The organism is Bradyrhizobium sp. NDS-1, assembly GCF_032918005.1.
In the GTDB taxonomy this organism is placed as follows: domain Bacteria; phylum Pseudomonadota; class Alphaproteobacteria; order Rhizobiales; family Xanthobacteraceae; genus Bradyrhizobium; species Bradyrhizobium tunisiense.
Window position 1 is genome coordinate 57,672 of sequence record NZ_CP136628.1, and the last position, 226,879, is coordinate 284,550.

Here is a 226,879-nt window from a genome sequence, read left to right on the forward strand (position 1 = left end):
ATCCGGAAGTCGGCCAGATCTATGACGGCACCGTCGTCAAGGTGATGGAGTTCGGCGCCTTCGTGAACTTCTTCGGTTCCAAGGACGGCCTCGTCCACATCAGCCAGCTCGCTTCGTCGCGCGTGCAGAAGACCTCCGACGTCGTCAAGGAAGGCGACAAGGTCAAGGTCAAGCTGCTCGGCTTCGACGACCGCGGCAAGACCCGCCTGTCGATGAAGGTCGTCGACCAGACCACCGGCGAGGACCTCGAAGGCAAGGGCGGCGAGAGCGAGAAGGCTCCGCGCGAAGCCGCCGGCGAGTAAGTCTCGCGACAATACGGAAATACGAAGGGCGGCCGCAGGGCCGCCCTTTTTCGTGGGCCGCCTGCGGCCGGCATCATCGGAATGGCAATGCGCGATTCCGCCGCAGCGTCACAATGACTGGGATCGAACCGGCGATGGCTGCTGCTGCGTACCTGTCCGGACCGCCGCGTGCTCTATCGGCGGATTGCCCCCAGACAGGAGAACCAGATGTCATCCTTATCCCGGCGCCGACTCATGCTCACCGCAACCGGCCTCGCCGCCACCGTGGCCGCCCCGCGCCTCGTGTTCGCGCAGGCCGCCGCGGCGCCCACCGGGCCGTTCAAGCTCGATCCGCTGGCTTATCCGGCCAACGCGCTGGAACCGCACATTGATGCCAGGACGATGGAAATCCATCACGATCGTCATCACCAGGCGTTCATCACCAACCTCAACAATTTCGCGAAGGACAATCCGCAGATCGCGGAAAAGCCGATCGGCGACGTGCTGGGCAACCTCGGCGCCGTGCCGGAAGCGATCCGCACCGGCGTCCGCAACAGCATGGGCGGCCACGCTAACCACACCATGTTCTGGCAGATCATGGGACCGAACGGCGGGAGGCCGGAAGGCGCCGTGCTTGCTGCGATCGAGAGCGACCTCGGCGGCATGGAGAAATTCCAGACCGATTTTAACGCAGCCGGCGGACGCGTGTTCGGCTCGGGCTGGGTGTTCGTGACGGTCAGCAAGGATGGCAAGCTCGCGATCGAGACCCGCCCCAACCAGGACAATCCAATGATGGACGGCAAACGCGCGCTGCTCGGCAACGATGTCTGGGAGCACGCCTATTACCTGAACTACCAGAACCGTCGCGCCGATTATCTCAAGGCATGGTGGAACACGGTGAACTGGAAAGTCGTCGGCGAACGCTACGCAGCGGCGAAGGCGGGCTCACTCGGGGTGTGAAGACAATCCAGAACCACGAAAAAAGGGGCGGCCTCTCGGCCGCCCCTTGCTTGTCACTTCCTGATGAGGATCACTTGCGCACGATGTCGTAGCGGTCGAGGTTCATCACCTTGGTCCAGGCCTTGGCGAAGTCCTTCACGAACTGCTCCTTGGAATCGGACGTGGCGTAGACTTCGGCATAGGCGCGGAGCTGCGAGTGCGCCCCGAAGATCAGGTCGACGCGCGTGCCGGTCCACTTCACCGCGTTGGTCTTGCGGTCGCGGGCCTCATAGGTACCGTCAGCCGCCGGAGTCCACTGCGCCCCCATGTCGAGCAGATTGACGAAGAAATCGTTGCTCAGCGTGCCCACATTCGACGTGAAGACACCGTGCTTCGAACCGTTCGCGTTGGCACCGAGCACGCGCAGGCCGCCGACCAGCGCCGTCATCTCGGGGCCGGTGAGCCTCAGGAGCTGCGCACGATCGACCAGCGCCTCTTCCTGTTGCAGGAACTGATGCTTCTTGCCGACATAGTTGCGGAAACCATCGGCCCGCGGCTCGAGCGGCGCGAAGGAGGCCACATCGGTCTGCTCCTGGGAGGCATCCATGCGGCCCGGCGTGAAAGCAACCTTCACGTCGACGCCGGCATCCTTCGCAGCCTTCTCGACCGCAGCGGTGCCGCCGAGGACGATGAGGTCCGCGAGCGAGACCTTCTTGGCGCCGGACGACGCGTTGAAGTCCTTCTGGATCGCTTCGAGCTTGCCGAGCACCTTGGAGAGCTGAGCCGGCTCGTTGACCTCCCAATCCTTCTGCGGGGCAAGGCGAATGCGCGCGCCATTGGCGCCGCCACGCTTGTCCGAGCCACGGAACGTCGAGGCCGACGCCCAGGCGGTCGAGACCAGCTCGGACACCGAAAGGCCCGAAGCCAGGATCTTGGTCTTCAGCGCAGCGATATCCTGATCGCTGACCAGCTCGTGATTCACGGCCGGGATCGGATCCTGCCAGATCAGCGTCTCCTTCGGCACCAGCGGGCCGAGATAGCGCTGGATTGGACCCATGTCGCGATGGGTGAGCTTGAACCAGGCGCGGGCAAAAGCGTCCGCGAACTGGTCGGGGTTTTCGAGGAAGCGGCGCGAGATCTTCTCGTAGGCCGGGTCGAAGCGCAGCGAGAGGTCGGTCGTCAGCATCGTCGGCCGATGCTTCTTCGACTTGTCGAAGGCGTCGGGGATGATCGCGTCGGCGCCCTTCGCAGTCCACTGGTTCGCGCCGCCCGGGCTCTTGGTCAGCTCCCATTCGAAATTGAAGAGGTTCTCGAAGAAGTTGTTGCTCCACTTCGTCGGCGTCTTGGTCCACGTCACCTCGAGACCGCTGGTGATGGCATCACCCGAGTGACCCGATGCGTGCTTGCTCTTCCAGCCGAGGCCCTGGTCTTCCAGCGCGCCCGCTTCCGGCTCCGGACCGACCAGCGAAGGGTCGCCCGCGCCGTGAGTCTTGCCGAAGCTGTGACCGCCGGCGATCAGCGCGACGGTTTCCTCGTCGTTCATCGCCATGCGGGCGAAGGTCTCGCGGATGTCCTTGGCCGCGGCGACGGGATCGGGCTTGCCGTTCGGGCCTTCCGGATTGACGTAGATGAGGCCCATCTGCACCGCGCCGAGCGGCTCGGCGAGCTGACGTTCGCCGCTGTAGCGCTCATCGCCAAGCCAGGTGCCTTCGGGACCCCAATACAGCTCTTCGGGCTCCCACACGTCGGCGCGGCCGCCGGCGAAGCCGAAGGTCTTGAAGCCCATCGATTCCAGCGCGACGTTGCCGGCCAGCACCATCAAATCGGCCCAGGAGATCTTGCGGCCGTATTTCTGCTTGATCGGCCAGAGCAGACGGCGCGCCTTGTCGAGATTGGCATTGTCCGGCCAGCTGTTGAGCGGAGCGAAACGCTGCTGGCCCGCGCCGGCGCCGCCGCGGCCGTCAGTGGTGCGGTAGGTGCCCGCGCTGTGCCATGCCATGCGGATCATCAGGCCGCCGTAGTGTCCGAAGTCGGCGGGCCACCATTCCTGCGAATCCGTCATCAAGGCGGTGAGGTCCTTGATCACCGCGTTGAGATCGAGCGACTTGAACTCCTTGGCGTAATCGAAGTCCTCGCCCATCGGATCGGACTTGTCGGAATTCTTGTGCAGCATCTCGATGCTGAGCTGCGTCGGCCACCAGTCGCGGTTCGCCGGCACGCGTTTTCCACCCGAAAACGGGCACTTCGAAGTGTCGTCCATGAATACCTCCTCTGGTGGCGTCGAACTCGCGCCTTTGACCAGGTAGAACCACTCTAAGCGCCGCGTTCGATCAGGGGAAGTTGACTTTAATGATCGCTGCAATAAGATTTTCTGATGCTGAACGTGACGCTCCGCCAGCTCCGGTATTTCGATGCGCTGGCGCGTCATGGCCATTTCGGCCGCGCGGCCGAGGCCTGCTCCATCTCGCAGCCGGCCTTGTCGATGCAGATCAAGGAGTTGGAGGAGGCGCTGGGCGGGCTGCTGCTGGAGCGCAGCGCGCGCCAAGTGGCGCTGACCCGGTTCGGCGAGGAGCTCGCGCAACGCGTCCGCGACATCCTCCGCTCGGTCGATGAGCTCGGCGACTTCGCCCGCGCCTCGCAGGACCGGTTTGCCGGCCGGCTGCGCATCGGCATGATCCCGACGATCGCGCCTTATCTCCTGCCCACGATCACCAAGAATCTCACGCGCCTGCATCCGGAGCTCGACATCCGGGTGCGCGAGACCATGACGCCGCGGCTGATCCAGGAACTGGTGGAGGGACGGCTCGACACCGCCATCGTGGCGCTGCCGGTGTCCGAGCCCTCGCTCACCGAGGTCGCCCTGTTCGAGGAAAAATTCCTGCTGGTCCGGCCGGGTGCGGACGAGGGAACGCCGGCACCTTCGCGCGAGATGATGCGCGAGATGCGGCTATTGCTGCTCGAGGAGGGCCACTGCTTCCGCGACCAGGCGCTGTCGTTCTGCAACATGCAATCGGCACCGCCGCGCGAGATGCTGGACGCCAACTCGCTGTCGACGCTGGTCCAGATGGTCAGCGCCGGCATCGGCGTGACGCTGATTCCGGAGATGGCGGTGCCGGTGGAGACGCGATCGGCCTCGGTCTCGCTCGCTCGCTTCCGCGACCCGCAACCATCCCGCACAATCGGCATGGTTTGGCGCAAGACCAGCCCGCTGGCCCGGCAGCTGCTGCAGATCTCCGAGGTGGTGTGCCTGTCGGCCGGCAAGGTGCGAGCGCGTCCGGCCGCGCGCAGCCAGAGAGCCTAGCTTCCGATGTCGCATCCTGTCATCCGCCCCGCCCGCGCAGACGAGTACGACGAGGTCGGCCGCGTCTGGATGGAGAGCTGGGTCTCGACCGGGCTCGGCGAGGCCAGCGACTTCCTGCTGGCAAACCTGCGCGCGCGCGTCCGGCGCGAGATCGAGGACGGCTGGAGCCTGTTCGTCGCCGACGATCAAGGCACCATCGCCGCCATGCTGGCACTGCATGTGCCGAGGCGCTATCTCGACATGCTCTTCGTCGCGCCCGCATATCAGGGCCAATCGCTCGGCCGACGATTGCTCGCCTTCACCCGCACGCAAATGCCTGACGAGATGTACCTGCGTTGCGTCCGCGAGAACGAAAAAGCCTGGCGCTGGTACGAGCGCGAAGGTTTCGTGTTCGAGAAGGAAGCGATCGAGCCGTCAAACGGATTCATGATGAAATATTATCGGTGGAGGCGGACGACATAGGTTGTGCTTGCGAACGCGTTCTACACGCCCTAGTTTGCAGGTCACGTCTCAGCAACTTGAATTCCCGAGTCATGTTACGCAGTTTCGCCGCCGCTGCCATCTTCGTGTCATCTTGCGCCACGACCGGGTGGTCCCAGTCCGCCTCTGCTCCACCCACTGCCGCAACTCCGGCGACGAGCAAGCCGACTGGCAAGAAGGCGGGGCCGAAGGCCAAACACTCGGCGGCGAACAAGCCGCAAGCGGTGGAAATCGGCCCCTGCAAGCTCGGCGTGATCTCGGTGATCGGCGAACGCTACTCCGTCCAGAAATTCGGGCTGACCATCTTCGAGAACGAGGAGACCGAAGTTGCCATCGACTGGGGTCTTGACGATCTCGTGTTTGCACGGGTGAAAGCCGCAACGGGTAACGATCCCGGTGTTCGCAGGATCAGCTATCCCAAGGGAGCCTTCGAACCCTTCTACAATCCGAAATCGCGATTCATTCCCGATCCCAGCGAACGCCTGCCAGCGATCGTGCGCGGCATCACGCCGAACGCGAGCTGCGATCGATATCTGGTTGCGACCACGTACAAGGGAGAATTGCCGGGCAGCCGCCTGATGCTGAATGGTATCGGCACGTTCAATCAAGGTCTCGGAAATCTGATCCGGCATTCGCATTTGTTCGCCAACATCTCCATCAACCTGATCGACGGTAGAAGCTATGAGCAGATCGACCGTCCGTTCGTGAATTTCGGCGTCAACCTCGCAGCGAGCATGCGGTTGACGGAGGATCCACTCACCAAGCTCGACAACGATCATTTCCCCAATCCGCCCGCGACGGCTTCGAGCAGCGCAGTTCTGCGTGAGAGAACACGAGCGCTCGTGACCAACAGGCTCGATCGGGGACTCCCCGGCTATCTGCAGCAAGAGTGACAGCCACTCATTCGGGTTGACCAAGATATTGCGCGCCGAACACGGCCTCCTTCCCATGCGTAGTGAGTTGCGAATTCCAACCAGACACGCGATGAACTAGACTTGGTCTCCCGCACACTGGAAGGTCCGCGCCATGATCAAGCTCTATTGGTCGCCCCGCTCGCGCTCATTCACGACACTCTGGCTGATGGAGGAGAGCGGCCTGCCCTATGAGCGGGTGCTGACGGACATCTCGACCGGCGCACAGAAGGCGCCGGATTATTTGAAGATCAATCCGATGGGCAAGGTGCCGGCGCTGACCGACGGCGATGCCGCACTCGGCGAGGCCGCGGCGATCTGTGCCTACATTGCCGACCGCTATCCGGAGACGAAGCTCGCGCCAGGGGTGACCGATCCGCGCCGCGCGCGCTATCTGCAATGGCTGTTCTTTTCGCCCGGCTGCATCGAGCCCGCCATCATCCAGATCTTCACCAAGATCGAGATCCCGACCTCGACCGCGGCCTGGGGCAGCGCGACGCAGGTCTTCGACGTGCTGGAAGCTGCGCTCGCCAAGGGACCGTGGATTTTAGGCGAGGACTTCTCGGCCGCCGACATCACGATCGGCTCGGGCCTGAATTTCGCGGTGCGGCAGTTCAAGATGGTGCCGTCGCGCCCGGCGTTCGATGCCTATCTCGCGCGTTGCACAGCGCGGCTGGCCTTCCAGCGCGCGGAGAAGATCGCGGCGGGGTGAGGCTGCTCTCGTAGGCGCGCAAGGGCGCCTTCGCCGTGCCCACGATCTGCAATCATTGAGAGACGATGGGCACGTCGCTCACGCTCCTTTGCCCACCCTACGGAATCTGCGAACGTTTCAGTCCGCCTTCAGATCGTCCGGCCGCGGCATCAGCACGATGTTGTAGCCGGAATCGACGTAGTGGATCTCGCCGGTGACGCCGCCGGACAGATCCGACAGCAGGTACAGCGCGGAGCCGCCGAGATCGTCGAGCGTGACGCCGCGGCGGAGAGGCGAATGCTTCTGCATGAAGGCGAACATCGCACGCGCCTCGCCAATGCCCGAACCGGCGAGCGTGCGGATGGGACCTGCGGAGATCGCGTTGACACGGATGCCGCGCGGTCCGAAATCGGAGGCGAGATAGCGCACGGAGGCTTCCAGCGCCGCCTTGGCCACGCCCATCACATTGTAGTTCGGCATCGCGCGCTCCGAGGCGCCGAAGGTCAGCGTGACCATACTGCCGCCCTCCGTCATCAGCTCTGCGGCGCGCTTTGCGATTTCCGTGAACGAGAAGCAGGAGATCACCATCGTGCGCGAAAAATTCTCGCGGCTGGTGTCGGCGTAGCGGCCCTTCAGCTCGTTCTTGTCGGCAAAGCCGATGGCGTGGATGACGAAATCGAGCTTGCCCCATTTTTCGCGGAGCACATCGAAGGTGGCATCGACGCTGGCGATGTCCTCGACGTCGCAAGGCAGCACCAGATCGACCCCGAGCTGCTCGGCCAGCGGCTTGACGCGCTTGCCCAGGGCCTCGCCCTGGAAGGTGAAGGCGAGCTCGGCCCCGTGAGCATGCAGCGTCTTCGCCATGCCCCAGGCGATCGAGTGATCATTGGCGATGCCCATGATCAGACCGCGCTTGCCCTTCATCAAACCTTCCATCTCGCGATTACCTTCCGTTTTCGTCACGCCCGGCTTGTCCCGGGCATCAGCACTTCCAACACCGGGGCCAAGACGTGGATGGCCGGGACAAGCCCGGCCATGACGAGAAAATCAACCGTCCGCCAACAATGGCGTTACGCATCCAGCCGGCTGAATACCAGCGTGGCGTTGGTGCCGCCGAAGCCGAAGGAGTTCGACAGCACGGTGCCGATCTTGACGTTGTCGATGCGCTTGCGCACGATCGGCATGTCGGCGAAAACGGGGTCGAGCTCCTGGATGTGCGCGCTCTCGCAGATGAAGCCGTTGTTCATCATCAGCAGCGAGTAGATCGCTTCCTGCACGCCGGTGGCACCCAGCGAGTGGCCGGTCAGCGCCTTGGTGGCAGAGATCGGCGGGCACTTCTCGCCGGTGCCGAACACCTTTCGCAGCGCCTCGATCTCCGGGGGATCTCCGGCCGGCGTCGAGGTCGCGTGGGGATTGATGTAGTCCACCTTGGTCTTCACCGTCGACATCGCCATGCGCATGCAGCGCTCGGCGCCTTCACCCGATGGCGCGACCATGTCGTAGCCGTCCGACGTCGCGCCATAGCCGACGATCTCGCCGTAAATGCGGGCGCCGCGCGCCTTGGCATGCTCGAGCTCTTCCAGCACCAGCACGCCGGCGCCGCCGGCGATGACGAAGCCGTCGCGGTTGACGTCGTAGGGGCGCGAGGCCGTGGCAGGCGTGTCGTTGTACTTCGAGGACATCGCGCCCATGGCATCGAACAGCACGGACAGCGACCAGTCCAATTCTTCGCAGCCACCGGCGAAGATGACGTCCTGCTTGCCGATCTGGATCGTCTCATAGGCATTGCCGACGCAATGATTCGACGTCGCGCAGGCCGAGGAGATCGAGTAATTCACGCCCTTGATCTTGAACCAGGTCGCAAGCGTCGCGGAGGCCGTGGACGACATCGCCTTCGGCACTGCAAACGGTCCGACGCGCTTCGGTCCCTTGGCGCGGGTGATGTCGGCAGCCTCGACGATGGTGCGGGCGGACGGGCCGCCGGAACCCATGATGATGCCGGTGCGGATGTTGGAGACTTCGTCGGGCGACAGACCCGAGTCCTGAATCGCCTGCTCCATCGCGATATGATTCCACGCCGCGCCCTGACCGAGGAAACGCATGGCGCGGCGGTCGACCACCGTCGCGGGATCGAGCGTCGGCGCACCTTGCACCTGCGAACGAAAGCCGAGCTCGGCATATTTCTCAGCCCGAGAAATGCCCGACTTCGCCTCGTGAAGGCTCGCAAGCACTTCCTGGGTGTTGTTTCCGATCGACGAGACGATGCCCATCCCGGTGACCACAACCCGCCTCATGACAGCCTCGCCCTGCTCGTTGTCTTCTTGCTCGTTCTCTTCGTGGTGATGCGCTCAGCCCAGGCTCGTGCCCTGCTTGAACAGGCCGACCTTCAGGTCCTTGGCGCGATAGATAATCTGCTCGTCGACCGAAAGCCATCCGTCGGCGATCCCGAGCACCAGCTTTGAACGCATCACGCGCTTGATATCGACGTTGTACACAACCTTGCTGGCCTCGGGCAGCACCTGGCCGCTGAACTTTAATTCGTTCAGACCAAGCGCACGCCCGCGACCTTCGCCCCCGGTCCAGCCCAGATAGAAGCCGACCATTTGCCACAGTGCGTCGAGGCCGAGGCAGCCGGGCATCACGGGATCGTTCTTGAAGTGGCAGCCGAAGAACCAGAGATCGGGCTTCACGTCGAGCTCGGCGCGCACCACGCCCTTGCCGAACTCCCCGCCGGTCTCGCTAATTTCCGTGATGCGATCGAACATCAGCATCGGTGGCAGCGGCAGCTGGGCATTGCCCGGGCCGAACATCTCGCCGCGGGCACAGGCCAGCAGATCTTCGTATTCGTAACCGTTGCGCCTGTTCAGCATGCACGAGCCTCTGTTTGAATTCCGATTGAGCGGCGTTTCTTGGCGAAAATGGGCCCGGTCTCGATCGGAGAGCAACGCCAATTGCCACCGTCAGGCGCGGCTCCCGCATGTCCCGGATGGACTGCCGACCAGGCCTCCATGCCCGGCTGCGCCAAAATCGGCTAAGCGGAACCGCGCGCTCTCTAACACAGGCCATTTCGAGTGGCAAAGCGGATCCATGAAGGTAAAGTGACGCGATCCCGGCCCGGTTCCAAGCCTGATTAGAACCCCTCTAGTTGCGAGAAACTTGCATCTGCATCTTTCTGTTCTTATATTGCAGATAGATAATGTTCACGCGTGCCCGAAATCTGGAAATGAGCGAGAATACAGCGCCCCGTCACGACGATGACGTCCATTCTGCAGCCCTGCTGTCCGGCCGCCACCCGGCTTTGACCGGCTGCCCTTGGCACGACGTCAACGAAATGCTCCAGTCCGCCGGGCTCCGTCCGACGCGCCAGCGCATGGCGCTCGGCTGGCTGTTGTTCGGCAAGGGTGCTCGCCACCTCACGGCTGAAATGCTCTACGAGGAAGCGACCCTGGCCAAGGTCCCGGTGTCGTTGGCGACCGTCTACAACACGCTGAACCAGCTCACCGATGCCGGCCTGCTCCGCCAGGTCAGCGTCGACGGCACCAAGACCTATTTCGACACCAACGTCACTACCCACCATCACTACTACCTCGAGAACAGCCACGAGCTGGTCGACATCGAGGATCCGCATCTGGCGCTGTCCAAGATGCCGGAGGTGCCGGAAGGTTACGAGATCGCGCGTATCGACATGGTCGTGCGCCTGCGCAAGAAGCGCTGAGATCAATCCAAGCTGTTACCGTCATGGCCGGGCTTGTCCCGGCCATTGTCGTTTTACGCCGTCATTCCGGCATGGTGCGCAGCACCAGACCTCAGGTGCGCAATGGCGCACCGGGGAATGTCGAGATCCCGGCTTCGATGCTAGGCATCGCCCCGGGATGACGCCTCCGGCGTCAATTCACCTGCTCGTCCGAGTACACGCCCCAGAGGCGCTCCTGCTGGATCCAACCGTCAAAGCCGTTGCCGGTGACGCGGCACCAGTTTGCGGTGCACTTCTTGACCTGCGTGACGACGCCGGCCTGGAGCTTTGCTGCAACGGCGCTGTCGGGATCGGCGCGATCGTAGATCGGGGCGAGTTCGTCCTTGTGCTTCATGGTGACGACCGCAGTGCGGCGGCCCGACAGCAGCGAGTGATAGACCCAGCCCTCGGCGCCCTCGGAATCGCGCACCCGGCGCCAATTCTCGAACTCGGCGGTGATTTCGACCGGCAGGCCGGCGCGGGTGTAGACCCAGGCCACGTCATTGTCCTTGGTCGGGCCGGCGCGAACATTGACGTGGTCCGATTTGAGGCTGACGTAACGCGGCACCGGCAGGCCGCTGGCGCTCTGCGGGACGTTATCCTTGGCCGAATGCGCGGGGCCGACCGAGGCGCTCCACCAGGTGCAGACAAGCGCCATCACCGAACAAAAACGCTCCAACGCCATCAACCCGTCTCCTGTCGAGGACCCGGCCTTGCCGGACCCTCACCCAAAATTCCAAACCCTGCCGCGTACATCCCGACCCGCCCCACGCGGGTGTTCCCCAGGCCCGGCCCGTGGTTCTTGTCTTGGCCCGGCCTTCTGCTAGAGAGGACGGGCACTTGAACAACCAGTTTGCCCCGATTTTCCGGCCGGAAATCTCGGGAGAGCTTGGAGGAAACGCCGGGGACGGACACGGCAAGGGCAGTGTCGAACAACCGGGTTAATGAGGCCTCAACGGCCGGCCTTTGGCGACAGAGGCGGCCTGCGACGCCTCATGAGAGCAGGACATGTCGGTGAAGAAAAAGCCCCTCGTCGTGGTGACGCGCAAGCTGCCGGATTCGATCGAGACGCGGATGCGCGAATTGTTCGACGCGCGCATCAATCTCGAGGACACGCCGATGTCCACCGAGCAGATCGCGGAAGCCGCGCGCACCGCGGACGTGCTGGTTCCGACGGTCACCGACCATATCAGCGCCGAGATCGTCAATCAGCCGGACTGCAAGCTGCGGCTGATTGCGAACTTCGGCAACGGCGTCGACAATATCGACGTCGAAGCCGCGCACGCCCGCGGCATCACCGTCACCAACACGCCGAAAGTCCTGACCGAGGATACCGCCGACATGACCATGGCGCTGATCCTCGCCGTGCCCAGGCGGATGATCGAAGGCGCCTCGATCCTGACGGAGGGAAAACCCTGGGCGGGCTGGTCGCCGACCTGGATGCTCGGTCACCGCATCGGCGGCAAGCGGCTCGGCATCATCGGCATGGGCCGCATCGGCCAGGCGGTCGCGCGCCGCGCCCGCGCCTTCGGCCTGCAGATCCACTATCACAACCGCCGTCCCGTCGCGCCCGTCATCGCCGAGGAGCTTGGCGCGACCTATTGGGAAAGCCTCGACCAGATGCTGGCACGGATGGACATCATCTCGGTGAACTGTCCGCATACGCCGGCGACCTATCATTTGCTCTCGGCGCGCAGGCTGAAGCTGATCCGGAAAGACGCCTATATCGTCAACACCGCGCGCGGCGAGGTCACCGACGAGGACACGCTGATCAAGCTGATCGAAGGCGGCGAGATCGGCGGCGCCGGGCTCGACGTCTACGAACACGAGCCCGCGGTCAACCCGAAGCTGGTGCGGCTCGCCAAGGCCGGCAAGGTGACGCTGCTGCCGCACATGGGCTCGGCCACCATCGAAGGCCGCGTCGAGATGGGCGAGAAGGTGATCATCAACATCCGCACCTTCCTCGACGCGCACAAGCCGCCGGATCGCGTGCTGCCGAGCATGCTCTGAAGCCTAGGTGCTTCGCACCTCGCGCTTGCGCCAGTCCGCGACGAAATCGATGAAGGCCCGCAGTGCCGGCGGCACCTGACGGCGGCTCGGATAGTACAGGAACGGTCCCGGAAACGGCTCGCACCAATCCTCCATCAAGCTGACCAGCGCGCCGGATTTCAAAGCTTCGCGCACATATCCGTCCATCGTCGCCCAGACGCCGACGCCGTCCAGGGCAGCGCGCATGGCGAGGTTCATGTTGGTCGAGATCAGCTTGGCGGGCGGATCGACCTTCACGACCTGGCCGGCTTTCTCGAACTCCAGATCGTGCATGACGCCGCTCGAATAGCGGGCGCGGATGCAATCGTGCTCCAGCAGATCCTTCGGATGTTTCGGCCTGCCGCGGCGCGCCAGATAATCGGGCGATGCGACCACGACATAGTGCTGTGGGCCGCTCAGCGGGATCGCCACCATGTCCTGCGCAAGATGTTCGCCATAGCGCACGCCGGCGTCGTAACCGGCGCTGACGATGTCGACGAAACCGCTTTCGGAGACGATGTCGAGATCCACTTGCGGATGCTCGCGAAGGAACGGCCCAACCATCGGCGCCAGCACGAGGTCGACCGCCGGGGGCGGCCCATTGATACGAAGACGCCCCGCAGCGACTTCGCGCAGGCCGCGGACTTGATCCAGGGCATCGCCGACATCCCGCAGCGCCGGCGCCACCCGCGACAGCAGCATTTCGCCCGCCTCCGTCAGCGCGACACTGCGGGTGGTGCGGTTCATCAGGCGGACGCCAAGGCGCTCCTCCAGATCCCTCAGACGCTGGCTAAGGCTCGATACTGACACGCGAATGTCGACCGCCGCGCGCCGAAAATTGCGGGTGCGGGCAACCGCCAGGAAGACGTCGAGATCGCGCAGGTCAGGCTCGGCCATTGTTCGATAATGTGAACAAGGCATTCCGAATTGTCCAGCTTATCGGCACAGTGGAGCAGGCGCATATCTGGCCTCGTCACGCGGCGCCGTCAGCCGCTCAATGAGGAGAGCCAACATGGAACAGCGCAAACTCGGTTCGACCGGCCCCATCGTTTCCGCCCTCGGGCTCGGCTGCATGGGCATGTCCGAGGTCTACGGCCATGCCGATCGCGATGAGGCCATCGCCACGGTGCAGGCGGCAATCGATGCCGGCATCACGCTCGTCGATACCGGCGATTTCTACGCCATGGGCCATAATGAGATGCTGGTCCGCGACGCGTTGAGGGTTGTGCCGCGGGACAAAGTGCAGCTCAGCGTCAAGTACGGTGCGCTGCGCGGCCCCGCCGGCGAATTCGGCGGCATGGACACAAGGCCGGCCGCGACCAAAAACTTCCTTGCCTATTCGCTGCAACGGCTCGGCACTGACTATCTCGACATCTACCGCCCGGCACGGCTCGATCCCAACGTGCCGATCGAGGAGACCATCGGCGGCCTCGCCGATCTCGTGAAGGCCGGCTACGTCAGGCATATCGGCCTGTCCGAGGTTGGCTCCGACACCATCCGCCGCGCGCACGCGGTGCACCCGATCGCCGATCTGCAGATCGAATATTCGCTGATCGAGCGCGGCATCGAACGCGACATCCTCAAGACTTGCCGCGAGCTCGGCATCGGCATCACGGCTTACGGCGTGCTCGCGCGCGGACTGATCAGCGGCCACTGGACCAGGGACAGCGGCAAGGCCGGCAGGGACTACCGGCTGATGACGCCGCGTTTCCAGGGCGCAAATCTCGACGCCAATCTCGCGCTGGTGGATTCGCTGCGTGCGATCGCAACCGAAATCGGCGCAACACCGGCACAGGTCGCGATTGCCTGGGTCGCGGCCCAGGGCAAGGAGATCGTACCGCTGGTCGGCGCGCGCACCCGCAACCGGCTCACCGAGGCGCTCGGCGCGGCCAAGGTCACCCTGACACAGGATCATCTTGTCGAACTGGGAAGAGCCTTCCCGCCGAACGTTGCGGCCGGCACGCGCTACGCCGCCGAGCAGATGGCGCATCTCGACAGCGAGAAGCCGGCGAGCAGATAAGGGCGCTCAGGTGCGATGGGCGCTGAGGTCCGTGACCACAGGCCCGTCGCCGTTGAGAGGGTTGGCCGGATCGCGCGAATAACGCAACGTCTCGAAGCGCATCGCGCGGGCATCGATCATCAGGAGGCGGCCGATGAGGCCGTCGCCGAAACCGACGATCTCGCGGATCGCTTCCAGCGCCATCATCGAGCCCAGCACGCCGGCGAGCGCACCCATGACGCCAGCCTCTGCGCAGGCCGGCACGGTGCCCGGCGGCGGTGCCTCCGGAAACAGGCAGCGATAGGTCGGGTTGAACTCGCCCTGCTCGTTCGTCTCGTGCGCACGGATTGTGGTCAGCGAGCCGTCGAAGGTGCCGAGCGCGGCGGTGATCAGCGGCTTCTTCGCGAAGAAGCAGGCGTCCGAGACCAGATAGCGCGTCGAGAAATTGTCGGAGCCGTCGAGCACGAGATCATAGTCGCCGATCAGGCTCAGCGCGTTATCGGCGTTCAGCCAGGTGGCGTGACCGACGAAGCGGACATGCGGATTGAGCGCCGCAATCCGCTCCGCGGCACTCTCGACCTTGTGCCGGCCGATATCAGGCGTCGTGTGGATCACCTGGCGCTGCAGGTTGGACAGCGACACCACGTCGTCGTCGACCACACCGAGCGTGCCGACACCGGCGGCAGCGAGATACATGAGAGCGGGCGCGCCGAGCCCGCCGGCGCCGATCACCAGCACCGAAGCCCGCTTCAGTGCAGCTTGGCCGGGACCGCCGACATCGCGCAGAACGATATGGCGGGCATAGCGTTCGAGTTCGTCCGGGCTCAGCACGTTCTCTTACTCCTGAACCACCCTAACATTGTTCGCGACCAACGAGATGTGCTTCAATGGCATGCGTTCAATGGGCTGGCTGGATTTGTCATGAGATCGATGCTTGCGGCAACACTGATGTTTGCGGCCGCCACGGGCGCGCACGCCCAGATGACGGCGCCACAAATCCCCGGCTCCACTCCGAAAGCAGTTCAGACGGTTCCGGTCAAGCCTCCGGCAATGCAGACCCCGGCGGCGACGGCCGACGCCATGGCAAGAGCAGAGCGGCTGTCGCTCCAGTCCGATCTCGCCTGGGTCGGCCAGTATAACGGCGCCATCACCGGCGACGTCAGCGACCGCATGGTCAACGCCATCAAGGAGTACCAGAAGGCTAAGGGCGGCAAGCCGACCGGCGCGCTCAACCCGCAGGAGCGCGCTGCGCTCGCCGATGCGGCACGCAAGAAGCAGGACAGTGTCGGCTGGAAGATCGTGACAGAGCCGACCAGCGGCGCGCGGCTCGGCATTCCCGTCAAGCTGGTGCCGCAGCAGGCGAGCGACGCCAACGGATCAAAATGGACATCGCCGAACGGCACGGTGCAAGTGGTTCTCAGCCGCCGCAAGGAGGTGAACCCGACCTCGGCAAAGCTGGCCGATCTCGAGAAGGAGCCGTCCGGACGCAAGGTCGACTACACCGTGGTGAAGCCCGACTTCTTCGTGCTGTCGGGATTGCAGGGCCAGAAGAAATTCTACGTGCGCGGCTCCTTCAAGGGCGATGAAGTCCGCACCATGACGATTCTGTACGACCAGGCGACTGAAAACACGGTCGAGCCGGTCGTGATCGCGATGTCGAGCGCGTTCAATCCCTTCCCGCTGGGACCGCAGGCCGGACCGCCGCCGCGCAAGACCGTCGAATACGGCACTGGAATTGTCGTCAGCGACGAGGGAGCGATCGTCACCGACCGTCTCCTCACCGACGGCTGCCTGGCAATCACGATCGGCGGCTACGGCAATGCCGATCGTGTCGCCGAGACCAAGGAGCACGATCTCGCGCTCCTGCGCATCTACGGCGCGCGCGGCCTGAAGCCGCTCAGCCTCGCCGGCGGCGCGGCGAAGTCGAATGTCGACGTCGTCGGCATCGCCGATCCGCAGAGCCAGGGCGGCGCATCCGGCGCATCGAGCCTCAAGGCGGCTCTGGCGCCGCTGACAAGCAGCACTTCCGCACTGTCACCGCCGCCCGCCGTCGGATTCTCCGGCAGCCCGGCCATGGACGCCGACGGCAAGTTCGCCGGCATCGCGCTGCTGAAGCCGGCGATGCTCGCGGGACCCGCGACGTCAGGGCCAGCAACACAGGCCCTGATGGTTTCGGGTGAGTCCGTGCGCGATTTCCTCAAGGCGAAAGCCGTCGATGCAAACGGCACGTCGACCGATGCGACAGCGTCCGTCGTGCGCGTGATCTGCGTGCGGAAATAGGATCGCCGAGCACGGCCGTGAGGACCATCACACGTACGATTACGGGTCCGGTAATGGTACGGATTCGCTGGCATTCGCTATTCCGCCATCATTGCTACTGCTGATTCGGACTCCGCGATCCCCTTTGGATCGGGCCGGCACGTCCTGAGCGAGAAGAGCTCAGCATCGAGAGCGATGCACGTTCGCGTGGCGTATTCCTGACCCAGGCACTCCAAAGGATTGATCTTCAAATGCACACGATCGTACTGGCCACCCAAAAGGGTGGCAGCGGGAAGAGCACGCTCGCCATCGGCCTCGCGCTCGCGGCCAAGCAGGCCGGCTTCACCGTCCGCCTGATCGAGACCGACCCGCAGGGCACCCTGTCCAACTGGCAGCGCCGCCGCACGAAGGATGATCTCGTCGTCGAGCCGATCTACCATGCTGCCGACATCGCGCCGCGCCTAAAGATGCTGGCCGACAGCGGCCTCCAGCTCGCGATCGTCGACACTGCCGCCGGCCTCAGCGCCGCGACCACCGCGGCGATCCGCCATTCCGATCTCTGCCTGATCCCGTCCCGCCCGAGCGTCGCCGACATCGAGGCGACCGTCTCGACGCTCAGCGTCGCGCGCGCCTGGAAGCGGCCCTTTGGCTTCGTGCTGAACCAGACGCCGATCCGCGGCCAGCGCATCGACAATGCCGCGGGCGCGCTCGGAGAGGAAGCTTCGCTCGATCTCGCCGAGGTGCTCGCGCGCCCGCTGATCGCGATGCGCAACGATCACCAGGACTCGCTTGCGAGCGGCCTTGCCGTCAGCGAATTCGCGCCCAACGGCAAGTCGGCAGACGAGATCCGTGGCCTCTGGCGTTGGGTGGAGACCCGGCTCGAGCTCACTGCGACAACCGGCGTCCTGATCGAGCAGGTGATGTCGGCCACGGACGGCATGCTGCATGCCGCCGCCGAGCTTTCGGTGGACGAGTCCCCGACTCTGGCGTCCTGAGCGGGGCGATCGCTCAGACGGCAGTTGGCCTTCACCATCCGGAAGGGCCCCGGCGACGAAGCAATCCGGTCACCAGCCCGGCCGGATTGCTTCGCTTCGCGTTTTGGGAAGTTTATCTACCGGCGTTGCGCTCGCAACGACCCCGTAGCTGGTTTCGAAGAGCCTCACGGCCTTCGAAGGGCTCGCCTGATCCTCACTTCTGACACTTCGAGCACCAGAAGGTCGAGCGACCATTCTGCGTGAAGCGCTTGATCGTGCCGCCGCAGCGCGGCGTCGTGCACTTCTCACCTTCGCGGTCATAGACCTTGAAGGAGTGCTGGAAATAGCCGAGCTCGCCCGTGGTCTGTCGATGATCGCGCAATGACGAGCCGCCGGCCTTGATGGCATCATTGAGCACGGTGTGGATCGCGCCGACCAACCGCTTCGCGTGATCGGTCGGCTCACCCTTTTTGGTCGATAGTGTCGCAGCAACGCGCCGCGGCGACAGATGCGAGCGATGCAGGACTTCGCAGACATAGATGTTGCCGAGCCCGGCGACCACGCGCTGGTCGAGCAGCGCCGCCTTCAGGCTCGTGAGCTTGCCTGCGCAGGACCGCGCCAGCATCGCGGCATCGAACTCGTTGCCGAGCGGCTCGGGGCCGAGCCCGCGGAGCAGCGGCTCTTCATCAAGCGCATTGCGCGCAATCACTTTCATGTAACCGAAACGGCGCGGATCGTTGAAGACGATGTCGGCGCCGGAGGACATGCGAAACAGCACGTGGTCGTGCGCGGAATCCTTGGCCTTCGGATAGTGAAACTCGCCAGGCACGGCGTCGTTGTCAGGCTTGATGACACGGAACGAGCCCGACATGCCCAGATGCATCAAGAGCACATCGCCGGAGGCGAGGTCCGCCATGAGATATTTTGCACGGCGGCCGAGGCCGGTGACGAGCTGCCCCTTGAGCCTGGCCACGAAGTCCGGCTGGAACGGAAAGCGCAGGTCCGGCCGGCGGGCCTCCGCGACCAGGATTTTCGCACCCTCCATGACGGGCTGAAGGCCACGGCGGACGGTCTCGACTTCGGGCAATTCAGGCATGGTCAGGCATTCACCTTATGAGGGTGGTGTGATAGCGCCATTGCGGCGGGCGCGCTATGGTCCGCCCAGTGGAGTAGAGTAATGGATCGGCCGGGCGAAACCACGCATTTTGGCTTCAGGGACGTCCCCCTCGGGGACAAGCAGACGCTGGTGAACGACGTGTTTCACAGCGTGGCGTCGCGCTATGACCTGATGAACGATCTGATGTCCGGTGGCCTGCACCGGGTCTGGAAGGACATCATGATCACGGCGCTCGACCCGCCGAGGGGCGACCGGCCGTTCGCGTTGCTCGACGTGGCCGGCGGCACCGGGGACATCTCGTTCCGCGCCGCCAAGGCCGCAGGTGCAGGTTTCCATGCCACCGTCTGCGACATCAACACCGACATGCTCGCGGTCGGCCGCGAGCGCGCCGCGAAGCGCCATCTCGAAACCCGGGTCGATTTCGTCGAAGGCAATGCCGAATCGCTTGGCTTCGCCGACCGCAGCTTCGACGCATATACGATTGCTTTCGGCATTCGCAACGTGCCGCGGATCGACCTTGCGCTGAAGGAAGCCTATCGCGTGCTGAAGCCCGGCAGCCGCTTCCTCTGCCTGGAATTCTCTAGCGTCGAGATGCCGGGGCTCGATCGCCTTTATGACCTGTTCTCGTTCAAGGTGATCCCGCCGCTCGGCCGCATGATCACGGGCGACGCCGAGTCCTATCAGTATCTCGTCGAATCGATCCGCAAGTTTCCAAAACCCAACGCGTTCGCCGACATGATCCGCGACGCCGGCTTCGCCCGCGTCAGCTGGCAGACATTGTCCGGCGGCATCGTCGCTCTGCATTCGGGCTGGCGTTTGTGATCTCTGCCTTTACCCACATTGCGCGCCTGATCCGCGCTGCGTTCGTGTTTGCCCGCGAGGGCGTGTTCGGCTCGGTCGATCCGAGCCTGGTGCCGCCGCCGGGGCAGCTCGCGCTGAAGCTGGCGCGCCTCGTCGAACGCCGCGGCACCAAGCACGGCCCGCGGATCTCGCGGGCTCTTACCCGAATGGGCCCCGCCTATCTCAAGCTCGGACAGTTCCTTGCGACGCGCCCCGACGTGGTCGGCGTCATCATGGCGCGCGACCTCGAAAGCCTCCAGGACCGCCTGCCGCCGTTTCCGCAGGACGAGGCCGAGGCCGCCATCGCGACGTCTCTGGAGCGGCCGCTGAAGGACGTGTTCGTGAGCTTCGGGCCACCCGTCGCGGCTGCCTCGATCGCGCAGGTGCATCGCGGCGAGGTCTTGCACGACGGGATCCGTACGGCGATGGCGGTCAAGGTGCTCAGGCCGAACGTGGCCGCGCGCTTCCGCCGCGATCTCTCCGACTTCTTCTTCGTCGCACACAAGGCCGAGGCCTACTCGGCGGAAGCGCGGCGGCTGCGCCTCATCGAGGTCATCAACACCATGTCGCGCTCGGTCGCCATGGAAATGGACCTGCGGCTGGAGGCGGCTGCGCTGTCGGAGATGGCGGAGAACACGCGCGACGACCCTGACTTCCGCGTGCCGACCGTCGACTGGGATCGCACCACGCACAACGTGTTGACGATGGAGTGGATCGACGGCATCGCGCTGAACGACCACAAGCGCCTGGAAGAGGCGCAGGTCGATTTGCCCGATCTCGGTCGCAAGGTGATCCAGAGCTTCCTGCGCCACGCGCTGCGCGACGGCTTCTTCCATGCCGACATGCATCCGGGCAATCTGTTCCTGGACGATGCCGGCCGTCTCGTCGCGGTCGATTTCGGCATCATGGGCCGGCTCGGCATGAAGGAGCGGCGCTTCCTCGCCGAAATCCTGCTCGGCTTCATCACCCGCGATTATCGCCGGGTCGCCGAGGTGCATTTTGAGGCGGGCTACGTGCCCGCGCATCACTCGGTCGAGAATTTCGCGCAGGCCATCCGCGCCATCGGCGAGCCGATTCACAACCGCACGGCCGAAGAGATCTCAATGGCGCGGCTGCTGACGCTGCTGCTCGAAGTCACCGGCCTGTTCGACATGACGACGCGGCCCGAGCTGATCCTGCTGCAGAAGACCATGGTGGTGGTCGAAGGCGTGGCGCGCGGCTTCGATCCCAAGCTCGACATCTGGAAGATCGCCGACCCCGTGGTGCGCGAATGGATCGAGCGCAATCTCGGTCCGATCGGCCGGGTGCAGGGGGCCCTTGCGGGCACCGGAGACATCGCGCGCGTGCTGATGCGCCTGCCGGAGATCGCCGAGCGGTCGGTGAAGGTGCTGGAGCAGCTGGAAACCATGACGCGGGAGGGGATAAGGCTGTCCCCGGAGAGCATCGCCGCGATGGGACGCAGCGAGGGCCGCAAGACCCGCTGGCGCACCGTCGCGCTCTGGATCATCGCCGCGACTTTCATCGGCATCCTGATCGCCGTCCGGAATCTATGATTGCACTGCAATCATACAGATGATAGCATCGCTATCATTCTGTGCTGGAGGGCCTCGTGGCAAGCCTGACCATCCGCAAGCTGGACGATCACGTCAAAACCTATCTGCGGCTGCGTTCAGCCAGGAACCGCAGGTCGGTCGAGGAAGAAGTCCGGGTCATCCTGCGGGAGCTGATCGAGGGCCGCGAGGAGCCGCTGACGCCGTTTTCGGCGCCGCCGGCAGCATCCACCACCCCCACGCCCCAGCGTACCGGCGCCCCGCCCGAGGCCAGCGTCACCCTGATCATTGGCGGCGGCATCGCCGCCTACAAATCGCTCGACCTGATTCGCCGGCTGAAGGAACGCCGCATCGAGGTGCGCTGCGTCCTGACCAAGGCGGCGCAGCAATTCGTGACGCCGCTGGCGGCGAGCGCGCTGTCGCATGAGCGCGTCTATACCGACCTGTTCGACCCCCAGAGCGAGTTCGACGCCGGCCATATCAGGCTCGCGCGCGATTGCGACCTGATCGTGGTGGCGCCGGCCACCGCCGATCTGATGGCGAAGATGGCGAACGGCCATGCCGACGATCTCGCCAGTGCCATCCTGCTCGCGACCAACCGCAAGGTGCTGCTGGCGCCGGCAATGAACCCGCTGATGTGGAACAATGCGGCCACGCGCCGCAATGTCAGCTTGCTCCAGCGTGACGGCGTGGTGCTGATCGGGCCCAATTCCGGCGAGATGGCGGAAGCAGGCGAGGCCGGAACCGGTCGCATGTCCGAAGCGATCGAGATCGCCACCGCCGCCGAGAGACTGCTGCGGCCGCCGGTGCCGAAGCCGCTTGCCGGCAAGCGCGTGCTGATCACCGCAGGTCCGACGCACGAGCCCATCGATCCGGTGCGCTACATCGCCAACCGCTCCTCCGGCAAGCAGGGCTTTGCCATTGCCGCCGCGGCGCAAGCGGCGGGTGCCGAAGTCATTCTGGTGAGCGGCCCGGTTGATCTCGGCGATCCCCCGGGCGTGACGGTGAAGCATGTGGAATCGGCGCGGCAGATGCTGGAGCAGGTGCAGGCTGCGCTGCCCGCCGACATCGCGATCTTCGCCGCCGCGGTCGCCGACTGGCGCGTCGCCAACGAGGGCGAGCAGAAACTGAAGAAGACCGCCGCCGGCATGCCCCCGCTTCAGCTTGTTGAGAATCCCGACATTCTCGCCACGATTTCAAAACTGACCGACAAGCGGCCGCCGCTGGTGATCGGTTTTGCCGCCGAGACCGAGCACCTCATCGACAACGCCAAATCAAAACTCGCGCGCAAGGGCTGCGACTGGATCGTCGCCAATGACGTCTCGCCGGCGACCGGCGTGATGGGCGGCGACCGCAATACGGTACATCTCATAAGCCGCAAGAGCGACGAGAAGGACGGCGAGATTGCTGTTGATTCCTGGCCGGTGATGACCAAGGAACAGGTCGCCATCGAACTGGTCGCGCATGTCGCGAAAAGCGTGAGCGACAAATCCCGGGAGCCGGCATCTTGAGCACGAAGGTCACTGTCGAACTGCAACGCCTCGCCCATGCCGATGGCCTGCCACTCCCGGCCTATCAGACGGTGGAGGCCGCCGGGCTCGACCTGATGGCCGCCGTTCCTGACAACGAGCCTCTCACGCTGGCACCCGGCCAATATGCGCTGGTGCCGACCGGGCTTGCGATCGCGTTACCGGCCGGGCACGAGGCGCAGGTGCGGCCGCGCTCGGGGCTTGCCGCCAAGCACGGCATCACCGTGCTGAACGCGCCGGGCACGATCGACGCGGACTACCGCGGCGAGATCAAGGTGATCCTGATCAATCACGGGCAAGCCGCCTTCGTCATCAAGCGCGGCGAGCGCATCGCCCAGATGGTGATCGCGCCCGTCGTGCAGGCCGCCCTGGTTCCCGTGACCACCTTGTCGGCGACCGATCGCGGCGCCGGCGGCTTCGGCTCGACCGGCCGCTAACGCACGGCAGTTCCAACCGAAACACCGCGGGGAACGACGTGAGCGGGAACATCGCGCCCCGCATTTTTGGGGGGCCGTGTTTGCGTTCACGATCTGGACTCTTACCGGCGGAGTCACGGTGAGGGTATTGTCTTTTGATTCGCGCGCGACGGGGGTCGTCGCGCGCAAATCCGTGCGATCTTGGGGCAACTATGTCAGGCGTGATCGTGTCGATGCGTCGGACGCTGCTGTCGTGCACATCGCTCGTGCGCAACGGCTTGTTGGGAGGCGCTCTTGCAGCGCTGCTGCCGGCTGCGCCGGCCGAGGCCGCCGACCTCATCGACACCCTCTCCATCATGCTGGATTTCAACCGGCAGGAACTCGCGGTGCTCGCCACCGCGCTGGCTTTGCTCGGCTTCTCGGTGATGGCAGCGATCCTGTTGATGCGCACGCGGGTGCGTACCGCGAAGAACGAGGCGCGGCTGCGCGCCCGAATCGGGGAACTCCAGCTCCAGGCCGACCGTTTCGGCGCGCTGCTGTTCGCCGAGCCGCAGATCCTGATCTCCTGGCCGGCCGGCGACAACCGCGCGCAAATCTCCGGCGACATTTCCATGGTGCTGCCGCGCGATTCCTCCCCGCAGCGCGTGCTCGCATTCGGAACCTGGTTGCCGCCGGAGCCGGCGCTCCAGATGGATCATGCGGTCGACGCGCTACGCGACCGCGGCGACGGGTTCCAGCTGACGCTGACCACCGCGCACGGCCACACGCTGGAGGCCATCGGCCGCGCCATCGGCGGACAGGCCATCGTCCGGATTCGCGAACTCTCCGGGCTGCGCCGCGATCTGGCCGAGACCAATCTGCGCTACAACGCGCTCTCCGACGAGACCGAGATGCTGCGCGGCTTTGCCGCCGCCGCACCCTGGCCGATCTGGGCCAAGGGCGGGAACGGCGCGCTGACCTACGCCAACCCGGCCTATGTCCGTGCCACCGAGGCGAACAGCGTCACCGACGCGCAGGAGCGCAAGCTCGAGCTGCTCGACAGCGCCGACCGCACCGCGATGGAGCGGGGCCTGAAGGATGCGACCAACTTCAACGCGCGGCTGCCGATCGTGATCGGCGGCGAGCGGCGCATCTACGACGTGCGCGCCGTCAATGTCGGCAACGGCAGCGTCGGCGTCGCCATCGATGCCAGCGAGGCGGATGGGCTCAGCTCGGCGCTGGTGCGCATGGCCGAGGCGCATCGCCGCACGCTCGATCAGCTCTCCTCGGGCGTTGCCGTGTTCGACGGCCAGCGCCGGCTCGCCTTCTACAACGATTCCTATCGCCGGCTATGGGACCTCGATCGCAGCTTCCTCGACGCCAATCCTGACGATTCCAGCGTGCTCGACCAGCTTCGTGCAGCGCGCAAGCTGCCGGAGCAGCCGGACTTCCGGGCCTGGAAGTCCAAGCTGCACGAGGCCTATCGCGCGGTCGAGACCACCAAGGACACTTGGTACCTGCCCGACGGCCGAGCGCTCTCGGTCGTCACCACGCCGAACCCCGAAGGCGGCGTGACCTATCTGTTCGACGACGTCACAGAAAGCCTCGAGCTCGCCCGCCGCTTCGACGGCATGATCCGCGTTCAGCGCGAGACGCTCGACAGCCTCGCCGAGGGCGTCGCGGTATTCGGCAGCAACGGCAAGGCCCAACTGTTCAACCCGGCCTTCGTCCGGATGTGGAAGCTGTCGAGCGACGCCATGCGCGACGAGCCGCACATCCAGACGGTCGAAGGCTGGTGCCAGCAGCTGTTCGACGATCCCGCCGTCTGGCGCCAGATCCGTGAGGCCGTCACCTCGATCGAGAGCCGCGCCGACGTTCCGCTGAAGCTGGAGCGCAAGGACGGCAGCGTGCTCGACGGCATGATCCGGCCGCTGCATGACGGTGCGACCATGCTGACGTTCCAGGACATCACCGACACCGAGAACGTCGAGCGTGCGCTGCGCGAACGCAACGAGGCGCTGGAGGCCGCGGACCAGATGAAGGTGGATTTCGTCCACCACGTCTCCTACGAGCTGCGCTCGCCGCTGACCACCATCATCGGCTTCGCGCACTTTCTCAGCGATCCCTCGACCGGGCCGCTGACGCCGAAACAGGCCGAATATCTCGACTACGTCACCAAATCGACCAATGCGCTGTTGGCGCTGACCAACAACATTCTCGATCTCGCCACCATCGACGCCGGCGCGATGAAGCTGGAACTTGGACCGGTCGACGTCAGCAAGACCATCGAGCTTGCCGCCGAAGGCATCCAGGACCGCCTCGCCACCGACCGCATCCGCCTCAAGGTCGAGATCGCGCCCGATATCGGCAGCTTCATCGGCGACGAGAAGCGCGTGGTGCAGGTGCTCTATAACCTCCTCGCCAATGCCGTCGGGTTTTCTCCACAGGATTCCACCGTCGGCATCAGCGCGCGGCGCACCGAGCACAGCGTGGTCTTCACCGTGACAGATTCGGGACCTGGAATACCTGCCGACATGAAGGACAAGGTATTCAACTGGTTCGAAAGCCGCTCGCAGGGCTCGCGTCACCGCGGCGCCGGGCTCGGCCTGTCGCTGGTGCGCTCCTTCGTCGAGCTGCATGGCGGCAAGGTGCGGGTGGATTCCATCGTCGGCCGGGGCACGGTCGTGATCTGCGACTTCCCGACCGACCAGGCGGCGCATCGCGACGCCGCCGAATGACCGAACCCGTCACATTCTCCGTCGCGCTTCACAACGAGACGGCCACCGCACGATTGATGGCCGACCTTGCCCTGCTGGTCGGCCCGGGCGACGTCATCACCCTCACCGGCGATCTCGGTGCCGGCAAGACCGCGGCGGCGCGCAGCCTGATCCGCTATCTCGCGGGTGACGACGAGCTGGAAGTGCCGAGCCCGACCTTCACGCTGGTGCAGGGCTACGAGCTGCCGCCATTTCCGGTGATTCATGCCGATCTCTATCGCGTCGAGGACCAGAGCGAACTCGAGGAGATCGGGCTGTCGCCGCTGCCCGATGCCACCCTCGTCCTGATCGAGTGGCCCGAGCGCGCGCCCTCGGCGATGCCACAGGACCGCATCGACATCACGCTGACGCATCGCCCGGCACTGGGCTCGAATGCGCGCGCCGCTGATATCACCGGTTATGGCAAGTCCGCCGCGACCGTGGCGCGGTTGAAGGCGCTGCGCGAGTTTCTGGATGCATCCGGCTATATCGACGCAGGCCGCAAGCGTATGGCCGGGGATGCCTCGACGCGCTCCTATGCGCGGCTGATCCGTGACGACGGCATCGTCATTCTCATGAACTCGCCGCAGCGCCCCGATGGCGCCGTGCTCTATGACGGCAAGTCCTACAGCGCAGCAGTGCATCTCGCCGAAAACATAAAGCCGTTCGTTGCCGTCGACGAAGGCCTGCGCGCGGCAGGGATATCTGCGCCGAAGATCCACCATTTCGATCTCAACCACGGCTTCCTGATCTCGGAAGATTTCGGCAGTGAAGGCGTGATCGAAGGCGATCCGCCGCGACCGATTGGCGAGCGCTACGAGGTCGCGACCGACGTGCTGGTTTTGCTGCACGGCAAGACGTTGCCAGAGGCGCTGCCCCTGGACGGGCAGACCTATGCCATTCCCGTCTTCGACATCGAGGCGATGCTGATCGAGATCGGCCTCATGCCGGAATGGTATCTGCCCGACCGCAACGCGCCGCTGGGCGAAGCGGCGCGCGCAGAGTTCTTCGCGATGTGGCGCGAGCTTCTGAAGAAGCCGCAGGCCTCGCCGAAGACGTGGGTCATCCGCGACTACCACTCGCCCAATCTGATCTGGCTTGGAGATCGTAGCGGCGTCGAGCGCGTCGGCGTGATCGATTTCCAGGACACCGTGCTCGGACCGCACTCCTACGACGTCGTCTCTCTGCTCCAGGATGCCCGCATCGACGTGCCGGAGAGTACCGAGCTGACGCTGCTGTCGCGCTACATCAAGGCGCGCCGCGTAAACGATTCGCGTTTCGACGCCGCCGGCTTCGCCGAGCTCTACGCCATCATGTCGGCGCAGCGAAACACGCGGCTGCTCGGCACCTTCGCCCGCCTCAACCGCCGCGACGGCAAGCCGCATTATTTGCGTCACCAGCCGCGGATCTGGACCTATCTCCAACGCTCGCTGGCGCATCCGTCGCTGAGCTCCTTGCGCGACTGGTATCTCGCCCACGTCCCACCGCCCAAAAGTCCTTCACAACCCTGATTTGGGGCCGATTTACCGGCTGTTAGCCAAGACGTCGGTATTCTGGCGGCGAGGCAGCCGGATCATTACGGGGCTGGAGCGGGCACATGGCGATAAAGACGGACCAGCGCGGCAACAGCCGGGTTGTTTTCGAGCGTGGGATCTCGGCCCAGATGATGGGGATCGACGGTACCTGGCGGCGCGACTGCACCATGGAGGACGTCTCCGAAACCGGCGCCAAGCTGACCATCGAGGGCTCGGTCGAGGGCTTGCATCTGAAAGAGTTCTTTCTGTTGCTGTCGTCCACCGGCTTGGCCTACCGGCGCTGCGAGCTGGCCTGGGTCAATGGCGACCAGATCGGGGTCAATTTCCTCAAGCTCGGCGACAAGAAGAAAAAGGCGCGCTCCACAGCTGTCGGGGCATGACGGCAACACCCGTCGTACAACCGTCACGGCGGCTGGTTAAGGCGGTTGAGATGCGGTGCGGCTGATCGAACCCCGTGTTAGGATTGCTGCGAACGCGAAAGGTCTGAGAAAGCGAAGGATGTCCGTCAAACCGACCAAAGCCATGGTGCTCGCCGCAGGGTTCGGCCTGCGCATGCGTCCGTTGACGGACAAGATGCCGAAGCCGATGGTCCCGGTGGCCGGCCAGCCGCTGCTCGACCACGTGCTCGACAAGCTCGGCCAGGCCGGCGTGACCGAGGCCGTGGTCAACGTGCACTACCTGCCGGACCAGATCATCGATCACACCGCATCGCGCCAATGTCCGCGCGTGACCATCTCCGACGAACGCGACCAGGTGCTCGGTACCGGCGGCGGCGTGGTCAAGGCGCTGCCGCTGCTCGGCGATGCGCCGTTCTTCCACGTCAATTCCGATACGCTGTGGATCGACGGCGTGCGCTCGAATCTGACGCGGCTCGCTGAAAACTTCGATCCTGAGCGCATGGACATCCTGCTGCTGATGGCGCCGACCGCGACCAGCATCGGCTATAGCGGGCGCGGCGATTACGGCATGCTGCCCGACGGCGCCCTGCGCAAGCGCAAGGAAAAAGAGGTCGTTCCGTTCGTCTATGCCGGCGCGGCGATCCTGTCGCCGTCGATCTTCGAGGGCGCCCCGGCGGGCGAGTTCTCGCTGACCAAGATGTTCGACCGCGCCAATGAGCAGGAGCGGCTGTTCGGCCTGCGCCTCGACGGCGTCTGGATGCATGTCGGCACCCCCGATGCGGTGCGCGCCGCGGAAGAGGCGTTTCTGGAGAGCGTGGCGTAGGGCCACCCTACGGCACCTGTGCTGGTCGCGCGAACAGCGGGGAAGATCCGATCCCGCCCCATGACCATTCGACCCCATCTCCCTATATTGCCTGATCCTACGAATCAGGCAGCCCATGCGTGTTTTCAGCGTTCCCATCTCGGTTCCGTTCCTGCGCACGGTCGTCACGGCCTTGCTGGAGGGACGGCTGGTCGAGGGATTCGAGGCGCGCAAGGAGCCGGCGCGACTGGCGGACGCCACGCTCTACCTTCCAACCCGACGCGCGATGCGGGTGGTGCGCGAGATCTTCCTCGACGAGATGAAGGTCGACGCCGTGGTGCTGCCGCGCATCGTTGCGCTCGGCGACATCGACGAGGACGAGCTCGCCTTCGCAGATGAAGGCGAGCAGTTTTCCGGCGCGACGCCGCTCGACATTCCGCCGCGGCTCGGCGAGCTCGAACGGCGGTTGACGCTCGCGCAACTGGTCGCCGCCTGGGCCAAGGGCCCGGTGCTGGCGCCGCTGGTGGTCGGCGGGCCCGCTTCGACGCTGGCTCTCGCTGGCGACCTCGCACGCCTGATCGACGACATGGTCACGCGCGGCGTCGACTGGAACGCGCTCGACGGCCTCGTGCCTGATAACCTCGACCGCTACTGGCAGCATTCGCTCGAATTTTTGCGTATCGCGCGCATCGCCTGGCCTAGCCATCTCGCCGAGATCAAGCGGATCGAACCGGCGGCGCGGCGCGATCTCCTGATCGCGGCGGAAGCCAAACGGCTGACCGCGCATCCAAATGGCCCCGTGATCGCAGCCGGCTCGACCGGCTCGATGCCCGCCACCGCAAGATTCCTGCACGCAGTCGCGCAGCTAGCCCATGGTGCCGTGGTGCTGCCGGGCCTCGACACGGACCTCGACGACGACGCCTGGCGCAGCATCGGCGGCGTTCGCGATGCGCTCGGCAAATTCGTGGAGCACCCGGCCTCGAACCATCCGCAATATGCCATGAATGCGCTGCTGGATCGTTTCGGCATCAAGCGCAGCGACGTCGAGATTTTGCAGCCGCCGGCCGATGGCGGCCGCGACATCCTCGCCTCGGAATCGATGCGGCCCTCCGCCAAGACCGAAGTCTGGCACGACCGGCTGAAGCAGCCTGACGTGGCCGCGAAGATCGCCGCCGGCATGAAGAATCTCGCGGTGGTCGAAGCCCCCAACCCTGAAATGGAAGCCCTCGCCATCGCCATCGCCATGCGCGAGGCGCGGCATCTCGACAAATCGGCGGCACTGGTGACACCCGACCGTGCGCTGGCGCGACGGGTGATGGCTGCGCTGACACGATGGGATCTCGCCTTCGACGATTCCGGCGGCGACGTGCTGATGGAAACCTCCGCCGGCGTATTTGCCCGACTCACCGCGGAGGCCGCGACCAAGGGCCTGGAGCCGCCGACGCTGCTGGCGATGCTGAAGCATCCGCTGTGCCGGCTCGGCCGCGCCCCCGGCGCGTGGAAGACGGCGATCGAGGGACTCGAGCTCGCGGTCTTGCGCGGCACGCGTCCGCCTGCCGGCACGGCCGGCCTCCTGCGCGAATTCAACCGCTTTCGCGAGGAGCTGGCAAAGCTGTGGCGCAGCGAGGTCTCCGCGCTCCATAAGGCCGAGCCGCGCGCACGTCTGAAGGCGGAGGATCTCGATCGCATCCAGGCGCTGATCGATATCCTGAAAAATGCCTTGGCACCGATCGAGAGCCTGGCCTCTTCGAAGCAGTATGACTTCGCCGAACTTGCGCATCGCCACCGCGAGATCATGATCGAGCTGTCGCGCGACGAGCAGGGCATTCCGCTTGCCTTCGAGGAGCGCGAAGGCCTCGCGCTCGCCAGCGCCTTCGACGATCTCCTGCGCGGCAGCACGACCAGCGGATTGATGGCGCCGCTGCCCGACTATCCCGACGTCTTCCAGACCGCCTTCAGCGATCGCGCTGTGCGGCGGCGAGACAGACCGGGCGCGCGGCTGCAGATCTACGGCCCGCTGGAATCGCGCCTGATGCAGGCCGACCGCATCATCATCGGCGGCCTGATCGAGGGCGTCTGGCCGCCGGCGCCACGGATTGATCCCTGGCTGAGCCGGCCGATGCGGCATGAGCTCGGTCTCGACCTTCCGGAGCGGCGCATCGGCCTTTCCGCGCACGATTTCGCCCAACTGCTCGGCAGTCACGAGGTGATCCTCACCCATTCCGCCAAGGCCGGCGGCGCGCCGGCGGTGGCTTCGCGCTTCCTGCACCGGCTGGAGGCTGTCGCGGGCGACGAATTCTGGAAGGCGGCCGTTCGCGCCGGCGAGGCATATGTGCAGTTCGCCGCCGCGCTGGACCAGCCCGCCGAAGTCAGGCCGATCAAGCAGCCGGAGCCGCGGCCGCCGCGCGCAACGCGGCCGCTGAGAATGTCGGTCACCGCGATCGAGGATTGGCTGCGCGATCCCTATACGATCTACGCCAAGCACATCTTGCGCCTCGATGCGCTCGATCCCGTCGATATGCCGCTGTCCGCCGCCGATCGCGGCTCGGCCATCCACGATGCACTCGGTGAGTTCACCGAAACCTACGCCACGCGCCTGCCCGACAATCCCGCCCGCGCGCTGCGCGCAATCGGCGAAAAGTATTTCGCTCCGCTGATGGAGCGGCCCGAGGCACGGGCGCTGTGGTGGCCGCGCTTCCAGCGCATCGCGCGCTGGTTCGGCGAATGGGAGACCGTGCGCCGCGAGGCGATCGAGGCGATCACCGCGGAGACCCGCGGCGAGATCTCGATTCAGCTCGACAATGCGCGCACGTTCTATCTTTCCGCGCGCGCCGACCGTATCGAGCGCCGCAAGGGCGGCAGCTATGCCATCCTCGACTACAAGACCGGACAGCCGCCGACCGGCAAGCAGGTTCGCATGGGCCTGTCGCCGCAGCTCACGCTGGAAGCCGCGATCCTGCGCGAGGGCGGTTTCCCCGACATCGATGCCGGCTCCTCCGTGAGCCAGCTCGTTTATGTCCGTCTCAGCGGAAACAACCCGCCGGGCGAAGAGCGCCTCCTCGAGCTCAGGTACAAGCAAGGCGACGAGCCGCAGCCGCCGGACACGGCGGCAGCAGAAGCGCGGACAAAACTGGAGGCGCTGATCCGCGCCTTCGAGGACGAGAATCAGCCCTACACCTCGCTGAACCTGCCGATGTGGACGAACCGCTACGGCGCCTATGACGACCTCGCCCGGATCAAGGAATGGTCCGCGGCCGGCGGGTTGGGAATCGAGGAATGGTGAAGGCGCCGCGCCCCATCCCGGACGAAGTACGCGCCAGGCAGGCGCGCGCGTCCGATCCGACCGCCTCGGCCTTCGTGTCGGCCAATGCCGGCTCGGGCAAGACGCATGTGCTGGTGCAGCGCGTGATCCGCCTGCTGCTATCCGGCGTGCCGCCTGAGAAGATCCTCTGCATTACCTTCACCAAGGCCGCCGCCGCCAACATGGCCGAGCGCGTCTTCACCACGCTCGGTCACTGGGTGACGCTGGATGACACCGCGCTCGACGCCGCGATCAAGGCGGTCGGCATCCCGCATCCTGATCGAACATTGCGCCGCAACGCGCGAAAGCTGTTCGCTTGCGCGCTGGAGACGCCGGGCGGGCTGAAGGTGCAGACCATCCACGCGCTGTGCACCCGCCTGCTCCAGCAATTTCCGTTCGAGGCCAACGTTCCCGCGCGCTTTTCCGTGATCGACGAGCGCGACCAGACCGACATGATGGAGCGCGCCAATTTGAAGGTGCTGCTGGAAGCTGCGCGCGATCCGGACAGCGTCACCGGCCGCGCGCTGTTGACGGCGATGGCGAGCGCCGCCGACGTCACCTTCAAGGAGGTCGTGCGCGAGGCGTGCCTCAGCCGCGATCATTTCATGGCCTGGACCGATGAAGCCGGCAACACGGAAGCCGCTACCGCTCAGATGGCTGCGGTGCTGGGCGTCGACACGAGCGACCGCATCGAGGACGTAGAGACCGAAATTCTCGATGGACCTTTCCTGCCGCGATCACGCTGGGACGACATCGCACTCGCGCTGGAAGAGGGCAGCAAATCCGACAATGACCAGGCGGGGCGGCTGCGCGCGGCAAAATTGTTTTCCGGCAGCGATCAGGTCGATGCCTATCTGTCCGTGTTCCTCACCGACGACAAGCTGCCGCGCAAGGCGGTGCTGACCAAGAAATTCTGCGATCACAATCCGTCCGTGGCGCGCCTGTTCGAAGCCGAGGCGCAGCGCGTTGCAGGGCTGATCGAGAAGCGCCGCGCCGTGATGGTTCGGGATCGCACCGCGGCCCTGCTGCACATCGCGACCGCGGCTGCCGCGAATTACCGCCGCGAGAAGCAGGAGCGCGGGCTGCTCGACTACGACGATCTCATCGACAAGACGCTGGCGATGCTGGACCGCGTCGCCTCCGGCTGGGTGCACTACAAGCTCGATCGCGGCGTCGACCACGTCCTGATCGACGAGGCCCAGGACACCAGTCCGCGGCAGTGGGACATCGTCGCGCACATCATCTCGGAGTTCACGGCCGGAGAAGGCGCGCGCGAAGGGTTGAACCGCACCGTGTTCGCGGTCGGCGACGAGAAGCAATCGATCTTCTCGTTCCAGGGGGCGGCTCCGCACGAATTCGACGCGCGCCGGCGCGAGCTGCACCGCAAGTTCACCGCAGCGGGACTGAAGTTCGATCCCGTCGCCTTCACCTATTCGTTCCGCTCGGGCGCCACGATCCTGCACTCGGTCGACCACGTCTTCCGCGATCCCCAGATCTACAAGAGCATCCATTCGGTCGAGATCGGCCATCCCCTGCACAATGCGCTGGCCGATGCGGGCCCGAGCGTGATCGAGCTGTGGGATCTCGCGGAGGCCGACGACAGGCAGGACATCGAAGGCTGGCGCGCGCCGTTCGACGGCGTCGCCGTCACCAGCCCCGAGGTCAAACTTGCCCGCCGCATTCAGGCCGAGATCAAGCGGCTGGTCGAGAGCGGCACGCTGACGGGGCACGAAGGCGAGCGCCGCCCTCTGCGATATGGGGACATGCTGATCCTGGTGCGGCGGCGCGGCAACGCGTTCGACGCCGTGATCCAGGCGCTGAAGCATGCCGGCGTCCCGGTTGCCGGCGCCGACCGGCTGAAGCTGACCGAGCACATCGCCATCATCGACCTGATGAACCTCGCCGACGCGCTGCTGCTGCCGCAGGACGATCTCGCGCTCGCGGTGGCGCTGAAGAGCCCGCTGTTCGGGCTCGACGACGACGACCTGTTTCAACTGGCCCATGAGCGAAAGGGATCGCTGCGCCGCGCGCTCGGCGAGCATGCAGCCACAAGCGAGAAATTCGCGACCGCCTTGCGCCGGCTCGAGGCCTGCGAGAGTCGTGCCCGCGACGAGACGCCGTTCGCCTTCTACGCCTGGCTGCTCGGCGGCGACGGCGGACGCGCGCGCATCCTGCGCCGGCTCGGCCATGAGGCCAACGACGCGCTCGACGAATTCCTCGAGCTCGCGCTGAACTACGAGCGCAAGGCGCCGGCCTCGCTGCAGGGCTTCATGGCCTGGCTGCGCTCGGCCGACACCGAAGTGAAGCGCGACATGGAAATCTCGCGCGACGAGGTGCGGGTGATGACGGTGCATGGCGCCAAGGGCCTGGAGGCGTCCGTTGTGTTCATGGTCGACACCACATCGTCGCCGGCGGATTCGCAGCGGCTTCAACTGATCCACGTGCCGCGTGGCAATGGCGGTGAGGTCGTGGTCTGGGCCGGGCGCAAGGCGGACGATCCCAAGCCGGTCGCCGAGGCGCGCAATGCGATGCTCGAGGAGACCGAGGACGAGTATCGCCGCCTGCTTTACGTCGCGATGACACGGGCGGCCGATCGTCTGATCGTCGGGGGCTGCCTGCCGGGCAACAGGAAGGCGGTCCGCAAGTTGAGCTGGTATGACCTGATCGACACCGGCCTCGCGGGCTCAGGGCTCGACAAGCAGGTGAGCGAGACGCCGCTCGGCAAGGTCACCCGATTCGCCCGGCCCGAGGATGTCGCGGCGCTTGGAACGCCCGCGACCTCCGTCAACCAGACCGTCGCCCTGCCCGATTGGCTGCGGGCGCCGTCACCACATCAGACGGTCGACGACGATCCGGTGCGGCCCTCCGGCCAGCCGTCCGAGGAGGGACGCGCCGTGCGATCAGGCGAATCGGTGCAGTCCCGCGCCCTCGCATTGCAGCGCGGCACGCTGGTGCATCGGCTGCTGCAATCCCTGCCCGATATCGCCGTCGAACGGCGGCGCGAGGCGGCGCTCGGCTTCATGGCCCGCAACGTGTCGGACTGGCCGGAGCCCGATCGCACCGCGCTGGCCGACAAAGTGCTCGCTTTGGTCGCTGAATCGCGCTTCGCGCCGGTCTTTGCTGCCGGTAGCCGGGCAGAGGTCGCCATCGTCGGCAAACTGGAGCGGCCGGGCCGCGAGCCAGCACTGGTGTCGGGGCAGATCGACCGGCTCGTCGTTCGTCCCGATGAGGTTTTGATCGTGGATTTCAAGACCAACCAGGCGGCGCCCAGAAGCGCGGCCGAGGCGCCCGCCGCCTATGTCCGGCAGCTTGCGCTGTACCGGGCGGTGCTGTCGCGGCTTTATCCCCAAAAGCCTGTCCGAGCCGTCCTGCTCTGGACCGAGGCCCTTGAATATATGGAGATTTCGGCCCCCGCGCTGGACGCGGCGCTGGCATCCCTTCATCTCGGCGTGAGCGTCCTTGACCCGGCAAGGGGCCGTTCATAGGTTGACGCCATGATCCCGGGCGCGCGATTCCCGTCGCGCCGATTCTTTCAACCGAACGAGGTACTCCCATGGCCGTTGGCAAGGTTTCCGATACCGATTTCGAAGCCGAAGTGCTCAAGGCAAACGGCCCTGTCGTCGTCGATTTCTGGGCCGAATGGTGCGGCCCCTGCCGCATGATCGCACCCGCGCTTGACGAGATCGCCGGCGCGATGGGCGACAAGGTCAAGATCGTCAAGCTCAATGTCGACGAGAGCCCCAAGACCGCGTCGAAGTATGGCGTGATGTCGATCCCGACCTTGATGATCTTCAAGGGCGGCGAGATGGCCTCCCGCCAGGTCGGCGCCGCGCCAAAGGCGAAGCTGCAGCAGTGGATCACCTCCGCGGTCTGATCCGCCTCGCGCAAGATTATTTTCGACAACGGCCGGCGAAATGCCGGCCGTTCTGCGTTGACGGGGCGTGTGCAGCGTATGACGAGTCCCGCCCTTGCCAGCCCCTCCCGCGAAGCGTGCCCGAAGATCGACCTCTCTCGTCGCGATGGAGGCGCGTTCGGTCGACGAGATCCCGCGCGGCAAGGAATGGCAATACGAGCCGAAATGGGATGGCTTCCGCTGCCTGCTGTCGCGCAATGGCGGTGACGTCGATTTGCGCTCGAAGTCCGGCGAGGATCTCGCGCGCTATTTCCCCGAGATCGTCGCGGCCGCCTTGAGGGTGAAAGCCGATCGTTTCGCGCTCGATGGCGAGATCGTCGTGCCGCAGGGCAAGAGCTTCTCCTTCGACGCCCTCCTGCAACGCATTCATCCGGCGGCGAGCCGTGTGAGGAAACTCTCGGAGGAGACGCCGGCGCTGTACCTCGTCTTCGATCTGCTCGCGACGTCCCGGGAAAAGGGTCTGGCCGAGAAGACGCTGAGCGAGCGCCGGCCGGCGCTGGAGGCTTTTGCGAAAGCCAGCCTCAAGGGCAGCATCTTCCGTCTTTCGCCGTCGACGACGAGCTACGCCACGGCCAAAAAATGGCTGGCGCAATCCGGCGGCGGCTCGGACGGCGTCATCGCCAAGCGCGTCGATCTGCCCTATCAGGCCGGAAACCGCGACGGCATGCAGAAGATCAAGAAGTTCCGCAGCGCCGATTGCGTCATCGGCGGCTTCCGCTATGCCTCCAACAAGATCGCGGGCCGGAACGTCGTCGGCTCACTGCTGCTCGGGCTCTACGACGACGGCGGCTTGCTGCATCATGTCGGCTTCACCTCGGCCATCAAGGCGGAGGCGAAACCGGCTTTGACCGACCGGCTGGAGGCGCTGATCGCAAGACCCGGTTTCACCGGCAACGCGCCGGGCGGCCCGAGCCGCTGGTCCACCGAGCGGTCCGCGAAATGGTGTCCGCTGAAGCCGAAGCTGGTGATCGAAGTCTGCTACGACCATTTCAGCGGGGAACGCTTCCGCCACGGCACCTCGATCCTGCGCTGGCGCCCCGACAAGGCGCCGCGGCAATGCACCTTCGAGCAGCTGAAGCAGAAGGCGGCCGATCCGATGAAGCTGTTGAAGTGACGTCGTCCCGACAGCTACTTGATCCATCCCGTCGCCAGCGCATTCGCCAGCTCCGGCTGACCGTTGCGCCGTGCCAGCGCGGCCATCGCTTCGTGATCATAAGCGACGTGGCGGAACGTCACCTGCCAGGCTCCATTCGCCAGTCCGAGAAGCGCATAGCGCGCGTGCGGCGTGCCCGCCTCCACCATGTGCGGATAGGGATGCTTGTCACGAAAGCCGGGACTGCCCACGCTGCCGGGATTGACGACCAGCCGGCCGTCGCGAAGTCGCACGGCGCGGGCGAGATGGGTGTGGGCGCAGAGGATCAGGGACTGCGGAAGCCCCAGCGCGAATTGCTCGATGCGGTCGAGCGGTGACAGCGCCACCGTGCCGTCGGGATGCACGGTGTCGAGCCAATAGACTTCATCGTCATCCGGCGTCGCATGGCAGAGAAACACCTGGTCGCGGAACACCCGCGTCATCGGCTCCGCCCGCAACCAGTCGAGTTGAACGGGACTGAGCGCATCGTAGGCGGGCCGATCCCAGGATCCCATCTTCTCCGGCGGACGGTCGAGCAGATAGCGGTCGTGATTGCCGAGCACGTGAACGGCGTCGAGCGGCATCAGCATTTCGATCGTGCGGCGCGCATCGAGCGGGCCACTCAGCATGTCGCCGAGATTGACGATGTCGGTGATGCCGAGGGCACGGATGTCGGCGAGGACAGCCTCCAGGGCGAGATAGTTTCCGTGGACGTCTGCGATGGCCGCAAAGCGCATTGTCGTTATCCCTACTCTCGTGCCCGGAGGCAGCGCATCACGCAGTGGTGCGTTGCTGAGCCGTGGCCCATGGTGCGGCATTTCGGGCCCCGGCTCGCGCTCCGCGCGTCCGGGACACGCAACCTCATGCAGGAGGCGTGCCGTTGATCGCCAGCACGTGGCCGGCCAGATACAGCGACCCTGTGATCAGGATGCGCGGCGGCAGCTCATAGGCGAGCTTCGCCAAGGCGCGGAGCGCGGCTTCGACGCCCGAAACGGTCTCGACGCGCATGCCGAGGCTGCGCGCCGCGTCGGCGAGGCGATCGACCGGCATCGCGTTCTCGGTATCGGGAATCGGCACCGCGATGATGTGACGGGTGAGGCCGGCGAAATTGGCGAGAAAGCCCTGCGCATCCTTGTTGGCCATCATGCCGGCGATGACGACCAGCGGTCGCGACACCCGCTCTTCGAGGTCGCCCAGCGCCGCCGCTGCGACACGCCCGCCTTCCGCATTGTGTCCACCGTCGAGCCAAATCTCCGAGCCCTGCGGCCCAAGAGCGAGCAACTCGCCCGAGGTGATGCGCTGCATCCGCGCCGGCCATTCCGCGCCGACGATACCGGCCTCGAACGCCGCCTGATTGATCTTGAACGCGTTGGTGGCACGGAGAGTTGCGATCGCAAGGCCGGCGTTGTCGAACTGGTGGCGCCCGAACAGGCGCGGCGCCGTGAGATCCATCAACCCGCGATCATCGGAATAGACGAGACGCCCGTGCTCGACATTGACGTGCCAGCTCTCGTTCGCAGCAAACAGCGGCGCATGCATGCGCTTCGCCTGCGCCTCGATCACGGCCATCGCCTCGTCCCTCTGCTCGGCGCAAACCACGGGCACGCCGCGCTTGATGATTGCCGCCTTCTCGCCGGCGATCGACGTCAACGTGTCTCCGAGAAAATCCATGTGGTCCATGCTGACAGGCGTGATCACGCAGGCCGCCGGCGCATCGATCACATTGGTCGAATCGAGCCGGCCGCCGAGGCCGACTTCGAGCAACACCGCGTCCGCCGGGTTTTGTGCGAACAAATGAAACGCGGCGGCGGTCTTCAGCTCGAACAATGTCGCGGCTTCGCCGGCATTGACGCGCTCGACCTCTTCCAGCGCCGCGCGCAACTCGTCGTCACCGACCAGCACGCCACCGCCGACGCGGCCGAGCCGAAAGCATTCGTTGATGCGGACGAGATAGGGCGAGGTATAGGCGTGGACACGCAGGCCTGAAGCTTCCAGCGTCGCGCGCAGATAAGCCAGCGTCGAGCCCTTACCGTTGGTGCCGGCGATGTGGATCACCGGCGGCAGCTTGCTTTCAGGATGGCCGAGCCGCGCGAGCAGCCGGTGCATCCGCTCCAGCCCGAGATCGATGCGCTTCTGGTGCAGGGCCGACAGCCGCCCGATCAGCTCGCCGAGCGGCGTCTTCGCGCTGTCGGGGGACGCGTTCACGCGTGGGGCGCAGCCGGCGCCGTCTCAGCGGCCGATACGATCTGTGCCGGGCTGACGACAGGCTGCACCGATTTCGATACGCCTTCCTGTGCCGGCGCTTTGGTCAGCAGGCGGCAGAGCCGGGCCAGCGTCGGGCGCAACTCGTGGCGATGCACGACCATGTCGACCATGCCGTGCTCCTTGAGATATTCGGCACGCTGGAAACCTTCCGGGAGCTTTTCACGGATGGTCTGCTCGATGACGCGCGCGCCGGCAAAACCGATCAGCGCGCCCGGCTCGGCGATCTGCACGTCGCCCAGCATCGCGTAGGACGCGGTGACGCCGCCGGTGGTCGGATTGGTCAGCACGACGATATAGGGCTGCTTCGCCTCGCGCAGCATCTGCACGGCAACGGTCGTGCGCGGCATCTGCATCAGCGACAGGATGCCTTCCTGCATGCGCGCGCCGCCGGACGCGGCGAACACGATGAACGGCGACTTCTTCTCGACCGCAAGCTCGAGCCCGCGCACGATGGCTTCGCCCGCGGCCATGCCGAGCGAACCGCCCATGAAATCGAAATCCTGCACGGCGACGACGACGGCGGAGCCTTCGAGCTTGCCGTAGCCGACCTTGATCGCGTCGTTGAGATTGGTGCGCGCCCGCGCATCCTTGATGCGGTCGACGTATTTCTTCTCATCGCGGAACTTGAGCGGGTCGGGCGTCACTTCGGGCAACGCGACGTCGAACCAGGTCTCGTTGTCGAAGATCGACTTCAGACGCGCCACCGCGCCCATGCGCATGTGGTAGTTCGAGCCGGGGATGACGAACTGGTTGGCCTCGACGTCCTTGTAGAACACGAGCTGTCCGGAATCGGGGCACTTGATCCACAGATTCTCCGGCGTTTCCCGCCGCAGCATGTTGCGGATCTTCGGCCGGACCACATTGGTAAGCCAGTTCATGGTTTGCTCCGATGTGCGAACCCGCCTCGCGGATCGCCTGAAGGAATATATGGCGGTCGGGCCTCCGCCCGGCAAGCCGCCGTGTCGCCCGCGTTAAAGCATGATCCGGAAAAGTGCGACGCGGTTTTCCGGCAAGATCATGCTCAAACTAAAGAGCTAAAGCGGAATTATGGCCTATTCCGCCGCCTGTTGCGCGCCCTTGACGCCCTGGGCCAGGGCCGCCGTCAGCTCGGCCACGGCGTTAACGGTTTTGACGGTCGCCCGTCCGTCCGCATCGAGGCTGTTCTTGAGCGCATCGACCAGCGCGGTGCCGACCACCGAACCATCGGCCTTCTCCGCAATGGCGCGCGCCGCCTCCGGGGTGCGGATGCCGAAACCGACGCAGATCGGCAGCTTGGTATGCCGCTTGATGCGCGCGACAGCTTCGCCGACGACATTCGCGTCCGCCGCCGCTGCACCGGTGATGCCGGCGATAGAGACGTAGTAGACAAAGCCCGATGTGTTCGCGAGCACCGCCGGCAGACGCTTGTCGTCGGTGGTCGGCGTCGCCAGGCGGATGAAGTTCAGGCCCGCCTTCAGCGCAGGCAGGCAGAGCTCGTCGTCTTCCTCCGGCGGCAGATCGACAATGATCAAGCCGTCAACGCCTGATGTCTTGGCATCAGCCAAGAACTTGTCGACGCCGTAGATGTAGATCGGGTTGTAATAGCCCATCAGCACCAACGGCGTGACGTTGTCGTCCTTGCGGAAGTCGCGCACCAGTTCCAGCGTCCTTTTCAAGGTCATGCCGGCCTTGAGGGCGCGCAGACCTGCAGCCTGGATGGACGGGCCGTCGGCCATGGGGTCGGTGAAGGGGATGCCGAGTTCGATGACGTCGGCGCCCGCCTTCGGCAGCGCCTTGACGATTTCGAGCGACGTCGTGAGATCGGGATCGCCGGCCATCACATAGGTGACGAAGGCCGCGCGGCCCGCTTTCTTCAACTCGGCAAAACGAATGTCGATACGCGTGGTCACTTGCTCTTGCCCCTCAGGATGTCGCCGACCTGCGGGACGTCCTTGTCGCCGCGGCCGGAGAGGTTGACGACCATCAAGTGATCCCGGGGCCGCTTCGGCGCGAGCTCCATCACCTTGGCGATGGCATGCGCCGGCTCCAGCGCAGGGATGATGCCTTCGAGCTTCGACAGCAGCTGGAACGCGGCGAGCGCCTCGTCATCGGTCGCAGAGAGATAGTTGACCCGGCCGACGTCGTGCAGCCAGGAATGCTCGGGGCCGATGCCGGGATAGTCGAGGCCGGCCGAGATCGAATGCGCGTCCTGGATCTGGCCGTCGGCGTCCATCAGGAGATAGGTGCGGTTGCCATGGAGCACGCCGGGACGGCCGCCCGCGATCGATGCCGCATGCAGCTGCGTCAGGCCATGGCCGGCAGCCTCGACGCCGAAGATTTCGACCGAGGGATCATCGAGGAACGGATGGAACAGGCCCATCGCGTTCGAGCCGCCGCCGATGCAGGCGACCAGCGAGTCCGGCAAGCGGCCTTCGATCTCCTGCATCTGGGCCTTGGTCTCGTTGCCGATGATCGACTGGAAGTCGCGCACTAGCGTCGGATAAGGGTGCGGGCCCGCCACCGTACCGATGCAATAGAACGTGTTGTGGACGTTGGTGACCCAGTCGCGCAGCGCCTCGTTCATCGCATCCTTCAGCGTGCGCGTGCCCGACTGCACCGGCATCACCTTGGCGCCCAGCATCTCCATGCGGATCACGTTGGGCTGCTGTCGCTCGACGTCCACGGCGCCCATATAGACCACGCATTCGAGGCCGAAACGCGCGCACAGCGTCGCGGTGGCGACACCGTGCTGGCCCGCGCCGGTCTCGGCGATGATGCGCTTCTTGCCCATGCGCCGCGCCAGCATGATCTGGCCGAGCACGTTGTTCACCTTGTGCGAGCCGGTGTGGTTGAGCTCTTCGCGCTTGAGGTAGATCTTGGCGCCGCCGAGATGCTCGGTCAGGCGCTCGGCGAAATAGAGCGGGGAGGGCCGGCCGACATAGTTCTTGAGATAGCCGTTCATCTCGCCCTGGAACGCCGGGTCCGCCTTTGCCTCGGTGTAGGCCTTGTCCAGGTCGAGGATCAACGGCATCAGCGTTTCGGCGACGAAGCGGCCACCGAATATGCCGAAATGGCCGCGGTCATCGGGACCGCTGCGATAGGAATTTGGCTTGGCGATATTCATCGTACGCTCAACTCTCGATTTGCATCTTGGGTGGCGCGCGCGGCGCGGATGAAGGCCTTGATCATTTCGGGATCCTTGACGCCGGGAGCGCTCTCGACGCCGGAGGAGACGTCGACGCCGCCGGCGCGGGTGACGCGGAGCGCCTCGGCGAGGTTGTCGGCATGAAGCCCGCCGGAGACCATGTAGGGCAGCTTCAAATCAAGCTTTTCGAGCAGGTGCCAATCGAACGGCTCCCCCAAACCGCCGGGCCGCGTCGCATCCTTCGGCGCGCGCGCATCGAACAGGATACGATCGCCGACCGCGGCATAGCCGGGCAGCACGGCGAGATCGGCAGACGTTGCGACCGGGACCGCCTTCATCACGGGACGGCCGAATCGCTGCTTGATGTCGCGCAGCCGCGCGACGCTTTCCTTGCCGTGGAGCTGGAAAATGTCCGGCGACAGCGCGTCCATGATATTGTCGAGCGTCGCATCGTCGGCATCGACAGTGAGCGCCACCTTGAGCGCACGGCCCTTCACTTGGCGGCCGAGGTCACGGCCGAGCTCCAGGGACAGGTGCCGCGGCGACGGCGGAAAGAACACGAACCCCACCATGTCAGCGCCAGCGTCGAGCGCGACATCGAGCGTCTCGCGCGTGGACAGGCCGCAGATCTTGATGAGCAGGGACATGGTCTCAAAGCAAATGGAGGCCGCGGGTCCGCGGCCGGAAAACGGGCTTTCGGTTGCGGCCGCTTCTACAACGTCGCGCGCTGCTTGTCTCGCCCGACCGGCCCGTAAAGCCCCACCCCGATCGGGGCGGGTAGGCGCTGGGATTCCGGCCTTGCAGCTGCCACCTGAGCCCGCAGATCGGCCAGTTCGGCCCTGGCGGCCCGTGCCTCGGCCTCGTGCCGGCGCGCCGCGCGCCGCCAGCGCCGCTGACCGACCCAGACGGCAGAGCCGCCCGCGAAGACGCCGAGGACGGCGATCAGGATCAGGAGCAGGAACAGCGGCAGCGTGACCGACAGTGACGGGTCATTCGCAACGAAGGGGTCGAACGAAACCGTGATGAAATGCCGGTTGGCGACCGCGAAGGCCACCAGGATCACGCTCAGCGGAATGACGATCAGCGCGGTCAGGAACTTTCGCATCTCGCTTCGCTCGCCTTGAATCAAGCTTGCGGCCGCATCTTGCGACCGCAGGAAACCATGACGCTAGACTCAGTCCGGCGCGCCGGGATCCGGATGGTCGCGATTCAGCCGCTCGCGCATTTCCTTGCCGGTCTTGAAGAACGGAACGCTCTTCTGATCGACGGGCACATGGGCGCCGGTGCGTGGATTGCGCCCGGCGCGTGCAGGGCGATGCTTGACCGAGAAGGCACCGAAGCCGCGCAGCTCGACGCGATCACCGCGCGCGAGGGCCGCTACGATCTCTTCGAGAATCGCATTCACAATGTTCTCGACATCCCGCTGGTACAGATGCGGGTTGTGCTCGGCGATACGCTGAACAAGTTCGGATTTGATCATCGAGAGATAGGACCCGGGAGCGTGCGGATGACCATTTCCGTGAAAATACCTTGATCTGTCAAGACGCTAAATCAAGGTTGAGCGGCGTGAAAATGCGTGACAAATGCCGAAAAAGCGGGCTGCCCCGGCACCCGCCCCGCGGGAAAACCCTCCGCCGCTCGCCTTGACTCCGCTCAGTTTGACGCGGCCGGCTGCCACAGGGCCAGCATTCCATCCATTCCGAACCGATCAACCGCCTGCACGACGCCGGTTTGCCCGATTTGATGGGCAATCGAGCCCAAACCAAGGGCTTCCAGCGCGACAGCGGTCGCCGTCTTGAGGAACGTCAGATCGCCGAGGCGCGGCTGGAGCTTGTAATCGCGCACGCTGAGGCCCTTCTTGACCCCCTTCTGCTCGACCAGCCAGGTCACCGCCGTCTTCTCGTCGCCGATCTGGTCGATCAGCTTGAGATCGATCGCCTGGCGCCCGGTGAAGACCCGGCCATCGGCCACTTTCTCCAGCTGCGTGTCATCCATGCCACGCCGTTCCTTCACCAGCCCCCTGAACCAGGCGTAGGAATCCTTCACCAGGGCATCGAGCGCGGCACGCGCCTCGGGACTGGTGGGCTCGTAACCGTTGGGCGCGGCCTTCAGGGGCGACGACTTCACCTCCTCGACCTTGACGCCGATGGTCTTCAAGAGCTCGCTGACGTTCGGATATTGGAACAGCACGCCGATCGAGCCGACCAGGGAGCTCTGCTGGGCGACGATGTGGTCGCTCGCGATCGCAGTGATATAGCCGCCGGAGGCGGCAAGGCCCTCGACCACGACGACGAGCGGCTTCTTCGCCTTCAGACGGGTGAGCGAGTCGTAGAGCTGCTCGGAGCCGGCGGTGGTGCCGCCCGGCGAGTTGATGTGAACGATGACGGCCGCAGCTTGCGAATTCTCCAGCCGCTCCAGCGCCTGGGTGCGATCGGAATCGCTGCGGATCAGGCCCTCGATATTGACGCGCGCGATGGAGCCGGCAGATGCGAACGTGCCGCGCGCACCGGGCGTCGCAATCAGCGCAAAGCTTGCAATCGCGGCGACCGCGATCAAAGCGGCCGTCACGCGCCAGAACGTCAGCTTGCGGCGAATTCTGCGGCGGTCGACGATGATGTCCGAATCGAGCGACATCTGGATATCTCCAAAATGAAAGGCCGGGCGCGTCGTGCCGTCACGGCGTGAGCATTAGCTTATCTCGATACATCAATTGCGGCGCAATTTGAAGAAAACAAGGCTCGGCGGCTACGTCGGCCGAGATGCCGCCACATCCTCCGCTGTCCTCCCGGAGTTACCGGATTGCGTCAAACCACTCCCTTTGGCTATGGCGCCCGGATCTAGGCGCGCTTTCGGCGCGCTTGTCCGGGACGACGACTGCGTTCGTGGGGACAACAAAAAAGCCCCGGCTCGCGCCGGGGCTTTGATGTCAGCGAAACGCAGGTTTCGCTTACTTGCTATCGCGGTTCTTGAGCGCGGTGCCCAGGATGTCGCCGAGCGTCGCACCCGAATCGGAGGAGCCGTACTGCGCGATGGCTTCCTTCTCTTCGGCGACTTCGAGCGCCTTGATCGACACCTGGACCTTGCGGGCCTTCTTGTCGAACTGGATCACGCGGGCATCGACCTTCTCGCCGACGGCAAAGCGTTCGGCGCGCTGGTCGTTGCGGTCACGGGCGAGCTCGGAGCGCTTGATGAAGGTCGAGAAGTCGGTGCCGGTGATCTTCACCTCGATACCGCTCTCCTTCACTTCGAGCACTTCGCAGGTCACGACCGCGCCCTTCTTGACATCGCCCGGCTCGGCGAAGGGGTCGCCTTCGAGCTGCTTGATGCCGAGCGAGATGCGCTCCTTCTCGACGTCCACATCGAGCACCACGGCCTTCACCATGTCGCCCTTCTTGTAGTTGTCGATCACCTGCTCGCCCGGAAGCTTCCAGTCGAGGTCCGAGAGATGGACCATGCCGTCGACGTCGCCCTCGAGGCCCAGGAACAGACCGAACTCGGTCTTGTTCTTGACCTCGCCCTCGACCACCGAACCGGTCGGGTGACCTTCGACGAAGACCTCCCAGGGGTTGCGCATGGTCTGCTTGAGGCCGAGCGAGATGCGGCGCTTGACCGAATCGACTTCCAGGACCTGCACGTCGACTTCCTGCGAGGTCGACACGATCTTGCCGGGGTGCATGTTCTTCTTGGTCCACGACATCTCGGAGACGTGGATCAGACCTTCGATGCCCGGCTCGAGCTCGACGAACGCACCGTAGTCGGTGATGTTGGTGACGCGGCCGGTGAAGCGGGCACCCAACGGGTACTTGGCTTCGATGCCCTGCCACGGATCGTCCAGCAGCTGCTTCATGCCCAGCGAGATGCGGTGCGTCTCGTGGTTGATCTTGATGATCTTGACCTTCACGGTCTGGCCGATCGAGAGCACCTCGGTCGGGTGGTTGACGCGGCGCCACGCGATGTCGGTGACGTGCAGCAGGCCGTCGATGCCGCCGAGGTCAACGAACGCACCGTAATCGGTGATGTTCTTGACCACGCCGTCGATGACCTGACCCTCTTCGAGGTTCTGCACCAGCTCCTGGCGCTGCTCGGCGCGGGTCTCTTCCAGCACGGTGCGGCGGGAGACGACGATGTTGCCGCGGCGACGGTCCATCTTGAGGATCTGGAACGGCTGCGAGTTGTTCATCAGCGGCGCAACGTCGCGGATCGGACGAATGTCGACCTGCGAGCGCGGCAGGAAGGCCACGGCACCGTCGAGATCGACCGTGAAGCCGCCCTTGACCTGGTTGAAGATGACGCCGTTGACCTTCTCGTTGTTCTGGAACGCCTTCTCGAGCTTGCCCCAGCTCTCTTCGCGGCGCGCCTTGTCGCGCGACAGCACGGCTTCGCCGAGGGCGTTCTCGATGCGATCGAGGAACACTTCCACCTCGTCGCCGACCTTCAGTTCACTGTCACGGCCGGGGCCGGAAAATTCGCGCAGGGCGACGCGGCCCTCGGTCTTCAGGCCGACGTCGATGACGGCCATGTCCTTTTCAATTGCAACCACCTTGCCCTTGACGACGGAGCTTTCCTGCAGGTTGCCGCCTGCGAAGGACTCGTCGAGCATCGCGGCGAAATCGTCGCGCGAGGGGCTATAGGTATCAGCAGAAGTCGAAGCCATTTGTTCTCCAATTGCGGATGTCGTGCCGGCCGTTGGGTTCATGGGCGCATCGCACGCGCAGTGTCGGAAGGTCCGCAAAACCTTCGAGCGACCGCTCGCTGCTCCGGCTCGCACCGAAACGGCGGAAGCGGGCCGGCTGGGCCCGCGCGTTCAATACGTGGAAATCTTTCGTCCGGAGCCTGGATCGCACCGGTCCCGAAACGAAGGACCTGACGTATCGACCTCAACGAGCGGGAGCGGGCACTTCCTCCAATGACGGCGGCGGCTTAACCCCGCGACCGGCCCGCTCGGACAGCCTCGATAATGTCGATGGCGGCCCGGACGCCGCCTTCTATATCCAGTTGGGAGTTATCTAGCAAGTAAGCATCCGGGGCCGGTTTCAAAGGCGCAATCGGCCGATTCTTGTCGCGTTCGTCGCGCTGGAGGATGTCGGCAAGCACGGCCGCCTCGTCCGCCTCCTCGCCCCTCGCCCTGGCCTCCATGGTCCGGCGGCGGGCGCGAACCTTGGGGTCGGCGACGACGAAGATCTTCACGTCGGCATGCGGGCAGATCACGGTTCCAATGTCGCGGCCATCCAGCACCGCGCCGGGCGGATCGGCCGCGAACTGGCGCTGGAAATTGACCAGGACCTCGCGAACCCTGGGGATCGCCGAGACGATGGAAGCGCCCTCGCCGGCCTTCTGGGTCTTGAGGGCGGGATTGCCGAACTTTTCGGGATCGAGCTCCAAAGCCGCCTGCACGGCGGCCGTCTCGTCGGTGAGATCGTGGCCGGACTGCATCAGGGCGTAGGCCACCGCGCGATAGATCACGCCGGTATCGAGATGACGATAGCCGTAATGGTGAGCCAGACGCTTGCCGAGCGTCCCCTTGCCCGAAGCCGCGGGCCCGTCGATAGCGATGATCATGAAAACTCGGCCCCTAGCGAACGCATCATCGGAATGAAATCCGGAAAGCTGGTGGCGATGAAGGCGGTGTCGTCGACGCTCACGGGCTGGTCGGAGGCGCAGCCCATCACCAGCGCGGACATCGCGATGCGATGGTCCATATGGGTGGCGACGGTGCCGCCGCCGGGAACGTGACCGCGGCCTTCGACAATCAGATCGTCGCCGGAGATCTCGACCTTCACGCCGTTGACGCGCAGCATGGCAGCGGTTGCCTCAAGGCGATCGGATTCCTTGACGCGCAGCTCGTGCAGGCCGCGCATGATGGTGGTGCCCTCGGCAAAGGACGCCGCCACCGCCAGCACCAGATATTCGTCGATCATCGAGGGCGCACGCTCCGGCGGCACCTCGACGCCACGGAGCTTCGAGGCCCGTACGCGCAATTGCGCCATCGGCTCGCCGGCGTCCCCGCGGACGTCGCGTTCCTCGATGGAAGCGCCCATCTCGCGCAGTGTGGTGAACAGGCCCGTGCGCAGCGGATTGGTCATGACGTCGGACAGGACGACATCGGAGCCCTCGACGATCAATGCTGCGACCACCGGGAAAGCCGCCGAGGACGGATCGGCGGGCACCACCACGGCGGCGCCGTGCAGCTCGGGCTGGCCCTTGAGCGTGATACGGCGGCCATGCGCGCCCTCTCGCGCCGAGGAAATGTCGGCCCCAAAATGCTTCAGCATCAATTCAGTATGATCGCGGCTGGCTTCAGTCTCGATCACGGTCGTGGTGCCCGGTGCGGCGAGGCCCGCCAGCAACACCGCCGATTTGATCTGGGCCGAGGCGACCGGGGTCGTGTAGGTGATCGGCAACGGATCGCGCGCGCCCTGAAGGGTCAGAGGCAGACGGCCGCCCTCGCCACCGGAAATGACCCTCGCGCCCATCTTTTCGAGGGGATCGAGGATCCGGCGCATCGGGCGGCTGCGGAGCGAGGCATCGCCGTCGAACACCGCCGAGATCGGACAGCCCGCGACGGCGCCCATGACCAGCCGGCAGCCGGTGCCGGAGTTGCCGAAATCCAAGGGCGCCCTGGGCGGGGCGAAGCCCGCGACGCCGACGCCGTTCACCTTCCAGGCGAAATCGCCGGTGCGCTCGACCCCGGCGCCCAGCGCCTGCATGGATTTGGCGGTGTTGAGAACGTCCTCGCCTTCCAGAAGGCCCGAAATCCTGGTCTCACCGACCGCGAGCGCACCCAGGATGAGAGCCCGATGAGAAATCGACTTGTCCCCGGGCACCCGTACTTTCCCGGTCAGGGGACCGCTGGCGCGAGACTGAAGCGGCCTCGGTTGGTCGGAATGAGTCAAGATTGTGTCCTTGGATGAGCCCCGAGGGGACTGCGGCGCAGGTACCACATGGCCCCGGCCCCGTCACGGGCATGTCGTTCTCCCGTAATGCGCTATTGACAGCGGCCCGCCAACTAGCCAAGTGAAACACCGCTTTTCAGACATTCCCAGGATTCCTGCCGTGGCCAAGTCCGAACTCGGAACTAAACGTATTTGCCCGACCACGGGCAAGAAGTTCTATGACCTCAACAAGAATCCGGTGATCTCGCCCTATACCGGCGAAGTGGTGCCGATCGCCCCGGTGGCGCCGGCGCGCGCGCCCCGCGGCGCCGAAGCCCGACACGCGGCGACGGCGGATGCTACGCCCGAGCCGGCAGAGGTCGAAGAGGTCTCGCTGGAGGAGGCCGACGCCGAGGAGAACACCGGCAAGGTCAAGGCCGTGGTGCCCGAATCCGAGGACGATATCGAGGTCGACGAGACCCTCGATGACGACGATGACGATGATTCGACCTTCATTGCAGACGAAGAAGAAGGCGATGAGGACGTGACCGACATCATTGGTGATGTCGGAGGTGATGAAGAGACTTGAGATCAGCCCTGATCTGTGAAAAAGGGTGCACCGCGCGAGTCACCAGGGCTCGCCGGCTGGGGTGAACCACCAGGGTTCGTCCCGCGAGGACTAAGGGGCCATAGCTCAGCTGGGAGAGCGCTTGCATGGCATGCAAGAGGTCGGCGGTTCGATCCCGCCTGGCTCCACCAGCCTTCGCTGGCTTCGCCAGCTACGGCTCGGCAGGCCAGCTCCGCTCTGTCGTAGCGAAGCTAGCGAAGGCTGCCGCGGCGTAGCCCGAAGGGCGAAGCCGGGCCTCGGCAAGCGCATGCATATCCAATAGGCTGAACGGCGGAGACGATCCGCCGTGAAGTACGTCTACATCCTTGAGACCCTCGATTCCCTCCACTTCTATGTCGGGATTACCGACGACCTGCGCGCCCGATTGACGAAGCACAATGCTGGCGAGGTACCTCACACCTCGAAATTCGGACCTTGGCGTGTTAAGACTTATGTCGCTTTCAGTAACGAAAAGCAGGCAATCGCGTTCGAAAGGTACCTAAAGTCAGCGTCCGGCCGCGCGTTCGCCAAGAAGCGCCTCTAACCTCCCCTACTCCCCGATCACCGCGTTCAGCCGATCCCTCAACGCCACGATCTCGTCCTTCATCGCCACCAACTCCGACACCGAGCAGTCCGACGCCGCCAGGATCGACTGCGGCACGGCCCGCGCCTTGTCCTTCAGCGCGTGTCCTTGCGCCGTCAGCGCGATCAGGACCTGACGCTCGTCCTCGCTCGAGCGGGTGCGCTTGACGAGATGGGCGGCCTCCAGCCGCTTGAGCAGCGGCGTCAGTGTGCCCGAATCCAGGAACAATCTTTCGCCGATGTCCTTGACCGGAACGTCGTCGCGCTCCCACAGCACCAGCATGACGAGATATTGCGGATAGGTCAGGCCGAGCCGGTCCAAAAGCGGCTTGTAGACGCGGTTGAAGGCATGCGCGGCTGAATAGACCGCGAAGCAGATCTGGTTGTCGAGCCGCAGCGGCGCGTCCGCTGCCGATGATTTTCGAGGCATGGAGAATCTCTTCAGGACTTGTCTCATTCTGGCGCCCCGCGCCGGCACATTCAATTGCGAACAATTAAATGTGAAGCGGTGCAATTTCAATTGCGCGCAATCTAATTGCCTGCGATATAGATCGCGTCCCAACGAACCCCCAAGGGAGACGACAATGTCCGTGAACGTCCTCTACAAGACCAGCGCCAAGGCGACCGGCGGCCGCGACGGCCATGCTGCAACCCTCGACGGCGCGCTCGACGTCAAGCTGACCACGCCGAAGGAGCTCGGCGGTGGCGGCGGCGCCGGCAACAATCCCGAGCAGCTGTTCGCGGCCGGCTATGCCGCCTGCTTCATCGGCGCGATGAAGTTCGTGGCCTCGCAGGGCGGCCCCAAGGTTCCGGCTGACGCCTCCGTCACCTCGACCGTCGGCATCGGCCCGCGCTCCGAGGGCGGCTTCGGCCTCGATATCGACCTCGCCGTCTCGCTGCCGGGCCTCGCCCGCGCTGAGGCCGAGGCGCTGGTCGAGAAGGCGCACCAGGTGTGCCCCTACTCCAACGCCACGCGCGGCAATGTCGACGTTCGCCTGACGGTCGTCTGACCGGAACGGTGGATCGGCCGGTCCGAAATCCCCCTCGGGCCGGCCGCTTCCGCCGATTTGCCATTCTGCGGGATGGCGCCGTGGCGGCGCGCATACGCCCCTGCCCGCGGGGCCATTGCCGGCCTGCACGAACCTCGCTAGGCCTGTGATCAATTGTCGACACAGGGAAAGCGAAGGCATGAGTTCTGAAGCCGCCACAGGTGCCATGAGTGGGCTGCGCGTCATCGATCTCACGCGCGTGCTCGGCGGACCCTACTGCACCCAGATCCTCGCCGACCATGGCGCCGACGTGATCAAGGTCGAGCCGCCCGCGGGCGACGAAGTGCGCGACTGGGGCCCTCCCTTCCACGACGACGACGCCGCCTATTTCATCGGCATCAACCGCAACAAGCGCTCGATCGGTCTCGACCTCGCCTCCGAGGGCGGCCGTGCCGTGCTGCTCAAGATGCTGGAGAGCGCCGACGTCCTGATCGAGAATTTCAAGCCGGGTACGCTGGAGAAATGGGGCATCGGCAACGAGGTGCTGCGCGAGAAATTCCCGCGCCTCGTGCACTGCCGGATCTGCGGCTTCGGTGCCGACGGCCCGCGCGGCGGCAATCCCGGCTATGACGCCATCATCCAGGCCATGACCGGCATGATTGCGGCGACCGGCTCGCCCGAGAGTGGGCCGATGCGGATCGGCGTGCCCCTGGTCGACATCGGCACCGGCCTCTATGCCGCGATCGGCATCCTGATGGCGCTGTCGGAGCGGCAGCGCTCCGGCAAGGGCCAGTTCCTGGAGACCACGCTGTACGAGACCGGCCTTGCCATCATGCATCCGCACACCGCGAATTATTTCATGCATGGCAAGCCGCCCTCGCTCACCGGCAACGAGCATCCCAACCTCGTGCCCTACGCGATCTTCCCGACCAAGACCGACGACATCTTCATCGGCGTCGGCAACGACGGCACCTTCCGCAAGCTCGCCAAGGAGATCGGCAAGCCCGAGCTGGGAACCGATCCGCGCTTTGCCCGCAACAAGGACCGCATCGCCAATCGCGAGGCGTTGCGCGCCGAGCTCGCCGCGGTGTTCAGCCAGCACGAGGCCGAGCCGCTGTGCAACCGCCTGCTCGCCGCAGGGCTCCCCGCAGGGCCCGTGCAGAAGATCGATCAGGCGCTGACGAACCCGCACACGATCGCGCGCGGCGATATCATCGAGAAGGATTGGTACAAGGGCGTCGCCTCGCCGATCCGGCTCGGCCGCAGCAAGCCGAGCCTGCGCCGGCTGCCGCCGAAATTCAGCCAGCACTCGGCAGAGGTGCTGGGCGAGTTCGGCTACTCCAAGGCCGAGATCGCCGCGATGGTCGAAAAGGGCACCGTCTGCGGCCCCGAGCGCAAGCGCTAGGGGCCCATCGCCTTCCTCCGGACGAACGATGCCGCACTGCGGCGTGCGCACGCATGTGCAGCGCGAACGGATTTGGCTACCTGCTCCGTCTTCGCCTATTTGACGACTTCCCTTTTCGAGCGCTTGCCGCTTTCGTTTCTCCCGCTTACACAGTCATGTGAACGTCATATGGCGCTGCTAGCGCAAGCGCTTCTTAGTGACGGGCAAGGGAGGTTTTCTTGATGGCTCTTCGACATTTTGGTGCGGCTGCCGCACTCGCGTTCACAGTTGGCCTGACGGCCTCGCCGGCCTTCGCTGTGACGGAAATCCAGTGGTGGCATGCGATGACGGGCGCGAACAACGACGTCATCGTCAAGCTTGCCAACGACTTCAACACGTCGCAGAGCGACTACAAGGTGATCCCGACCTACAAGGGCAACTACGCCGACACGATGAACGCCGGCATCGCGGCGTTCCGCGCCGGCAACGCGCCGCACATCATGCAGGTGTTCGAGGTCGGCACTGCCACGATGATGTCCGCCACCGGCGCCGTGAAGCCCGTCTACAAGCTGATGGCCGAGACCGGCGAGAAGTTCGATCCAAAAGCCTATCTGCCCGCGATCACCGGCTACTATTCGACCTCGAAGGGCGAGATGCTGTCCTTCCCCTTCAACTCGTCGTCGACCGTGATGTGGGTCAATCTCGACGCGCTGAAGAAGGCCAATGTCGAGATTCCCAAGACCTGGCCTGAGGTATTCGACGCGGCCAAGAAGCTGAAGGCGGCCGGCAGCGCCACCTGCGGCTTCTCCAACTCCTGGGTCACCTGGGTCAATCTCGAGCAGCTCTCCGCCTGGCACAACGTGCCGCTCGCCAGCAAGGCCAACGGCCTCGACGGCTTCGACACCGTGCTCTCCTTCAACGGGCCGCTCCAGGTCAAGCATCTCGAAAATCTGGTCGAGCTCCAGAAGGACAAGACCTACGATTATGCCGGCCGCACCAACACCGGCGAAGGCCGCTTCACGTCGGGCGAATGTCCGCTCTACCTGACGTCGTCCGCCTTCTTCGGCAACGTCAAGGCGCAGGCCAAGTTCGCCTTCACCGCGGTGCCGATGCCCTACTATCCCGACGTGAAGGGCGCGCCGCAGAACTCGATCATCGGCGGCGCCTCGCTCTGGATGATGGGCGGCAAGTCGGCCGACGAATACAAGGGCGTGGCGAAATTCCTGACCTTCCTCTCGGACACCGATCGCCAGGTCTTCATCCACAAGTCCTCGGGCTATCTGCCGATCACCAAGGCTGCCTATGACAAGGCCAAGGCGGACGGCTTCTACAAGGACCAGCCCTATCTCGAGACGCCACTGCTCGAGCTGACCAACAAGGAGCCGACCGAGAACTCCCGCGGCCTGCGCCTCGGCAACATGGTGCAGCTCCGCGACGTCTGGGCGGAAGAGATCGAGCAGGCGCTGGCCGGCAAGAAGACCGCCAAGCAGGCGCTGGACGCGGCCGTCGAGCGCGGTAACACGATGCTGCGTCAATTCGAAAAGACCGCCGTCAAGTGAGACGATCAGCGGCAGGCCGGTGACCCCGGCCTGCCGCTCTGGGGCATCATGCAAAAGCAAGCCATCTTCCAATCGAAGCTGTTGCCCTACGCGCTGGTTGCGCCGCAGCTGGCGATCGTCCTGATTTTCTTCTACTGGCCGGCCCTGCAGGCGGTGATCCAGTCCTTCCTGCTCCAGGATGCCTTCGGCCTGTCGACGACCTTCGTCTGGTTCGAGAATTATCTCGATCTCATGAAGGACGGCGCCTATTTCGAGGCGATCGTCCGGACCTTCTTCTTCTCGTTCGCCATCGCGGTCTCATCGCTGTCGTTTGCGCTGTTGCTCGCCGTGATGGCGGACAAGCCGCTGCGCGGCTCAATGCTCTACCGGACGCTGCTGATCTGGCCCTATGCGGTGGCGCCGCCGGTCGTCGGCGTGCTCTGGATCTTCATGCTGCACCCCTCGCTGGGCGTACTCTCGCGATATTTGCGCGCCCTCGGCGTCGACTGGAATCCGCTGCTCGACGGCGACCAGGCCGCGGCGCTGATCATCCTCGCCGCCGCGTGGAAGCAGATCTCCTACAACTTCCTGTTCTTCCTCGCCGGCCTGCAGAGCATCCCCAAGAGCGTGCTCGAGGCCGCGGCGATCGACGGCGCGCGGCCGATGCGCAGGTTCTGGACGGTGACCTTCCCGCTGCTGTCGCCCACCATCTTTTTCCTGCTCGTCGTCAATATCGTCTACGCCTTCTTCGACACGTTCGGCATCATCGACACCATGACCCGGGGCGGCCCCGGCAAGTCGACGGAGACGCTGGTCTACAAGGTCTATACCGACGGCCTGCTCGGCGGAAATCTCGGCAGCTCGGCGGCACAATCGGTGATCCTGATGATCATGGTCATCGTGCTGACGGGAATCCAGTTCCGCTTCGTCGAACGCAAGGTGACCTACTGATGGTGGAGGAAGAAGGCTTTCGGCGCTACATCGCCCACATCATCCTATGGATCGGGATCGCGATCGTCGCCTTCCCGGTCTATCTCGCCTTCGTCGCCTCGACCCAGGACAACGCGGTGATCGCCAACGGCCAGATGTCGCTGCTGCCGGGCGGCCATTTCCTGCAAACCTACTACCAGACCATCTTCGTCGGCACGAGCGGCTCGACCCGCGAGCCGGTCGGCAACATGATGCTCAACTCGCTCGTAATGGCGCTCCTGATCGCGGTCGGCAAGATCACGGTCTCGATCATCTCCGCCTATGCGATCGTCTATTTTCGCTTTCCGTTTCGGATGGCGATCTTCTGGATCATTTTCATCACCTTGATGCTGCCGGTCGAGGTGCGCATCTATCCGACCTACAAGATCGTCGCTGATCTGCACATGCTCGACAGCTATGCCGGCCTGGCACTCCCGCTGATCGCATCCGCGACCGCGACACTGCTGTTCCGGCAGTTCTTCATGACGGTGCCGGACGAGCTTCTGGAAGCCTCGCGCATCGACGGCGCCGGGCCCTTCCGCTTCTTCTGGGATACGCTGCTGCCGCTGTCGCGCACCAACATGGCCGCGCTGTTCGTGATCCTGTTCATCCTCGGCTGGAATCAATATCTCTGGCCGCTGCTGATCACCACGCGCGACGACATGCAGACCATCCAGATCGGCATCCGCAAGATGATCACCACCACCGACGCGCTGACCGAATGGCCGATCGTGATGGCAACCGCCGTGCTGGCCATGCTGCCGCCGGTGTTCGTCGTCGTCGTCATGCAGAAGCTGTTCGTGCGCGGACTGGTCGAGACGGAAAAGTAGAGACTTATGGCCAACGTCACCCTGCGCAACGTCCGCAAGACCTATCCCGGCGGCTTCGAAGCCATCAAGGGCGTCGACGTCGATGTCGGAGACGGCCAGTTCTGCGTGCTGGTCGGCCCCTCCGGCTGCGGCAAGTCCACGCTGCTGCGCATGGTCGCGGGGCTCGAAACGGTCACCGGCGGCGAGATCGACATCGGCGGCCGGATCGTCAACCAGATCGAGCCCGCCGATCGCGACATCGCGATGGTGTTCCAGAACTATGCGCTCTATCCGCATATGAGCGTGTACAACAACATGGCCTACGGCCTGCGCAACCGCGGCATGGCCGAGGCCGAGATCAAGTCCCGGGTCGAGGAAGCTGCGCGCATTCTCGAGCTCACATCGATGCTGGAGCGCAAGCCGCGCCAGCTCTCCGGCGGCCAGCGCCAGCGCGTCGCCATGGGCCGCGCCATCGTGCGCCAGCCGAAAGTTTTTCTGTTCGACGAGCCGCTCTCCAACCTCGACGCCAAGCTGCGCATCGCGATGCGCGTCGAGATCCGCAAATTGCAGCGCCGGCTCAACACGACGTCGATTTACGTCACTCACGACCAGCTCGAAGCGATGACGCTCGCCGACATTCTCGTGGTGATGAACGGCGGTGAGGTCGAGCAGGTCGGCAATCCCCTTGCGATCTACGAGAAGCCGGCGACCACCTTCGTCGCCTCCTTCATCGGCGCACCGCCGATGAATTTGATGTCGACGCGCCCCGAAGAGATAAAATCGCAGCTCGGCGGCAGTGCCGGTGAAGCCGGCATCCTCGGCATCCGCCCGGAGGATTTCGTCATCACCGACCAGACCCCGGCCGGCGGCGTCGCGCTGCCGCTGACGGTCGAGGCGATCGAGCGCGTCGGCGCAGAAACCTTCGTCTATGGCTCGCGCGAGCAGGAAGAGCAGCGCGTCGCCGCCACGCCCGGCGAGCTGCCACCCGGCGAGATCATAGTCCGCATTCCCGGAACCGAGGCCCCAGCCATCGGCGCGAGAATCCGGGTCGCAGCGGCGCGGGCAAAGCTGCATTTGTTCAGCGGTGACGGGCGGACGCGGATGGAGGCCTGAGGGTTCCGAGGCCTCCCAACTCAAAAACTGCGAAAACAACCCCATGCACAGTAGAACGGCCTTGTTATCGTTGGGATAAATCGCGCCCTAACTTCTTCATGCCCAGGTTGTCCCGCCTGGCCATGTCCAGAGGAAGCGGCAATCCACACTCCCCCGCTACCTGCTTGAACCAACATGGGAACATGCCCATATTGCTGATCAAGGGGTGCCTTTATGGGCCCTGATGCACCAAAGTCGCTTCGAGAGGACTTTGTAAACTATGTCTCGTGTTCCAACGCTCTCCAGTCCGTTCCTTCTGGGCTTCGACGAGATCGAGCGCGTGCTCGATCGGGTCGTCAAAGGCGCCGACGGCTATCCGCCCTACAATATCGAGAGGTGCGGCGGCGCGGACGGCCAGCCCGAGCGGCTGCGCATCACGCTGGCGGTTGCCGGATTCACCCGCGACCAACTCGATGTAACCATTGAGGAAAACCAGCTCGTGATCCGCGGGCGGCAGCAGGACGACAAGACCCGGCAATACATCCATCGCGGCATCGCCGCGCGCCACTTCCAGCGCACGTTCGTGCTGGCGGAGGGGATGCTGGTGCTGGGTGCGGATCTGAAGAACGGGCTGTTGTCGATCGATCTTGCCCGGCCTGAACCGGAGAGGATCGTTAAGACAATCGCTATCAATGAGCACGAATAATGGAACGAGTAGCGGACTCGACCGCTTAGTGTTCCAGAGGAGTCGAGACCATGAGTGAAGGTCACGTTGCGTTCGAATACGAAGCCAAGAACGTCTCGCCCGAGACGCTGGCAGCCCTCGGCGAAGGTCATATCGCCTATGTGAAGCAGATCCGCTCGGAAGACGTGCCGGGCCTGTTTCCCGAAGCGCCGAAAATCGCGCCGGGGCTGAAGCTCTTCGCGCTCCACGCCGCCGATGGCACGCCGATCATGCTGACCGACAGCCGCGAAGCCGCGATCGCCAACGCCTGGAGCAACGAGCTGCAAGCGGTGAGCGTGCACTGAGCGCGCGCACGTCGGACGAATAGAGTTTTTGAGCGGGCATGCCTTCGCAAGAAGGCGTGCCCGTTTTCATTGGGAGGCGTGAAGCGCTGCGGCGGGCGGAACTGAACGACCGACGCGGAGCGAGCCCAATCAGGTCAATCGCGCACGAATGTCCGGCTTCAGGACCTTGCCGACCTTGGAGCGCGGAAGATCGGCCCAGACCTCGATCTGCTTCGGCGTCTTGACGCTGCCGATCTGTGCCTTGACGAAGGCGGCGAGCGCTGCGGTGTCGATTTGCTGGCCGGCGCGGGGCTGCACCACGGCGACGATCCGCTCACCCCATTTCTCATCCGCCAGCCCGATCACGGCGCAATCCTGCACCGCCTCATGCGACCGCAGCGCATTCTCGACCTCGATCGAATAGACGTTGAACCCGCCGGTGATGATCATGTCCTTGGCGCGGTCGACGATATAGAGATAGCCGTCGTCGTCGATGTAGCCGATGTCGCCGGTGTGGTGCCAGCCATGCACTGAGGCTTCGGCGGTGGCTTGCGGATTCTTGTAATAGCCGTCCATCACCAGCGAGCCGCGCACGACGATCTCGCCGCGCGCGCCTGATGGCAGCAGATGACCGTCGCCATCCATGATGCCGGCCTGGACCAGCGGGCTGATCCGACCGGCTGACGCGAGACGCTGCATCGCGATGGTACCGTCGGCATTGTAGTGCTCGCTGGGTGCCATCATCGATATCATCATCGGCGCTTCGGTCTGGCCGAACAACTGCGCCATCGGGCCGATCCGCTGGAGCGCCTCTGCAAGCCGCAGTGCCGAGATCGGCGCGGCGCCGTACCAGAAACATTGCAGCGAACCGAGCTTGGCGCGATCAAGCCCGGGATGATCGAGCAGCATGTAGATCACGGTCGGCGGCAGGAAAGTGTGCGTGACCCCGTAGCGCGCGATCAGATCGAGGAACTCGCCGACGTCGGGGTGATTCATGATCACGATGCGGCCGCCGAGCGTCATGATCGGGAAGCACAGCACGCCGGCGGCGTGCGTCAGCGGCGCCAGCGCGAGATAGACCGGACGGCCCTTGAAGGGATAGCCCATCAAGGTCAGCGCCGTCATGGTCTCGATGTTGCGGCCCGACAACATCACACCCTTCGGCTTGCCGGTGGTGCCGCCGGTGCCCGGGATCATCGCGAGATCGTCGATCGTCTCGCGTTGATAAGGTTCATCTGCGAGGCCGGCGAGCCATTTTTCGAACGATGGCGCGAACGGCAGTTCGGTGTCGAGGCAAACGAGCGTGCGTAACTTCGGCAACTCTGGTCTGACGGCCTCGACCATCGGCGCAAAGCTCGAATGGAACAGAAGCAGGCTGCAATCGAACCCGTCGAGGATGAATTTGTTCTCGGCCGCCTCATTGCGCGGATTGATAGGGCACCACACCGCGCCGGCGCGCGAGATGCCGAACACACAGGCGAAGGCGACCGGATCATTTCCGGACAGGATCGCGACCTTGTCGCCGGGCGCAATGCCCGATCGGTCGAGCCCCCGCGCGATGCGATAGCTGAGCCGCTGCACCTCGCCATAGCCGAGATCGCGTCCATCCATGGTCAGGCACAGCGCATTGACGCCGAGCGAGGCACCCTTGTCGAGGTAATCGATGAAGCGCATGTTCGATCTCGCGATGAGACGGGTGGCGCATAAGTGCACCACCCGCGATCGTTTAGTCGTGTACGGTCAGGACCGGCTTGCCGACCAGACCAAAACTGCGCAATTGCCCAAGCAGCTCGTGATGGCCGAATGCCTGGCAGCCGGAGGCAAAGCCGACGCGCTTGGGCGGCTGCTGCAGCAGGTGCGCCGCGGCATAGGCCTGGAGCATGCCGGTCTGCTTGTAGTTGCTGTTGCCGTAGATGACACAGTGCGCGCGCCCGAGCGGACCGGACGCATGCACCGAATCCATCGACTTGTTGACGCGCGGGTTCTCGCGCGGCGGCATGGTGTTCATCACGCTGGCCGCGGTCTGCGCCAACGCGGCATAGCGGTCGTCGGGGTTCATGTTCTTGGTCGCCTCCAGCGCGCCAGCGACGATCTGCGGCACGCCCAGCATCAGCGCACGATTGAATACGCCGCCCAGCACCTTCACGTTGGCCACGCGCGGATCGCGCTTGAACCACACCGGATGCGAGGTCCCACCCCAGGGCAGGGCCAACGCCAGTTCATGCTGGCCGGGGATGGCGAGGTTGTAGAGACCGGCATCCGGCTGATGCTCGACGTATTTGTTCTGCTCCAGGTAGTAAGCCTTGGCCATCGCGGCATTGACCAGGATGGTCTGCGTCGAGGCGATCGTCGGGCTGCCGCCCCAGAACACGGCGATATCGAGCGTGTCGAGGCCCGGTGTCTCCAGGCACAGTTGGGCGGCGATCTCACCCGTCGTGTACATCTGCGCGATGCCCGGCGCCAGCAGCAGGCCGGCATTGGCGAACCTCGTGCCAAACTCCTGATCGAGCGTGATCAGCCAGTCCTGCTCGCCGGTGGTGTCGATGTAGTGGCACTTGGCAGCGAGACACGCCTGCACCACTTCGGTGCCGAACTTGGCAAAGGGGCCGACGGTGTTGAGCACCACGGAGGCGCCCTTGAACAATTCAGTCAGCGCCGCCACCGTGTGCGGCACCGTCGCCACCTCATAGTCGGCCGTCTCGATGCCGGCCACGTTCGACGTCATCGCGGCCTTGAGCTTCTCTTCGCTTCGCCCGGCCGCGATGAAGGGGATGTTGTATTCGCGTAGATATTCGCAGACCAACCGGCCGGTATAGCCGGATGCGCCGTAGACGATGACGGGCTTCTTGCTCATTGCGATCCTCCTGATGGGTGGTTGTTGGTTGACCGCGCTCACATGCCCATGCCGCCATCGACCGGCAGTCCGATGCCGGTGATGAAACGCGCTCGGTCCGAGCACAGAAACACCGCCGCTTCGGCGATGTCGCCGACTTCCGCGAGCTTGCCGAGTGGTGTCTGCTCCACCACCGAGCCGACCGCGGCGTTGACGTCGGGTGCCAGACCGATCTTCACGATGTCATTGGCAAGCTGCATGCCCATGTCGGTCGGGATCAGGCCCGGATAGATCGCGTTGACGCGCACGCCGAAGCCAAGCTTGCCGGATTCCATCGCACCGACCCGCGTCATGCGGTCGACCGCGGATTTGGTGCCCGAATAGACCGCGATGCTCGGGAAGGCGATCGTTGCCGCAACCGAGGCGATGTTGACGACGGCGCCACCTTTGCCGGCCGGCCCGCCCGGGCGCATGGCGCGGAAGGCATGCTTCATGCCGAGCACCGTGCCGACGATGTTGACGTCGCACATCCGGCGCGCATCCTCGGCCTTGACCTCGGAGATCAGCGAGGTGATCTCGATGCCGGCATTGTTGATCAGGATGTCGTAGCCGCCGAGCGTCGCGATCGTCGCAGCGGCCGCTTTCTCCCACTGCGCGTCGTCGGTGACGTCGAGATGCACGAAGCCGGTCTTCACACCGAGCTTGGCAATTTGACCGGCGCTGTCCTTGCCGACGTCGTCGAGGATGTCGCCGATCATGACCGCCGCGCCGGATCGCGCCAACGCCTGTGCAATAGCGGCTCCTATGCCGCGTGCTCCGCCGGTGACCAGGGCTTTGCGGCCATCAAGGCTCTTCTCACTCATCGCACGTCCTCCCTTTGTTGATCTCTTGGATCGATCTTTTGGACTGATCTTCGCTGATGACCGGTACGTGCTGCGGTCGGCAGCACGGTGCCGGCGCAGTGGCACAGCGGCATGCGCGTCCGTTCCGGCGGCACGGCGCCGGTGGGTGCATTTCCTCCATTTGCGAACGTCTTGACGACTGTCCAAATTCTCGGTGGGCACACTCCTCCCGCGGCTTGACAGTTGTCAAGGAGAAAATTTGACAGTTGTCAAAGAGGATGGTCTCTAGAGCGCGATGAGATCGGACGAATCCTCATCGCGCTTTAGGTCATGTTTGAGCATGATCTTTTCGGAAAACCGCTTCACACTTTTCCGGATCATGCTCTAGACGATGACGGGCGATGTGATCGTCGTGACGAAGAGACGGGAGACAGCGCGACAATGGCGCGGCGAGCGACAGGAGCGGCGAAGCGTGAGGCCGTGGGGGAGGTCGTGCGGGATGAAAAGTTCAACGCGCGACGGATCGAGCTTGCCGAGGCCGCGCTCGAAACGCTTGGCGAACTCGGCTTCGCACGCACCAGCCTGCGCGAGATCGCGCAGAACTCGGCCTTCACGCACGGCGTGTTCCACTATTACTTCAGCGACAAGCTCGACCTGATCTGCTGCTGCGTCCGTCACTATAAGGCGAGGTGCGTGACGCGGTATGACGATGTCGTAGCGACGGCAACGAGCCGCGAGGAGTTGCTCCAGGGTTTCCTCGCCAAGCTCGCAGCAACGTTGCAGACCGAAGCCCGCATGCACCGTCTCTGGTACGATTTGCGCTCGCAGGCGATGTTCGAGGCGGCGTTTCGCGAGGATGTGCTCGAAATCGACAAGAGCCTGGAAGCGATGATCTGGCGCATCGCGTCCCGCTACGCCGACTTCGCCGGCAAACGGCCGGCGTCGTCGCCCGCCGCGCTCTATGCGCTGTTCGACGGTCTGTTTCAGAGCGCGCTGCTCAAGCACCTCGCGGGTGACAGGACGGCGATTCCCGAATTGCTCGACGAAGTCCGGCGCCTGCTGCCGACGGTCTGCTGAAGCGCCGCAGCGGCGGTCACGACGGCGCGGCCGAAGATTCTGTCAGGGAATGGGCATGGCGAATGCGAGGCGTTACGCCGCCGTCGCCGGCGGCAGCGCCAGCACCGAATAGATCGCCTGGGCGTCGCGCGAGGCACGGAGCTTCTTGGCGATGTCCTGGTCGCGCAGGAGGCGGGCGATGCGGGCGAGCGCCTTGAGGTGATCGGCGCCTGCGCCTTCTGGGGCGAGCAGCAGGAAGACCAGATCGACCGGCTGGCCGTCCATCGCCTCGAAATCGATCGGACGATCGAGCCGCGCGAACAGGCCAAAGATCTTTTCGAGCTTGGGCAGCTTGCCGTGCGGAATGGCGACGCCGTAGCCGACCGCGGTGGTGCCGAGCTTCTCCCGCTGCAGCAGCACCTCGAACACGGAGCGCTCGTTCTGGCCCGTCAGCTCGGCGGCCTTGGCCGCGAGCTCCTGCAAGGCCTGCTTCTTGCTGTTGACCTTCAATGCCGGGAGAATCGCCTCGGGTGCGACCAGATCGGTAATCGGCATGGAGGCTTTCCGAGGTGAATTAAACCGTCAGGTTCCGATTTGGCCAGCTTGATAGACCAAGCTGAGCCGGCGTCAATAACATGAAGCAGAAGGGGGACTTAGCCAAAGTCCTGCCAAGTCCAGATGTGGGGGGCTTCTACTCCAACGCAATCCCGGTGCCAACTCCCGCGTGCGGCTTTGCCACGGTCATTGTTAAGGGCCGGGATCGTACGGGCTCCCGCCTCCTCCTAGCCGGCCTTGCCATCGACCTTGGCCCCCGGCGGATCGATCCAGCCCACATTGCCGTCCGCCCGGCGGTAAATGATGTTCACCCGGCCCGAAGACCCATGCTGGAAGACCAGGCAAGGCGCTCCGCTGAGATCGAGTTCCATGACCGCCTCGCTGACCGACAGCGGCTTCAACGAGGTGGTTTGCTCGGCGATGATGACGGGGCTGTAGCCGGTGACTTCCTCTTCGCCCTCCGGCGCCTCCAGCACATAGCTCGTCGCATCGAGCGCGGCCATCGCCTCGGAGGCGACGTGGGCCTTGCGGGCGGAGCGGTCCTTGAGCCGGTTCTTGTAGCGGCGCAGCCGCTTCTCGATCATCACCAGCGCCTGGTCGGCGCTGGCATAGGCGTCCGGCGCGTTCGAATCGGCCTCCAGCGTGATCCCCGAATCGAGGTGCAGGGCGCAATCGGTGCGGAAGCCGAAGCCGTCCTTGCTGAGCGTGATGTGGCCGGAATAATTGCCGTCGAAATATTTGCGCAGCACCTCGTCGGTGCGGTCGGCGACGCGGCCGCGCAGGGCCTCACCGACGCTGATGCTCTTGCCCGAAATCCGAAGAGTCATGGATGCCTCGCTTGGTTTGCTCCTCAGCTGCGACGATGCGTCATCGCCGCTGAAGTCGTTCCCTGCGCATGATCTTCCCACGAACCCTTGCCGCGTTCGTGGGGAGAGGAAAACGCCGTGCACTTTTCCAGATCATGCGCGTGCCTGGATCGGTTGCAAAGGGATGCCGAGAGTAACGCGATTTCGCGCCAGCGCAATCAGGCCGGTTCGGGGTTGCGGGAACGATCGGACAAGGCGGTGGAGAGGACGTTGCCAAGAGCGCTCTGCTTGTCGCGGCGGCGTTGCACCGAGGAGGGTATGCGCATGGCTTCGCGGTACTTCGCGACCGTGCGGCGGGCAATATCAATGCCCGAAGCGCGCAAGCGTTCCACGATGGTGTCGTCCGACAGGATCGCGGCCGGCTCTTCCGAATCGATCAGCTGCTTGATGTGGTGGCGCACGGCTTCGGCGGAATGCGCCTCACCGCCGTCGGCGGAGGCGATCGAGGCCGTGAAGAAATATTTCAACTCGAATGTGCCGCGATTTGTCGCCATGTATTTGTTGGCGGTGACACGCGACACCGTGGATTCGTGCATCTGGATGGCGTCGGCGACGGCCTTCAGATTGAGCGGACGCAAATGCGCCACGCCGTGGGTGAAGAAGCCATCCTGCTGGCGCACGATCTCGGTTGCAACTTTCAGGATGGTGCGGGCGCGCTGGTCGAGCGCGCGCACCAGCCAGGTCGCGTTCTGAAGCGCGTCGGTGAAATAGGACTTGTCGCCGTCCTTGCCGATCTTCTTCGAGAGCTGGGAATAGTAGGTCTGATTGACGAGCACGCGCGGCAAGGTGTCGCTGTTGAGCTCGACATGCCAGCCGCCGTCGGGACCCGGACGGACATAGACATCGGGCACCATGGTCTGCAGACGCGCCGAGCCGAACTTCATGCCGGGCTTGGGATTGAGGCGGCGAATCTCGCCGATCATGTCGGCGATGTCCTCGTCGTCGACGCCGCAGATCTTGCGCAAGGCCACGATGTCGCGCTTGGCGAGGAGATCGAGATGCTCGACCAGGGCCTGCATGGCGGGATCATAGCGGTCGAGCTCGCGGAGCTGGATCGCAAGGCATTCGCTCAAGTTGCGCGCACAGACGCCGGGCGGATCGAATTTCTGCAACACGGCAAGGACGCCCTCGACGTCGGCTTGCGATGCGCCGAGACGCTCGGCGGCCTGGCCGAGATCGCCCGGCAGATAGCCGGCCTCGTCGACGAGGTCGATCAGGTACTGGCCGATCATGCGCTGCGCGGGACCTGTGAAGGCGACCGAGAGCTGCTCGGCGAGATGGTCCGACAGCGTCATCTCGGCGGCGACGAAGGCTTCGAGATTGTAGTCCTCGTCGCCGGAGGCGCCGCCGCCCCATTCGGTATAGGTGGTCGGCGCTGCGTCCTGGGCATTGCGCGCCGCGGTCTCGGCCGGCTCCTCGGAGAAGACGTTGTCCAGGCCCGTGTCCAGGGTCTGCTCGATCTCGGCGCGGGTGCCGAGATCCTTGCTCATCCATTCTTCCTGGCCCGGCTCGAAGCCTTCGGCGCTGCCGCCAAAGCCGTCATCGCCCTGACCGTCACCCTGGCCGCCGGCCTCGTCGCCATCGCCGTAATGGCCGGCCTCGGCCGGGGCGTCGCCCGCGGGGGCCTCGTCATTGGCCCGTTCCAGCAGGGGGTTACGCTCGAGCTCTTCTTCCACGAACGTCGTGAGATCGAGATTGGACAATTGCAGCAGCTTGATCGCCTGCATCAGCTGCGGCGTCATCACCAGCGACTGCGATTGCCGGAACTCTAATCTCTGCGTAAGCGCCATGAAGCAAGAACCGATCCAAAAAGTTGGTCCGATTTTTGCTTATCCTAGTCGGAGCCCGATGTACACGTCTTGACGAAACACAAAAACGGGCTAGAGGCGGAATTCCTCGCCAAGGTAAAGGCGGCGCACGTCCGGATCGGCGACGATCTCATCCGGGCTCCCCTCGGTCAAGATTTCGCCGGCATAGACGATATAGGCGCGGTCGGTGAGGCCGAGCGTCTCGCGGACATTGTGGTCGGTGATGAGCACGCCGATGCCGCGATTGGTGAGATGGCGGACGAGATCCTGGATGTCCCCGACCGCGATCGGGTCGATGCCGGCGAAGGGCTCGTCGAGCAGCATGTAGTTCGGACGCGTCGCCAGCGCACGCGCGATCTCGACGCGGCGCCGCTCGCCGCCGGACAGCGCGATCGACGGCGATTTTCGCAGCCGTGTGATGTTGAACTCGTCGAGCAGCGAGTCGAGCTGTTGCTCGCGCTTCTTGCGCGAGGGCTCGACCACTTCGAGCACCGCACGGATGTTCTGCTCGACGGTGAGGCCGCGGAAAATCGAGGCTTCCTGCGGCAGATAGCCGATCCCGAGCCGCGCGCGCTGATACATCGGCAGCTTGGTGACGTCGTGGCCGTCGAGCTCGATCGCGCCGTGATCGGCCTTGATCAAGCCGGTGATCATGTAGAACACGGTGGTCTTGCCGGCGCCGTTCGGGCCGAGCAGGCCGACCGCTTCGCCGCGCCGCACATAGATGCTGACGCCACGCACGACCTGACGGCTGCCAAAAGCCTTTTTCACGCCATGCACAGCCAGGAAGCCCGGACGCTTCAGGAGCTGCGGTGCGTCCGCGCCATTGGACCTGGCGGCAGCCCTGACAGGGTGAACCGCCTGCGGCCGCGGCTCCGCTTGATAGTCGTCCTGATAGTCACCCTGGAACTGGTCGGGCGCGTGCAGCGCCTGGTCACGGGCCGTCGGCGACACGTCCCGGATCGGGCTGGTCACGAGCCCGCCGACGCTGTCACCGAGCGCGGTGATGTCCTGACGCGCAAATCCTGGCCGGCCGCGCTTGGCGGGGCGCCGACGGAACATGCTGAAGAGATCGACCATCCCCGCCTTCTAGCCTTTCGCGACGATCCTGCGCGAATTCGCGCGATCTGCCGCAGCGGCCTTTCGATTCGCCGATGCAGCATGAGTGAAGGGATGCCTCATGCCCAGTGAAACACGCCCAAAAGCGGCGGACCCCGCTTCGAAAGCCCTGCGCGCTAGATACAGTCTCGCCGGCCAAGCTTCAACCTCGGTTCGGTCGCATCCGAACCAAGCCATTGAGTTCATTTCGGTTTACTTGCACCGGGCAATTGCAGAGGCGGCGCCCCGCCGGGCTTGCCTTGCCCCCCCTGGCCGCAATCACTGCCAGCACCCTGTGGCAGCAGGACCTGAACCCGACCGGTGTCCGACTCCACGCGAGACACGCCGGTCGTCATATCGACCTTCAGCCGGTCGCCGCGCATCACGTTCTTGCACTGTGTCATCACCACTTGACCGGAGCCGCCGCCGAACATGGTGATGAGGTTGGTCCTGGTGTCGAACACGGCCGTTTCGCCCGTCACCACCTGATCCTTCTGGGTGACCACGACGTTGCCCCGCGCCTCGAGCCGCTTGATCGAGGAGCTTCCGCCGGGTCCCGGCTGCGCCGATTGCATCGGGGCGCCCTTGGTCCCCTTGGCCGCAGGCTGGGCCGTGGCCGGCTTGTCACCGCCACCCGAGTCGTAGAACACCACCAGCGTCTTCGAGGTCATGGTGGTGTCGCCCTGGATGACCTTCACGTTGCCGGAGAAGGTCGCCTCCTTCTTCTTGTCGTGCATCTCGAGCGCGGCGGCCTCGATCTGGATCGGCTGATCGCGGTTCTGCGTAAAGCCTTGCATCGCGTTGGGCGGAGCCTGCATGGCGCCTTGCGCACGCGCCGCACCCGTCGCGGCCAACGCGACGCCGATCGCCGCACCAAGAATGGCGCTCCGCTGATTGAGGTCGCGCGAAAAAAAGCCGGGCATGAAAATCACTTTGAATTGGCAGACTTGTTCTGAGGCGTACGTGTCTTCGCCGGCGGCGCGGGCTCGGATGGCGCAGGCTGCGCGGCGGCGGGCTCATCGAGCTTGTCCAGATGCATCACCACATTGCCTTCGAAGCGGATGACGTCGCCGCCTTCGGTGATGCGCAATTTATCCGCGGTCAGCGTGCCGTTGGTCAGCTTGACGTCGACGCGCTCGTCCGAGGAGACCGTGCCCTTGTTCATGTCGACGAAGGCGGAGTTCAGCCGCGCCTCGTAGCCGGTGGACGTCCGCAGGAAGATGTCCTTGTGCAGATCGAGCTGCTGCTTCTTGTTGTCGAAGCGGCCGGTGCGGGCATCGAGGAACAGGGTGGATTGATCCTCCATCAGCACTTTCGCGCGCAGGTCCTTGAGATCGACACGATCGGGGGCGGTGACGTCCTGGGTCGCGGTCTTGGCCCAGAGCTCGTAGGGGCGCTGGTCCGGCGTGAAGCCGGAAAGATGCGGCGACTCCATGGTGATCTTGGTGCCCGACACCACCATGTTTTCGACCGTGAGCGGCAGCTCCGGCATCCGGAATTTGTTGAAGAACGCGATGTAGATGATCACCGCCATGGCCACGACCACCGTCGCCGGCACCGAGACGCGTAGAATCCGCACCAGGCGGCTGTGGCGCGCCGCGCTGGCAAACTTCGCCGCAAGCGCGGCGTCGTAGGTGGGATTATGGGCCGAATTCACGGGGTTCCTGGGGTGTCGCTCGCCTGATCCGGTTAAAGGGCGCCCTATTGTACCCGTCCGCGCCAAAATATGCAGCCCGCGACAGGCTGTTATGAAAGTGTCCGAAACGCGGCGACAACTCCCTCCAGGAGGCTTCAGGAGTGCGCGAAAATGTCCTCCTCCGCCCAGCCCCCGAGGTCGAGCAGGGCACGGGTCGGCAGGAAGTCGAAACAGGCCTTGGCAAGCTGGGTGCGACCTTCCCGCACCAGCATGGCATCGAGCCGCTCGCGCAGGGCATGCAGATGCAGCACGTCCGAGGCGGCATAAGCGAGCTGCGGCTCGGTCAGGCTGTCGGAACCCCAATCGCTGGATTGCTGCTGCTTGGAGAGATCGACATTGAGCACCTCGCGCACGAGGTCCTTGAGGCCATGGCGGTCGGTATAGGTGCGGGTCAGGCGGGAGGCGATCTTGGTGCAGTAAATCGGCCCGGTCATGACGCCAAACGTCTGGTACAGCACCGCGACGTCGAACCGCGCGAAGTGGAAGATCTTGGTGTTGGCGGGATTGGCCAGCAGCGCCTTCAGGTTCGGCGCGTCGGTGTGGCCCTTGGGGATCTGCACCACGTCGGCGCTGCCGTCACCCGGCGAGAGCTGCACCACGCAAAGCCGGTCACGGTGCGGGTTCAGCCCCATGGTCTCGGTATCGATCGCCACCGCTCCGGTGTAGCGGGACAAGTCGGGCAGGTCGCCGCGGTGCAGGCGTACGGTCATGGCGTTTCAAAACCTCGGGTCGAATCGGTTGCTTCGGCACAATAGCGAATTCGGATTGCCCGCGATGTAGCCATTGCCGGCGGGCCGCGCAAGCACGGCTCGGTCAGATCGCGGCCAGCATGATGCAGATCATCGCCGCGACCGTGATCCGGCTGGCGCCGTCACGGAAGGTGTAGAGAATTGGATCATCCGGCATCTCGCGGCGATGCGCCATCATCAGGGCGCGGCCGAACCAGTAGAGCAGCAGCGGGTTGAGCAGCCACAGCATCCAGGGCCGGCTGTACAGCGGCGTCACCGCGCTCGAGGAGACGTAGAGCGAGAACACGGTCACCGCGTTCATTGCGCTCGCCGCCGCCATCGCGCCGATGACATGCAGATCGGTGACGCGATAGTCGCGGTTGGAGGGATCGGCGAGGCCCGCGCTCTCGCGCATGCTGAGCTCGCTGAAGCGCTTGATCAGCGCCAGCGAGGTGAACACGAACAGCGAGAAGATCAGCAGCCATTCCGAGAGCACCACGCCGACGCCGACCGCGCCGGCCACGATGCGAAGCGTGTAGAGACCGGCGAGCGTGACGATGTCGACCAGCATCTTGCGCTTGAGCACGAGCGAATAGGCGATCGTCGTGGCGAGATAGGCGCAGAGCACGCCGAGGAACAGCGGCGAGATGCAGAGGGCGGCTGCGGCCGCGAACAGCCACAGCGCGGGGATCGCGAGCAACGCGGACGAGATCGGCAAGTCGCCGGCCGCGAGCGCGCGATGGCGCTTGGTCGGATGCTGCCGGTCGGCGGCGAGATCGAGCAGATCGTTCATCAGATAGGCGCCCGACGCGCAGGCCGAGAACGCCAGGAACGCCAGCATCGCGGAGCCGAAGCTGGCAAGGTTCAGCTGATGCGCGGTGATGACAGGCACGAACACCAGCGTGTTCTTGGCGTATTGATAGACGCGCAGCGCCTTGGCCCAGGTCTTGAGGCTGGCTCTGCTTCTATCGCGGTTTTCGACGTGCTCGATGGAGGCACGATCGAACGGCAGGCTGCCCGCAGCGAGATCGGCCGGGGTGACGACGCCATCAAAACCGAGATGCGTCGCGATGCCGGCGGCGTGCTCGGCGAAACGATCCGCGACGAGGTAGATCTTCCCGCCCCGCGCCCGCGCCGCCAGCGCCCGGTTCAGCACGTCGGAATCATAGGGCAGATGGGCGTAGTCGATCTCGGCCCGCGCCAGGATATCGGTGAGCGCCGCCATGCCCGGTCGTCCACCGGCACCGAAGCGGGCGAGCATGAGGGCGGGCCGGCTGAAGAGCGCTTCCATCAGCAGCTCCGAGCGCAGCAAGGCGCCTTCGAGATCGATGACGAGCGTCCGCGCAGCCGCCGGGGTTGCCGACGGGGTCGATGCGCTAGAATCGTATTGCCGGGCAGGCTGCTCCATCCGAAAGCGCTTCTGGTGACCTCAACATGACGGCATTCAGCCGGGGGGAGCAGGGAAATGGACGGCCGCGAGCCTAGCGGGCATTCGCTAAGGGCGGCTTAATCGGGGCTGCAGGAGCAGCGGAAACACGGTTTTGGGGCGCCCGTCAGCTCGGCGACAAATGCAGCTTTATCAATGAGATAGGCCCAAGCAAACGATCATTGCACCTTCTTTTGCGCAGGCGCGGCTGGCTTGACGGGCGCCACCTGGGCTTGCGGCTGCGCCGCTGCGGATTCCGGCGTCGCGATCGCGATCGCGAACAGACGCCATTGCCCGCCCACGACCTGAAACGTGAGATCGAACTGGATCTGCTGCGGCCGGGTCGGAATGTAGCCTGCAAGGCGCAGCATTCCGCGCTGATCGAGCGCCGGCGCCTCGCTGAATTGCGGCGCCAGCAGTGCCGCACCATAGAGATCGAAGTTGCGGCGCCGCAGGTCGAGAAAGTTCAGCCCGAGATCGGCGGCGGTGTTGCGCGCTTGGAAGTCGGGCGCGGCGAGGTCGCGCAGCACCGTGTAGTTACCGGTGCGGTTGGCATCGTTGAGCGTGAGCAGCGTCGAGCGGATCAGGTAGAGTGCCTTCTCCAGCGTGACCGGCAGCGACGATTGCGCCGGGGCCGGCTCGGGCGTCTTCTGCTGAGCCATCGCCCTGTCATTCGCACAGGACAGCAGCAGCGCCAGTGCGATCAGAGCTCGCGCAATCAATTGCATGGAACGGCCCTGCTACCTTCACCAGCCGACGCGCATGCCGACGCGGCCGCCTAATCCGCCGCCATTCGTGCCATAGGTCAGCCCGCCACTGGCCTGCACGTGCTCGCTGACGCGCAGCGCCGCGCTCATGGAGAGCGCATTGGTGTTCTGGAACGTTCCCCAGTTCATGCTCATCGCGATCTTCTCGGACGGCATCAGCCACGGCGAGCCGGACATCGCAAAGGCCATCGCGACACCGTTGATCGCCTTGCCGGTCCTGCCGTCGAGGTCGTTGAGGCGGGCATTGATGCTCGCGAGCTGGCTGTTGATGCCCGCGATATCCGCAGGGCTCGCAAACCCGAGCGCACCGAGCGAGGTGGCGGCGAGATTGCCGGCAGCGTCCGTCGTGACGAGCTGCACCGGCCCGGACTGCGCGGCCGCGCTCGCTGCCGAGGTAACGCCTGACATCGTGTAGGTGTTGCTCGCCGTCCCGTAGACCTGCTGGTTGGCGCGCGTCGCGGTTGCGCCATTGCCGATCGCTGTGGCATTCGCGAAGGTTGCCGATGCGCCATTGCCGAACGCCGACGAATTCGCGCCGGTGGCGTTGGCGCCGTTGCCTACCGCGGTGTTTGCAACACCGTTTCCGTTCGCCTTGGCGCCGTTTCCGACCGCAATGTTGAAGCTGCCGGTCCCGCTGGCATTGGATAGCGCCCCGTTCGCGATATTCCCGGAGTTGGAGCCGCTGGCATTCGCCAGATAGCCGGTCGCCGTGTTGAAGCTGTTGGTGCCAAATGCGACGGCGGCGTTGCCGGTGGCGACGTTGTTGCTTCCGGTCCCGCTCGCGTTGGTATTCACGCCGGTCGCGATATTGAAGCTGTTGTCGCCGGTCGCGTTGGAGTTGGGGCCGGTCGCAATGTTGCCGCTGCCGTTGCCGAAGGCGTTGGCGTTGGTCCCCGTCGCGGTGTTGGCGCTGGCGTCCCCGTAAGCCCTGGCGACAAACCCGGTCGCAACATTTCTGCTGTTGTTGCCGGAGGCATTGGAACTGCGCCCTGTCGCGACGTTCCTGCTGTTGTCTCCGTTGGCTAGGGCGGTCAGCCCGGACGCAAGATTGCCGCTGTTGTTGCCGCTGGCGTTGGCGCCCGCGCCGGCCGCGATATTGGTACTGTTGTCACCGCTGGCTTGCGCGTTATTTCCGGACGCCATGTTTTTGCTGGCTTCACCGCTGGCAATGGCTCCCGCTCCGGTCGCGCTGTTGAAACTGTTGTTGCCGCTGGCGTTGGCATTGTTTCCCGTCGCGGTATTGGAGCTGCTGTGGCCGCTGGCATTGGCGGAACCGACGGCAATATTGCTGCTGGCATTTCCGTCAGCGTAAGCGCCGCTCCCGATCGCGGAGTTGTTGCTACCCGCACCCGGAGCGGAGGCGGAGGGCCCGCAGGCAAAATTGCCTGCAGAGCCGGCCGCACTGGCGCCTTGATCGGACAAGGTACCATCCACGCAGATGAACTGGGCCCGGGCTTGCGGCGCGCCGGCACAGACCGCGATCGCGGCAAGCAATGCCGTCGCGAGACAGGCGGCGATTCGCGCGCGCAACGAAATCATCATGTTGGTCCCCCCACCCCGTCTTCCAACCTTGCGACCGGCAAGTGGCGCGAAGAACGAAGACCGCCGTCATTTCCAGCCGCGGCCACCACAGCGTAAATGCGATTGACGCTTCCGGGGCACGCGACATTCAAAGCATGCGGGCCATGGCCTTGGGAAGACGCCGATGCGCGGCGGACCGCGCGGCATTCAGTCCCCCCATGTTCATGGGGTGCGGGCGGTGCGCTCGGCTTCTCAATCCGCGCACTCTCTTCTGGCAAAGAAGCCGGACGGCTCGTCGGGCGGGGGCTGTTGCCCGGATCCCACAAGCCGGCGCGAGTTCAGGTTTCCGGCGGGATGAGAGCTATCCAACCCGTGAAAATCGTGCCGGCCCACCCCATCTGCCAGTTTCTCTCCCCGCTCCGGACGAATCGAGACCCATGACCGAACAGACGCTCGCTGCGCCGATCGACGACCCATCGAAACGCCCGCGCGGCTTCTCCCGCTATCAGGCGCTTCTCATTGCGCTGCTCGCGTTCACGCAGTTCACCATCATCCTCGACTTCATCATCATGTCGCCGCTCGGCGCCATCCTGATGCCCGCGCTCGACATCACGGCCGGGCAATTCGGCATCGCGGTGTCGGCCTACGCGTTCAGTGCGGGCATTTCGGGGGTGCTGGCCGCGGGCTTCGCCGATCGCTTCGACCGCAAGCGCCTGCTGCTGTTCTTCTATGTCGGCTTCACGCTCGGCACCATGCTGTGCGCAGCGGCGCCGAACTACCATGTGCTGCTGATCGGCCGGATCGTGACCGGGTTGTTCGGCGGCGTAGTCGGCTCCGTCGTGCTGGCCATCGTCACCGATTTGTTCGCGCTGCATCTACGCGGCCGCGTGATGGGCTTCATCCAGACCGCATTTGCCGCGAGCCAGGTGCTCGGCATTCCGGCCGGGCTGTTTCTCGCCAATCACTGGAGCTGGCATGTCTGCTTCATCGCGATCGTCATCGTGTCGATCGCGGCGATCGTCATCATCGCGTTCGCGATGGAGCCGGTCGATGCGCATCTGAAGCTGAGGCAGGACAGAAACCCGTTTCGCCACCTGGTCGCGACGATCGGTGAGCCGCGCTATACGCTGGCCTTCGCCGTCACGACATTGCTGGCGACCGGCGGATACATGCTGATGCCGTTCTCCAGCGCCTTCACCGTGCACAATCTCGGCATCGACATCACGCATCTGCCGACGATCTATCTCGTCTCCGGCCTGTTCAGCATCGTCACGGGACCGCTGGTCGGCAGGGCCAGCGATGCGTTCGGCAAATATCCGACCTTCGTGTTCGGCTGCGTGATGACCGTCATCATGGTGCTGATCTACACCCGTCTCGGTCCCGTCTCACTCACGACCGCGATCATCGTGAACGTGCTGATGTTCATCGGCATCTTTTCACGGATGATCCCGTCGCAGGCGCTGATGTCGGCGATCCCCGATTCCACCCAGCGCGGCTCATTCAGCGCGGTCAGCGCCTCGCTCCAGCAGCTCTCCGGCGGGCTCGGCTCGGTGCTCGCCGGCGCGATCATCGCGCAAGGGCCCGACGGCGCGCTGATCCATTTCGACCGGATCGGCTACGTCGTCGTCACGACGACGATGGTCACGCTGGTGATGATGTATTTTGTGCAGAAGGCGGTGGCGGAGCGGGCAGGGAAGAGGATGGTGTGAGGGGACGGTCCTCAGGTACCCGTCCCGCGCGTGCGACGAGAGCGCCATCTCTATCGGTCTAAGGCAGATCTAATCCTGTTCCACATTGCAGATCTAATCCTGTTCCACATTCAGGTGAACCAACGCAGCGCCTTCCATGACCAAAGTTGCATGTATCACCTATTGGTCGAAAACCTCGTAAGTCGGGTCAAGACGCATTCGCAGGCATTGATCGAAGAGGGCGTTGTCCAATGAAGCTCAAACTTGCCGCCGCGATGCTCGCCGCAAGCCTCCCGCTCGCATCGATGGCTTTCGCCCAGGGCGCCGCGCCAGCCGAACTTGCAGTGATCGATGGCTGCCTGAAGACCGCGGAGAAAACCGGCGGTTTCGGCGGCGCGTGCGTCGGGCTCGTCGCCGACCCCTGCATCAAGGCGGCAGATGGCGCGAATGACGACGTCGCCAAATGGAAAGCCTGCGCGGCGCGCGAACTCGCCGTTTGGACGCAGAAAACAAGTGAGGCGCTCAAGAGGGTCAAGGCCGGCGGGTTCACCGATGTGATCAAGGCCGCTGAGGAATCCCAGAAAACTTTCGCCGCCTCGCGTGATCGCTTCTGCGCGGCCTTCGACAAAGTCGATCCCGGCATGTACAAGGGCGGCGCGAGTTACTGCCGCCTGCGCGAGACCGCGAACCACGCGCTGAGCCTGATCAAGCTCGGCGCTGCGGTGAGCGAGCACTGAGAGGGATCCTGGACCGCGGACCCACCAACCCTCAGATTTCGGGAGGGATCTAAGGCAAAGATGGTGCCCAGGAAAGGACTCGAACCTTCACGGCCGTTAAGCCACTGGCACCTGAAGCCAGCGCGTCTACCAATTCCACCACCTGGGCATGCCGTTTGGGGCACGGAGGCGGTTACTACGGTTCGGTGACGCCGTTGTCAATTCATGCTTGCAGCCCGGTTCGGGATGCCGATTGCGCATCGCAAACCGGCCCGATACAAGCCTGACAGACGCACGCTTTTTTCCGCAGGAACGGCTCCCATGGCATCGAATCTGGAAACTCTCGTCACGGTTTTCGGCGGATCGGGGTTTTTGGGCCGGAATGTCGTCCGTGCCCTGTGCAAGCGGGATTACCGGGTCCGGGTCGCGGTGCGGCGGCCGGAACTCGCCGGCTACCTCCAGCCCTCCGGCAAGGTCGGACAGGTCCATACCGTGCAAGCCAATTTGCGCTACCCGGCCTCGGTCGAGGCGGCGCTGCGTGATTCGCATGCGGTCATCAACCTCGTGGGCGTCCTGACCGAGAGCGGCGCGCAGACCTTCGACGCGGTCCAGGCCCGGGGGGCCGAGACCGTCGCCAAAGCGGCGGCCGCGGCCGGCGCCGAGCTGGTCCATGTCTCCGCAATCGGCGCCGACGCCGAATCGCCCTCCCACTACGCCAAGGCCAAGGCGGCCGGCGAGGCGGCGGTCAGGGCCGCGGTACCGTCGGCGACGATCTTCCGCCCCTCCGTGATGTTCGGGCCGGAAGACCAGTTCACCAACCGCTTTGCGGCGCTCGCCCGGATGTCGCCGGTGCTGCCGCTGGTCGGCGGCGATACCAGGATGCAGCCGGTTTATGTCGGCGACGTCGCCACCGCGATCGCCGAGGCTGTCGACGGCAAGGCCGTCGCGGGCGCGACCTACGAGCTCGGCGGGCCCGAGGTGCTGACGATGCGCGAGATCATCGAGACCATCCTCGAGATCACCGACCGCGAGCGGATGCTGGTGCCGCTGCCGTTCGGCCTCGCCCGCTTCAAGGCCGCTTTCCTGCAATTCGCGCCGGGCGCGTTCAAGCTGACGCCGGACCAGGTCACGATGCTGGAGCGCGACAATGTCGTGTCGGACGCGGCCAAGGCAGCAAGCCTGACGCTGGAAGGGCTCGGGATCACGCCGGATTCGCTGGAAGCGATCGCTCCGCAATATCTCTGGCGCTTCCGCCCGCAGGGCCAGTTCCAGCGCAAGAGCGCGTGAGGTTCTCACCTCTCCGCTTGCGGGAGAGGGAGCGCTCCGCGCTGCCTGGCTACGGCGTCAAAACTTCAGCTTCTTGAACACCGCTTCCGGCAGCGCCTTGATGATCAGCATCACGAGGCGCCATTTGCCGCTGACATAGACGACGTCGTTCTTGTTCTCGACGGCGTTCAGGATCGCATCACCGACCACCGGCGCCTCCACCGTGAGCGGGCCGATCAGCTTCATGCCCTCCGTCATCCTGGTGCGGACGAACCCGGGCTTGACGGTGACGACGTGCACGCCGCCGCGGCTGGCGCGGGCGCGCAAGCCGGAGAGGAACGCGGAGAAGCCGGCCTTGGCCGAACCGTAGACATAGTTCGAGGCCCGGCCGCGATCGCCGGCCACGGACGACACGCCGACCAGCGTCCCGCTGCCGCGCGCCAGGAATCTTTCCGCGAACAGGCCGAGGATCAGCGCGGGCCCTTCGTAGTTCGAGCGCATGATCGCGGTGGCGTGGGCAAGGTCGCTCTCGGCATTCTCCTGCGTCCCGAGCAATCCGACGATCGAGACGACGACGTCCGGCAATGCCGGAAGGCTACCGACAAAGCTTTCGAACGAGGCGGTGTCGAGCACGTCGAATTTGTAGAGACCTACCTCGACAATGTAGCGCGCGCGCAGATCGGCGGCGTCAGGCTCCAGCGCGGCGACATCGCGGCCCGCGAGGCCGACATCGTATCCGGCTTTGGCAAAAGCGCGCGCCGCGGCGCGGCCGATGTCGGAGGAGCCACCGAGCACCAATACAGACTTGCGTGATGTCACGGCCTAGACCTCATCGAACAGACGCTGTGAAAGTTTCGATCGGATGTTGCCGGCGGGATCGAGCGATTTGCGGATCGCGTTGAAACGCTGCAGGGCAGGATAGCCGGCCTCGAAGGTCGCGCGCGACTGACGTGCGTCTTTCGCCAGATACAGCCGTCCACCGGCGGCGACGACCAGACGATCGATCACGTCGAGGAAATTCAGGATGTCGCCCTTCATCGGGAAATCCAGCGACAGCGTGTAGCCGGGCAGCGGGAACGACAGGATACCGTCGCCCTGGCCGAGCTTCTTGAGCACGGCGAGGAAGGACGCATCGCCGCGCCGTGCGACGCGATCGAGGATCTCGCCGAGCACGGCGCGCGCGCCAGATTCCGGGATCACGCATTGATGCTGGAGGAAGCCGCGCTTGCCATAGATGCGATTCCACCCACCGATGCCGTCGAGCGGAAAGAAATACGGATAGAGCGAGACCACATGGCTGCCACCGGCGCGCCGCGCGCCCATGCGGTAATACAGCTCGTTGAAGGCGCGGACGCTGGTGCGGTTCAAGGCCATCGACGGCAGATCAACGGGCACGCTGAGGCCGGGATCCTTGCCCACCGGAAATGCATCGGCGCCGTCCGCCAGCTCGTCTTTGCCAGCATGCTCGCCGAGATAGATCAGCGAACGGCCGAGATCGCGCCCGCGTGCCACGCAGTCGATCCAGGCCACCGAATAGGTCGCGTCATCGCTCGCCTCGAGCGCGCGCATCGCCGCATCGAGATCGGACGCGGAGATCACCCGCTCGCGGATCCATCCGGTGTCGACCCGCCGCAGCCGCACCGTCGCTTCCAGCACGATGCCGGTCAGGCCCATGCCACCGACGGTCGCGAAGAAGGCGTCGGAGTTCTGCTCGCGCGAGGCCTCGATGACCTCACCCTGTCCGGTGCGCAACAACAGGCTGTCGACATAGCGGCCGAAGCCGCCCTCGCAATGATGGTTCTTGCCGTGCACGTCGGACGCGATGGCGCCGCCGATCGAGATGAAGCGAGTGCCGGGTACGACGAAAGGCAGGAAGCCGCGCGGGCCAAAAGTGTCGATCAGGTCCGACAGCAGCACGCCGGCCTCCAGGCGAATGCGGCCCGTCACCGGATCGAACGACCTGACCCGGTCGAAGCCGGTCATCGCGACGGTCCTGACAGCACCGATCGCGGCATCGCCATAGGCGCGGCCGTTGCCGCGCGCGACCGTGCCGGCCGCGACAGCCTCGCCGACCGCCGCGAACGAGCGCGGCCGCAGCAGGTCGCTATCGACGACCGGGAAGCGCCCCCAGCCGCTGACGAGGGTCATGGCTCAGCTCCTGTGCGGGCGCGCGCCGCCCGGCGATGGAGACTGACTAGCGATCAAAAGCTTATTTTGCGTTGAAGGCGCGAGGAAGTTTTCGAGAAGTTAACGCCCCAGCGCCAGCGCGATCAGCCCGAGCGTGCCGACGATGACGCGCCACCAGGCGAACACCACGAAGCCGTGCCGGGTGACATAGGTCAGAAACGTCTTCACGACGATGATCGCGGTGATGAACGAGACCACGAAGCCGATCACGACGATGTTGATGTGATCCATCGTCATGTCGGCGCGGCTCTTGTAGAAATCGTAGGCGAACGCACCGATCATGGTGGGAATGGCGAGGAAGAAGGAAAACTCCGCCGCCGCGCGCTTGTCGGCACCGAGCAGCATCGCCGCCACAATGCTGGCTCCGGAACGCGAGACGCCCGGGATCATCGCCACGCACTGCGCGATACCGATATAGAGGTACATCAGCAGCGGAAATCTGGTGGCCTCATGCTCGCGCGGCTTGAGGTCGAGCTTGTCGACCCAGAGCAGGATGGCGCCACCGACGATCAGCGTGAAGCAGATGACCCACGGGTTGAACAGCAGGAGCTTGATGTACTTGCCGGCGACGAGGCCGACGATCACGGCCGGCAGGAACGCCACCAGCACGCCGATCACGAACCGGCGCGCATAGGCATCACCCGTGAATACGCCGATGACGACATCCCACAGCTTGCGGAAATAGAGCCCTACGATGGCGAGGATCGCGCCAAGCTGGATCAGGACCGTAAACGAATCCCAGAAGGCGCCTTCACCGAGATGGAAGAACCGCTCCGCAAGCAAGAGGTGGCCGGTCGAGGACACGGGAAGGAACTCGGTCACGCCCTCGATGATGCCGAGGATCACTGCCCGTACTGCATCTGACATATTTACGGTCCATTTCGGCTGGAAAAGCGGGGCCCTTCTCGCCTATTCGCCCCCATGCCGCAATCGCAAAATGCGACATCACGCTCTTGCTTCGCGGTTTTGAAGGACTAGTGTGGCGCCGCACAAACATTGATGGATTCTTAAGCACCATCAAATAGTCAAAGGCTTCATGTTTACGCTGTTTCATCATCCGTTCTGTCCGCATTCGCGCTTCATCCGTCTGATCGCGGGCGAATACGGGCTCGACCTGAAACTGGTCGAAGAGCGCAGCTGGGAGCGGCGAGAGGCGTTTCTGTTGCTCAACGCGGCCGGCACGACGCCCGTGATGGTGGACGACGAGCAGCCGCCGATCCCGGGTGCGGCGATCATCGCCGAATATGTCGACGAGGCCTATGGTGCCGAGATGGGACCCAAGCGCCTGATGCCGGAAACGATCTCCGAGCGCGTCGAGGTGCGCCGGTTGATGGCGTGGTTCAACGAAAAGTTCTTCGAGGAGGTCTCGCACCCTCTCGTCACCGAACGCATCTACAAGCGCTTCATGAGTGAGGAGAACGGCGGCGGGCCACCTTCGGCCGACGTGATGCGTGCCGCCAAGGCCAATGTGCGCTATCATCTGGCCTATATCGGCTGGCTGGCGCAGACGCGTAATTTCCTCGCCGGCGACCGCCTCACTTACGCGGATCTCGCCGCCGCGGCGCACCTCTCGGCGATCGACTATCTGGGCGACGTGCCATGGAGCGAGGACGATTCAGCAAAGGCGTGGTACGCGCGGGTGAAGTCCCGCCCGTCGTTCCGTCCGCTGCTGAGCGAATGGCTGGCCGGCGTGCCGGCGTCGCGGACCTACGTGGACCTGGATTTCTGAGCTCCGATCCGACTGCACTGAAAACGGCACTTGCGCGCGAAGCGCGCGCGCTCGGCTTCGATTGCATCGGCGTCACACGACCCGGTACGATCGAGAACGCCGGAAAATACTTCCTCGAATTCATCGCCTCGGGCGGTCACGGCGACATGGACTGGCTCGCCGCCCAGCCGGAGCGCCGCGTCGATCCGCGCGGGCTGTGGAGTGACGTGCGCAGCGTCATAATGCTTGGCGTCAATTACGGTCCCGCCTCCGATCCGCTCGCGGTCCTCAAGCAGCGCACACGCGCGGCGATCTCGGTCTATGCGCAGGGCGACGACTATCACGACCTCATCAAGAAGCGGCTGAAGGCGCTGGCCCGCTGGCTGGTCGCAACCGCGCCGTCGGAGGTGAAGGTGTTCGTCGACACCGCGGCGGTGATGGAGAAGCCCTTGGCGCAAACCGCGCATCTGGGCTGGCAGGGCAAGCACACCAACCTCGTCTCGCGCGAATTCGGCTCGTGGCTGTTTCTCGGCGCGATCTACACCACGCTGGAGCTGCCGCGCGACGACGCCGAGATCGATCATTGCGGCTCGTGCCGGGCCTGCCTCGACATCTGCCCGACCGCGGCGTTCCCCGCGCCCTACAAGCTCGATGCGCGGCGCTGCATCTCGTACCTGACCATCGAGAACAAGGGGCCGATCCCGCGCGAGTTTCGCAAGGCCATCGGCAACCGCATCTATGGCTGCGACGACTGCCTTGCGGCGTGTCCCTGGAACAAGTTCGCGCAGGAAGGACGCGAGGCCAAGCTCGCCGCGCGCGACGAATTGCGCGCGCCCGGACTTGCAGAGCTTGCGCGGCTCGACGACGCCGCGTTTCGCGCGCTGTTCACGAAGTCCCCGGTCAAGCGCATCGGCCGCGACCGGTTTTTGCGGAACGTGCTGATTGCGATCGGCAACTCGGGTGATGCGGCGCTGGCAGAAGAGGCGCGGCGATTGCTCGATGATGCGAGCCCGCTGGTGCGTGGCGCCGCGGTGTGGGCGCTGGGGCAGTTGCTGGAACGGGCGGCGTTCGAGGCGATGAAGTCTGCCGCTGCGAACAGCGAGCCCGACGAGAGCGTGCGTGAGGAGTGGCGGGCTGCTTCCTAAGTCTACGCTGTCATTCCCCGCGAAGGCGGGGAATCCAGTACGCCGCGGCCTATCGATTCCATCACTGCTGCCGCGGCGTACTGGATCGCCCGGTCAAGCCGGGCGATGACACCTTTTGTTTGGCGGGCATACACGCTCTCACCACCCTTGATTTCCCCATCCATTCCCGCAATCTCGCGCGTCATGACAAACATCCCTTTCTTCACCCGCGACGGCGACACATTCCATCCGACGGAAGTAGCCAACGGTCCGTGGGATCCGACATCGCTGCACGGGCGCGTCATCATCGGCCTGCTCGGCTTCGCCATCGAGGAACGCCATTCCGGCCCCGAATTCGTGCCGGCGCGGCTCACCGTCGACATGTTTCGGCTGCCGACCATCGACAAGCCGATCGAGGTGACGACGCGCCTGGTGCGCGACGGAATGCGCATCCGCGTGGTGGAAGCGGAGTTCGTCTCCGGCGGCGTCGGCATGGCGCGCGCCTCGTGCCAGCTGCTACGCAAGACGCAAAACCCCGAAGGCAATGTCTGGTCGCCGCCGAACTGGGATGCGCCGAAGCCGGCCGACATTCCCAAGCCCACCGACCCCAGGCTCGGCATGAACGGCAAATGGACGACGCGTCCCATCGTCGGCCATATGGGCTCGCTGGGTCCGCGCCGGCTGTGGATGAGCGAGGTGCGCGAGCTCGTTGCGGGCGTGCCGATGACGCCGTTCGTCCATGTCGCCACCGGCGCCGATTTCGCCAGCCCGTTTGCGAACGCCGGCGACAAGGGACTCGGCTACATCAACAGCGACGTGACGATTTATCTGCACCGTCTGCCGGTGACGAACTGGATCGGCTTCGAGGTGGTGAACCATCACGCCACCGATGGCGTCGCGATCGGCGAATGCTGGCTCTACGACGAACAGGGCCCGATCGGCACCGCGACGGTGGCGGCGCTGGCGCAGCGAAAGCCGATCGTGAATCCGTCGAAGCGGTAGAGTGGCGCGCCCTACTTCAGATGCCGCCGCATCTCCGGCCGCGCCTTCAGCTCGGCGCCCTGCCTGGCGACGATCTTCGCAATTCTTTCAGGCGCAAACTTCAGATCGACGAACGCCGGCGCGGTGTTGGCGACCTCGTGATAGCCAGCGATCTTGCCGTCCTTCAGCGTCATGATCGCCACACCCTCGAACATCGCCCGCGCGCCGTTCGCTTCCGGCAGGGTCGAACGATAGCTGAAGGTGTAGCGCGCATAGAGCGTGGTGCCGTCCGACACGGGCTCATGCATGTCCCAGCGGAAATCGGTCGCCGTGCGATAGAACCAGTCGTCGATCAACTCGGCGATCTTGGGGCGGCCGGTGAAGGCGCCGTAGAAGACGTCGTGATACACGCCGTCCTCGGTGAACAGCTCGGCAAACGCGCGGCCGTTGCGCTGCTCGACCGCATCGCAGAACGCGCGCAGCATGGCGGTGGTGGTCATTGGAGCGTCTCCCTTCTCATTCTCCGTCATGCCCCGCGCAGGCGGGGCATCCAGTACGCCGCGGCTTTTCGGTTCTATCGCTGCCGTCTCTGGAATACTGGATTGCCCGCCTTCGCGCGCAATGACAGCGAGTTCACCCGATCTCGGCGACCGCGGCAAGAAGGCGCGCGATGTCCTGCGGGCGGGAGAGGCGATGATCGCCATCCTGGATCATGGTCAGCACGACGTCGTCGGCCGGCAGGCGGTGCGTCAGCGCGAAGGCGTGCTGCCAGGGCACGTCGGGATCCTTCGCGCCTTGCAGGATGCGGACCGGGCAGCCGAGATCGATGGCGCTGCCGAGCACGAGATGATTGCGCCCCTCCTCGATCAGGTTTCGCGTGATCGGGTAGGGCGAGCCGTCGCCATAGTCCGACGGCCTCATCCAAACGCCCTTGGCCTCGATCTCCCGCTTCACCGCGGGCGAAAAATTCTTCCACATCAGCTCTTCGGTGAAGTCCGGCGCCGGCGCGATCAGCACGAGTCCGGCAAGCGAGGCCTTGGCTTGTTGTTGCTCTTGCCGCTTCTTGATCTCGCGCGCGAGCAGCAGCGCCATCCAGCCGCCCATGGACGAGCCGACCAGGACCTGCGGGCCCTCGCAGAACCGCTCGAACACAGCCACGCTCTCTTCGAGCCAGCGCCCGATGGTTCCATCGGCGAAATCGCCGCCGGATTCGCCGTGACCGGAATAGTCGAACCGGACCATTGCGCGACCGTGCTCCCGGGCCCAGCCGTCAAGCGCCACGGCCTTGCCACCCTGCATGTCCGACTTGAATCCGCCCAGCCAGACCAGTCCCGGACCTTTTCCGGCGCGGCGGCGCACCGCGATCCTGCGTGCCGACGGGCCCTCGCCCACTTCGATGAAGTCAGGCACGGCATCGGGAATTATATCGGTCATGGAACGTTTACTCTGGCTGTGCGGTTTGACCTCTCCGGGGTGCCTCCTGCGACGCAACCGGATGCGGCATTGCCCGTTTGGGACGCTTGCGGAACAGACACAAGGTGTCTATGTCGGTCAGCGTGCCCAGGCGTGGCCAAAATACCTCGCATTTGAGGGTTTTTCGCGTCTCGCACGAGCGACTTGCTTGCCGGCAACCGCATCTTCCTTCAAGATAGCCGCTTCTTTCACAACTTTGGAGAACCACCCATTCGCCGTCCTAATAAAGCTCCGCCCGCTGCCAGCAAAGACGGGCCGCGCATCAATGATGATATCCGCAATGCGCAGATCCAGCTGATCGATCAGACCGGTGACAATAAGGGCACGGTCGAGACGGTCTTGGCCATCAAGATGGCCCAGGAAGCCGGTATGGATCTGGTCGAGATTTCGCCGAATGTCAGCCCTCCCGTCTGCAAGATCATGGACTACGGGAAGTACAAGTACTCGGCACAGAAAAAAGCCGCCGAAGCCCGCAAGCGGCAGAAGACCGTCGAGATCAAGGAGATCAAGCTCCGTCCGATGATCGACGATCATGATTACGACGTGAAGATGCGCGCGATGCAGCGGTTCTTCGAAGAAGGCGACAAGGTCAAGATCACGCTGCGCTATCGTGGCCGCGAAATGGCGCACCAGGAGATCGGCACCAAGCTTCTGGACAAGATCAAGACCGACGTCGCCGAGCTCGCCAAGGTCGAGCAGGACGCACGCTTCGAGGGTCGCCAGGTCGTCATGGTGCTGGCGCCGCGCTGACGCCGGTTTGTTTGGAACGAGAGAGTTCAACGGCCCGTCCGGATCTCCGGCGGGCCGTTTGTGTGTCAGGTCCGCGTCGCCTGCCAGGTGCCGCTGCACTGGTCTCCGAAAATGATCCCCTTCCACGACCCGGTGCCGTTCACACGGGCGAGCCGGCCACCGCCGCTGGCATGGGACGCGCCGACCGAGACATGGACCGCGACTGCACCGCCGCGATTGACCCTGCCGGAAACCCGGCCGCCGCCGGCGGACGAGACCCGGCTGCCGGTCACGGCGAACGGGACGCTGTAGCCCGAGCTGCAATTGCCCCGCGTGGTGGCGAAAGTGACATTCCAGACGCCGTCATAACTGCCGACGCGGGCGTCGGCGGTCGACGGCAACGCAGCCGTTGCCAGCACGACGAACAGCGCCAGACGGCGCGGGCGGGCGAACGCGGTCAAAGACGGAAGTAACTGGGAAAAATGGGCCATTTTGGTCCCGCTCCGGGCGACAGACTTGGACATGAGACTCGGGCATGAGAGACGCAATTTCCGGATAGTCGCCGGGCAGGTTCCGGCGGTTCATCGTTGCCAATGGGCTTGTCCTCTGGCATAAGCCCAGCCTTCATCGCCCGGCTGATTAAGGGCTGCCGTGGCGGTGTTTCGTGCGGGTTTCGCGCTTGTTCGTAAAAACCTGAGCACAATCAACGCTCTAACGAGCATTTTGACGGCCAGCCGCCTTCGCGGGCGGATCTCTGTGGCCATTAGGAGAGCCAAATGCCCAAGCTGAAGACCAAATCGGGCGCTAAAAAGCGCTTCAAGGTGACTGCCACCGGCAAAGTGATGCACGCCCAGCGCGGCAAGCGTCACGGCATGATCAAGCGGACGAAGAAGCAGATCCGTCAGCTCCGCGGCACCCGCGTGCTGTTCAAGACCGACGGCGACAACGTCAAGAAGTACTTCTTGCCGAACGCCTGATCGCGTCCACGATCATTGCCAACCGTGCCGCGTCATGCGCGGCAATCCGATAACCAAAGTCATCTCTGAAGGATTTCGTCATGTCTCGCGTCAAACGCGGTGTGACCGCCCACGCCAAGCACAAGAAAGTCTACAAGGCCGCCAAGGGCTTCTACGGCCGCCGCAAGAACACCATCCGCGCCGCCAAGCCGGCGGTCGAGAAGGCGATGCAATACGCCTTCCGCGATCGCAAGCGCAAGAAGCGGACGTTCCGCGCGCTGTGGATCCAGCGCATCAACGCAGCCGTCCGTCCGTTCGGCCTGACCTACAGCCGATTTATCGACGGCATGGCCAAGTCCGGGATCACCGTGGACCGCAAGGTGCTGTCGGATCTCGCGGTCCACGAGCCCGCCGCGTTCCAGGCCATCGCCGAGAAGGCCAAGGCCGCGCTGGCGGCGTAAGGCTTGCGCTAGCGGGCCTTCTGGCCCGCAGCCTGCAGCGCGCGTTGCGAGTAACGCTGGGCGACCTCCGCCCGGCAGAATGCCGTAAACGACCGATACATGGTGCCGGACTTGCTCCGGTACTTGACGTCGCATGCGTGCATCTCGCGCTTGTAGGCCTGCGCCCGCGCGGCGCTGAGGCCGGGCTTGAAATCCGCCTCGCACTTCGTCTCGACGGCGGCGCCGAGCTCGACATCGCCGCTCGCGGTCAACTGGCAGTCCCTGAAGACCTTCATCGCGCTTTCGCAACTCTTCTGGCTGCTGATGGCGGCCGCGACCTCGTCCAGCGTCATCGATTGCTCCATGCAGACCATGGCGCGCGCCGGGGTACCGGCAATGGACAGAACAGCGGCCAGAACGGCCCAACAGCATTTCGAAGGCATCGCGAAGGTCTCCTCGTATCCTTCCTTGGTGGCCCGCGCTCTCGCGAGGTTCACCCCGGCCAAGCGGGAGCCCCAAAACACCGGGTTTTTGCTTGACGTTACGCCCTTCCGGCGGCGACAACCCAGCCGAATTTGGAGCCAAGGATTTGACTGTGTCCGACCTCGCAACGCTCGAAACATCCATCCTCGACCAGATCGCCGCCACCGGCGATGAAGCCGCGCTCGAAGCGGTGCGCGTCGCAGCCCTCGGCAAGAAGGGCTCGATCTCGGCGCTGCTCGCCACGCTCGGCAAGATGTCGCCCGACGAGCGCAAGACGCAAGGCGCGGCGATCAACCAGGCCAAGGACAAGATCACCGAGGCGCTCGCCGCACGACGCGATGTGCTGAAGTCCGCGGCGCTCGATGCGCGGCTGGCGTCGGAGACCGTCGACGTCACCCTGCCGCTGCGCGACGCGCCGACCGAGGCCGGCCGCATTCATCCGCTGAGCCAGGTCTGGGACGAGCTGACCACGATCTTCGCCGACATGGGCTTCTCGGTGGCCGAAGGCCCGGATATCGAGACCGACGATTACAACTTCACCAAGCTGAATTTCCCCGAAGGCCATCCCGCGCGCGAGATGCACGACACCTTCTTCTTCCATCCGAAAGAAGACGGCTCGCGCATGCTGTTGCGCACGCACACCTCGCCGGTGCAGGTGCGCACCATGCTGAGCCAGAAGCCGCCGATCCGCGTGATCTGCCCGGGCCGCACCTATCGCATCGATTCGGACGCGACCCACACGCCGCAATTCCACCAGGTCGAGGGCCTCGTCATCGACAAGACCTCGCATCTCGGCCACCTCAAATGGATCCTGCACGAGTTCTGCAAGGCGTTCTTCGAGGTCGACCACATCAACATGCGCTTCCGGCCCTCGTTCTTCCCGTTCACCGAGCCGTCGCTGGAAGTCGACATCCAGTGCCGCCGCGACAAGGGCGAGATTCGCTTCGGCGAGGGCGAGGACTGGCTCGAGATTCTCGGCTGCGGCATGGTGCATCCGAACGTGCTGCGCGCTTGCGGCATCGATCCCGACGAGTATCAGGGCTTCGCCTGGGGCATGGGCATCGACCGCATCGCCATGCTGAAATACGGCATCGCCGATCTGCGCCAGCTGTTCGACAGCGACGTCCGCTGGCTGTCCCATTACGGCTTCAAGCCGCTCGAAGTGCCGACGCTTGCCGGAGGGCTGAGCTCGTGAAATTCACTCTTTCCTGGCTGAAGGACCATCTCGACACCGACGAGCCGCTGGACAAGCTCGCCGAGAAGCTCACCATGATCGGGCTCGAGGTCGAGAACATCGAGGACAAGGCGAAGGCGCTCAAGCCCTTCACCATCGCGAAGGTGATCTCGGCCGAGCAGCATCCGAATGCGGATCGGCTGCGGGTCTGCATGGTCGACACTGGCGACGGTGGCGCGCCGGTCCAGGTGGTGTGCGGCGCGCCGAATGCGCGCGCGGGCCTCGTCAGCGTGTTCTCGCCGCCCGGGACCTATATCCCAGGCAAGGACATCACGCTCGGTGTCGGCACCATCCGCGGTGTCGAGAGCCGCGGCATGCTGTGCTCGGCGGCGGAGCTGCAGATCTCCAACGATCATGACGGCATCATGGAATTGCCGGCCGATGCGCCGCTCGGCGCTGCTTACGCCGAATGGGCGGGGCTCGGCGATCCCGTGGTCGAGATCAACCTGACGCCGAACCGCCAGGACTGTACCGGCGTGCACGGCATCGCGCGCGACCTCGCCGCCGCCGACATGGGCAAGTTCAAGGACCCCACCGTCAAGCCGATCAAGGGCGAGTTTCCCTGCCCGGTGAAAGTCACGGTCGAGGATTCCGCGCTCTGTCCGGGCTTCGCGCTTCGCCTCGTGCGCGGCGTCAAGAACGGGCCGTCGCCGGAATGGCTGCAGAAGCGGCTGACCGCGATCGGGCTGCGGCCCATCAACGCGCTGGTCGACATCACCAACTTCATGACCTACGACCGCGCGCGTCCGCTGCACGTGTTCGACGCGAAGAAGGTGAAGGGCAATCTCGTCGTGCGCCGGGCTCGCGACGGCGAGAGCCTGCTCGCGCTCGACGGCCGCACCTACAATCTCGATCCGTCGATCTGCGTGATCGCGGACGAGCACGGCGTCGAATCGCTCGCCGGCATCATGGGCGGCGAGGCCTCGGGCTGCGATGAAAACACCACCGACGTGCTGATCGAATCGGCGCTGTGGAACGAGATCAACATCGCCCAGACCGGCCGCAAGCTCGGCATCAATTCCGATGCGCGCTATCGCTTCGAGCGCGGCGTCGATCCGGCCTTCATGGTGCCGGGCCTCGAGCTCGCGACCAAGCTGGTGATGGAGATGTGCGGCGGCACGCCGTCCGAAACCGTCGTGGTCGGCAAGGCCTTCGGCGACGATCATTTGATCGAATTCCCGATCACCGAGGTCAAGCGTCTGTCCGGCATCGAGGTGCCGCAGCCGGAGATGAAGCGCATCCTGACCCATCTCGGCTTCATGATGGCAGGCCCCGGTCCGGTCGTGAAGGTCGCGGTGCCTTCGTGGCGCTCGGACGTGCACGGCAAGGCCGACATCGTCGAGGAAATCGTCCGCATCTTCGGCGTCGACAAGGTGCCGATGACGCCGTTCGAACGCGGCGAGGACGCACGCAAGCCGGTGCTGACATCGCTTCAGCTGCGCACCCGCCGCGCCAGGCGCGCGCTCGCAAGCCGCGGCATCATCGAAGCGGTGACATGGTCCTTCATCACGAAGTCCGCAGCGCAATTGTTCGGCGGCGGGCAGCGCGAGCTCGAAGTCGCCAACCCGATCGCGTCGGATCTCTCCGACATGCGTCCGACCCTGCTCGCGGGTCTGATCACGGCCGCGCAGGCGAATGCCAATCGCGGCGTGAGCGATGTGGCATTGTTCGAGGTCGGTCAGGTCTTCAAAGGTGATCGCCCGCAGGATCAGTTCATGGCTGCAAGCGGCGTTCGCCGCGGCTTTGCCTCGTCGGAAGGCCTGGGACGGCACTGGTCCGGTTCGACGCAGGCAAATGTGTTCGGCGCCAAGGCGGATGCGCTGGCGGTGCTGGCTGCCGCAGGCGCGCCGATGCAGGCGCTGCAGATCGTCGCGGGCGGCCCGAAATGGCTGCATCCCGGACGATCCGGCACGATCCAGATCGGTCCGCAAAACGTGCTCGGCACTTTCGGCGAAGTGCACCCCAGAGCGCTCGAGGCGCTCGGCGCCGATGGGCCGCTTGTCGTGTTCGAGGTGATCCTCGACCGCATCCCCGAGGCGAAGAAGAAGCCGACGCGCGCCAAGCCCTTGATCGAGCTCTCGGCGTTCCAGCCGGTGTCGCGCGACTTCGCTTTCATTGTCGACCGCGCCGTCAAGGCCGGCGACATCGTCCGCGCGGCGCAAGGCGTCGACAAGAAGCTGATCACCGGCGTCAATGTCTTCGACGTCTACGAAGGCAAGGGCATCGACGACGGCAAGAAGTCGATCGCCATCGCGGTCACGCTTCAGCCGCGCGAGAAAACCCTGACCGATCAGGAGATCGAGGCCGTCGGCGCCAAAATCGTGGCCGAGGTCACCAAGAAGACCGGCGGCACGTTGCGCGGATGAGTCCTGCTGACTTCCTTCCGAAGGACGTCAACCTCACGATCGCGGCGGCGCTCTGCGCCGTCGCTTTCGTTTCCGGCACCGCGCGCGGCTTTTCCGGCTTCGGCTCGGCGCTGATCTTCATGCCGCTGGCGAGCAGTATCGCGGCGCCGCGGCTGGTTGCCGCCCTGCTGCTCGTCATCGATTTCATCGCGGCCGCGCCGCTGCTGCCGGACGCATGGCGGAAGGCTGACCGCAAGGCCACCGCGGTGATCGTGCTGGGTGCGCTGGTCGGCGTCCCCGTCGGCACTTATTTCCTCAGCGTGCTCGAGCCCGTCACGACGCGCTGGATCATCTCCTGTTTCGTCGCCGCGCTGTTGCTTCTGCTGCTGTCGGGCTGGCGCTATCGCGGCAAGGACCACGCCTGGCTCTCGGTCGGCATCGGCAGCCTCTCTGGCTTCTGCAGTGGCCTCGCACAGACCGGCGGTCCGCCGATCGTCGGCTATTGGCTCGGCCGCCCCATCGCTCCGATCGTCGCCCGCGCCAATATCGTACTGTTCTTCGGCGCGTCGGATTTCTTCTCGATGGTCAGCTACGCGGCCACCGGCCTGATCTCGCGCGAGTCGCTGCTGCTATCGCTCATCGTCGGCCCGGTCTATGCGGCGGGTGTCGCGTTCGGAGCCTCGCTGTTCGGCCGGGCCAGCGAGCGGGTGTTTCGCGGCATCTGCTACGCGCTGATTGCGATGGCGGTGATTGCCGGGCTGCCGGTGCTGGACGGGCTGTTGCGATAAACCGCTGCCGTCGTTACTGCGAACGCAGGGACGACAGCGGAGTGTTTTGGCGACTTAGTTGCCCTATTGCCGCGGCGCCCTACGCTTCTTCGTCGACTGCGTCGGTGCATCCGCCGGATCATCCTTGAGCGCGCCGATCTTGCGCAGGGCCGCATCCGCGGCTCGTTCGCCGCTTTCCCAGGCGCCATCGACAGTGCCCCACAGCGTCTCATGGGTTGCCTCGCCGGCGAGAAACACATTGCCTATCGGCTCCGCCAAGACCCTTCGCGAGAGTTGACCGCCGGGGGAGGCCGCCGACATGGCGCCCATCACGAAAGGCGAGGCATTCCAGCGCGTGGCGCTGGTCTTCTGCACGGCGGAAGCGGCCTCGCTGCCGAATAATTTCGCGATCCATTCCCTGGCGAAGGACGCCATCGCCTTTTCGCCCTGCTCGGAGAGATCGCGGCCGAACGCGCCGCCGACGTCGATGGAGCAGAGCGAGGAGCCCCCGATATTGGCGAACATGAGCGCCGTGCGCGTCGAATTGCTCTGCTCGATCAGGATATCGTCGCGCGACAGACCGAGCGGATTGCCCGGCAATTGCAGCATGATACGATCGTAGCTGCCGAGGCCGAGTTTTGACGCCGCATCCAGCGTGCGCTTGGGGATGTCGGGCGTGAACTTGATCGCGCCTGATATCAGCACATTGGTCGAGACCGTGACGATGACCGCGCGCGCGGCAATCTTGCCGGCCTGCGTCTCCACGCTGACGTCGCGGTTGCTCCAGGCGATACGGCTCGCGGGCGTCGACAGCGCCATCGGCGCCTGCTCGCCGAGCTTCGTGATCAGCGTGCCCAAGCCCTGACGGCAGGCGATCGCCGCGTTGCGATCCTGCGCACGTCCCTTGTCGATGGCGGACAGCTCCTTCAGGTCCTTGCCGGCGAAGCCCGCGCCCAGCATGAACTCGGCCGTGCCCGCCCAGTCGCCGAGATCCTTTGGCAGCACGGACGCGCAAGAGCTGTCCAGCTTGGCCCGCGCGGCCTCGTCGATGGCACGGTTGGCCCGCACCAGCGCAGCCAGGAATTGCTCGGTCTCGCCGGCGCGCGCGTTGCGGCGGCCGATGCGCATCTTCTGGCCCGACGGCGCCGGCAGCACGTCGAGCCCCGCGCTACGCGCCAGCCGGATCATCGGATTGGTGTCGGGATTGTGCATCCAGCGCGCGCCGCGGTCGAACGGCGTGTCGAAGGTCGTGCTGTCGGTGATGCAGCGGCCGCCGATCTGGGGCGCCGCCTCCACCACGATGACCTTGCGGCCCGTGGCCATGATACGCCGCGCCGCAGCGATGCCGGCTGCCCCCGCTCCGATCACGGCGATGTCAGCCTCGCGCGGCAGCGGCGCGGCGGTTGCCCGCAGGACCGGCATCGCGGCAAGGACCGCCGACGCCGAAAGGAAACCGCGGCGCGTGATTGTCATGTCATGGTTTCCGAGGACTTGCGGCGAACGGGAACAGTCAGCGAACCTTGCCGCATCTGATGTTGCACAGCAACCATCATGGTGAATCAATCGTGCTTGACCTCACGGAGTGATGAACCGAATTGCAACACGTTTCGACCATGATAGAGAAGGGAAAAAGACGGCCGGAAAAGGCCGTGGGGGGAGTTTGAAATGGGGACGGTCCTAGATTCTGTCGGCAAGCTGATTGCCGCGTACCTCTCCAAGGAGGTGCCCGGCTATGAGCCGTTCACGCCGAGCGACCCGGAGCACCTGCGCGGCGTCGTCGAGCCCGGTGACGTGCTGCTGGTCGAGGGCAACAACCGCATCTCCGGCATCATCAAATATCTGACGCAATCGACCTGGTCGCATGCCGCGCTCTATGTCGGTCCGATCGAGGGCGCGGAGGAGCCGGACGGCGAGCCGCATGTGCTGATCGAAGCCAATATCGGCGAGGGCGTCACGTCGGCGCCGCTTTCGAAATATTTCCCCTATCACACCCGCCTCTGCCGCCCGGTCGGGCTGTCCTATGAGGACCGCACCACGGTCTGCCGCTATGCGATCAACCGCATCGGCTTCGGCTATGACACCAAGAACATCGTCGATCTCATGCGATTCCTGTTTCCGCTGCCGGTGCCGCAGCGCTGGCGGCGGCGCATGATCGCGCTCGGCTCGGGCGATCCGACCAAGATCATCTGCTCGGCGCTGATCGCGCAGGCGTTCGATGCCGTGCGTTACCCGATCCTGCCCAAGATCACCAAGGCCGGCAGCCGCGCCGCCCGCCGCGAGATCCTGCACATCCGCGATTCCTCGCTCTACATGCCCCGCGACTTCGACATCTCGCCCTATTTCGAAGTCGTCAAACCCACCATCGTGCACGGTTTCGACTACACCGCCCTGCACTGGGCCGACAAGCAGAAGCCGCTCGAGGAGGTAGCGGGCACATTCAGTGTGTTTCCAGAAACGCTCCGTGCGCCGCCGCTCGTTCCTGAGGCGATTGACGAAGAGGCGTCGGGTGAGAATCCGACTGAAGAAGTGACGGCGCAGCCTGCGGAGATGCCCAGCAATTTCTCCGAGCATTTTGTGCACCTGAACGAGCTCGCGATGTACCGCGCGTGGCGCCGCAGAGCCAAGTGCGAGATCGCGGCGTAAGCGTCACCGTCGTCCCTGCGTTCGCCGGGACGACACCTGGGTGGTGCGGGACGTCGGCTCAACAACCGTCGTTGCGAGAAGCGCAGCGACACTGAGAACTACCGCTCCGCCCTTCCAATCACCGCCATCAGCTCCGCGATCTTCTCGCGCTGATCCGCCTTGTCGCCGCTCGCAATCGCGTGCTCGACGCAATGGGCAACGTGGTCCTTCAGGACCTCCTCCTCGACCCGGCGCAGCGCGGCGCGCACCGCCGAGATCTGCGTCACGATGTCGATGCAGTAGCGGTCTTCCTCTACCATTTTCGAGAGGCCGCGAACCTGGCCCTCGATCCGGCCGAGGCGTTTTCCGACCGATGCCTTGATGTCTTCGCGCATGAGGCCTATATACCCCCGTAGGGTATATATTGCAAGGCCGGAGCGCCGCCATGAAAGACGCCGAACACGGGCACCATCACGAGCCGGAAACCCATTCCGGATGCGGCTGTTCCAGCAAGGCTGCGCCGGCGGCCAAGCCGGCGGAGGCCTCCTGTTGCGGCGGGCACGGCGATCACGCCGGCCACGCCCATCATCACGCGCATGACCATGGTGCTGGCGCGGCAAAGGTCCTGGACCCCGTCTGCGGCATGAGCGTCGATCCCGCGACCTCGAAGCACCGGTTTGACCATCACGGCGAAACCTTCCATTTCTGCTCGGCCGGCTGCCGCACCAAGTTCGCCGCCGATCCCGCAAAATATCTCGCCGAGGACAAGGCGCCCGCGCCGGAGATGCCCGCCGGCACGATCTACACCTGCCCGATGCACCCCGAGATCCGCCAGGTCGGACCCGGCAGCTGCCCGATCTGCGGCATGGCGCTGGAGCCGGAGGTGGCGAGCCTGGAAACCGGTCCCAATCCGGAGCTTGCCGACATGACGCGGCGGTTCTGGATCGGCGGCGCACTTGCGCTGCCGGCCGTGGTGCTGGAGATGGGCGGCCATCTCGCAGGCTCGCACAACTGGATCGATCAGACGCTGTCGAACTGGATCCAGCTCGTCTTCGCCACACCCGTGGTGCTGTGGGCCGGCTGGCCGTTCTTCGTTCGCGGTTGGCAATCGCTGCTGACGCGCAACCTCAACATGTTCACGCTGATCGCGATGGGCACCGGTGTTGCCTATGTCTACAGCATCATCGGCACCCTCGCGCCGCAGATTTTTCCTGCCACCTTCCGCGGCCATGAAGGCGCGGTCGCCGTCTACTTCGAGGCGGCGGCGGTGATCACCGTGTTGGTGCTGCTCGGTCAGGTGCTGGAGCTGCGCGCCCGTGACGCGACCTCGGGCGCGATCAGGGCGCTGTTGCAGCTCGCCCCGAAGACCGCGCGCCGCGTCGATGCCGATGGCAGCGAGCATGAGGTCGAGATCGATGCGCTTCATGCCGGCGATCACTTGCGCGTTCGTCCCGGCGAGAAGGTGCCGGTCGACGGCGTCATCCTGGAGGGGCGCTCCTCGCTCGACGAATCCCTGGTCACCGGGGAATCCATGCCGGTCACCAAGGAAACCGGTGCGAAAGTCATCGCGGGCACGCTGAACCAGTCGGGCAGCTTTATCATGCGCGCCGACAAGGTCGGACGCGAGACGCTGCTGTCGCAGATCGTGCAGATGGTCGCGGACGCGCAGCGCTCGCGCGCGCCGATTCAGCGGCTGGCCGACCAGGTCGCGGGCTGGTTCGTGCCCGCCGTGATCGTCGTCGCCATCGCCGCCTTTGCGGCCTGGTCGTGGTTCGGTCCGGAGCCGCGGCTCGCCTTCGGTCTCGTCGCCGCCGTCAGCGTGCTGATCATCGCCTGCCCCTGTGCGCTGGGGCTCGCGACGCCGATGTCGATCATGGTCGGCGTCGGCCGCGGTGCGCAAGGAGGCGTGCTGATCAAGAACGCCGAGGCGCTGGAGCGGATGGAGAAGATCGACACGCTGGTGGTCGACAAGACGGGAACGCTGACCGAGGGCAAGCCCAAGGTGGTCGCGATCGTGCCGGCGGCCGGACTTGCGGAAGACGACATCCTTCGGCTTGCGGCCAGCGTCGAGCACGCCAGCGAACATCCTTTGGCTGACGCGATCGTGCGCGCGGCCAAGGAGAAGCAGCTCGTCTTCGGCGAGGTCGAGCAGTTCGACTCGCCGACCGGCAAGGGCGCCACCGGCAAGGTCGACGGCAAGACCGTCGCGCTCGGCAATGCCAGATATCTCGCCTCGATCGGGATCGACACGACGGCGCTCGACGCCGAGGCTGAGCGGCTTCGCGGCGACGGCGCCACGGTGATCAACATGGCCGTGGATAGCCGACTTGCCGGCCTGTTCGCGATCGCCGATCCCGTCAAGGCCTCGACGCCAGAGGCGCTGAAGGCGCTGGCTGCCGAAGGCATCAAGGTGATCATGCTGACCGGCGACAACCGCACCACGGCGGAAGCGGTGGCGCGCCGGCTCGGCATCGCCGAGGTCGAAGCAGAGGTGCTGCCGGATCAGAAGAGCGCGGTGGTGACCAAGCTGCAGAAGGCCGGCCGCATCGTCGCGATGGCCGGCGACGGCGTCAACGACGCACCGGCGCTGGCCGCCGCCGAAGTCGGCATCGCCATGGGCACCGGCACGGACGTCGCGATGGAAAGCGCGGGCGTGACGCTGCTCAAGGGCGATCTCATCGGCATCGCCCGGGCACGTAAACTGTCGCAGGCGACCATGAGCAACATCCGCCAAAACCTGTTCTTTGCCTTCATCTACAATGCCGCCGGCATTCCGATCGCGGCCGGCATCCTCTATCCGGCCTTCGGCCTGCTGCTGTCGCCGATCATCGCCGCGGCGGCGATGGCGCTGTCCTCGGTGAGCGTGGTCGGGAATGCGCTGCGGCTGCGTGCGACGAAGTTATGAATGAGCTGGCAGCCCGGATGGAGCATTCGCGCCATTCGGGCTACGGTTCATGGTACACAAGCGCGACGCGGGGAAGGTCTGATGCAGCGGATTACGATCACGATCGAGGACGATCTCCTGGCGGAGATCGACGCGGCCGCGGAAGCGCGCGGCTATCAGAACCGCTCCGAGATCATCCGCGATCTCGCCCGCGCCGGCCTGCAGCAGAGCACCGAGGGGACCGCCCAGACCGGCCCCTGCGTCGCCGGCCTGGTATATGTCTACGATCATGCCGCCCGCGATCTGTCCAAGCGCCTGGTGCAGGAATTCCACGGCCATCACGACCTCGCGCTGGCGACCCTGCACGTCCATCTCGACGACAACAATTGCATGGAGATGACGGCGCTGCGAGGCGATGCCGCCGAAGTCCGGCATTTCGCCGACCACATCATCGCCGAACGCGGCGTGCGCTATGGCCGCGTGGTGATGATCCCGACCGGGGAAGGCAAGCAGGCGAAGGCGCGGAAACCCGGGCATCGGCACGGGTAGCTTGCGTGCCCCCGGACACAGCCGTGCCTTGGGCAACCACCCTCCCTTGCCGAAACCGCCGTGCATCTCTACTTCTCGCGGGTCGTTTCGTGAAAGGACCCCCCAATGCTGGATGCCGCCGTGAAGGCGCTGTCGCAAATGATCTCGCCGCCGATGCGCTCGATCCTGTGGCGCTCGATCGGGCTTGCGCTCGTGCTGATCACCGTGCTGGCGATCGGCTTGCAGCGGCTGCTCAGCTGGTTTGCGACCTCTGGTGAGGTCTGGCTGGAGGGTCTGCTCGGGCCGGGCTGGCATACATCGATCGAAATCCTCTCCTGGATCGTCTCGATTGCGGCGGGCTTCGGGGTTGTGTTCGGCGGCGTCTTCCTGATGCCGGCAATCACCTCGCTGGTGGCCAGCCTGTTCGTCGACGACGTCGCCGACATCGTCGAGCGTGAGCATTATCCGGCCGAGCGGCCGGGCACGGCGCTGCCGTTCAACCAGGCGATTTTCGAAGGCATAAAGACCGCGCTCCTGACCATCCTGATCTATCTGATCGCGTTGCCGCTGGTGTTGTTCGCCGGCGCAGGCTTCCTGATCTTCTTCCTCGCCACCGCCTGGCTGCTCGGCCGCGAATATTTCGAGCTCGCGGCGATGCGCTTTCGCTCGCCGCAAGAGGCCAAGGCGATGCGGCGCGACAACGCCGCCACCATCTTCACCGCCGGCCTGTTCATCGCCGCCTTCGTCTCGATCCCGATCGTCAATCTGGCGACGCCGATCTTCGCCATGGCCTTCATGGTCCACATGCACAAGCGGCTGTCAGGCCCACGGCCCGAGCTGATCGAGCCGGCGCGGCAGGTGCGGTGACGCTTACGTCACCGTTAGTCCGCATTTGCGCAGCAGCATCCTGGCGAAGCCGAACGGCGCGGGCGTGAATGGGCCCGTCGGCGCGCGGGTGACCAGCGCGACGATTGCGAGCGCGGCTATCGCCAGCCAGAAGCACAGCCAGAAGCCGTCGATATAGGCGAGCACATTGGCCTCGCGCTGGACGATGCCCGCTAGCGTGCCGACCGCGCGCGGCTGCGCCGATCCCGTTCCGTGGACGGCGAAGTGATCGGCGAGCTGCTTCAGTCTCTGCACCACGTCGGCATCGCCGACTGCAAGGTTCTGGCCGAGATAGAAGGAATGGACCTGCTCGCGCACGCGCAGCCATGTTCCCATCAGCGCCACGCCGATCTCGGCGCCGCCGAGCCGCATGATCTGGATATAGGCGGCAAAGGAGGTGGCACGGCTCAGATCGGAGTTGGACAGCAACGTGATGATCAGCGGCAATAGCGTCAGCGACTGCCCTATCGCCTGGAGCAGCACGATGCCGGCGAAATCCTCGCGCGCCCAGGCGTGGGTGAGTTGCGTACCCCAGAGATTGGCCGCGGCGAAGCAGGCAAAGCCCATGACGACCACCGTCCGCGTATCGAAATGCCGCAGTAGCCAGATCGAGACCGGCACCAGCACGAACATCGGCAAGGCGCCATAGGTCAGCAGCAGCATGCCGCTCTGCTCGGGCCTGAGCAGCGCGATGGTGGCGAGGAAGTTCGGCACCAGCGACGCATTGGACAGGCTGGTCAGCGTGTAGAGCAGGATCAGGACCAGGCCGAAGCCGATGTTGCGCGAGAACAGCACGTTCACATGCGCCCAAGGCTGCCTGACCAGCGATTCGTTGACGAGGAAGGCCAGAAACAGCACCGCGCCCGCTGCGAGCAGTGCCATCACCGTGCCGGAGCCGAGCCAGTCCAGCCGGTTGCCCTGGTCGAGCCCGGCATAGATCATCGAGACCGAGGCGCCGAGCAGCAGCATGCCGCCCCAATCGGCCTCGCGCAGCAGCGCGCGGTTCACCGGCTCGTTCGGCGTGCCGAGATAGACCATCAGGCCCATCAAGGGCGCGATCACCACGCCCTGCCAGTACAGCCATTGCCAGCCGAGATGGTCGACATAAAAGCCGACCAGCGAGGTCGATGTGTCCAACGCGAAGCCGACGCGGATCGAATAGATCGAGATTGCCGGCAGCCACCAGCGGATCGGCAGATTGCGGAACACGATCATCAGCGTCGCCGGCACGAAGGTGCCGAGCAGGAGGCCGTGCACGACGCTGAGCACGAGCAACGTCGTGTAGTCGTGCACGAAGGGAATGACGAACGAGACGGCGGCATAGACGAGGCTGGGGATGCCGAGGACGCGGCGCAGGCCGAACACCGTGGCGAGCCAGGCCACCGCAGGCGCGATGAAGATCTGCGAGCCGATGCCGGCGGTCGAGAGCCAGGCGCCCTCGTCGAAGCCGAGCGAGAATGCGCCGCGCAGGTCGGGCAGACCGACCGTGGTCAGCCGGCTGTCGAAATTGGCGAGGAACGAGCCGAGCAGCACCGCCGCGACGGCGAACATGGGCTGCGGCGCGACGCCGCCGCGCGAGACCGGCCCGCGATCGGCATCGTCATTTTCCGCCATTTGCGCCCTTGGTGTCGATGCTGGTGACGACCGACATGCCCGGCACGAGGCGCGCCAGCAGCGGTTGGCCATCGTCGAACTGGATCCGCACCGGAATGCGCTGCACGACCTTTGTGAAATTGCCCGTTGCGTTGTCGGGCGGCAGCAGCGCCACCTGTGCGCCCGTCGCCGGCGCAATGCGCGCGACCCTGCCGCGCAGCGTCTCGCGCGGAAAACTGTCGACCGTGATCTCGACCGGCTGGCCCGGTGCAACATGCGTGAGCTGGGTCTCCTTGTAGTTCGCGATCACATAGACCTTGGGCAGCGGCACCACGTTGATGAGGTTGGTGCCGATATTGACGTAATCGCCGGGCTGCACCTGGCGCTCGCCGACAACGCCGTCGAACGGCGCGGTGATCTTCGTGTAGCCAAGCTTGAGCTTCGCGCCCGCCAGCGTCGCCTTGGCCGCCGCGACATCGGCGGCGCGCTGCTTCCTGGTGCCTTGCAGGACCTCGAGCTGATGCTGCTGGGCCGCGATCACGGCGCGGCTCGCGCGCACGTCGGCCTGCGCCTTGGCGTAAGCGGCCACTGCCTGCTCGAGGCGCTGACGCGTGCCGGATTCGGTCTGCGACAGGGATTGCTGGCGCTCCTGCTCCTGTCGCGCCTCCACTTCCATGGCTTCCGCAGAGAGGCGGGCAGCCTGGGCCTGCGCGATCGTCGCATATTGCAGCTCGATCTGGTTGGCGAGATTGTCGAGCGCGGCCTGCGCCGCGACGACGGCGGCTTCGGCCTGCGCGACTTGCGCCTCGTAATCGGCGGGATCGATCTGGATCAGGAGATCGCCGGCCTTGACGCGCTGGAAATCGGTGACCCCTACGGTGAGCACTTCGCCCGAGACGCGGCTCGACAGCCGCGTCAGCTCGGCGCGCACATAGGCGTCATTGGTGGTCTGGATCACGGCATTGCCGACCCATTCGTCGAAGCGCAACGTCGCCAGCGCGACGAAGGCGAGCGCAACGACGACGGCAAACAGCGGGATCGCGAGCCGGCTCCAGAGCGAGGTGGCGGGGCGCTGCGTCGGCTTCGGTGGTGGGGCAGGCGCTGCGGCGGGAGGCGACGATGGAACTTGCTCTTGTTGACTCACGACTGAACCTCAAACGAACTCACCGCGATCTCACACCGTCTTCTCCGGCCACCGGCAGAGATCGTTGATCAGGCAGACCTCGCAGCGCGGCTTGCGCGCGAGGCAAGTGTAGCGGCCGTGCAAAATCAGCCAATGATGGGCATGCAGCATGAACTCCGCCGGGATCACCTTTTCGAGACCGAGCTCGACCTCGAGCGGCGTATTGCCGGGCGCAAGCCCCGTGCGGTTGCCGACCCGGAACACATGCGTGTCGACGGCCATGGTGTGCTCGCCGAAGGCCATGTTGAGCACGACGTTGGCGGTCTTGCGACCGGCGCCGGGCAGCGATTCGATTTCGGCGCGGGTGCGCGGCACCTCGCCGCCGAATTCGGTCAGCAGCTTTGCCGACAGCGCGATCACGTTCTTCGCCTTGGTGCGATAGAGGCCGATCGTCTTGATGTATTCGCGCAGGCGCTCCTCGCCGAGATCGAGCATCTTCTGCGGGGTGTCGGCGATTTCGAACAAGGCGCGCGTGGCCTTGTTGACGCCGGCATCGGTCGCCTGCGCCGACAGCACCACGGCAACCAGCAGCGTGAACGGATTGACGTGCTCGAGCTCGCCCTGCGGTTCCGGATTGGCCTTGCGGAAGCGGGTGAAGACCTCGCGGACCTCGGCGGGCGTCCAGGGTTTTGCAGCTTTGAGCGATTTCTTCGCAGGCGCTTTCGGTTTGGCCGCGACCGGCTTTGCCTTTTTATTCGGCACCGCCGCTTTGCGCGGGGCGGGCTTGCGGGTGATTTTCGCCATGATCGGGATATACTGATGGAGGATGAGCACAGGCAACGAAATAGAGCGCAGCGATTCCCAAGACCCGCGCGACGTGCAGATCTTCTCTGCGCTGCTGACGCCACACCGCTCCCTGAACCGCACCGGCTTCCTCGCCTTGATGCTGTTCGTGAGCGTGGTCAGCTTCGTCGCGGGCCTCGCTTTCCTGATGATGGGGGCGTGGCCGGTGTTCGGCTTCTTCGGGCTCGACGTGCTGGTGATCTGGTGGGCCTTCAAGGCCAATTTCCGCGCCGCGCGCGCCCGCGAGGAAATCGTGGTGACCCCGTCCGAATTGCGCGTGCGGCGGATCAGCCATCGCGGCCAAGTCGCCGAATGGACGTTCAATCCGCTCTGGGTCCGCCTCGACATGGAGGTCGACGAGGACTTCGGCATCGAGCATCTCTATCTGATCGCGCGCGGCCGCCAGATCCAAATCGCGCGCTTCCTGGGGCCAGAGGAAAAGGCTAGCTTTTACAAAGGCTTGGTTGAGGCACTCAATGCCGCCAAGCGCGGCCCGACCTACAATCCGCTTCGCTGATCTCACGTCGGAAATCGGGTGGTTTCGCGCCCGTCCCTCCCCTACATTTCCGGTCATGATGACACTCGCCATACATGACCAGCGCCTGACCAAGCCGGGCCCCCAGCACGCCGCGCTGCGCGACTATGATTCGGTACGCCGGGCGATCGCCTTCATCTCGGAGAACTGGCGCGCGCAGCCGACCATCGAGGCGATGGCGGATGCGGCCGGCGTCACGCCGGATGAGCTGCACCATCTGTTCCGCCGCTGGGCCTCCATCACGCCGAAGGCCTTCATGCAGGCGCTGACGCTCGATCACGCCAAGGGCTTGCTGCGAGACTCCGCGAGCATTCTCGATGCCGCGCTCGACTCCGGCCTGTCAGGCCCGGGGCGGCTGCACGATCTCTTCGTCACGCATGAGGCGATGTCGCCGGGCGAATGGAAGAACGGCGGCGCCGGCCTCACCTTGCGCTATGGCTTCCACCCTTCGCCGTTCGGCACGGCGATCGTGATCGCCACCGATCGCGGCCTGTCGGGCCTTGCCTTCGCGGACCACGGCGAGGAGAAGGTCGCGCTCGCCGACATGACGCGGCGCTGGCCGAACGCAACTTACGTCGAGGACCACGAGGGCACGGCGCCGCTCGCGGCCCGGATCTTCGACACGAAACTCTGGCGGCCGGACCAGCCGTTGCGCGTGGTGATGATCGGCACCGACTTCGAGGTGCGGGTGTGGGAGACGCTGCTGAAAATCCCGATGGGGCGCGCAGTGTCCTATTCCGACATCGCCTGCAACATCAACAGCCCGAAGGCCTCACGCGCCGTCGGCGCGGCGGTCGGCAAGAACCCGGTCTCTTTTGTCGTGCCCTGCCACCGCGCACTCGGCAAGAGCGGTACGCTCACCGGCTATCACTGGGGGATCACCCGCAAGCAGGCGATGCTGGGCTGGGAAGCCGGGCAGCTGGGGGTACAGTAGATCTCTGCTGGAGATGCAGAACGAAACTAAGCTGCTCTCAAGAAATGCCGTGATCGGCCAAACGCGTTCTAGCCGCTTCTACAATCTCCGGAGAGAATTCGCTTGAATATTTAATAACGAGTGCCTCCGCGGACAGTTCCTTGGCCATTCCAAACTCGACCAACTTCAAGAAGCCTGTCGAAGGCGTCGGCTTCATTGCCAAATCAGCCAATGTTTGCCTTACGCCAACTCTGTTCAGCTTTTGACGAGTTCTGCTCAGACGCTTTGCTTTACCGCTCTCTTCCGACAAAGCTTCTTCTAGGGCCCGCATTACGACTGCAAATTCAGACTCAAGAGGATCGTCGATATTACGGCCCTCGATTCGACAAAGCTGACGGAAAGCCGCTTGGTAAACATCATCTCGTTTTTGCCGTTTGGCGTTCGCCATCCAATTGCGCAGCTTTTCTTTGTCCCATTCGTTCGACAGGTCAGGAAGTTGCATGCTCAATTTTACCCCGCTAGATCCAGCTTCGACGCTACCGTCGAATCCGCATTCAGCCGGTAAATGATCGGCACACCCGTCGCGAGCTCGCGCTTCAGAATGCCTTCGGGCGATAGCTTTTCCAGCACCATGATCAGCGCGCGCAGCGAATTGCCGTGGGCGGCGACCAGCGTACGCTTGCCGTTGAGCACGCCGGGCAGGATTTCCTGCACATAGTAGGGCAACGCGCGCGCGAGCGTGTCTTTCAGGCTTTCGCCGCCGGGCGGCGGCACGTCGTAGGAGCGACGCCAGATCAGCACCTGGTCCTCACCCCATTTCTTGCGGGCATCGTCCTTGTTGAGGCCGGAGAGATCGCCATAGTCGCGCTCGTTCAGCGCGAGGTTCTTCGAAGTCGGCAGGCCGGTCTGGCCGAGCTCGCTGAGGATGATATCCAGCGTGTGTTGCGCGCGCGTGAGCACGGAGGTGTAGGCGACGTCGAACTGAAGACCCTGTGCCTTCAGCTTGCGGCCGGCGTCGGTCGCTTCCTTCACGCCGAGCTCGGTGAGATCAGGGTCCTTCCAACCCGTGAACAGGTTCTTCAGATTCCATTCGCTCTGGCCGTGGCGCACGAGCACGAGAAGACGTTCGCTCATTGACTGCTTTCCGTTGCTGATTGTCGACTAGATATCGGCAAGGCCGAGCACGTCGGCCATGGAGTAGTGGCCCGGCTTCTTGCCATGCGCCCACAGTGCCGCCTTCAGAGCGCCATGGGCGAACAGCATGCGGTCCTCGGCCTGATGTGACAGCGTCAGGCGCTCGAACGGGCCGAGGAAGGTCACGCTGTGGTCGCCGGCGACGGTCCCGCCGCGCAACGAAGCGAAACCGATATTGCCCGGCCGACGCGCACCGGTGATGCCGTCACGGCCGCGCTCGGAATGGTCATCGAGGGCGACGCCGCGACCGCTAGCGGCGGCCTGGCCCAGCATCAGCGCGGTGCCCGAGGGCGCGTCGATCTTCATGCGGTGATGGGTTTCGACGATCTCGATATCGAAACTCTCGTCGAGCGCCCTGGCGACGCGCTTGACCACGGCGGCGAGCAGATTGACGCCCAGGCTCATATTTCCGGATTGCACCACGACGGCACGACTGGTGACACTCTTGATCACGGCGTTGTCGGAGCCCGACAGCCCCGTGGTGCCCACGACATGCACGATACCGCGCTCGGCCGCGATGGCGACATTGGCGATGGTCGCCGCGGGCACGGTGAAATCGAGGATGCCGTCGGCCTCCTTCGACATCGCCCAGAGATCGCCGGAAAGCGTGATGCCGTTGGCGGGCAGCCCCGCGAGCACGCCGGCATCCTTGCCGAGCAGCTCGGAGCCCGGCGCCTCCAGCGCGCCGGCCAGCACCGCACCTTTGCTCTCGGCGATCGCCCGCACCAGCGCGCGCCCCATCCGGCCGCCGGCCCCAGCAACAATCAAGCGCATGTCGGACATGGTATGATCCTCTTCGGAGGCCGTTTTAGCGGGGGGAGCCAGTTCCGGCAACCGAGGGGATCAGGCAGGCTCGCCTGCGGCGGGCCCTCAGGATGAAGTCTCGTGTCGCGGCAAGATATCAGACCTCGTGGTGAGGGCCGGCCGCAGGCGGGCGTCTCGAGCCATACAGGCCGAGGTCGCGCCTCAACCGTCCGACGGCTGCGGGCCGTCATAGCCCTCGATGATGATGAGGTCGGCGACCGAGTGCGGCTGGCGCACCTTGATGTTGGCCTGGTATTCCGGTGAGTTGTAGCAGGCCATGGCGGTTTCGTAGTCCGGGAATTCGATGACGACGTTGCGGGTGCGGCTGGCGCCCTCGACGGTGGTGAACTTGCCGGCGCGCACGACGAAGCGACCGCCCCATTTCTTGAAGATTGGACCGTTGGCGACGGCATAGGGCTTGTAGCCCTCGTCACTGCTCACATCGACGCGCCCGATCCAGTAGCCTTTTGCCATTGTACTTCTCCCTGTTGTTGCTTGAGGTGATTTCTATTTGAGCATGATCTGATCGGAAAACCGCGTCACACTTTGCGCTAACGCGGCCTTCGGGTCCGGATCATGCTCCGAGCGCCTGCGCGATCTCGGCCTGGATGGCTTCCGCAATCGCCTTCGGGTCGGCGGCTTCGACGATCGGCCGTCCGACGACGAGATAGTCGGCGCCGGCGGCGATCGCGCGGCCCGGCGCCATGATGCGCTTCTGATCGCCGGTCGCCGAACCGACCGGCCGGATGCCCGGTGTGACGAGATGCATCTGGTGGCCGACGATCTTGCGCAAGGCTCCAACTTCCTCCGGCGAGGACACCAGTCCGTCGATGCCAAGCACCTGCGCCTGCTGCGCGCGCGCCTCGACCAGCTCGGAGACGCCGAGCCGATAGCCGGCCGCATGCAGATCGTCCTCGTTGTAGGAGGTCAGCACCGTGACCGCGAGAATCCTCAGGCTCGAATTGCCGCGGCCTTCGACCGCGCCCTTCATGGTCTGTGGGTAGGCGTGCACGGTGAGGAAGGTGGCGCCAAGCCTGGTGATGCTCTCGACGCCTTGCGTCACGGTGTTGCCGATGTCGTGCAGCTTGAGATCGAGAAAGACCTTCTTGCCCTTGTCGGCGAGCTTGCCGACCAGCGGCAATCCGCCGGCATAAGCGAGCCGGTAACCGATCTTGTAGAAGGTGACGCTGTCGCCGAGACGGTTGATCGTCGCCTCCGCGGCATCGACGCTGGGAAGATCGAGCGCGACGATCAGGCGGTCCTTGGGAGCGATCTCGGCTGGCGTCATGTCACCTCACATCATGCGTTGGGAAATATCGATCAACTGCGCGACCAGCTCCTTCAACGCGGCGATGTCGCCCTCGTTCTTGAGCCTGTCCATATCGTCATAGGCCTGATCGGCAAAGGCGAGCGTGAGCTGGCTGGCTATCACGTTGGCGTGGCACGAGGTCAGGATCAGCCGCAAGGCCTGCAGCGCACGCGCCGCACCGAGCCGGCTCTGCGAGGCGCCGGCGAGCGCGAAGGCGCGGCTGCGGAACACCTCGCCGCGCGCTTCGTTCAGCTCCTGCACGCGGCTGACCCAGTCGATCGCGTTCTTGAGCAGCGGCGGCACCGAGGCGTTGTATTCAGGCGTGACGAACAGCACGCCGTGATGCGCGCCGATCATGCGCTTGAGATTGATAGCGTGCTTCGGGATGCCGGATTTGGCCTGAAGGTCGCCGTCATAGATCGGCAGCGGGAAATCGGCGAGCGATATCCGGGTGACATCGACGCCGGCCCGGACGAATTCATGGGCTATGACCGCAGCCAGCTTCGCATTGTGCGAACCGGTGCGCAGCGAGCCGGGAATGATCAGGATTTTGGGTGCGGACATCCGATCCCATGCGTTCGGCGAAACGAGCCCGCCGTGCACAATGGGAAGCCGGCGGAATTAGTCCTTGCGATACACCCAGACGCGGGCCGGCGGAAGGTTCATCCAGATCCGTTCCGAAGCCTCTGTGGACACGCCAGGCAGCGATTTCGGGATCGGCGGCACCACCGCATAGGTGAACTGGACGAACGGCGCCCCGGGCGCGAGCGCCGTGAAGGCGTCGCGGATCAGCCGCAGGCGCGTCAGCATCGGTTTTGTCACGAGCGGCAGGCCGGAGACGACCGCGGAGGCCGGCGCGCTCAGCACGTTCCAGAGCGTGTCGCGCAGGCGATAGGCATCGCCCTGCACCACCTTGGCCTGCGGATAGCGGTCGCGCAGCAGCGCGCAGAAACCGGGATTGTATTCGACGAGGACGAGACGCTTCTGATCGACACCGCGCTCGACCAGGGCCGAGGTGATGGCGCCGGTCCCGGGTCCAAGCTCGACCACAGGCGCATCCGAATCGACATCGACGTAATGGGCCATGGTCCGGGCCAACAACTTGCCCGATGGCATCACCGCGCCCATGTGCAGCGGCTTTTCGATCCACGATCTGAGAAAACGCACCTCGTCATCGAGACGAGGCTTCTTCAACGCACGCGCGGACGATGGCAATGGCATGTCTGGACCGGACGGGACCGCAAGACCGCGGCGTGTCAGAAAATGGTCATAAAGACGTATAGGCCGAAGGCGGCACGGTCAAGCCGGGTCAACTCGCCCGATTACCGAAGAAATCCTTGACCTTGGCGAAGAACCCCTCGGACTCCGGCTGGGTGTTGCCGCTTGACAGCTTTTCGAACTCGGCCAGCAGTTCCTGCTGCTTCTTGGTGAGGTTCTGCGGCGTCTCGACCACGACCTGAACATACATGTCGCCCATCTGGCGCGACCGCAGCACCGGCATGCCTTTTGATGCAATGCGGAATCGGCGGTTCGACTGGGTCCCGGCCGGTACCTTCACCTTGGCCTTGCTCTTCTCGATGGTCGGCACCTCGAATTCGCCGCCCAGGGCGGCCGTCACCATCGAGATCGGCACACGGCAATGCAGATCGGCGCCGTCGCGCTGGAAGAACTGGTGCTGGACCAGCGACAGGAAGATGTAGAGGTCGCCGGGCGGACCGCCGCGGACCCCCGCCTCACCCTCACCGGCGAGCCTGATCCTTGTGCCGTCCTCGACACCCGGGGGAATGTTGACCGACAGATTTCGCTCGCGGGTGACCCGGCCCTGACCCGAGCAGGACGGGCAGGCGTCCTCGATCATCTGGCCGCGTCCCTGGCAGCCGGGACAGGTGCGCTCGAGCGTGAAGAAGCCCTGCGACTGCCGCACGCGTCCGGCGCCGCCGCAGGTCGAGCAGGTCTTCGGCTTGGTGCCGGCCTTGGCGCCGATGCCCGAACAGGCCTCGCAGGTGACCGAAACCGGAATCTCGATCTGCGCAGTCTTGCCGCCAAAGGCTTCCTCGAGCGTGATTTCCATGTTGTAGCGCAGGTCGGCGCCGCGCTCGCGACCGCCGCGGCCGCGCTGCCCGGCCATACCGAACAGATCTTCGAAGATGTCGGAGAAAGAGGATGCGAAGCCCGCGCCGAACCCGGCACCACCGCCGCCGCCCTGCTCGAAAGCAGCATGACCGTAACGGTCATAGGCGGCGCGCTTGTCCTTGTCCTTGAGGATCTCGTAGGCCTCGTTGATTTCCTTGAATTTGACTTCGCTGGTCTCATCCCCCGGATTGCGGTCGGGATGGAATTTCATGGCGAGCTTGCGGAACGACGACTTCAGCTTGCCTTCGTCGGCATCGCGTTCGACCTCGAGGGTCTCGTAGTAGCAGCGCTTGGTGGACGTGGACATGTCGGACTCGGTCTATCCAATCGCGATTCAAGTCGGAGCGAAACAACGTCGCCACGCGACAACATAGGCGGCCTTCCGCCTGGCGGCAGAGGGCTGCATGGCAGCGTTCAGCATAGCGGCGGGAAATTGATTGATCGTAACGGGCGCCCGTCCCGTCGAGCCCGACACGACGGCCTCCCCCGCAGGGGAGGAGGCCGGTAGCGCGTGTGGGGTCCAAGCCGTCCGCATCATCACCCTCTTGGGGTTTAAGCGGACTTCTTGTTGTTCTTGTCGTCGTCGACCTCGGTGAATTCCGCATCGACGACGTCGTCCTTGGCCGCGTCCTTCTTGGCGTCGGCCTCGGCCTGCTGCTTGTACATGGCTTCGCCGAGCTTCATCGAAGCCTGGGCCAGCGTCTGCGTCTTGGCCTTGATCGCCTCGGCATCGTCGCCCTTCAGCGCTTCCTTGAGGTCGCCGACGGCATCCTCGATGGCGCGGCGCTCGGTCTCGCCGACCTTCGAGCCGTGCTCGGCCAAAGCCTTCTCGGTCGAATGCACCAGACCGTCCGCCTCGTTCTTGGCAGTCACGGCCTCGCGGCGCTTCTTGTCCGCCTCGGCATTGGCCTCGGCGTCCTTGACCATCTTCTCGATGTCGGCTTCCGACAGGCCGCCGGACGCCTGGATGCGGATCTGCTGCTCCTTGCCGGTGGCCTTGTCCTTGGCCGAGACGTTGACGATGCCGTTGGCGTCGATGTCGAAGGTCACCTCGATCTGCGGCATGCCGCGCGGCGCCGGCGGAATGCCCATCAGGTCGAACTGACCGAGCATCTTGTTGTCGGCCGCCATTTCACGCTCGCCCTGGAAGACGCGGATGGTGACCGCGTTCTGGCTGTCCTCGGCGGTCGAGAACACCTGGCTCTTCTTGGTCGGGATCGTGGTGTTGCGGTCGATGATGCGGGTGAACACGCCGCCCAGCGTCTCGATGCCCAGCGACAGCGGCGTCACGTCGAGCAGAAGCACGTCCTTGACGTCGCCCTGGAGCACGCCGGCCTGGATCGCGGCGCCGATCGCCACGACTTCGTCCGGGTTGACGCCCTTGTGCGGCTCCTTGCCGAACAGCTGCTTCACGACTTCCTGGACCTTCGGCATGCGCGACATGCCGCCGACCAGAACCACTTCGCCGATCTCACCGGCGGTGACGCCGGCATCCTTGAGCGCCTTGCGGCAGGGCTCGACGGTCTTCTGGACGAGGTCGTCGACCAGCGCCTCGAACTTGGCGCGGGTGAGCTTCATCGTCAGATGCTTCGGGCCGGTCTGGTCCGCGGTGATGAAGGGCAGGTTGATCTCGGTCTGGGTCGTCGACGACAGTTCGATCTTGGCCTTTTCAGCGGCTTCCTTCAGGCGCTGCAACGCGAGCTTGTCGTTGCGCAGGTTGATGCCCTGCTCCTTCTGGAATTCGTCGGCGAGATAGCCGACCAGGCGCATGTCGAAGTCCTCGCCGCCGAGGAAGGTGTCGCCGTTGGTCGACTTCACCTCGAATACGCCGTCGCCGATCTCGAGGATCGAAATATCGAACGTGCCGCCGCCGAGATCGTACACCGCGATGGTGCCGGTCTTAGTCTTGTCGAGGCCATAGGCGAGCGCAGCCGCGGTCGGCTCGTTGATGATGCGCAGCACCTCGAGGCCCGCGATCTTGCCGGCGTCCTTGGTCGCCTGACGCTGGGCGTCGTTGAAGTAGGCAGGAACGGTGATGACGGCCTGGTCGACCTTCTGGCCGAGATGGGCTTCCGCGGTCTCCTTCATCTTCTGCAAGATGAACGCCGACACCTGCGAGGGCGAGTAGGTCTGGCCGTCGGCCTCGACCCAGGCGTCGCCGTTGGAAGCCTTCACGATCTTGTAGGGAACGAGCTTCTTGTCCTTCTCGACCATCGGGTCGTCGTAGCGGCGGCCGATGAGGCGCTTCACTGCGAAGAAGGTGCGCTCGGGATTGGTGACAGCCTGACGCTTGGCCGGCTGGCCGACGAGGCGCTCACCGTCGTCCGTGACGGCGACGATCGAAGGCGTCGTGCGCATGCCTTCGGAATTCTCGATGACTTTGGCGTTCTTGCCATCCATCACGGCGACGCACGAATTCGTGGTGCCGAGGTCGATCCCAATGACCTTTCCCATGGTCCCGATATCCTTCTTTTTGCAGCAGGTTGGCTGGGCCCAGAAGGCACCCAAACCGAAACCCCCTAAGATCAAACATCCGCGATATTGCGATGATTGAGGCTCATATAGGAGGGGGGGAGGGGCCCGCAAGGACCGAAGTCGGGTTTCTGCCGCGAAAACATTGGGTTTTGGAAGATCATATCCGGGCTTCACCGCCCTTGCGGGTGAGGAATTATTAACAGGTTCAAGCCTCGGCAAGCCCCGCTGCCGCGGCCGATCCTCGCCCTGTTACAGCACGCCTAAACCCGGTAAAAGGCGGACCGGCCGGGCAGCCGCCACGGCTGCTTCGCGCGACAAAGCGGCCCGGTGTCCGACCATCGAACGGCCTCAATGTGAACCAATCAGAGTGCCCATGAAGCTGACCCGTCCCCTCGCCGCGCTCGCCCTCTTCATTACCTCCGCGTTTCCGGCCGTTGCCGCCGACGCCGTGTTTCCGCCCGGCTTGCGCCTGGGCATGGTGCCGTTGGTCGGCCTCAACACCGCAAAAACCTTTCCGGGCTTCGAGAGCGAGGACGGCGGCGTCAAGGTGCTGATCACCGAGCTGCCGCCGGCGGCCTATGGCGAGGTCGTGAGCGCCTTCAACTCCAATCCGGCGGGCGCGAATGGCGTCAAGCAGGACAAGGTCGAGACTCCCGCGGGCCTCGCTTATTTCACCACCGAAAGCGGCAAGGCCGGCGACACCCTGGTGAAGCGCTATTCGATGATCGTGCCGGGCGCCGGCTTCTCGGGTTATGTCGCGGTGCAGATCCCGGAGAATGCGACCAAGATCTACACGGATGAAGCGGTGCGGCAGATGTTTGCTACCGCCGTCACCCGCAAGCGGGTCTCGGCCGAGGAGCAGATCGCGCTGATGCCGTTCAAGATCACCGATCTCGCCGACTTCAAGGACATCCGCACGCTGGCGCCGGGCTCGAGCATCATCCTGGCCGACGGCGACGAGAGCACCGGCTATGAGACGAAGCCGTTCATGATCCTCGGCCTGATCGGCGCCACCCCGCAAGCCGCGGGCGACCGCGCCCGCTTCGCCCAGGAGGCGGCGCTTCAGATCCCCGGCGTGCGCGAATCGCGCGTCACCATGTCCGAGCCGATCCGCATCAATGGCCAGCAAGGCTTCGAGACCCGGATCGACGGCGTCAGCGGCAAGGACAAAGTCCCGGTGACCGTGGTGCAGTGGATCCGCTTCTCGAGCGGCGGCGCCTCGCTGCGCATCATCGCCAGCGCCCCGCGGGACCAGTGGCAGCCCGCCTTCACCCGCTTCCGCGCCGTGCGCGACGGCATCCAGCCGAAGGGCTGAATCGTTCGGCATACGCGGTGTCGTTCCTGCGCACGCAGGGACGACAGTGAGTTTTGGGGCCGGCAGCCCAACCCCTCACCAGGACGGCTGCATTTTCGGGCTTCTGTTCGTATACGAACGGAACTAGGCTTCGCTTCCGTTGGATCATCCCAAGGGAGGCGAATGATGCTGGACCGACGACAAGTCTTCGCAATGCTCGGAACGACGGCGCTGGCGAGCCTCGCGCCGACCGCACTCTTTGCAGCGGCACCGATCAAGCCTGACGAGACCTCCGCCCTGCTCGTGATCGACGTGCAGAACTGCTTCCTGCCCGGCGGCAGTCTCGCGGTGAAAGAGGGCGAGCAGGTGGTCCCCATCATCAACAAGATCTCGAAAGCGTTTGCGAATGTGGTGATGACGCAGGACTGGCACACGCCGGGCCACGTCTCGTTCGCATCGGTGCATTCGGGCAAGAAGCCGTTCGAGACCGTCGACCTTCCCTACGGCAAGCAGGTGCTGTGGCCGGACCATTGCGTGCAGGGCACCGAGGGAGCCGCGCTGTCGAAGGACCTTGCGATCCCGCACGCCGAGCTCATCATCCGCAAGGGCTTTCACAAGAACGTCGACAGCTATTCGGCCTTTCTCGAAGCCGACGGCAAGACCTCGACCGGACTTGCCGGATATCTCAAGGGGCGCAAGATCAAGCGCGTTTTCGTGGCGGGTTTGGCGACGGACTTCTGCGTTGCCTGGACCGCGCTCGATGGGCGCAAGGCAGGCTTCGAGGTTTATGTGGTGGAAGACGCCTGCCGCGGCATCGACACGCAGGGTTCGCTGGCAAAGGCCTGGGCCGATATGGCCAAGGCCGGCGTCAAGCGGATTCAGTCGGCGGATATCGCGGTGAGCGCGTAGGCGACGCGCTCTATCCTCCCGTCATTCCGGGGCGCGCGTCAGCGCGAGCCCGGAATCCATTAGACGGTTGTCTCCGCTGCGCGATGGATTCCGGGCTCGCGACTACGTCGCGCCCCGGAATGACAACCAAACTCAGTTCGGCGCGTCGCTGGACTCGTTGTTGTTCGCCGCCGGCGCTGCCTTCGCGCCGCCCTTGGCGACACCGACCAAAGCCGGGCGCAGCACGCGCTCGCCGATGGTATAGCCGGCCTGCATGATCTGGACCACGGTGCCCGACGGCACCGACGGATCGGGGACTTCGTACATCGCCTGGTGGAAGTTCGGGTCGAACTTCTGGCCCTGCGGATCGAGCTTCTTCACGCCGTGCTTTTCCAGAGCGTTGAGCAGGGACCGCTCGGTGAGCTCGACGCCCTCGATCAGCGAGGTCAGACCGGGATCGGCCGTGGCGCGGGCCTCGGCCGGGACGGCATCGAGCGCGCGCTGGAGATTGTCGGCGATATCGAGCACGTCGCGGGCAAAGCCGGTGATGCCATAGAGGCGGGCGTCGGCGACCTCCTTGGCGGTGCGCTTGCGCAGATTCTCCATCTCGGCCAGCGTCCGCAGCATGCGGTCGCGCGCTTCGGTGGCTTCCTTCTGCAACGTTTCGACCGAGCCGGGCTCGGGATCGTCGGGCATGATGTAGGGCTTTGACACCACGGGCTCAGGCGTCGGCGCGGTCGTGTCTTCGGGTTGCCGGTCTCGATCGGTCATCGGCTCTAATCTCGAACTCGTTTCCAGGATTGTTGGCCCGGATATCGTGCCTGAGCGCGCGAAAATCAAGCGCCCGTGATCGGCGGAAACGCCTGTCAGCCTCCCAAAAGGCGGCTGACGATGCGGGCGGCATAATCCACGGTCGGGATCACACGGGCATAATTCAGCCGCGTCGGGCCGATCACGCCCAGGACGCCGACGATGTGGCCGGCGGCATCCCGATAGGGCGAGATGATGGTGGAGGAGCCTGACAGCGAAAACAGCTTGTTCTCGCTGCCGATGAAGATGCGCACGCCTTCCGCAGTCTCGGCCCGGCCCAGGAGGTCGATGACGCCGCGCTTGGTCTCGAGATCGTCGAACAAAAGACGCACCCGCTCCAGATCCTCCAGCGCGTGCAGATCTTCCAGCAGATTGGCGTGGCCGCGGACGATGAGCTGGCGGTCCTCGTTCTCGCCGCCGGACCAGCTTGCGATTCCGGCCGAGATCACCTTCTGCGTCAGCTGATCGAGTTCGGCGCGGGCTTCCCCGAGTGCCGTCTCGAGCTCGAGCCGGGCCTCGGCCAGAGTGCGGCCGCGGATGCGTGCATTGAGGAAATTCCCGGCCTCGGTGATCGCCGAGGAGGGAACCCCGGGCGGTAGCGACAGCACGCGGTTTTCGACCTGGCCGTCCTCGCCGACCAGGATGACCAGGGCCTTCTCCGGTTCCAGACGGACGAATTCGATGTGTTTGAGCCGCGCATTGGATTTTGGCGTCAGCACCACAGCCGCCGCCCGCGTGAGTCCGGACAGCCGCGTCAGGGCTTGGTCCAGCGCCGCCTCGACCGAATGCGCCTGGCCGACGGATGTGAGCTGGCTCTGGATCGACTGGCGCTCGGCCTCATTGAGGTCGCCCACTTGCATCAGGGCATCGACGAAAAAGCGCAAGCCCAGTTCCGTCGGCAACCGGCCGGCAGAGGTATGAGGCGCGTAGATCAGGCCGAGCTGTTCCAGGTCGGCCATGACGTTGCGAACCGAGGCCGGCGACAGCGGCATCGCGATGAGGCGCGAGATATTACGTGATCCCACGGGCTCGCCGGTCGCGAGATAGCTCTCGACAATTTGCCGAAAGATGTCGCGGGAACGCTCGTTGAGCTGGGCAAGGCCTGCGCGCGGCGCGATCAGATGGATCGGATCGTGATGGGTCACAAACAGTAACTCCTCTCAGATACACGTAATTTGTCTATCCCGGGCGCTTCTGACAAGCGTGGCGTTCGCGGCCACGAAATCGGGGGGTGAAAAAACCTTGCCGCCCACCCTCACCCCCCCTACAAGCACCGCGAACAGCCCTACACCTGCGAGTTTTGGAGGATTTCCCATGCGGCCAAGCCGCCGTGCGCCCGACGAACTGCGCCCCGTGACACTGGAGCGCGGCGTGGTCAAATACGCGGAAGGCTCCTGCCTCGTGAAATTCGGCGATACCCATGTGCTGGTCACCGCCACGCTGGAAGAGCGCCTGCCGCCCTGGCTGAAGGGCCAGGGCCGCGGCTGGGTCACCGCCGAATACGGCATGCTGCCGCGCGCGACCTCGGAACGCACCCGTCGCGAGGCCTCCGCCGGCAAGCAAAGCGGCCGCACCGTCGAGATCCAGCGCCTGATCGGCCGCTCGCTTCGCACCATCGTCGACCTCGAAGCGCTCGGTGAGCGCCAGATCACGGTCGATTGCGACGTGCTCCAGGCCGACGGCGGCACCCGCACGGCCTCGATCACCGGTGCCTGGGTCGCGCTCGCCGATTGCATCAACTGGATGAAGGCGCGCAACATGATCAAGGCCAATGTGATGCGCGACAACGTCGCTGCGATCTCCTGCGGCATCTACAACGGCACGCCGGTGCTCGATCTCGACTACGCCGAGGACTCGGAAGCCCAGACCGACGCCAATTTCGTCTTGACCGGCGACGGCCGCATCGTCGAGGTGCAGGGCACGGCGGAACGCGAGCCGTTCACCCAGGACGAGTTCCTGAAGTTGATGGCGCTGGCCCAGAAGGGCATCGCGCGTCTGGTGGACTTGCAGAAACTGGCTGTGGCGTAGTCAATAGGCCCATGCACCGCCGAATCACGGACAAGCTCGTCATCGCGACCCACAATCCCGGCAAGCTCGCCGAGATGCGGGAGCTGCTTGCGCCGTACGGCATCGCGGCGGTGTCGGCCGGCGAGCTCGGCCTCGGCGAGCCGGACGAAACCGGCGGCGATTTCCGCAGCAACGCGGCGATCAAGGCGATCGCGGCGGCGCAGGCGACCAAGCTTCCCGCCTTCGCCGACGATTCCGGCATCGTCGTCGACGCGCTGGACGGCGCGCCCGGCATCTACAGCGCGCGCTGGGCTGGTCCGAGCAAGGACTTCAACGCGGCGATGGCGCAGATCGAGCGGCTGCTGCAGGAGCGCGGCGCCACCACGCCCGACCGCCGAAGAGCGCATTTCGTCTCCGCGCTCTGCGTCGCCTGGCCGGACGATCATCTCGAAGAGGTCGAGGCGCGCGTCGACGGCACGCTGGTCTGGCCGCCGCGCGGGACGGCCGGCTTCGGCTACGATCCGATGTTTTTGCCCGACGGCCACGACCGCACGTTCGGCGAGATGGAAAGCATCGAGAAGCATGGGCTGCCGCCGCTTGGGCTCGGCCTGTCGCACCGCGCCCGCGCCTTCGTGAAACTGGCGGAGATCTGCCTTGAGCCGCGATAGAGCGTTTTCGAGCGAAGTGGATACCGGTTCGCGCCAGGAAAACGCGTCAAAACAAGTATCCGAAGCTTTCGGCGTCTACGTGCACTGGCCGTTCTGCCTGTCGAAATGTCCCTATTGCGACTTCAACAGCCACGTCCGCCACGCCGCGATCGACGAGGCGCGCTTCGCCGCCGCCTTTGCACGTGAGATCGAGACGACCGCGCAGCGTTCGCCGGGCCGCGAGGTCACCTCGATCTTCCTCGGCGGCGGAACGCCGTCCCTGATGCAGCCTGCAACCGTCGGCGCCGTGCTCGACGCGATCGGCAAGCATTGGACCGTCGCAGGCGACGTCGAAGTCACGCTGGAGGCGAACCCGACCAGCGTCGAAGCCACGCGCTTCGCCGGCTATCGCAGCGCCGGCGTCAACCGCGTCTCGCTCGGCGTGCAGGCGCTCGACGATGCCTCGCTGAAGGCGCTCGGCCGGATGCATAGCGCCCGCGAGGCGCTCGATGCGGTCGCCATCGCGCGCCGCTCGTTCGATCGTTACTCGTTCGACCTGATCTACGCCCGCCCCGACCAGACACCGGCGATGTGGGCAGATGAACTCCGTCTCGCCATCGATGAAGCGGCCGAGCATCTGTCGCTCTATCAATTGACGATCGAGGAAGGCACGCCGTTCTTCGGCCTGCACCAGGCCGGCAAATTGAAGACACCGGACGAAGCGGTCGCGCGGGCGCTCTACGACGTCACGCAGGAGACCTGCGAGAAGCTTGGTCTTCCGGCTTACGAGATCTCCAACCACGCGCGGCGCGGCGCCGAGTGCCGGCACAATCTGGTCTATTGGCGCGGCGATGAATATGCCGGCGTCGGTCCCGGCGCGCATGGCCGGCTCGACATCGACGGCGTGCGCCATGCCACGGCCACGGAGAAGCGTCCCGAGGCCTGGCTGCTGCGGGTCGAGACCAACGGCCACGGAATCGTCACCGACGATCTCCTCAACAGCGAAGAACGCGCCGACGAATTCCTGCTGATGGGGTTGCGCCTCGCCGAGGGCATCGACCCCGAGCGCTACAAAGGCCTGTCCGGCCGGACGCTCGATCCCAAGCGCATCGCCATGCTGCGCGAAGAAGGCGCGATCACTGTGGATGCGACGGGACGGCTGCGCGTGACCAGCAGCGGATTCCCGGTGCTGGACGCGGTGGTCGCGGATCTCGCGGCGTAGGCCCGAGCCAGATCGGCGGTGCGCTCCTCGCCCGCAAGCGGGAGAGGTGAACGATCACGCCCCAAAGCTCTTCGGCGAGCCCGCGACCGCAACGCCGCCGCCCTGCGTCACCTTCATCACCGCGAGGCCCCGTTCGTTGGTGCCATCGGCGCGGAAGCGGAACAGGCCGTCGATGCCGGCGAAGCCGGAGGCGTTGGTGAGCACGTCCGGCGAGAAGCGCGTCGTGCCCTGCGTGCGCGCGAGGGCGGCGACGAGGGCGACCGCGTCGTAGGCGAGCGTCGCGGTCCGGATCGGCTCGGCGCCGTATTTGGTGCGATAGCGGCCGGAGAATGCGCGAAAGCCAGCCGGGTCGGGCGCGGCATAGAGACCGCCTTGCAGGGCAGCGCTGGCATAGACGCGCGGACTGTCCCACAGGCCGGTGCCGAGCAGCTGGATGTTGCGCAAATTCGCGCCCGCCGCAGTCATCGCATCCGCCACCGACACGACGGCATCGCCGTCATCGGCAATGAACAGCGCATCCGCGCTGCCAAGCTGCTGCGCCACGGTCCGCGCCGGCGTGGCCCGATCGGCGCCGTATCTCTCGAAGGCAATGATGCGCCCGCCGCGCCGCGGCACCGCGGCCTTCACGGCGGCCTCGACGACATTGCCATAGGCATTGTCGGGCACCAGCACGGCGACGGAGCGCTTTCCGATGCTGGCGGAATATTCGACGATGCGATTGACGTCGGACTCCGGCAGGAACGAGAGCAGATAGACGCCGCGTCCGGCGATGCTGGAATCGGTCGAGAAGGCGATCACCGAGATGCCGCGCGTCCGCGCGACCTGCGCCACCGCCGGCACCGATTGGGCGAACAGCGGCCCGAGGATGATCTCGGCGCCCTCGTCGACGGCCTGCTGCGCGCTGGCCTGCGCGCCTTGCGGGCTGCCATTGTCGTCCTTGATCAGGAGCTGGATGTTCGGGTTCTGGAACTCGGCCAGCGCCATCTCGGCGGCATTGCGCATGGATTGCGCGGCAAGGCCGGCATTGCCGGCGGCCGAGAGCGGCAGGATCACGGCAACCTTGACCCCACCGGTGCCGGCGGTCGTCGCCTGCTGCGGCGGGCCGGCCGGCTGGGCCGGCGGCGCGGAGCTCGAGAACGGGTTGGAGAACTGGCTGAGACTCTGCTGCACGCCCGCGCAGGCCGACAGCAGGGGCGCGCCCAGCAACAGGCCGAGCGCACTCCTTCGAGTCGCCCCTGACATCAGGGACCCCGGAACGGGAGACTTTGGATAACGCGGGCCCACCATGGCAGCTTCTCTTCTGACCCGCCGTCTCGCCGGCCGGTCACGACATTCCTTCCACGACACAAGCCGCGGATTCAGACATATTGTCGGCAAATAGTTAACCAAAACAAAAGGATAATGGCCGCTTAACGCGGCCGCCTTTCCGTCCCGGCAGCTGTTCGCCGTCGCTCATGCAGCATCAAGGCGGCGTTTCCGTCGCGAATATGGCGCGAGGGCCCTCGCTCCCTCTCGACGTGATCCCGATTGATCACATTCCCGTCCGTTCCTCGCCCCTCACTTCGGCACGATCTTTTTCGGCGAGCCGGTTCCCAGCCCTGCGGATCGTGCCTAAGTTGATCTCATTATGCGCGCAAAGCCGGCCCCGATAAATACGCCTGAAGCTCAAGACGCCGCCTCGCGCGGTTTCTCCATCGATGCCCACCGGATCGCGGCGCCGAAAGCGGCCCCGGGCCTGCATCTGGTGGCGACGCCGATCGGCAATCTCGGCGACATCACGCTGCGTGCGCTCCAGACCCTCGCCGGCGTCGATGTCATCGCCTGCGAAGACACCCGCATCACACGGCGCCTGACCGAGCGCTACGCTATTACCGCGCAGCTCAAGCAATATCACGAGCACAACGCCGAAGTCGCGCGCCCGAAGATCCTCGAGGCGCTTGCCGCAGGCGGCTCGATCGCGCTGGTCTCGGACGCCGGCACGCCGCTGATCTCCGATCCGGGGTTCAAGCTGGTGCGCGAGGTCTGCGCCGCCGGCCACGCGGTGTACGCGCTACCCGGCCCGTCCTCGGTGCTCGCCGCTCTGTCGGTGGCGGCGCTGCCGACCGACCGCTTCTTCTTCGAAGGCTTTTTGCCGGCCAAATCCGCCGCGCGCCGCGCACGCCTTGCCGAGCTCGCCCGCATCGATGCGACGCTGGTGATGTTCGAATCCGGCAACCGCGTGCAGGATACGCTCACTGAACTCGCCGAGATCATGGGCACGCGCGAGGCCGCGATCTGCCGCGAGCTGACGAAGCTGCACGAGGAAATTTCGCGCGCGACGCTGGCCGATCTCGCGCGCGATGCCGACCGGCTGGAAACGCGCGGCGAATTCGTGCTGGTGATCGCTCCGCCGGCAGCCGACGCCGAGGTGCTGACACCGGATGCGCTGGACGGTCTCTTGCGCGAACAGCTCGCCACGCACAGTGTCAAGGACGCGGTGGCGCATGCCGTCGCGCTCTCGGGACGCCCGCGCCGCGAGGTCTATGCCCGCGCGCTCGAGCTCGCAAGGGATTCACAGGGCGGCGATGGCGAAGACTGACAGCCCGAGGGAACCAAAGGTCGCCTCGCCGGAGCGGCTCGCCGCATTCCGCACCGGCATCTCGGCCGAGAGCCGTGCCGCCGCCTATCTGATGGCGAAGGGCTATCGCATCCTCGCCAAGCGCTACCGCACCCCGCATGGCGAGATCGACATCGTGGCGCGCCGGCGCAATCTGATCGCCTTCGTCGAGGTCAAGGCGCGGGCGACGCTGGACGACGCCGCTTTCGCCGTGACGCCGCGCCAGCAGCAGCGCATCATCGACGCCGCGCAAGGCTGGCTCGTGGCGCATCCCGAGCATGCCGAATTCGAATTGCGATTCGACGCCATGCTGATTGCGCCGCGCTCACTTCCGCGCCATGTGTTGGCGGCATTCGACGCCTCGACCTGAAAGGCAGACCATGAAACTGAACGTCGCTGTCCAGATGGACCCCATCGCCCGCATCAACATCAAGGGCGATTCCACCTTTGCGCTGCTTCTGGAGGCGCAGAAGCGCGGCCATGGCCTGTCCTATTACACGCCCGACAAGCTCTCGATGGTCGGGGAGGAGATCGTCGCTCCGGTTCAGCTCCTGACCGTGCGCGACGAGCCTGGCAACCATTTCACGCTGGGTGAGTCCAGGCGCGAGGCGCTCAACGGCTTCGACGTCGTGCTACTGCGCCAGGATCCGCCGTTCGACCTGGCCTACATTACCTCGACGCATCTTCTGGAACGCATTCATCCGAAGACGCTGGTGGTCAACGACCCGGCCTCGGTGCGCAACGCGCCGGAAAAGCTGTTCGTGATGAACTTTCCGCAGTTGATGCCGCCGACCCTGATCTCGCGCGACCTCGACGAGATCAACGCGTTCCGCGACAAGCACGGCGCCGTCGTGATGAAGCCGCTGCACGGCCATGGCGGCGCGGCAGTGTTCCGCGTGATGCCGCAGGACATGAATTTCGGCTCGCTGTTCGACATGTTCTCGGTCACCTTCAGGGAGGCCTGGGTGATCCAGCAGTTCATCCCCGAGGTGAAGCACGGCGACAAGCGCATCATCCTGGTCAACGGCGAGTTCGCGGGCGCCGTGAACCGCGTGCCGGCCGCCGACGACCTCCGCTCCAACATGGTGCGCGGCGGCGCCGCACAGGAGACCGAGCTCACCCCGCGCGAGCGCGAGATCTGCGCCACGGTCGGCCCGGCGCTGCGCGAGCGTGGCCTGTTGTTCGTCGGCATCGACGTCATCAACGGCAATCTCACCGAGATCAACGTGACCTCGCCCACCGGCATCCGCGCCATCGCGCGACTCGGCGGTCCTGACGTTGCGGCAAAGGTCTGGGACGTGATCGAGCAGAAGCGGAAGAAGTAGCTTGTACTGGAGAGCCTGAAATCTCTCCTCAATGTCGTCCCGGACAAGCGCAGCGCAGATCCGGGACCCATAGCCCCAGGAAGATGTGGTTATGGGGATTTGGAGTTACCTTTTCGCACCGCAACTTCTCCCTGTGGTTATGGATCCCGCATTCGCGGGGACGACAGCGATGTTGTGCAGGGCTTCTGCGGATCTCATTGGCACCCTCGCACCACCCATCACTAACCACCCGTTCACCATGACGCGCCGCCTCCCTCGCGCGCTGAGCACTGCGTGAAACTACGGGGCCGCCGGCCGACCGAATAACGCCGCGTTCACCATCTGCCGAGAACCAGCATCGTGGCTGGTCATCGCGTTCGGCCTCGCAACACCCCTTATACTTTTACTCCCTACTCATCGACACGGGGGAACACGCCAGGTGCGGTTCGAGTGCCCCGCGTATGAGTAAGAGCGTATGAATACCGCACGCATTGTCGTTCTCGTCATCGCGCTGGCCGCCGGCGGCGTCGCTGCGTATCTCGCCAGCAGCTATCAGAATGCGCCCGCGCCCGCTGTGGCCGTCGCCGAGAAGCTGCCGACGGTCGAAGTCCTCATCGCCAAGAACGACATTCAGCTCGGCCAGGCCCTCAAGCCCGACGACCTCCAATGGCAGACCTGGCCGGCGGCGACTGCGAGCAGCGCCTTCATTCGCCGCGATAGCAGGCCCGAAGCCCAGACGCAGATCGCCGGCTCGATCGCGCGCGTCCCGTTGATGCAGGGCGAGCCCATCCGCGAGCAGAAGCTGGTCAGGGCCGAAGGCTCCGGCTTCATGGCCGCGATCCTGCCGTCGGGCATGCGCGCCGTCTCGACCGAGATTTCAGCCGAGACCGGCGCCGGCGGCTTCATCCTGCCGAACGACCGCGTCGACATCGTCCTGACCCGCCGCCTGAAGAATCCCGATGGCGCGCTCGCCGGTAACGACCTGATCCTGTCCGAGGTCATCCTGACCAATATCCGTGTGCTCGCGATTGATCAGGCGCCGAAGGAAAAAGACGGCCAGACCGCCGTGGTCGGCAAGACCGTTACGCTCGAGCTCAAGCCCGAACAGGTCGCCACGCTCTCGGCCGCGCGCCAGGGCGGCACGCTCCAGCTCGCGCTGCGGAGCATCGTCGATGCCAACGCGGTGGAGGGCACGGTCGAGGAAAAAACGGCCAAGGTGGCCGACGGCATCAACGTCATTCGTTTCGGGGTGCCGGCGCGGCAACTAACGTCACAGAAGTGATGGGGGCATCATGAACTACGAGGATGATCGGACGGGCCTGCGCATTCGGGGGAAGCGCGCGCGCTCGTTCCTGACGGGGATGATGCTGATGACGCTGGGGCTGCTCGCGGCCCCCGACGCCGTCAGCGCCGCGGATCGCCCGGTGGGCGACCAGGCGCCGATGCAAGCTCCGGATCTCGAGGTGTCGTCGGTCGCGACGATCGCGCCCGCGAGGTCGCGTTTTCTCTCGCTTGGCGTCGGCAAGTCCGTCGTCATCGACCTGCCGCGCGAGGTCAAGGACGTGCTGGTGGCCGATCCCAAGATCGCCAATGCCGTCATCCGCTCGGCCCAGCGCGCCTATATCATAGGCGGCCAGGTCGGCCAGACCAATGTCGTGTTCTTCACCGCCGACGGCCAGCAGGTCGCCGCCTATGACATCGCGGTGAAGCGCGATCTCAACGGCATGCGCGCGGCCCTTCGCCAGTCCCTTCCCGGCGTGCAGATCGAAGGCGTCGGCGACAGCGTAATGCTGACCGGATCGGTGTCGAGCCCGGTCGAGGCACAGCAGGCCGGCGACGTCGCCGCCAAGCTGGTCGGCGGTTCGGACAAGGTCGTCAACAACATCGTCGTGCGCGGCCGCGACCAGGTGATGCTCAAGGTCGTCGTCGGCGAGGTGCGCCGCGACATCGTCAAGCAGCTCGGTGTCGATCTCAGCGCCAGCCTGAACGCGGGCACTGCGGTGGTGAATTTCAACAATTCCAATCCGTTCTCGGTCTCGGGCGGACCGATCGTCGGCAGCAATGGGCTCGGCGTCGCCGGCCTCGCCAAGGGCTTCGCCACCGTCAGCGCCACCATGCGCGCAATGGAAAGCGCCGGCGTCATGCGCACGCTCGCCGAGCCGAGCCTGACGGCGATCTCGGGCGAATCCGCCACCTTCATCGCCGGCGGCGAATTTCCGATTCCCGCAGGCTATTCCTGCGATCCGGTCACCCACGTCTGTACCACCCAGGTCACCTACAAGAAGTTCGGCATCTCCCTGAACTTCACCCCGGTCGTGCTCGCCGAAGGCCGCATCAGCCTGCGCGTGATGACCGAGGTCTCGGAGCTGTCGAATACGAACGCGATCACGCTGACGCAGGCGGTGTCCTCGAACTCGAGCAACTCGATCACCATCCCCTCGATCCAGACCCGCCGCGCGGAGACCACGCTGGAAATTCCCTCGGGTGGCTCGATGGCGATGGCCGGCCTGATCCAGCAGAAGACCAAGCAGGCGATCAACGGCCTGCCTGGCGTCGACCAGGTGCCGATCATCGGCGCGCTGTTCCGCAGCCAGGACTTCGTCAACAACGAGACCGAGTTGATGGTGATCGTGACGCCCTATGTGGTGCGCGCGGTCGCCCAGAAAGAACTGGCACGGCCCGACGACGGCTTCGCGCCGGCATCGGACGCGCAGTCGGCGCTGCTCGGCCGCATGAACCGTCTCTACGGCATCGCGCGCCGCGTCGATCCGATCGCCGGCACGCCGGACGATTTCGGCTTCATCATCGACTGAGACGGACGGTTTGGGGACCGGACAAGGAACGGGGCAAGAGGGGACCAGGCGATGACGACAACATCAGCCGATCGACGCCGCAACTTGAGGGTCGCGCTTGCACTGACGGGCCTCTCCGTCATGCTGGGCGCCTGCAACACCACCGGCGAGATCGTCACCCAGACGGTGCCGACCGACTATCGTCAGCGCCACCCGATCGCAGTTCAGGAAGGCAAGAAGTCGATCGTGATCTTCGTCGGCAAGGCGAGGGGCGGCCTTTCGGCCGCGCAGCATTCGGACGTTGCGGGCATCGCGCGGGACTGGGTGCGCGAAGGCACCGGCTCCGTCATCGTCGACGTCCCCGTCGACAGCGCGAATTCGCGCGCGGCGGCGGCGACCTATCGGGAGATCCGGTCCGTGCTCGCATCCGGCGGCGTGCCGCCGCGGGCCATCGTTCAGCATCCCTATCGCCCTGAAGATCCCGGGCTGCTGCCCACCATCCGCCTGAGCTATTCCAGGATGGCCGCGGTCGCTGGTCCCTGCGGGCTGTGGCCGGAAGACCTCGGACCCAACATCCTCGATCCCGGCTACAACGAGAACCGGCCCTATTTCAATCTGGGCTGCGCCAGCCAGCGCAATCTCGCGGCGATGATCGACAACCCCGCCGATCTCGAGCAGCCGCGTGCCGAGACCCCCGCCTATACCGCGCGACGCGACATCGCCTTCGAGCGCTACCGCAAGGGCACGCCGATCGCGACCCCCTCACCCGACTCCGACAAGGCCAAACTCAGCGATACCGGCAAATGACACGTCTCCACGACGACGACGCGAACGATCCGCAACACCCCGAGGAACACATTGCGCCGGTTCCTCGGATCTCCGTGCAGGCCTTTTGCGAGACCGAGAAGACGCTCAAAGCGGTGACCGCGGCGGGAGAAGACCGCCGGCTCGCCAAGGCGCACCTCACCGCCAAGGACGGTGGCCTTGCCGCGGCGATCGAAGTCTATGAGACGATGCCGACGCCGAACGTGATCGTGATCGAATCCGACGGCACGCGCGACATCCTCGAGGGGCTCGACGACCTCGCCGGCGTCTGCGACCCCGGCACCCGCGTGGTCGTGATCGGCAATCCCAACGACACCGCGCCCTATCGCGAGCTGGTGCGCCGCGGCGTCAACGACTATGTGGTCGGACCGGTCGAAACCCTCGACGTCGTCCGCTCGATCTGCAGCCTGTTCTCGGCCTCCGAGGCCATCATCACCGGCCGCGTCATCGCGGTGGTCGGCGCCAAGGGCGGCGTCGGCGCCTCCACCGTCGCGCATAACGTGGCCTGGACCATCGCCCGCGACCTCGCGCTCGATTCGGTCGTCATCGACCTCGACCTCGCCTTCGGCACCGCGGGCCTCGACTACAATCAGGACCCGGTGCAGGGCATCGCCAACGCAGTGCTGTCGCAGGACCGGCCGGACACGGCGCTGATGGAGCGCCTGCTTTCCAAATGCACCGAGCGCCTCGGCCTTCTCGCGGCGCCTGCCACGCTCGACCGCGTCTACGATTTCGGTGCCGAGGCCTTCGACGCCATCTTCGACACGCTGCGCATGACCACGCCCTGCATCGTGCTCGACGTTCCACACCAATGGTCCGGGTGGACGCGGCGCGCGCTGGTGAATGCCGACGACATCGTGATCGTCGCCGAGCCCGATCTCGCCAATTTGCGCAACACCAAGAACATGCTGACCGTGCTGAAGGCGGCACGACCGAACGACCGGCCGCCGCTGTACTGCCTCAACCAGGTCGGCATGCACAAGCGCGCGGAGATCGAGGTCAAGGCCTTCGCCAAGACCATGGAGAGCCAGCCGCTCGCGGTGATCCCGTTCGATTCGAAACTGTTCTCGACCGCGGCCAATAACGGCCAGATGATCGCGGAGGTCTCCAAGAACCACCGCACCACCGAGCTGTTCCAGAACATGGCGAACCGCCTCGCTGGCCGCGGCGAGGTGAAGAAGCCGAGGCGCTCGTTGCTCGAGCCGCTGCTGAAGAAGCTGAAGGGCAAGCCGGGGCGCGGATCAGCCCCTCATCGCAAGGCGTCGTGAGGCGAGAGGCCTTTTCGCGCGAAGCAGAATAGGAGGGCGGGCTATTTGTCCGCCCGTTGCTGCTGTTTCTTTGCCAGCAGCTGCCGCAGCGCAGTGACCTTTGCCGCGGCCTGATCGGGCGGCAGGTCGGCCTTCACGAGGATTTCGGCCTCGGCCTCGCGGCCTTGCAATCCCAGCACGAGCGCCAGATTGGCGCGGACCCGCGCATCGTTCTGATTGCGCTGATGAGCGCGGCCGAGCACCTGTTCGGCCTTCGACAGATTGTTTTGCAGCATATAGGACAGGCCAAGATTGGACAGCACGGTCGGCTCGTTCGGCACGATCTTCAACGCCGCGGCGTAATATTGCTGCGCTTCCTCGTTGCGGCCGAGTTGATCGAGCGCCGCGCCCTGCGCCGACAGGATGCGCCAATCGGGATCCTCAGGCGAATGCGCGCGGCCGAGGACGTCGAAGGCCTGCTGGAAATTACCGTTGTCGGCGAGCGCGCGGCCATAGCCCGCGAGCAGCGCCTTGTTGCTGGAATGACCGAGCACGGCCTGCTCCAACACCGCAACCGCCTGTGCGCGCTGGCCGCTCTCGCGCAGCGCCTTGCCGTAGGCGAGCGCAATGTCGGGATCACCAGGCTTGGCGCGATAGCGCGCACGCAAAGCGTCCATGTCCGGCGTGGGGTCGGCCTTGTCAGCCGTTTCCGACCTGGCGCCGAGCGCGCCGGTCACGTCCTCGATGCCGGCGGTCTGGCAACCGCCGAGGGTGAGCACCAGGAGTGCGGGAAGCAGCAATCTCGCCGCAGCAAAGGCGAGGGACGAACGCTTGGGCATACTCTGATCACTCGGCAACTGATCAGAGATGCTTACCGATTAACGCTAAAGTCCCGTTAAGGAGCGCGACCCGGACGGCCTAATCGGTGAATTCGGCGCCGAACTCGCAGCCGATGCGCCAGCGCAGGCGGCATTGGCGGGAATAATCGGGCGCGAAGATGATGGTGAATTGCGGCGGCACTTCCAAGAATTCCGCCACCACTTTCACGCCGCCATCCGAGATATCCGTGATCGTGCAGTCCCGCGGCAGCGACCCCGCGCCAAAATGGATCTTGGCGAGCCGGCTGCACATCCGACGTTCGCTTCTCCGGCGATTTGCAAGCATTTGAATTGTTCACCCGTTGACCACGGCCCATCCCGCAGCCCTAGGAGTAGCGGACATTCGTTGGAATGTGCTGAGGACAGAAGCCGGCATTCGAGGCGTACTGTCGGATTGGTGTTTACCCCTGATTAAAGGTTTGCTCGCCCTCCCAAGATCGTTCCCGTATTGTTCTTGCGGAAAGGGCCGGGCTCTGCTACCCCTGATTGTGCGAGAGGGGCAGGCTGGTTTGAGCATGGTTCAGCGGGTTTCCACCGTCGCCTTTGAGGGAATCGAGGCCCGCGCGGTCGACGTGCAGGTGCAGGTCGCGCCGGGCCTGCCGGCGTTCGCCATCGTCGGCCTGCCGGACAAGGCGGTGTCGGAGGCGCGCGAGCGGGTGCGTTCGGCGCTGATCGCCTCTGGCCTCGCGCTGCCGGCGCGGCGGATCATCGTCAATCTGGCGCCGGCCGACCTGCCCAAGGAGGGCAGCCATTACGATTTGCCGATCGCGCTCGGCCTGATGGCGGCGATCGGCGCGATCCCGCCGGATGCGCTGAGCGGCTTCACGGTGCTCGGCGAGCTCGGCCTCGACGGCTCGATCGCGCCCGTGGCCGGCGTCCTTCCCGCCGCCATCGGCGCCAATATGCGCGAGGAAGGGCTGATCTGCCCGGCGTCCTGCGGCTCCGAGGCGGCGTGGGCCAGCCCGGACATCCAGATCATCGCCGCAAGCTCGCTGATCCAGATCGCCAACCATTTCAAGGGCACCCAGGTGCTGTCGCGCCCTTCGCCGAAGGTGCACGAGGCCGCCGCCTCGACGCTCGACCTCCGCGACATCAAGGGTCAGGAAAGCGCCAAGCGGGCGCTGGAGATCGCAGCCGCCGGCGGGCATCATTTGCTCATGATCGGCGCACCGGGCGCCGGCAAATCGATGCTGGCGGCACGCCTGCCCTCGATCCTGCCGCCGCTCTCGCCCGGCGAGCTGCTCGAGGTCTCGATGATCGCGTCCGTCGCCGGCGAGATCGAAGGCGGCGCGCTGACGGCACGGCGGCCGTTCCGCTCGCCGCATCATTCCGCGAGCATGGCCGCTCTCACCGGCGGCGGCATGCGCGCCAAGCCCGGCGAGATATCACTCGCGCATCAGGGCGTGCTGTTCCTCGACGAATTGCCCGAGTTCGATCCGCGCGTGCTGGATTCGCTGCGGCAACCGCTGGAGAACGGCGAGGTCGCCGTATCGCGCGCCAATCACCGCGTCACCTACCCTGCCCGCTTCATGCTGGTGGCGGCGATGAATCCGTGCCGCTGCGGCAACGCGTTCGAGCCCGGCTATGCCTGCAAGCGCGGTCGCATCGACCGCTGCACGGGCGATTACCAGGCACGCATCTCGGGGCCGCTGATGGACCGTATCGATCTGCGCATCGAAGTGCCGGCCGTGACCGCGGCCGATTTGATCCTGCCGCCGCCGGCGGAGGGATCGGCCGAGGTCGCCGCGCGCGTCGCGGCGGCGCGCGACATCCAGCTCGCGCGCTATGCCGATGCCGGTCTGCCCAATGTCCGCACCAATGCCGAGGCGCCGGCCTCCGTGTTGGAAGAAATCGCCAAGCCGGATGCGCAAGGCGCCAAATTGCTGCGCGACGCCGCCGAGACGATGCGGCTGTCGGCGCGCGGCTATCACCGCGTGCTGCGGGTGGCCCGCACGCTGGCCGATCTCGATTCCGCCGACAGGATCGGCCGGCTGCATCTGGCCGAAGCGCTGTCCTATCGCGCACTCGCGGAGGATGTGCGGCAGCTGGCTTGATCACGCCACGCATCAACCTGGCGGTAACGAGTTTCCTTTACGCTCTGCAAACCATAAGGCCCGATGAGTTCCCGAGCGGCCTTTGCGAGTAGAGCGTCATGTTGCGTTTCAAGATCCTGGCCTCGGTTGTTCCCCTCCTGGCGGCTGTCGCATTCGGTCGCGGCGAGATCGGATCGGTCTCACATCCCTGCATCGCGCTCGGCGACACCTCGGTCGAGCTGACCTCGCTGTTCTGGACGGCCGGTGTGCATGTCGCCTTCACCGAGGATCCGGAGCGCGCCACCGTGCGGGTTCAGATCACCGATGATGCTGACGCGGCGGACTTCACCGTGGTGGACGGCGGCTCCGGCTCCGAGCCGGACTCCTGCCAGGCCAATCCCTCGAGGCGGCTTGTGTCGATCGCCGCCGAGCCCGTCGACGGCGGCCAGGTGATCTATCTCTCCACCGAGGGGCCGGCGGATTACCGCATCTATGTGCGCTCGAAATCGTTCTCGCAACGCGAGGCGGCGGCGCTGATCGTCGGCGCCCGCGGCAGCCACCGCCATCTCCAGGCCGCCTCGCTCTGAGCCGTTAACACGTCGTCAACCCTGTTTGGAGGCGGCACCGGAGCTTCAAACTGTTCGCAAGGTCGGCGGGCCATCGTCGCACGCGGCAGTGGTGGGTCTCGGACAAGAGTCGGGGTGACGATGGGTCGGACGTTCCGGATCAAGGTGCGCATGCGCCGCTTCAGGCGACGGCACCCCCGAATTGCCTTTGCGATCCGTTCCTTCATGATCTTCTCGGCGACCTTCGGCGGCGCCTATGGTTTCGTGACCGGCAGCCGGTCCGACAATTCCGGCTACGATCCCCACGCCTTCGCGATCGGCGCGAGCTTCCTGTTCGCGCTCGCCTGCCTCGGCCTTGCGACGCTGAGCATGCGCCTGCGCTTCGTCAATAAGCGGCTGCGGACGCTCGCGGCCCACAACGAGGCGCTCATCGACCGCAATTGGGAGCTGAAGGAGGCCGAAGAACGCGCCCGCAGCCTGTTCGAGCAGCAGGGCGACCTCATCGTGCTGCGCGACACGAGCGGCCGCATCACCTTTGCCAACGAGGCCTATTGCACACTCGCCGGTCAGGCGCGCAGCGCGCTGGTGGGTACGCGTTTCGACTTCGATATTCTGGAGCAGGGCGACAGCGCGCGCGAGAGCAACGGCACGCGCGTCCACGACCAGAAGATCGCGACCCCGCTCGGCGCGCGCTGGATTGCGTGGCGCGAGGGCTACGTCCGTCACGATGCCGGGCAACCCGCCGAATTGCAGAGCGTGGGACGCGACGTCACCGACCGCACCGAGACCGAACGTGCGCTGTCCGACGCGCGCGACCAGGCCGACGCCGCCAACCGCGCCAAATCGCGCTTTCTGGCGATGGCCTCGCACGAGATCCGCACGCCGCTGAACGGCATCATCGGCATGGGCGGCCTGTTGCTCGACACCACGCTGACGCCGGAGCAGACGACCTACGCGCGAGCGGTGAAGACGTCGGGCGAAGCCCTGATGGCGCTGATCGAGGAGCTGCTCGACTATTCCAAGATCGAGGCGGGCAAGCTCGATCTCCAGCTGCGTCCCTTCGCCCTGTCCACGCTGATCGAGGAAATCACCGAGCTGCTGGCGCCGCGTGCACAGGCCAAGGACCTCGAGATCGCATCCTATATCGACGAGCGCCTGCCGCTCGAGGTGGTCGGCGACGCGGCGCGGTTGCGCCAGGTGCTGCTCAATCTCGCCGGCAACGCCATCAAGTTCACAAGCAATGGCGGCGTCGCGCTGATCGTCGAACCCGGCATCTGGCCGAACGAGATCAGCTTCCTGGTCCGGGACACCGGCATCGGCATCGCGCCGGAAGCGCAGCAACGCATTTTCCGAGAGTTCGAACAGGCCGACGAGCGCGTCTCCCGTACCTATGGCGGCACCGGACTTGGACTTTCCATCAGCGAGCGCATCGTCAAGCGCATGGGCGGCCGGATCACGCTCGCGAGCGAGCCGGGCAAAGGCTCGACCTTCGAGGTCGCAATGCCGCTTCCGCCGTCGCAAGCCGGCGCGGGACAGACCGCCTTTCCGAGCCCTGACCTCGGCGGCAAGTCGATGCTTCTGGTCGCGGACGGAATCGAGGCCTCGCTGATCGCGCGGCGTCTGGAGCGTTGGGGCGGCCAGACCTGCATGGTCTCGGATGCGGCAGTTGCCGAAGCGCTGCTGCCCGAACGCTCATGGCACGCAGTGCTGATCGATCGCGCGATCGGCCCTGCCACCGCCGACCATCTGGGCGAAATGGCCCGCGCGCATGCAGCCCAGCGCCTCGTGCTGCTGACGTCGGGCTCGCGCCATGAAAAGCTGTCGCCAGCCTTCACAGGCTTTCTGGTCAAGCCGCTGCGGGCAGCCTCGCTCGCCGCGCGCCTCGCGCTGACGCCGGAAGTCGCCTCACCCGATCTCGCGCCGGAGCCACCGGTTGAAGCCGCCGGCGCGACGCAGGCAAGGAGCCTGTCGATCCTCGTCGCCGAGGACAACGAGATCAACGCGTTGTTGATGCGCTCGCTGCTGACGAAGCTCGGCCATCGTGTCGTCATCGCCGTCCACGGCGAGGCCGCGCTGGAATCCTGGCTCGCCGCTTCATCGGCCGGCACGCCCTACGATCTCGTGCTGATGGATATCCAGATGCCGCAGCTCGACGGCATCGAGGCGACCAAGCATATCCGCGCGCATGAGGCCGCCATTGGCGGCCATCACACGCCGGTCCTCGCGCTCACCGCCAATACGCTGGAGGAGGATCGCTATGCCTGTTTCGAGGCGGGCATGAACGGATTTCTGATCAAGCCGCTCGACCGGGAAAAATTGGAAGAGGCGCTGGCGGGTCTGGCAGCCCCCCGGCACCTCGCGGTCTGATCCAGAGTTTCAGAGGGAACTCTGGCCCGGCGGCCAAACGACAATTGAAATACGCGGCGTTGCGCGTCACCATACGTAGGGGTCTTTTGCAATGAAGGACTTTGCGCATGAATGTGCTTTGCCGCCTCGCACTTGTTGTTTTCCTCGTTGGGTTATCCCGACACGCCGCAGCGGATACACCGGAACTCATCGCATCGCTCAAGCAGGGCGGCTACGTGCTGGTGTTTCGGCACACCGCCACCGACGACAGCCAGAAGGATGTCTACCCCTTCAAGTTCGAAGACATGAGCGCCCAGCGCCAGCTCAGCGAAAAGGGCAGGGACATGGCGCGCCAGATCGGGACGGCGCTCAAGGACCTCGCGATTCCCATTGGCGATATCTACACCAGCCGGCTGAACCGGGCGGTCGAGGCTGGCAAGCTGATCTCGGGACGCGAGGTCAAGCCGGTCGATGCGTTAACGGACAGCAGCAACGCGAGCGCGTCGGGAATGGCAAACCCGACGGGTGCAAATGCTAAGGCGGGTCAGGCGGTGCGTCAGCTCGTCGATGCGGCCCCGAAGGCCGGCACCAACACTTTCCTTGTCACCCACAAGACCAACATCGCCGACGCCTTCGGCAAGGAGGCCGGCGACGTCCAGGAAGGCGAAGCTTTCGTCTACAAGGCCGGCAGCTCCGGCCCCGCGACCTTCGCCGGGCGCATCAAGCTCGCCGACTGGGGCGCGAAAGCGGGCAAGTAGGGGCCGGTCGTCAGCGCCGAGCTGGCAGCGCCGTCCCGCCCCGGGTCATGGATTGAGCTGCATGCTTTGCGCTACGCGGATCATTCGGATCCGGATCATGCGCTAAAGCGCGATGAGATTTGGAAGAATCGTCATCGCGCTTTAGGTTGTCGTCCACGCATGATCTTTCCGGATCATGCTCTGGCGAGCAGAAGGCTGCGAACACGTGAGTACCTCGGAAGACCGTTCTTTCCTCATCCTGCTTGCTGCGATCTCGGTTGCGTTCGCCTGGGTGCTTTGGCCGTTCTCCGGCGCATTGCTGTGGGCCGTACTGCTGGCGATCATCTTCGCGCCGCTCTATCGGCGCACTCTGGAAGCGCTCCCGGGCAAGCACAATCTTGCAGCACTGTTCACTGTCGTCGTCGTCGTCGTGATGGTCCTGATCCCGGTCGCCATCGTCATCGCTTCCCTCATCGATCAGGGCGGAGAGCTGTATCAGCGCATTCAGAACGGAGAAATCAATTTCGCGCATCCCCTGCAGCAGCTGCGATCCGCGCTGCCCGACTGGACGGCTTCCCTGGCGGATCGCCTAGCGTCCATCGATCTTTCCTACATCAAGGAACGCCTGTCGAATCTGGTCGTCCCCGCCGGTCAACAGCTGGCCGGACATGCGCTCAACATCGGGCAGGTAACGCTGGAGTTCGTCGCGAGCCTGTTCGTGATGTTGTACCTGCTGTTTTTCATGTTGCGCGACGGTGACGAGCTCAACGCACGCATCCGCGACGCGCTGCCGCTGCGCCCGAGGCATACTGCCGAGATTCTCCATGCATTCACCCTCGCTGTTCGCGGGACGATCAAAGGGATCGTGCTCGTTGCCCTGATTCAGGGAGCGCTGGGCGGGCTGATCTTCTGGCTGCTCGGCCTGACTGCGCCGCTGCTGGCGGGCGCGCTCATGGCCCTGCTCTCGCTCTTGCCCGTGCTCGGCTCCGCCATGGTTTGGGTTCCGGTCGCGCTCTACCTGCTTGTGGCAGGTTCGGTCACGAAGGGACTCGTCCTGCTCGCATTCGGCACCTTCGTGATCGGTCTTGCGGACAATTTCCTACGCCCGATCCTGGTCGGCCAGTCGATACAAATGCCGAGCTACGTCGTGCTGCTTGCCACCCTGGGCGGGTTGGCCACGTTCGGCGCGAACGGCTTCGTCATCGGCCCGCTCGTCGCCGCCATGTTTCTGACGGCGTGGCAGATCTACGTTGGCTCGAAGATGCAACAGGAGGTCCGGAAATGACCTCCTATGCGGCATAGGCAATGAACCGCGGGGCCGAGAGCTTATCGGGCGGCGTCTGACTGCCCCTGAAGATGGTGTCGGCCTTGGCCGCGCGCTTGCAATGCGGGCAGACGAAGAGATGCGCGATGATCGGGGTCGGCTCGTCCGCGAGCAGCTCGGAGCGGAACCACTTCATCTCGACATGGCAGTCCGGGCAGATCGGCGCTTCGAGCTGTTCCGCAGCGCTTCTGAGACGATCAACCATGATGCCGTTCCCGCCGTTTCCCAAGGAATAGCGGATTACCAGCTGCCGGTCTGCAACAAAAGATACCTAGCTCGAAGCAGCCAGCACGGTCACGACGCGATCAGAGCCGTCTGAGCGCCACGCTCTCCACCGTGTGGTCGGCCCCCTTCTTCAGGATCAGCGTTGCGCGGGGGCGGGTCGGCAGAATGTTGTCCTCGAGATTGGCGAGGTTGGTGCGCTCCCAGATCGCGATCGCCGTGGCGGTGGCTTCCTCGTCCGACAGCAAAGCGTAGCGGTTGAAATAGGATTTCGGGTTGGTGAAAGCGGTGTCGCGCAGCGCCAGAAAGCGCTTGATGTACCATTGCCGCAGCGCCGCCTCGTCCGCGTCGATATAGACCGAGAAATCGAAGAAGTCGGAGACGACGGGCACCGCCTTGCCGTCACGCGGCAGTTTGCCGGTTTGCAGAACGTTGACGCCCTCGACGACCAGGATGTCGGGCTGGTCGACCTCCGCCCACTGGTTCGGCACGATGTCGTAGGTCAGATGCGAATAGACCGGCGCGCGCACATGACGGCGGCCGGACTTGATGTCGGAAAGGAAGCTGAGCAGCAGCGGCAGGTCGTAGCTCTCCGGAAAGCCCTTCTTCTGCATGATGCCCTGCCGCTCGAGCACGGCGTTGGGATAGAGGAATCCGTCGGTCGTGATCAGTTCGACCTTCGGCCGGGGCGACCAGCGCGCCAGCAGCGCCTGAAGCACGCGGGCCGTGGTGGACTTCCCGACCGCGACCGAACCGGCGACGCCGATGATGTAGGGTACCTTGCGGTCGCGGATGTCGAGGAATTGGCGCTCGGCGTAATACAGGCGCTGCATCGCGTCGACGTAGATCGAGAGCAGGCGCGACAACGGAAGGTAGATGTCCTCGACCTCCTGGAGATCGAGGCGGTCGTGCAGCGAGCGCAGCCGGTCGAACTCGCCCGGCTCCAGCGTCATCGGCGTATCGTCGCGCAGCCGCGACCACTCCTCGCGCGTATAGACGCGGTACGGATTATACTGCTGCTCGGGTGCGCGGATATCCATGACGCGACCTCTCCACTCGGCTAGTTGCCGCCCTTGCGCGACGCCTTCTCTTCCAGGCCCGACATCGTCGTTCGCTTCTCGAGCGCCGCCTCGACCTCTTCCAGCTTTACGCCGCGGGCCTTGAGCAACACAAGGAAATGGTAGAGCAGGTCGGCGCTCTCGGCGACCAGATGCGCGCGATCGTTTTCGACTGCTGCGATTACGGTTTCGACTGCTTCCTCGCCGAACTTCTTGGCGCAATGCTCGGCGCCCTTGTCCAGAAGCTTGCGGGTATAGGAGGTCTCGCCATCGGCGGCGGCGCGGGCGTCGATGGTCTCGGCCAGATCGTGGATCGTGAAGCGCGGCATGCAATCTACTCGGAAAACGCGATCCGGCCGTACGAGCCGGTCCCCACCGGCTCGTGTAGCACTTTTATGAACGGGAGTCGTCAGGCATCGAGGCGCATGGGTAGTCCGCGCCGGGCCATGTGCTCCTTGGCTTCACGGATGGTGAATTCCCCGAAGTGGAAGATCGAGGCGGCCAGCACCGCCGTCGCGTGCCCGTCGCGGATACCGTCGACGAGGTGGTCGAGATTGCCGACGCCGCCCGAGGCGATCACCGGAACGGGAACGCTGTCCGCGATCGCCCGGGTCAACGGGATGTCGAATCCTTGCCTCGTGCCGTCGCGATCCATCGAGGTCAGCAGGATCTCACCGGCGCCGAGCGCGACGACTTCCTGGGCATATTCGATGGCGTCGATGCCGGTCGAATTGCGGCCGCCATGGGTGAAGATTTCCCAGCGGTCGCCGCCCGGGCGCTTCACCCGCTTGGCATCGATCGCAACCACGACGCATTGTTGACCGAATTTCTCAGCCGCTTCCTTGACGAACTCGCGCCGCGACACCGCCGCGCTGTTGATCGAGACCTTGTCGGCCCCGGCGCGCAGCAGCGTCTTGATGTCGTTGACCTCACGCACGCCACCACCGACGGTGACGGGCATGAAGCAGGCCTCCGCCGTGCGGCGGACCACGTCCAGCATGATGCCGCGATTCTCGTGGGTCGCAGTGATGTCGAGAAAAGTGAGCTCGTCGGCGCCGGCCGCGTCATAGGCGATCGCGGCTTCGACGGGGTCGCCGGCGTCGCGCAGATCGACGAAGTTGACGCCCTTGACGACGCGACCGTCCTTGACGTCGAGGCAGGGGATCACGCGCACCTTGAACATGTGTCAGCTCCCAGGCGCGCGTGCGCTGCGGATCAGAGTGAGGGCGGCGGCTGGATCGAGCCGGCCGTCGTAAAGCGCGCGGCCCGCGATCGCGCCGGCGAGTTTCTTGGCGCGCGGCGTCAGCATCGCCTTGACGTCCTCGATCGAGGCGAGACCGCCGGAGGCGATCACCGGAATCGAGATGCTGTCCGCCAGCGCAATGGTCGCATCCAGGTTCAAGCCCTTGAGCAGGCCGTCGCGCGCGATGTCGGTGAAGATGATCGCGGCAACGCCGGCGTCCTCGAAACGCTGCGCGATCTCGAGCACCGTCACCTGCGAGGTCTCCGCCCAGCCTTCGACCGCGACCTTGCCGTCGCGCGCATCGAGCCCGACCGCAACACGGCCGGGGAATTTCTTCGCCGCGGCCTTCACCAGCTCGGGATCGCGCACTGCGGCGGTGCCGATGATGACGCGGGTGATGCCCTTGTCGAGCCACGCCTCGACGGTTTTGAGATCGCGGATGCCGCCGCCGAGCTGCACCGGAAGCTTGATCGTCTTCAGCATGGCCTCGACAGCCCCGGCATTCACCGGCTTGCCGGCAAAGGCACCGTCGAGGTCGACGACGTGGAGATACTCAAAACCCTGCTCGGCAAAGCTCTGCGCCTGCGCGGCGGGATTGAGATTGAACACGGTCGCGCGCGCCATGTCGCCCTGCTCGAGGCGCACGCATTGGCCGTTCTTGAGGTCGATCGCGGGAAAAAGGATCACGGTTTCCATCGCAAGAAGTTCGAGATCAGAGCGAGGCCAAAGCGCTGGCTCTTCTCGGGGTGAAACTGCGTGCCGATGGCGGTGTCCTTGCCGACGATCGCGGTGACAGGTCCGCCGTAATCGGCGCGCGCGAGCACGTCCGCCTCGCTGGCGGGGTTGAGGTGGTAGGAGTGCACGAAATAGGCGTGCTGGCCCTTGGGGCCGAGCGGCAGCTTGTTCAACACCGGATGCTCCCTGAGCACCTCGAGCGTATTCCAGCCCATATGCGGGATCTTCAGGCTCTCGTCGCGCGGCGTGATCTTCTCGACGTCGCCGCCGATCCAGTTCAGGCCTTCGGTGATGACATGCTCCTTGCCGCGGCTCGCCATCAACTGCATGCCGACGCAGATGCCGAAGAACGGCCGCGCCTTGACGCGCACCGCTTCGGTGATCGCCTCGACCATGCCGTTGACGGCATCCAGCCCGCGACGGCAATCGGCGAACGCGCCGACGCCCGGAAGCACCAGACGATCGGCGCCATAGGCCTGGTCCGGATCGCTGGTGACAAAGACCTTCTGCGGATCTTCCAGGCTGCGCGCGGCGCGCTCGAAGGCTTTCGCGGCGGAATGCAGGTTGCCGGAACCGTAATCGATGATGGCGACGCTCATCTTGACCCTCCCGGTTCTGGAAATAATCCAATGATGCCGCCGGCCGGAATGGGCGGCGGGCTCGAGAATTGCTGACCCGGTGTGTTGCGGGTCGGCGGTGGGCCGCCGCGATCGACGGCCCATTGATCGTTGACGATGCCGTGCTGCTTCTGGCTCCAGCGCTCGAAGAAGCGGCGCTCGGCTGTGTCCTCGTCGTCGGCCACCACGACGTCGAGCTGCCGCCATTTGCCGCGCGACAGCGTCCAGCGACGCAGGCTCGAGGCCTCCAAACCCATCAGCAGCGCGACGATGAGATCGGCGAAGAAGATCGAGCCGCGTCCGACACCGAGGCTGGACAGCCCCACATTGAACGCGGCCACGAAGATCAGATAGCCGATCAGCGCCAGCCACAGCCGGTTCCACAGCAACCAGAACGGGCCGAAGATCATCGCCCAGAAATGAAAGCCGTCGCGCACGAACACGAACTTGTCGGTCGCGCGCAGATCGGCTCCAGCGGGGGAGGGAGCATGAACTGTGTAGACAGGCATGGTGCTGCCCCGTTCTTAGGGATTCAGTGATACCGCAAGCGGCGCGTGCCGCCGCTGGCCGGAGACGTCAGCCGCCGAGCGAGCCCTTGGTGGACGGGATCTCGCCCGCGGCCTTCGGATCGATCGCGACCGCGGTGCGCAGCGCCCGCGCCAGACCCTTGAAGCAGGACTCGGCGATATGGTGGCTGTTATCGCCATATAGGGTCTCGACGTGGAGAGTCACGCCGGCGTTGATGGCGAAGGCCTGGAACCACTCGCGCACCAGCTCGGTGTCGAACTCACCGATCTTGTCGCGGGGGAAGTCGGCCTTGAACACCAGGAACGGACGGCCCGAGATGTCGATGACCACGCGCGACAGCGTCTCGTCCATGGGCATGTGCACGCCGGCATAGCGGGTGATGCCCGCCATGTTGCCGAGCGCCTGCCTGACAGCCTGGCCGAGCGCGATGCCGGTGTCTTCGGTGGTATGGTGATGATCAATGTGCAGGTCGCCCACCGCCTTGACCGTGAGGTCGATGCGGGAATGGCGGGCGAGGAGATCGAGCATATGGTCGAAAAAGCCGATGCCGGTCGCGATATTCGACACGCCGGTGCCATCGAGGTTCACGGTGACCTCGATGTCGGTTTCCTTGGTCTTGCGCTTGATCGTCGCGGTGCGCATTGAAGGCTTTCGCTGGGGTTTTGGGCCTGAAACGCCAGTCTATTAACAGCCAAATGCCCCCTTCGCTACTGCGGGAACGGCTGGCGGGGCCTCTACTTCTGCCTATGGTGAGTGAAATTCGGCCCGGAACGGCCGGTTGTGCGCCAGTTGTCCCTTTGGCCCCGACCGCCTAAATCAGGCCGGACAACGAGGTACTTCATGCAGGACTCCCAGAACAGCTCCCCGGGCTGGCACGGCACCACGATTTTGACGGTCCGCAAGGGCGGCAAGGTGGTGGTCGGCGGCGACGGCCAGGTCTCGATCGGCCAGACCGTGATCAAGTCCAACGCCAAGAAGGTCCGAAAGCTGGGCAGGGGCGACGTGATCGGCGGCTTTGCCGGCGCGACCGCCGACGCCTTCACCCTCTTCGAGCGCTTGGAAGCCAAGCTCGAGCAATATCCGGGGCAGCTGACCCGGGCCGCGGTGGAGCTGGCCAAGGACTGGCGCACCGATCGCTATTTGCGGCGGCTGGAGGCCATGATGATCGTGGCCGACAAGGACGTCTCCCTGGTGCTGACAGGCACCGGCGACGTGCTGGAGCCCGAGGCCGGCGTGATGGCGATCGGCTCCGGCGGCAATTACGCACTGGCGGCGGCCCGGGCCCTGCTCGACACCGACAAGGACGCCGAGACCATCGTCCGCCGCTCCATGGACATCGCCGCGGATATTTGCGTCTACACCAACCGGAATTTGACGATCGAGAGCCTGGCGACGGGGTAGGACCGACCTGTGACTGAATGGCGGCGCTCCGGGCTGGCTGTAGCCTCTCGCGCTTGCGGGAGAGGGAGCGCAGCACCGCCGTGGCCGATAGAATGACCCCCACCTACACCTTCCGCCCGATGACCCCGGTCGACATGCCGCTGATCCGGCGCTGGCTGGCCGCGCCACATGTCGCCGAATGGTGGCATGATCCGGAGACGCTCGCGTTCGTCGGCGGCGACCTCGATCATCCTGACCTGGCGCAGTTCATTGTCAGCCTTGATGGCCGGTCTTTCGCCTATCTGCAGTGCTACCAGATCGGCGATTGGCACGTCAGCTTCGGCCCGCAGCCGGTGGGTACCCGCGGCCTCGATCAGTTCATCGGCGAAGCCGACATGCTCGGATGCGGCCACGGCTCCGCTTTCATCCGTGCCTTCATCGACCAGCTCTTTGCCTGCGGCGTGCCTCGCATCGTGATCGACCCCAGCCCCGCCAATCCGCGTGCAATTCGTGCCTATGAGAAAGCCGGATTCGTGCCGCAGCACGAGATTGTCACGCCCGATGGCCCCGCACTCCTGATGATCCGAGACAGATGACGCTTGCCGCGACCCCCACCGCCAAGACCGCATTTCCGCCGCTCGCCTGGGTCGGAATCGCGCTGCTGCTGCTGGCGCTTCAGGCCTCGATCCTGCTTGCGATGGGGCGGGTACCGATCTGCACCTGCGGCACTGTCAAGCTGTGGCACGGCGTGGTGAACAGCTCGGAAAATTCCCAGCACATCGCCGACTGGTACACCTTCTCGCACGTGCTGCACGGCTTCCTGTTCTACGGCCTGACCTGGCTGCTGTTCGCGCGACTGCCTTTCCTGTCTCTCTCCTGGCCAGCCCGCCTGATCGTCGCGATGCTGATCGAAGGTGCCTGGGAGATCGTCGAGAACTCGCCCTTCATCATCGAGCGCTACCGCGCCGGCACGATCTCGCTGGATTATTTCGGCGACAGCATCGTCAATTCGGTCTCCGACAATCTGGCCATGGTGCTGGGGTTCCTCGCCGCGCGCATGCTGCCTGTGTCCGCGACCGTCCTGCTCGGGCTCGCCTTCGAGATCATGCTGGCGCTCCACATTCGCGACAATCTGACGCTCAATATCCTGATGCTGATCCATCCGATCGAGGCGGTGAAGCAATGGCAATCCGGCCCGCCGATCATCTAACAGCCGAAAAACCGGCTTGTCCTGGCCCGCAACTGACCCTAGCTAAGGTCCCATGACAGACTTCTCTCCCCGTGAAATCGTTTCCGAACTCGACCGTTTCATCGTCGGCCAGGCCGATGCCAAGCGCGCCGTCTCGATCGCGCTGCGTAACCGCTGGCGGCGGCAGCAGCTCACCGGCTCCTTGCGCGAAGAGGTGCTGCCGAAGAACATTCTGATGATCGGCCCCACCGGCGTCGGCAAGACCGAGATCGCGCGGCGACTGGCAAAACTGGCGAATGCGCCGTTCCTGAAGGTGGAAGCGACCAAATTCACCGAAGTCGGATATGTCGGCCGCGACGTCGAGCAGATCGTGCGCGATCTCGTCGAGGTTGCGATCGCCCAGGTCCGCGAGAAGAAGCGCAAGGACGTGCACGCTCGCGCGCAGCTCGCCGCCGAGGAGCGCGTGCTCGACGCGCTGGTCGGTGCCAATGCCAGCCCTGCGACGCGTGAATCCTTCCGCAAGAAGCTGCGCGCCGGCGAGCTCAACGACAAGGAAATCGAGGTCGAGACACAGTCGTCCGGTAGCGGCATGCCGATGTTCGAGATCCCGGGCATGCCGGGCGCGCAGATGGGTGCGATTTCGATCGGCGACATCTTCGGCAAGTTGGGGGGCCGTAGCAAGACGCGGCGGTTGACGGTGGAGGGCTCGCACGAGATCCTCGTCAACGAAGAGTCCGACAAGCTGCTGGACACCGATCAGTTGACACTGGAGGCGATCAGCGCGGTCGAGAACAACGGCATCGTGTTCCTCGACGAGATCGACAAGATCTGCGCGCGTGACGGCCGCGTCGGCGGCGACGTCTCGCGCGAGGGCGTGCAGCGCGATCTGCTGCCCTTGATCGAGGGCACCACGGTCTCGACCAAGCACGGCGCGGTGAAAACCGACCACATCCTGTTCATCGCCTCGGGCGCCTTCCATGTCGCCAAGCCGTCCGACCTGTTGCCGGAATTGCAGGGCCGCCTGCCGATCCGCGTCGAATTGCAGGCGCTGACCCGCGACGACATGCGCCGCATCCTGACCGAGCCCGAGGCCTCGCTGATCAAGCAATATGTCGCCCTGATGCAGACCGAGGGCGTGACGCTCGACATCACCGACAGCGCCATCGACGCGCTCGCCGATGTCGCGGTCGCCGTGAACTCGACCGTCGAGAACATCGGCGCGCGGCGTCTGCAGACCGTGATGGAGCGGGTGCTGGACGACATCTCCTTCACCGCGCCCGACCGCAACGGCGAGACCGTCAAGGTCGATGCGGATTTCGTGCAGAAGCACGTCGGCGACCTCGCCAAGAACGCGGATCTGAGCCGGTTCATTTTGTAATTTCGGGCGGTCACGCTATTGATGCGGCGTGACCGTACGCATCCTGCAAAATCCCTGGCGCTTCCTGCTCGCGATCAACGCGGCGGTCATCATCGGCGTCTTCGTCCACAAGATCCAGCTTCCGCCCTACGTCCCCTACATTCACCTCCTCGTCGACTATCATTTCGGCTTCATCAAGCGCGCGTTGATCGGCGCCATTGTCGCGCTGTTCACGGACAAGGTGCCGGTATGGTCCGTGTTCGCGATCGGCGGCGCAACGTGGCTGGTGACATCAGGCCTTTACGCAAGGCTGTTTCAGAAGACGTTCGGCTTCACCGCGAAAACGTTGCCGCTGTTCGTCTTCATGGCGGGCTCGCCATTCTTTCTGAAGAACTTCATGCACACGCTCGGCCATTTCGACATTTATGGCTGCGCGCTAGCGCTCGTCCTGCTGCTGATGCCGGCGGGATCGCTGCTGTTTGTGGCTTTGGCTGCGCTGTTCTCGATCGTTCTCGTGCTGATCCACCACATTCACCTGCTGATGTATGTGCCGACGATCGTCACCATTGTCGTGATCAGGCACTATCTCGCTTACGGGCTCAATCGCGGTAACGTCGCCGTCGGCATCCTCGCCTTGCTCACGGTCGCCGCGCTGTTCTTTGCCGCGCAATTCCTGGGAACGATGCCGATCCCGGAAGCGGATTTCGTCGCGTATCTGAAAACGCGCATGGCCGATCCATCCCGCACGGATCTGCTGCAATTCAGCTACATCTGGTACCAGCCGCTGGCGAAGGAGGTCTCGGACACCTGGGGGCGCCTGCCGCACAATATCCTCGGCGTGCCCGTCTTTGCGCTACTGATCTGGCTGCATACGCCGCTGTGGCGCTATTTTTCGAAGCTGATCGGCGCGCTCGCCAGCGAGACGCACCGCCGCCTCGTGATCGCGGCGCTGATCGGAATCAGCCTCGCCTATGTCGTGATGTTCGCGATGGTGTTCGACTATTCCCGCTGGATCTCGAACTGGGCGGTCTGCATGTTCCTGATCCTGCATGCGGTGAAGATGCTGCCGGCTGCGCGCGAGACGTCGTTGATTCCGGTGGAGGATCGGAGCACCAACATCCTCGGCCTGATCCTCACGCTGATCCCGCGCGTCGGCATCATCCGGCCGTTCTAAACCCTCGCCCGCCTGATCCTCACATACAACGCTCCCTCGCCGCCGTGGCCGATATGCGCGGTCTCGAAGCCGACGACGAAGGTGCGGAATTCCGGCAGGCTCAGCCATTCCGGCACCAGGCGGCGCAGCACACCGCTTTCGCCGCCGCTGCGGCCCTTGCCGGTGATGACGAGGACGAAGGTCAGGCCGTCGTGATGGGCGCGGTGCAGGAATCCGGTCAGCGCGCGATGGGCGCGCGTCTGGGTCATGCCATGCAGATCGAGCCGCGCCTCGATCTCGCTGCGGCCACGCGAGAGTTTTGTCCGCTCGCGCTTGCTGAGCGGCGCCAGAGGCGGAACGGACGGCTTTGCGACGCGCAGCGCCGGTGCGGCGGCAACGGGGCGCAGCGATGGTGCCGGCCTCACGGCCGGAGCGACGGGCGAGGGTTCGCTGCCGGGCGCCGGCGGCGCCTTGATCACACCCTTTGCCGCGCGATGCTTCCTCAGCGGCTTGACCTGCTTTGCGACAGAGTCCCACAGCGCGTGCTCCTCCGCGCTCAGCGCGCGGCGACGCGGCGAGGGGCGAGGCTCCAGCACGGGCGGACGGGACGATCGCTTCATTGCTGATCGGAACGACGATTCACGCGCTTGCGCTGTTCGCGGTCAGGCTTGATGTTGGGACGCGGCTCGGGCAACGGCACCGGGTTCGCCACCGCGACGGCGGCATCCTTGGCTTGTGGCTCGGCAGGCGAGGCCGCGCCGGCCTTGTTCGTCTCCCCCGGCTTCACGGCGGCCGCCGCGTTCTTCGGATCCTTGCTGGAATCTCTGGCGGGATCGGTTTGGGGAAACAGCTTTGCGATCTTCTCCGACGGCCGCGGATCCGGCACCGGCAGCCGTGCAGCGCGCTTGGCGGGATCGAGGCTCTTCGGCACCAGCATCACGAATTGCATGGGATGGCGCAGCCGGCCGGAGACGCGGCCGGCCTCCTGGCCAGCGCCGAAAAAGAGATCGGCGCGCGCAGGGCCGATGATGGCCGAGCCGGTGTCCTGCGCGATCATCAACCGGCGGAACGGCGTCTTGGCCCGTTCGGACTCGATCGGCAGCTCGCCTTCAATGAAGAAGGGCGTGCCGTAGACATGCAGGGACTTGTCGACCGCGATCGAGCGTCCCGCGGTCAGTGGAATGCCCTGCGCGCCCACCGCCTCGTCCTTGTCGGAGAGATTGACCTCGCGGAAGAAGATGTAGGCGCGATTGGCGCGGCGCAGCTCCTTGGCGCCGTCAGGGTTTTGCGTCATCCATTCCCTGATCTTCTGCATCGACATCTCTTCCCTCGGGATGATGCCGCGCTCGATCAGGATGCGACCGACGGCCGTATAGGGGTAGCCGTTATAGGCGTCGTAATTGAGCCGAACCGAGCTGCCGTCGTCGAACTTGATTCGCGCCGAACCCTGGATCTGCGCGAACAGGAGATCCGTCGGATCCTTCAGCCAGGCGATCTCCAGCCCGCGGCCGGCAATCTTGCCGTCCTCGATCTCGCCGCGATCGTAATAGGGCACCAGCTTGCGGCGGCCGATCTTGCGATAGACCGGGCCCTTGTTGGGCAGGCTGAGCGCGTCCTGCTTGTAGCCGCGCACGAACAGGTTGGACGGGCGGCGATAGACCGGAACGTTGTAGATCTCGGTCTGCGTGCGCGATCCCTCCAGCACCGGCTCGTAATAGCCGGTGACGAAGCCGTCGGGCTCGCCGAGACGGGAGATGCGCAGCGGTGCAAAATTCTCTTCGAAAAAGGTCTTGGCCTTGGCGTCGTCGGTGAGCTCGCGAGATTTGGCGAGCCGGCACGGCTCATTCAGCGAGCCCGCCAAGGCCTTCGGCTCGGCCGCGCCGGTCTGCGCATTGATCGTCCGACAGCTGGCGCGGAACGTCTTGTAGGCGGCGAGATGATTGTCATCGCCCCAGCCCTTCATGTCGGCCCAGGCCAGCGGCAGATATTGCGCGCCTGATATTTCGAACGGCAGCGGGAGCTGCGGATAGGGCAAGGCCCGCGGCGGAGCGGCAGGCAAATGCGGAAGATGATGGTGGTGGCTGCGATAGTGGCGGCGCGCCGCCTCGGCGCCGAGCGAAAACGACGACAGCGCGACGACACCTGCGCAAAGCGCGGTCGCGCTGGTCTTCAGAATGACCTTAATTCGCGCTTCCGGTGCCAACCAGCTTCCAGTTCGGATCGCGAGAGGTGATGTCGCGGGCGAAAGTCCAGATGTCGGTGATGTCGGCGACCGTATCGGCGCTGCCGTCGACGATGTTGCCTGTCTTGTCGCGCGTGGCGGAGATCATCTGCGAGACGAAGCGGATCGTGAGCTGGGCGGTGCGGTCGCGCAGCTCGGCGCCGACGAGCTCGGCCTTGTCGATCGAGACGAAACGCGTCTCGGTCTTCTGCTCGTTCTTCTCGCGCTCCTTGATCGCTGCGTCGAAGCTCTCATAGACGTCCGACGACAACAGGTCGCGCAGCGCGCGGCGGTCGCCATTGGCGAAGGCGAGCACGATCATCTCGTAGGCGCCCTTAGCACCGGAGATGAAATGGCGCGGGTCGAAGGTGGAATCCTTCTCGACAATGGCGTCGAGACCCTGTGCAAGCGGGGTGCCCGGCTCGGTCAGGCCCTTCCAGCGATCGGCAGGCGGGGTCGGGTCGGCCGTGGGCGCCAGCGGGGCCTGGTCGATCACCTTGCCCGGCATGGTCACGACGTTGTTGTCCTGGGTACCCCCCAGCGCATTGCGGGCGGCGGTTCGATCGAACGGCGGCCGCTCGTTGCCGGTCCGCTGTCCAAGCACGCTGCGCAGCCGCAGAAAGATGAAGACCGCCAGCGCCAGGAAGATGATGGTATAGATGTCCACGTCGTATTCGCTTTCTGGTCTTTGGGTCTTCGCTCTGGGGTCGTCGCCGGGAAAATCAATCCGGCCAGTAGACCGTTCCATACGGGAACGGCAAGTCTACATCGCCTTCTTGGATCCGCGTGTCAGGTCCGTGGGATGTAGGCACGAAATCTTGCCGGGCCAATGGCGCCTTTTGGCACAGCGCCGAGTGTAGCGCGTTTTATGCTTAAGGGGAAACCCGATCCTGCCCGGAAATCGCGCATCTTCAATCGTTTAAGGCGCGATTTTGCGGAAAAGTCGGGGTAAACGTCGCGGTTGCGGGCGCGGCCCGAATTCCTCCTCCGGGACCGTTCGTCCTTGTGGAACGAGGCGGCCCTATGTTAGCCAACCGCCGCGAAATTCAGCCCAAATCGGGTAAGGAGAGACTCTCATGACCAACGGTAACGGCACCCCTCCCGAGGCGGCCCAGGCTCCCCAGCTCAACGTGCTGGCGCAATATACCAAGGACCTTTCGTTCGAAAACCCGAACGCGCCGAGCTCGCTCCAGCAGCAGAGCCAGCCGCCCCAGATCAACATCCAGATCAATGTCAGCGCCAACAATCTCAGCGAACACGAGTTCGAGGTGACTTTGTCGGTCGAGGGCAAGGCCGAGACCGCGGGCAAGATCATGTTCTCGTTCGAGCTCGCCTATGCTGGCGTGTTCCGCATTGCCAACGTGCCGCAGGAGAATCTGCATCCGCTGGTCATGATCGAGTGCCCGCGCCTGCTGTTCCCGTTCGCCCGCGAAATCATCGCGACCGCGGTGCGCGACGGCGGGTTCCCGCCCCTGATGCTCGATCCGGTCGACTTCGTCGGCCTCTATCGCCAGAACATGGAGCGGCAAATGGCCGCTCAGGGTGGCCAGACCGGCCAGGCCTGAACCGGGCCTGAATCAAGGCTAGCCAGCCGGAGGGACAGCTGGAGCGGCGAGATACTCGTTCCAGATCGCCTTGTCGCCGAGCGTCGCAATGAAGGCTTGGTGGGCCTCGCGCTCGGCGTCCGAAGTTCGCGGCGCCAGCGGCACCAGGCGCTGCCGCCGCGGCGCATCGCCAGCCGCATTGACGCGAATCTCCTGAGCGTCCGACGCCAGGAGCAGCTGCGACTGCCGCGCCCCGACCAGATCGACATAGACCTCGGCCAGAAGCTCGGCGTCCAGCAGCGCGCCGTGCTTCGTACGGCGTGAATTGTCGATCGCGTAGCGCGAACAGAGATCGTCGAGCCGGTTGGACACGCCGGGATGCTTGCGACGTGCCAGCAGCAGCGTATCGACCAGCCGTTCGCGCGGAATCGCCGCACGCTTGATGCGATCGAGCTCGGCATTGATGAAGCCGATGTCGAACGAGGCGTTGTGGATCACCAGCGGCGCATCGCCGATGAATTCCAGGAACGCGTCGACGACCTCATGGAACAGCGGCTTCGTCGCCAGGAATTCGGCCGACAGTCCATGCACTGCGAACGCTTCCGCCGGCATGTCTCTCTCGGGGTTGATATAGACGTGATACGTCTGCCCCGTCGGCATGCGGTTGAGCATCTCGACGCAGCCGATTTCGACCAGGCGATCGCCGCGAAGCGGATCGAGGCCGGTGGTTTCGGTGTCCAGAACGATTTCGCGCATGTCTTGATGTCAGAGTCGTGAGAGCCGCGTGGGACGACGAATCAGGCTCGCCGCTGCGGCATCTTAACGACCTCGGCCAGGATGTGCGCGATTTGCGCGCGCACAGGCTCGAGTCCGTGCGACGTATCCACCACGAAATCGGCGCGCTTGCGCTTCTCGGCGTCCGGCGTCTGCTTGGCGATGATCGCGTCGAGCTTCGCTTCGTCCATGGTGCCGCGCGCCAGCACCCGCTCACGCTGGAGTTCCGGCGAGGTCGAGACCACGACCACGGCATCGACCCGCTTCTCGCCGCCGGTCTCGAACAGCAACGGGATATCGAGAACCACGACCGGCGCCTTGGCCGCTTCCGCCTCGGCGAAGAACTTTTGCCGGGAGGCGCCGAGCATAGGATGAACGATCTGCTCGAGCTGCTTGATGGCGGCGGGATCGTGCACCACGCGCGCCGACAGTTTGGGCCGGTCGACCTTGCCGTTCACTGTGGTACCGGGAAAGGCGGCCTCGATCGCGGGGGCGGCTTCACCCTCATAGAGCTGATGCACGGCGGCGTCGGCATCGTAGACGGGCACACCGGCCTCCGCGAACAGTTTCGCGGTGGTGGATTTTCCCATCCCGATCGAGCCGGTCAGTCCCAGGATGCGCATCAGCCTACAGCCATATCCGTCATTTACACCGCAACTAGCCGCTCGCTGCGCAGGAACGCAAGCAGCCGCAGCAAAGGCAGGCCGAGAATGGTGAAATGATCGCCTTCGATGCGCTCGAACAGATGGATGCCCAGCCCTTCAAGCTGATAGGCGCCGACGCTGGTCATGACGGCGTCGCCGGCGGCATCCAGATAGGCTGCAAGCTCGTCCTCGGTCATCTCGCGCATGGTCATGCGGGCGATCGAGACGTCTTCGAACACGATCTTGCCGTCATGCGCCACGGCCACCGCGGAATTCAGCTCGTGGCTGTTGCCGGCGAGATCGCGCAATTGCGCCAAGGCCTGCGGACGCCCCACGGGCTTGTTGAAGAGACGGTCGCCAAGAGCCAAGGTCTGATCGGCACCGATCACGTAGCTCCCGGGATGATCGGCGCAGACCGCCTTGGCCTTTTCGCGCGCCAGCAGCAGAGCGATCTCTCGCGGACTCGACAGCGCTGAAGCGGCTTGAACACCGCGTTCATCGATATCAGCGGTGATGGCCTTGAACTCCAGCCCGGCATTGGCGAGCAGCATTTTTCGCGCGCTGCTCTGCGAGGCCAGGATCAACGGAGATTTGCCGAGCCACAGACCCATCGCGAAGACTATCCGGAAGGCCGGTTGCGCTGGCGATCACTGTAGAGCTTCATGATCGCCGCCGCTGTTTCCTCTATCGAGCGACGCGTGACGTCGAGCAGCGGCCAATCATGCTTGGCGCTGAGCTTGCGCGCAAAAGCCACCTCCTCGGTGACCGACTGCCTGTCGGTATAGGTGTCGTTGCCGGAGTCTGAGCCCATGGAGAGCAGGCGGTTCTGGCGGATCTGGATCAGGCGTTCCGGTGTCGCATGCAGGCTGACCACCAGCGGCCGGGTCAGCGTCTCCAATTGCGAAGGCACCGGAATGCCGGGAACCAGCGGCACGTTGGCGGTGCGGATGCCGCGATTGGCGAGATAGATCGACGTCGGCGTCTTCGAGGTGCGGGACACGCCGACCAGGACGACGTCGGCATCGTCGAGGCCTTCGACGTGCTGGCCGTCGTCGTGGATCATCGTGTAGTTCAGCGCGTCGATACGCTTGAAATATTCCGCGTTGAGAACGTGCTGAGCGCCGACGCGGCCTGTGGTCGCAGCCCCGAGATAGGCTTCGAACAGCTGCATCACCGGGCCGATGATCGACAGGCTCGGAACGTTGATCCCCTTGCACTTGTCCTCGAGCCTGGAGACCAGATCCTTCTCGAGCAACGTGAACAGCACGATCCCCGGCGCTTCCTCGATCTCGTCGAGCACCCGATCGAGCTGCTTCTGGCTGCGCACCAGCGGATAGACATGCTCGACCGGCGTCACGTTGGCGTACTGGGCCGCGACCGCGCGCGCCACCGTGATCAGCGTCTCACCGGTGGAGTCGGAGACGAGGTGCAGATGGAAATAATTGTTCGAGGTTGGCACAAAAACTCTTTGTATGAAGGCGGTGTGGTTTGTGGATTTCTGTGGAGCTTAACCCCTCGGAAAGGGATGTGCGACACCAGGGTCGGGACAAGTGCCAATTTTCTTCACACCGCTGCCCGTCTGAACAAGTTCGCCGGCCTGTCGGCACGGAAACGGGATTGCGCGGACAACCCCCTTGATAAGCTGCCGACAGAAAGGCGCAAGCCTTTGAAGCTAACGGACTTATCGAAGAGCGCCAGGAGCGGTCTGGGATATGTTGATGGATGTGAACAAGCGCGCGTGAACCCGCGGACGGAATTGCATGAGTCCAATCCACGGTCACATAGACTCAAACCTTAAGAATCTAAGATTCTAGATTTGAGGAAGGCGCTTCGGACGGATATGTGTGCACGGTGAGACCTTAACGAGTTCTTACTATCCCCAGTTCCTTTCGCTGGGCAGAAACCCGGGCCGCGAAAATGTTCGAAGACGTCTATCTCTGGATCAAGGCGCTGCATGTGATCGCGGTCATCGCCTGGATGGCCGGCATGCTCTATCTGCCGCGACTGTTCGTCTATCATTCCGAGGCCGAGATCGGCTCGAAGCAGTCGGAAACGTTCAAGGTGATGGAGCGCCGGCTGCTCAAGGCGATCATCAACCCGGCTATGACGATCACCTGGCTTGCCGGTCTCTATCTCGCCTGGTCCGGCCACTGGTTCTCGTTCGGCTGGCTGCACGTAAAACTTGCACTGGTCCTGGCGATGTCGGCGGTCCACGGCTTTTTTTCCCGCTGGCTGAAGGATTTTGCCGCCGACCGGCGTCCGCGATCTCAGAAATTCTATCGTATTATCAATGAGGTGCCGACCGTCCTGATGATTTTGATCGTCATCATGGTGATCGTGAAGCCGTTCTAGGCAAGGCGCCTGACGATTAGCTCAGCGCTTCGGCTTGCGGAGCAGGAAGCGATTTTCTATATTGGCGATATCCCACCCAACGCAGGCGGATGTGGTTGTGTCTGAGCTTTCCAGAGGCCGGACACCGCATCAGGTTTGAAGCCTCACCGGCACTTAACCTTGCCAGACCTGCGGACCTTACCTTCTCACGTCCGCATTTCAGAGCCTCCTCGCACCCCCTCCCAAGGTTACCCCACAGGACCACCCCAATGCGGGAAATTAAACTCGAAGACCTCAAGTCCAAAACCCCGGCCGAGCTCGTCTCGTTTGCGGAGGAGAATGGGGTCGAGAACGCCAGCACCATGCGCAAGCAGGAGCTGCTGTTTGCCATCCTCAAGCAGCTCGCTCTCGCCGAGACCGACATTGTCGGCCAGGGCGTCGTCGAAGTGCTCTCCGACGGCTTCGGCTTCCTCCGCTCGCCCGATGCGAATTATCTGCCCGGCCCGGACGATATCTACGTTTCGCCGTCGCAGATCCGCCGTTTCGGCCTGCGCACGGGCGACACCATCGAAGGCCATATCCGCAGCCCGAAAGAAGGCGAGCGCTATTTCGCGCTGCTGAAGGTCAACACGCTCAACTTCGAGGATCCGGAAAAGGCCAAGCACAAGGTCAATTTCGACAACCTCACGCCGCTGTTTCCGAATCAGCGTTTCCGCATGGAAATCGACGATCCGACGCGGAAAGACCTGTCTGCACGCGTGATCGACATCGTCGCTCCCATCGGCAAGGGCCAGCGCGCATTGATCGTGGCGCCGCCGCGCACGGGTAAGACCGTGCTGATGCAGAACATCGCGCACTCGATCACGCACAATCATCCCGAGTGCTATCTGATCGTGCTTCTGATCGACGAGCGTCCGGAAGAAGTTACGGACATGCAGCGTTCGGTGAAGGGCGAGGTCGTGTCGTCGACCTTCGACGAGCCGGCGGTGCGTCACGTCCAGGTCGCCGAGATGGTGATCGAAAAAGCCAAGCGTCTGGTCGAACATGGCCGCGATGTCGTGATCCTGCTCGATTCGATCACCCGTCTCGGCCGCGCCTACAACACGGTCGTGCCGTCATCCGGCAAGGTGCTGACCGGCGGTGTCGACGCCAACGCGCTGCAGCGCCCGAAGCGCTTCTTCGGTGCCGCCCGCAATATCGAGGAGGGCGGCTCGCTGACCATCATCGCGACCGCGCTGGTCGATACCGGCAGCCGCATGGACGAAGTCATCTTCGAAGAGTTCAAGGGCACCGGTAACTCGGAACTGATCCTGGACCGCAAGGTCTCGGACAAGCGCACCTTCCCGGCGATCGACATCTCGCGCTCGGGCACCCGCAAGGAAGAGCTCATCACCGATCCGCAGGTGCTCAAGAAGATGTACGTGCTCCGCCGCATCCTCAATCCGATGGGGACGATGGACGCGATCGACTTCCTGCTCGACAAGCTGCGATCGACCAAGAGCAATTCCGAGTTCTTCGACTCCATGAATACCTGAGTGCACTGCAACACAGATCGCACAGGTTCAGAGGGCGCCTTCGGGCGCCCTTTTCATTGTGCGGCTTTGTTGCAGCGAACGTGCAGCATGGAAGCCGCCTCAATGCCGGAGCGACCTCTTAATTAAGCTGTTGATTTATCATATAATAATTCAAAGTCGCGCTGTCCCTTCCGGTCCGCGCTAGATAAAAGCGCAGCAAAATCTTGGAGTTATATTGCGGTGCAACATGGTTGTTTGCTGCAGCAAACAGCGCAGCAAGCTGTGCCCTCTTTTCATTCGGACGGACATTTGCCTTTTCGCCGGCAGCCGGACAAATAGGCCATGCATCCGCGAGACCAGACCATCTTTGCATTGTCGTCCGGCCGGGCGCCGAGCGCCATCGCCGTGGTCCGCGTGTCGGGATCGCAGGCCGGCCAGGTGCTGACGACCCTGGCTGGCAAGCTGCCGGCGCCGCGGCAGGTTGCTCGGCGGCTGCTCCGCGACCAAGCGGGCCGGCCGATCGACGAAGCGGTCGTGCTCTGGTTTCCGGGGCCGGCCAGTGCGACCGGCGAGGACGTCGCCGAATTCCACGTCCATGGCGGACGCGCGGTGCTGGCGGCGCTCGTCTCCTCGATTTCTGTTATTCAGAATACGCGGGCGGCCGAGCCGGGTGAATTCACGCGACGGGCGTTCGAGAACGGCAAGCTCGATCTGACCGAGGCCGAGGGCCTCGACGATCTCATTCACGCCGACACCGACCGGCAGCGGCGCCAGGCGCTGCGGCAATTGCAGGGCCTGCTCGGGGATCGCGCACGCGACTGGCGCGATCGGATCATCGAGGCCTCCGCGCTGATCGAGGCCGGAATCGATTTCTCCGATGAGGGTGACGTGCCGGCAGAGCTGATGGCGCCGGCGGTGAAAGCGATCAAGGCTCTTCACGACGAAATCGCAGAAGTGCTTGCGGCACAGGGACATTCTGAACGCCTGCGTGACGGTATCGTGGTTGCCATCGCAGGCCATCCGAACGTCGGCAAGTCGACGCTGATGAATCAGCTCGCGCGTCGCGAGGTTGCGATCGTCTCGCCGCATGCCGGCACCACGCGTGACGTGATCGAGGTGCAGCTTGATCTCGACGGCTACCCCGTCACGGTCATCGATACCGCTGGCATCCGCGAGACCGACGATCCCGTCGAGCAGGAGGGCGTGCGCCGGGCGCGGGCCCGGGCTGGGAGCGCCGACCTCGTGTTGTGGCTGGTGGAGGGTGGACAGGCCGCCGATCTGACGTCCAGCGCTGCGAGCGATCTGTCCGGTGGCACGGTCTGGGTCGTGCGCAACAAGATCGATCTTGGTGAGGTCGGGGCGGTGGAGCCGCAGGGGGAGTTCGGGATCTCGGCGAGCCGGGGCGACGGCATTCCAGATCTGGTCGATGCCCTGGTGAAATTTGCCGCGGAGTTCTTCGGAACCGGTGAGGGTGCGTTGGTAACCCGGACCCGCCAGCGGGATCTCCTGCGCCAAGCGTCTGACAGCTTGCGACGGAGCCTGGAGCTTGTAGAAGAGGGCGAGGAGCTTGCGGCCGAAGAGCTGCGTGCCGCCGCTTATGCCCTCGGTCGGTTACTGGGACGGGTGGACGTCGAGGACGTCCTGGGAGCCATTTTCCAGAAGTTCTGCATTGGGAAGTAGCTCTAGTTCTTCATTGTAGAACTAGAGCTTGTTCCATTGCTTGCGTTTCACGTGAAACCGCGGAGCGCTTGGTTGGCAACAAGTTCCGGGTATTTCACGTGAAACAGGATGGACCCGAGAGCCCTTCGTTTCACGTGAAACGCCGCCGATCAGCGGTCCAAAACCGCAAACGAATCAACGCCTCTTGTACTGTGCAGGGGTTGTTTTTGCGAAAATCACATTCGGGCGCCGCAAGAGCAGCCTCGTTTCACGTGAAACATCTGCCGCCTGAGTTTCTACTTCCGGCTTTCACGCCTCTGAGTTAGAAGTCCGGTTATGCGACCAGAGCGAGACAGCTTCGACGTCATTGTGATTGGCGGCGGCCACGCCGGCTGTGAAGCCGCGGCTGCCTCTGCCCGGATGGGTGCAACGACCGCTCTGGTGACGCATCGTTTTTCGACGGTCGGCGCGATGTCCTGCAATCCCGCCATCGGCGGTCTCGGCAAGGGACATCTGGTTCGCGAAGTCGATGCGCTCGATGGTCTGATGGGACGCGTGGGCGATGCCGGCGGCATCCAGTTTCGCGTGCTCAATCGCCGCAAAGGTCCGGCGGTCCGTGGTCCCCGGGCGCAGGCCGACCGAAAACTCTATGCCGCTGCGATGCAGGCAGCGATCCTGGCGACTGAAGGTTTGTCCGTTATCGAAGGTGAGGCCGACGAGCTGATCGTGGCCGAGGGCCGGGTGACGGGTCTTCGCCTGGCGGACGGCCGGGAGCTTCGGGCAGGAGCTGTGGTCGTCACCACCGGCACCTTCCTCCGCGGTCTCATTCATCTCGGCGAGAAGAATTGGCCCGCCGGCCGTGTCGGTGAGGCTCCCGCGACCGGTCTGTCCGCTTCCTTCGAGCGTGCCGGCTTCACCCTTGGGCGGCTCAAGACCGGCACTCCGCCGCGTCTGGACGGCACCACGATCGACTGGTCCACGGTCGAGATGCAGCCCGGAGACGAGCCGCCGGAGCCATTCTCGGTGATGACCGAGCGGATCACGACCCCGCAGATCCAGTGCGGTATCACCCGGACCACAGCCGCCACGCACGAGGTGATCCGGGCGAATGTTCATCGCTCTCCGATGTACTCCGGTCAGATCAAGAGCTCCGGCCCGCGCTATTGCCCGTCGATCGAGGACAAGATCGTCCGCTTTGGCGACCGCGACGGCCATCAGATCTTCCTGGAGCCGGAAGGCCTCGACGACAGCACAGTCTATCCCAACGGGATCTCAACCTCGCTCCCCGAGGAGGTCCAGCTCGCGATCCTCGCCAGCATTCCTGGCCTGGAGCGGGTGAAGATGGTCCGTCCGGGCTATGCCATCGAGTACGACCACATCGATCCCCGCGAGCTCGACCCAACCTTGCAGACCAAGCGCATGCGGGGTCTGTTCCTGGCCGGGCAGATCAACGGCACCACCGGATACGAAGAGGCCGCCGGGCAGGGCATCGTGGCCGGCCTGAACGCTGCGCTCTCCGCGAGCAGCGCCGCGCTGGCGGTTTTCGATCGGGCCGACGGCTATCTCGGCGTGATGATCGACGACCTCGTCACCCGCGGGATTAGCGAGCCCTATCGGATGTTCACATCGCGAGCCGAGTACCGGCTAACGCTGAGAGCCGACAATGCCGATCAGCGCCTCACCGAGAAGGGGATTGCGCTCGGCTGCGTCGGCAATGCCAGGACCCGGCATCATCGCACCAAGATGGATGCGTTGAACGCGGCCAGGGCGCTGTCGAAGTCACTGACGATTACCCCGAACGAGGCAACCAAGCATGGCCTGTCGCTGAATCGGGACGGCCAGCGCCGGTCGGCCTTCGAGCTGATGGCCTATCCGGAGATCGGCTGGAGCCAGGTCCGTGCGATCTGGCCGGAGCTTTCCGCGATTGAGCCCGTCATCGCGACCCACCTCGAAATCGACGCCAAGTACGATGTCTACCTCGAGCGCCAGAGCGCCGACGTCGAGGCCTTTCGGCGCGACGAGGGAATGGTGCTGTCAGAAGTCGATTACAGCCTTGTCCCCGGTCTCTCCAACGAGGTCCGCGCCAAGCTGGAGAAGGCACGGCCGTTCACCGTCGGGCAGGCTGGCCGGATCGACGGCATGACGCCCGCCGCGCTCGGCATCCTCGCGGCCTATCTCCGCCGCGAGGCGCGGAAGACCTCCAAGGCAATCGCATAGGCGTTTCACGTGAAACAGCGCGGACCGGGCGGGGACAGGCCGCTATCGCGACGACCAGGAACGGGTGAGGGCGCGGGTCGATCCGAACCGGCTCCAGCCAAACCGAGGATCGATAAGGCCAGCGCCAACGATCGGGCGCTCGATTCGATCATAGCCGCCGACAAGCGCGAGGCCTTGAGGCTCGCGCCCGTTTCACATGAAACGGAAGCCCGGCTCGATCGCTACATCGCACTGCTCCGGGAGTGGCAGGCCAAGACCAATCTGGTCGCGCCCTCGACCCTGCCGAACCTCTGGACCCGGCACATCGCCGATTCGCTCCAGCTCATCGATCTCGCGCCGTCGGCAAAACGATGGGCCGACCTCGGCAGCGGCGGCGGTTTTCCCGGTGTCGTGCTGGCCTGCGCTATGGCCGGGACGCCGGGTGCGAGCGTCCATCTCGTCGAGCGGATCGCCAAGAAGGCCGCGTTTTTGCGCGAAGCGGTTCGCGTCACCACATCTCCGGGAGTCGTACATCTCGCTGAGATCGGGGATAATGTGGATAGAATCACAGGCCCCATCGATTGCGTCACCGCGCGCGCGCTGGCTCCGCTACATCAACTCATCGGCTTTGCGGAGCCGCTGATGCGCCAGGGCGCAAAGGCGTTATTTCCTAAGGGTCAAGATGTAGAGGCTGAATTGACCGAAGCCGCTAAATATTGGAATATTCAGCCGCAGCTCCATCGAAGCCGTACCGGCGATGGTTGGATAGTCGAGCTGATGTCGGCTGAACGGCGCGGGTGAGGCGTTCAGGGGCGAGTGGGGAAATTCGATGACCGTGATTGACGAGCCGCAGCAAGAGCAGAGTCGGGAACCGACCAGCGAGGTCCCGCACGGCCATCCGCGTATCCTGGCGCTGGCGAATCAGAAGGGCGGGGTGGGTAAGACAACCACAGCGATCAACCTCGGCACGGCACTCGCGGCGATCGGCGAACGTGTTCTGATCGTCGATCTCGATCCGCAGGGCAACGCTTCGACCGGCCTCGGCATCGACCGCCGCAACCGGTCCTGCTCGACCTACGACGTGCTGATCGGAGAAGCTCCGCTGCGTGAAGCCGTGGTCTCGACCGCTGTGCCGCGGCTTCACATCGCGCCCTCGACCATGGATCTCTCCGGCCTCGAGCTCGAGCTCGGCACCACGCCCGGCCGCGCCTTCAAGCTGCGCGACGCCATCGGCGCGCTCAACAACAACGTGTCGCCGGATGCCGACTACACCTATGTGCTGATCGACTGTCCGCCCTCGCTGAACCTGCTCACGGTGAACGCGATGGCAGCGTCCGATGCGATCCTGGTGCCGCTGCAATGCGAGTTCTTCGCGCTCGAAGGTCTGTCGCAATTGCTCCAGACGGTGGAGCAGGTGCGCTCGACACTCAACCCGAACCTGTCGATCCACGGCATCGTGCTGACCATGTTCGACTCGCGCAACAATCTCTCGAACCAGGTCGTTGCCGACGTGCGGCAGTTCATGGGCGAGAAAGTCTACAAGACCATGATTCCGCGCAACGTGCGCATCTCGGAAGCGCCGTCTTACGGCAAGCCGGTGCTGGTCTACGATCTCAAATGCGTCGGCAGCGAAGCTTACTTGCGGCTCGCCACCGAAGTGATCCAGCGCGAGCGTGAGTTGCGGACGACGCATTGACGGAGAGATCCGCAGGGCGGGTCAGCGCAGCGTAACCCGCCGAATCTCCCGCCTCGACAAAGCCATGGCGGATGACGCTTCGCTCATCCGCCCTACGACCCGCAATTCGAAATTCAGTTCTGGAGTGCTGCACCGTGAATCCAAGGGAGCTGGCGATGGCCGATGAAGCGCGTTCGCGACTGGGCCGGGGTCTTGCAAGTCTGATCGGCGATGTCGGCGGCGAAGCCCAGCACGTCGACCGTCCGCGGGCGCAGCGCAAGGTGCCGATCGAGTTCATCAAGGCCAATCCGCGCAATCCGCGCCGCACTTTTTCGGACGCCGAACTGAAGGAGCTAAGCGAGTCCATCAGGCAGCACGGCGTGATCCAGCCGATCGTGGTGCGTCCGGTGAAGGGCGCACAGGATCGCTTCGAGATCATCGCTGGCGAGCGGCGCTGGCGCGCCTCGCAGATGGCCGGCCTGCACGAAGTGCCGATCGTCCCGGTCGACATCAGCGACAGTGACGCGCTGGAGTTCGCGATCGTCGAGAACGTGCAGCGCGAGGATCTCAACCCGATGGAAGAGGCGCAGGGCTATCACGCGCTCGCCAACGAATTCAAACGCAGCCAGGAGGACATCGCAAAAGTCGTCGGCAAGAGCCGCAGCCACGTCGCCAACATGATGCGGCTGACGAAGCTGCCCGCCGAGGTGCAGGCCTTCATCGCGACCGGCGAGCTGACCGCCGGCCATGCCCGCGCGCTGATCGGCGTGCCGGATCCGCTCGCAGCCGCCAAGCGCATCGTCGAGGAAGGCCTCAACGTCCGCCAGGCCGAGGCGCTCGCGCATGAAGAGGGCGTGCCGGAGCGCAAGCCGCAAAAGGCGCGCAGCACGGGGGGCAAGGATAAGGACCCCGACACGATTGATCTCGAAAAGCGCGTCAGCGACGCGCTCGGCCTCAAGGTCACCGTCAATCACCGCGATCCCGGCGGCTCGGTCCAGATCACCTATCGCAACCTCGATCAGCTCGACGAGGTGATGAAGCGGCTGGCCAAGGGCGCGCTGTAGCGACGATCGTCGTTGTCGCCCCCTGCGAACGCGGGGATGACGGCGGGTGTCCGGGACGCGAGAAAGCGCAGGCCTATCCCCGCCGCTTCGCATTCGCGGCGATCGCCATCAGCGTGCGTTGCGCGATGGCGGCGGCGAGGGTGGATTGCTTGCGGGTGTCGAGCGCCGCGGTCGCCAGCTGCTCGATGATGGCCGCGAGCCGCGCCACGCTGAAATTGCGCAGCGCGGTTTCGACCGCGGGCTTTCGTGAAAAGTGCAGGCGCGGATAGCCGCTGTCGAGCACCGTCGAGGCCGGCGTACCGTCGGCGATCGCGAGCGCCGATTTGTGCAGCCACGCGGCCTGGCGCTGCGCCGCCGAGATGATCACGCCGGGATAGGTGCCGGCGATCATGGCCTTGGCGAACTCGGTCTCGACGATGTCGGGCCGACCGGCGAAGGCGCCGTCGACGATCGGATCGAGCTTCAGCTCGGAGGCATCGGCGACCACCGACATCACATCGTCCAGCGTGATCTCGCCTTTGCCATGCGCATAGAGCGTGAGCTTGCGCAGCTCGTTGCGCGAGGCCTGGCGATCGCCGCCGAGGAACGACATCAGCGCGGCGCGAGCGTCCTGCGCGATGCGCAAATTGGCGATACGCAGCTCGTCTTCCATCAGCTTGGCGAGATCGCGCTCGGTGTCGGGATAGCAGCCGATCGCCACAGCCGTCTTGGCCTTCTCGCAGGCTTTGCGCAGCGGCGATTCCGGGCGCAGCTCGCCGGCCTCGATCACGATGCGGCAATCCCTGACGCTCATCTCTGCGAGAGTGTCGACGCCGCTGGCAAAGCTGCGCGAGCCGGCCCGGATGCGGATCGCGCGGCGGCCGCCGAACAGCGGCACGGTCATGGCTTCGTCGACGAGGCGGGACGGCTCGGCAGAAAGCTCGTCGCCATCCAGCTTGACCAGTGAAAAGGGATCGTTGGGATCGTCGACGGCGGAGGCGATCAGCGCATCCGCGCGCTCGCGCACGAGGCCGGCATCGGGGCCGTAGAGCAGGACGATCGGACGACCCGCATCGGGACGGGCAAGGAAGGCGTCGATCTCTTTTCCGCGTAGCGCGACCATGTTGCCCCGACGGCGTCATTCCGGGGCGGCTCGAAGAGCCGAACCCGGAATCTCGACCCACAATCTCTGGATTCTCAGGTGCGCAATTGCGCACCATAGTTCACGCTTCGCGCACCCTGGAATGACTGGAGTGATCTTACGTGCCGGCGGTGAAGAACGAGGCGAGCCGGGTCGTGATGTTCTCGGCGATCTCGTTGGCGGCCCGATCCTCGGCATCGCGCATGGCGCGGGTGCGCGAGAAGCGCTGATAGGACCCCGGCATGTCGTAGGACACGCGGGAGAAGGTCGAGCCGGTCATGACCGCCGCGCCGGTCGCGACATCGACCAGCCTATACTGGGCGTCGATGCCAAGATTTTCGCTGGTCGGCAGGCCCGTCGTGGAGCTGACGATCAGCGAGGAACGGCTGGTGGTGAAACGGATGTCCAGCTTGTGGGTCGGCGGCATGCCTGTCGCGCTGCCGTAAAGCTTGAAGGCCAGCGCGTTGCGGATTTCGACGCCGACCCGGGCCTCGCGGGAGGCATTGGGCTTGGTGATCGGGGGCAGCTCGATGCCCATCAACTTCTCGCGCAGGCCGGGGGTGCCGTCGCTTCGCTCGGCATACATCGGCCGGAAGCAGCCGGCCGTCAGCGCGGCCAAGGCGGCGACCGCCAGCAAGCGGGCTGCGATGCGGATCCTAGCCGACAACATTTACGATCCTCTTGGGGACGATGATCACCTTGCGGACGGGCTTGCCATCCAGGGCCAGCTTTACCGCATCGAGGGCCAAAACGGCAGCCTCGATTTCCGGATTCTGGGCCGCTGTTGCAACTGTGACCTCACCCCGCTTCTTGCCATTGACCTGGACCACCAGGGTCACGCTGTCTTCAACCAGCAAATCGCGTTCGATTTGGGGCCAATTGGCCTCCGAAACCAGCCCGCTCTGGCCCAGAACCTGCCAGCACTCCTCAGCGAGGTGCGGCATCATCGGGGAGAAAAGCTGGACCAGGATCTGGCCGGCTTCCCGGATCGCCCAGGCCAAGTCCGGAGCCAGGCTCGCGGCGGACTGGCCGGGGCGCTGCAGGATCTCCGAAAAGGTATTGGCGAACTCGCGGATATGGGCGAGGCAGACGTTGAAGTGCAGCCGTTCGATCCCGGTCGTGACCTTGTCCAGCGCACCATGGGCGGCCTTGCGCAGGGCGGTGGCGTCGGGGCCGAAGCTGGTGGGGCGGGCCGCCGGCGCGCCCTTGCCGAACTCGACGGAATCGTTCACCAGCCGCCACAGCCGCTGCACGAAACGCGAGGCGCCCTGGACGCGCTCGTCGCTCCAGATCACGTCGCGGTCGGGCGGGGAGTCCGACAGCATGAACCAGCGGGCGACGTCGGCGCCGTAGGTCTCGATGATGTCGTCGGGGTCGACCGTGTTCTTCTTCGACTTCGACATCTTCTCGATCGGTCCGATCTGGATGTCTTCGCCGGTGGCGAGCAGCGTGGCACGGCGTCCATTGCCGCCGACCTCGACCTTGACCTCGGCCGGCTGCACATAGGTGCCGTCGGCCTTCTGGTAGGTCTCGTGCACCACCATGCCCTGCGTGAACATGCCGGCGAACGGCTCGTCCAGCGCAATGTGGCCGGTCGCCTTCATCGCGCGGGTGAAGAAGCGGCTGTAGAGCAGATGCAGGATCGCGTGTTCGACGCCGCCGATATACTGGTCGACCGGGAGCATCCGGTTGGCGACTGCGGGCGTCGTCGGCGCGTTCTCGTTCCAGGGATCGGTGAAGCGCGCGAAATACCAGGACGAATCCACGAAGGTGTCCATGGTGTCGGTTTCGCGGTTAGCGCTGCCGCCGCATTTCGGGCAGGTGACGTGCTTCCACGTCGGATGATGGTCCAGTGCGTTGCCCGGCTTGTCGAAGCTCACATCCTCCGGCAGCACCACCGGTAGGTCGGCGTCCGGCACCGGGACCACGTCGCACTTCGGACAATGGATGACCGGTATTGGGCAGCCCCAATAGCGTTGGCGCGAAATGCCCCAGTCGCGCAGGCGGAAGTTCACCTGCCGCTCGCCGACCGGCATGTTGCCGCGCAGCTCGTTTTCCAGGCGTTTTGCAACTTCGTCCTTGGCCTGGTCGATCGTCATGCCGTCCAGGAAGCGCGAATTGATCATGCGGCCGTCACCGTCATAGGCGGTGTCGGTGATGACGAAGGTTTTCGGGTCCTGGCCCTCGGGGCACACGACGGGCGTGTTGCCGAGATTGTATTTGTTGACGAAGTCGAGGTCGCGCTGGTCGTGCGCCGGACAGCCGAAGATCGCGCCGGTGCCGTATTCCATCAGCACGAAATTCGCGACATAGACCGGCAGCTTCCAGGAGGGATCGAACGGGTGCACGGCGCGGATGCCGGTGTCAAAGCCCTGCTTCTCCGCCGTGTCGATGATCGACTGCGCGGTGCCGATCTTCTTGATGTCCGCGATGAATTCCGCGAGTTTCGGGTTCTTTGCGCTAGCTGCCTGCGCCAGGGGATGATCCGCCGAGATCGCCATGAATTTCGCGCCGAACAGCGTGTCCGGGCGCGTCGTGAAGATCTTCAGCTCACTCTCGCCGGCAGGCGTCGTCGCCTGATCGAGCGCGAAGCGGACCAGCAGGCCTTCCGAGCGGCCGATCCAATTGCGCTGCATCAGCCGCACCTTGTCGGGCCAGCGGTCCAGCCCATCGAGTGCCGACAGCAATTCCTGCGAATACTTCGTGATCTTGAAGACCCACTGGCTCATCTCGCGCTGCTCGACGATCGCACCGGAGCGCCAGCCGCGGCCGTCAATCACCTGCTCGTTGGCGAGCACGGTCATGTCGACCGGATCCCAGTTGAGCTTGCGCTTCTCGCGCTCGGCGAGGCCGGCGGCGAGCATGTCCAGGAACATCTTCTGCTGATGCTTGTAGTAGCTGGGGTCGCAGGTCGCGAATTCGCGTGACCAGTCCAGCGACAGCCCGATCGAGCGGAGCTGCTTCTTCATCGCGGCGATGTTGTCGTAGGTCCAGGCCTTCGGCGCGACCTTGCGCTCGATCGCGGCATTCTCGGCCGGCAGGCCGAAGGCGTCCCAGCCCATCGGGTGCAGCACGTTGAACCCCTTGGCGCGCATGAAGCGGGCCAGCACGTCGCCGAGCGTATAATTCCGGACATGGCCGATATGGATGCGCCCGGACGGGTAGGGGAACATCTCGAGCACATAATATTTCGGCCGCGAATCGTCGTTCCTGGAGACGAAGATCGCCTGCTGGTCCCAGAGGCGTTGCCAGCGCGGTTCGGCGTCGCGGGCGTTATAGCGTTCGGAGGTCATGGAATCGTTGGGTTTTCGTGGGTTCGGCCGGCTCAAGACGGCGGACTAGGCCATAAAAGTCCGTAACGGGTCAATGGGTTGCCGAAAACCGTTAGAATCCCCTCGGTCACACCTCTGGACTCCCGGTCCATTACGGAGGAGGCTCTATTTCTAAGGGTGATTGAGGCCGCGGGGCCAAGTTGTGGGAACCCTGAGGCCGGGACCTTGCGCCAAGCTCGCCACCGCTTCCGACCAACTCGATGATGACGGCGCGGCGGCCTCCTTGGCCTCTCAGCGGCTGCAATCGGTGCTGCACAGTTTCAGCCGGGAGAAGCCATGAACGACCTGGTCGAATGCTGCGACCGCGCGCTCTATCTCGTGAAAAGAAGTGGCCGCAATCGCGTAATTGCCGAGACGGAGCTCGATCGGGAGATTGCGGCGGTTTAGCCCGCCATCGCGATCGTGGCGGCGCCGTGGTCGATCACCATGATGCCGTGCTCGACGACGGTGTTGCGGCCGCGGTGTTTTGCGGCGTAGAGCGCGGCGTCGGCGGCTTCGATCAGGTCGCCCGGACGCAAGCTCTCGTTGGGTTTCGTGGCGGCAACGCCGATCGAGACCGTGACGATCATATGGGCTGACGTGATGTGCGGCAGGCACAGCTTCAGCACGGCCGCGCGCACCTGCTCGCCGATTTCGACGGCGCGCGTCACGTCGGTGTTCGGCAGCAACAGGCAGAATTCCTCGCCGCCATAGCGCGCCGCGAAGCCCATGTTGTCGGCGGCAATGCCAGACAGGGATTCCCCGAGCCTGGTCAGGCAGGAATCGCCTTCGAGATGGCCATAGGTGTCGTTGAACAGCTTGAAATGGTCGACGTCGATCATCAGAAGCGCAAGGTCGCTGCCATATTGCTGCGCGCGCATCCACTCGAAGTCGAGCCGGCTCTGGAAGCCGCGCCGGTTGGCAAGCCCCGAGAGCATGTCGATCGAGGCCATCACCGTTAGGCGGTCGTTGCTCGCGATCAACTCGCGCTCGCGCTGGCTAAGCTGCGCGGCCATCGCGTTGAACGCGCGGGCCAGCGGCACGAACTCGGCCGGCAGGCGGTTGCGCGCCGCGCGGGCCGAAAGATCGCCCTCGCCGAGACGTTTGGCCATGTCGACGAGCATCTCGATCGGCTTGATGACGAGTTTCTCGGCGGCGATCAGCGCGCCGAGCAGGACGAACACGACGACGAAAGCGAGCTGGAGATAGGCGGTGCGGATGTCGCGGCTGACCGCCGCGGACACCTTGTCTTCGTCGATGCTGGCGATCAGGCGGGCATTGGTGCCCGCGATGCGGATGTAGCTGACCGCGCGGCGGGAGCCGTCGGCGGCGAGGAAAGACAGCGTGCCTTCATCCTGGTCCGACCGTAGCGCGCGATCGGCGATCGCGGACATAAGCGGCAGATTGTCGAGGGGCCGGCCGACCGCGGCGTGCTGATCGGCGGGGGCGGCCAGCACGGTGCCTGCGCTGTCGACCAGCACGGCGGTGATGCCGGCGCGGCCGCCCAGATTGCTCATCACCTTCGACATCCAGTCGAGATTGACCGTGGCGAGCACGACGGCATCGGGCACGCCGCTGAATGCGGACACCGGGTAAACCGCCATCACGGTCGGTGTCAGCACAGGCCGCGACAGGATGAAATCGCTCAGCACGAAGCGGCCGCTCTCCTGGGCCTGCTGAAAGTAGGGCCGGTCGCTCAGGTCGAGGCCGACATACATGTTGTTGGTGGCGCATTGAATGCGCCCGTCCTGGCCTGCGATCAACAGCGTGCGGATCCAGGGCAGGTTCGACGGCAGGCTCGCGCGCAGCACGTCGCAGCTCTTGCTGACGCCGCCGGCAGAGGCGCGGATGAAAGCTTCCGATTTCAGGATGGTCTCGACCGACGAGATCACCTGGCGCTGCGCATCGGCGCTATGCCTTGCGACGGTGGTGAATTCAACCGTGGCCTGCGCGATCTGCCGGGCGCGGGTGTCTTCGAGCGAACGGATGCGCTCGAGCATCAAGGGCGCCACCAGAATCACCGCGAGCAATGCGAGCCGCGCCCGGATTCCGAGAACCTGCTTGAGTTTCGCCCGTTTGCGGTTGAGACTGATGCTTGCCATCTTCGCTACCCACCCCGTGGGCCAAGGTAAAGCGAAGGGTTCAAAAACTCTTGCTTGAACTCGGTAAAATTGGACTTACCTCCGGTTACGAGCACAACCAAACGACGTCATGACAGAAGCCAATGCCGCGCCGGTAACCGGCCATTCACCAAACGCGCTTGCGGCGGTCGAAGCCGAAATCACCCGCGCCTGCAGGGATGCGCGACGCGATCGCGCCTCCGTGACGCTGATCGCGGTGTCCAAGACTTTCGCCGCGGATGCCATTGTCCCGATCATCGACGCCGGACAGCGCGTGTTCGGCGAAAATCGGGTGCAGGAGGCCAAAAGCAAGTGGCCTGCGTTAACGTCTGTTTACTCCGACATCGCGCTGCATCTGATCGGACCACTGCAATCCAACAAGGCGAAAGAGGCGGTCGCGCTGTTCGACGCCATCCATTCGGTCGACCGTCCGAGCATTTGCCAAGCGTTAGCCAAGGAAATCGAATCCCAGAACAAGCACCCGCAGCTCTTCGTCCAGATCAACACCGGCGAGGAGCCGCAGAAGGCCGGCGTCCCGCCCGGCGAGGCCGACGCCTTCCTCGCCAGCTGCCGCGACACCTATGGGCTGACGATCTCCGGGTTGATGTGCATTCCGCCGGTCGACGAGCCGCCGGCGGCGCATTTCGCGCTGACCGCCAAGATCGCCGCGCGCAATGGATTGACGAATCTCTCGATGGGCATGAGCGCGGATTTCGCCAACGCCATCATGTTGGGTGCCACCCACGTCCGCGTGGGCAGCGCGATCTTCGGGCATCGGTAGGAGCCGTTAGCCGGACACGTGCCTCGACAAGGCTGTTGAGTTCGTCATTGCGAGCGTAGCGAAGCAATCCAGAATCTTTCCGCGGATTTTGGATTGCTTCGTCGCAAGGGCTCCTCGCAATGACGGCGAAGTTTGAGCCCCTACACGAAGCCCACCGACACCTTCCCCAGCACGCCAAAGTCCGCGGCAAGATGATCGCCGGCCTGAATCGGCAGCGGCGGATGGCACGTGCCGGTGGTCACGACCTCCCCTGCCCGCAAGGTGATTCCGAGTCCCCGCAGCTCGTTGGCAAGCCAGGCGAGCGCGGCGCGGGGATCGTCGAGCACGTTCTTGCCGTGGCCGATATGGCGCTGGCCGCGCAGGGTGATCACCGGCCGCTCCTCGGCGAGATCCATCGCGCGCCAGTCGGCAGCCGTCGCCGCGCCCAGCACGAACAGATGCGCGCAGGCATTGTCGGCGATGAGCTGGGCCTCGCCCGCGCTGACGAAATCGGCAAAGCGCGAATCGGGAATCTCGATCGCGGGATGGAAGGTGTCGACGGCGGCGAGCACCTCGTCGACGCTGTAGGGCGCCGCGCGCGGCGGCAGATCGTGTCCCATGCGGAAGGCGAACTCCGGTTCGCCGACGCGCATCTCGTTGCCCTTCATCGACGCGATGCCGCCATCGGCGATCAATGTGTCGCTCATGATGCAACCGGCCAGCGGTCCCGTGACGTTGATGTGCTTCTGTCCTGATACGCTCGTGGCCGCGATCTTCCAGCCGAGCCGTTTTCCAAACGACTGGGTGTCGAGCGCAGCCTGGATGGCGTAGCCCTCGGCGCGGCTCTGCGGTCGCAATCGCGCTTCCAGCGCGTCAAGCTTGGAGCCGTCGCGCCAATGTTGAACGAGGACGCGCGATGCGGCCGCGATCTGATCCCTGTCGAGCATGCATCCTCACCCGATGATGATTCTTGTCCTTGGTCCCAGCCGCCGCAGCAATTGCAGCATCGCAGATTTCGTCATGGAGACGCAGCCCGCGGTCGGACCGAAATTGTCGCGGGCCAGGTGCAAAAATACCGCGCTGCCACGGCTGGCGATCCGTGGCCTCGTATTGTGGTCGATTTCGACGATGAAGTCATAGAGATGGTCGGCCCGCTTGAGCCGGTCACCGCCCTGCCCCTCGCCGAGCCGGATCGCCTGGTTGTAATGGCGGTCGCTGGGATCCTCGCACCAGGCGTCGGCTGCGGTGATGATCCGGGTCGGCAAGAAACTCTGCGGCCGGCTGTGGCGGTCGCCCCGCCACCACAACCGCCTGGGACGGAAGCTGCCCCTGGGGGTGCCGCCGTCGCCCTCGCGCTTGTTGGCCAGAATGCCGCCCCGCCCCAGCGCGACCGGTATGATCAGCGATCCCGCCGTCAGCCAACCTCGGCGCGGATTTCCGGCTGCAGGCTTAACGCGGATCGCGGAGAGCGGCCCGGCGCTTCGATTCATGGTGTAACCGACTGAAGATGCTTTGCTTTTCATGTGTAATTGCGGTGTCGAATTCATTACAGGACATTCATCAAAGCCGCCGGCTATTTTGGGTTAGAGTGGTTCTGGCTTGTGAATCGGTGACAGCCCACTACTTCAACACGAACAACAATAACAACAGCGACCCCCCTAAACTTCCCTCACGGCTGGGTGCAGCATGGATGCGCGCCGAGTCGGACCCCAAAAGGATGACCCCCTATGGCCAATGCCCGCAAGATCCTGATCGTGGATGACGATACCGATCTGCGAGACACGTTGGTGGAGCAACTATCGCTACACGAAGAATTCGAAGCCTCGGCCGTGGATACCGGCGCGAAGGGCGCGAGCGCCGCCAAGGCCAATGCCCCCGATCTCGTCCTGATGGATGTGGGTCTGCCCGACACCGACGGCCGCGAAGTGGTCCGCTCCCTGCGCAAGGGCGGCTTCAAGGCCCCGATCATCATGCTGACCGGGCACGACACCGATTCCGATACGATTTTGGGGCTGGAATCCGGCGCCAACGACTATGTGGCAAAGCCTTTCCGCTTCGCCGTCCTGCTGGCCCGCATTCGCGCCCAGCTCCGTCAGCACGAGGCCAGCGAGGACGCGGTGTTCTCGGTCGGCCCCTATTCCTTCAGGCCTGGCTCCAAGATGCTCACCGCCGCCAACGCGCGCAAGGTGCGGCTCACGGAGAAGGAAACCGCCATCCTCCGCTTCCTCTACCGCGCCGGCCAGATGCCGGTCTCGCGCGAGACCCTGCTCCAGGAGGTCTGGGGTTATAATTCCGGCGTGACCACCCATACGCTGGAAACCCACATCTACCGCCTGCGCCAGAAGATCGAGAAGGACGCCGCCAACCCGGAAATCCTGGTCACGGAAGCCGGTGGCTACAAGCTGGTGCCGTGATACGCTTGAAGGGCGTGCGAATCGTTTTAGATCGCATGCCCTTGAGCCTCGGATCTGAATGTCAATCGACGACGACGTAGCGCTTCTCGAGCGAGTCCCGACACTGCGCCTGTTGGGAGACGCCTCGTTGCGCATGCTGGCGATCGGCTCCGAGCAGCGTGACTTCGTCCGCGGCGATACTCTGTTCAATCTCGGCGACGATGCGGATGCCGGCTTCGTGGTCCAACGCGGCGCCTTCCGGGTCGACGACGGCGCCGGCGCCGAAATGATCGCCGGTCCCGGCGCATTGATCGGCGAGCTCGCGCTGGTGGTGCCGATGAAACGGCCGTCGAGCGCGATCGCGCTGGAGCACTCCTCCGTCATCCGCGTCGCCCGCAGCCTATTCCAGCGCGTGCTCGAGAGCGACCCGGCCGCCGCCGTGCGCCTGCGCGATGAATTCGCGGTGCGCTCCAGCCAGATCGCGAGCGATATTTTGATGGCGGGTGCGAAGCTGACGTCATAGGTCTTTCCGCCTGTCATTCCGGGGCGCGCAGAGCGCGAACCCGGAATGACGACAGGGACCTCACACCTCCAACGTCACCGTGACCGGCACATGGTCCGACGGCCGCTCCCAGCTCCGCGCATCGCGAAGAATCTTGAAATCACTGACCGCGTCTTTCAGCGCGCGCGAGACCCAAATGTGGTCGAGCCTGCGGCCGCGATCGCCGACGGTCCAGTCGGCGGAACGGTAGCTCCACCACGTGTAGACCTTCTCGGACATCGGAATGCGCTCGCGTGCGACGTCGACCCATTCGCCGGCCTGGAGCGCGGCCTGGAGCTTCTCGGTTTCGACAGGCGTATGCGAGACCACCTTCAGAAGCTGCTTGTGCGACCACACGTCGTTTTCGTGCGGGGCGACATTGAGATCGCCGACCAGGATGTGCCTGTCATCGCCGCGCGGATGCAGCGGCTCGCACGCCTTCATCTCGTCGAGGAAGCGAAGCTTGTGGTCGAACTTCTCGTTCAGCGCGGGATCGGGAATGTCGCCGCCGGCGGGGACGTAGAAATTATGCAGCACCAGCGGCTTTGCGATATTGGCCTTCTCGCCGAACGACACCGAGATGTGGCGCGAATCTACCTTGTCGCAGAAGGTGCGGATGTCCTTCGATTCGAATGGAATCCTCGAGACGATGGCGACGCCGTGATAGCCTTTCTGCCCGTTCAGCGCGACGTGCTCGTAGCCAAGCCGCTTGAAGCGCTTCAGCGGAAACGCATCGTCGATGCACTTGGTTTCCTGCAGGCACAGCACGTCCGGCCGCGCGCTCTTGAGGAATTTCGCGACCAGATCGATGCGCAGCCGCACCGAATTGATGTTCCAGGTTGTCAGGGAAAGACGCATGGGAAATGCGTCTTAGCATGGATTGGCGTGGGGAAAACGCTTGTCCACAACGAGCTCTCGTGGGTGGGCAAAGCGGAAGCGTGCCCACGTTCCTGCCACCGGGCGAGAGATGGTGGGCACCGCGCAAACGCGCCTTTGCCCACCTTACGGCAGCGGAGCCCTCAACCCGGCGACGGGCCGTAATTGGTGAAGTCGATCTTGAACATGCCGGGATCGAGCTTCTTGCTCGTATCGAGATTATAGACCGCGATCGTGGTGTCGTAGCCCTGCGGGTCGGTGACGGTCCACTGCTTCAACTGGCCGTCCTTGGCGCCGAACATCAACAGGAGACGGCTGGTGCCGACCAGCGCCTGCTTCTCCTCGATGGTGACGCTGACGAAGACGTCGTCGGCGGAGACGTTGACGACGTTGGTGTCCTTCATCAGGTCGATGCGGTCGGACAGCAGGAAGCGCAGCGGCGTCTGCGACAGCGGGTAGACATCCTGCGTCGCAAGCTTGCGGTCGCGCACCACCAGCGAGGACCCGTCGGCGACGATGTCGATCGGGCTCGGCGCGTCATATTCGAAGCGGACCTTGCCCGGCTTCTGAATGTAGAAATCGCCTTGGGTCTTGCTGCCGTCGGGGCCGACCTGGACGAAATTTCCGACCAGCGTCTGCAGCGAGGACAGATAGGCGCTGACCTTGGCCGCCTGAGCCTTCTGGTTCGCATCGAAGGTCTGGAAGATGCTGCTCGGCACGTTGCGGCGCGGATCCGGGATCACCGGATTCGGGGGCGCCTGCGTCGCGCCGGTGACAGCCGGCCCAGCGCCTCCGGATTGAGCACCATCACGGCCCTTCGGTGCGGGCTTCGGCACCGGCACGGTCTGCGCGAGCGACGTCGTGGTCACCATCGCGGCAGTGACGAGCAGCACGCCGGCCACCCGCGCGCTTCGCGCGGCGATGGTGGCAGCGAATCGAATGTCCGGATGTCTGATCAACGCGTCGTCCTGTATGGCTGGGCGTCTTTTAGCGTGGTTTCGGGCAAAAGCAGATAACGATTTCGCGTGAAATGATGTGTCGAGGCGGCTGCCTCACATATGGCTGTCTTCTTCCTCGACCAGAATCTCGCGCTTGCCGGCATGGTTGGCGGGTCCGACGATGCCTTCCAGTTCCATGCGCTCCATCAGTGAAGCGGCGCGGTTGTAGCCGATCTGCAGGCGGCGCTGGATGTAGCTGGTCGATGCCTTGCGGTCGCGTTTGACGATCGCAACGGCTTGCTGGAATAGATCGCCGCCGCCATCCCCGCCCATGCCGGTCGCATCGAACACCGCGCCGTCCTCGTCCTCGGTCGGCTCCTCGGCGGTAACCGCTTCGAGATATTCCGGTTGCCCCTGCGTCTTGAGGTGACGCACGACCTTCTCGACTTCCTCGTCGGACGCAAAAGGTCCGTGCACGCGGCTGATGCGGCCGCCGCCGGCCATGTAGAGCATGTCGCCCTGGCCGAGCAGCTGCTCGGCACCCATCTCACCCAGAATGGTACGGCTGTCGATCTTGGACGTCACCTGGAAGGCGATGCGGGTCGGGAAGTTCGCCTTGATGGTGCCGGTGATGACGTCGACCGACGGACGCTGCGTCGCGAGGATCACGTGCAGGCCGGCGGCGCGTGCCATCTGCGCGAGGCGCTGCACTGCGCCTTCGATGTCCTTGCCGGCCACCATCATCAGGTCGGCCATTTCGTCGACGATGATGACGATGTAGGGCAGCGGGTCGAGCGAGAGCTTCTCTTCCTCGTAGATCGCCTTGCCGGTCTCCTTGTCGAAGCCGGTATGAACCGTGCGCGTCGGCTCTTCGCCCTTGGCCTTCAATTCGAGCAGGCGTGTGTTGTAGCCGTCGATGTTGCGCACACCGAGCTTGGCCATGTTCTTGTAGCGCTCTTCCATCTCGCGCACGGCCCATTTCAGCGCGACCACCGCCTTCTTCGGGTCGGTCACGACGGGCGTGAGCAGATGGGGGATGCCGTCATAGACGGAGAGTTCGAGCATCTTCGGATCGACCATGATCAGCCGGCACTGGTCAGGACGCAGCCGGTAGACCAGGCTGAGGATCATGGTGTTGATCGCGACCGACTTGCCCGAGCCGGTGGTGCCGGCGATCAGCATGTGCGGCGTGCGCGCAAGGTCGATGATAACAGGGTCGCCGCCGATGGTCTTGCCGAGGCAGAGCGGCAGCTTCGCAACCGTGTCGGTCGCCTCCTTTGCGATCAGCAGTTCGCGCAAATAGACCTTTTCGCGATGCGCATTGGGCAGCTCGATGCCGATGGCATTGCGGCCGGGCACGACGGCGACGCGCGCCGACAGGGCGCTCATCGACCGGGCGATATCGTCGGAAAGGCCGATCACGCGCGACGATTTGATGCCGGGCGCCGGCTCCAGCTCGTACAGCGTGACGACGGGACCCGGATTGGCCTTCACGATCTCGCCGCGCACGCCGAAATCCTGCAGCACGCCTTCGAGCGAGCGGGAATTGGCTTCCAGCTCGGCCTTGCTGAGCGGTTGGCGATCGCCGGCCTTGGGTGCGGCCAGCACGGACACGGACGGAAGCTCGAACTTGTCGGAGGATTTCTTGGCAGGAGCTTTCGGCGCGGCCTTCTTGCGCGGGGCGCGCGCGACGGGCTCCTCCTCTTCCTCCTCTTCGACCTCTTCGTGCTCGTCCTCGTCGTGTTCGTCTTCGGGCTGCGGCGAGATCGAGGGCGCGGCGCGGCCGCCGCCGAGATTCGGCTCCTGGCGGCTGAATGCGGCGGCCTTGGTCTTCGGTCCGCTCGAGACCAGCGATCGATAGGCGGCGCCAAGCAGCCAGCCCAACCGTGCCTTGGTGCTCATCAGCGCATGGAATAGCCAGCCCAGCGACACCGAGCCGCGATCGTTCTCCTCGTCTTCGTCGAGCGGCTTGTCGTCATCCTCGATCTCCGCGAGGTCGTCGTCATGCTCACGGGCACCAAGACCGCAGGCGATCAGGAATGTCGCGGCCAGCGCGGCGAACAGGATCGTGCCGAGCACGATGCGATAGATCGTGCCGGCCGGTCCGAAAATTACCGCGGGCGCGCGCACCAGGGCGTCGCCGACCACGCCGCCGAGGCCGGTCGGCAGCGGCCATGCGCCGCCGTGGGGCCAGCAGCTGACGAAGCCCGCCGCAATCACCGTACAGAGAATCCAGGAGCCCAGCCGCAGCGCCTCGCGATCGAACGGGCGATGCGTCATCATGCGCCAGCCCCAGACCGCGACGGTCAGGACCAGCATGATGGCGCCGAGCCCGAGAATCTGCATCGCAAGATCGGCGCCGATCGCGCCGGCATAGCCGAGGATGTTGCGGATCGGCCGCGAGGTGGCGTGGCTGAGACTGGGATCCTGCACCGACCAGGTCATCAGCGCCGCCGAGGCGACGCCGGACAGTGCGATCAGGCCAAGGCCGGTGAGCTCGCGCATGCGCCGCGCCAGACCCTCACGGATCGAAGGCGGCAGATGGCCGACCAGTGGAATGACACGTTCGATTGCCGACATGCTCATGGGCCCCGCCTAACCCAGAGTCTCGACCAGGCGGTGCAGCGCCTGCGCCGTGGTCTCGCCATCCTGCACCAGCGCAAGGCGAATGTAGCCCGCGCCCGGATTGAATCCGTCAGGCTGCTGCCGCGCCAGAAAGCTGCCGGGCACCACACGCACGCCCGCTTCCTTGAAGAGCTTCAGACACACCGACACGTCGTCGCCGATCGCGGACGTGTTGAGCCAGACGCAGAAGCCGGCATCGGGCCGGCGATAGAAGTAGCGATTGCCGATGATCTGGTCGGCGAGATCGAACTTGATCCGGTAAAGCCTGCGATTCTCCTCGACATGCGCTTCGTCGCCATAGGCAAAGGTCGCGACGTGCTGGAGCGGCACCGGCACCTGGGGAGCGGCGATGTTGCGCAGCTCCAGGAACATCCCGATGAAAGTCTTGTCGCCGGCGGCGAAGCCGACACGCAGGCCCGGCAGGTTCGAGCGCTTCGACAGCGACTGGAACGCGGCCACACGGGTGAAATCCGAACCCGCGCATTCGAGCGCACTGCCCGGTGCTTCGCGGGTGTAAATCTCCGAATAGCACTCGTCGCTGAGGATCATGAAGCCGTAGCGATCGGCGAGGCTTTTCAGGCGCGTGAAATAATCGCGCGAGGCGACCGAGCCCTGCGGATTGGCGGGCGAGGCCAGATAGAACGCCACGGTGCGCGCCAGCGTCGCTTCGTCGATGGCGTCGAGATCGGGCAGGAAACCGTTTTCGACCGTCGTCGGCAGATGGACCGGCTCGCAGCCCGCAGCCAAGGCGCCGGCGCCATAGACCGGATAGAACGGGTTCGGCATCAGGATCGCGGGCTTGCCGGGACGCGGGCCGACGTAACGCTTCGCCACGATCGCGGCGAGGAACAGCCCCTCGCGGCTGCCATTGAGGACGAGAATCTCGCTTTTGGGGTCGAGTGGCCGCGGCAGCTTGAATCGCGACGACAGCCAGGTGCTGGCCGCCTGACGGAACGGATCGGTGCCCTGGTTCATCGGATAGCGGCCGAAATCGGCGATGTGCCTGGCCAGCACCGGGCCGACGAAATCAGGCACGGGATGCTGCGGTTCACCGACGGCAAGCGAAATCAAGGGCTTGCCGGGCTGGTGCGGCGCCAGCAGCTCGTTCAGCCGGACGAAGGGCGAGCGTTCGGTATCGGGGCTTCCACCGGCCTGCGGCGCGCGGGATGAAGCGGTCATAGCCATTCTGGGCGCCAGCACTCTTGGAACTGCCGGTTGCACCAAGGCACCGGCGGGAAGCGGTTCACTTCACCATAGATAGGGCGAGGTTAAGACGCGATTAACCATCGGCCGCCGCCCCCGTCCAGAGCAGGAATATCGAGGCCGGATGACAACGGGACCGGTGGCGACTTGTCTTGCCGGGACCCGATCGCGCCTCTGCCGGGCACGTGGATATTTCGGCAACGTCGTGGCCGGGATTGGCCAGCCATCCACGGTCTGCCCGGCCGGGCCAAAAGGGCGTGGGTGTCCGGGCCAAGCCCGGCCATGACGAGCTTGTGAATCAAACAGCCTCAATGCCCCGGCAGCTTCGCGAATGCCGGCATGCTCTCCGGGATCGCATGAAACGTCTGCCTGTCGCAGGTGTAGATCGCCATTTGCGGCTGGAACTGTCCCGGCTCGTCCAACGTACCAACCTTCACGACGACGACAGGCAAGCCCGGAACGTTGTTCGCCAGATGTGTGCCGCATTCGGGACAGAACTCCCGCGTGATGGCGCGTTCGAGGTCCTTACGCGTGAACTGTTGGGATTGGCCGGTGATGTAGGTAAAGCCAGCCGCCGGCATTGCGATGAAAATGTTGGGCGCGCCGCCGGTAATGTACTGGCACTCGCGGCAGTGACACTGGGCCTGCATGCTCGGATCGCCTTCGGCCACGTAGCGCACGGCGCCGCAATAGCATCCGCCTTCCAAACGCATGACGACCTCCACGATTATTGTTTCTTGTGGCCGATATTTCTGCGCCGGTGGCGTGCAATGGCAATCGTTTTCTTGCCCCGCATCGGGCCGAGAAAGAAAGGGGCTCCAGCTTGCGCTGGAGCCCCTCAACGGTCAGGGCATTGCCGGGTATGTGCCCGGACCGTAGTTGTGGACGCGGTCTCCGGGGAGACCGCGCCCGGGAGGAGACTTACATGTTGTAGGCGCGTTCGGTGTGCTCGGTGATGTCGAGACCTTCACGCTCGCTCTCGACATTGGTGCGCAGTCCGACGATCACGTCGACGACCTTGTAGAGGATCGCCGAACCGATGCCCGACCACACCAGCGTGGTGGCGACGGCCTTGATCTGGGCCATCATCTGCACGGCGAAGTCGTAATCGGCGACCTTCGGCGGGATCGCGGTGTAGTCGACGATGCCGGCGCCGCCGAGAGCGGGGTTGACGAGAATGCCGGTGCCGATGGCGCCGACGATGCCGCCGACGCAGTGCACGCCGAACACGTCGAGCGAGTCATCGTAGCCGAGCGCGTTCTTCACGACGGTGCAGAAGAACAGGCAGACCACGCCGACCACGAGACCGAGGACGATCGCGCCCATCACGCCGGAGAAACCGGCGGCAGGCGTGACGGCCACGAGGCCCGCGACGGCGCCGGAGATGACGCCGAGCACCGACGGATGGCCCTTGATGATCCACTCCGCGAACATCCACGACAGCGCGGCGGCTGCGGTGGCGACGAAGGAGTTGGTCATGGCGAGCGCAGCGCCGCCGCTGGCTTCCAGGTTGGAGCCGGCGTTGAAGCCGAACCAGCCGACCCAGAGCAGCGAGGCGCCGATCATCGACATGGTCAGCGAGTGCGGGGCCATCAGCTCCTTGCCGTAACCGACACGCTTGCCGATCAGGAGGGCGCCGATGAGGCCTGCGATACCCGCGTTGATGTGCACCACGGTGCCGCCCGCGAAGTCGATCGCGCCCATCTTGAAGATCCAGCCGGCGTCGGCGTTGAGCTCGTCGAGCTTGGCCTGCGCCGCGGTCTTTGCCGCCGCGTCAGTTGCGGCAGCGAGCGCCTTGGCGGCGTCCTGGAGCAGATCCGGACCCTGCCAGTACCAGACCATGTGCGCGATCGGGAAGTAGACCAGCGTGACCCAGAGCGGGACGAACAGCGCGATCGCCGCGAACTTCATGCGCTCGGCAAAAGCGCCGACGATGAGGGCGGGCGTGATCGCCGCGAAGGTCATCTGGAAGCAGACATAGATGAGCTCCGAGATGTTGGCGTCGACCGAGAAGGTCGCTGCCTTCGTATCGGTGGTCACGCCCATCATGAAGGCCTTGGAGAAGCCGCCGATGAAGTCGGAGCCGCCGGTGAAGGTGAGGCTGTAGCCGTACACGGCCCAGATCACGGTGACGACGCAGACGGTGTAGAACACCTGCATCAGGACGGAGAGCATGTTCTTGGAGCGGACGAGACCGCCATAGAACAGCGCAAGGCCGGGGATCGTCATCAACAGCACGAGCACTGTCGATGTCATCATCCAGGCGTTGTCTCCCTTGTTGACCGTTGGCTCGGCGTAGGCTGCGGTCGCAGCGAACAGGCCGACTGCAAGAGCCGCCAATCCCGCGCCATAGGGACGCTTAAACGTCATATTATTCACTCCTGAATTGGATAAGGTTGAGCGCGAAATCAGAGGGCCGCGGCATCGGCCTCGCCGGTGCGGATGCGCACCGCGTGGTCGAGGTTGATGACGAAGATCTTGCCGTCGCCGATCTGTCCGGTTTTCGCGGCAGACGTGATGGCGTCGATGGTCTTGTCGACCTGGTCGGAGGCGACAGCGACCTCGATCTTGATCTTGGGCAGGAAGCTCACGGCATATTCGGCGCCGCGATAGATTTCCGTATGACCCTTCTGGCGGCCATATCCCTTGACTTCCGTCACCGTGAGACCGTGAACGCCGATGGCGGTCAGGGCGTCCCGGACTTCTTCCAGCTTGAATGGCTTAATAATCGCCATAACAATTTTCATGGGTCCTATCCCCGCTTGGGCCCGGTCCGGACATGGCCGGGCGTTCTCGACTGGTTCGCCACGAGGGAGAAAGTTCACTACGCGGGCACAGCCGGGACCCATAGAATCAAATGCCGTGCCAGATCAGGCGTGTTGCCTAACGGACTATGAAAACGGGGGTTTTCGCGTTTGACGGGTATTGCGGTGCGGTGCGCTATTCCGTCGCGCCCAAAACGTGGTCAGGCCTGCTTAAAACGCGAGCACGACAGGCTGCCGACACAATGTTGCTCATGCGTCGGGCAGATCAGAGGTAATTACGTAGCGCCGACGCTCTATTGCAAGGCTTCGCCGTGCTGCGAAATATCCAGCCCCTCGAGCTCGTGCTCACGGGATACGCGCAAGGGCACGAACAGGCCGACCAGCTTGAGCAGGATGAAGCTCACGCCTGCCGACCAGACGAAGGTGACGGCGACGCCATAGAACTGGATCAGGAGCTGCTGCGGATGGCCCTCGAACAGGCCGGCGGTGCCCCCGATTGCGCTGGTCGCGAACACGCCGGCGAGCAGGGTCCCGGTCAGGCCGCCGATGCCGTGGACGCCGAACACGTCGAGCGAATCATCATAGTTGAAGCGGTGCTTCAGCCAGGTGCAGGCCCAATAGCACACGGCACCGGCAATGATGCCGATGACGATGCCGTGCCAGGGCGCCACGAATCCGGAGGCCGGCGTGATGGTGCCGAGGCCCGCGACCGCGCCGGAGATCATGCCGAGCACGGAGGGCTTGCGCCGGGTCGACCATTCGATCGCGGCCCAGGTCAGCGCGCCGGCGCAGGCGGCGAGATGGGTCGCGATGATCGCCATCACCGCGCGCGAATTGGCCGCGCCGGCCGAGCCGCCGTTGAAGCCGAACCAGCCGACCCACAACAGGCCGGTGCCCATCACCGCGAGCGACAGATCGAAAGGCGATAGATTTTCGCTGCCGTAGCCCTGGCGGCGGCCCATCACCTTCGCCGCAATGAGGCCGCTGGCCCCGGCCGACAGATGCACCACGAGACCGCCGGCGAAGTCGAGCACGCCCATGCTGTTCAGGAAGCCGCCGCCCCAGACCCAATGCGCCAGCGGAATGTAGACGAAGATGAACCAGGCGACGGAGAACAGGAGATAGGCGGAGAACCGCATCCGGTCGGCGACCGAGCCTGCGACCAGCGCCACCGTGATGATGGCAAACGTCATCTGGTACAGCATGAAAAGCGCTTCGGGGATGGTCTTCGCCGCCGGATTGACGCTGTCCATGGTCATGCCGGCGAGAAACCAGCGGTCGAGCGTGCCGATCCACGGACCGTCGCCGACGAAGCAGAGCGAATAGCCGAACGCGACCCAGAGAACGGAGATCATCGCCACCGCGGAGAGGCTCTGCGCCATGGTGGCGAGCACGTTCTTCTTGCGCACCATGCCGGAGTAGAACAGCGCGAGGCCCGGGATCGTCATCATCAGCACCAGCGCGGTGGCGACGATCATCCAGGCGGTGTCGGCGGAGTTGATCTCGGAGCCTGCGGCCTGCGCCGACGATGTCGTGATCGACGCAAACCCGATCGGCGCAGCCATGGCAGCTGCGCGGCGCAAATATCCCGCCATCTCGTTTCCCCCAGCACGATAATTACGTCGCACGCTGTGGCGTCGTTGCCCGGTGCGATCGAAGAAATTTTTTAGAGCGCGTCGCTGTCGGTTTCGCCGGTGCGGATGCGCAGCGCGTGGTCGATCGGCGTGACGAAGATCTTGCCGTCGCCGATCTGGCCGGTGCGCGCAGAGGCGGTGATCACTCCCACGGCCTTGTCGGCGATGTCGGAGGCGACCGCGATCTCGATGCGCAGCTTGGGCAGGAAGTTCACGACATATTCGGCGCCGCGATAGATCTCGGTGTGGCCCTTCTGGCGGCCATAGCCCTTCACCTCGGTCACAGTCATGCCGTGGACGCCGATCGCCGTCAGGGCCTGGCGGACCTCGTCGAGCTTGAAGGGTTTGATGATAGCGACGACGAGCTTCATGGTCAGGCCTATTCCCCGGGATGCGCCGCGCCGTATGTCTCCGGCGCAGCGTCAATCTGGCATCTTTCCGGGCAAATGGCATAAAAAAGTTGCAGGTTGAAGCGGAAAAACGTTTGTCCATGTGAACGGGCGCCTCTGTACAGGGCAGCCGTTCATCCTTCACAATGCATTTTTGGCATGGATGCGGTGAACCCAAGCATTCGCGCCCGTACATAAGTATGTTCGAGGGGGACGGTACATGGCGAGCTGGTTCTACGCATCCGAGGGCAAGCAGCAGGGGCCCTTTCCGGAGGGGCAATTCCGCGACCTCGTCGCCCAAGGCGTCGTGCGCCCGGATACCCTGGTGTGGACCGAGGGCATGGCCGGCTGGCAGAAGGCCGCCGAAATCCCCGGCCTGGTCGGAGGTGGCGGCGCGCCGCCGATGATGCAGGCGGGCGGCCCGCCCATGATGGGCGGAAGCAGCTACGGCGGTGCCGGCGGCTACGCTGGGGCTGGCAGCGGAGGATCGCTGGCGGTCGATTTCGGCATTCTCGAGTTCACCTGGCGCAGCATCGTCCTGCTGATCGGAATGATCTTCATCATCCCGGCGCCGTGGGCGTTCGTCTGGTACACGAAATGGATCGTGTCCTGCGTGAAGGTCCCGGGCCGGCCGAACCTCACCTTCGCCGGCAGCGCGATGACGCTGGTGCCCTGGTATTTCGGCTTCATCGTTCTGGCCATCGCGATCGCCTTCGTCGGCAGCGAGATCCTGAGCAATCTGTTGTTCATCGTGCAGATCGTTCTCTACTGGCTCCTGATCAAATGGTTGGTCGCGAATCTTGCTTCCAACGGACAGCTGCTGGGCTTGAGCTTCACGGGCTCGATCTGGGCCTATATCGGCTGGAGCCTGCTGTTCGCGATCTCGATCATCACTATCATCGGATGGGCCTGGGTCGCCGCGGCACAGATGCGCTGGTTCTGCCGCAGCATCGAAGGCACGCGGCGCGAGATCGTCTTCAAGGGCAGCGGCCTCGGCATCCTCTGGCGCGGCATCGTCGCTGCGCTGCTGTGCAGCCTGATCATCCCGATTCCGTGGGTGTATCGCTGGATCATGAACTGGTTCGCGTCGCAGACGGAGCTGGCTCCGCGCGGGTCGCAGGGCGCATGATCCGGAAAGCCTCGAACGCGATACATCGCGTTCGAGGTGATTATCCCTTCCGCTCGCGCACGGAGCCTTCCTGCGCGACGGAGGCGACCAGGGTGCCGTCCGGCTTGAAGATGGAGCCGCGGGTGAGGCCGCGGCCGCCGCGCGCGCTCGGCGAGTCCTGCGCGTAGAGCAGCCATTCGTCGGCGCGGAACGGACGGTGAAACCACATCGCGTGGTCGAGGCTCGCAGGCATCATGCGCTTGTCGAACAGCGTGCGGCCATAGCGCGCCATGATCGCATCCAGCAGCGAAAAGTCGGAGGCGTAGGCGAGCGCGCACATGTGCAGCGCCGGATCGTCGGGCAGCGTCGCGGCGGTCTTGATCCAGACGTGAATGCGGCCATCGTCGATCTTCTGGCCGAAGTAACGGCCGAGCTCGACCGGGCGCAGCTCGATCGGGCGATCGGATTCATAGTAGCGGCGGATGAAGTCCGGCATCTCCCGGAACATCGGCTGCTTCGCCACCTCTTCCGCCGTGAGTTTTTCCGGCGGCGGCACGTCAGGCATCCTGTCCTGATGGTCGAACGCACTCTCTTCCTCGGCATGGAACGACACCATGATCGAGAAGATCGCATTGCCGTGCTGGATCGCCGTGACGCGGCGTGTCGAGTAGCTCTTGCCGTCGCGCAGGCGCTCGACCTGGTAGATGATCGGGATCTGCGGATCACCCGGCAGCACGAAATAACAATGCAGGGAATGCGGCAGCCGCCCCTCGACCGTGCGGCAGGCCGCAACCATCGCCTGTCCGATCACCTGGCCGCCGAACACCCGCTGCCAGCTCGTCTTCGGGCTGTTGCCGCGGAACAGGTTCACCTCGAGCTGCTCGAGGTCGAGGATCGAAATGAGGTCGATCAGGCTTTTGGACATGACGGTGCTTTCAATTGTCTCGTCATTGCAGGGCATCGCGCTTTGCGCGCCCCGGAATGACGGGAACGAGGCCGTTCCGCCCTCGTTTCACCGCACTGTTTCGCCCACCTCAAGTCTGCTAGCAAGACCAGGATTTGGCCGGGAAGCTTGGTATGACGGTACAGGGTAGCATTGTCATTGGTGGCGGCGCGTTCGCAGGGCTTGCGCTGGCGCTGGCGCTGCGACAGGGGCTCGGGCCCGAGATTCCCGTCATCGTCGCCGATCCCGCGCTCGGCACCCGGCCGAGCCGCGACCCCCGCGCCACCGCGATCGTCGCCGCCTGCCGCCGCCTGTTCGAGGTCATCGGCGCCTGGGACGACGTCAGGAGCGAGGCGCAACCGATCCTCGACATGGTCGTCACCGATTCCAAGCTGGAGGACGCCACCCGTCCGGTGTTCCTCAATTTTGCCGGCGATGTCGCGCCGGGCGAACCCTTTGCGCATATGGTCGAGAATCGACGCCTGATCGATGCGCTGGTGGCGCGCGCCGAAGCCGAGGGCATCGACCTCCGCGCCACCGCGGTGACCTCGTACGACGCGCGTTCCGAGGGCATCGATGTGACGCTCGGTGACGGCAGCATGATCGCCGCCAGTCTCTTGGTTGCCGCCGACGGCGCGCGGTCGAGACTGCGCGAGCGCGCGGGCATCGTGACCCATGGCTGGGAGTTTGACCAAGCCGGCATCGTCGTCACCGTCGGCCATGAGCGCGGCCACGAGGGCCGCGCCGAAGAGCATTTTCTCCCCGCAGGCCCCTTCGCGATCCTGCCGCTCTCGGGAAAACGCTCCTCGCTGGTGTGGACCGAGGGCCGCGCCGAGGCCGCGCGCATCGTTGCGCTCAGCGACGAGGAATTTCACGCCGAGCTCGAGCAGCGTTTCGGCCTGCATCTCGGTGAGGTCAAGGCGCTCGACAAGCCGCGCGCGTTTCCGTTGTCCTATTTCGTCGCGCGCTCCTTCATCGCCCCGCGCCTCGCGCTGGTCGGCGATGCCGCCCATGTCATCCACCCCATTGCGGGCCAGGGTCTCAATATGGGCTTGAAGGATGTCGCCGCGCTGGCCGAAGTCGTCGTCGATGCCGCGCGGCTCGGCATGGATATCGGCGGAGCCGACGTGCTCGAACGCTACCAGCGCTGGCGCCGCTTCGACACCATGGCGATGGGCGTTGCCACCAATTCGCTGAACTTCCTGTTCTCCAACCAGTCGACGCTGCTGCGCACCGTCCGCGACATTGGCCTAGGCCTGGTCGACCGCGCCCCGCCGCTGAAGAACCTCTTCATCCGCCAGGCCGCCGGGCTCACAGGCGAGGTGCCGCGGCTATTGAAGGGCGAGGCGCTGTAGGCGGCAATTCTCCTGTCGTCCCGGGGCGCGATGACGACACCGAGATTGTTGCTCCGTCATCGCGCAAACAGGATCTCCGCCTCAATCGATCTTGCGCGCCTCTTCCGGCAGCATGATCGGGATGCCGTCACGGATCGGATAGGCGAGCTTGGCGCTGCGCGAGATCAGTTCCTGCTTTGCAGCATCGAACTCCAGCGGGCCTTTGGTCAGCGGGCAGACGAGAATCTCCAGCAATTTCGGATCGACGCTGGCGTCGGGACGGTCGGTGGGCGCGTTCATTGGGGTCTCCGGCAATCGGTTGCCTCTAACACAGAAATTCGCGCCCGCCCATCGTGGTCGCCAAAGCGACTTCCAGCGGAATGGGCGCGGGTGCACGTCAAGCCCGGCACCTACGCGGAGACCATCGCCAGGACCTCGTCGATCAGGGCCTGCAGCCGAGCTGCCGGCAGCGGCGCGCCTGAGAGGGCGAAGCCGAGAAACGTCCAGTACAGGATCTGTGCGCGGGCTTGCGCGGTTGCCGGGGCGATCGCGCGTTTTTCCAGCAGCCCTTCGATATAATCGAGCCTGCGGCGATCGATTGCGCGCACCGCCCCTTGCGCCGCCGCATCGAAGGCTGCCCAATTGCGCACGGCGCGTTCGAGATCGAGCCGCGCGCCGAACGACCTGCGCAGCAGCGCCTTGAGCGGCTCGTCGCTTGCGGCCTCGACATCGGCGATGATCTGCTCCGCCGCGATCTCGCGCCAGCGCCTCAGCACGGCCGCGTGGAACGCGCCGAGATCGGCGAAATGCCAATAGAAGCTGCCGCGCGACACGCCCATGGCCTTTGCCAGCGGATCGGCCTTGAGCGCCGTGAACCCGCTTTTGGCAAGTGCCTTCAGACCTTCCTTGATCCAGTCGTCGGCGGAGAGCTGTTCGGTCATGTCGCGTTCCCAAGCTGACCATACACTAGTGTATTGACAGGCGGCAGGCCAGCGCCTATCTCTCCATACAGAACTGTATGGATGAAGGAGGCGAGGTCTGCTGATGCGTGATCTGCTGCTGCAATGCGCCGGCGTCGCAGGAATCGTGGTCGCCCTGATCCATGGCGTGCTGGGCGAAGCCAAGGTGTTCGCCAAAGCGACCATCACCCCGGAACGCCTGCGCATGCTGATCCGACTGGTGTGGCAGGCTGGCACGGTGGCCTGGATCGGCGGCGGCGTGCTGCTGCTTGCGGCACCGACGTTGGGATCGGAGAGCGCGCGGCACTGGATTGTGGCGACCATCGTCGCTGTTTACGGCTTTGCCGCCCTCGCCAACGCCTGGTGGTCGCGCGGTCGCGGCTTTGGCTGGAAGGCTCTCACCGCCGTGGTCGCGCTCGCGGTCGCGGGATACTGAACCTGCCGATGCAATCTAAAGGAAGTGCGCGAGTCCTCGGGCCACCGACGATGGCGTGGCTCACGCCGACCGTCTATGATCGGCTTCACCGCATCGTCGGCTATGCGGTGCTCGGACTTCTGGCCTTCCGCCTGGCCTGGGGCCTTTGGGGAAGCCGCTATTCGCGCTTCCGCATGATCAGGGTCAGGCTCCGGGCTGCGCCAAGCTATCTCTGGAATCTGCGCCGCGGCATCACCGGCCGCTATATCGGACTCAATCCCGCTGGCACGGTGATGCTGGTCGTGCTGCTGGTCTCGCTCGCGGTCTCGGCGATCACGGGCGCGATGTCCGTGACCGTCACGTTCTTTGGCGTCTGGTGGGTCGAGGACACCCACCATTATTCGTCGGATGCGGTCATCGTTCTGGTCCTGCTGCACGTGCTTGGCGTGCTGCTGATGGGGATTCTCCAGCGCGAGAATCTGATCCGCGCAATGCTCACCGGCCGCAAGCACATTCGCAATCGCCCCTAGATACGTTGCCGATCGTTGCACGCCCTTCGCCCAGTTTGGGTGGGATTGCGATAGGAGGCATAGGAATGCCAGGCAAATTCGAATCGAATCCGAAGCATTAACGTGCCGGTAAGCATGCAACCGGACATTGCACGGGATTAACGCAAAGGACGCTTAGCCGGTCCACGATCCACCATATTGACGATGGAGCGGTACTGGATGTTCCGCATTTTCTCCTGTCTTACCGTAGAGCACGATTGGCGGCTGGTCCTGCTCGCTGGTCTGGTCTGCTTCGTCGCGAGCATCGTCGCGGTCAGTATTTTCCACCGTGCGATCGCGGCGCGCGCAAGAACGCGCCTGATCTGGATCGCGATCGCCGGCGCTGCGATCGGATACGGAATCTGGGCGACGCATTTCGTCGCCATGCTCGCCTACGAGCCCGGCGTCGCGACCGGCTACGGTCTCGTGCTGACGGCACTTTCGCTGGCAACTGCGATGCTTCTGACGTCGGGGGGCTTCGGCGTTGCGGCCGGTGATTCCGGCCGGTGGCGCGCGGGGACAGGCGGCATCATCGTCGGCGGCGGCATTGCCAGCATGCACTATCTCGGAATGTGGGCGCTCGAAGTGCCGGGCCGCATCGCATGGTCGCTCGACCTCGTGCTGGTCTCGATCATCCTGGGCATTTGCTTTGGCTATGCCGCCCTGGCTGTCGCGATCAAGTACCGGAGCTACCAAGGAACGCTCGCGGCGGCAATCCTGCTGACACTTGCCATCACATCGCATCATTTCACGGCGATGGGTGCGGTGCACATCACGCCGGATCCGGCGCGTGCGACGGATGCCCTGTCGCTGTCTCCGGGCGTGCTCGCTGTGGCCATCGCCGGAGTAGCACTGTCCGTGCTGGGCATGAGCCTGATCGGCGTGTTGGCCGATCGCCGCCTGGCAAGCAGAACCGCCAAATTCGAGGAGATCATCAGCCAGCTTTCCGACGCCCGGCAGCAGCTGGAAGGTTCGCAGCACGAATTGCAGGCGCAGACGCTCAGGCTGGATACGGCGATCAACCATATGGTCGAGGGCCTTTGCATGTTCGACGCCGACAAACGGCTCGTGATCTGCAACGAGCGTTACGCCAATCTGTACCGTCTGCCGCCGGAGCTGCTGCGCGCGGGAACGCCGCACGGCGACATCATCAGGCATCGCATCGTCAGCGGCACACTTAAGGGCGATACCAGCGACATTGCCGCCGAACAGCTGATCTCGAAGCTCGATGCCTTGCCGGTCAATGCCGTTTCGAGCCGGATCGACGAGTTCTCCGATGGCCGGTTGATCTGCGTGACGAGACAGCCGATGGCCGGCGGCGGTTGGGTGGCGACACATCTCGATGTCACCGATCAGCGCCGGTCCGAAGCCAAGATCACCCATATGGCGCAGCATGATGCGTTGACGGAGCTGCCAAATCGCGTGCTGCTGAGGGCGCGTCTGGATCAGGCCTTTGCCAGCACGCGGAAGGCAGACCTTCATCTGGCGGTCCTCATGCTCGATCTCGACCGCTTCAAGGAGGTCAACGACACGCTTGGACATCCTGCGGGCGATTCGCTGTTGCGCGCGGTAGCGGCGCGCTTGCGCCTGTGCAGCAGGGAGACGACGTTGATTGCCCGACTCGGCGGCGACGAGTTCGCCGTCGTGGACTATGTGACGAATCCGGTCGTGGAGGCGGCCACCCTCGCCGAGACGATCAAAGCGGCGCTCTGCGAGCCCTTTGATCTTGGCGACCATCAAGTCACGGTGGGAGCCAGCATCGGCATAGCCGTTGCGCCCCGCGATGGCGTCGATTCCGATGTCATTCTCAAGAGCGCCGATCTCGCCCTCTACGCGGCGAAGGCCGCCGGACGCGGCGCATTCCGCTTCTTCGAGCCGGAGCTGGACCAGCTCATCCACGTCCGGCGCAACCTGGAAAAGGATATGCGGAAAGCGCTGGCGCGGGGCGAATTCGAGCTCCATTACCAGCCGTTCGTGAGCGTGGAGAGCGGACGGATCTGCGGCTATGAGGCGTTGTTGCGGTGGCATCACCCCGAGCGCGGTCTGGTCCTTCCTGGCGAGTTCATTCCGCTCGCGGAGGAAACCGGCCTGATCCTGCCTATCGGCGAGTGGGTCTTGAGGGCGGCCTGCACTGAAGCCGCCAACTGGCCTTCCGATCTCACGATCGCAATCAACCTGTCTCCCGCCCAGTTCAGGAGCAAGGAGCTCGTCTCCATCATCGTCGGCGCCCTCGCGGCCTCGGGGATTGGTCCGCAAAGGCTCGAGCTCGAGATCACCGAGACGGTCATCATGCATGACAGCGAAGCGGTGTTCGCAGCCCTCGAACAGTTGCGTGAGCTCGGCGTGCGAATTGCCCTCGACGATTTCGGCACGGGCTATTCGTCACTGAGCTTCCTGCAGAAATTTCCATTCGACAAGGTCAAGATCGACCGCAGCTTCGTCAGCGAGCTCGCCAGCGAGAGGGAAGAGGCGCGTCGAATCGCCCGCGCCGTGGTTGCGTTCGCCGTCAGCCTCGGAAAGACGACGACCGCCGAAGGCGTCGAAACCGCGGACCAGTTGGCTATTCTGCGCGAAGAGGGCTGTGTCGAGGCGCAGGGCTACCACTTCAGCCGCCCCATGCCGGCCTCGCGGCTCGCGCAGCGCAAGGTCGAAGCGGCCATCTGCGCAGCCTGACTATATGGACCCTCACTGCAGCGGCGGATCGCCGCTGGTGCGCTTCTTGGCGAGGTCCATCTCGGTGACGGCGATCAGAATCTCGGCGCGCGTCTTCAGGTCGTGCGCCTCCAGCATGGCCTGCTTCTCCGCAGGGCCATAGGGCGACATCATCGCCAGGGCATTGACGAGCGCTTCGTTGGGCGCGCTTTCGACGCCTTCCCAGTCGACCTTGAGATTGTTGGCCTTCAAGAAATCTGCCAGCACGGCCAGCAGCGCCTCGCGGTCGACCTCGTCCTCGCCCATGCGGGCGGTGAAGTCGTCGACGAAGGCGAAGAAATCCACCTTGCACTGCCGGTAGGCGGTGAGCACTTCCAGCTCCTCAACCACCTTGAAGCGCGAGACGCCGGTGAGCTCGAGGATGTAGCGGCCGTCGCCGGATTCTGCGAGCTGGGTGATGCGCCCGACGCAGCCGACGCGGAACAGCGTCGGCTTGTCGGAATTTTTCGGTGAGTGCGCGACGTCAGGCTGGATCATGCCGATCAGGCGATGGCCGTCGCGGAAGGAATCATCGACCATCGAAAGATAGCGCGGCTCGAAGATGTTGAGCGGCATCTGGCCGCGGGGCAATAGCAATGCGCCCGGCAGCGGAAACACCGGAATGATCTCCGGCAGGTCGGCGGGCCCGCGATATTCGATGTTGATCGGCATCTGCCCGGTCCCCCTGGCGTTGCCAGTACCCTTACGAAAACAGGATCGTCGACAAGCGCTTGCGTCCCTCGACGGTTGCATCATCCGTGCCGCCCCAGGCCTCGAAGAACTGCACCAGCTGCTTGCGGGCGCCGTCGTCGTTCCACTTGCGGTCGCGCTTGACGATCTCGAGCAGCTGCGCGGTGGCAGCAGCGCGGTCGCCTTGCGCGTTGAGCGCGGTCGCCAGATCGAATCGTGCCTGATGATCGAGCGGGTTTGCGGCGACTTTCTGTTCCAGCTCCGCGACCGGACCCAGGGATTGGGCCTGCTCGGCGAGATCGATCGCGGTCTGCACGGCCTTCACCGCAGGATCGCTGCGCTTGGATTCCGGCACCATGGCCAGCGTCTGCTTGGCCTGCTCCATCGCCCCGGAGACGGCGTAGCACTTCGCAAGGCCCGCGAGCGCGGCGATATTGGTCGAATCGTGGTGAAGCACCTCCGCATAGATCTGCGCGGCGGCTGCGGGGTCGCCCTCGGCGAGCACGGCCTCGGCCTCCTGCAGGATTTCAGCGATATTCGGCTCGCCCGGCGCAGTCACGCCCTTGGTCAGCTTTTCGATGAAGGCGTTGAGCTGGCTCTCGGGCACTGCGCCCATGAAGCCGTCGGCTGGCTGGCCGTTGACGAAGGCGATCACGGCCGGGATTGACTGGATGCCCATCTGGCCCGGGATCGCGGGGTGCTGGTCGATGTTCATCTTGACCAGCTTGACCTTGCCCTTGGCCGCCTTGACCGCCTTTTCCAGCAGGGGGGTGAGCTGCTTGCAGGGGCCGCACCACTCCGCCCAGAAGTCGATCAGCACCGGCTGGCGCTTCGACTCCTCGATCACGTCCTTCACGAAGGTCTGGGTGGTGGTGTCCTTGATCAGATCGGCGGCGGCCGGGTTTGCGGCTCCGTTACCCTGGTCGATGATCGTCACGGGATCCCCTCGTCATGTCCTGGAATGGCGGCTCTTTAGCACGTCGCCGCTGCCTATGCTTGGTGTCGGCTCTAAATTGGGCCGAATGGGCCGAATTTCAATCCGCCCCGGCCGATTCGCCGGTTCCGGCGTGTTTTCGGGCGATTTCGTCGCATCCGGGGCCCATATGGGGCCACCGATTGCGAATTGATGCCGCCGGTAGCTGTTGCATTCCCCTCCCGCTTTTGGCATACGACACCCGTTGCCGGCGCGTCACGCGACCGACACAGGATGCGGGTGTAGCTCAGTGGTAGAGCACGACCTTGCCAAGGTCGGGGTCGAGGGTTCGAGCCCCTTCGCCCGCTCCAATTTTTTCCAGAGCATCCAGCCGATCCGGACGGAAGAGTGGTTCTCCACGCCGAGGTGGCTGTTTTGGGTCTCACATGACAATTCTGGTTACGGGCAGCGCGGGTCACCTTGGCGAGGCCATTTTGCGGAAGCTTTGGACGCGCGGGTCGCCCGCGCGCGGGATCGATCTGAAGCCATCGCCCTTCACCGATGCCGTCGGCTCGATCGTCGACGCGGGCTTCGTGCGGCGGCAGATGGACGGCGTCACCGCCGTGATCCACACCGCGACACTGCACAAACCCCATGTGGCGACCCACTCCAAGCGGGATTTCGTCGACACCAACGTCACTGGCACGCTCAATCTGCTCGAGGCGGCCGCGGCCGCCGGCGTGACGAGCTTCGTCTTCACCAGCACCACCAGCGCGTTCGGATCGCAGCTTCGGCCCGAGGCGGGGCAGGCCGCCGTGTGGGTCACCGAGGATTTGCCGCCTGTCCCGAAGAACATCTACGGCACCACCAAGCTGATGGCCGAAAACCTCTGCGAGCTGTTCTTCCGCGAACGCGGGCTGCCGGTCCTGGTCTTGCGGACCTCGCGCTTCTTTCCGGAGGACGACGACGATCCGGCGATGCGCTCGGCTTACGCACTGGACAACGCGCAGGCCAACGAGCTGCTCTACCGCCGGCTGGATATCGCGGACGCCGTGAGCGCCCATCTGCTTGCCGTGGAGCGCGCGCCGAAGATCGGGTTTGGCCGCTACATCGCCTCCGCGAGCAGCCCGTTCGAGCCGCGCCATCTCGCCGCGCTGGCGCGTGATGCGGCTCGTGTCGTGCGCGAGCTCTATCCGGATTGCGCGGAGCTCTACGCGGCGCGCGGCTGGAACCTGCTCCCCGAGATCGACCGCGTCTATGTCAACGAGCGTGCGCGGCGCGAGCTGGGCTGGCGGCCCGAATTCGACTTCGCGCATGTCCTGAGATGCCTGCGCGATGGCTGCGATTTTCGCAGCACGCTGGCACACGAGATCGGCTCGAAGGGCTACCATGACACGGCGTTTGAAGACGGACCCTACCCCGTCGCCTCGTGAGCGCCTCGTTCGTCATTTCGCTCGATGCATCAAATGCCTGTCCAATGTCACCGCGCACAACCCGGCCCGAGCCGTTCTGCTTTGCATGGGGTTGTTTTCGCATTTTTTGTTTGACGCCCCTTTGGGGCCTCGATTCCGCGTTGCAGCGAGAACGCCGCCGTCGCCGCGTTTGCCCTCATTGACATTCCGTCTCAATTTTTATTGAGCGCAACCGCGGCGCACGCGGCGCCCTTCTCAGCGCTCGCAGATGTGCTAGCCTTTTTGCGTCTGCTTCTCGGCAGACCCCAAACTTCGCCTCTCGATTAGCAAAATAAAATAAATCGCAGCCCTGACGGCTGCCTTAGGGGAGTGACGCGATGACATCGATGTTCCATCGATCCGTGTTTGCGCTTGCAGCCGTGGCCCTTCTTGCGGGGACCAGCGCGGGCTATGCGCAAGACAAGAGCAAGCCGCTGAAGAAATACGAATCCGGCACCAAGGAGTTCTGGACCCATCCACCGGATGACTGGTTCCTGGGCGACGAGACCGAGGCGCAGAAGGGCCTTGCGCCGCCCTCGGGTCCGCCGACCGGCGCCTCCGACGCCGAGCTGGCCAACATCGTCAAGAAGATCAAGCTGCCGGCGGGCTTCAAGATTGAGGTCTATGCCTCGGGCGTGCTGGCCGCGCGGCAGATGGCCTGGGGTGACAAGGGTACGCTGTTCGTCGGCTCGTTCGGCCTCGGCAACGTCTACGCCATCAAGGACAACAACGGAAAGAAGGAAGTCAAGACCGTCCTCAAGGGCCTGAACATGCCCACCGGTCTCGCCTTCAGGGACGGCGCGCTCTACGTCATCGCCGTCGACAAGCTGATCCGCTACGACAACGCGGAGGCCAATCTCGACAAGCTCGGCGACGGCAAGGTCGTCTATGACGACATGCCGTCCTATGCCGCGCATGGCTGGAAGTACATCGCGGTCGACAAGGAAGGCTGGTTCTTCCTGCCGTTCGGGCCTCCCTTCAACATCGGCATTCCGCCGACCAGCGTGTCGCAGATCCGGCGTGTCGATCCCAAGACTGGCAATGCCGAAATCTGGGCGCTCGGCGTCCGCAACTCGGTCGGCGGCGACGTCGACCCCCGCACCGGCAAGCTCTGGTTCACCGAGAATGCCCGCGACTGGATCAGCGATGATCTGCCCTCGGACAAGCTCAACATGATCAACAGGATCGGGGAGCATTTCGGCTATCCCTATTGCCATCAGGGCAATCTGCCGGACGACAAGTTCGCGATGGGCCACAAGTGCTCCGAGTTCACGCCGCCGGTGTTGAATCTCGGCGCGCATGTCGCTCCGCTCGGCATGAAGTTCTACACCGGCAACCAATTCCCCGCCGAGTACAAGAACAACATCCTGATCGCCGAGCACGGCTCCTGGAACAGGCACAAGTACCAGGGCGCCCGAATCGTGCGCGTGATCGTCGGGCCTGACGGCAAGAACCCCAAGCGGGAGGTCTTCGCCTCCGGCTGGCTCGAGGGTGACCAGGGTTATCTCGGCCGCCCCAACGACATCCTGCTCGACAAGGACGGCTCGATCCTCGTCGCCGACGATTGGGCCGGCGCGATCTACCGCATCAGCTACAGCAAGAAGTAGCGCGACGTCACGGAGAGGCTGCGAGCGGGCGACCGACGCAGCCTCTTTCATGTCAAGGCCGACGCGTCGTTCCGGATTGCGCGCCAGCGTAAGTCCGGAACCCATGACCCCGGATCGTGGTTATGGATTCTCAGATGCGCAATTGCGTATCTTTAGCTCGTGCTCCGCACGTCCCCATAGATCGGAATCGCAATCATGCGCCGGCAGTTCATCTCGCATGCAATCAGCACGATTGCGCTCCTGGCGCTCGGAGCTCTTCCGACAGGCGCCGCCGACAATTCTGCGATCAAGGAGAAGGCTTCGGTCTGCTCCGGCTGTCACGGCGATAACGGCATTTCGCAGACGGAGAACATCCCCTCACTCGCGGGCCAGCCCGATCAATTCACCCAGTGGCAGCTCGTGTTCTTTCGCGCGGGATCGCGCAAGAACGACCAGATGCAGCCGATCGTCGAGCAGATAACCAACGAGGACATCCGCAATTTCGGCGCTTATTTCGCCTCGTTGGCGCCGCCGAAGGGTCCGGAGGACGACGACCCCGATCTGTCGAAGAAAGGCGCGCAGGTCGCCGCCGGCCGCCGCTGCGCCTCATGCCATCTGGACACTTATGCCGGCACCAAGGCGGTCGCGCGGCTTGCGGGGCAGCGTGAGGAATACCTCGTCAAGGCGTTACGAGACTACAAGGCGGGACAGCGCGTCGGCGGCGGCGTCGCCGCGATGGCCGATGTCGCCTATCACATGAGCGAGGAGGAAATCACCGCCGTCTCGCACTATCTCGCGCATTTGAAATAGCAGTGATGCTGCCTCCGCGGCCCCCCGCCGTCGTCCCGGGTTCGCGCTATGGGCGCCCCGGCCCGACGGCGGAATGTGGGGTTACCATCTACCCCGCCCGCTGCTTCTCATACGCCTTCAAGTGCGTGTAGGCGATGCGCAGCTTCGGCACCGGCACCTTGGCGGCATCCGCGCGCGCGACGAGATCGCCGATGACGTGATCGGCCTCGACCGGCAGGCCCGCCTTGATGTCGCGGAACATCGAAGCGGTCATCGGCGAGCCGTCGGTGGTGAGCAGACCCTTGACGCGCTCGAAGAACGGCCCGCCCGGCGTATAGCCCGACGCGGCGGCGATCGCGCTGGTCTCATCCAGCATGCCGAGCAGAAAATCCCTGCCCCCGGGGGCGGCAAGAATGTTGCCGACGGAGGTACGCATCAGGCTGGTCGACGCCGCGAGCGAAGAAAGGAATACCCACTTCTCCCACATGTCCTGCATGATATTCTGGCTGGCGGTGGCGCCAGCGATGCCGCTCTTGAAGGCCTCGTCGATGGCCTTGACGCGGTCCGACAGCTTGCCGTCCCGCTCGCCGTAATTGATCGACTGCATCGGCTGGAGCTGCACCACCTCGCGCTGCTCGTTCAAGGTCGCGGCGATGGCGCAGAGTCCGCCGAGCACGCGCTCCTTGCCGAACTTGGCATCCAGCGTGTCGAGATGCTTCATGCCGTTCAACATCGGGATGATGGCGGTGTTCGGTCCGACGGCGGCCGCAAACGATTTGATGGCGTCGTCGAGGTCGAACGCCTTGCAGCTCAGGAGCACGACGTCGAACTTGTCCTTGAGCGCGCCGGCCTGCACTGTCGGTGGATTCTTCAGGGTCACGTCGCCATTCGGGCTCTTGATGACCAGGCCGTCGCTCGCAAGCTCGCCGGCGCGGCGTGGCCGCACCAGGAAGGTGACGTCGCGGCCGGCCTGCAACAGCCTGCCACCAAAATAGCCGCCGATGGCGCCGGCGCCGACCACGAGGATACGCATGGGGTGCTCCACTGTTGTTGTTCTTCAGACGGACGCGAATGGCGAATAGGGAGTAGCGAATAGATTAGCACGCCACGAAATGCGAGTAACGTTTCCACTACTCGTTATTCGCCATTCACTATTCGCCCTTCTCCAACACCATTTCCTCGACCTCGCGCAACTGCTCCTTGCCGAAGAACATCTCGTCACCGACGAAGAAGGTCGGCGAGCCGAATGCGCCGCGGGCCACAGCCTCTTCGGTGTTCTTGATCAGCTTGCTCTTCACCTCGGGTTCCCCGGCGCGGGCGAACAGCTTTTGCGCATCGAGGTCGGAGGACGCCAGCGCCTTCGCCGCAACTTCCGGGTCGTCCATCTTCTTCGGCTCGCGCCACATGTGATGGAAGGCCGCCTCGACATAGGGCTCGAACACGCCCTCGAGCTGCGCGGCGATTGCCGTGCGCATCAGGTTCAGGGTGTTGACGGGGAAGAAGGGATTCATGACGTAAGGCTGGACCTTGAAGCGCTTGATGAAGCGCTCGGTCTCGACCGCGTGGAATTCGCGCTTGTTCTTGATGCCGGCGAGGGTCTCCGCCGGCGACTTGTTGTTGGTCGATTTGAAGATGCCGCCGAGCAGGATCGGGACGTACTCGAATTTGACGCCTATGCGCTGCTCGATCGCCGGGATCGCCAGATGGCTGAGATAGGCATTCGGGCTGCCGAAATCGAACAGGAATTGCGGTGCGGTGCGGGTCAAAATTCGATCTCCCTGACTTCTCTTTCGCGCATTGTGGCGCAGCATACGCCACAGGTCCACCGTTTAATGACGGTCATAATACATAGCTGTCAGACCAGCCGGCCGATCGCGCGCTTGCGCCACACCAGGAAGTAATAGCCCATCTGCAAAACGAACATGGCGCAGAACACGATGGGATAGGCGGCCCATACGCCGGCAAGCCCGATCGTGTGGCTCAGGAACACGGCGGCAGGCAGCTCGATCGCGACAATCGCGACGATCGAGAGCAGCATCGGCGCCAACGCGACGCCCGCCGCGCGCATCGCCCCGGAGAACACCGTGGCGAGGCCAAACGGCACGGAGCTCCACAGGGCGATGTCGAGCAGGCCTTTCGCCAGTTCGAGCACGGCGCCGTCGGTGATGAAAAGGCCGAGAATGGCGCGCGGGGCGAGATAGATCAGCGCCACGAGCCCGCCGGTCAGGACGAGGTTGAAAGCGATCCCGATCCGCACGATGCCGTCGAGCCGGGCTCTGTCGCCGCCGCCGACCGCCTGCGCACCGAGGATCGAGACCGCGATCGAAATCGACATCGCCGTGAACTGCGTGTAGCCCATCACCTGGTTGACGGCGCCATAAGCCGCCGTGGCATCCGACCCGAAGCCGTTGACGAGGCCGAGCAGGACCAGCTCCGCGAGCGCCATCACCACCATGCCGATCGCGCTCGGCAAGCCGATGCCGAGAATCTTTCCGAGCATGGTGCCATCGAGCCGCAGGTGACGCAGCAGCGCCGCGTCCGGCGCGAGCGCGTGCTGCTTCCGCCGCAGATAGAGGGCCAGCGCCATCAGCGTGACCGCGTTCGAAACTGCTGCCGCCCATGCCGGACTGGTGATGCCGGCCGCCGGCAATCCGAACGCCCCCCGGATCAGCAGAGGTGTCAGGATCAGGCCGATCGCGGTCGACAACGCCAGCGCCAGCAGCGGCGTGAGCGCATCGCCGACGCCGCGGACCATCGCCGTCATCAGCAGGAAGACGAAGCCGAGCGGCATGGTGAGCAGCATGACGCGTGCGTAGGCGCTGGCTTGGTCGAGGATATCGGCGGGCGTCGCGAGTGCCATCATCAATTGGCGGCTGAAGATGCCGCCGATCAATGCAATCGCGATCGAGAACAACAGTCCAATCGCGAGCGCGGTGCCGACGACCAGCTTGATCCTGCCGTGCTCGCCTGCGCCAAAGGCCTGGCCGATCAGCACCGTGGCGCCGGTGCTCAGGCCCATGACGAACGCAAACAGGAAGAACATCACGGGGAAGAAGGCCGAGGCTGCGGCGAGCGCGTCGATACCGATCATCTGGCCGAGATAGACATTGCTGACGGTGCCGAACAGCGATTGCAGGGCGTTGCCCAGCATCAGCGGTGCAAGGAAACGAAGGAACGTCGTCCAGAGCGGTGGTGTGGCGGGCATCGGATCTGCCTTTCATCAGGGCGTGCGAAGCCGTTGCCGCGCGATGCGCGGCTCGGCCGTCGATGGGATTTTGCGGAGACGCGCCTAGGCGCGGTCGCTGTAGGCGAGCTTGACGATGTGGTCGCGGATATCGGTCGGCCAGTCCGCGATCAGCCCGGTGAAGCGCCGCCGGTCGTCCGCGAACAGCGCCCGCGAAGCTTCCTCGAATTGCGGCAGATTACCCGCCATGGTCGACATGAAATTATAGGCGGCCTCGCGCGCCTGCCGCGCGCGATCCTTGTCGCCGCTGGCGCGCCTCGCCTCGTCGACGAGCTTGCGCAACGCGACCGAGGCGCCGCCTGGCTGCGCACCGAGCCATTCCCAATGCCGCGGCAGCAACGTCACCTCGCGCGCGACCACGCCGAGCTTGGGCCGGCCGCGTCCGCGCGGCTCGCTCGGTGGCGTGCTCTCCTCGACCGGGGGCGGGACGAGCTTCGCGAGCCGCGCCAGCACTTCGCGATCGCCGCCGCGCAGATCGAAGTCGATCGATCGGCCGGTGCCGTCCTCGAAGATGATGATGGGCTCGTCCGGCCGCGAGGCCACGCGCTTGACGACCAGCGCGACCTCTCCGGCCGGCCCGGACACCAGACGGCGCGGGCCTTGGAAAGCGGTGAACATCTTCTGCATTGGAATCATTGCCATATTGACGAGGCTGGGTGCTTTAATATCCGGGTATATTTAGAAGGTCAATATACCCGGGTGAAAATATCCGTGGCGATGGCTCGACATTGCGTTCCCGGGCTGGCACGAACGGCGCGGCGGACCGACCGCGCCTAGAGCCACCACGCTTCCCTGGGGACCTCACCGATGTTGACCGTTCACCACCTCAACAATTCCCGCTCGCAGCGTGTGCTGTGGCTGCTCGAAGAGTTGGGCGTGCCCTATGAAATCGTGCGCTATCAGCGTCAGGCGGACATGCGCGCGCCGACGGAGCTGCGCGCCATCCATCCGCTCGGCAAGTCGCCCGTCATCACCGACAACGGCAATACCATCGCCGAGTCAGGCGCGATCATCGAATATCTCATCGCGACCTACGGCAACGGCCGTCTGATCCCGCCACCGGACACGCCGGAGCGGCTGCGCTTCACCTATTGGCTGCATTATGCCGAAGGATCCGCGATGCAGCCGTTGCTGCTGAAGCTGCTGTTCACGCTGATGCCGAAGCGCGCGCCGGCACTGCTCCGTCCGCTGGTGCGCAAGGTCTCGAACACGGCGCTGACCACGCTGGTCAACCCGCAGCTCAAGCAGCACATGGATTACTGGGAAGGCGAGCTTGCGAAGAGCGAGTGGTTCGCCGGCAACGAATTTACCGCGGCCGACATCCAGATGAGCTTTCCGCTGGAAGCTGCGCAAGCGCGCGGCGGGCTCGAGCAGGGCCATCCCAAAGCGATGGCATTCCTGGACCGCATCCACGCGCGGCCGGCTTACGCCAGAGCGCTGGAAAAGGGCGGGCCATATCAGGTGGGGCGGTAAGCCGCTCCCCCGTCATTCCGGCCATGCAGATGTCCCGCCTACTGCCCCGCTGCCTCCGCGCCGCGCGTGCGCAGATCGGGCGCGCCGAGCGGCCCGTTCGGCGTCACGAGGATCGAGTTGGCCGATGTCTGCCCCATCGGCTCGACGATGAGGTGGCCCATCGCCTTCAGTTCGCCCAGGACATCGCTGGGGAAGCCACTCTCGACACGTACCTCGTCCGGCAGCCATTGGTGATGCAGCCGTGGCGTTGCGACGGCGGCGGCCACGTCCATCTTGTAGTCGAGGACGTTCACGATCACCTGCAGCACCGTCGAGATGATGCGGCTGCCGCCGGGCGAGCCCGTCACCAGCACCGGCTTGCCGTCCTTGAGCACGATGGTCGGTGACATCGACGACAGCGGCCGCTTGCCGGGTCCCGGCAAATTGGCCTCGAAGCCGACAAGGCCATAGGCATTGGAAGCGCCGACCGCCGCGGTGAAATCGTCGAGCTCGTTGTTGAGCAGCACGCCGGTGCCGTCTGCGACGAGGCCGACGCCATAACTGAAGTTCAGCGTATAGGTGTTGCTGACGGCGTTGCCACGGCCGTCGACGACGGAGAAATGCGTGGTGTTGCTGCCCTCGCGCGGGGACGGGACCGCCGAAACCAGCTCCTTCGAGAGCGTGGCGCGATCCGCGGAGATGCCCGCGCGCAGCTTGACGGCGTAGTCCTTCGCGATCAGCGTCTCGATCGGTGCGTTGACAAAGGCGGGATCGCCGAGATGGCGCGCGCGGTCCGCATAGGCGCGCTTCATGGCTTCGATCAGAAGGTGCAGCGATGCCGGCGAGCCCTGCTTCAAATCGGCGAGTTGGAAGCCTTCGAGGATATTGAGCGTTTCCACCAGCACCACGCCGCCGGAGGAGGGCAGCGGCATCGACACGATGTCGTAGCCGCGATAGCTGCCGCGCACCGGCGCGCGGATCACCGCCTGATACGATTTCAGGTCGGCCGGCGTCATGATGCCGCCGGCATCAGCCACGGCCTTGGCGAGCTTTTCCGCGACCGGCCCCTCGTAGAAGCCGCGTGGCCCCCGTGCGGCGACGGCTGACAGCGTTTCAGCGAGATCGCCCTGCACCAGCCGGTCGCCTTCACCGATCGGCGTGCCATCGGGCCGCGAAAAGACTTTGGCCGAAGAAGGCCAGCGTGCGAGCCGCCGGTGCCAGCCCGGCAGCGTATCGGCCATGTCGTCGCTGACGACGAAGCCATCGCGGGCGAGCGCAATCGCAGGCGCGAGCAACTGGGCTAGCGTGAACTGGCCTGAGCCGTATTTCTCCAATGCCAGAGCAAGACCTGCGACAGTGCCGGGCACGCCGATGCCAAGTGCGGAATCCCGTGATTTGGCTACGTCCGGCTTGCCGTCGGGTCCGAGGAATATCTGCGGCGTGGTCGCAGCTGGCGCGGTCTCGCGATAGTCGATCGTGATGTCTTCATTGCGGTCCGCGGAATGGATCACCATGAAGCCGCCGCCGCCGATATTGCCGGCGCGCGGATAGGTCACGGCCATCGCAAAGCCCGTCGCGACCGCGGCATCGATCGCATTGCCGCCGCTGCGCAGGATGTCGGCACCGATTTGCGCAGATATCTTCTCCTGCGCAACCACCATGCCATGTTCGGCGGCCACAGCCCGCACCGTGTCGCGCGCGGGCGCGACATAGCCCCGCCGCGCATCCTGTGCCGTCGCGGGAGCAAGGCCGAGCGAAAGCGTGGCGATGACGGCCAAAAATGTCCGCCGTGTCGAATAAGAGGACATCATCAGAATATCCGTCGTGACGTGGGACCAGTTCACACCCGCCACCGCAATGCTATACGGTTTGCCCCAAGACAGGCAAAACTGTTCGTGATGAGGACCGCGTGATGACGACGATCGCCCCGGACGCGCGTATGGCCGGCGCGCCGCGGACCTATCCGCCGCGCGCTGCCGTCGTCAGCTGGATATTCTTCGATTGGGCCGTGCAGCCCTATTTTACGCTGATCACGACCTTCGTGTTCGCACCCTATTTCGCGACCGCCATCGCGCCAAATCCCGCCACCGGCCAGTCCTTGTGGGGCTTTGCGATGGCGGCCGCGGGCCTTGCCATCGCGTTGTTGTCGCCGTTGCTCGGAGCCATCGCCGATGCTTCGGGCCGCCGGAAACCCTGGATCGCAGGTTTCGGCCTGGTGCTGGTGCTGGCGTCCTGCACGCTGTGGATCGGCAAGCCCGGCGATGTCGCGATCATTCCGCTGCTCCTCACCGCGGTCGCGCTTGCCAGCGTCGGTGCGGAATTCGCCACGCTCTTCAACAACGCGATGATGCCGACGCTGGTGCCGCCGGAGCGGATCGGACGGCTGTCCGGCACCGGCTGGGCGACAGGCTATGTCGGTGGCATCGTCAGCTTGATCATCGTGCTCGGTCTCCTCGCCGCCAATCCCGAGACCGGCCGTACGTTGCTGGGTCTCTCGCCGTTGTTCGGGCTCGATCCGGTCAGCCGTGAGGGCGATCGCATCGTCGGGCCGCTGACCGGGCTGTGGTTCGTGATCTTCGTGACGCCCATGTTCCTGTTCACACCGGACTATCCGGCCAAGCGTCCGCTGGGCGAGGCGCTGCGCGAAGGACTATCGCAGCTGAAGCGATCGATCAGGGGGTTGCCGCAGCAGAAATCGCTCGCGGCCTTCCTGCTCGCCAACATGATCTACACCGACGGTCTGGTGTCGCTGTTCGCCTTCGGCGGCATCTATGCTGCGGGCACGTTCGGCTGGCACACGATCCAGATCGGCACCTTCGGCATCATGCTCGCGATCGCCGGCGCTCTCGGCGCCTGGCTCGGCGGCAAGCTGGACGATCGGCTCGGGCCGAAGCGTGTCATCGCCGGCAGCCTGCTGGTCCTGCTGCTGTCGGTGGCGGCGATCCTGCTGGTCGACAAGGACAGCGTGTTGTTCGTCAAGGTCGCGCCGCCGCAAGCCGGCGCTCCCTTGTTCTCGAGCGTGGCCGAGCGCGCCTATCTGGTGCTGGGCTGCCTCATCGGCGCGGCCGGTGGTCCACTCCAGGCGGCCTCACGCACGCTGCTCATCCGCCTCGCACCGAAAGACCGCATCGCCCAGTATTTCGGCCTGTTCGCGCTGACCGGGAAAGTGACGTCCTTCATCGGACCGCTTCTCATCGGCGTGATCACCGCGGTGACCGCAAGTCAGAAGGCCGGCATGGCCGTGCTGGTGGTGTTCTTCGTCACGGGGCTGGGACTGTTGATGCGGGTGCGGGAGTAGTCCGCAATTTGCTGTCATTCCGGGCTCGCGCCAAGTGGCGCGCCCCGGAATGACGGCGCGCTCAATGCCTGAAGTGCCGCGTGCCCGTGAACACCATGGCGATGCCGTGCTCGTCGGCGGCCTTGATCACCTCGTCGTCGCGCATGGAGCCGCCGGGCTGCACCACGGCGGTGGCGCCGGCCTCGATGCAGGCGAGCATGCCGTCGGCGAACGGGAAGAACGCATCCGAGGCCACTACCGAGCCCTTGGTCAGCGGCTCGGCAAGCTTCAGCTCGCTCGCCGCATCCTGTGCCTTGCGCGCCGCGATCCGTGCCGAATCCACCCGGCTCATCTGGCCAGCGCCGATGCCGACGGTGGCGAGATCCCTGGCGTAGATGATGGTGTTGGACTTGACGTGCTTGGCGACGCGGAACGCAAACTTCAGGTCGCGCATTTCGGCATCGGTCGGTGCACGCTTGGTCACGACCTTGAAGGTCATGTCGTCGACCACGGCATTGTCGCGGCTCTGCACGAGCAGGCCGCCGGCAACGGTCTTGGCGGTGAGGCCCGGCGCGCGCGGATCGGGCAGGCTGCCGGCGAGCAGCAGGCGCAGGTTCTTCTTGCCGCCGATGATGGCGATCGCCTCCTCGCTGGCATCGGGCGCAATGATCACCTCGGTGAAGATCTTTGTGATCTCGCGCGCGGTATCGGCGTCGAGCGCGCGGTTCATCGCGATGATGCCGCCGAACGCCGAGGTGGAGTCGCAGGCCAGTGCCTTGCGATAGGCGCTGACGAGGTCGGAGCCCTCCGCGACGCCGCAGGGATTGGCGTGCTTGACGATGACGCAGGCCGCGGTGCGCTTGGCGTCGAACTCGCCGATGCACTCATAGGCCGCGTCGGTGTCGTTGATGTTGTTGTAGGAGAGTTCCTTGCCCTGGAGCTGGCGCGCGGTCGAAACGCCCGGGCGCTTGTCCGGCGTCGCATAGAATGCCGCGGTCTGGTGCGGGTTCTCGCCGTAGCGCAGCGATTGGATCAGACGGCCGCCGAAGGCGCGGAAGTCGGGTGCGTCGATGTCGAGCTGGCGGTTGAACCAGTTCGAGATAGCGGCATCGTAAGCACCAGTGCGCGCATAGGCCTTTGCCGCAAGCCGCCGGCGCAGCTTCAGCGTGGTCGCGCCGTCGTTGGCTGCGAGCTCGTCGAGCACAGCCTTGTAGTCTTCGGCCTCGACCACGACCGCGACGTCGTCATGGTTCTTGGCGGCGGCGCGGATCATCGCGGGGCCGCCGATGTCGATGTTCTCGATGCAATCCTCGAAGCCGGCGCCTTTGTCGACGGTCGCCTCGAACGGATAGAGGTTGACGACGAGGAGATCGATCGGCGCGATGCCGTGCGCCTTCATCGCCTCCGCATGCTCCTTGTTGTCGCGGATCGCGAGGAGGCCGCCATGCACCTTCGGATGCAGCGTCTTGACGCGGCCGTCCATCATCTCGGGAAAGCCGGTGAGGTCGGAAACGTCCTTCACCTTGAGGCCGGCCGCAGCGATCGCCTTGGCCGTGCCGCCGGTCGAGACCAGCTCGATATCATGCGCGGCAAGCGCCTTGGCGAACTCGATCAGGCCGGTCTTGTCGGAAACGGAAAGCAGGGCGCGGGTGACGCGGCGGGGATGGTCAGTCATGAGCAAGATCCTCTGTTCAGGGAGTGTCTATGCCCAGGCGCGCGGCAGATACATCTCGCGCTTCCCGATGGTGCTCCATCCAAGGTCGCCAGTCGCGCGAGCGAGGGCTCGATAGCAGTTTCCGGCCGGTTTCACAACGCCAGACAGGACTGGCAGACACGCGTCTACAGCGGTAGTTCCGGCTCCCGCCTCGCATTTCTTCGGGCATTGGTGACGGCCGGCGACGCGGTGGAACGCACGAAACTCCAGCGGATCGAGGGGGCCTGCCGCGCGTCCTGCCGGATCACGATCTGGGCGGTGCGGCGCGGGCCGTCATTGCCGGCCAGGAACACGCTGTCCTCAAGGTCGACCTTGTCGTCCAGTGCTTCAAAGGTCCAGACGTCGCGGTTCGGCAGCACCAGCATGACGCCGCGCGCATCCGAGAGCCGGCTCGCCTTCACCGCCGGATGCAGATGGAAGCGCAGCGCGAAATCGGCATCCGCGCCCTTGAAGCGTCCGCCCTGCGGCGGCGACAGCGTGTCCTCGCCGTCGATGCGCGCCCCGTCATTGGCGATCATCAGCACGCGGCGATGGATCGCGCCGAATTTGGCGAGATAGCCGTCATGCGAGGTCGTAAGCAGCGTGCCGTTCTGCACGATCTCGCGGTAGCTCTCGACCTCAACGGGGCCGCTCGTGACCGGCGAGCCGTGCAGGAGCCGCTTCATCGCCGACATCTCGACGAACTGGCATGACGAGGCGCCATGATAGGTCAGCGTCGAATGCGCCGCCGTGCCGCGTGCGAACGGCCGCCAATTGTCGCGGCCCGTGGTCGGCATGCCGCAATTGGTCACGATGCGGCTGATGCCGGAAGACAGTTCGAACGACAGGCAGCCGGCATGGGCGTCGTGACTGACGCCGGCCGGCGGCGGCGGGCCGGTGTCGATGATCACAGTGGTCTGTCCGGCATCGAGGCGCTGAAAGCCGGTATGCGGCATGTTCGCCATCGGCACGCCGTGGGTATCGTCATAGGCGAGAAGCGTCGCGAGCAGGTCCGAGGACGTTGCGCTCATGCCGTTGAACAGCGCGAAATTTCCGTCGCCATGCCGGAAGAAACGCAGCATCGGCATCATGCGGTCGATCGCGTTGAGCAGTGCCGGCGGTGGCGCGATGTTGCGCGCGGCAAAGGTCTGCCGGAGCGGCAGCAAGTCGATCAAGAGTTCGATCAGCGCGCCCGGGTTGCGGGAGATGTGTCCGCCGTCGGGCAGGATCTGCCGCTGCAATTCGTCCGAAAGCTTCTTCGACGCGTTGCGGATGTGGCTCGCCTGGTTGGCGAGGCACAAGGCCGCATAGCACAGCGCGATCAGCACTTGGAGTTTCGGCACCCCGTCCGGAATGTTGACCATGGTGTAGCGCAGGAAGCGGATCTCGCGGGCGAGAGCGCGCAGATAGCGGCGGTAGAATTTGTTGTCGGTCTCGTTGAGCACCAGCGGCGCCTGCGACAGCAGCGAGATCACGCGCCGGGCGAGCACGTCGGCACGGCGCGCGACCGGGCGACGCTTGTTGGCGGGGTTGGCGATCCAGTCTTCGATCAGCGCGCGCGCATTCGCCCGTGTCAGCGCTGTGTCGGCGGCGCGCAAATGGCGCAGCCAGCCGAAGCCGAGCAGCGCGACCTCCCAGTCCTCCGACGGCGGCTCGAGATCGAAGATCGAGCGGCCGTGGCAATTGACGATCTTGCCGGCAAAGACGAAACGGCCGGCATAGATCTCCGCAGCGCGAGTCGCATCCGCGGTGCGCAAATCGTGCGGCGCGATGATCAGCCGGTCGGTGCGGCCGGGCCAGACCCGCGACAGCGCAACGGAACCGCCGCTCGCGCGCGCGAGCATGTTCCGCGCGAAGCGGTTCATGACCAGCGTCGAGATACGTCTGCGTTGAGCGACTGACACGCCTTGCCTTGAAGGGGGAGAGGATTCCGACGAATCCCTATTAATCCCAAAATCGGGCGTCGGACACCACCTTGAACGTGTGAGAATCAGCGTCGTGGTCGCAAAATCCGGTGCAAAATCAGGATTTAACGAGCCGGGCCGCGAAAAATCCGTCGAGCCCGCCGAGCTTGGGATCGGCGTTCGGCAGATGGCTGGGCAAAGTGCGCAGGTCGCCTTCGCCGGTGATGATTTCGTCGAGGCCCGCGACCTCTGACGCCTCGATCGGGACGCGGCGAAGTGCAGGCTCGGCCGCCAGCAGCGTCGCTACGGCCTGCTCGCCTTCCTCCGGTTCCAGCGAGCAGGTGCAATAGACCAGCGTCCCGCCCGGCTTGAGCAGCGACACTGATTTTCGAAGCAGCCGCTGCTGGAGCGCAGTCATGGCGGTGACATCGGATTCCTGCCGCAGCCAGGCCACGTCGGGATGACGGCGGATCGTGCCGGTCGAGGTGCAGGGCGCATCGACCAAGATACCGTCGAAGCCCTCGGGGGGGCCGGCCCATTCCACGGCGTCAGCGACGACAGTCTCGGCCTGGAGCGACAACCGCGTCAGGTTTTCGCGCAGCCGCGCGACCCGGGCCGGCGAGCGGTCGAGCGCCGTGACATGCGCGCCCGATAGCGCCAGCTGCGCGGTCTTGCCGCCCGGAGCGGCGCAGAGATCGGCGATGGATTTGCCGTTGATGTCGCCGAACAGCCGGGCCGGCAGCGCGGCGGCGGCATCCTGCACCCACCATTGTCCTTCGGCGAAGCCGGGGAGCATGGTCACCGAGCCGTGCAGCAGCATCCGCACCGTCCCGGTCGGCAGCGTCTCGCCATGGAGGCGGCTCGCCCATTGCGCGGCATCCGATTTCACGGTGAGATCGAGCGAAGGCTCGTGCCCAAGCGCCAGCGCCATGTCTCGTGCGGTCGCCTCGCCATAATGCGCGCTCCAACGCGCAAGCAGCCATGGCGGCAGGTCCAGTGATTGCGCGGTAACTTCCTCGACCAGCGCCTTGCCCTCGCGCGCGCAGCGGCGCAGCACGGCATTGACGAGGCCGGCATAGCGCGCGGCGCGCCGGTCGGATTGCACAAGGCGAACGGAGAGGTCGACGGCCGCGTGATCCGGCACGTCCATCCAGAGGATCTGCGCCGCACCGATCAGCAGCGCGCTCTGTGCGCGCGGCGCTTCGGAGGGAATGCCCTTGTCGAGCAGGCGCGACAGCACATGGCCGAGCGTGCCGAGCCGGCGCAGCACGGTGGCGACCAGGCGCCGCATCAGCGCGCGGTCGCGGTCGGCCAGCGTCTTCAGTCCGGGATGGGCGCCGCTGCCGTCGAGTTGATCGTCAAGGGTCCGGTGCTTGTGCAGCACGCCGTCGACGATATCGGCGGCAATCCGTCGCGCCGCAAGACCGGGCACTTCGGATGGAGGGGCGAAACGTTGAGATGGCATGCGGAAGCAAGGTTCTGAGCAAGCGGCAGTTCCGCCGCAATGGGCGCATGCCTTGAGAACTCGATCTCTGGCACGCGAATATGCCAAATGTAAGAATCGCTTCCGGCTTTTTCAGCCCTTCCCGGGCTGATTTCAGGAATGCGTTATTGGACGTCGCGTTGCAGGTCGTCCTGCGCTAGAAAGCCGGGCGATGAGTGACCAGCCGCCCGTTTCCGACCGCAAGCAGCTCACGCCGGCCGCCCAACGCGCGCTGGCCGAAGCCGAGGCGCGCCGGCAGGCTGCCGCCGCCCAGGCCAAGGATGAGGCCAGGGCCAAGGAGTTGCAGGGGCCGAAGGGCCCGGAGCCTACCCGCTACGGCGACTGGGAGCGCAAGGGCATCGCCTCCGATTTCTGAGGCCTCCGTGGGTACGGCGGATCGTGCCTGTCCCGGCCGCTACAGATAGTGATTGTCCCTGAGATAGCGCATGATGCGCTCGCAAGCGGCGTCGGTCGACAGCTCCGATGTGTCGATGGTGATCTCCGGGGCTTGGGGCGCCTCATAGGGATCGTCGATGCCGGTGAATGCCGCTAATTCACCGGCCCTTGCCTTGCGATAGAGTCCCTTGGGATCGCGGCGCTCGCATTCGACGAGCGGGGTCGCGACATGGATCTCGATGAACTCGCCCGCTTCGACTCGCTGGCGCGCCAGCTCGCGTTCACTGCGGAACGGCGAGATCAGCGCGACCAGCGCGATCATGCCGGCATCGACGAACAGCGCCGCGATCTCAGCAGTGCGCCGGACGTTCTCCGCCCTGTCCGTGTTGGAGAAGCCGAGGTCGCGGTTGATGCCGTGACGAAGATTGTCGCCGTCGAGCAGCGCCGCATGACGTCCGAGTTCGGCAAGCCTGCGGTCAACGAGATCGGCGATCGTCGATTTGCCGGCGCCGCTGAGCCCTGTGAACCAGAGCACGCAGGGCCGCTGCTGCTTCAGCCGCGCCCGCACGGATTTGTCGACGGCCAGCCGCTGCCAATGGATGTTGGTGGCGCGGCGGAGTGAAAGGTCGATCATGCCTGCTGCGGCGGTGCGGTGGCTGATCGGATCGACGAGAATGAAGCTGCCCATGTCGCGGTCGTCGCGATAGGCCTCGAATACCAGCGGTCGGTCGAGGCTGAGATGGGCGTAACCGATCTGGTTGGCGTCGAGCGTAGCGGCGTCTTCATGCGCCATGGTGTCGATGGCGATGCGGTGCTTGAGCGTCGTGATGACCGCGCCGGTCGAGGCCGCGCCGCATTTGAGCAAATAGCGCCGGCCCGCGACCATGGCTTCGTCATCGAACCAGACGAGATGGGCGGCGAGCTGATCCGAGACCAGCGGCGCGGGTCCCGCCGTCAGCACGTCGCCGCGACTGACGTCGATCTCGTCGGTCAATGTGAGCGTGACCGATTCGCCCGCAGCAGCCCGATCGCGCTCGCCGCCGGGCGTGAGAATGCGTGCGACGCGCGTCTGACGACCCGAGGGCTGCACCGCAATGGGCTCGCCTATCGCAATCGTTCCGCTGGCGATCCTCCCGCAGAAGCCGCGAAACTCCGCGTTCGGCCGGTTGACCCATTGCACCGGCAGCCGGAACGGCCGCTGCGAGACGTCGCCGGCCACGTCGACCGATTCCAGGTACGCGGTGACAGTCGGCCCCGTGTACCAGGGCATCCGCGCGCTCACTGTCACGATGTTGTCGCCGTCGGGCGCCACGACCGGGATGCACTGGACCTGCGAGATTCCGAGCTGTCCGGCCATGGTGAGATATTCGGCGGTGATGGCCGCAAAGCGGTCCCCGTCGAATCCGATCAGGTCCATCTTGTTCACGGCGAGCACGACGTGGTGAATGCCGAGCAGAGACAGGATGTGGCTATGGCGCCGAGTCTGCGTAATCACGCCCTTCCGGGCGTCGACCAGCACCACGGCGAGATCGGCGTTGGATGCGCCGGTCGCCATGTTGCGGGTATATTGCGCATGTCCCGGCGTGTCGGCGACGATGAAGCGGCGCAGCTTGGTGGCAAAGAAGCGGTAGGCGACGTCGATGGTGATGCCCTGCTCACGCTCGGCCTGCAAGCCGTCGACCAGCAGCGCGAAATCGAAATCGCCGCCAGTCGTGCCGACGGTCTTGCTCTCGGACGCCAGCGCGTCGAGCTGGTCGTCGAGCAGCGTCTTGGAATCGTACAGCAGCCGACCGACCAACGTGCTCTTGCCGTCGTCGACGCTGCCGCAGGTGACGAAACGCAGCGTCGGACGATCATCTTGATCCAACCGCGGCACATCGGAGGCGGCGATCGTGGGGGCCTCGTGATAGGACATCAGAAGTAGCCTTCCGCTTTCTTGCGCTCCATTGATGCCGGACTGTCCCGGTCGATCATGCGTCCTTGCCGTTCGGAGGTGCGTGAGGCCGTCATCTCCCGGACGATCTCGGGCAGGGTTGCCGCCGTCGAGACCGTGGCGCCGCTGAGCGGATAGCAGCCCAGGGTACGAAATCTGACCGAACGCCACAGCGGCTCTTCGCCCGCACGCAGCGGCATCCGTTCGTCGTCCACCATGATCAGCGCGCCATCGCGCTCGACCACCGGGCGCGAAGCCGCCAGATAGAGCGGAACAATCGGGATGTCCTCGAGCAGGATGTAGTCCCAGACGTCGAGCTCGGTCCAGTTCGACAGCGGAAACACCCGCATGCTCTCACCGGGCGCGAGCATCGTGTTGTACAGGCTCCACAGCTCGGGCCGCTGGTTCTTCGGATCCCAGCGATGCGCCGCGCTTCGGTGTGAGAATATGCGCTCCTTGGCGCGTGACTTCTCCTCGTCGCGCCGTGCTCCGCCGATCGCGGCGTCAAAGCCGTGAAGGTCGAGCGCCTGCCGCAACGCCTGCGTCTTCATGACGTCGGTGTAGCGCGCCGAGCCGTGGGTGAAGGGGTCGATGCCCTGGCTCAGTCCGTCTTTGTTGGTATGGACGATCAGATCGATGCCGAGCTCACGCGCGCGGCGGTCGCGAAATTCGATCATCTCGCGGAACTTCCAGGTCGTGTCGACGTGCAGCAGCGAAAACGGCGGCTTGCCTGGATGAAATGCCTTCATCGCCAGATGCAGGAGCACCGAGGAGTCTTTGCCAATGGAGTACAGCATGACCGGCTTGCGGAACTCGGCCGCGGTCTCCCGGAGGATATGGATGCTCTCCGCCTCCAGGCGTCGAAGATGCCTGACGGCGTGAAGCTGCTCGCAGCCCGTTCGTTCCGCGGAAGCGGGTTCGGCGGTCGTGAGAATATCCAGCATGCTGATCACGCAGCCTCGGCGAACCAGTCGCCGAACAGGTGCGCCGAAATCGCCGCGTTCAGGCCGAGATCGCGAGCGCAAGCCGCGACCGAGGCTCGATAGGCATCATTGACCCCGCAGCGCTCCAGAATCTCCAGCTGAGCTTCGCTCACCGAGGCCGTCGCGCGGCGCTGGTAGCGATAGGCGCTATCGGAGGTGTGCAGATTGGGCACCTTGTAGATCGTCGCTTCGCTCGGGAAGATGACGCGCGCGTTGCTTGCTTGCGCGTCCCCCGGGTCCCGCCACGACGTCACGGCGTTCTCGGTAAAGCTGCTGGAAAGGCCGAGGCGATCGAACAAGACGCGCACCGACGATACGGCCTCCTTGCTCACCTCGTAGACGTAGTGAGTGACGGGAATGCCCTCTCGCTGGGCGTAACTTGCGACCCGGGCCGCGCTGAGCGCGGCGACGACGTAGTGCCGCAGCAATGTCTCTTCCGGCGCGCGCGAAATCAGCTTGTCGAGCCAGGACGCCAGCGAGCTCGCCGGCTCGCGATCGAGCATGATGAGATGCAGTCGGTCCCGTGGATATCCCGCGTCGATCAGGAGCTGCAGTGGATTGAACAAGCTCTCGGCGAGCACGTAGGGCCCGATCGTTTCCTTGCTGAAGATGTGCGGCTCGTCGGTCGCCGAGGGGATGATCCAGGGCGTCAGCGGACGGCCAACGAGCGCCTCGCGCAAGATCGCCTTCAGCGGCTGATAATACGAAGGCATCCCGGTCATGCCGAACAGATTGCTGAGGGCGGTCGACCCGACCCTGGCTTTGCCGCATGCGAAATAGAGCATCGGAAAGTCGTGCGCGGGACGACGCAGGAAATCTTCTGCGAGACAGTCCGTCACTTCGCGCATCAACGTCGCCAGGGTAACGGCTCTGGTCTGGAATTCGCCGACCGGCGACAACGGCATGGTGTCGAGGGAACGATGCTGCTGCCGAACGAGGTCGGCCATCCGTTCGAGCGAATCGGCTGAGGTTGCGTCGATGTTCATGTTGGGGGCCCACTGCATGGGAGTTCCACGAGCAATTGCGCGTGCGATAGAACCCAACCTACAGTTGTTGAGCGTGCCGAACAATTCCGGGGAATCCCGGAGGCGCTATCCAGATGCGACGAGCGTCGGAGATATGTTGCCGCTTTCCAGATTCATGCTGCGCGTACGGTGTTGAGGAACTTCTCGACTTCCGCCTTCAGGAGGCTGCTTTCGCTCGACAGCGAGCGCGCCGATGCCAATACCTGTCCCGATGCAGCGCCGGTGGCGCTGGCGCCATGACTGACCTGGGCGATCTTGTCCGCGACTTCGACGGTTCCCTTGGCGGCCTCGCTGACGTTTCGTGCAATCTCCGCCGTTGCTGCGCCCTGCTCTTCGATCGTCGCAGCAATGGTCGTTGAAATGTCAGAAATGCGGGCGATGGTCGTGCTGATTTCCTTGATCGCTCCGACGGAGTCCTCGGTTGCCGATTGCATGCCGGCGATCTGCGTGCTGATTTCCTCGGTCGCTCGCGCGGTTTGCGCCGCGAGTGCTTTGACCTCGCTGGCCACGACCGCAAAGCCGCGGCCGGATTCGCCGGCACGCGCCGCTTCGATCGTTGCGTTCAGCGCCAGGAGGTTGGTCTGTTCGGCAATCGCAGTGATCAATTTGACGACATCGCCAATTCGGCCCGCCGCCTTAAGCAGTTCGTTGATCCGGACGTCGGTGCGTTCCGCCTGCCTGACCGCTTCGCCGGCGATGCGGCTGGAATCGTGGACTTGGCGGCCGATCTCGACGACCGACGTGCTCATTTCCTCGGCGGCGGACGCCACGGCTCCGACATTGGTCGATGCCTCCTCCGAGGCAGCCGCGACCATGCCGGAGAGCTCCTGAGTCTCTTCCGCGGTTCCCGACAGCGTCCCGGCGGCAGCCTCGAGCTGCTGGGAGGCCGCCGACACCGAGTCGATGATGCCGCCGACCGCGGCTTCGAACACGCCGGCGAGCTTGGTCATCTCCGCCTTGCGCTGAGCGACCGCAGCGGCTTCCTGATCTTTCTGCTCGGCTTCCATCCGTTCGATACGGATCAGGTTTTCCTTGAAGGTCTGGGCCGCGCGAGCGTTGTCGCCGACTTCATCGCCACGGCGCGTATAGGGAATCTCGACCGTCTTGTTACCGTTGGCGAGCTCGAGAAGCACGGCGCCGATGCGCCGGATCGGTCGGGCGATGTTCAACACGGAAAAGACGGCGGACCCGATCAACGTCAGGACGACGAATATGCCGACCACCAATGCGAAGTTCGCGACACGGTCCAGTTCGGCGAGCATCTCACCCTTGCGGCGCGCGGCGAATTCGTTGGCGACACCGACCAGATCGTCGATGCGTTTGCTCACTTCCAGCGCCGCCGGCCGCATACGCTCTGCGAGAATGGTCGCCTTCGTCGACTCGGCCGCCGTTCGGGCGCCGCCGGCCGCTGCGCCGATGACTGCCTTTTGCGCCCCCGCCAGTTCAATGCCGCTGGCCAGATACGCATCGACAAATTTCTTGGTCTCACGGTAGGCGTCCTGGGTGACCTTCCGGGTCGCCCGGTCTGTCGCGGCATCGATTTCCGCGCCGGCTTCGCCTGCCCGCGTGCGGAGCACTTCGAGCAGCTTGTCGACCTCTGCGGCTGACGAAGCGGAACCGATCTCGAGGGCTACGAGCTGCGCCCGCGCCATCGCCGTCTGCGCCGCCTGGGCATTGCCCTTGTTGAGATAGTTGATGGTGACCAGGCGATTGGATTCGGCAATCGACCGGTTGCCGAGCATCTGATTGGTCAGCATGCCGAAGACCAGCACAACGCTGACGCCCGTCACGATGCCGAGCTTTGTTCCAATGCGAAATCTGAATGACCCCACCACCATCTCCTTCGCGCTGACGTGTAACACGTATTCGCAACCAATGATTGAGATTTGGGTAATGTTCGCGGGCCTCCAGTAGTACTACGGCTGATGTATTCGAGAGGCGGAACTTTCCTGCAGGCTTGCACATCGGCCAGTGCGGCGCGTGCACGCCCATGCTTGTAGGTTCCCCCGACTCAGTCCTAGCGTGAGGCGATGCGTTTCCAGGATCGACCAAATATTCATCGGCCGCGGTTCGGCGGCTCGCCGTTCGGTCGGCACTTCTCGGGATTGTTGCCGTGGATGTTCGTGGTCGGCGTCGTGATGGCTGTCGTGCTCGGTTTCCGCCATGGGATGGACTGGCTTGTTCCGCATGAGAGCGACAGCCAATCCCAGGCGGCGGAAATCGTCCTGCAGCAGGCGGGTCATCCCGATGTGCGCGAGCCGGTCAATGTCGTTCGCACCATCGACGGCGACACCTTCCTTGCGCGTGTTCGTCAGCGCGACGGCCGCGATCTCGTCGTGCGTGTTCGGCTGCGCGGCATCGATGCGCCCGAATTGAAGGCATCGTGTCAGGAGGAGCTGGACAAGGCTGAAGCCGCGGCCCGCGCGCTGCGCAATCTGCTCGGCCAAGGCGATGTGACGATTTCCAATCTCGCGCCCGACAAATACGGACGCATTCTCGCCGATGTCGCGACCCGCCGGACCGCTAGCGTCTCGGCCGCGCTGCTCGCGGGCGGCTACGTGCGCAGCTACAATGGCGGCCATCGCGACGGCTGGTGCGCACGCGGTTGGCGCTTCTGGCAATGAAAAGCCGCGTCGAGCGACGCGGCTTTCGCAATCCTCCCGATCTTCTCGATCAGCGCGTCACGACCACTGTCGTTCCGACGGAGACGCGGCCATAGAGATCCGTGATGTCGTCGTTGAGCATGCGGATGCAGCCATAGGAGACGAAGCCGCCGATCGAACCCGGCACGTTGGTGCCGTGGATGGCGTATTCGCCGCCGGCCAGCGTCATCGCCGCGACGCCCATCGGATTGCGGGGCGAGCCGCCGGGAATGACATCCGGAATGCTCGGCTTGTCGCGCTTCACCTCTGCCGGCGGCGACCAGGCCGGATTTCGATACTTCCCGTCGATGCGAGTGGTGCCGGCCCACTGCTTGCCGGACTTGCCGACGCCGACCGGATAGCGCACGGCGTGGCCGTTATCGAGGACGAGGTAGAGCCGCCGCTCGCTGGTCTTGACCACGATGGTGCCCGGCGAATAGTCCGCCAGATGCGCCCCCACCATCTCCGGCCGCGCCTGTGCCGCCGTCGATATCAAGACCCCTGCCCCGATGGTGGCAGCCATCGCCGCCGCAATCCTCATCGACATCGATTTCCCCTTGCCCAACACGTATCGCCCAAAATCACGCAGAACCGGCAATCGCTGCCTCGCCCACCTATTCTTAACCGCGCCTGTTAACCGGATGGTTTCCAAGCGCGGCCACCAACGGCCAGCCAGCACGGGGAACAAAGGAAATGTTCGAAATAAAGTAAATGACCTGAAAACAACACTCGGCAGGAAAGATGCGGGCTCGCCTCGTGGGCCCCGACAAGGACGCGAGGGTATGAACGGCTGTTGTTACGCGGGCGTGGGCGCGGAGGCAGCCCCGTGTCCCGGACGCGCCGCGGCGCTCTTGCGCTGCTGGGCTACGTCCGGGGCACGAGAGCGATGCTTACGCTGACTTCCTGTTCTGCCGGTTCTTGACGAGATCATCGACCACGGAGGGATCGGCCAGGGTCGAGGTATCGCCCAGGCTGCCCGGCTCGTCCTCGGCGATCTTGCGCAGGATACGGCGCATGATCTTGCCGGAGCGGGTCTTGGGCAGGCCCGGCGCGAACTGGATCTGGTCGGGCGAAGCGATCGGGCCGATCTCCTTGCGCACCCAGGTCACGAGTTCCTTGCGCAGGTCTTCGGTCGGCTCGACGCCGGACATCAGGGTGACATAGGCGTAGATGCCCTGCCCTTTGATGTCATGCGGGAAGCCGACCACTGCGGCCTCCGAGACTTTTTCATGCGCCACCAGCGCGCTCTCGACTTCCGCGGTGCCCATGCGGTGGCCGGAGACGTTGATGACGTCGTCGACGCGGCCGGTGATCCAGTAATAGCCGTCGGCGTCGCGCCGGCAGCCGTCGCCGGTGAAGTACTTGCCCTTGTAGGTCGAGAAATAGGTCTGCTCGAAGCGGGCGTGATCGCCGTAGACCGTGCGCATCTGGCCCGGCCATGACCGCGTGAGACAGAGATTGCCGGTGGTCTCCCCTTCCAGCACCTTGCCGTCGGCATCGACGATTTCGGGCACCACGCCGAAGAACGGCTGCGTTGCCGAACCCGGTTTCAGCTTGGTCGCGCCCGGCAGCGGCGTGATCAGGATGCCGCCGGTCTCGGTCTGCCACCAGGTGTCGACGATCGGGCAGCGGTCGTCGCCGACCACGCGGTGATACCACTCCCAGGCTTCCGGATTGATGGGTTCGCCGACCGAGCCGAGCAGGCGGAGCGAAGCGCGCGAGGTCTTCTTCACGGGCTCGTCGCCCGACTGCATCAGCGCACGGATCGCGGTCGGCGCGGTGTAGAAGATGCTGACCTTGTGCTTGTCGATGACGTTCCAGAACCTGGAATTGTCGGGGTAGTTCGGCACGCCTTCGAACATCAGCGTGGTCGCGCCGTTCGCCAGCGGCCCGTACAGGATGTAGCTGTGGCCGGTGACCCAACCGACGTCGGCAGTGCACCAGTAGATGTCGCCGTCGTGATAGTCGAAGACGTATTGATGCGTCATCGAGGCGAACACGAGATAACCTGCGGAGGTGTGCAGCACGCCCTTGGGCTGGCCGGTCGAGCCCGAGGTGTAGAGGATGAACAGCGGATCCTCGGCATGCATGTGCTCGACCGGGCATTCCGTCGTCACCATCGCCGCCGCCTCGTGATACCAGAGGTCGCGCGTCGGGTTCATGTCGATCTTGCCGCCGGTGCGCTTGACCACGACGACCCAGTCGACGCCGTCGGCTTTCGTGAGGGCCGCGTCGACATTGGCCTTCAGCGGCACCTTCTTGCCGCCGCGCAGGCCTTCGTCGGCAGTGATGATGACCTTGGATTGGCAGTCATTTATGCGCTGGGCGAGGCTGTCCGGCGAGAAGCCTGCGAACACCACGGAGTGGATGGCGCCGATGCGCGCGCAGGCGAGCATCGCATAGGCCGCTTCCGGAATCATCGGCAGGTAGATGGTGACCCGGTCGCCCTTCCCGACGTTGCGGGTGCGCAGGATGTTGGCCATCCGGCAGACTTCGTCGTGCAGCTCCTTGTAGGTGATGTGCCTTGATTGCGAGGGATCGTCGCCTTCCCAGATGATCGCGGTCTGGTTGCCGCGCGTGTGAAGGTGCCGGTCGATGCAGTTATGGGCGACATTGAGGACGCCGTCCTCGAACCATTTGATCGAGATGTTGCCCGGCGCGAAGGAGACGTTCTCGATTTTCGTCGGCGTCTTCATCCAGTCGATGCGCTTGGCCTGCTCCGCCCAGAAACCGTTGGGGTCCGAGATCGAGCGAGCGTACATCTCCTTGTACTTGGCCTGGTCGACCCAGGCGCGCTTCGCCCACTCCGCGGGGACGTCATAGATCTTCTCGGACATGCTTTCCCTCCACCTACGGCAGGCCGAGCGCTAGCGACTGGCGAGCCGACTTGATCATTGACTGATTATGCGTCGGGCTAACCGGACCCGACAAGGAGCACAAGCTGGACCTTCGGCGGGCCGTCTGCCATGCGGAGGATCAAGGCCCGCGGCACGAGTGTCGCAGATCTGAAACAGGCCAGGGCCCCGGCCTTTCGGTATTTACCCAGACCGCCAAAATCAGCCGCGCAGGGTGCCCATGCGCCGCGGGCGGTATTTAGAAACCGCTTCTCACCGATTCGGGACTCGCAATGCGGTTCGGAACACCCTAAATGGCCAACCCGGGTCCGGAGAGACCCCTTGGAACAAAAATTACAACAGCGGCATTGAACGGTAACAGACAGGGTCAAGGCTTAACACTATGATGGATCAGCAGAATCTCGGGACGATGCGGCCCGCTTCAGCCGATCCTGCGGCCATTGCCCTCGCCAAGGCCCTCGGACAATGGCCGAAACCGGCCTCGTTCAGGCGTCCGAGCCCGAAGAAAGTCTTCGACACGGCGCCCGCGGCGACGGTCGAGGCGCTCGCAAGGGAGCTCGGCCTGCGGCTCGGCGACCAGAACGAGCTGACCATCCGCCGCATCAAGCGCGGCAAGGGCTATTCCTTCGTCCGTCCGAACGGCGCACACATCCGCGACGCCCGCACCATCCGCCGGCTGCATGCCATGGCGGTGCCCCCGGCCTATCGCGAGGTGCGCTACTCCGCCGATCCGAGCTTGCATCTCCAGGCGGTGGGACGCGATGCCGCGGGCCGGCTGCAATATCGCTATCACGCCGATTGGGAAAAGATTCGCGAGCATCGCAAGGCGCATCGCCTGGAAAAGCTCGTCGGCGCGCTGCCGAAGATCCGGCGCAAGGTCTCGGCGTTCCTCTCGGGCGACGAGCCGACGCGTGAATTTGCGCTCTCGGCCGTGATCGAGCTGATCGCGCGCACCGCGATCCGCCCCGGCAACGAATCCTACGCCCGCCTCAACGGCACCCGCGGCGCGACCACGCTGTTGAAGTCCAACGTTACGCTGGAAGACGACAGCTTCGTGCTGACCTTCAAGGCGAAGGGCGGCAAGGCCGTGCGGAAAGAGTGCGACGCCGCCAAGCTGGTGCGCGCCATCGGCATTTTGCAGGGCGTCCCCGGCAAGCGCATGTTCCAGTATCGCGATGCCTACGGCGTCGTGCGCGCGGTCAGCACCACGCAGGTGAACGCGTTTCTGCGCGAGATCGCCGGCATCAAGATCTCGCTGAAGGATTTTCGTACGCTGATGGCGTCTGCCGTCGTCGTGGAATCCTTGTCGCGGATCACGCCGGCAACCAGCCAGCGCGGCCGCAAGAAGCAGGTGCTGGACGCGATCCGCGCCGCTGCGGACAAGCTCTCGAACACGCCGGCGATCTGCCGCAAGAGCTACGTCCACGACACCATCGTCACCGCGTTCGAGGACGGCATCCTCGAACGCTTTGCCGCGACCATGAAGGGCCAGCGTTCGCAGGCGCGGCGCGAGCAACTGCTGGCGCAGGTGGTCGCGACAGCGGCGGTGTAACGTCGCGCTACGCTTTGTTGGAAATGCCCCGATCCGGGCCGGGATCGCCACCCGCCGCTGCGATCGTCAGCCGCTCCAGATAATGCGCCCACCCCGTCGCGTGCGCGGCGGCCTGTGCTTCGCTCGGCAGGCCGCTATGGGTCATGCGCAGCAGCGTGCCGCCATCGTGTTCGATCAGGTCGATCTCGATCAGGCTCGAGCCGGGCGGCACTTCCTGGCCGGCCTCCCAGCCGAACGTGTAGGCGAGACGATGCACCGGCACGACCTCGCGGAATGTGCCGCGGGCGCCGCCGTCGCGTGGGCCGACGCCCTTGAGCACATAGAGCCCGCCGGGATGCGGCTCCGTGATCGCGTCTGAACCCATCCAGCTCAGGATTTTCTCGGGATCGGTCAAATAGGCGAAGACGGTGGCGCGCGGGGCTGCAATCTGGGTCTCGCGTCGCACTACGAATTGCTCGGTCATCGGCGATCATCCCTGGGGCTGATACTGGCACATGGCGGGGCCGAAGCGGCCCGTCAAGGATTGCCCGTGACAAACCTGGCCGGCCATCGCCATGATCGAGCCATGCAGCTGTCCCCGACCCTCGCCTGGCTCGTCGATGCCGCCTCGGATTGCCCCGGGGCGGACCGGCTACTCGCGGAACTCGGCGCACATCTGATCGCGGACGGCGTGCCGCTCGCGGCGGGCGCCCTCACGCTGGAGGTGCCGCATCCACTGATCGCGAAGCGGACCTGGTTGTGGCGCGCCGATAGCGGTCAGGTGATCGAAGCGCTCGGCTTCGCGCCTGGTGGCCTCGCACCGGACCCGCCGACCGACGCCGGTCGCCGCTGGTTGCGCGACATCGCGCGCGGGGAAGTGCACGAAGATATCGTCGGACGGCAAGATGGGCCGCTGCTCGGCTGGATCGCGCCGCGGCCGTTCACCGCAGACGAGATCGGGCAATTGCGCCAGGCCGCGCGTTTTGCCGCGGCGCCCCTCGCCGTGCTCGCCGCCCGCGCCACGTTGCGGGCGACGCTGGATGCCTATCTCGGCAAGCGCAGCGCGGAGCGGGTGCTGGCGGCACCCTTGCGGCGCGATCTCGGCGAGACCATTCAGGCCGCGCTGCTCTATGCGGATTTGCGCAATTTCACGATCCTCTCGGAAGCCTCACCGCCTGGCGAGGTCATAGCCGCGCTCGACGCCTGGTTCGATCGTATCGCGGGCGCCGTCCACGCTTTCGGCGGCGAGGTGCTGAAATTCATCGGCGACGGCGTGCTCGCGATCTTTCCGGTGGTCGAGGCATCACCGCGCCGCGCCTGCGAGGCCGCTCTGCGTGCTGCAGGCGCGGCCGAGGCCGGGATGGCCTATCTCAACGCAGAGCGCGGCGCCAAGGGCCTGCCGCCGCTGGCGTTCGGTGCCGCGCTGCATCTTGGTGAGATGCTCTGGGGCAATATCGGCGCGGCCAACCGGCTCGATTTCACGGCGATCGGGCCCGCCGTCAATCTCGCCAGCCGCCTGGAAGGAATGTGCAAGCCGTTGGGGCGGACCGTGCTGGCATCGGGCGCACTGGCAGCCGAGACGGACATGCCGCTGGTCGCGCTCGGCCCGCATACGCTGCGCGGCATTGCTGCGCCGTGCGAGGTGTTTGCGCTGCCGGAGGCGCAAGCGAACGTATCGTAGCCCGCATGAGCGCCGCGATATGCGGGTAGCAGTGGTCCCGGGCGTCGCTTTCGCTTATCCCGGGCTACGCACCTGCAGCTACATTCCGCCCATCTTGCAGACGAGCTTCCACTCTTCCGCCGTCACCGGCTGCACCGAGAGGCGTGAATATTTCACCAGCGCCATGTCGGCGAGCTTCTTCTCGGCCTTGATCGCGGCCATCGTCACCGGCGTTTTCAGGGGCTTGTCGGCCTTGATGTCGACGCAGACGAATTTCTCGGTCTTGTCGGTCGGGTCCGGATAGGCCTCCTTGATGACCTCGGCGATGCCGACGATCTCCTTGCCCTCGTTGGAATGATAGAAGAACGCCTTGTCGCCCTTCTTCATGGCGACGAGGTTCTGGCGCGCGGTGTAATTGCGCACGCCGGTCCAGGCCTCGCCCTTGGCGCCCTTTGCCACCTGCTGGTCCCAGGACCACACCGACGGTTCGGATTTCACCAGCCAGTACGCCATGTTTATTCCTCTGCCTTGAAGGGGCGCGTCAGCAGCCCCGAGATCGCGGCGTCGATCGTGCTCCGGCCGCTCAGGATCGAGGCGACGGCTTCTGATACCGGCATCTCGATATCTTGCGAAGCTGCGAGTTGGATCAGGACCGGCGCGGTGAATTCCCCCTCGGCGAGTTTGCCGGCGGGCGGCTGCTCTCCGCGACCGAGTGCAAGGCCAAGGGCAAAGTTGCGTGATTGCGGGCTCGAGCAGGTCAGAATGAGATCACCGAGGCCGGACAGGCCCGTCAGTGTCTCGCTGCGCGCCCCCATGGCGCGGCCGAGGCGCGTCAGCTCGGCAAAGCCGCGGGTCGTCAGTGCAGCCTGGGCGGAGGCGCCGAGCTTGCGCCCGACCGCGATGCCGACCGCAATCGCCAGTACGTTCTTGGCCGCGCCGCCAATCTCGACGCCCCTGATGTCGGTGGAGTGATAGGGACGGAATGTCGGCGAGCCCAGTGCCTGCACGAGCGCGCTCGCCAAGGTCTCATCGCCTGCTGCCAGCGTCACCGCCGTCGGCAGGCTGCGCGCGACATCGTCGGCAAAGCTCGGGCCCGACAGAATGGCCGATTGGGCGTGGGGCGCGGCTTCGGCGATCACGTCGGTCATGAATTTGTGGGTGCCGTGCTCGATACCCTTGGCACAGGCAATGATCGGTGCAGGCCCTGGCAGATGCGACGCCAGCATGTTGACCGCGCTGCGGACATGCTGCGCCGGTGTTGCGATCAGCAGCATGTCCGCGCGCGCGGCGAGCGCCAGATCGTTTGTGACCACGATATCCGGAGCGATCTGCACACCCGGGAGCCGCGGGTTGTCGCGGGTCGAGGCGATCCGTGCGGCATGTTCGGCATTGCGTGCCCAGAGCGTCACGCTGCGCCCCGCCCGTGCCGCGACGGTCGCCAGCGCCGTGCCCCAGGCGCCCGCGCCGATCACCGCGACGGATTGGAACGCTGACATCGCTAATATCCCGCCCGCGTCTTGCCGTAGCCTGCCGGCGCTATTGCGTTCGCGTCGAGCAGCCACCTCGCGCGGGGCTGGGCGTCCATCGTGTCGGTCATGCCGAGCGCGAGGCGCTCGGCACCAGCCCAGGCAATCATCGCGCCGTTGTCGGTGCAGAGCGCGGGCGGCGGCATGATCAATTGCGTCCCGGCCTGCCTCGCGACGTCGTCGAGCGCGCCGCGTATGGCCTGATTGGCGGCGACGCCGCCGGCCGCAACCAGGGCGCTCGGCGCGCCGAACTTGTCGTGGAAAAGCCTGAGGCCGACGCTCAGCCGATCGGCCGTCGAATCGAGCACGGCGGCCTGAAAGCTCGCGCAGAGATCGCTGATGTCCTGTGGCGTGATCTCGGCGAGCCGGCTCGCTTCGCTGCGCACTGCGGTCTTCAATCCCGACAGCGAGAAATTGGCATCAGGGCGCCCCTGCATCGGCCGCGGAAACGCAAAGCGGGTGGGATCTCCGCTCGCCGCCGCGCGCTCGACCTGCGGGCCGCCGGGATAGGGCAGGCCCAGCATCTTCGCGACCTTGTCGAAGGCCTCGCCGATCGCGTCGTCCACGGTGGTGCCGAGCCGCACATATTGTCCGACGCCGATGACCGCGACGATCTGGGTGTGACCGCCGGAGGCGAGAAACAGGCAATAGGGAAACGCGATTCCGTCGGTGAGGCGCGGCGTCAGCGCATGCGCCTCCAGATGATTTACCGCGACCAGCGGTGTGTCGTGCACCATCGCGATCGCTTTCGCGGTGGTGAGCCCGACGATGACGCCGCCGATCAGGCCCGGTCCCGCGGCGGCCGCGACGCCATTGAGCTCGGCGAAGCCGATGCCGGCCTCCCGCATGGCGCGATCGACGATGCCGTCGAGCAGGTCGACATGGGCGCGAGCGGCAATCTCCGGCACCACGCCACCGAAACGGGCGTGCTCCTCGACCTGCGACCGCACGATGTTGGACAGGATCTTGCCGCTGCCGTCGCCCGCGCGCTCGATCACGGCCGCGGCAGTCTCGTCGCAGGTTGTTTCGATGCCCAGTACCAGCATTGGCGAATTGTTATCCAATTTGCGCCCTTGCGCTCATCCGTAAAGCAGAGTTCTGGTACGTCCGGTAGCATTCCGGGGACAGATTGCGCAATCGTCACGAAGCAATCCGTTCTCGTCATGGGTCACCGCCAATTGGTTCGGGAACACTTGCGATGTCCATTCTTGTCACACGGCCGCATCCCGACAACGAGGCGACCGCGGAAAGCCTGCGTGCACGGGGGCATGCGGTGCTTCTTGCGCCTGCGCTCAAATTCGAGCCGGTCGTCTTCCATGACGAAAGTCAAACGCCCTACGCCGCCGTCATCGTCACGTCGGCCAACGCGGTTCGTGCCGTCGCAGCACAATTGCGGGGCCTTGGCCTCCTGGAGCTGCCATTGTTTGCGGTCGGCGAGCATACGGCTGCAGCGGCGCGAGGCGCCGGCTTTGCCGAGGTGATCGTCGCCGGCGGCGATGCCGCGTCCTTGCGGGACAAGGTGATGCAGGCTGCGCGCGACAAGGTGCTGAAGAAAAAGTGCACGCTGCTTTATCTCGCGGGCGCGGATTTGTCGCGCGACCTTAGCGGCGAGCTCAGTGCGGAGGGTTTCTCCGTGGTCACGCGGACGACCTATCGCATGACGCCGGTCAAGCATCTGCCGCGCGAGGTCTGCGAGGGCTTTGCCGCCCACGGGGTCGAGGCGGTGCTGCACTACTCCCAGCGCAGCGCCCGGGCGTTCCTGGATGCGGCGAGGGACGAAGGCGTCGAAATCTCGGCGCTGGCGATACCGCAATGCTGCCTGTCCGAGACGGTTGCCAGTGCGCTACGCGATGCCGGCGCGTCGCAGGTTCTGGTCGCCGCGACACCGGACGAAAATGCCCTATTTGCCACCTTGGAGCGTGCGTTGCGTACCCGTTTGGCGTAAGAGGTCGGGCCGAATCCGACGTCATCGGGTCCCCTAAGGGCCCGTGCCCAAGGACTTAATGGTATGGAAGTGTGAGGAACCGTCACGATGGCCGACGACAAGCCTGAAGACGCAGGATTGGCGCCCGACAGTGGTCGTGCCAAGCGCACGCCGCCCACCATCGACCTCGAAGCCACCGAAGTCTCGACCCAGCCGCAGGAGCCGGCGGTCGGGGCCGAGGCCACGCCAGCGCCGGAACACGCCGGGCCTGAGCAGGCAAAATCCGACCAGATTGACGCAGAGCCGGAGCGTATCGAAGCGCAGGCGCCCGCGTCGTCCATTTCGCCCTGGGTCGTCGCGCCGTTCTCCGGCGCTGTCGCCGCGGTGGTCGTGATCGCAGTCGGCTGGATGCTGGGCTGGCCCGCCGTGCAGGCGCCGCCGGCCGCGCCGCAAGTCACCAGCGCCTCGGTCGATGCGCTGAGCGGCCGTGTAGCGGCGGTCGAAGCCAGGGCCGGCAAGCCCGTCGCCGATCCGGCCATGGCGGCGCGGATCGACGCGCTGGAGAAATCCGCAGGCAGCTTGCGCAGCGACGTCGCCAATCTGCGTACGCAGTTCGACAAGACCGCGAGCGCATTGAACGATGCGAAATCGGCGCCCGCCACGACTGCGCCCGATCTTTCCGCTCTCAAAGATCGCATCGCCCAGCTCGAGCGCGCCAGCAAATCCGAACGTGCCGAGCTCGCGCAGCAGGGCGAGAAGATCGCCGAGGCGAAAGCGAGGGATGACAAGCCGCTGCGCTCTGTGGTGGCGGCCGCCCTGCTCGACGTCGCCGTTCGCCATGGCGACCCCTATCAGTCGCAGCTGTCCGCGGCGCGTTCGCTCGCCGCCAAGCCTGATATGCTGAAGCCGCTCGAGACATTTGCATCGTCGGGTATCCCGACCCCGGTCGCGTTGAGCCGCGAGCTCCTCAACATCGTACCCAAACTGTCGCCGCCGGCGGAAGCTCAGACCAGCGGCACGGGCATCGTCGAGCGTCTCCAGGCGGGAGCGTCGAAGTTCGTGCGCATCGAGCGCACCGACGGCGTCGGCAACGATCGCGGCGCCATCGTCACGCGGGTGACGGCCGCGGCGCTTCGCAATGATTTCGTGGAAGCGCGGCGTGAGCTCAAGACGCTGCCGGAGGCCGATCGCGCGCCTGCGCAGGCCTGGCTCGACAAGGCCGATGCCCGCGACGCCGCGCTCGCCGCCTCCCGCAAATTCGCCGACGATGCCATGGCGGATCTCGCCAAATCTGCTCAATAGGATTCGCGCAATCATCGGCGCGTAACAGGGATCGCCATGCTTCGCATTGTCCTCTTCCTCGTCTTGATCGCGCTTGCGGCGGCCGGCGCGGCCTGGGTTGCTGACCAGCCCGGCGAAGTCGTCATGACCTGGGGCGGTTGGCGCGCCTCGCCGACCATTCCCGTGTTCGTGCTCCTTCTCGGCATCTTTGCCGTTGCGATCGTCCTGCTCTGGAGCATCCTGACAGCGACATGGCGATTGCCGGGCCGCATGCGCCGCCGCCGCCACGACAAGCGCCACGCCCGCGGCCGCCACGCCATCACCCACGGCCTGCTCGCGATCGGTCATGGCGACACGGCGCTCGCCCACCGTCATGCCGTGGCGGCGCGGCGGCATGCCCCGGATGATCCGCTCGCGCTGCTGCTGCATGCGCAGTCAGCGCAGCTCGAAGGCAATCGCGACGAGGCGCAGCGCGTCTTCCGTGCCATGGCCGAGCGCGAGGATACGCGCCTGCTCGGCCTGCGCGGCCTGTTCATCGAGGCGCAGCGCGCCGACGATGTGGTCGGCGCCGTGATGATCGCCGAGGAAGCGATCAAGCTGTCGCCGTCCTCGACCTGGGCCTCGCATGCGGTGCTCGGCTTCCGCTGCGCGCGCGGCGACTGGAGCGGCGCGCTCGCGATCCTCGATTCGAATCTGTCCGCGGGCCTGATCGACAAGCCGGCCTATCGCCGCCAGCGCGGCGTGCTGCTCACCGCACGGGCGCTGGAACTGCAAACCATGGACCGCGACGTCGCGCGCGAGAGCGTGATGGAGGCGATCAAGCTCGCGCCGACCCTGGTGCCGGCCGCAGTGCTTGCCGCAAAATTCGAGAGCGAGGCGCATCAGGTGCGCCGTGCCATGAAGCTGGTCGAGACCGCCTGGCTCGCCAATCCGCATCCCGATCTCGCCGATGCCTACGCGCATGTGAAGCTCGGCGATACCGCGTGGCACCGCTTGCAGCGCGTCGAGACGCTTGCGGCCAAGACGGCTGCGAACGCGCCCGGCCATATCGAGGGTCAGATCGCCATCGCGCGCGCCGCGATCGACGCCGCCGAGTTTGCCCGCGCGCGCGAGGTGCTGGCGCCATATGTCAGCGATCCGACCCAGCGCATAGCGCTGCTGATGGCCGAGATCGAGCGCACCGAGCACGGCGACGGCGGCCGCGCCCGCGCATGGACCTTGCGCGCGGTGCGCGCCCGCCACGATCCGGCCTGGACCGCGGACGGCTATGTCAGCGACCGCTGGCGTCCGGTCTCCCCGGTCACCGGCCGGCTCGATGCGTTCCAGTGGCAGACGCCGGTCGCGAGCCTGCCCTCGGACAGGGGCACCACGATCGAATCCTCCGCCTTCGAGGAAGCCATGCTGGCGGCGCCGCCGCCGAAGCGGGTGACGGCGACCCCTAGCGAAAGCGAGGTGGAACCGACGATGACAGCCCCGGCGCCGGCCGCCCAGGACAATTCGCCCGTGATCGTCAAAGAAGAGCCGGCAGTCGCGCATGCCGAACCGGCCCAACCGGCCCCCGAACCCACCGAATCAACGCCGCCGGCGGCAACGCCGGTGTTCAGGACCCGCGTCGACCTCGGCAAACCCGCGGCAGCGCCAATTCCAGCCGTCATCCCGATCGTTCGGGCTCCGGACGATCCTGGGATCGATGACGAGGGTCCGAGCGACGAATTTACGGAACAAATCGGTACACCCAAGGCCCAGGCCGGGGGCTGGCGCGGATTCTGGTCCCGCTGGGGCGCGTGAGCCGCATTTCGAACCCCGCTTGTCCTTGCCAATTCGGGCCATGCCCGATATCAGGAGCGCGCGTATCGGGGCCGGCATCGCCCAGGCCCCGGCAGGGTTAGCCGCAATAGCTCAGTCGGTAGAGCACGTCATTCGTAATGACGGGGTCGGGGGTTCGAATCCCTCTTGCGGCACCAGCGCCTCGGTTCATCCGGTCCTCCCAAACCAGCGCCAGCGCTTTGCTCCTTGAGGCCGGCACGCGCGTTGCGCTCCGCCCTTGTGTCACTACGATGCCTTAGGGACGGAAATCCGCGCAACGGGGCAAGTGGTGGGTACCGAGACGA

Annotated in this window: 217 protein-coding genes, 4 tRNA genes and 1 riboswitch (2 of these 222 only partly in view); of the genes, 106 read left to right on the forward strand and 115 right to left on the reverse strand. The window is 64.9% G+C overall.

The window, feature by feature from the left end; all coding sequences use genetic code 11:
• Both pnp and RX330_RS00245 read left to right on the forward strand, forming a co-directional pair.
• Positions 1-302, forward strand: partial view of a polyribonucleotide nucleotidyltransferase gene (gene pnp, locus RX330_RS00240; protein WP_317241664.1) — the 3' portion only. It extends 1,855 nt beyond the left edge of the window; the window shows 302 of its 2,157 coding nt (coding positions 1,856-2,157); the start codon falls outside the window, past its left edge; it ends in the stop codon at positions 300-302.
• Between the two features lie 207 nt (positions 303-509).
• Positions 510-1,241, forward strand: a complete 732-nt coding sequence (locus RX330_RS00245) for a superoxide dismutase (RefSeq protein ID WP_317241665.1) — start codon at positions 510-512, stop codon at positions 1,239-1,241.
• Positions 1,242-1,311: 70 nt separating this feature from the next.
• Here the strand turns inward: RX330_RS00245 and katG are convergent, their stop codons facing one another.
• On the reverse strand, positions 1,312-3,480 hold the full coding sequence (gene katG / locus RX330_RS00250) for a catalase/peroxidase HPI (RefSeq protein ID WP_317241666.1): 2,169 nt from the start codon (positions 3,478-3,480) through the stop codon (positions 1,312-1,314).
• Positions 3,481-3,594: 114 nt separating this feature from the next.
• On the opposite strand from katG, the gene RX330_RS00255 reads away from it, so the two are divergent.
• The 4 genes from RX330_RS00255 (at position 3,595) to RX330_RS00270 (ending at position 6,624) form a co-directional block, all read left to right on the forward strand.
• Entirely contained in the window at positions 3,595-4,521 is a 927-nt protein-coding gene (locus RX330_RS00255; protein WP_317241668.1) for a hydrogen peroxide-inducible genes activator, read from the forward strand.
• A 6-nt stretch (positions 4,522-4,527) separates the two neighbouring features.
• Positions 4,528-4,983, forward strand: coding sequence for a GNAT family N-acetyltransferase (locus tag RX330_RS00260; protein ID WP_317241669.1), 456 nt, complete (start codon positions 4,528-4,530; stop codon positions 4,981-4,983).
• The gene (locus tag RX330_RS00265; RefSeq protein WP_317241670.1) at positions 4,965-5,894 is read left to right on the forward strand and encodes a hypothetical protein; all 930 of its coding nucleotides are present in this window, start codon (positions 4,965-4,967) and stop codon (positions 5,892-5,894) included. The genes RX330_RS00260 and RX330_RS00265 overlap by 19 nt, the downstream gene beginning before the upstream one ends.
• Positions 5,895-6,027: 133 nt before the next feature.
• Positions 6,028-6,624: a glutathione S-transferase family protein gene (locus tag RX330_RS00270; protein ID WP_212083393.1), complete on the forward strand. Its 597-nt coding sequence runs from the start codon at positions 6,028-6,030 to the stop codon at positions 6,622-6,624.
• 117 nt (positions 6,625-6,741) lie between these two features.
• Here the strand turns inward: RX330_RS00270 and fabI are convergent, their stop codons facing one another.
• The 3 genes from fabI to fabA form a co-directional block, all read right to left on the reverse strand.
• A complete protein-coding gene (gene fabI, locus RX330_RS00275) occupies positions 6,742-7,539 on the reverse strand; it encodes an enoyl-ACP reductase FabI (protein ID WP_212084582.1) in 798 nt (265 codons plus the stop codon).
• Between the two features lie 134 nt (positions 7,540-7,673).
• Positions 7,674-8,897: a beta-ketoacyl-ACP synthase I gene (gene fabB, locus RX330_RS00280; RefSeq protein WP_212083391.1), complete on the reverse strand. Its 1,224-nt coding sequence runs from the start codon at positions 8,895-8,897 to the stop codon at positions 7,674-7,676.
• A 54-nt stretch (positions 8,898-8,951) separates the two neighbouring features.
• Positions 8,952-9,473, reverse strand: coding sequence for a bifunctional 3-hydroxydecanoyl-ACP dehydratase/trans-2-decenoyl-ACP isomerase (gene fabA / locus RX330_RS00285; protein ID WP_212084580.1), 522 nt, complete (start codon positions 9,471-9,473; stop codon positions 8,952-8,954).
• Between the two features lie 353 nt (positions 9,474-9,826).
• Between fabA and irrA the strand changes: the two genes are divergently transcribed.
• On the forward strand, positions 9,827-10,318 hold the full coding sequence (gene irrA, locus RX330_RS00290) for an iron response transcriptional regulator IrrA (protein WP_212083389.1): 492 nt from the start codon (positions 9,827-9,829) through the stop codon (positions 10,316-10,318).
• Positions 10,319-10,490: 172 nt separating this feature from the next.
• Here irrA and RX330_RS00295 read toward each other — a convergent pair whose 3' ends face one another.
• Entirely contained in the window at positions 10,491-11,021 is a 531-nt protein-coding gene (locus RX330_RS00295) for an SH3 domain-containing protein (RefSeq protein ID WP_317241671.1), read from the reverse strand.
• Positions 11,022-11,344: 323 nt separating this feature from the next.
• On the opposite strand from RX330_RS00295, the gene RX330_RS00300 reads away from it, so the two are divergent.
• Entirely contained in the window at positions 11,345-12,346 is a 1,002-nt protein-coding gene (locus RX330_RS00300) for a 2-hydroxyacid dehydrogenase (RefSeq protein ID WP_212083385.1), read from the forward strand.
• A gap of 3 nt (positions 12,347-12,349) precedes the next feature.
• Here RX330_RS00300 and RX330_RS00305 read toward each other — a convergent pair whose 3' ends face one another.
• Entirely contained in the window at positions 12,350-13,261 is a 912-nt protein-coding gene (locus RX330_RS00305) for a LysR family transcriptional regulator (protein WP_317241672.1), read from the reverse strand.
• A 115-nt stretch (positions 13,262-13,376) separates the two neighbouring features.
• Here RX330_RS00305 and RX330_RS00310 point away from each other — a divergent pair, with 115 nt between their 5' ends.
• Entirely contained in the window at positions 13,377-14,384 is a 1,008-nt protein-coding gene (locus tag RX330_RS00310; RefSeq protein ID WP_317241673.1) for an aldo/keto reductase, read from the forward strand.
• 6 nt (positions 14,385-14,390) lie between these two features.
• Here RX330_RS00310 and RX330_RS00315 read toward each other — a convergent pair whose 3' ends face one another.
• The gene (locus RX330_RS00315; RefSeq protein WP_317241674.1) at positions 14,391-15,194 is read right to left on the reverse strand and encodes a HesA/MoeB/ThiF family protein; all 804 of its coding nucleotides are present in this window, start codon (positions 15,192-15,194) and stop codon (positions 14,391-14,393) included.
• A gap of 90 nt (positions 15,195-15,284) precedes the next feature.
• Between RX330_RS00315 and RX330_RS00320 the strand changes: the two genes are divergently transcribed.
• Both RX330_RS00320 and RX330_RS00325 read left to right on the forward strand, forming a co-directional pair.
• Positions 15,285-16,643 (forward strand): serine protease, encoded by a 1,359-nt coding sequence (locus tag RX330_RS00320; RefSeq protein WP_317241675.1) that lies wholly within the window; start codon positions 15,285-15,287, stop codon positions 16,641-16,643.
• A 230-nt stretch (positions 16,644-16,873) separates the two neighbouring features.
• Complete coding sequence (locus tag RX330_RS00325) at positions 16,874-17,617, forward strand: ParA family protein (RefSeq protein ID WP_317241676.1); 744 nt, start codon at positions 16,874-16,876, stop codon at positions 17,615-17,617.
• A 193-nt stretch (positions 17,618-17,810) separates the two neighbouring features.
• On the opposite strand, the gene mutM is transcribed toward RX330_RS00325, so the two are convergent.
• On the reverse strand, positions 17,811-18,692 hold the full coding sequence (mutM, locus tag RX330_RS00330) for a bifunctional DNA-formamidopyrimidine glycosylase/DNA-(apurinic or apyrimidinic site) lyase (protein WP_317241677.1): 882 nt from the start codon (positions 18,690-18,692) through the stop codon (positions 17,811-17,813).
• A gap of 81 nt (positions 18,693-18,773) precedes the next feature.
• Here mutM and ubiE point away from each other — a divergent pair, with 81 nt between their 5' ends.
• From ubiE to RX330_RS00390, 12 genes are all read left to right on the forward strand, one after another.
• Positions 18,774-19,535: a bifunctional demethylmenaquinone methyltransferase/2-methoxy-6-polyprenyl-1,4-benzoquinol methylase UbiE gene (gene ubiE, locus RX330_RS00335; protein WP_212083372.1), complete on the forward strand. Its 762-nt coding sequence runs from the start codon at positions 18,774-18,776 to the stop codon at positions 19,533-19,535.
• Positions 19,532-21,106, forward strand: a complete 1,575-nt coding sequence (ubiB, locus tag RX330_RS00340; protein ID WP_212083371.1) for a 2-polyprenylphenol 6-hydroxylase — start codon at positions 19,532-19,534, stop codon at positions 21,104-21,106. Before ubiE ends, ubiB begins: the two co-directional genes overlap by 4 nt.
• A gap of 56 nt (positions 21,107-21,162) precedes the next feature.
• A complete protein-coding gene (gene coaBC, locus RX330_RS00345) occupies positions 21,163-22,614 on the forward strand; it encodes a bifunctional phosphopantothenoylcysteine decarboxylase/phosphopantothenate--cysteine ligase CoaBC (protein WP_317241678.1) in 1,452 nt (483 codons plus the stop codon).
• Positions 22,611-23,069: a dUTP diphosphatase gene (dut, locus tag RX330_RS00350; RefSeq protein ID WP_317241679.1), complete on the forward strand. Its 459-nt coding sequence runs from the start codon at positions 22,611-22,613 to the stop codon at positions 23,067-23,069. The genes coaBC and dut overlap by 4 nt, the downstream gene beginning before the upstream one ends.
• 191 nt (positions 23,070-23,260) lie before the next feature.
• Positions 23,261-25,765: a sensor histidine kinase gene (locus RX330_RS00355; RefSeq protein WP_317241680.1), complete on the forward strand. Its 2,505-nt coding sequence runs from the start codon at positions 23,261-23,263 to the stop codon at positions 25,763-25,765.
• On the forward strand, positions 25,762-27,294 hold the full coding sequence (tsaE, locus tag RX330_RS00360) for a tRNA (adenosine(37)-N6)-threonylcarbamoyltransferase complex ATPase subunit type 1 TsaE (protein ID WP_317241681.1): 1,533 nt from the start codon (positions 25,762-25,764) through the stop codon (positions 27,292-27,294). The genes RX330_RS00355 and tsaE overlap by 4 nt, the downstream gene beginning before the upstream one ends.
• A gap of 86 nt (positions 27,295-27,380) precedes the next feature.
• Positions 27,381-27,698, forward strand: a complete 318-nt coding sequence (locus tag RX330_RS00365) for a PilZ domain-containing protein (RefSeq protein WP_317241682.1) — start codon at positions 27,381-27,383, stop codon at positions 27,696-27,698.
• A 118-nt stretch (positions 27,699-27,816) separates the two neighbouring features.
• The gene (locus RX330_RS00370) at positions 27,817-28,539 is read left to right on the forward strand and encodes a nucleotidyltransferase family protein (protein WP_317241683.1); all 723 of its coding nucleotides are present in this window, start codon (positions 27,817-27,819) and stop codon (positions 28,537-28,539) included.
• 115 nt (positions 28,540-28,654) lie between these two features.
• Positions 28,655-31,801, forward strand: coding sequence for a double-strand break repair protein AddB (gene addB, locus RX330_RS00375; RefSeq protein WP_317241684.1), 3,147 nt, complete (start codon positions 28,655-28,657; stop codon positions 31,799-31,801).
• Positions 31,795-35,304 carry a double-strand break repair helicase AddA gene (gene addA / locus RX330_RS00380; protein ID WP_317241685.1) on the forward strand — a complete coding sequence of 1,170 codons (3,510 nt, stop codon included), beginning with the start codon at positions 31,795-31,797 and terminating at the stop codon, positions 35,302-35,304. The genes addB and addA overlap by 7 nt, the downstream gene beginning before the upstream one ends.
• A gap of 68 nt (positions 35,305-35,372) precedes the next feature.
• A complete protein-coding gene (gene trxA, locus RX330_RS00385; protein WP_007598398.1) occupies positions 35,373-35,693 on the forward strand; it encodes a thioredoxin in 321 nt (106 codons plus the stop codon).
• Between the two features lie 145 nt (positions 35,694-35,838).
• On the forward strand, positions 35,839-36,846 hold the full coding sequence (locus tag RX330_RS00390; protein WP_317244033.1) for an ATP-dependent DNA ligase: 1,008 nt from the start codon (positions 35,839-35,841) through the stop codon (positions 36,844-36,846).
• A 14-nt stretch (positions 36,847-36,860) separates the two neighbouring features.
• Here RX330_RS00390 and RX330_RS00395 read toward each other — a convergent pair whose 3' ends face one another.
• The 12 genes from RX330_RS00395 to aroA form a co-directional block, all read right to left on the reverse strand.
• Positions 36,861-37,601: a metallophosphoesterase family protein gene (locus tag RX330_RS00395; RefSeq protein WP_317241688.1), complete on the reverse strand. Its 741-nt coding sequence runs from the start codon at positions 37,599-37,601 to the stop codon at positions 36,861-36,863.
• Positions 37,602-37,725: 124 nt separating this feature from the next.
• Positions 37,726-39,069, reverse strand: a complete 1,344-nt coding sequence (locus tag RX330_RS00400) for a bifunctional folylpolyglutamate synthase/dihydrofolate synthase (protein WP_317241689.1) — start codon at positions 39,067-39,069, stop codon at positions 37,726-37,728.
• Positions 39,066-40,007 (reverse strand): acetyl-CoA carboxylase, carboxyltransferase subunit beta, encoded by a 942-nt coding sequence (accD, locus tag RX330_RS00405; protein WP_212083356.1) that lies wholly within the window; start codon positions 40,005-40,007, stop codon positions 39,066-39,068. Before accD ends, RX330_RS00400 begins: the two co-directional genes overlap by 4 nt.
• Positions 40,008-40,181: 174 nt before the next feature.
• Positions 40,182-41,018, reverse strand: coding sequence for a tryptophan synthase subunit alpha (trpA, locus tag RX330_RS00410; protein ID WP_317241690.1), 837 nt, complete (start codon positions 41,016-41,018; stop codon positions 40,182-40,184).
• A complete protein-coding gene (gene trpB, locus RX330_RS00415) occupies positions 41,015-42,232 on the reverse strand; it encodes a tryptophan synthase subunit beta (RefSeq protein ID WP_212083346.1) in 1,218 nt (405 codons plus the stop codon). Before trpB ends, trpA begins: the two co-directional genes overlap by 4 nt.
• A complete protein-coding gene (locus tag RX330_RS00420; RefSeq protein ID WP_212083344.1) occupies positions 42,229-42,900 on the reverse strand; it encodes a phosphoribosylanthranilate isomerase in 672 nt (223 codons plus the stop codon). The genes trpB and RX330_RS00420 overlap by 4 nt, the downstream gene beginning before the upstream one ends.
• 65 nt (positions 42,901-42,965) lie before the next feature.
• Positions 42,966-43,358 (reverse strand): lipopolysaccharide assembly protein LapA domain-containing protein, encoded by a 393-nt coding sequence (locus tag RX330_RS00425; RefSeq protein WP_317241691.1) that lies wholly within the window; start codon positions 43,356-43,358, stop codon positions 42,966-42,968.
• Between the two features lie 69 nt (positions 43,359-43,427).
• The gene (locus tag RX330_RS00430) at positions 43,428-43,733 is read right to left on the reverse strand and encodes an integration host factor subunit beta (protein WP_007598410.1); all 306 of its coding nucleotides are present in this window, start codon (positions 43,731-43,733) and stop codon (positions 43,428-43,430) included.
• Positions 43,734-43,906: 173 nt separating this feature from the next.
• Entirely contained in the window at positions 43,907-44,887 is a 981-nt protein-coding gene (gene sppA, locus RX330_RS00435) for a signal peptide peptidase SppA (RefSeq protein ID WP_317241692.1), read from the reverse strand.
• Between the two features lie 313 nt (positions 44,888-45,200).
• Positions 45,201-46,907, reverse strand: coding sequence for a 30S ribosomal protein S1 (rpsA, locus tag RX330_RS00440; RefSeq protein WP_100178633.1), 1,707 nt, complete (start codon positions 46,905-46,907; stop codon positions 45,201-45,203).
• Positions 46,908-47,173: 266 nt separating this feature from the next.
• Complete coding sequence (gene cmk, locus RX330_RS00445; RefSeq protein ID WP_317241693.1) at positions 47,174-47,812, reverse strand: (d)CMP kinase; 639 nt, start codon at positions 47,810-47,812, stop codon at positions 47,174-47,176.
• Positions 47,809-49,146 (reverse strand): 3-phosphoshikimate 1-carboxyvinyltransferase, encoded by a 1,338-nt coding sequence (aroA, locus tag RX330_RS00450; RefSeq protein WP_317241694.1) that lies wholly within the window; start codon positions 49,144-49,146, stop codon positions 47,809-47,811. Before aroA ends, cmk begins: the two co-directional genes overlap by 4 nt.
• Before the next feature lie 160 nt (positions 49,147-49,306).
• Between aroA and RX330_RS00455 the strand changes: the two genes are divergently transcribed.
• The 3 genes from RX330_RS00455 to RX330_RS00465 all read left to right on the forward strand — a co-directional run bounded on the left by RX330_RS00455 (position 49,307) and on the right by RX330_RS00465 (position 50,276).
• Positions 49,307-49,714, forward strand: coding sequence for a TIGR02300 family protein (locus RX330_RS00455; RefSeq protein ID WP_212083327.1), 408 nt, complete (start codon positions 49,307-49,309; stop codon positions 49,712-49,714).
• 94 nt (positions 49,715-49,808) lie between these two features.
• A tRNA-Ala gene (locus RX330_RS00460) sits at positions 49,809-49,884 on the forward strand.
• 155 nt (positions 49,885-50,039) lie between these two features.
• Positions 50,040-50,276 carry a GIY-YIG nuclease family protein gene (locus RX330_RS00465; protein ID WP_212083320.1) on the forward strand — a complete coding sequence of 79 codons (237 nt, stop codon included), beginning with the start codon at positions 50,040-50,042 and terminating at the stop codon, positions 50,274-50,276.
• A gap of 6 nt (positions 50,277-50,282) precedes the next feature.
• Here the strand turns inward: RX330_RS00465 and RX330_RS00470 are convergent, their stop codons facing one another.
• Positions 50,283-50,744, reverse strand: a complete 462-nt coding sequence (locus RX330_RS00470; RefSeq protein ID WP_212083318.1) for a MarR family winged helix-turn-helix transcriptional regulator — start codon at positions 50,742-50,744, stop codon at positions 50,283-50,285.
• Positions 50,745-50,898: 154 nt separating this feature from the next.
• Here RX330_RS00470 and RX330_RS00475 point away from each other — a divergent pair, with 154 nt between their 5' ends.
• From RX330_RS00475 to RX330_RS00510, 8 genes are all read left to right on the forward strand, one after another.
• A complete protein-coding gene (locus RX330_RS00475; protein ID WP_061023501.1) occupies positions 50,899-51,324 on the forward strand; it encodes an organic hydroperoxide resistance protein in 426 nt (141 codons plus the stop codon).
• A gap of 178 nt (positions 51,325-51,502) precedes the next feature.
• Positions 51,503-52,708 carry a CaiB/BaiF CoA transferase family protein gene (locus tag RX330_RS00480; protein ID WP_249153194.1) on the forward strand — a complete coding sequence of 402 codons (1,206 nt, stop codon included), beginning with the start codon at positions 51,503-51,505 and terminating at the stop codon, positions 52,706-52,708.
• A 221-nt stretch (positions 52,709-52,929) separates the two neighbouring features.
• Positions 52,930-54,246, forward strand: coding sequence for a sn-glycerol-3-phosphate ABC transporter substrate-binding protein UgpB (gene ugpB, locus RX330_RS00485; protein ID WP_317241695.1), 1,317 nt, complete (start codon positions 52,930-52,932; stop codon positions 54,244-54,246).
• Positions 54,247-54,294: 48 nt separating this feature from the next.
• Positions 54,295-55,176 (forward strand): sn-glycerol-3-phosphate ABC transporter permease UgpA, encoded by an 882-nt coding sequence (gene ugpA, locus RX330_RS00490; RefSeq protein ID WP_317241696.1) that lies wholly within the window; start codon positions 54,295-54,297, stop codon positions 55,174-55,176.
• Positions 55,176-56,024: a sn-glycerol-3-phosphate ABC transporter permease UgpE gene (gene ugpE, locus RX330_RS00495; protein WP_317241697.1), complete on the forward strand. Its 849-nt coding sequence runs from the start codon at positions 55,176-55,178 to the stop codon at positions 56,022-56,024. The genes ugpA and ugpE overlap by 1 nt, the downstream gene beginning before the upstream one ends.
• 6 nt (positions 56,025-56,030) lie before the next feature.
• On the forward strand, positions 56,031-57,116 hold the full coding sequence (locus RX330_RS00500; protein WP_317241698.1) for a sn-glycerol-3-phosphate import ATP-binding protein UgpC: 1,086 nt from the start codon (positions 56,031-56,033) through the stop codon (positions 57,114-57,116).
• A gap of 259 nt (positions 57,117-57,375) precedes the next feature.
• Positions 57,376-57,801 (forward strand): Hsp20 family protein, encoded by a 426-nt coding sequence (locus RX330_RS00505; protein WP_028139463.1) that lies wholly within the window; start codon positions 57,376-57,378, stop codon positions 57,799-57,801.
• Between the two features lie 50 nt (positions 57,802-57,851).
• A complete protein-coding gene (locus RX330_RS00510; RefSeq protein WP_200452147.1) occupies positions 57,852-58,124 on the forward strand; it encodes a DUF1150 family protein in 273 nt (90 codons plus the stop codon).
• Positions 58,125-58,253: 129 nt separating this feature from the next.
• Here RX330_RS00510 and RX330_RS00515 read toward each other — a convergent pair whose 3' ends face one another.
• From RX330_RS00515 to RX330_RS00525, 3 genes are read right to left on the reverse strand one after another with little or no spacing between them, the layout of a single operon-like run.
• The gene (locus tag RX330_RS00515) at positions 58,254-59,777 is read right to left on the reverse strand and encodes an AMP-binding protein (protein WP_317241700.1); all 1,524 of its coding nucleotides are present in this window, start codon (positions 59,775-59,777) and stop codon (positions 58,254-58,256) included.
• Positions 59,778-59,829: 52 nt separating this feature from the next.
• Positions 59,830-60,957, reverse strand: a complete 1,128-nt coding sequence (locus tag RX330_RS00520; RefSeq protein ID WP_212083289.1) for a DUF5938 domain-containing protein — start codon at positions 60,955-60,957, stop codon at positions 59,830-59,832.
• A gap of 38 nt (positions 60,958-60,995) precedes the next feature.
• Positions 60,996-61,799, reverse strand: coding sequence for an SDR family NAD(P)-dependent oxidoreductase (locus RX330_RS00525; RefSeq protein ID WP_212083286.1), 804 nt, complete (start codon positions 61,797-61,799; stop codon positions 60,996-60,998).
• A gap of 471 nt (positions 61,800-62,270) precedes the next feature.
• Here RX330_RS00525 and RX330_RS00530 point away from each other — a divergent pair, with 471 nt between their 5' ends.
• Positions 62,271-62,855, forward strand: a complete 585-nt coding sequence (locus RX330_RS00530) for a TetR/AcrR family transcriptional regulator (protein WP_317241701.1) — start codon at positions 62,271-62,273, stop codon at positions 62,853-62,855.
• Between the two features lie 72 nt (positions 62,856-62,927).
• Here the strand turns inward: RX330_RS00530 and ptsN are convergent, their stop codons facing one another.
• From ptsN to RX330_RS00580, 10 genes are all read right to left on the reverse strand, one after another.
• On the reverse strand, positions 62,928-63,389 hold the full coding sequence (gene ptsN, locus RX330_RS00535; RefSeq protein ID WP_008141251.1) for a PTS IIA-like nitrogen regulatory protein PtsN: 462 nt from the start codon (positions 63,387-63,389) through the stop codon (positions 62,928-62,930).
• A 227-nt stretch (positions 63,390-63,616) separates the two neighbouring features.
• On the reverse strand, positions 63,617-64,216 hold the full coding sequence (hpf, locus tag RX330_RS00540; RefSeq protein WP_212083280.1) for a ribosome hibernation-promoting factor, HPF/YfiA family: 600 nt from the start codon (positions 64,214-64,216) through the stop codon (positions 63,617-63,619).
• Positions 64,217-64,413: 197 nt separating this feature from the next.
• Entirely contained in the window at positions 64,414-66,045 is a 1,632-nt protein-coding gene (rpoN, locus tag RX330_RS00545; protein WP_317241702.1) for an RNA polymerase factor sigma-54, read from the reverse strand.
• 90 nt (positions 66,046-66,135) lie between these two features.
• Complete coding sequence (lptB, locus tag RX330_RS00550; protein WP_212083261.1) at positions 66,136-67,143, reverse strand: LPS export ABC transporter ATP-binding protein; 1,008 nt, start codon at positions 67,141-67,143, stop codon at positions 66,136-66,138.
• Between the two features lie 221 nt (positions 67,144-67,364).
• Positions 67,365-68,084 carry an LptA/OstA family protein gene (locus RX330_RS00555; protein WP_317241703.1) on the reverse strand — a complete coding sequence of 240 codons (720 nt, stop codon included), beginning with the start codon at positions 68,082-68,084 and terminating at the stop codon, positions 67,365-67,367.
• A gap of 5 nt (positions 68,085-68,089) precedes the next feature.
• Positions 68,090-68,818 (reverse strand): LPS export ABC transporter periplasmic protein LptC, encoded by a 729-nt coding sequence (gene lptC, locus RX330_RS00560; protein WP_317241704.1) that lies wholly within the window; start codon positions 68,816-68,818, stop codon positions 68,090-68,092.
• Between the two features lie 134 nt (positions 68,819-68,952).
• On the reverse strand, positions 68,953-69,567 hold the full coding sequence (locus tag RX330_RS00565; protein ID WP_317241705.1) for a ribonuclease D: 615 nt from the start codon (positions 69,565-69,567) through the stop codon (positions 68,953-68,955).
• 103 nt (positions 69,568-69,670) lie between these two features.
• Positions 69,671-70,993, reverse strand: a complete 1,323-nt coding sequence (locus RX330_RS00570; protein ID WP_317241706.1) for a UbiA family prenyltransferase — start codon at positions 70,991-70,993, stop codon at positions 69,671-69,673.
• Positions 70,994-71,190: 197 nt separating this feature from the next.
• Positions 71,191-71,739 (reverse strand): hypothetical protein, encoded by a 549-nt coding sequence (locus RX330_RS00575; protein WP_317241707.1) that lies wholly within the window; start codon positions 71,737-71,739, stop codon positions 71,191-71,193.
• 18 nt (positions 71,740-71,757) lie between these two features.
• The gene (locus RX330_RS00580; RefSeq protein ID WP_317241708.1) at positions 71,758-73,320 is read right to left on the reverse strand and encodes a hypothetical protein; all 1,563 of its coding nucleotides are present in this window, start codon (positions 73,318-73,320) and stop codon (positions 71,758-71,760) included.
• Between the two features lie 416 nt (positions 73,321-73,736).
• On the opposite strand from RX330_RS00580, the gene RX330_RS00585 reads away from it, so the two are divergent.
• The gene (locus tag RX330_RS00585) at positions 73,737-75,008 is read left to right on the forward strand and encodes an MFS transporter (protein WP_317241709.1); all 1,272 of its coding nucleotides are present in this window, start codon (positions 73,737-73,739) and stop codon (positions 75,006-75,008) included.
• 254 nt (positions 75,009-75,262) lie between these two features.
• Entirely contained in the window at positions 75,263-75,724 is a 462-nt protein-coding gene (locus RX330_RS00590) for a lysozyme inhibitor LprI family protein (RefSeq protein WP_317241710.1), read from the forward strand.
• Positions 75,725-75,785: 61 nt separating this feature from the next.
• Here RX330_RS00590 and RX330_RS00595 read toward each other — a convergent pair.
• A tRNA-Leu gene (locus RX330_RS00595) sits at positions 75,786-75,872 on the reverse strand.
• A 152-nt stretch (positions 75,873-76,024) separates the two neighbouring features.
• On the opposite strand from RX330_RS00595, the gene RX330_RS00600 reads away from it, so the two are divergent.
• Positions 76,025-76,990 (forward strand): complex I NDUFA9 subunit family protein, encoded by a 966-nt coding sequence (locus RX330_RS00600; RefSeq protein WP_317241712.1) that lies wholly within the window; start codon positions 76,025-76,027, stop codon positions 76,988-76,990.
• A 57-nt stretch (positions 76,991-77,047) separates the two neighbouring features.
• Here the strand turns inward: RX330_RS00600 and RX330_RS00605 are convergent, their stop codons facing one another.
• From RX330_RS00605 to RX330_RS00615, 3 genes are all read right to left on the reverse strand, one after another.
• A complete protein-coding gene (locus RX330_RS00605; protein ID WP_317241714.1) occupies positions 77,048-77,788 on the reverse strand; it encodes an SDR family oxidoreductase in 741 nt (246 codons plus the stop codon).
• A 3-nt stretch (positions 77,789-77,791) separates the two neighbouring features.
• Entirely contained in the window at positions 77,792-79,117 is a 1,326-nt protein-coding gene (locus RX330_RS00610; RefSeq protein WP_317241715.1) for an FAD-binding oxidoreductase, read from the reverse strand.
• 99 nt (positions 79,118-79,216) lie between these two features.
• Positions 79,217-80,023 carry an undecaprenyl-diphosphate phosphatase gene (locus tag RX330_RS00615; RefSeq protein WP_317241716.1) on the reverse strand — a complete coding sequence of 269 codons (807 nt, stop codon included), beginning with the start codon at positions 80,021-80,023 and terminating at the stop codon, positions 79,217-79,219.
• A gap of 169 nt (positions 80,024-80,192) precedes the next feature.
• Here RX330_RS00615 and RX330_RS00620 point away from each other — a divergent pair, with 169 nt between their 5' ends.
• Together RX330_RS00620 and queG are read left to right on the forward strand one after the other, a co-directional pair.
• The gene (locus tag RX330_RS00620; protein WP_317241717.1) at positions 80,193-80,885 is read left to right on the forward strand and encodes a glutathione S-transferase family protein; all 693 of its coding nucleotides are present in this window, start codon (positions 80,193-80,195) and stop codon (positions 80,883-80,885) included.
• The gene (queG, locus tag RX330_RS00625; protein ID WP_317241718.1) at positions 80,834-82,009 is read left to right on the forward strand and encodes a tRNA epoxyqueuosine(34) reductase QueG; all 1,176 of its coding nucleotides are present in this window, start codon (positions 80,834-80,836) and stop codon (positions 82,007-82,009) included. The genes RX330_RS00620 and queG overlap by 52 nt, the downstream gene beginning before the upstream one ends.
• A gap of 2 nt (positions 82,010-82,011) precedes the next feature.
• Here the strand turns inward: queG and RX330_RS00630 are convergent, their stop codons facing one another.
• On the reverse strand, positions 82,012-82,194 hold the full coding sequence (locus RX330_RS00630) for a hypothetical protein (RefSeq protein WP_317241719.1): 183 nt from the start codon (positions 82,192-82,194) through the stop codon (positions 82,012-82,014).
• Here RX330_RS00630 and RX330_RS00635 point away from each other — a divergent pair.
• Entirely contained in the window at positions 82,193-82,990 is a 798-nt protein-coding gene (locus RX330_RS00635) for an acyl-CoA thioesterase domain-containing protein (protein ID WP_212083115.1), read from the forward strand. The genes RX330_RS00630 and RX330_RS00635 overlap by 2 nt on opposite strands.
• A gap of 11 nt (positions 82,991-83,001) precedes the next feature.
• Here the strand turns inward: RX330_RS00635 and RX330_RS00640 are convergent, their stop codons facing one another.
• Together RX330_RS00640 and RX330_RS00645 are read right to left on the reverse strand one after the other, a co-directional pair.
• Complete coding sequence (locus tag RX330_RS00640; RefSeq protein WP_317241720.1) at positions 83,002-83,469, reverse strand: nuclear transport factor 2 family protein; 468 nt, start codon at positions 83,467-83,469, stop codon at positions 83,002-83,004.
• A gap of 133 nt (positions 83,470-83,602) precedes the next feature.
• Positions 83,603-84,403, reverse strand: coding sequence for an alpha/beta hydrolase (locus RX330_RS00645; RefSeq protein WP_317241721.1), 801 nt, complete (start codon positions 84,401-84,403; stop codon positions 83,603-83,605).
• 249 nt (positions 84,404-84,652) lie between these two features.
• Here RX330_RS00645 and infC point away from each other — a divergent pair, with 249 nt between their 5' ends.
• A complete protein-coding gene (gene infC / locus RX330_RS00650) occupies positions 84,653-85,192 on the forward strand; it encodes a translation initiation factor IF-3 (RefSeq protein WP_085969949.1) in 540 nt (179 codons plus the stop codon).
• A 65-nt stretch (positions 85,193-85,257) separates the two neighbouring features.
• Here the strand turns inward: infC and RX330_RS00655 are convergent, their stop codons facing one another.
• A complete protein-coding gene (locus RX330_RS00655) occupies positions 85,258-85,662 on the reverse strand; it encodes a hypothetical protein (RefSeq protein WP_212083106.1) in 405 nt (134 codons plus the stop codon).
• Positions 85,663-85,947: 285 nt separating this feature from the next.
• Between RX330_RS00655 and rpmI the strand changes: the two genes are divergently transcribed.
• Both rpmI and rplT read left to right on the forward strand, forming a co-directional pair.
• Positions 85,948-86,148, forward strand: coding sequence for a 50S ribosomal protein L35 (gene rpmI / locus RX330_RS00660; protein WP_008539890.1), 201 nt, complete (start codon positions 85,948-85,950; stop codon positions 86,146-86,148).
• Positions 86,149-86,228: 80 nt separating this feature from the next.
• A complete protein-coding gene (rplT, locus tag RX330_RS00665) occupies positions 86,229-86,588 on the forward strand; it encodes a 50S ribosomal protein L20 (RefSeq protein WP_212083103.1) in 360 nt (119 codons plus the stop codon).
• Positions 86,589-86,596: 8 nt separating this feature from the next.
• Here the strand turns inward: rplT and RX330_RS00670 are convergent, their stop codons facing one another.
• A complete protein-coding gene (locus RX330_RS00670; RefSeq protein ID WP_317241723.1) occupies positions 86,597-87,010 on the reverse strand; it encodes a hypothetical protein in 414 nt (137 codons plus the stop codon).
• 152 nt (positions 87,011-87,162) lie between these two features.
• On the opposite strand from RX330_RS00670, the gene pheS reads away from it, so the two are divergent.
• Genes pheS through RX330_RS00685 form a run of 3 tightly spaced genes read left to right on the forward strand, consistent with a single transcriptional unit; the run spans position 87,163 to position 91,417 of the window.
• Positions 87,163-88,245, forward strand: a complete 1,083-nt coding sequence (gene pheS, locus RX330_RS00675) for a phenylalanine--tRNA ligase subunit alpha (RefSeq protein WP_317241724.1) — start codon at positions 87,163-87,165, stop codon at positions 88,243-88,245.
• Positions 88,242-90,650, forward strand: coding sequence for a phenylalanine--tRNA ligase subunit beta (pheT, locus tag RX330_RS00680; protein ID WP_317241725.1), 2,409 nt, complete (start codon positions 88,242-88,244; stop codon positions 90,648-90,650). The genes pheS and pheT overlap by 4 nt, the downstream gene beginning before the upstream one ends.
• Entirely contained in the window at positions 90,647-91,417 is a 771-nt protein-coding gene (locus RX330_RS00685) for a sulfite exporter TauE/SafE family protein (protein ID WP_317241726.1), read from the forward strand. Before pheT ends, RX330_RS00685 begins: the two co-directional genes overlap by 4 nt.
• Before the next feature lie 63 nt (positions 91,418-91,480).
• On the opposite strand, the gene RX330_RS00690 is transcribed toward RX330_RS00685, so the two are convergent.
• Positions 91,481-92,869 carry a flavin monoamine oxidase family protein gene (locus RX330_RS00690; protein WP_317241727.1) on the reverse strand — a complete coding sequence of 463 codons (1,389 nt, stop codon included), beginning with the start codon at positions 92,867-92,869 and terminating at the stop codon, positions 91,481-91,483.
• A 192-nt stretch (positions 92,870-93,061) separates the two neighbouring features.
• On the opposite strand from RX330_RS00690, the gene RX330_RS00695 reads away from it, so the two are divergent.
• The gene (locus RX330_RS00695) at positions 93,062-94,039 is read left to right on the forward strand and encodes a YiiX/YebB-like N1pC/P60 family cysteine hydrolase (RefSeq protein ID WP_212083055.1); all 978 of its coding nucleotides are present in this window, start codon (positions 93,062-93,064) and stop codon (positions 94,037-94,039) included.
• Between the two features lie 98 nt (positions 94,040-94,137).
• Here the strand turns inward: RX330_RS00695 and RX330_RS00700 are convergent, their stop codons facing one another.
• A complete protein-coding gene (locus tag RX330_RS00700; RefSeq protein WP_212083052.1) occupies positions 94,138-94,413 on the reverse strand; it encodes a metal-sensitive transcriptional regulator in 276 nt (91 codons plus the stop codon).
• A gap of 50 nt (positions 94,414-94,463) precedes the next feature.
• Here RX330_RS00700 and RX330_RS00705 point away from each other — a divergent pair, with 50 nt between their 5' ends.
• From RX330_RS00705 to RX330_RS00715, 3 genes are all read left to right on the forward strand, one after another.
• Positions 94,464-96,923 (forward strand): heavy metal translocating P-type ATPase, encoded by a 2,460-nt coding sequence (locus RX330_RS00705; RefSeq protein WP_317241729.1) that lies wholly within the window; start codon positions 94,464-94,466, stop codon positions 96,921-96,923.
• Positions 96,924-97,004: 81 nt separating this feature from the next.
• Positions 97,005-97,451, forward strand: a complete 447-nt coding sequence (gene nikR / locus RX330_RS00710) for a nickel-responsive transcriptional regulator NikR (protein ID WP_317241730.1) — start codon at positions 97,005-97,007, stop codon at positions 97,449-97,451.
• Positions 97,452-97,556: 105 nt separating this feature from the next.
• On the forward strand, positions 97,557-98,297 hold the full coding sequence (locus tag RX330_RS00715) for a sulfate transporter family protein (RefSeq protein ID WP_317241731.1): 741 nt from the start codon (positions 97,557-97,559) through the stop codon (positions 98,295-98,297).
• 3 nt (positions 98,298-98,300) lie between these two features.
• Here RX330_RS00715 and RX330_RS00720 read toward each other — a convergent pair whose 3' ends face one another.
• The 3 genes from RX330_RS00720 to nth are packed head-to-tail and all read right to left on the reverse strand — an operon-like array spanning position 98,301 to position 101,835.
• Positions 98,301-99,929, reverse strand: coding sequence for an MFS transporter (locus tag RX330_RS00720; RefSeq protein WP_317241732.1), 1,629 nt, complete (start codon positions 99,927-99,929; stop codon positions 98,301-98,303).
• Entirely contained in the window at positions 99,916-101,052 is a 1,137-nt protein-coding gene (locus RX330_RS00725; protein WP_317241733.1) for an HlyD family secretion protein, read from the reverse strand. Before RX330_RS00725 ends, RX330_RS00720 begins: the two co-directional genes overlap by 14 nt.
• Positions 101,053-101,082: 30 nt before the next feature.
• Positions 101,083-101,835 (reverse strand): endonuclease III, encoded by a 753-nt coding sequence (nth, locus tag RX330_RS00730; RefSeq protein WP_317241734.1) that lies wholly within the window; start codon positions 101,833-101,835, stop codon positions 101,083-101,085.
• Positions 101,836-101,857: 22 nt separating this feature from the next.
• Between nth and RX330_RS00735 the strand changes: the two genes are divergently transcribed.
• Together RX330_RS00735 and RX330_RS00740 are read left to right on the forward strand one after the other, a co-directional pair.
• On the forward strand, positions 101,858-102,391 hold the full coding sequence (locus RX330_RS00735) for a DUF2244 domain-containing protein (protein WP_317241735.1): 534 nt from the start codon (positions 101,858-101,860) through the stop codon (positions 102,389-102,391).
• Between the two features lie 55 nt (positions 102,392-102,446).
• Positions 102,447-103,343 (forward strand): bifunctional helix-turn-helix domain-containing protein/methylated-DNA--[protein]-cysteine S-methyltransferase, encoded by an 897-nt coding sequence (locus RX330_RS00740; protein WP_317241736.1) that lies wholly within the window; start codon positions 102,447-102,449, stop codon positions 103,341-103,343.
• Positions 103,344-103,380: 37 nt separating this feature from the next.
• On the opposite strand, the gene RX330_RS00745 is transcribed toward RX330_RS00740, so the two are convergent.
• The 9 genes from RX330_RS00745 to dnaK form a co-directional block, all read right to left on the reverse strand.
• Positions 103,381-103,824, reverse strand: a complete 444-nt coding sequence (locus tag RX330_RS00745; protein ID WP_317241737.1) for a hypothetical protein — start codon at positions 103,822-103,824, stop codon at positions 103,381-103,383.
• Between the two features lie 8 nt (positions 103,825-103,832).
• The gene (locus RX330_RS00750; protein WP_212083011.1) at positions 103,833-104,456 is read right to left on the reverse strand and encodes a 2,3-bisphosphoglycerate-dependent phosphoglycerate mutase; all 624 of its coding nucleotides are present in this window, start codon (positions 104,454-104,456) and stop codon (positions 103,833-103,835) included.
• 27 nt (positions 104,457-104,483) lie between these two features.
• A complete protein-coding gene (dapB, locus tag RX330_RS00755) occupies positions 104,484-105,299 on the reverse strand; it encodes a 4-hydroxy-tetrahydrodipicolinate reductase (protein ID WP_212082996.1) in 816 nt (271 codons plus the stop codon).
• A 183-nt stretch (positions 105,300-105,482) separates the two neighbouring features.
• Positions 105,483-105,794, reverse strand: coding sequence for a DUF1330 domain-containing protein (locus RX330_RS00760; RefSeq protein WP_317241740.1), 312 nt, complete (start codon positions 105,792-105,794; stop codon positions 105,483-105,485).
• A gap of 100 nt (positions 105,795-105,894) precedes the next feature.
• Positions 105,895-106,608, reverse strand: coding sequence for an orotidine-5'-phosphate decarboxylase (gene pyrF, locus RX330_RS00765; protein WP_317241742.1), 714 nt, complete (start codon positions 106,606-106,608; stop codon positions 105,895-105,897).
• A gap of 6 nt (positions 106,609-106,614) precedes the next feature.
• On the reverse strand, positions 106,615-107,193 hold the full coding sequence (locus RX330_RS00770; protein ID WP_212082987.1) for an NADPH-dependent FMN reductase: 579 nt from the start codon (positions 107,191-107,193) through the stop codon (positions 106,615-106,617).
• A gap of 57 nt (positions 107,194-107,250) precedes the next feature.
• Positions 107,251-107,850, reverse strand: a complete 600-nt coding sequence (locus RX330_RS00775) for a class I SAM-dependent methyltransferase (protein WP_027534962.1) — start codon at positions 107,848-107,850, stop codon at positions 107,251-107,253.
• Positions 107,851-107,938: 88 nt separating this feature from the next.
• Positions 107,939-109,069, reverse strand: a complete 1,131-nt coding sequence (dnaJ, locus tag RX330_RS00780; protein WP_212082971.1) for a molecular chaperone DnaJ — start codon at positions 109,067-109,069, stop codon at positions 107,939-107,941.
• Positions 109,070-109,314: 245 nt separating this feature from the next.
• On the reverse strand, positions 109,315-111,216 hold the full coding sequence (dnaK, locus tag RX330_RS00785) for a molecular chaperone DnaK (RefSeq protein WP_028139411.1): 1,902 nt from the start codon (positions 111,214-111,216) through the stop codon (positions 109,315-109,317).
• Between the two features lie 394 nt (positions 111,217-111,610).
• Here dnaK and RX330_RS00790 point away from each other — a divergent pair, with 394 nt between their 5' ends.
• Together RX330_RS00790 and pncA are read left to right on the forward strand one after the other, a co-directional pair.
• Entirely contained in the window at positions 111,611-112,552 is a 942-nt protein-coding gene (locus tag RX330_RS00790; RefSeq protein ID WP_317241743.1) for a hypothetical protein, read from the forward strand.
• Positions 112,553-112,717: 165 nt separating this feature from the next.
• Complete coding sequence (pncA, locus tag RX330_RS00795) at positions 112,718-113,440, forward strand: bifunctional nicotinamidase/pyrazinamidase (protein ID WP_317241744.1); 723 nt, start codon at positions 112,718-112,720, stop codon at positions 113,438-113,440.
• Positions 113,441-113,572: 132 nt separating this feature from the next.
• Here the strand turns inward: pncA and grpE are convergent, their stop codons facing one another.
• Entirely contained in the window at positions 113,573-114,190 is a 618-nt protein-coding gene (gene grpE / locus RX330_RS00800; protein WP_212082963.1) for a nucleotide exchange factor GrpE, read from the reverse strand.
• A gap of 95 nt (positions 114,191-114,285) precedes the next feature.
• Positions 114,286-115,374 (reverse strand): heat-inducible transcriptional repressor HrcA, encoded by a 1,089-nt coding sequence (gene hrcA, locus RX330_RS00805; protein ID WP_212082958.1) that lies wholly within the window; start codon positions 115,372-115,374, stop codon positions 114,286-114,288.
• 169 nt (positions 115,375-115,543) lie between these two features.
• On the opposite strand from hrcA, the gene rph reads away from it, so the two are divergent.
• The 3 genes from rph to hemW are packed head-to-tail and all read left to right on the forward strand — an operon-like array spanning position 115,544 to position 118,105.
• A complete protein-coding gene (rph, locus tag RX330_RS00810; RefSeq protein ID WP_212082955.1) occupies positions 115,544-116,257 on the forward strand; it encodes a ribonuclease PH in 714 nt (237 codons plus the stop codon).
• An 11-nt stretch (positions 116,258-116,268) separates the two neighbouring features.
• A complete protein-coding gene (gene rdgB / locus RX330_RS00815; protein WP_317241745.1) occupies positions 116,269-116,904 on the forward strand; it encodes an RdgB/HAM1 family non-canonical purine NTP pyrophosphatase in 636 nt (211 codons plus the stop codon).
• 16 nt (positions 116,905-116,920) lie between these two features.
• On the forward strand, positions 116,921-118,105 hold the full coding sequence (gene hemW / locus RX330_RS00820) for a radical SAM family heme chaperone HemW (RefSeq protein WP_317244034.1): 1,185 nt from the start codon (positions 116,921-116,923) through the stop codon (positions 118,103-118,105).
• Between the two features lie 54 nt (positions 118,106-118,159).
• Here the strand turns inward: hemW and RX330_RS00825 are convergent, their stop codons facing one another.
• On the reverse strand, positions 118,160-119,392 hold the full coding sequence (locus tag RX330_RS00825) for a penicillin-binding protein activator (protein WP_317241746.1): 1,233 nt from the start codon (positions 119,390-119,392) through the stop codon (positions 118,160-118,162).
• 340 nt (positions 119,393-119,732) lie between these two features.
• On the opposite strand from RX330_RS00825, the gene rsmI reads away from it, so the two are divergent.
• From rsmI to RX330_RS00860, 7 genes are all read left to right on the forward strand, one after another.
• Positions 119,733-120,683, forward strand: coding sequence for a 16S rRNA (cytidine(1402)-2'-O)-methyltransferase (rsmI, locus tag RX330_RS00830; RefSeq protein ID WP_317241747.1), 951 nt, complete (start codon positions 119,733-119,735; stop codon positions 120,681-120,683).
• A complete protein-coding gene (locus tag RX330_RS00835) occupies positions 120,670-121,071 on the forward strand; it encodes a YraN family protein (RefSeq protein ID WP_317241748.1) in 402 nt (133 codons plus the stop codon). Before rsmI ends, RX330_RS00835 begins: the two co-directional genes overlap by 14 nt.
• A 10-nt stretch (positions 121,072-121,081) precedes the next feature.
• Positions 121,082-122,026: a glutathione synthase gene (gshB, locus tag RX330_RS00840; RefSeq protein WP_212082914.1), complete on the forward strand. Its 945-nt coding sequence runs from the start codon at positions 121,082-121,084 to the stop codon at positions 122,024-122,026.
• Positions 122,027-122,480: 454 nt separating this feature from the next.
• Positions 122,481-123,287: a Flp pilus assembly protein CpaB gene (gene cpaB, locus RX330_RS00845; RefSeq protein ID WP_317241749.1), complete on the forward strand. Its 807-nt coding sequence runs from the start codon at positions 122,481-122,483 to the stop codon at positions 123,285-123,287.
• Positions 123,288-123,297: 10 nt separating this feature from the next.
• Positions 123,298-124,818, forward strand: coding sequence for a type II and III secretion system protein family protein (locus RX330_RS00850; RefSeq protein ID WP_317241750.1), 1,521 nt, complete (start codon positions 123,298-123,300; stop codon positions 124,816-124,818).
• 51 nt (positions 124,819-124,869) lie between these two features.
• On the forward strand, positions 124,870-125,604 hold the full coding sequence (locus tag RX330_RS00855) for a CpaD family pilus assembly protein (RefSeq protein ID WP_317241752.1): 735 nt from the start codon (positions 124,870-124,872) through the stop codon (positions 125,602-125,604).
• Positions 125,601-126,890 carry a CpaE family protein gene (locus tag RX330_RS00860; protein ID WP_317241754.1) on the forward strand — a complete coding sequence of 430 codons (1,290 nt, stop codon included), beginning with the start codon at positions 125,601-125,603 and terminating at the stop codon, positions 126,888-126,890. Before RX330_RS00855 ends, RX330_RS00860 begins: the two co-directional genes overlap by 4 nt.
• Positions 126,891-126,931: 41 nt before the next feature.
• Here the strand turns inward: RX330_RS00860 and RX330_RS00865 are convergent, their stop codons facing one another.
• Both RX330_RS00865 and RX330_RS00870 read right to left on the reverse strand, forming a co-directional pair.
• On the reverse strand, positions 126,932-127,708 hold the full coding sequence (locus RX330_RS00865; RefSeq protein ID WP_317241755.1) for a tetratricopeptide repeat protein: 777 nt from the start codon (positions 127,706-127,708) through the stop codon (positions 126,932-126,934).
• A gap of 79 nt (positions 127,709-127,787) precedes the next feature.
• Complete coding sequence (locus tag RX330_RS00870; protein WP_091965316.1) at positions 127,788-128,033, reverse strand: PilZ domain-containing protein; 246 nt, start codon at positions 128,031-128,033, stop codon at positions 127,788-127,790.
• Between the two features lie 229 nt (positions 128,034-128,262).
• Between RX330_RS00870 and RX330_RS00875 the strand changes: the two genes are divergently transcribed.
• The 5 genes from RX330_RS00875 to RX330_RS00895 all read left to right on the forward strand — a co-directional run bounded on the left by RX330_RS00875 (position 128,263) and on the right by RX330_RS00895 (position 134,714).
• Positions 128,263-129,801 (forward strand): YifB family Mg chelatase-like AAA ATPase, encoded by a 1,539-nt coding sequence (locus RX330_RS00875; RefSeq protein ID WP_317241756.1) that lies wholly within the window; start codon positions 128,263-128,265, stop codon positions 129,799-129,801.
• 98 nt (positions 129,802-129,899) lie between these two features.
• Positions 129,900-130,367, forward strand: a complete 468-nt coding sequence (locus RX330_RS00880; RefSeq protein WP_317241757.1) for a hypothetical protein — start codon at positions 129,900-129,902, stop codon at positions 130,365-130,367.
• A 120-nt stretch (positions 130,368-130,487) separates the two neighbouring features.
• Entirely contained in the window at positions 130,488-132,713 is a 2,226-nt protein-coding gene (locus RX330_RS00885) for an ATP-binding protein (RefSeq protein WP_317241758.1), read from the forward strand.
• 107 nt (positions 132,714-132,820) lie between these two features.
• Positions 132,821-133,450, forward strand: coding sequence for a histidine phosphatase family protein (locus tag RX330_RS00890; protein ID WP_212084562.1), 630 nt, complete (start codon positions 132,821-132,823; stop codon positions 133,448-133,450).
• 205 nt (positions 133,451-133,655) lie between these two features.
• Positions 133,656-134,714: an AI-2E family transporter gene (locus tag RX330_RS00895; protein WP_212082887.1), complete on the forward strand. Its 1,059-nt coding sequence runs from the start codon at positions 133,656-133,658 to the stop codon at positions 134,712-134,714.
• A 4-nt stretch (positions 134,715-134,718) separates the two neighbouring features.
• Here the strand turns inward: RX330_RS00895 and RX330_RS00900 are convergent, their stop codons facing one another.
• From RX330_RS00900 to hisB, 8 genes are all read right to left on the reverse strand, one after another.
• The gene (locus RX330_RS00900; RefSeq protein WP_212082884.1) at positions 134,719-134,958 is read right to left on the reverse strand and encodes a hypothetical protein; all 240 of its coding nucleotides are present in this window, start codon (positions 134,956-134,958) and stop codon (positions 134,719-134,721) included.
• A 100-nt stretch (positions 134,959-135,058) separates the two neighbouring features.
• Positions 135,059-136,015, reverse strand: a complete 957-nt coding sequence (gene coaA, locus RX330_RS00905) for a type I pantothenate kinase (protein ID WP_212082881.1) — start codon at positions 136,013-136,015, stop codon at positions 135,059-135,061.
• 20 nt (positions 136,016-136,035) lie between these two features.
• Positions 136,036-136,362 carry a phosphoribosyl-ATP diphosphatase gene (locus RX330_RS00910; RefSeq protein WP_212082877.1) on the reverse strand — a complete coding sequence of 109 codons (327 nt, stop codon included), beginning with the start codon at positions 136,360-136,362 and terminating at the stop codon, positions 136,036-136,038.
• Between the two features lie 80 nt (positions 136,363-136,442).
• Positions 136,443-137,216: an imidazole glycerol phosphate synthase subunit HisF gene (gene hisF / locus RX330_RS00915; RefSeq protein ID WP_212082873.1), complete on the reverse strand. Its 774-nt coding sequence runs from the start codon at positions 137,214-137,216 to the stop codon at positions 136,443-136,445.
• A gap of 3 nt (positions 137,217-137,219) precedes the next feature.
• Entirely contained in the window at positions 137,220-137,963 is a 744-nt protein-coding gene (gene hisA / locus RX330_RS00920; RefSeq protein ID WP_317241759.1) for a 1-(5-phosphoribosyl)-5-[(5-phosphoribosylamino)methylideneamino]imidazole-4-carboxamide isomerase, read from the reverse strand.
• Positions 137,960-138,610, reverse strand: coding sequence for an imidazole glycerol phosphate synthase subunit HisH (gene hisH / locus RX330_RS00925; protein WP_212082851.1), 651 nt, complete (start codon positions 138,608-138,610; stop codon positions 137,960-137,962). The genes hisA and hisH overlap by 4 nt, the downstream gene beginning before the upstream one ends.
• Positions 138,607-139,137, reverse strand: a complete 531-nt coding sequence (locus tag RX330_RS00930) for a DUF2628 domain-containing protein (protein ID WP_212082848.1) — start codon at positions 139,135-139,137, stop codon at positions 138,607-138,609. The genes hisH and RX330_RS00930 overlap by 4 nt, the downstream gene beginning before the upstream one ends.
• Before the next feature lie 67 nt (positions 139,138-139,204).
• The gene (hisB, locus tag RX330_RS00935; RefSeq protein ID WP_212082845.1) at positions 139,205-139,798 is read right to left on the reverse strand and encodes an imidazoleglycerol-phosphate dehydratase HisB; all 594 of its coding nucleotides are present in this window, start codon (positions 139,796-139,798) and stop codon (positions 139,205-139,207) included.
• A 198-nt stretch (positions 139,799-139,996) separates the two neighbouring features.
• On the opposite strand from hisB, the gene hslV reads away from it, so the two are divergent.
• From hslV to RX330_RS00960, 5 genes are all read left to right on the forward strand, one after another.
• Positions 139,997-140,557: an ATP-dependent protease subunit HslV gene (gene hslV / locus RX330_RS00940; RefSeq protein ID WP_317241760.1), complete on the forward strand. Its 561-nt coding sequence runs from the start codon at positions 139,997-139,999 to the stop codon at positions 140,555-140,557.
• Positions 140,558-140,649: 92 nt separating this feature from the next.
• The gene (locus RX330_RS00945; RefSeq protein WP_212084553.1) at positions 140,650-141,132 is read left to right on the forward strand and encodes a GNAT family N-acetyltransferase; all 483 of its coding nucleotides are present in this window, start codon (positions 140,650-140,652) and stop codon (positions 141,130-141,132) included.
• Positions 141,129-141,746 (forward strand): DUF2585 domain-containing protein, encoded by a 618-nt coding sequence (locus tag RX330_RS00950; RefSeq protein ID WP_212082820.1) that lies wholly within the window; start codon positions 141,129-141,131, stop codon positions 141,744-141,746. Before RX330_RS00945 ends, RX330_RS00950 begins: the two co-directional genes overlap by 4 nt.
• Positions 141,747-141,798: 52 nt before the next feature.
• A complete protein-coding gene (gene hslU / locus RX330_RS00955; RefSeq protein ID WP_212082817.1) occupies positions 141,799-143,103 on the forward strand; it encodes an ATP-dependent protease ATPase subunit HslU in 1,305 nt (434 codons plus the stop codon).
• Between the two features lie 28 nt (positions 143,104-143,131).
• Positions 143,132-144,256, forward strand: coding sequence for a hypothetical protein (locus RX330_RS00960; RefSeq protein WP_317241761.1), 1,125 nt, complete (start codon positions 143,132-143,134; stop codon positions 144,254-144,256).
• On the opposite strand, the gene RX330_RS00965 is transcribed toward RX330_RS00960, so the two are convergent.
• Genes RX330_RS00965 through RX330_RS00975 form a run of 3 tightly spaced genes read right to left on the reverse strand, consistent with a single transcriptional unit; the run spans position 144,253 to position 147,123 of the window.
• Positions 144,253-144,855 (reverse strand): Smr/MutS family protein, encoded by a 603-nt coding sequence (locus RX330_RS00965; RefSeq protein ID WP_212082811.1) that lies wholly within the window; start codon positions 144,853-144,855, stop codon positions 144,253-144,255. The two genes, RX330_RS00960 and RX330_RS00965, sit on opposite strands and share 4 nt — an antisense overlap.
• A complete protein-coding gene (locus RX330_RS00970) occupies positions 144,852-146,438 on the reverse strand; it encodes a murein transglycosylase A (RefSeq protein ID WP_212082808.1) in 1,587 nt (528 codons plus the stop codon). Before RX330_RS00970 ends, RX330_RS00965 begins: the two co-directional genes overlap by 4 nt.
• Positions 146,416-147,123 (reverse strand): Tim44/TimA family putative adaptor protein, encoded by a 708-nt coding sequence (locus RX330_RS00975; protein ID WP_212082805.1) that lies wholly within the window; start codon positions 147,121-147,123, stop codon positions 146,416-146,418. Before RX330_RS00975 ends, RX330_RS00970 begins: the two co-directional genes overlap by 23 nt.
• A gap of 409 nt (positions 147,124-147,532) precedes the next feature.
• On the opposite strand from RX330_RS00975, the gene secB reads away from it, so the two are divergent.
• Positions 147,533-148,021 (forward strand): protein-export chaperone SecB, encoded by a 489-nt coding sequence (secB, locus tag RX330_RS00980; protein WP_212082802.1) that lies wholly within the window; start codon positions 147,533-147,535, stop codon positions 148,019-148,021.
• An 18-nt stretch (positions 148,022-148,039) separates the two neighbouring features.
• Here the strand turns inward: secB and dnaQ are convergent, their stop codons facing one another.
• Genes dnaQ through RX330_RS01000 form a run of 4 tightly spaced genes read right to left on the reverse strand, consistent with a single transcriptional unit; the run spans position 148,040 to position 150,877 of the window.
• Positions 148,040-148,756 (reverse strand): DNA polymerase III subunit epsilon, encoded by a 717-nt coding sequence (gene dnaQ, locus RX330_RS00985; RefSeq protein WP_317241762.1) that lies wholly within the window; start codon positions 148,754-148,756, stop codon positions 148,040-148,042.
• A gap of 41 nt (positions 148,757-148,797) precedes the next feature.
• Complete coding sequence (coaE, locus tag RX330_RS00990) at positions 148,798-149,397, reverse strand: dephospho-CoA kinase (protein ID WP_211415204.1); 600 nt, start codon at positions 149,395-149,397, stop codon at positions 148,798-148,800.
• A gap of 23 nt (positions 149,398-149,420) precedes the next feature.
• Complete coding sequence (locus tag RX330_RS00995; RefSeq protein ID WP_317241764.1) at positions 149,421-150,029, reverse strand: Maf family nucleotide pyrophosphatase; 609 nt, start codon at positions 150,027-150,029, stop codon at positions 149,421-149,423.
• Between the two features lie 8 nt (positions 150,030-150,037).
• Positions 150,038-150,877, reverse strand: a complete 840-nt coding sequence (locus RX330_RS01000; protein WP_212082778.1) for a pyruvate, water dikinase regulatory protein — start codon at positions 150,875-150,877, stop codon at positions 150,038-150,040.
• A 458-nt stretch (positions 150,878-151,335) separates the two neighbouring features.
• On the opposite strand from RX330_RS01000, the gene hemJ reads away from it, so the two are divergent.
• From hemJ to RX330_RS01035, 7 genes are all read left to right on the forward strand, one after another.
• Complete coding sequence (gene hemJ / locus RX330_RS01005; RefSeq protein ID WP_317241765.1) at positions 151,336-151,770, forward strand: protoporphyrinogen oxidase HemJ; 435 nt, start codon at positions 151,336-151,338, stop codon at positions 151,768-151,770.
• Positions 151,771-152,018: 248 nt separating this feature from the next.
• On the forward strand, positions 152,019-153,284 hold the full coding sequence (gene rho / locus RX330_RS01010) for a transcription termination factor Rho (RefSeq protein WP_008133567.1): 1,266 nt from the start codon (positions 152,019-152,021) through the stop codon (positions 153,282-153,284).
• Positions 153,285-153,605: 321 nt separating this feature from the next.
• Positions 153,606-154,943 (forward strand): tRNA uridine-5-carboxymethylaminomethyl(34) synthesis GTPase MnmE, encoded by a 1,338-nt coding sequence (gene mnmE / locus RX330_RS01015; RefSeq protein ID WP_317241767.1) that lies wholly within the window; start codon positions 153,606-153,608, stop codon positions 154,941-154,943.
• A gap of 315 nt (positions 154,944-155,258) precedes the next feature.
• Positions 155,259-157,139 (forward strand): tRNA uridine-5-carboxymethylaminomethyl(34) synthesis enzyme MnmG, encoded by a 1,881-nt coding sequence (gene mnmG / locus RX330_RS01020; RefSeq protein WP_317241768.1) that lies wholly within the window; start codon positions 155,259-155,261, stop codon positions 157,137-157,139.
• A 9-nt stretch (positions 157,140-157,148) separates the two neighbouring features.
• Positions 157,149-157,919 (forward strand): 16S rRNA (guanine(527)-N(7))-methyltransferase RsmG, encoded by a 771-nt coding sequence (gene rsmG / locus RX330_RS01025; RefSeq protein ID WP_317241769.1) that lies wholly within the window; start codon positions 157,149-157,151, stop codon positions 157,917-157,919.
• A 28-nt stretch (positions 157,920-157,947) separates the two neighbouring features.
• Positions 157,948-158,814, forward strand: coding sequence for a ParA family protein (locus RX330_RS01030; RefSeq protein WP_212082761.1), 867 nt, complete (start codon positions 157,948-157,950; stop codon positions 158,812-158,814).
• Positions 158,815-158,969: 155 nt separating this feature from the next.
• The gene (locus RX330_RS01035; RefSeq protein WP_212082758.1) at positions 158,970-159,857 is read left to right on the forward strand and encodes a ParB/RepB/Spo0J family partition protein; all 888 of its coding nucleotides are present in this window, start codon (positions 158,970-158,972) and stop codon (positions 159,855-159,857) included.
• A gap of 73 nt (positions 159,858-159,930) precedes the next feature.
• On the opposite strand, the gene holA is transcribed toward RX330_RS01035, so the two are convergent.
• From holA to RX330_RS01060, 4 genes are all read right to left on the reverse strand, one after another.
• Positions 159,931-160,959, reverse strand: a complete 1,029-nt coding sequence (gene holA / locus RX330_RS01040; RefSeq protein WP_317241772.1) for a DNA polymerase III subunit delta — start codon at positions 160,957-160,959, stop codon at positions 159,931-159,933.
• Positions 160,960-161,095: 136 nt separating this feature from the next.
• Positions 161,096-161,647, reverse strand: coding sequence for an LPS assembly lipoprotein LptE (gene lptE / locus RX330_RS01045; RefSeq protein WP_212082752.1), 552 nt, complete (start codon positions 161,645-161,647; stop codon positions 161,096-161,098).
• Positions 161,634-164,270 (reverse strand): leucine--tRNA ligase, encoded by a 2,637-nt coding sequence (leuS, locus tag RX330_RS01050; RefSeq protein WP_317241773.1) that lies wholly within the window; start codon positions 164,268-164,270, stop codon positions 161,634-161,636. The genes lptE and leuS overlap by 14 nt, the downstream gene beginning before the upstream one ends.
• A 422-nt stretch (positions 164,271-164,692) precedes the next feature.
• Positions 164,693-166,390 carry a diguanylate cyclase domain-containing protein gene (locus RX330_RS01060; RefSeq protein ID WP_317241775.1) on the reverse strand — a complete coding sequence of 566 codons (1,698 nt, stop codon included), beginning with the start codon at positions 166,388-166,390 and terminating at the stop codon, positions 164,693-164,695.
• A gap of 109 nt (positions 166,391-166,499) precedes the next feature.
• On the opposite strand from RX330_RS01060, the gene RX330_RS01065 reads away from it, so the two are divergent.
• Positions 166,500-167,189: a YggS family pyridoxal phosphate-dependent enzyme gene (locus RX330_RS01065; protein WP_317241776.1), complete on the forward strand. Its 690-nt coding sequence runs from the start codon at positions 166,500-166,502 to the stop codon at positions 167,187-167,189.
• Between the two features lie 140 nt (positions 167,190-167,329).
• On the opposite strand, the gene RX330_RS01070 is transcribed toward RX330_RS01065, so the two are convergent.
• Together RX330_RS01070 and RX330_RS01075 are read right to left on the reverse strand one after the other, a co-directional pair.
• Positions 167,330-168,115, reverse strand: coding sequence for a 2-keto-4-pentenoate hydratase (locus RX330_RS01070; RefSeq protein WP_317241778.1), 786 nt, complete (start codon positions 168,113-168,115; stop codon positions 167,330-167,332).
• A 6-nt stretch (positions 168,116-168,121) separates the two neighbouring features.
• Entirely contained in the window at positions 168,122-168,658 is a 537-nt protein-coding gene (locus RX330_RS01075) for a L,D-transpeptidase (protein ID WP_317241780.1), read from the reverse strand.
• A 237-nt stretch (positions 168,659-168,895) separates the two neighbouring features.
• On the opposite strand from RX330_RS01075, the gene RX330_RS01080 reads away from it, so the two are divergent.
• Together RX330_RS01080 and RX330_RS01085 are read left to right on the forward strand one after the other, a co-directional pair.
• Positions 168,896-169,582: a response regulator transcription factor gene (locus RX330_RS01080; protein ID WP_007598630.1), complete on the forward strand. Its 687-nt coding sequence runs from the start codon at positions 168,896-168,898 to the stop codon at positions 169,580-169,582.
• A 58-nt stretch (positions 169,583-169,640) separates the two neighbouring features.
• Positions 169,641-170,084 carry a cyclic nucleotide-binding domain-containing protein gene (locus RX330_RS01085; protein ID WP_194405284.1) on the forward strand — a complete coding sequence of 148 codons (444 nt, stop codon included), beginning with the start codon at positions 169,641-169,643 and terminating at the stop codon, positions 170,082-170,084.
• Positions 170,085-170,144: 60 nt separating this feature from the next.
• Here RX330_RS01085 and xth read toward each other — a convergent pair whose 3' ends face one another.
• The 9 genes from xth to RX330_RS01130 all read right to left on the reverse strand — a co-directional run bounded on the left by xth (position 170,145) and on the right by RX330_RS01130 (position 180,514).
• Positions 170,145-170,960: an exodeoxyribonuclease III gene (xth, locus tag RX330_RS01090; RefSeq protein WP_317241783.1), complete on the reverse strand. Its 816-nt coding sequence runs from the start codon at positions 170,958-170,960 to the stop codon at positions 170,145-170,147.
• A 161-nt stretch (positions 170,961-171,121) separates the two neighbouring features.
• Positions 171,122-171,880, reverse strand: coding sequence for an outer membrane lipoprotein carrier protein LolA (locus RX330_RS01095; RefSeq protein ID WP_317244035.1), 759 nt, complete (start codon positions 171,878-171,880; stop codon positions 171,122-171,124).
• Positions 171,881-172,030: 150 nt separating this feature from the next.
• Positions 172,031-174,502 (reverse strand): DNA translocase FtsK, encoded by a 2,472-nt coding sequence (locus tag RX330_RS01100; protein ID WP_317241784.1) that lies wholly within the window; start codon positions 174,500-174,502, stop codon positions 172,031-172,033.
• A 9-nt stretch (positions 174,503-174,511) separates the two neighbouring features.
• On the reverse strand, positions 174,512-175,726 hold the full coding sequence (locus tag RX330_RS01105) for an aminotransferase class I/II-fold pyridoxal phosphate-dependent enzyme (protein WP_317241785.1): 1,215 nt from the start codon (positions 175,724-175,726) through the stop codon (positions 174,512-174,514).
• Positions 175,727-176,052: 326 nt separating this feature from the next.
• Positions 176,053-176,457, reverse strand: coding sequence for a GFA family protein (locus RX330_RS01110; protein WP_317241786.1), 405 nt, complete (start codon positions 176,455-176,457; stop codon positions 176,053-176,055).
• A 208-nt stretch (positions 176,458-176,665) separates the two neighbouring features.
• Positions 176,666-178,114 carry an ammonium transporter gene (locus tag RX330_RS01115; protein ID WP_212082697.1) on the reverse strand — a complete coding sequence of 483 codons (1,449 nt, stop codon included), beginning with the start codon at positions 178,112-178,114 and terminating at the stop codon, positions 176,666-176,668.
• A 38-nt stretch (positions 178,115-178,152) separates the two neighbouring features.
• Positions 178,153-178,491: a P-II family nitrogen regulator gene (locus tag RX330_RS01120; protein ID WP_008142813.1), complete on the reverse strand. Its 339-nt coding sequence runs from the start codon at positions 178,489-178,491 to the stop codon at positions 178,153-178,155.
• A gap of 311 nt (positions 178,492-178,802) precedes the next feature.
• Complete coding sequence (locus RX330_RS01125) at positions 178,803-180,104, reverse strand: ammonium transporter (protein ID WP_317241792.1); 1,302 nt, start codon at positions 180,102-180,104, stop codon at positions 178,803-178,805.
• 71 nt (positions 180,105-180,175) lie between these two features.
• On the reverse strand, positions 180,176-180,514 hold the full coding sequence (locus RX330_RS01130; protein WP_027535359.1) for a P-II family nitrogen regulator: 339 nt from the start codon (positions 180,512-180,514) through the stop codon (positions 180,176-180,178).
• Positions 180,515-180,752: 238 nt separating this feature from the next.
• Between RX330_RS01130 and RX330_RS01135 the strand changes: the two genes are divergently transcribed.
• Positions 180,753-181,661 (forward strand): DUF4339 domain-containing protein, encoded by a 909-nt coding sequence (locus RX330_RS01135; protein ID WP_317241794.1) that lies wholly within the window; start codon positions 180,753-180,755, stop codon positions 181,659-181,661.
• A 40-nt stretch (positions 181,662-181,701) separates the two neighbouring features.
• Here RX330_RS01135 and tesB read toward each other — a convergent pair whose 3' ends face one another.
• Positions 181,702-182,565, reverse strand: a complete 864-nt coding sequence (gene tesB / locus RX330_RS01140) for an acyl-CoA thioesterase II (RefSeq protein ID WP_212082690.1) — start codon at positions 182,563-182,565, stop codon at positions 181,702-181,704.
• A 152-nt stretch (positions 182,566-182,717) separates the two neighbouring features.
• Here tesB and RX330_RS01145 point away from each other — a divergent pair, with 152 nt between their 5' ends.
• Positions 182,718-183,938 (forward strand): ubiquinone biosynthesis hydroxylase, encoded by a 1,221-nt coding sequence (locus tag RX330_RS01145; RefSeq protein ID WP_317241795.1) that lies wholly within the window; start codon positions 182,718-182,720, stop codon positions 183,936-183,938.
• Positions 183,939-184,019: 81 nt separating this feature from the next.
• On the opposite strand, the gene RX330_RS01150 is transcribed toward RX330_RS01145, so the two are convergent.
• Positions 184,020-184,217, reverse strand: a complete 198-nt coding sequence (locus tag RX330_RS01150; RefSeq protein WP_212082685.1) for a Trm112 family protein — start codon at positions 184,215-184,217, stop codon at positions 184,020-184,022.
• A gap of 110 nt (positions 184,218-184,327) precedes the next feature.
• On the reverse strand, positions 184,328-184,858 hold the full coding sequence (locus RX330_RS01155) for a TetR/AcrR family transcriptional regulator (RefSeq protein WP_212082683.1): 531 nt from the start codon (positions 184,856-184,858) through the stop codon (positions 184,328-184,330).
• A gap of 103 nt (positions 184,859-184,961) precedes the next feature.
• On the opposite strand from RX330_RS01155, the gene RX330_RS01160 reads away from it, so the two are divergent.
• The 3 genes from RX330_RS01160 (at position 184,962) to RX330_RS01170 (ending at position 188,512) form a co-directional block, all read left to right on the forward strand.
• Entirely contained in the window at positions 184,962-185,312 is a 351-nt protein-coding gene (locus RX330_RS01160; RefSeq protein WP_212082681.1) for a hypothetical protein, read from the forward strand.
• A 50-nt stretch (positions 185,313-185,362) separates the two neighbouring features.
• Positions 185,363-185,821, forward strand: coding sequence for a cytochrome b/b6 domain-containing protein (locus tag RX330_RS01165; RefSeq protein ID WP_317241796.1), 459 nt, complete (start codon positions 185,363-185,365; stop codon positions 185,819-185,821).
• A gap of 198 nt (positions 185,822-186,019) precedes the next feature.
• Positions 186,020-188,512 carry an EAL domain-containing protein gene (locus RX330_RS01170; RefSeq protein WP_317241797.1) on the forward strand — a complete coding sequence of 831 codons (2,493 nt, stop codon included), beginning with the start codon at positions 186,020-186,022 and terminating at the stop codon, positions 188,510-188,512.
• A 12-nt stretch (positions 188,513-188,524) separates the two neighbouring features.
• Here the strand turns inward: RX330_RS01170 and RX330_RS01175 are convergent, their stop codons facing one another.
• Positions 188,525-189,202 carry an LON peptidase substrate-binding domain-containing protein gene (locus RX330_RS01175; protein WP_212082672.1) on the reverse strand — a complete coding sequence of 226 codons (678 nt, stop codon included), beginning with the start codon at positions 189,200-189,202 and terminating at the stop codon, positions 188,525-188,527.
• 31 nt (positions 189,203-189,233) lie between these two features.
• Complete coding sequence (trxA, locus tag RX330_RS01180) at positions 189,234-190,157, reverse strand: thioredoxin (RefSeq protein ID WP_212082670.1); 924 nt, start codon at positions 190,155-190,157, stop codon at positions 189,234-189,236.
• 272 nt (positions 190,158-190,429) lie between these two features.
• Here trxA (RX330_RS01180) and RX330_RS01185 point away from each other — a divergent pair.
• The 4 genes from RX330_RS01185 (at position 190,430) to RX330_RS01200 (ending at position 193,980) form a co-directional block, all read left to right on the forward strand.
• Positions 190,430-190,504: transfer RNA gene (locus RX330_RS01185), tRNA-Gly, on the forward strand.
• 75 nt (positions 190,505-190,579) lie between these two features.
• Positions 190,580-191,566 carry an NAD-dependent epimerase/dehydratase family protein gene (locus RX330_RS01190; protein ID WP_317241798.1) on the forward strand — a complete coding sequence of 329 codons (987 nt, stop codon included), beginning with the start codon at positions 190,580-190,582 and terminating at the stop codon, positions 191,564-191,566.
• Positions 191,567-191,922: 356 nt separating this feature from the next.
• A complete protein-coding gene (locus RX330_RS01195; protein ID WP_317241799.1) occupies positions 191,923-193,191 on the forward strand; it encodes a PQQ-dependent sugar dehydrogenase in 1,269 nt (422 codons plus the stop codon).
• A 195-nt stretch (positions 193,192-193,386) separates the two neighbouring features.
• Complete coding sequence (locus RX330_RS01200) at positions 193,387-193,980, forward strand: c-type cytochrome (RefSeq protein WP_317241800.1); 594 nt, start codon at positions 193,387-193,389, stop codon at positions 193,978-193,980.
• An 88-nt stretch (positions 193,981-194,068) separates the two neighbouring features.
• Here RX330_RS01200 and panE read toward each other — a convergent pair whose 3' ends face one another.
• From panE to RX330_RS01220, 4 genes are all read right to left on the reverse strand, one after another.
• Entirely contained in the window at positions 194,069-194,992 is a 924-nt protein-coding gene (gene panE, locus RX330_RS01205) for a 2-dehydropantoate 2-reductase (RefSeq protein WP_317241801.1), read from the reverse strand.
• A 118-nt stretch (positions 194,993-195,110) separates the two neighbouring features.
• The gene (locus RX330_RS01210; RefSeq protein WP_317241802.1) at positions 195,111-195,725 is read right to left on the reverse strand and encodes a 2-hydroxychromene-2-carboxylate isomerase; all 615 of its coding nucleotides are present in this window, start codon (positions 195,723-195,725) and stop codon (positions 195,111-195,113) included.
• Positions 195,726-195,814: 89 nt separating this feature from the next.
• Positions 195,815-197,164 (reverse strand): MATE family efflux transporter, encoded by a 1,350-nt coding sequence (locus RX330_RS01215; protein ID WP_317241803.1) that lies wholly within the window; start codon positions 197,162-197,164, stop codon positions 195,815-195,817.
• An 84-nt stretch (positions 197,165-197,248) separates the two neighbouring features.
• Positions 197,249-197,845, reverse strand: coding sequence for a DUF2239 family protein (locus RX330_RS01220; RefSeq protein WP_212082653.1), 597 nt, complete (start codon positions 197,843-197,845; stop codon positions 197,249-197,251).
• 165 nt (positions 197,846-198,010) lie between these two features.
• Between RX330_RS01220 and RX330_RS01225 the strand changes: the two genes are divergently transcribed.
• Positions 198,011-198,676 (forward strand): glutathione S-transferase family protein, encoded by a 666-nt coding sequence (locus RX330_RS01225; protein ID WP_212082651.1) that lies wholly within the window; start codon positions 198,011-198,013, stop codon positions 198,674-198,676.
• 38 nt (positions 198,677-198,714) lie between these two features.
• Here the strand turns inward: RX330_RS01225 and ggt are convergent, their stop codons facing one another.
• On the reverse strand, positions 198,715-200,466 hold the full coding sequence (ggt, locus tag RX330_RS01230) for a gamma-glutamyltransferase (RefSeq protein WP_317241804.1): 1,752 nt from the start codon (positions 200,464-200,466) through the stop codon (positions 198,715-198,717).
• A 101-nt stretch (positions 200,467-200,567) separates the two neighbouring features.
• On the opposite strand from ggt, the gene RX330_RS01235 reads away from it, so the two are divergent.
• Positions 200,568-201,953: an MFS transporter gene (locus RX330_RS01235; protein WP_317241805.1), complete on the forward strand. Its 1,386-nt coding sequence runs from the start codon at positions 200,568-200,570 to the stop codon at positions 201,951-201,953.
• 61 nt (positions 201,954-202,014) lie between these two features.
• On the opposite strand, the gene purH is transcribed toward RX330_RS01235, so the two are convergent.
• The 3 genes from purH to RX330_RS01250 all read right to left on the reverse strand — a co-directional run bounded on the left by purH (position 202,015) and on the right by RX330_RS01250 (position 206,994).
• Entirely contained in the window at positions 202,015-203,607 is a 1,593-nt protein-coding gene (gene purH / locus RX330_RS01240) for a bifunctional phosphoribosylaminoimidazolecarboxamide formyltransferase/IMP cyclohydrolase (RefSeq protein ID WP_212082633.1), read from the reverse strand.
• A gap of 24 nt (positions 203,608-203,631) precedes the next feature.
• A riboswitch (ZMP/ZTP riboswitch) is annotated at positions 203,632-203,713 on the reverse strand.
• 58 nt (positions 203,714-203,771) lie between these two features.
• On the reverse strand, positions 203,772-205,490 hold the full coding sequence (locus RX330_RS01245; protein ID WP_317241806.1) for a heparinase II/III family protein: 1,719 nt from the start codon (positions 205,488-205,490) through the stop codon (positions 203,772-203,774).
• Positions 205,491-205,647: 157 nt separating this feature from the next.
• On the reverse strand, positions 205,648-206,994 hold the full coding sequence (locus RX330_RS01250; protein WP_212082608.1) for an RsmB/NOP family class I SAM-dependent RNA methyltransferase: 1,347 nt from the start codon (positions 206,992-206,994) through the stop codon (positions 205,648-205,650).
• Positions 206,995-207,184: 190 nt separating this feature from the next.
• Here RX330_RS01250 and RX330_RS01255 point away from each other — a divergent pair, with 190 nt between their 5' ends.
• The gene (locus RX330_RS01255) at positions 207,185-207,388 is read left to right on the forward strand and encodes a DUF1674 domain-containing protein (protein WP_212082606.1); all 204 of its coding nucleotides are present in this window, start codon (positions 207,185-207,187) and stop codon (positions 207,386-207,388) included.
• 39 nt (positions 207,389-207,427) lie between these two features.
• Here the strand turns inward: RX330_RS01255 and cysC are convergent, their stop codons facing one another.
• From cysC to RX330_RS01275, 4 genes are all read right to left on the reverse strand, one after another.
• Complete coding sequence (cysC, locus tag RX330_RS01260) at positions 207,428-209,323, reverse strand: adenylyl-sulfate kinase (RefSeq protein ID WP_317241807.1); 1,896 nt, start codon at positions 209,321-209,323, stop codon at positions 207,428-207,430.
• Positions 209,323-210,285, reverse strand: a complete 963-nt coding sequence (gene cysD, locus RX330_RS01265; protein ID WP_317241808.1) for a sulfate adenylyltransferase subunit CysD — start codon at positions 210,283-210,285, stop codon at positions 209,323-209,325. The genes cysC and cysD overlap by 1 nt, the downstream gene beginning before the upstream one ends.
• Before the next feature lie 5 nt (positions 210,286-210,290).
• The gene (locus RX330_RS01270) at positions 210,291-211,310 is read right to left on the reverse strand and encodes a sulfotransferase family protein (RefSeq protein WP_317244036.1); all 1,020 of its coding nucleotides are present in this window, start codon (positions 211,308-211,310) and stop codon (positions 210,291-210,293) included.
• Between the two features lie 152 nt (positions 211,311-211,462).
• Positions 211,463-213,181 carry a methyl-accepting chemotaxis protein gene (locus RX330_RS01275; RefSeq protein ID WP_317241809.1) on the reverse strand — a complete coding sequence of 573 codons (1,719 nt, stop codon included), beginning with the start codon at positions 213,179-213,181 and terminating at the stop codon, positions 211,463-211,465.
• 198 nt (positions 213,182-213,379) lie between these two features.
• On the opposite strand from RX330_RS01275, the gene RX330_RS01280 reads away from it, so the two are divergent.
• Positions 213,380-213,973 carry a thermonuclease family protein gene (locus tag RX330_RS01280; RefSeq protein ID WP_317241810.1) on the forward strand — a complete coding sequence of 198 codons (594 nt, stop codon included), beginning with the start codon at positions 213,380-213,382 and terminating at the stop codon, positions 213,971-213,973.
• Positions 213,974-214,022: 49 nt separating this feature from the next.
• Here the strand turns inward: RX330_RS01280 and RX330_RS01285 are convergent, their stop codons facing one another.
• Together RX330_RS01285 and acs are read right to left on the reverse strand one after the other, a co-directional pair.
• A complete protein-coding gene (locus RX330_RS01285; RefSeq protein WP_212082592.1) occupies positions 214,023-214,538 on the reverse strand; it encodes a L,D-transpeptidase in 516 nt (171 codons plus the stop codon).
• A gap of 343 nt (positions 214,539-214,881) precedes the next feature.
• Positions 214,882-216,828 carry an acetate--CoA ligase gene (gene acs, locus RX330_RS01290; RefSeq protein ID WP_212082590.1) on the reverse strand — a complete coding sequence of 649 codons (1,947 nt, stop codon included), beginning with the start codon at positions 216,826-216,828 and terminating at the stop codon, positions 214,882-214,884.
• A 400-nt stretch (positions 216,829-217,228) separates the two neighbouring features.
• On the opposite strand from acs, the gene RX330_RS01295 reads away from it, so the two are divergent.
• A complete protein-coding gene (locus RX330_RS01295) occupies positions 217,229-218,398 on the forward strand; it encodes a DNA topoisomerase IB (protein ID WP_212082587.1) in 1,170 nt (389 codons plus the stop codon).
• A 7-nt stretch (positions 218,399-218,405) separates the two neighbouring features.
• Here the strand turns inward: RX330_RS01295 and RX330_RS01300 are convergent, their stop codons facing one another.
• Positions 218,406-218,861 carry an SRPBCC domain-containing protein gene (locus RX330_RS01300; protein ID WP_317241811.1) on the reverse strand — a complete coding sequence of 152 codons (456 nt, stop codon included), beginning with the start codon at positions 218,859-218,861 and terminating at the stop codon, positions 218,406-218,408.
• Between the two features lie 102 nt (positions 218,862-218,963).
• Here RX330_RS01300 and RX330_RS01305 point away from each other — a divergent pair, with 102 nt between their 5' ends.
• Positions 218,964-220,058, forward strand: coding sequence for an adenylate/guanylate cyclase domain-containing protein (locus RX330_RS01305; protein ID WP_317241812.1), 1,095 nt, complete (start codon positions 218,964-218,966; stop codon positions 220,056-220,058).
• Between the two features lie 78 nt (positions 220,059-220,136).
• On the opposite strand, the gene RX330_RS01310 is transcribed toward RX330_RS01305, so the two are convergent.
• Genes RX330_RS01310 through tsaD form a run of 3 tightly spaced genes read right to left on the reverse strand, consistent with a single transcriptional unit; the run spans position 220,137 to position 222,609 of the window.
• Entirely contained in the window at positions 220,137-220,550 is a 414-nt protein-coding gene (locus tag RX330_RS01310) for an EVE domain-containing protein (RefSeq protein WP_212082558.1), read from the reverse strand.
• Positions 220,551-220,552: 2 nt separating this feature from the next.
• Positions 220,553-221,533, reverse strand: a complete 981-nt coding sequence (locus tag RX330_RS01315; protein ID WP_317241813.1) for an NAD(P)H-dependent glycerol-3-phosphate dehydrogenase — start codon at positions 221,531-221,533, stop codon at positions 220,553-220,555.
• A gap of 2 nt (positions 221,534-221,535) precedes the next feature.
• Positions 221,536-222,609 carry a tRNA (adenosine(37)-N6)-threonylcarbamoyltransferase complex transferase subunit TsaD gene (gene tsaD, locus RX330_RS01320; RefSeq protein ID WP_212082552.1) on the reverse strand — a complete coding sequence of 358 codons (1,074 nt, stop codon included), beginning with the start codon at positions 222,607-222,609 and terminating at the stop codon, positions 221,536-221,538.
• Between the two features lie 152 nt (positions 222,610-222,761).
• On the opposite strand from tsaD, the gene RX330_RS01325 reads away from it, so the two are divergent.
• From RX330_RS01325 to RX330_RS01345, 5 genes are all read left to right on the forward strand, one after another.
• Positions 222,762-223,508 carry a uroporphyrinogen-III synthase gene (locus tag RX330_RS01325; RefSeq protein WP_317241814.1) on the forward strand — a complete coding sequence of 249 codons (747 nt, stop codon included), beginning with the start codon at positions 222,762-222,764 and terminating at the stop codon, positions 223,506-223,508.
• Between the two features lie 87 nt (positions 223,509-223,595).
• Positions 223,596-224,789 carry a hypothetical protein gene (locus RX330_RS01330; protein ID WP_317241815.1) on the forward strand — a complete coding sequence of 398 codons (1,194 nt, stop codon included), beginning with the start codon at positions 223,596-223,598 and terminating at the stop codon, positions 224,787-224,789.
• A 36-nt stretch (positions 224,790-224,825) separates the two neighbouring features.
• Positions 224,826-226,556, forward strand: a complete 1,731-nt coding sequence (locus RX330_RS01335) for a heme biosynthesis protein HemY (protein ID WP_317241816.1) — start codon at positions 224,826-224,828, stop codon at positions 226,554-226,556.
• A 100-nt stretch (positions 226,557-226,656) separates the two neighbouring features.
• Positions 226,657-226,732 (forward strand) — tRNA-Thr (locus tag RX330_RS01340).
• 131 nt (positions 226,733-226,863) lie between these two features.
• Positions 226,864-226,879, forward strand: partial view of a hypothetical protein gene (locus RX330_RS01345; protein WP_317241817.1) — the 5' portion only. It continues 1,649 nt past the right edge of the window; the window shows 16 of its 1,665 coding nt (coding positions 1-16); the start codon lies at positions 226,864-226,866; its stop codon lies beyond the right edge, outside the window.

Bases quoted from the DNA above. Each gene is read 5' to 3' on its own strand.
- RX330_RS00245 (WP_317241665.1), top strand. From the start codon at position 510: ATGTCATCCTTATCCCGGCGCCGACTCATGCTCACCGCAACCGGCCTC.
- katG (WP_317241666.1), bottom strand. From the start codon at position 3,480: ATGGACGACACTTCGAAGTGCCCGTTTTCGGGTGGAAAACGCGTGCCG.
- RX330_RS00255 (WP_317241668.1), top strand. From the start codon at position 3,595: ATGCTGAACGTGACGCTCCGCCAGCTCCGGTATTTCGATGCGCTGGCG.
- RX330_RS00260 (WP_317241669.1), top strand. From the start codon at position 4,528: ATGTCGCATCCTGTCATCCGCCCCGCCCGCGCAGACGAGTACGACGAG.
- RX330_RS00270 (WP_212083393.1), top strand. From the start codon at position 6,028: ATGATCAAGCTCTATTGGTCGCCCCGCTCGCGCTCATTCACGACACTC.
- fabI (WP_212084582.1), bottom strand. From the start codon at position 7,539: ATGGAAGGTTTGATGAAGGGCAAGCGCGGTCTGATCATGGGCATCGCC.
- fabB (WP_212083391.1), bottom strand. From the start codon at position 8,897: ATGAGGCGGGTTGTGGTCACCGGGATGGGCATCGTCTCGTCGATCGGA.
- fabA (WP_212084580.1), bottom strand. From the start codon at position 9,473: ATGCTGAACAGGCGCAACGGTTACGAATACGAAGATCTGCTGGCCTGT.
- irrA (WP_212083389.1), top strand. From the start codon at position 9,827: ATGAGCGAGAATACAGCGCCCCGTCACGACGATGACGTCCATTCTGCA.
- RX330_RS00295 (WP_317241671.1), bottom strand. From the start codon at position 11,021: ATGGCGTTGGAGCGTTTTTGTTCGGTGATGGCGCTTGTCTGCACCTGG.
- RX330_RS00300 (WP_212083385.1), top strand. From the start codon at position 11,345: ATGTCGGTGAAGAAAAAGCCCCTCGTCGTGGTGACGCGCAAGCTGCCG.
- RX330_RS00305 (WP_317241672.1), bottom strand. From the start codon at position 13,261: ATGGCCGAGCCTGACCTGCGCGATCTCGACGTCTTCCTGGCGGTTGCC.
- RX330_RS00310 (WP_317241673.1), top strand. From the start codon at position 13,377: ATGGAACAGCGCAAACTCGGTTCGACCGGCCCCATCGTTTCCGCCCTC.
- RX330_RS00320 (WP_317241675.1), top strand. From the start codon at position 15,285: ATGAGATCGATGCTTGCGGCAACACTGATGTTTGCGGCCGCCACGGGC.
- RX330_RS00325 (WP_317241676.1), top strand. From the start codon at position 16,874: ATGCACACGATCGTACTGGCCACCCAAAAGGGTGGCAGCGGGAAGAGC.
- mutM (WP_317241677.1), bottom strand. From the start codon at position 18,692: ATGCCTGAATTGCCCGAAGTCGAGACCGTCCGCCGTGGCCTTCAGCCC.
- ubiE (WP_212083372.1), top strand. From the start codon at position 18,774: ATGGATCGGCCGGGCGAAACCACGCATTTTGGCTTCAGGGACGTCCCC.
- RX330_RS00355 (WP_317241680.1), top strand. From the start codon at position 23,261: ATGTCAGGCGTGATCGTGTCGATGCGTCGGACGCTGCTGTCGTGCACA.
- tsaE (WP_317241681.1), top strand. From the start codon at position 25,762: ATGACCGAACCCGTCACATTCTCCGTCGCGCTTCACAACGAGACGGCC.
- RX330_RS00365 (WP_317241682.1), top strand. From the start codon at position 27,381: ATGGCGATAAAGACGGACCAGCGCGGCAACAGCCGGGTTGTTTTCGAG.
- RX330_RS00370 (WP_317241683.1), top strand. From the start codon at position 27,817: ATGTCCGTCAAACCGACCAAAGCCATGGTGCTCGCCGCAGGGTTCGGC.
- addB (WP_317241684.1), top strand. From the start codon at position 28,655: ATGCGTGTTTTCAGCGTTCCCATCTCGGTTCCGTTCCTGCGCACGGTC.
- addA (WP_317241685.1), top strand. From the start codon at position 31,795: ATGGTGAAGGCGCCGCGCCCCATCCCGGACGAAGTACGCGCCAGGCAG.
- trxA (WP_007598398.1), top strand. From the start codon at position 35,373: ATGGCCGTTGGCAAGGTTTCCGATACCGATTTCGAAGCCGAAGTGCTC.
- RX330_RS00390 (WP_317244033.1), top strand. From the start codon at position 35,839: ATGGAGGCGCGTTCGGTCGACGAGATCCCGCGCGGCAAGGAATGGCAA.
- RX330_RS00395 (WP_317241688.1), bottom strand. From the start codon at position 37,601: ATGCGCTTTGCGGCCATCGCAGACGTCCACGGAAACTATCTCGCCCTG.
- accD (WP_212083356.1), bottom strand. From the start codon at position 40,007: ATGAACTGGCTTACCAATGTGGTCCGGCCGAAGATCCGCAACATGCTG.
- trpB (WP_212083346.1), bottom strand. From the start codon at position 42,232: ATGAATATCGCCAAGCCAAATTCCTATCGCAGCGGTCCCGATGACCGC.
- RX330_RS00420 (WP_212083344.1), bottom strand. From the start codon at position 42,900: ATGTCCCTGCTCATCAAGATCTGCGGCCTGTCCACGCGCGAGACGCTC.
- RX330_RS00425 (WP_317241691.1), bottom strand. From the start codon at position 43,358: ATGCGAAAGTTCCTGACCGCGCTGATCGTCATTCCGCTGAGCGTGATC.
- RX330_RS00430 (WP_007598410.1), bottom strand. From the start codon at position 43,733: ATGATCAAATCCGAACTTGTTCAGCGTATCGCCGAGCACAACCCGCAT.
- sppA (WP_317241692.1), bottom strand. From the start codon at position 44,887: ATGTCGCTCGATTCGGACATCATCGTCGACCGCCGCAGAATTCGCCGC.
- rpsA (WP_100178633.1), bottom strand. From the start codon at position 46,907: ATGGCTTCGACTTCTGCTGATACCTATAGCCCCTCGCGCGACGATTTC.
- cmk (WP_317241693.1), bottom strand. From the start codon at position 47,812: ATGATCATCGCTATCGACGGGCCCGCGGCTTCGGGCAAGGGGACGCTC.
- RX330_RS00470 (WP_212083318.1), bottom strand. From the start codon at position 50,744: ATGCCTCGAAAATCATCGGCAGCGGACGCGCCGCTGCGGCTCGACAAC.
- RX330_RS00475 (WP_061023501.1), top strand. From the start codon at position 50,899: ATGTCCGTGAACGTCCTCTACAAGACCAGCGCCAAGGCGACCGGCGGC.
- RX330_RS00480 (WP_249153194.1), top strand. From the start codon at position 51,503: ATGAGTTCTGAAGCCGCCACAGGTGCCATGAGTGGGCTGCGCGTCATC.
- ugpB (WP_317241695.1), top strand. From the start codon at position 52,930: ATGGCTCTTCGACATTTTGGTGCGGCTGCCGCACTCGCGTTCACAGTT.
- ugpA (WP_317241696.1), top strand. From the start codon at position 54,295: ATGCAAAAGCAAGCCATCTTCCAATCGAAGCTGTTGCCCTACGCGCTG.
- ugpE (WP_317241697.1), top strand. From the start codon at position 55,176: ATGGTGGAGGAAGAAGGCTTTCGGCGCTACATCGCCCACATCATCCTA.
- RX330_RS00500 (WP_317241698.1), top strand. From the start codon at position 56,031: ATGGCCAACGTCACCCTGCGCAACGTCCGCAAGACCTATCCCGGCGGC.
- RX330_RS00505 (WP_028139463.1), top strand. From the start codon at position 57,376: ATGTCTCGTGTTCCAACGCTCTCCAGTCCGTTCCTTCTGGGCTTCGAC.
- RX330_RS00510 (WP_200452147.1), top strand. From the start codon at position 57,852: ATGAGTGAAGGTCACGTTGCGTTCGAATACGAAGCCAAGAACGTCTCG.
- RX330_RS00515 (WP_317241700.1), bottom strand. From the start codon at position 59,777: ATGCGCTTCATCGATTACCTCGACAAGGGTGCCTCGCTCGGCGTCAAT.
- RX330_RS00520 (WP_212083289.1), bottom strand. From the start codon at position 60,957: ATGAGCAAGAAGCCCGTCATCGTCTACGGCGCATCCGGCTATACCGGC.
- RX330_RS00525 (WP_212083286.1), bottom strand. From the start codon at position 61,799: ATGAGTGAGAAGAGCCTTGATGGCCGCAAAGCCCTGGTCACCGGCGGA.
- ptsN (WP_008141251.1), bottom strand. From the start codon at position 63,389: ATGCCGATTACCGATCTGGTCGCACCCGAGGCGATTCTCCCGGCATTG.
- hpf (WP_212083280.1), bottom strand. From the start codon at position 64,216: ATGACTCTTCGGATTTCGGGCAAGAGCATCAGCGTCGGTGAGGCCCTG.
- rpoN (WP_317241702.1), bottom strand. From the start codon at position 66,045: ATGGCGCTTACGCAGAGATTAGAGTTCCGGCAATCGCAGTCGCTGGTG.
- lptB (WP_212083261.1), bottom strand. From the start codon at position 67,143: ATGGTCGATCTCTTCAGCATGTTCCGTCGGCGCCCCGCCAAGCGCGGC.
- RX330_RS00555 (WP_317241703.1), bottom strand. From the start codon at position 68,084: ATGCCCGGCTTTTTTTCGCGCGACCTCAATCAGCGGAGCGCCATTCTT.
- RX330_RS00565 (WP_317241705.1), bottom strand. From the start codon at position 69,567: ATGACCGTACGCCTGCACCGCGGCGACCTGCCCGACTTGTCCCGCTAC.
- RX330_RS00570 (WP_317241706.1), bottom strand. From the start codon at position 70,993: ATGGAGCAGCCTGCCCGGCAATACGATTCTAGCGCATCGACCCCGTCG.
- RX330_RS00575 (WP_317241707.1), bottom strand. From the start codon at position 71,739: ATGCAATTGATTGCGCGAGCTCTGATCGCACTGGCGCTGCTGCTGTCC.
- RX330_RS00580 (WP_317241708.1), bottom strand. From the start codon at position 73,320: ATGATGATTTCGTTGCGCGCGCGAATCGCCGCCTGTCTCGCGACGGCA.
- RX330_RS00585 (WP_317241709.1), top strand. From the start codon at position 73,737: ATGACCGAACAGACGCTCGCTGCGCCGATCGACGACCCATCGAAACGC.
- RX330_RS00590 (WP_317241710.1), top strand. From the start codon at position 75,263: ATGCTCGCCGCAAGCCTCCCGCTCGCATCGATGGCTTTCGCCCAGGGC.
- RX330_RS00600 (WP_317241712.1), top strand. From the start codon at position 76,025: ATGGCATCGAATCTGGAAACTCTCGTCACGGTTTTCGGCGGATCGGGG.
- RX330_RS00610 (WP_317241715.1), bottom strand. From the start codon at position 79,117: ATGACCCTCGTCAGCGGCTGGGGGCGCTTCCCGGTCGTCGATAGCGAC.
- RX330_RS00615 (WP_317241716.1), bottom strand. From the start codon at position 80,023: ATGTCAGATGCAGTACGGGCAGTGATCCTCGGCATCATCGAGGGCGTG.
- RX330_RS00620 (WP_317241717.1), top strand. From the start codon at position 80,193: ATGTTTACGCTGTTTCATCATCCGTTCTGTCCGCATTCGCGCTTCATC.
- queG (WP_317241718.1), top strand. From the start codon at position 80,834: ATGGCTGGCCGGCGTGCCGGCGTCGCGGACCTACGTGGACCTGGATTT.
- RX330_RS00635 (WP_212083115.1), top strand. From the start codon at position 82,193: ATGACAAACATCCCTTTCTTCACCCGCGACGGCGACACATTCCATCCG.
- RX330_RS00630 (WP_317241719.1), bottom strand. From the start codon at position 82,194: ATGACGCGCGAGATTGCGGGAATGGATGGGGAAATCAAGGGTGGTGAG.
- RX330_RS00640 (WP_317241720.1), bottom strand. From the start codon at position 83,469: ATGACCACCACCGCCATGCTGCGCGCGTTCTGCGATGCGGTCGAGCAG.
- RX330_RS00645 (WP_317241721.1), bottom strand. From the start codon at position 84,403: ATGACCGATATAATTCCCGATGCCGTGCCTGACTTCATCGAAGTGGGC.
- RX330_RS00655 (WP_212083106.1), bottom strand. From the start codon at position 85,662: ATGGCCCATTTTTCCCAGTTACTTCCGTCTTTGACCGCGTTCGCCCGC.
- rpmI (WP_008539890.1), top strand. From the start codon at position 85,948: ATGCCCAAGCTGAAGACCAAATCGGGCGCTAAAAAGCGCTTCAAGGTG.
- rplT (WP_212083103.1), top strand. From the start codon at position 86,229: ATGTCTCGCGTCAAACGCGGTGTGACCGCCCACGCCAAGCACAAGAAA.
- RX330_RS00670 (WP_317241723.1), bottom strand. From the start codon at position 87,010: ATGCCTTCGAAATGCTGTTGGGCCGTTCTGGCCGCTGTTCTGTCCATT.
- RX330_RS00685 (WP_317241726.1), top strand. From the start codon at position 90,647: ATGAGTCCTGCTGACTTCCTTCCGAAGGACGTCAACCTCACGATCGCG.
- RX330_RS00690 (WP_317241727.1), bottom strand. From the start codon at position 92,869: ATGACAATCACGCGCCGCGGTTTCCTTTCGGCGTCGGCGGTCCTTGCC.
- RX330_RS00695 (WP_212083055.1), top strand. From the start codon at position 93,062: ATGGGGACGGTCCTAGATTCTGTCGGCAAGCTGATTGCCGCGTACCTC.
- RX330_RS00700 (WP_212083052.1), bottom strand. From the start codon at position 94,413: ATGCGCGAAGACATCAAGGCATCGGTCGGAAAACGCCTCGGCCGGATC.
- RX330_RS00705 (WP_317241729.1), top strand. From the start codon at position 94,464: ATGAAAGACGCCGAACACGGGCACCATCACGAGCCGGAAACCCATTCC.
- nikR (WP_317241730.1), top strand. From the start codon at position 97,005: ATGCAGCGGATTACGATCACGATCGAGGACGATCTCCTGGCGGAGATC.
- RX330_RS00715 (WP_317241731.1), top strand. From the start codon at position 97,557: ATGCTGGATGCCGCCGTGAAGGCGCTGTCGCAAATGATCTCGCCGCCG.
- RX330_RS00720 (WP_317241732.1), bottom strand. From the start codon at position 99,929: ATGGCGGAAAATGACGATGCCGATCGCGGGCCGGTCTCGCGCGGCGGC.
- nth (WP_317241734.1), bottom strand. From the start codon at position 101,835: ATGGCGAAAATCACCCGCAAGCCCGCCCCGCGCAAAGCGGCGGTGCCG.
- RX330_RS00735 (WP_317241735.1), top strand. From the start codon at position 101,858: ATGAGCACAGGCAACGAAATAGAGCGCAGCGATTCCCAAGACCCGCGC.
- RX330_RS00740 (WP_317241736.1), top strand. From the start codon at position 102,447: ATGATGACACTCGCCATACATGACCAGCGCCTGACCAAGCCGGGCCCC.
- RX330_RS00745 (WP_317241737.1), bottom strand. From the start codon at position 103,824: ATGCAACTTCCTGACCTGTCGAACGAATGGGACAAAGAAAAGCTGCGC.
- RX330_RS00750 (WP_212083011.1), bottom strand. From the start codon at position 104,456: ATGAGCGAACGTCTTCTCGTGCTCGTGCGCCACGGCCAGAGCGAATGG.
- dapB (WP_212082996.1), bottom strand. From the start codon at position 105,299: ATGTCCGACATGCGCTTGATTGTTGCTGGGGCCGGCGGCCGGATGGGG.
- RX330_RS00760 (WP_317241740.1), bottom strand. From the start codon at position 105,794: ATGGCAAAAGGCTACTGGATCGGGCGCGTCGATGTGAGCAGTGACGAG.
- pyrF (WP_317241742.1), bottom strand. From the start codon at position 106,608: ATGACGCCAGCCGAGATCGCTCCCAAGGACCGCCTGATCGTCGCGCTC.
- RX330_RS00770 (WP_212082987.1), bottom strand. From the start codon at position 107,193: ATGTCCGCACCCAAAATCCTGATCATTCCCGGCTCGCTGCGCACCGGT.
- RX330_RS00775 (WP_027534962.1), bottom strand. From the start codon at position 107,850: ATGCCATTGCCATCGTCCGCGCGTGCGTTGAAGAAGCCTCGTCTCGAT.
- dnaJ (WP_212082971.1), bottom strand. From the start codon at position 109,069: ATGTCCACGTCCACCAAGCGCTGCTACTACGAGACCCTCGAGGTCGAA.
- dnaK (WP_028139411.1), bottom strand. From the start codon at position 111,216: ATGGGAAAGGTCATTGGGATCGACCTCGGCACCACGAATTCGTGCGTC.
- RX330_RS00790 (WP_317241743.1), top strand. From the start codon at position 111,611: ATGAAGCTGACCCGTCCCCTCGCCGCGCTCGCCCTCTTCATTACCTCC.
- pncA (WP_317241744.1), top strand. From the start codon at position 112,718: ATGCTGGACCGACGACAAGTCTTCGCAATGCTCGGAACGACGGCGCTG.
- grpE (WP_212082963.1), bottom strand. From the start codon at position 114,190: ATGACCGATCGAGACCGGCAACCCGAAGACACGACCGCGCCGACGCCT.
- rph (WP_212082955.1), top strand. From the start codon at position 115,544: ATGCGGCCAAGCCGCCGTGCGCCCGACGAACTGCGCCCCGTGACACTG.
- rdgB (WP_317241745.1), top strand. From the start codon at position 116,269: ATGCACCGCCGAATCACGGACAAGCTCGTCATCGCGACCCACAATCCC.
- RX330_RS00825 (WP_317241746.1), bottom strand. From the start codon at position 119,392: ATGGTGGGCCCGCGTTATCCAAAGTCTCCCGTTCCGGGGTCCCTGATG.
- rsmI (WP_317241747.1), top strand. From the start codon at position 119,733: ATGCGCGCAAAGCCGGCCCCGATAAATACGCCTGAAGCTCAAGACGCC.
- RX330_RS00835 (WP_317241748.1), top strand. From the start codon at position 120,670: ATGGCGAAGACTGACAGCCCGAGGGAACCAAAGGTCGCCTCGCCGGAG.
- gshB (WP_212082914.1), top strand. From the start codon at position 121,082: ATGAAACTGAACGTCGCTGTCCAGATGGACCCCATCGCCCGCATCAAC.
- cpaB (WP_317241749.1), top strand. From the start codon at position 122,481: ATGAATACCGCACGCATTGTCGTTCTCGTCATCGCGCTGGCCGCCGGC.
- RX330_RS00850 (WP_317241750.1), top strand. From the start codon at position 123,298: ATGAACTACGAGGATGATCGGACGGGCCTGCGCATTCGGGGGAAGCGC.
- RX330_RS00855 (WP_317241752.1), top strand. From the start codon at position 124,870: ATGACGACAACATCAGCCGATCGACGCCGCAACTTGAGGGTCGCGCTT.
- RX330_RS00860 (WP_317241754.1), top strand. From the start codon at position 125,601: ATGACACGTCTCCACGACGACGACGCGAACGATCCGCAACACCCCGAG.
- RX330_RS00865 (WP_317241755.1), bottom strand. From the start codon at position 127,708: ATGCCCAAGCGTTCGTCCCTCGCCTTTGCTGCGGCGAGATTGCTGCTT.
- RX330_RS00870 (WP_091965316.1), bottom strand. From the start codon at position 128,033: ATGCTTGCAAATCGCCGGAGAAGCGAACGTCGGATGTGCAGCCGGCTC.
- RX330_RS00875 (WP_317241756.1), top strand. From the start codon at position 128,263: ATGGTTCAGCGGGTTTCCACCGTCGCCTTTGAGGGAATCGAGGCCCGC.
- RX330_RS00880 (WP_317241757.1), top strand. From the start codon at position 129,900: ATGTTGCGTTTCAAGATCCTGGCCTCGGTTGTTCCCCTCCTGGCGGCT.
- RX330_RS00885 (WP_317241758.1), top strand. From the start codon at position 130,488: ATGGGTCGGACGTTCCGGATCAAGGTGCGCATGCGCCGCTTCAGGCGA.
- RX330_RS00890 (WP_212084562.1), top strand. From the start codon at position 132,821: ATGAATGTGCTTTGCCGCCTCGCACTTGTTGTTTTCCTCGTTGGGTTA.
- RX330_RS00900 (WP_212082884.1), bottom strand. From the start codon at position 134,958: ATGGTTGATCGTCTCAGAAGCGCTGCGGAACAGCTCGAAGCGCCGATC.
- coaA (WP_212082881.1), bottom strand. From the start codon at position 136,015: ATGGATATCCGCGCACCCGAGCAGCAGTATAATCCGTACCGCGTCTAT.
- RX330_RS00910 (WP_212082877.1), bottom strand. From the start codon at position 136,362: ATGCCGCGCTTCACGATCCACGATCTGGCCGAGACCATCGACGCCCGC.
- hisF (WP_212082873.1), bottom strand. From the start codon at position 137,216: ATGTTCAAGGTGCGCGTGATCCCCTGCCTCGACGTCAAGGACGGTCGC.
- hisH (WP_212082851.1), bottom strand. From the start codon at position 138,610: ATGAGCGTCGCCATCATCGATTACGGTTCCGGCAACCTGCATTCCGCC.
- RX330_RS00930 (WP_212082848.1), bottom strand. From the start codon at position 139,137: ATGCCTGTCTACACAGTTCATGCTCCCTCCCCCGCTGGAGCCGATCTG.
- hisB (WP_212082845.1), bottom strand. From the start codon at position 139,798: ATGCGCACCGCGACGATCAAGCGCAAGACCAAGGAAACCGACATCGAG.
- hslV (WP_317241760.1), top strand. From the start codon at position 139,997: ATGCAGGACTCCCAGAACAGCTCCCCGGGCTGGCACGGCACCACGATT.
- RX330_RS00945 (WP_212084553.1), top strand. From the start codon at position 140,650: ATGACCCCCACCTACACCTTCCGCCCGATGACCCCGGTCGACATGCCG.
- RX330_RS00950 (WP_212082820.1), top strand. From the start codon at position 141,129: ATGACGCTTGCCGCGACCCCCACCGCCAAGACCGCATTTCCGCCGCTC.
- hslU (WP_212082817.1), top strand. From the start codon at position 141,799: ATGACAGACTTCTCTCCCCGTGAAATCGTTTCCGAACTCGACCGTTTC.
- RX330_RS00965 (WP_212082811.1), bottom strand. From the start codon at position 144,855: ATGAAGCGATCGTCCCGTCCGCCCGTGCTGGAGCCTCGCCCCTCGCCG.
- secB (WP_212082802.1), top strand. From the start codon at position 147,533: ATGACCAACGGTAACGGCACCCCTCCCGAGGCGGCCCAGGCTCCCCAG.
- dnaQ (WP_317241762.1), bottom strand. From the start codon at position 148,756: ATGCGCGAAATCGTTCTGGACACCGAAACCACCGGCCTCGATCCGCTT.
- coaE (WP_211415204.1), bottom strand. From the start codon at position 149,397: ATGCGCATCCTGGGACTGACCGGCTCGATCGGGATGGGAAAATCCACC.
- RX330_RS00995 (WP_317241764.1), bottom strand. From the start codon at position 150,029: ATGGGTCTGTGGCTCGGCAAATCTCCGTTGATCCTGGCCTCGCAGAGC.
- hemJ (WP_317241765.1), top strand. From the start codon at position 151,336: ATGTTCGAAGACGTCTATCTCTGGATCAAGGCGCTGCATGTGATCGCG.
- rho (WP_008133567.1), top strand. From the start codon at position 152,019: ATGCGGGAAATTAAACTCGAAGACCTCAAGTCCAAAACCCCGGCCGAG.
- mnmE (WP_317241767.1), top strand. From the start codon at position 153,606: ATGCATCCGCGAGACCAGACCATCTTTGCATTGTCGTCCGGCCGGGCG.
- mnmG (WP_317241768.1), top strand. From the start codon at position 155,259: ATGCGACCAGAGCGAGACAGCTTCGACGTCATTGTGATTGGCGGCGGC.
- RX330_RS01030 (WP_212082761.1), top strand. From the start codon at position 157,948: ATGACCGTGATTGACGAGCCGCAGCAAGAGCAGAGTCGGGAACCGACC.
- RX330_RS01035 (WP_212082758.1), top strand. From the start codon at position 158,970: ATGGCCGATGAAGCGCGTTCGCGACTGGGCCGGGGTCTTGCAAGTCTG.
- holA (WP_317241772.1), bottom strand. From the start codon at position 160,959: ATGGTCGCGCTACGCGGAAAAGAGATCGACGCCTTCCTTGCCCGTCCC.
- lptE (WP_212082752.1), bottom strand. From the start codon at position 161,647: ATGTTGTCGGCTAGGATCCGCATCGCAGCCCGCTTGCTGGCGGTCGCC.
- leuS (WP_317241773.1), bottom strand. From the start codon at position 164,270: ATGACCTCCGAACGCTATAACGCCCGCGACGCCGAACCGCGCTGGCAA.
- RX330_RS01060 (WP_317241775.1), bottom strand. From the start codon at position 166,390: ATGGCAAGCATCAGTCTCAACCGCAAACGGGCGAAACTCAAGCAGGTT.
- RX330_RS01065 (WP_317241776.1), top strand. From the start codon at position 166,500: ATGACAGAAGCCAATGCCGCGCCGGTAACCGGCCATTCACCAAACGCG.
- RX330_RS01070 (WP_317241778.1), bottom strand. From the start codon at position 168,115: ATGCTCGACAGGGATCAGATCGCGGCCGCATCGCGCGTCCTCGTTCAA.
- RX330_RS01075 (WP_317241780.1), bottom strand. From the start codon at position 168,658: ATGAATCGAAGCGCCGGGCCGCTCTCCGCGATCCGCGTTAAGCCTGCA.
- RX330_RS01080 (WP_007598630.1), top strand. From the start codon at position 168,896: ATGGCCAATGCCCGCAAGATCCTGATCGTGGATGACGATACCGATCTG.
- RX330_RS01085 (WP_194405284.1), top strand. From the start codon at position 169,641: ATGTCAATCGACGACGACGTAGCGCTTCTCGAGCGAGTCCCGACACTG.
- xth (WP_317241783.1), bottom strand. From the start codon at position 170,960: ATGCGTCTTTCCCTGACAACCTGGAACATCAATTCGGTGCGGCTGCGC.
- RX330_RS01100 (WP_317241784.1), bottom strand. From the start codon at position 174,502: ATGAGCATGTCGGCAATCGAACGTGTCATTCCACTGGTCGGCCATCTG.
- RX330_RS01105 (WP_317241785.1), bottom strand. From the start codon at position 175,726: ATGGCTATGACCGCTTCATCCCGCGCGCCGCAGGCCGGTGGAAGCCCC.
- RX330_RS01110 (WP_317241786.1), bottom strand. From the start codon at position 176,457: ATGCGTTTGGAAGGCGGATGCTATTGCGGCGCCGTGCGCTACGTGGCC.
- RX330_RS01115 (WP_212082697.1), bottom strand. From the start codon at position 178,114: ATGACGTTTAAGCGTCCCTATGGCGCGGGATTGGCGGCTCTTGCAGTC.
- RX330_RS01120 (WP_008142813.1), bottom strand. From the start codon at position 178,491: ATGAAAATTGTTATGGCGATTATTAAGCCATTCAAGCTGGAAGAAGTC.
- RX330_RS01125 (WP_317241792.1), bottom strand. From the start codon at position 180,104: ATGGCGGGATATTTGCGCCGCGCAGCTGCCATGGCTGCGCCGATCGGG.
- RX330_RS01130 (WP_027535359.1), bottom strand. From the start codon at position 180,514: ATGAAGCTCGTCGTCGCTATCATCAAACCCTTCAAGCTCGACGAGGTC.
- RX330_RS01135 (WP_317241794.1), top strand. From the start codon at position 180,753: ATGGCGAGCTGGTTCTACGCATCCGAGGGCAAGCAGCAGGGGCCCTTT.
- tesB (WP_212082690.1), bottom strand. From the start codon at position 182,565: ATGTCCAAAAGCCTGATCGACCTCATTTCGATCCTCGACCTCGAGCAG.
- RX330_RS01145 (WP_317241795.1), top strand. From the start codon at position 182,718: ATGACGGTACAGGGTAGCATTGTCATTGGTGGCGGCGCGTTCGCAGGG.
- RX330_RS01150 (WP_212082685.1), bottom strand. From the start codon at position 184,217: ATGAACGCGCCCACCGACCGTCCCGACGCCAGCGTCGATCCGAAATTG.
- RX330_RS01155 (WP_212082683.1), bottom strand. From the start codon at position 184,858: ATGACCGAACAGCTCTCCGCCGACGACTGGATCAAGGAAGGTCTGAAG.
- RX330_RS01160 (WP_212082681.1), top strand. From the start codon at position 184,962: ATGCGTGATCTGCTGCTGCAATGCGCCGGCGTCGCAGGAATCGTGGTC.
- RX330_RS01165 (WP_317241796.1), top strand. From the start codon at position 185,363: ATGGCGTGGCTCACGCCGACCGTCTATGATCGGCTTCACCGCATCGTC.
- RX330_RS01170 (WP_317241797.1), top strand. From the start codon at position 186,020: ATGTTCCGCATTTTCTCCTGTCTTACCGTAGAGCACGATTGGCGGCTG.
- RX330_RS01175 (WP_212082672.1), bottom strand. From the start codon at position 189,202: ATGCCGATCAACATCGAATATCGCGGGCCCGCCGACCTGCCGGAGATC.
- RX330_RS01190 (WP_317241798.1), top strand. From the start codon at position 190,580: ATGACAATTCTGGTTACGGGCAGCGCGGGTCACCTTGGCGAGGCCATT.
- RX330_RS01195 (WP_317241799.1), top strand. From the start codon at position 191,923: ATGACATCGATGTTCCATCGATCCGTGTTTGCGCTTGCAGCCGTGGCC.
- RX330_RS01200 (WP_317241800.1), top strand. From the start codon at position 193,387: ATGCGCCGGCAGTTCATCTCGCATGCAATCAGCACGATTGCGCTCCTG.
- panE (WP_317241801.1), bottom strand. From the start codon at position 194,992: ATGCGTATCCTCGTGGTCGGCGCCGGCGCCATCGGCGGCTATTTTGGT.
- RX330_RS01215 (WP_317241803.1), bottom strand. From the start codon at position 197,164: ATGCCCGCCACACCACCGCTCTGGACGACGTTCCTTCGTTTCCTTGCA.
- RX330_RS01220 (WP_212082653.1), bottom strand. From the start codon at position 197,845: ATGGCAATGATTCCAATGCAGAAGATGTTCACCGCTTTCCAAGGCCCG.
- RX330_RS01225 (WP_212082651.1), top strand. From the start codon at position 198,011: ATGTTGACCGTTCACCACCTCAACAATTCCCGCTCGCAGCGTGTGCTG.
- ggt (WP_317241804.1), bottom strand. From the start codon at position 200,466: ATGATGTCCTCTTATTCGACACGGCGGACATTTTTGGCCGTCATCGCC.
- RX330_RS01235 (WP_317241805.1), top strand. From the start codon at position 200,568: ATGACGACGATCGCCCCGGACGCGCGTATGGCCGGCGCGCCGCGGACC.
- purH (WP_212082633.1), bottom strand. From the start codon at position 203,607: ATGACTGACCATCCCCGCCGCGTCACCCGCGCCCTGCTTTCCGTTTCC.
- RX330_RS01245 (WP_317241806.1), bottom strand. From the start codon at position 205,490: ATGAACCGCTTCGCGCGGAACATGCTCGCGCGCGCGAGCGGCGGTTCC.
- RX330_RS01250 (WP_212082608.1), bottom strand. From the start codon at position 206,994: ATGCCATCTCAACGTTTCGCCCCTCCATCCGAAGTGCCCGGTCTTGCG.
- RX330_RS01255 (WP_212082606.1), top strand. From the start codon at position 207,185: ATGAGTGACCAGCCGCCCGTTTCCGACCGCAAGCAGCTCACGCCGGCC.
- cysC (WP_317241807.1), bottom strand. From the start codon at position 209,323: ATGTCCTATCACGAGGCCCCCACGATCGCCGCCTCCGATGTGCCGCGG.
- cysD (WP_317241808.1), bottom strand. From the start codon at position 210,285: ATGCTGGATATTCTCACGACCGCCGAACCCGCTTCCGCGGAACGAACG.
- RX330_RS01270 (WP_317244036.1), bottom strand. From the start codon at position 211,310: ATGAACATCGACGCAACCTCAGCCGATTCGCTCGAACGGATGGCCGAC.
- RX330_RS01280 (WP_317241810.1), top strand. From the start codon at position 213,380: ATGCGTTTCCAGGATCGACCAAATATTCATCGGCCGCGGTTCGGCGGC.
- RX330_RS01285 (WP_212082592.1), bottom strand. From the start codon at position 214,538: ATGTCGATGAGGATTGCGGCGGCGATGGCTGCCACCATCGGGGCAGGG.
- acs (WP_212082590.1), bottom strand. From the start codon at position 216,828: ATGTCCGAGAAGATCTATGACGTCCCCGCGGAGTGGGCGAAGCGCGCC.
- RX330_RS01295 (WP_212082587.1), top strand. From the start codon at position 217,229: ATGATGGATCAGCAGAATCTCGGGACGATGCGGCCCGCTTCAGCCGAT.
- RX330_RS01300 (WP_317241811.1), bottom strand. From the start codon at position 218,861: ATGACCGAGCAATTCGTAGTGCGACGCGAGACCCAGATTGCAGCCCCG.
- RX330_RS01305 (WP_317241812.1), top strand. From the start codon at position 218,964: ATGCAGCTGTCCCCGACCCTCGCCTGGCTCGTCGATGCCGCCTCGGAT.
- RX330_RS01310 (WP_212082558.1), bottom strand. From the start codon at position 220,550: ATGGCGTACTGGCTGGTGAAATCCGAACCGTCGGTGTGGTCCTGGGAC.
- RX330_RS01315 (WP_317241813.1), bottom strand. From the start codon at position 221,533: ATGTCAGCGTTCCAATCCGTCGCGGTGATCGGCGCGGGCGCCTGGGGC.
- tsaD (WP_212082552.1), bottom strand. From the start codon at position 222,609: ATGCTGGTACTGGGCATCGAAACAACCTGCGACGAGACTGCCGCGGCC.
- RX330_RS01325 (WP_317241814.1), top strand. From the start codon at position 222,762: ATGTCCATTCTTGTCACACGGCCGCATCCCGACAACGAGGCGACCGCG.
- RX330_RS01330 (WP_317241815.1), top strand. From the start codon at position 223,596: ATGGCCGACGACAAGCCTGAAGACGCAGGATTGGCGCCCGACAGTGGT.
- RX330_RS01335 (WP_317241816.1), top strand. From the start codon at position 224,826: ATGCTTCGCATTGTCCTCTTCCTCGTCTTGATCGCGCTTGCGGCGGCC.